A 230,686-nucleotide genomic window follows, 5' to 3' on the forward strand; every position below is an offset into this window, starting at 1 on the left:
TTGCGGGTCAGGTCATAAGCGGCTGTCGTGATCGGCAGATAGCCGGTTTTCTGGTGCCATTCCGCCGCGTTTTCCGGCTTCGCGAGGAAATCGAGGAACTTCGCCACGCCGGTGTAAATGTCTTTATCTTTACCCTGCATCACCCACAGGCTGGCCCCGCCGATAATGGCGTTCTGCGGCGCGCCTTTTACGTCCGCATCATATGGCATCATCCCCACGCCGTAGTTGAATTTGGCATAGTGGCGAATATCAGCCAGCGAGCCGGAAGAGGCGGTGGTAATGGCACAGTCACCGTTATAGAACTTCTCGGTCGATTCGTCCTTACGTCCGAAGTAGCTGAAATCGCCCTTCTTATTCAGATCTTCCAGCAAGGCGATATGCTTAACCTGCTCTGGCTTGTTGAACTCCAGCACCGCATCGGTGCCGTCGAAGCCGTTGTTTTTAGTCGCGACCGGCAGACCATGCCAGGCGCTGAAGTTTTCGATCTGGATCCAGCCCTGCCAGCCGCTGGCATAGCCGCATTTCATGCCCGCGGCTTTCAGCTTCGCGGTATATGCCGCCAGATCCTGCCAGGTTTTCGGCGGCTGCTCCGGATCTAAACCGGCTTTTTTAAAGGCGTCTTTGTTGTAATACAGGACGGGGGTGGAACTGTTGAACGGCTGGGACAGCAGATGCCCGGTTTTTGAATCGGTGTAATAACCAGACACGGTCGGCACAAACTGCGACTCGTCGAAGTTAATACCCGCATCTTTAAACACTTCATATACCGGTTTGATCGCCTTCGACGCCATCATGGTCGCTGTACCGACTTCATAAACCTGCAAAATGGCAGGCGCGTTGCCGGTACGAAACGCCGCGATACCCGCGCTCAGGCTCTGTTCGTAGTTGCCTTTATAGGTCGGCACAATTTTATAATCCGGATTGGCCTGATTAAAACGCTGCGCCAGAGAATCGACTTCTTTACCCAGTTCCCCTTCCATTGAATGCCAGAACGGAATGGTGGTAACGGCAAGGGCGTTGCCAGCAAATGCCAGACTTAGCGCCATTCCCAATGCTGTATGTCGTAACGATGTCATTCGCTTATCTCTCTTGTTGTGCCGGATGCGCGGAATCACGCGTTTCGTGTTCGCGAATTAACATGACATGTGCGAATGACAGAAAAATAACTGTTTGATGACGAAGAAATGACAGCCAGGCGTCGGGGAGATGATGGATTGATGAAAGTTAGATGGCGGGAAATAGCCCGGCAAGCGCAGCGCCACCGGGCAAAACGACTTACCCGCCCAAATACGCGCTTCTCACCGCCTCATTCGCCAGCAGGGCGTCACCGGTATCGGACAGCACCACGTGACCATTTTCCAGCACGTAGCCGCGGTCTGCCAGCTTCAGTGCCTGATTGGCGTTCTGCTCGACGAGGAAGATAGTCATTCCCTGCTCGCGCAGTTGCTCGATGGTATCGAAAATCTGCTGGATGATGATCGGTGCCAGACCCAGGGAAGGTTCGTCCAGCAATAGCAAGCGCGGCTGGCTCATCAGCGCGCGGCCTATCGCCAGCATCTGCTGTTCGCCGCCGGACATGGTGCCCGCACGCTGAATACGGCGCTCGTGCAGGCGCGGGAACAGTTCATAAACCCACTTGATACGACTCTGGAACTGGTCGCGATCGGCAAAGAAGCCGCCCATCGCCAGGTTCTCTTCTACCGTCATACGCGAAAAGACGCGACGCCCTTCCGGGACAATCGCCACCGCCTCGCGCATAATTTTCGCCGTTTGCCAGTCAGTAATGTCTTTACCGTCAAACACAATACGACCGCTGGTTGCGCGCGGATCGCCGCACAGGGTGCCGAGCAGCGTGGTTTTTCCCGCGCCGTTCGCGCCGATCAGGGTGACGATTTCGCCCTGATTAATCGTCAGGCTGACGTCATGTAGCGCCTGAATTTTACCGTAGTGGGCGCTCACGTTATCGAAGGACAACATCTCTTTTTCCATCTTATGCCTCACCCAGGTAAGCGCGGATCACGTCCGGGTTATTACGAATTTGCTCCGGCGTGCCACTGGCCAGCGGCGTGCCCTGATTGACGACATAAATGCGGTCGGAGATGCCCATCACCAGCTTCATATCATGCTCAATCAGCAGGATGGTGGTGTTGTGGTGACTGCGTAACTCCACGATTAGCTCGTCCAGTTCTTTGGTCTCTTTCGGGTTCAGACCCGCCGCCGGTTCATCCAGCATCAGGATCTCCGGCTGCGTGACCATGCAACGGGCGATCTCCAGACGACGCTGATCGCCATACGCCAGGTTGCTGGCCTGGCGGTTGGCGTGTGCTAACAAACCAATACGCTCCAGCCAGGTCGCCGCACGATCCAGCGCCTCGCTCTGGGCGCGACGGAAGGACGGCGTTTTCAGCAGGCCGGAGAAGACGCCGCTTTTCAGTTGCTGATGCTGCGCCACCAGCAGGTTTTCAATCACCGTCATCTCACGGAACAGACGCACATGCTGGAAAGTTCGTACCACGCCCATCCGCGCAATTTGCTGGCCCGGCAGCCCTTCCAGATGCTGATCGCGCAGCATAATGGTGCCGCCGGTCGGTTTATAGAACCCCGTCAGACAGTTAAAGACCGTCGTTTTCCCTGCGCCATTGGGGCCGATAAGCGAGACGATCTCCTGTGGATGCAGTTCCAGCGAGACGTTATTGACCGCCAGCAGGCCGCCAAAACGCATCATCAGGCCGTTAACGGATAATAATGGCTGACTCATGCCTGCTCTCCTTTCGCCTGACCGTTTTTCAGTTTTAGCTGCGGACGGGTCATCGGCAGAAGCCCCTGCGGACGCCAGATCATCATCAGAACCATCAAACCACCCAGCATCAACATGCTGTATTCGTTAAAATCACGCATCAATTCGCGCGATACCACCAACAGGACCGCCGCCAGGATCACCGCAAATTGCGATCCCATGCCGCCCAGTACCACAATCGCCAGTACAAAGGCCGACTCGGCGAAGGTAAACGATTCCGGGCTGACGAATCCCTGGCGTGCAGCAAACAGCGTACCGGCAAAGCCTGCGAACGCGGCGCTGATGGTAAAAGCCGTCAGCTTAATACGCGTCGGGTTCAGGCCCAGCGAGCGGCAGGCGATTTCGTCTTCGCGCAGCGCTTCCCACGCGCGGCCCAGCGGCATCCGCAGCAGACGGTTAATCACGAACAGCGAGAACACCACCAGCAGCAGCGCCACCAGATAAAGGAAGATCACCCGGTCAGATGGATCGTATTTCACGCCAAAAAAGTTGCTGAAGGTATCCCAGCCACCCTCGCGCGCGCTGCGGCTGAACTCCAGACCAAACAGCGTCGGTTTCGGGATCTGACTGATACCGTTCGGGCCACCAGTGACTTCGGTATTATTAAGCAGCAGGATACGGACGATTTCACCGAACCCCAGGGTCACGATTGCCAGGTAGTCGCCGCGCAGGCGCAATACCGGGAAGCCGAGCAGGAAGCCCGCCGCCGCCGACACCAGCCCGGCCAGCGGCAGGCAGGTCCAGAAGCCGAGACCGTAATAGTGATTCAGCAACGCGAAAGTGTAGGCACCGATGGCATAGAAACCGCCGTAGCCAAGTACCAGCAGGCCAGACAGCCCGACCACCACGTTCAGCCCCAGGCCGAGAATAATGTAGATCATAGTCAGGGTGGCGATATCCACCGTCCCGCGTGAGACCATAAACGGCCATGCCACGGCAATCACCAGCAGCGCCAGGAGAAACAACTTTTGCTTAACCGTTGAGCCATCAATCGCTGGCAGGACAAACTTCGGCCCCGAGACGCTTTTCAGCGACTTCTGGACCACCGGGCGCAGCATCTGGAAGAAAAACACCACCGCCGTACCGATAAAAATCCACTGCCAGCGGATGTCCGCCGCCGTATCAACCACCAGTTTCGTCCCGTTCAGCTCCAGTTGAACGCCCATAAAGACGCCGGCGAGCACGAAGAACATCGCGGCAGAAAGCAGCGCCATCGCAAAATGCATCGGTTTCATACTTTCTCTACCTCCGGGCGGCCCAGGATACCGGTTGGCATAACCAGCAGCACCAGAATCAGCAGAGCAAACGACACCACATCTTTATATTCCGTACTCAGGTAGGCGGAGGAAAGCGCTTCGGCCACGCCCAGAATCAGGCCGCCGATCATCGCCCCCGGAATGCTGCCGATGCCACCGAGCACTGCGGCGGTAAAGGCTTTCATCCCGGCCATAAAACCGATGTAAGGGTTAATCACGCCGTAGAACTGTCCGAGCAGCACACCCGCTACCGCCGCCATTGCCGCGCCGATAACGAAGGTCAGCGCAATCACCCGGTCGGTATTAATGCCCAGCAGGCTTGCCATTTTCAGGTCTTCCGCACAGGCACGACAGGCACGTCCCATCCGCGAATAGCGGATGAAAATCGTCAGCGCCAGCATTGCCACGAAGGTCACAATCCAAATCACCAGTTGCATGGTGGTAATGGAGGCAGAGAAGTTTTCGCTGCTGCCGACGGTCCACTGGCCGTTAAACAGGCTGGGCAGCGCCACATCGCGCGAGCCTTCGGTCAGGCTGACGTAGTTTTGCAGGAAGATCGACATCCCGATGGCGGAGATCAGCGCAATCAGGCGCTTGGAGCTGCGCACCGGGCGGTAGGCCACCCGTTCGATGCTCCAGCCGTAGGCGCTGGCAATCACAATGGCCCCGATGAACCCGGCGGCCACCAGCAGCCAGCCGGTATCAATACCCATCATCATCAGCGCGGCGATGATCATGAAGGAGACGTAGCTACCAATCATGTAAACCTCGCCGTGGGCGAAGTTGATCATGCCGATAATGCCGTAAACCATCGTATAGCCGATGGCGATCAGCGCGTAGGTGCTTCCCAGCGTGACGCCGTTAAACATCTGCTGCAAGAAATAGAGAAACTGCTCGGACATAAAATAACCTTTCTCAACCCGCCCGGACGGAGCCAGGCGGCGGGACTATTATTTGGCTGCCGTGGAAGACCCATCGGCGTGCCACTGGAAGACACCAAACTCAAATCCCTTCAGATCGCCTTTTTCATCCCAGTTCAGCGGCCCAATCACGGTATTTGCCCCGTGCGCTTTCAAATCTTTCACTAAATCCAGCGGTTCCTGACTGCCGCTGCGATCCATTGCCGTTGCCAGCGACTGCACGGCAGCGTAGGTGATCCAGACGTAAGGTCCGCTCGGATCTTTTTTCTCCGCCGTCAGCGCATCAACGATACCCTTGTTTGCGGGATCCTGGTCATAACGTTTTGGCATTGTGACCAGCATCCCTTCCGCCGCATCGCCGGCGATGTTGGAAAGCGAGGCGTTACCCACACCTTCCGGTCCCATAAACTGCGTTTTCAGGCCGACGGAACGCGCCTGGCGCAGCATCTGCCCCATCTCCGGGTAGTAGCCGCCGTAATACACGAAATCGATATTCTCTTTCTTCAGGCGGGCGATCAGCGCGGAGAAATCTTTTTCCCCGGCGGTGATGCCATCAAAGAAGACAATATTGGCATTGCCTTTTTTCAGGCCATCCTGCACCGAACGCGCCAGCCCTTCGCCATACTGCTGCTTGTCGTGAATAATGGCGATACGTTGCGGCTTCACCGTTTCCAGAATATATTTTGCAGCGGTCGGCCCCTGCGACGAATCCAGCCCGGCGGTACGCATGATGTACTGATAGCCTCGCTGGGTCAGTTCAGGGTTAGTTGCTCCCGGCGTGATCATCAGAATGCCTTCATCTTCATAGATATCAGAGGCAGGCTGCGTTGAGGAGGAGCAGAGATGACCGATAACATACTGGATGCCGTCATTAACGATTTTGTTGGCGACGGCCACCGCCTGTTTTGGATCGCAGGCATCGTCATATTCCACGCCGACCAGCTTGTTGCCCTTTACGCCGCCTTTAGCATTAATGTCTTTAATCGCCTGGCGTGCACCGTTGAACTCCATATCGCCCCACTGGGCTACCGGACCGGACATCGCGCCGACGACGGCGACTTTAATGTCATCCGCCATCGCGGTGTGTGAGCACGCCAGCGCAATGATGCCTGCAATAAGTGTTTTTGCATTCCTTTTCATACTTCTGAATCCCCGTTCGTGATGATGTAAATATTTTGTTTTTTTATGGTTAAAAAGCATTCTGTACTTTTTGTAAACAACGCTACTTTTACCAGCATCTTTAATGGTTTAGCACTGTTTTCTGGCGCAATCCAGACTAAAATCTCTATATTTCAGTCGATTAAGCAGAGATAATATTCTGTATTAGGGCGGAGATAAACAAAAAAAGTCCGCATCGCAGCATAAAATAACGGGACAATACGCGGAATAAAATGCTACCTGTCAGGTTAAAATTCTGCTTATTTTTCGATCCTTACTGTTTCACGCTGCGCTTTGGTCTTGTCAAAAATTAATCACCTGATAAATGCTTCAAAAAAGAGAAAGCGTATGCCTGAGGAAAATGAGTAAAATCGTCATACTTTTTTGCTTTGGATATGCCGCTAATGAAACTGACTATCATCCGCCTGGAAACACTGAGCGCTCAGGATTATGTCGATTTGGGTAAAATCTGGCCGGAGTATTCACCCTCTTCGCTACGCGTTGATGATACTCATCGTCTCTACGCGGCGCGCTTTAATGAGCGTCTGCTTGGCGCAGTCCGCGTAACGTTAAGCGGTACCGAAGGTGCACTGGATTCCCTGCGCGTGCGCGAAGTGACCCGCCGTCGCGGCGTAGGTCAGTATCTGGTGGAAGAGATTGTGCGCGATAACCCTGACATCGCCTCATGGTGGATGGCAGATGTCGGCGTGGAAGACCGGGGCGTGATGGCGGCGTTTATGCAGGCGCTGGGCTTTACCGCGCAGGCGAACGGCTGGGAGAAGCGGTAGTTCACCTTTCGACGCTGCCGGAGTTTGCGATCTTTTTCCAGAACCCGGCTCATCCAGATACTGCTTGAGCATAAGGAACACCAGGCAAAGATCTTGCGCAAGTGCCGCCCGCCGCTGTTGGGCGGAGCGTATTTGCGGTCCTGCAATCCGCTATATCTACCTATTAAAATTCACAGGTACATCCAGCGGACATTTTCTCGCCGCCGACGATATAATCTTTGACAGCGAATAACCCGCCTGATGGGTCAGGCGCTGGACAAGGACTCAATACATGGAAATTTATATCGGGCTCGCCGTCATTGCCGTGGTGCTGGTCTGGATGATCATTCTCTATAACCGCTTTATCACCCTGCGTCGCTACAAAGACGAGGCATGGAGCGGTATAGCCGTGCAGCTTAAGCGTCGACATGAGCTCGCCCCCAACCTGTTTAATCTGGTCAAACGTTATGCTGAGCATGAAAAAACGCTGCTGGAGGAGATAGCGCGCCAGCGTGGCGAACTGGTCGGCTCTCCACGGCAGATTGCCGACAACGAACAGCGCTATTCAAAAACGCTGGGCCGGATATTCGCCCTCGCAGAAGCCTGGCCAGAACTCAAAGCCAGCGAAAACTTTCTCTCCTTACAACAGGCGCTTGCCGAAATAGAAGAACATCTCCAGCTTGCCCGCCGCTATTTCAACGGCACCGTACGCGACTATAACATTCTGGTCGAATCGTTCCCCAGCCTGCTGCTGGCTCGCCTGTTTCATTTTAAAACGGAAGACTTCTTCGAACTTGACGATCCTGAAGAAGCTAAACTGCCCCGGATGGAGTGAGGCATGCCTGAGTTGTTTACACGGATACTGCGCGTTTCAGGATGGCTATTAGTGCTGTTTATTGGCCTGCTCCCTGTCACGGCCATAAGTGAAAGCATTAACAACGCGCCACCGCTTTCTTTGCAAAAGTCCCGCCTGGTGCCCGCCTATGAGCACATTCTGTCATTCGATTCACGGGCGCGCTTTAACCCTGATGGCAGCATGGAGATGCAGGAAAATATTAAAGTGCTCGCGCTGGGGAAAACGATCCGACGCGGCATATTTCGTACGCTGCCCCTGACATGGAACCGCCAGGACGGCAAAATTTTTACCGTTAACTATGCGATTAAGTCGGTATTACTGAATGGCGTCGCAGAACCCTACAGCACAGACCCGTCTGCGAAGACGCTGACCGTCCGTATTGGCAACGCCGAACGCGTCCTTAAGCCGGGGATCTATAACTATGAGATCCGCTATCAGGTCAGCAACCATTTCAGCCGTTTTCCCGGCTGGGATGAACTTTACTGGAACGTCACCGGTAACGACTGGGCGTGGCCGGTCAGTAAAGCCAGCTTTCATCTGGAGCTTCCTGACGCCGCCAGCCACCTGAATGCGGAGGGTAAAGACGCCCGGCTGCGCTCCATTGATGTCTATACCGGCGCGCGCGGAGAAAAAGATCACAACGCCCTGATTTTCCCCGATGGCGACGTACTAACGTCACGAGCTCTGGCGGAGGGTGAAGGGCTGACCGTCGTCTATACGTGGCCTCGTGATATTCTTGCCAGCGCGCCTGCACCAAAGGCCGTTCAGCCGCTGATACATCTGCTGTTACCTACGCCTGAAACCAGCGTGATCTGGATCCCGCTACTGCTTATGGTGTTTTACTATGGGTACTGGTGGCGCAAAAACATCACCGCGACGGGTCTGAAAATGCCGCCGGTGATACCGCTGTTCGCCCTGCCGGAAACAATGTCGCCGGGTTATCTGCGTTATCTCACCCAACGTAAGTATGACGATGTGGGGTTCAGCAGCGATCTGCTGGGACTGGTTGCCAAACGGGCTGCAAAGCTGACGAAAAAGAGCAAATCCGGGAAAAAATGGTCTTCCTCTTCTGTTGATGAACTGTGGTTTTCCCGCCTGCCTGACGAAGAGAATCCGCGATTAAATGCTGATGATAAAAAGCTGTCAGAGATGATTTTTAGCGGCAGGCGGAAGAATATCGATCTCAATAAAGTCCATCAGCGCCCACTAATAAAAGCCCGCAAATGGCTAACAAAACATCATGAAGAGCAGCATATGCACCTCTTCCGTCCGTGGAGCAAGCCGCTGCTGTATTGCATCTCTATTGCGCTGCTGATACCGGTGGTGTGCGGCGTCTGGTTTTCGCCTCTGGCCGCCGTGCTTGCTGTACCGGGCCTGTTATTTTTACTCATCGGCCTCCCACTAGTGATTTTTTTAGTGAAATTTTTATGTAACCCACTGAAAACGTTACGCACCTGGGGCGGCGTTCCTGTCTTTCTGGCGCTTATCTTTGGTCCTTTTGCCACTTTTGGTGCCGGAGCCTTTATAACTGGCGCATCGCCCATCACCCAGCTTCCTGCCGGATACATCGGCGCATGGCTGGCTGCCATCGTGCTGTGCACAATTATTGGCTGGAAAACGCCCCGCTATACACAGCGCGGGCTGAATGAGTTAGCCGTTGCCAAAGGTCTGAAGCGCTATCTCAAAACGGCGGAAAAGCATCGTTATCAGGTGCTCTATCCACCCGAGCAGATGATCGCTCACTTTGAAAGCCTGCTACCGGTCGCCCTGGCGCTGGACACAGGCAAAACCTGGGCGAACACCTTTGCAAACTATCTGGCCAGCACTGGTGCGATATCAGAGGTCTTTGAAAACGCAGACTGGGGGAACGTGCATCACTTTAGTCAGGCGTGCCATAGCGCATCTGAAGAGAAATCCAGCAGTACAGGAGGCGGATCGTCAGATTCTGGTTCCAGCGGTTCAGGATCGTCAGGCGGAGGATCGTCCGGCGGCGGATCAGGTGGGGGCGGTGGCGGTGGCTGGTAAACCGGAGCAGGTGAATCTCTTTGCTGTTCTGACAGCCGACATCATGTCCCAGGCAATGGCTGTTTGCCGAAACGCTGGTGGGTTTTCGCGATGCGTTTATGCCCCATCGCGATCACTATATTATGAGGGCAATGAAAACTATGACTCACGACCTGGTTGTTACTGAATAAATTATGCGACCCACTTCACGCTTACACAACAAAATTGATGTTCTCATATAGCTCTTAATTAAAAATATCTGACTCCGGGAGTGTTATTTTAAATGCTGGATGTAATGACAATGTGGGGTATATGAAAGATCACATTTTTCTAATAGGACCCGGAGGCGCAGGTAAAAGTAGCGTTGGCAAAACTCTGTCTGGCATACTCGGATATACTGCGATAGATCTCGATGATGAGTTCTGTGAAAGGATAATGAATATCAGAGAGTATATAGCCCTTAATGGCTATGAATCCTATATTGAACAGAACTCCGCATTATTAAATAAATTACTTATTGAGTACTCTGGTCATAGCGCATTATTTATTCTTTCTTCAGGATTTTTATCCACCGACATTCGTGCGGATATAGTAAATGATAACAAAAGAGTAGTAAGAGAAAATGGAATTTCTGTGTTGATAATGCCCTCGCCAAATTATGATGAAGCATTGAATTGTATTTTAGACCGCCAACTTAATCGAGGTTTGTCTTTATTTAAAGAAAAAGAAGAAGAAAAATTCAGCCAACGGTTTCATGAATATATAGAGATGGGCGATCTGCAAATATTTTCAATGGAAAAGCCTGACCGGATAGCTGAAAAAATAGCAAATGAACTTAGCAGTCGCTACGCCTACAGGCTGAACCTTTCTAAGGTTTACCCCACAAGAGAAATATAAATTCAACAGGGCCATCGCTGTTTTATCATGTCGAAGAGGAGAGCGTTTTGTCTATGGTCAGACGTCCGAGCGTGATGCCGGTTACGTTTCAATTCGCCGCAATCAAATCCGTTAAGGTTATATTCTGTCGCGTCACAAAAAGCGCAATAATGAAATCGTCCACGCTTTGTAGACGCCCGGCTGCTTTTTTCAGTTTTTCATTGGGTGCAGGCGAGCTGCTGAGTGCATCCATCACACGCGCCCACGATTCATCATTCAGGGCCATCCGACGATGTTGATCAATCACCTGTGCAGCACGTTCAGACCCGCTGCGCTGCTTCTTTAACAAAGGCATAGTTCCTCTCAATATGTACAATATTAATCCGTACATGCGGTAATGCCAGTAAGCGTATTATTCAACATGGAGGCAGAAGAGTTACCAACGGAATACCCTCCCCTTAACGGAGAGGGTTAAGCAAAATCATTACTTCGCGTCGGTCGCCGTACCGTTGGCGTGCCAGTCGAAGACGCCGAACTCAAAGCCTTTCAGGTCGCCTTTCTCATCCCAGGACAGCGGCCCCATCACCGTCTCGACTTTATTCGCCTTCAGGTATTTAGCGATTTCTTCCGGCTCGTCAGACTGGTTCAGACCGGCCTGGAGAGATTGCAGCGCCGCGTAGGTGGTCCACACGAATGCGCCGCTCGGATCTTGTTTCTTCGCTTTAATGGCATCCACAATCGGTTTGTTCGCCGGAACCTGATCGTAGTTCTTCGGCTTGGTCACCAGCATCCCTTCGGCAGAATCACCGGCGATGTTAGACAGCGAGACATTCGCTACCCCTTCCGGTCCCATAAACTGCGTTTTCAGACCCGCCGCGCGCGCCTGGCGCAGGATCTGACCCATTTCCGGGTGATAACCGCCGTAGTAGACGAAATCAATGTTTTCTTTCTTCAGACGCGCCACCAGGGTGGAGAAATCTTTCTCGCCCGCGGTGATACCGTCGAAGAACACCACGTTCGCGTTGCCTTTCTTCAGGTTGTCCTGAACCGCGCGCGCCAGACCTTCGCCGTACTGCTGTTTATCGTGAACAATCGCGATACGCTGCGGCTTCACTTTCTCAAGGATATATTTCGCGGCGGTCGGCCCCTGATCGGAATCCAGACCGGTAGTACGCAGGATCAGTTTGTAACCACGGGCGGTCAGTTCCGGCGCGGTTGCCGCTGGGGTGATCATCAGAATGCCTTCGTCTTCATAGATATCCGACGCGGGCTGAGTTGAGGATGAGCACAGGTGGCCGATAACATATTTGATGCCGTCGTTAACCACTTTGTTCGCCACCGCCACCGCCTGTTTCGGGTCGCAGGCATCGTCATATTTTACGATGGTCAGTTTGTTGCCTTTCACGCCGCCTTTGGCGTTGATATCGGCGACGGCCTGTTCAGCGCCGGTAAACTCCTGGTCGCCATACTGCGCTACCGGGCCTGACATTGCGCCAACCACGGCCACTTTAATGTCTTCAGCCAGCGCCATGTTGCTTAACGACAGCGCGATACATCCTGCCAGTAACGCTTTACCCTTCATTTTCATCCTGAGATTCCCCATTATTGCGGTTATTACGTGTGTTGTGATGTTGTTATGCGACACATTATTTTGATTGTAAGAGTGCTGAGCGTGTCTTTTCAGCATTCTATGCTAAAACATACCCCATTTTTATGATTTTGGAATAGCTAATTTGTCGCAGTAATAAGAAGTGGGCGGAGGAATTCCCCGGCAAGCGCAGCGCTACCGGGGAAAAACGGCAGATTTAACGCGTTAACGCACGATAAATAATCTCCAGCGCCTTGCGGAACTGCGCTTCCGGGATCGTCAGCGGATAAAGAAAACGGATGACATTGCCGTAGACGCCGCAGCTTAATAGCAGCAGTCCTTCGCTCAGCGCGGTTTCCAGCACCTGTCGGGTAAACTCTGGCGAGGGTTCACCGGTCTGCGGATCGTTGAACTCAACCGCGACCATTGAGCCTTGCGCACGAACATCGGCAATGAATGCGCACTCTGATCGGGCGTTATTAAGCACTTCCACCAGATGCGCCCCCAGTTCACGGGCGCGGGCGCACAACTGCTCTCCATCAATCACATCCAGTACCGCGTGAGCGGCGGCAATCGCCAGCGGATTCCCCGCATACGTTCCGCCCAGACCGCCCGGCGCGGGCGCATCCATCACGTCAGCGCACCCGGCAACAGCAGAGAGCGGCATCCCGCCCGCCAGACTTTTCGCCATGGTAATAAGATCCGCTTTTTGCGCGTAATGCTCCATCGCAAACAGTTTGCCGGTACGGGCAAAGCCGCTCTGAACCTCGTCGGCAATCAGCAAAATGCCGTGGGTGTCGCACAATTCACGCAACGCCTGAATAAAGTCCGGCGGCGCGATGTTAAATCCGCCCTCACCCTGCACCGGCTCCAGAATAATAGCGGCCACTTGATCCGGCCCGATATCGGCTTTGAAAATACGTTCGAGACTTTTCAGGGCATCCGCCGTGCTGACGCCGTGTAGTTCGTTCGGATAAAGCGCATGAAAGACGGAGCCAGGGAACGGGCCGAAGCCGATTTTGTAGGGTGCAACTTTGCCGGTCAGCGCAAGGGTCATAGAGGTACGCCCGTGAAAGCCGCCGCCAAAGGCGATAATGCCCGGACGCCGGGTATAAGCGCGCGCTATTTTTACCGCATTTTCTACCGCCTCAGCCCCGGTGGTGAAGAACGCGGTTTTCGCCACGCCATCGATCGGCACCCGGGCATTAATGCGCTCGGCCAGCGAAATATAGCTTTCGTAAGGAACGATTTGATAGGCGGTATGGGTGAACGCCTGAAGCTGTTTTTCGATAGCGGCCACCACGTCAGGATGGCGATGTCCGGTATTCAGCACGGCGATACCGGCTGCAAAATCAATAACTTCTTTTCCTTCACTGTCCCACAGCGTCGCGTTTTCTGCCCGTTCGGCGTAGAAGCCGCACATAACGCCGATGCCGCGCGGCGTTGCCTGTAAACGTCGCTGATTGAGTGATTCATTACTCACGATAACCCCCTGCCACAAGAAGCCCGAAATGGATAGAGCGCACAGCTAATTGTTTGCCATAGCGTGAATTAACGCCAGTGAATGTAAGGAGTCAGACAGAGGAAAGGATTATGGTGGGGAGGCAGAAAACAAAAACCCCCGGACGTGTCCAGGGGTTATCGGGGTATGGCGCGGATCACGCTTCGATAGCGGCGCGCAGTTTCTTCATCGCGTTCTTTTCAAGCTGACGCACGCGTTCCGCAGAGACGCCGTAACGATCGGCCAGTTCCTGTAGCGTGGACTTATTATCGTCGTCCAGCCAGCGGGCGCGAATGATGGCCTGGCTACGCTCGTCGAGTCCCTGCATCGCATCGGTCAGCTTGTTCGCCGCCTGCTCTTCCCAGTTGTCGTCTTCAATGCCATCGGCAAAGTTAGACGTTTTATCCTGGAGGTAGAGCACCGGTGCCATTGGCTGACTGTCGGACTCATCGTCGGAAGACATATCAAAGGTCATGTCCTGCGCCGCCATCCGCGATTCCATCTCACGCACGTCTTTACTGGTAACGCCCAGCTCGCGCGCCACGATTTCCACTTCATCCTGGTTAAACCAGCCCAGACGCTGCTTGTTTTTACGCAGGTTAAAGAACAGTTTACGCTGTGCTTTAGTGGTGGCGACCTTCACGATACGCCAGTTACGCAGCACATATTCGTGAATTTCCGCTTTAATCCAGTGCACGGCAAAGGAGACCAGACGCACGCCCACTTCAGGGTTAAAGCGGCGCACGGCTTTCATCAGGCCGATGTTACCTTCCTGAATCAGGTCAGCCTGCGGCAGACCATAGCCCGAGTAGTTACGAGCAATATGAACAACAAAGCGCAGGTGTGACAGGATCAGCGTCTTAGCTGCTTCCAGATCGCCCTGGTAATGCAGCTTTTCAGCGAGCGCCCGCTCTTCATCGGCCGTCAACATCGGCCATGCGTTCGCAGCCCGGATGTATGACTCCAGGTTACCAACAGGGGCTAAAGCTAAAGTTTGCATTTCTTTGGTCATTCAAATCCTCTCAATTTACAGCTTACCGGCAGCGGCTTGTTCTGGGGTACAGCAACAAACGTGCCAGTGCGTATGAGCAACGAGAATATCATCCACTCTTTTATCAGACCGTGATTTTATCCACAAGTTCAATGCAACCGTGTGAATAGATTACGCACAAAATGTGACATATCGCTGAAAGAGTCAGGCAAGGGAAGACGGGAATGGTCGGCTACGCTTCCCCTGCACAGGGAATATTGCATTGCAGGGGAAGAGTATATCAGAAATTTTTTAGTCAGGCGTAAAGTGACGTAAATGTTGCACTGTAGCCAGCCAGGCGGCTACCCAGCCAATCATCGAACACACCAGCAGCAGCAACAGGCACTCATCAAAAGAGAGGCCGCTGAGCGAAAACTGGGTGCCGAACACTTTCGCCACTTCGGTCACCGCTGAGGATAAGCGCATGACTAAAATTTCTGAGAGGATCAACGACAGTAACGCGCCGGAGAAGCCGAGTACCGCGCCGCCGTAGAGGAACGGGCGCAGAATGAAACCGTCCGTCGCACCGATCAGCTTTTGTACGTTAATGCTGTCGCGGCGCGCAAAGATGCTCAGGCGCACGCTGTTACCGATGACCAGGAATACCGCGGCAATCATCAGTATGCCAATCATCGCCGACACCCGGCCCACCAGCCCGGTGAGCGAAGCCAGACGCGCAAACCAGCTATCGTCCATGCGCACTTCATCTACGCCCTGCACGCGGCTGACGCGGTCGCGCAGGGTGTTAAGCGAGTCGGTGTTCTGGAAGTCCAGTTTCGGGATCACTACTGCCACAGCAGGAAGCGGATTCTCCTCCAGCATGTCCAGCGCGCCGCCAAAGCCTGACCAGTTACGGAACTCGCCCAGCGCTTCCTCACGCGACAGGTAGTTGACCTTATCGACGCCCTGCTCTGCCTGAAGCTGTCCCACGACGCGGGCTGCGGCATCGTCATCCAGCGCTTTATCCAGGTAGACGGTGATTTGCGGAGAAGGATAATACTGCGCCGCCGCCTCACTGACGTTCTTGTACACCATATAGCAGACGCTTGGCAGCGTCAGGGAAATGGCGATCACCATCACGGTGAGAAAGGTCGCAAACGGCTTGCTTTTAAGATCCTGGACCGCGCCGTGCCAGGCATAACGCACCTGCTCGTTAAAGACGTTAGTCTTGCGCGAGGCAGCTTTTGGCGCGGGTTTATTACGTTTTGGCGCACCGCGATTGCCGTCCCCCGCTCCACCCTGCGGCTTACGGAAGCGGTCGAAGCGATTACCGAACTGCCTGATGTGATTCACAGCGTCGCGTTTATTCACCGTGATAGCCTCCATGCAAATGACCGTCGCTGAGGGTCAGCATCGGATACGTACGACGCGAAATCAGCCCGATATCGTGCGTCGCCATCAGTACCGTGACTCCAACGCGGTTAAACTCTTCAAACAGGCGCAGGATCCCTTCAGACAGCGCGTCATCCAGGTTACCGGTCGGTTCATCCGCCAGCAACACGGCGGGTTTATTCACCACCGCACGGGCGATACCCACGCGCTGCTGTTCACCGCCGGAGAGCTGAATAGGAAAGTTTCTCGCCTTATCAAGCAGTCCGACTTTATCCAGCGCCGCTGAAACGCGACGACGAATATCATCGCCGCTGGCTCCCGCGATGATCAGCGGAATAGCCACGTTATCGAATACTGTGCGATCCATCAGCAAGTGGTGATCCTGAAAGATCATCCCGATTTGCCGGCGCAAAAACGGCACTTCGCGGTTTTTAAGCCGACTGATGTCGTGACCGCTGAAGTAAATTTTCCCGGCGCTGGGCCGCTCGATGCCACAGATCAGCTTAAGCAGCGTACTTTTCCCTGCGCCGGAATGCCCGGTCAGGAAGGCCATCTCGCCTTGTTGCAGGTGAAAAGTCACCCCCTGCAACGCTTGTCTCCCGCCGAGATAGGCTTTGCTGACGTGTTCAAAGCGAATCATTGTTAATCCTCTCGGGCAAAAAGTGCCTCAATAAAATCGCCCGCATTAAACGGACGCAAGTCCTCTATACGTTCGCCGACGCCGATGTAACGGATCGGAATTTCGAACTGATCGGCGACGGAGAAAATCACCCCGCCTTTCGCCGTGCCGTCCAGTTTGGTCAATGTGATCCCGGTCAGCCCCACCGCCTCATGGAACAGTTTGGCCTGGCTTACCGCATTTTGCCCGGTGCTGGCGTCCAGCGTCAGCATGACTTCATGCGGCGCGTCGACGTCCAGCTTTTTCATCACGCGGACAATTTTCTTTAACTCTTCCATCAGGTGCGCTTTGTTCTGCAAACGCCCGGCGGTATCGGCAATCAGTACGTCAATATGGCGCGCTTTCGCCGCCTGAATCGCATCGAAAATCACCGAGGCGGAATCGGCACCGGTATGCTGAGCGACCACCGGAATATTATTCCGCTGGCCCCATACCTGAAGCTGCTCAACCGCGGCGGCACGGAAGGTATCGCCCGCGGCCAGCATCACCGATTTACCCTGCTGCTCAAACTGGCGTGCCAGTTTGCCGATAGTGGTGGTTTTACCCACGCCGTTGACGCCAACCATCAAAATGACAAACGGGGTTTTGCCTTCAATATTAAGCGGTTCGTCCACTTTTGCGAGGATTTCACCCATTTCGTCTTTTAACAGGCCATACAGCGCTTCGGCGTCGCGTAACTGCTTGCGGCTCGCGCCTTCGGTCAGATTAGCGATGATTTTGCGGGTGGTTTCGACGCCCACATCGGCAATCAGCAGCTGTTCTTCCAGCTCTTCAAACAGATCATCATCGATTTTCTTGCCGCGGAAAAGACTGATAAATCCGGAACCGAGATTTTCTTTGGTTTTCAGCAGGCTGCGTTTGAGACGCGCGAAGAAACCTTCTTTGGTCGGTTTCTCCTGCTCCTGAACAACCTCTTCCTGCGCCGCATCTTCCTCAACCGGCACCACGATCACGGCCTCTTCCGCCGCTTCAGCGGCCAGCGCATCCAGCTCTTCGTCACTAATCGGGGCGTCTTCCGGCTCTGACGGCTCTTGTTCGCTAACCCACTCTTCGGGTTCAACCGTGGCAGGCGTCAGCTCTTCCGCCAGCGGTAGTTCTTCATGTTCGACGACGGCAACCGGTTCGGGTTCCACGATCGGCTCAGGCTCGACGACTGGCTCAACCTCGATGATCACTTCAGGCTCAACGACCGGTTCGACCTCGATAACCACTTCGGGCTCGACAACCAGCTCAGGCTCCGCAACCTCTTCCGGTGTGGTGCTTTCCGCGACCTGCTCCGTTACCTCAACGACTTCAGCAGCAAACGCGTCGGTTTCTGCTTCGCTGCGCGGCTCTGCTTCTGGCGTGGCCTCATCAGCAACGGGCAGTTGTTCATCGGGCTTTTGCTCCGCCTGTGCCGTTTGCTCGTCATCTTTTTGACCAAAGCCCAGCCAGGAAAAAAAGCCACGTTTTTTCTCTTTCGCCATTTGCGACCACACTCCCCGCTGTTAATTCAAAGCTCAGCCCCGGAACCATACTGCCGGGCGCTGAAAATCAGGATGAAATTCGTAACCTAGTCTATCACTTAACTTAACTCGCATCACCGCTTGCGGAATAAGGTTTCACCTCAAGCGTCGCATCGTTAGAATAGCAGGCCGAAATAGTGACCAGAGCAGCATCAGATGAAGAAACCAAATCACGCAGGCAGCGGCCAGATCCGCATTATCGGCGGGCAATGGCGTGGCCGTAAATTACCGGTTCCGGACAGTCCCGGCCTGCGCCCCACCACGGATCGGGTCAGAGAGACGTTATTTAACTGGCTAGCCCCGTCAATGGTCGATGCCCGCTGTCTCGACTGCTTCGCCGGAAGCGGCGCTCTGGGGCTGGAAGCGCTGTCACGCTATGCGGCTCAGGCCACGCTGCTTGAAATGGAACGCAGCGTCGCCCAGCAGCTACAGAAAAATCTTGCAACACTTAACGCGACTCACGGGCGGGTTGAGGCGGGTAATACGCTCGCGTTCCTTAACCGGCCAGGGACGCCTTACGATATCGTGTTTGTCGATCCCCCTTTTCGAAAAGGCTTGCTGGAAGAGACATTGAACCTGCTGGAAAGTCACGGTTGGCTGGCGGATAACGCGCTTATCTATGTAGAGAGTGAAGTGGAGAACGGCATGCCGCCGGTCCCGGCCAGCTGGCAATTATACCGTGAAAAAGTGGCGGGCCAGGTGGCTTACCGTCTGTATCAGCGCGATGCGCAAGGAGAACAACATGCTGATTAATCTTGGTCGTCTGCTCATGCTCTGCGTCTGGGCATTTTTGCTGCTGAATGTGGTTCATCCATTCAAATTTCCGGCCAATATTTTCATCAATGTGGCGATGGTGTTTATGGTTCTGATGCACGGTCTGCAACTGGCGCTGCTCAAGGCTACCCAGCCGAAAGAGGGGCCGCCATTAACTACCGGCCAAAAGGTGCGCATTTTCTTGTTTGGCGTTTTTGAACTAGTCGCCTGGCAGAAAAAGCTGAAAGCGACAAAAAAATGAGCCGGGATCTGGCGTTGTCATCTCCCTGCGCCAGACACTACACTGATTAACAGGGCTGTGGGCGTAAAGCCTGCGTAGTGACATACTCTGTGGATTTTGCGTTGCGGGAAGATTTCTGCAACCTGAAAGACGATGAGTATAACGAATTCAAGGAATTATGATGCTCTGGTCATTTATCGCTGTCTGTTTTTCTGCCTGGCTGTATGTCGATGCTTCTTATCGTGGACCCGTCTGGCAACGCTGGGTATTTAAGCCGGTTACGCTACTGCTTTTGCTGCTGCTTGCCTGGCAGGCCCCCATGTTTAATGCCATCAGTTACCTGGTGCTGGCCGGGCTGTGCGCGACGCTGGTGGGCGATGCCTTAACCCTGCTGTCACGCCAGCGTCTGCTGTACGCCATCGGCGCGTTCTTTCTCTCGCATTTACTGTATACCATCTACTTTGCCAGCCAGATGACGCTGTCGTTCTTCTGGCCGCTGCCGCTGGTGCTGCTGGTGATTGGTGCGCTGCTGATCGCGACCGTCTGGACGCGGCTGGAAGAGTTACGCCTGCCGATTTGCACGTTTATCGCCATGACGCTGGTGATGGTCTGGCTGGCCGGGGAGCTGTGGTTCTTCCGCCCTACCGACACGGCACTTTCTGCTTTCGTGGGGGCAGCATTGCTGCTGCTCAGTAACATTGTCTGGCTGGGTAGCCATTATCGTCGCCGTTTCCGCGCCGATAGCGCCATTGCGGCCGCCTGCTACTTCGCCGGACATTTCTTGATCGTGCGTTCACTTTATCTCTGATTGCGCTTGACTCTGGAGTCGACTCCAGAGTGTATGCTTCGGGTAATGAGAAAATTATCATTACCCGGAGGGTACAATGTCGACTCCAGATGCTGATGGCAAAAAAGCCCCGCAATTCGCCACGCTTAAATTTACGCCCGCTGCGCCGGAACCAGCGTCCTGCTGCGCTGATGCCTCATGCTGTGCCGAAACTGCGCCTGCCGACGCCGTCGCTGACGCCCGCTACAGCTGGAAAGTCGAAGGAATGGACTGCGCCGCCTGTGCACGTAAGGTCGAAAACGCCGTGCGCCAGGTGGCGGGCGTGACCCAGGTTCAGGTGCTGTTCGCCACGGAAAAACTGGCGGTGAATGCCTCTGCCGATGTCAGTCAGCAAATCGAACAGGCGGTACAAAACGCAGGCTATACGCTGCGTCATGAGGCTGCCCCGCCGCCAGCAACCTCGCGCCTGCGGGAAAATCTGCCGCTACTTATCCTGATAGTCATGATGGCCGTAAGCTGGGGGTTTGAGCATGTTAACCACCCGGCAGGTCAGGCCGCATTCATCCTCACCACCCTGGTGGGACTGTACCCTGTCCTGCGTCAGTCGCTAAGGCTGATCAAGAGCGGCAGCTACTTCGCCATTGAAACCCTGATGAGCGTCGCCGCCCTCGGCGCGCTGTTTATCGGTGCGACGGCAGAGGCGGCAATGGTACTGCTGCTGTTTTTGATCGGCGAACGGCTTGAAGGCTGGGCCGCCAGCCGTGCCCGCCAGGGCGTCAGCGCCCTTATGGCGTTAAAACCGGAAACCGCCGTGCGGCTGCGCGACGGTCAGCGGGAAACCATCGCCCAGCGCGATCTCCGCCCCGGCGATACCATTGAGGTCGCCGCCGGTGGCCGACTGCCCGCCGATGGTCAGCTTTTGACGCCGTTTGCCAGCTTTGATGAAAGCGCGTTGACCGGGGAATCCGTCCCGGTAGAGCGTAGCGCAGGCGAGAGCGTGGCGGCAGGTGCCACCAGCGTCGATCGTCTGGTCCAGCTCACCGTTACCTCTGAACCGGGCGACAGCGCGATCGACCGCATCCTGCGTTTGATTGAAGAAGCCGAGGAGCGGCGCGCACCTATTGAACGCTTTATCGATCGCTTCAGCCGCATTTACACCCCGGCGATTATGCTGGTGGCGCTGCTGGTCGCCCTGGTACCACCCCTGCTGTTTGCTGCCGCCTGGCAGGAGTGGATTTATAAGGGGCTGACGCTGCTGCTGATTGGCTGCCCGTGCGCGCTGGTGATCTCCACGCCCGCCGCGATTACCTCCGGGCTGGCGGCGGCGGCACGATGCGGCGCACTGATTAAAGGCGGCGCGGCGCTGGAACAGCTCGGGCGTATCCAGCAAATCGCCTTTGATAAAACCGGCACCCTGACCGTGGGGAAACCGCAGGTGACGGGCATTTATCCCTACGCGATGGACGAGCATGCGCTGCTGGCGCTTGCCGCTGCCGTTGAGCAGGGGTCGACGCATCCGCTGGCGCAGGCGGTGGTGCGGGAAGCACAATCCCGTGGGCTTACGCTGCCTGACGCTACAGAACAGCGCACGCTGCCGGGCGCGGGCATTGAAGCGCTCGTCGCGGGGAAAAAAATTCTGATCTGCGCGGCGGAGAAGTTCCCCGGCGAGGCGTTTAGCGCGCAAATTCGCGCGCTGGAGCAGGAAGGTCAAACGGTGGTGATGGTAGCGCAGGAAGACAACGCGCTGGGCCTGATTACGCTACGCGATACGTTACGGGAAGATGCCAGGGACGCAGTGGATGCGCTGTATCAGCTTGGCGTGCAGGGCGTGATGTTGACCGGCGATAATCCGCGTGCCGCAGCGGCCATTGCGGGTGAACTGGGGCTGGATTTTAAGGCGGGGCTACTGCCCGCCGACAAAGTTCAGGCGGTAAGCGAGCTGAACCGTCAAATGCCGCTGGCGATGGTCGGCGACGGTATCAACGATGCACCCGCCATGAAAGCCGCAACGATTGGCATCGCGATGGGCAGCGGCACCGACGTGGCGCTGGAAACGGCGGATGCCGCGCTGACCCATAACCGCCTGACGGGCCTGGCGCAGACGATCGCCCTTGCCCGCGCGACGCACGCCAATATCCGGCAGAACATCGCCATTGCGCTGGGCCTGAAGGGCATTTTCCTGGTGACGACCCTAATCGGTATCACCGGCCTGTGGCTGGCGGTACTGGCGGATACCGGCGCGACGGTGCTGGTGACGGCGAACGCGCTGCGGCTGCTGCGTAGAGGACGTTAAAACAGTTACTCTGTGCGGGCTGTTTTCTCCTCGCCCTCGGTCAGGGGGATCGCCCGCGTTGGCCACAAAAACAGCAGGGTTAGCAGCGCCATCGCATACAGCCCGGCACGCGTGACCTGCGCGCGCGATTGCCGGTAGGTTTTTGTTAATACCGGCAGATCGTTTTTCACCGCGCCCGCCTGCTGCATAAACAGGGTGAACTGCGGATCGTTCAGATAAGGCACCACCGCCAGATGCTGCAACGCGTCGCGCGTTTGCTGGCTGACGGGGGCATTAACGACCTTATCTTTCATGCCGATCGTCAACATCGTGAGCATCACCATACTCACCAGTGCCACCCCCATCGCCTGACCGACATCGCGGGCGGCGGCCTGAATACCGCCTGACTGCCGCGCTTCTTTATCCGGCAGGGCGCTGGTCACCAGAAACGGCGCATTACTCGCAATCGTGCCCATACTCGCGCCGATAAAACAGAGCCCCAGCACCACCAGCGGCACGCTGAAATGCTCTTCAGAAATTCCCGACGCGGCCACCATCGCGCCAAGCACGCCCAGCATCAGACCAACCCGGCATTGTCGACGCGGACGGCGCTGGCGAATCAGTACCGGCAATCCCAGAGAGCATCCCGCAAGGGTGATGGCAAACGGCACAATCAGCAGGCCGGTACCAATGGCGGTCAGCCCGGTGACGATCTGCACAAAGCTCACCACCACGAAAATACCGGCGCTGTAAGCAAAAAAGATATAGCCCGTCAGATACAGGCCGGTGCTTACCTGCGGCGTATGAAGGAACGCCTTCGGGATCATAGCGCTGCCGGTTTTACGCTCGCAGACGCGCTCCCAGCGCAGCATAAAATGAATGACGATCAGACCGCTCAGAATAAGAAAAGGTGCCGGGCTCATCCCTAAAAAATGAATCGCCGGATCAAACGGCGTGATGAATCCCCAACTGGAGATTTGCAGCACGCCGAAGATAAGTAAAAAAAGGCCGGTGGTTGAGAGAATAAGGCCGGGAAAATCAAAGCGTACCGGCGCATTGTCTTTGGCAGGTTCGTTGATGATAAGGGAACAGCACAAAATGACGACCAGTACGCCGCCCAGCGCACCAAACGCCCAGCGCCAGCCGACCATATCCAGCAGCGCGCCGCAGACAATCGGCCCCAGCGCAAAGGAGATCCCGCTTGCCGCGCCCAGTGCCCCAAACGCGACGGCGCGCTGTTTGCCGTGGTATAAGCCAGTAAGCAAACCAAATACCGATGGGATCATAAAACTCCCGCCCACGCCTGCCAGCAGGCGCGCGATCCAGATAAAAACCGTGATGGAGGGAGAGAGGGTGGCGCAGAGTTCCGCTACCAGGTAAATCAGGCAGCCAATACGAAACGTTTTTAGCCAGCCGATCACGCTGCCCAACATTCCCCCGGCGATCATAAAGGTTCCGGCGACCAGCGGATACAGCGTATTGGCCGTGCTGATTTGCGCCATACTGGCATTCAGTTCCCGCATCAAACTCCCCGTCGCGATACTTAACGTCACGTTGTCGGCAGAGGCCAGAAACTGCGCCAGGCAAAGGATAAAAAGCGGTAGCCAGAGCGTGCATGGGGTCTTGCTTGACGGCGTGCTCATAGTCAATTCTCCTGGGAGATAAAAACGCGAAACGCGCACCTCCTCAAAGAAGGTACGCATTGGCAAACTTAGCGCTGATAAGCTTTATGCAGTAAAGCCGGGGCTCGCTTAGCGAACGGCCATTTTTTTCTTATCGTCAGAAGCATCATCGTTCTGGTTTCCCTTTGTCCGGGTCGGCAGATTGCGCGTGCCGAACAGGAACAGCAGCGTCATGATCGCTGTCGCCACCATCCCCGCGCGGGTCGCATTTAAGCGCGCCGTTTTGTATACCGTGGTAAGAGGCGCAACGTCCGTCTGATTAATACCGTGATCCAGCATCAGCTTCGAGAAGGCGCTGTCGCTCAGATACGGAATCACGGTGATATCAGCAACTTTCGTGCGCGTGTCGCTGCTCAGTTGCGTATCGCTACGCGCCGCATCCTGCACGCTCATGGTGATCGCCGTAAGCATCACCATGCCGCAGACCGCGACGCCAATCGCCTGGCCGACGTTACGCGATGTCGCCTGTACGCCGCCGGACTGCTGGGCATCACGTGAAGGCAGGCCGCTGGTAACAATATAGCTGGAGTAGGCTGAAACAATGCCCATACTCACGCCGATCAGGCACATCCCGACGGGCACAATAAAGCTGAAATCCGACGGCTCAAAGCCGAAAATACAAAGCACCGATCCCAGCGTGCCAATCAGCAGCGCCAGCTGGCACATCCGTTTCGGGTTAGCGTTTTTATACACCACCGGCAGGCCCAGCGAGAAAATCACCACACCCAGCGCAAAAGGCAGAATTAACAGCCCGGTCTCGATGCCGTTAAGCCCGGCAACCACCTGGACAAAGCTGAAGGTAACAAAGATGCCGGAGCCGTATGCCAGGAAAATAAAGGCGGTCAGATACAGACCGTTACGCACCTGAGGCGTACGCAGGAACGAGAGCGGGATCAGCGCGCTTCCCACTTTCTCTTCCCGATAACGCTCCCACTTCAGCATAATGCCTAGCACGATCAGGCCGAACACTACCAGCACCGGCGCGGGTGAAATCCCCATCACGGTGAACGGCGCGTTAAACGGGGTGATAAGCCCCCAGCTTGAGACTTTCAGGAAGCCAAGGATCAGGCTGAACAGACCGATCACCGTCAACAGGACGCCCGGCAGATCGAAGGTTACTTTACGCTCGGGCTTCGCAGGCGTCGGCACCAGGAAAGAGCCGGCGAAAATAACAATGCATAGCCCGGCAATGGCCGCGAAGGCGGCGCGCCATCCCAGATGATCCACCAGCAGCCCACAGATAATTGGCCCTGCGGCAAAAGAGACGCCGCTCGCCGCGCCAATCGCGCCAAACGCGACGGCCTGCTGCGGGCCTTTGTAGTTACTGGCGATAATCCCCAGCACCGACGGGATCATGAAGCTGCCGCCTACCCCGGAAAGCAGACGCGCGCCGTAGGTAAACACTTCCATATTCGGTGAAAAATACGCGGTCAACTCCGCTAAAAACAGCAGCGCCGCCGCTGATGCCGCTGGCGGCGCTGGATGAAAGCCACCGGGTGATGTATATCGGTTCGTTTTCAAAAGTTATGTACCCCGGCCTGCGCCTGGGCTATCTCATCGCTCCGCCGCAACTGGCGGATAAACTGACGTTATTACGCACCCTTTCAACGCGCCAGCCGCCGATGAACGACCAGCGCGTGATGGCTGATTTTATCGCCGAGGGGCATTTTCAGCCGCATATCCGTAAAATGCGCAAAGTGAGCCGGGCGCGCCGTGATGCGCTGCTCACCGCCTGGCGCACGCATCTGTCGCACATTGGCGAAATGCCGGAGGTCTCATCGGGACTTCAGGTGACGGTGCGCCTCACGTCGGCTGAACAGGAGCAATTGCTGGTGGCGCATGCGCTTGCCGCCAATATCGAAATAACGCCGTTAAGCTCTCTCTGGTTGCCGCATGCCACCGGGGACGACAACCACTACGGGCTGATCCTGGGTTTTGCGGGCATTAGTGAAAACGATATTGTGACTGCCGTGCGGCGTCTGAAGGCGATCTGGCCGAGTGAGGAGCAGATGATTGCCGCCAGGCAACGTGGTAGACCGACGTGCCGGGGAAAAGCGTAGTTTTGGGTGCATCGTTTTGCCGGGTGGCGGCTTCGCCTTACCCAGCCTACGGGTTATCCGCCATCTGTAGGCCTGCGCAAGCGAAGCGCCGCCAGGCATCACACGGTATAACGTGTATCCGCAGTCTGGATTAATGCCCTTTGCGAATCAAATACCGATACGGCAACGAGCCGGTTTCCTGCGCCACCAGCTCATGCTCCATAAACGTACAAAACCCCGGAATATCGCGGGTTGTTGCCGGATCGTCGGCGACAATCGCCAGCGTTTCACCCACCTGCATATTACGCACGGTTTTACGCACCATCATTACCGGCTCCGGGCAGCGCAGGCCCAGCGCATCAAGGGTATGGTCGGCAGTCGAAAACGAATCGGTCATGGTCATCTCGCATTATTTAAAACGGCGATAGTTTACGCCGCCTTTTTTGTGACGCAAGTCAGGTTAACGATTGCGTGAAAAACAACCGTTGCAAAGCGCGGCCAAAGCAGTATCATGCGGCGGTTTTCATTGGGTTCCCTCACCCCAACCACTAAAAAGGTCACAACATGATGCATTTTACCTCTGCTCAGCGCATGAAAGCGCTGTTCTGGCTATCGCTCTTTCACCTGCTGGTGATCATCTCCAGTAATTACCTGGTGCAATTGCCGATTTCGATTTTCGGTTTTCATACCACCTGGGGCGCGTTTAGCTTTCCGTTTATCTTCCTGGCAACCGACCTGACCGTGCGTATTTTCGGCGCACCGCTGGCGCGGCGTATCATCTTTGCCGTCATGGTTCCGGCGCTGCTGGCGTCGTATGTCATCTCCAGCCTGTTCTATATGGGCGAGTGGCAGGGATTCGGCGCGCTCGCACACTTTAACCTGTTCGTTGCCCGTATCGCCGCAGCAAGCTTTATGGCCTACGCATTGGGTCAGATCCTTGACGTACACGTCTTCAACCGCCTGCGGCAAAACCATCGCTGGTGGATGGCACCGACCGCCTCGACGCTGTTCGGCAACGTCAGCGATACCCTCGCCTTCTTCTTCATCGCCTTCTGGCGCAGTTCCGATCCCTTTATGGCAACGCACTGGGTAGAAATTGCGCTGGTTGATTACAGTTTCAAAGTGCTCATCAGCCTGATCTTCTTCCTGCCGATGTACGGCGTGGTGCTGAATATCCTGTTGAAAAGGCTGACGGATAAATCTGATTTCTCCGCATTGCAGGCGGGTTAAAGGTTCGGCGTTGCGGTTGTGTTAAGATAGGGTCATGAGCCATTCATGGCCGTTTATCGAATAAGGAAGAAGTCAATGCGCAAGATGGTTAAATATGTCGGTATTGGCCTGCTGGTGATGGGGCTTGCGGCCTGTGACAACAGCGACTCGACGTCCTCGTCCGCTCAGGCGGCCTCGACGGAGAGCAATGCCACCGGGCAACCAATCAGTCTGCTGGATGGAAAAGTGACATTCTCATTACCGGCAGATATGTCTGACCAGAGCGGCAAGCTGGGAACGCAGGCTAACAACATGCACGTCTATTCCGACCCGACCGGGCAGAAAGCGGTGATTGTTATTGTTGGTGATGATACCAACGAAGGGCTGGATGTGCTGGCGAAGCGCCTTGAAGATCAGCAGCGCAATCGCGATCCGCAGCTTCAGGTAGTATCCAATAAGCCGCTGACGGTTAAAGGCCATGAAATGCAGCAGCTCGACAGCATCATTTCTGCGAAAGGCCAGACCGCGTGGTCTTCCGTCGTCCTGAGCAAAGTCGACAACAAACTGCTGACCCTGCAAGTGACGCTGCCTGCCGATAATCAGCAGAAAGCGCAAACTGCCGCAGAAAACATCATCAATACGGTCGTGATCAAATAATCACGCTGCGGCTTCCGGTGGCAACATCGGAGGCCGTGTTTTTAACCGCCATCCCAGTAATAACGCGACTGCCACCAGCCCCGCCGACGCCAGATAAATCACCGGCACGCCCGCCCAGGTCATCAGGAGTCCGGCCAGCGGTCCCGTTACCCCCAGCGACATATCCATAAATACCGTATAGGTCGCCAGCGCCGATCCCTGATTCTCCTGCGGTACCGCCTTCACAGCCACGACGCCCAGCGCCGGGAAAACCAGCGAGAAGCCCGCGCCCGCGAGCAGTGTACCCACTTTCGCCAGCAGCGGCGTTTCCGCGAACCCCACCAGCAACAGCCCGGCGATTTCGACTATAAAGCAGATCATCGCCACATTCAGGCCGCCCAGCCGGTTAATCGCGTTCGGAAACAGCAGGCGCGTGCCGACAAAGGCGCAGCTAAACAGCGTCAGGGCGAACGCCGCGCCGTCCCAGCCTTTCGCGTCATAAAAAAGGGTGATAAACGTGGCGATCACGCCGAAGCCTGACGAGGCCAGCGCCAGCGCCATGCCGTACAGCCATACCCGGCCCAGTACAGCGCGAAACGACATCGGTTTTCCCCGGCTGGCTTTCACCGCCGTTCTTGGCAACGCACAGAGCAACGCGACCAGCGCCACCCCCATAATAATCAGCGACAGTCCGCGTAGTCCCACCCAGTGATAACACAACACGCCCAGCGGTGCGCCCATCGCCATCGCGCCGTAGGTCACAATGCCGTTCCAGGAAATCACCCGTCCGATATGCAACGATCCGACGACACCAACCCCCCACAGCGTCGAACCGGTGCCGGCAAAACTCTGCCCGAAGCCGAGGATCACCCTCCCCAGACACAATAGCGCCAGGCTTAAGGCTGGCCAGTCGCTACCGGACGCGGCCAGCAGATAACTGACGCCGCTGAGGAAACAGCCGCAAAGACCAAAGACAACGATTTTTTTTGGCCCCAGCAGGTCAGCGTAGCGCCCGGCATGCGGACGACTGAGCAGGGTGGCAAAATATTGCAGGCTGATAACCAGCCCCGCCCAGAAGGCACTAAATCCCATCACATCATGCACATAGCCAGGAAGGACCGCCAGCGGCAGACCGATAGTGAGGTAGCTTGCGAAGTTAAAAATAGCGACAGACAGGATCCGCAGATTCAGACGTAAGCCGCTCGGCTCCGGCCCGGCGACGGGTTCAGGCATAACAATCACCATATTTTTACAACAATGTTTCAATATTACACGTCATGACATGGAATGTTGCAGCCCTTTTCAGATTTTGTGTCTCCGGCGGATATCAAACAAAGCGCTATACTCAACTCAATTACGTTGTACAAGGCGGCGACTCAGAGGCAGGTGACTGAGGCGAGTAAGTGCGGCCCGGACAGCGCGACTGGCAGAATGAAGGACATACACGCAGTGCATTCTCGAACAAGGAACCATTCATGATTACCCCACATCCCGATAAAGCGGGCCTGCATATTTTGTTAAAACTGGCCTCGCTGGTGATTATCCTGGCGGGTATTCATGCGGCGGCAGATATTATTGTTCAGCTTCTGCTGGCGATCTTTTTTGCTATTGTGCTGAACCCGCTGGTGACCTGGTTTATCCGCCGGGGTGTTAAGCGCCCCGTGGCGATCACGATTGTAGTCATTGTGATGATGATCGTACTGACCGCCCTGTTTGCGGTACTGGCCTCCTCGCTCAATGACTTCGTCGCGCTGCTACCGAAATATAATAAAGAGCTGACCGGTAAAGTGATCTATTTACAGCGGCAAATTCCCCTGCTTAACCTGCACCTCTCACCTGAATTAATGCTCAGACGGATGGATTCTGAGAAGGTGATGGCCTTTGCCACCACGCTGATGACCCAACTTTCCGGCGCAATGGCAAGCGTGGTACTGCTGGTGATGACCGTGGTGTTCATGCTGTTTGAAGTACGCCACGTGCCTTACAAACTGCGTTTTGCGCTTTCTAATCCGCAGATCCACATTGCCGGTCTGCACCGTGCGTTAAAGGGCGTTTCACATTACCTGGCACTGAAAACGTTGATCAGCTTATGGACCGGCGTGATTGTCTGGCTCGGGCTGCTGCTGCTGGATGTCCAGTTCGCGCTGATGTGGGGCGTGCTGGCCTTCCTGCTGAACTACATTCCCAATATCGGCTCCGTGCTTTCGGCGGTGCCACCAATGTTTCAGGCGCTACTGTTTAACGGCGTGTATGAGTTTGTAATGGTCGGCGCGCTGTTCCTCGTGGTGCATATGGTGCTGGGTAATATGGTCGAACCGCGCATGATGGGGCACCGGCTGGGGATGTCGACGCTGGTGGTATTCCTGTCGTTACTGGTCTGGGGCTGGCTGCTCGGCCCGGTCGGCATGCTGCTTTCCGTGCCGCTCACCAGCGTCTGTAAGATCTGGATGGAAACCACCAACGGCGGCAGCAAACTGGCGATTTTACTGGGGCCAGGAAGACCGAAAAGCCGGTTGCCAGGGTAACGTGTCATCTGACAGCGGCATTTTATCCTATTCCATACCTGTCAGACTTTTTCATTGATCTGTCTTAACAGTAAGCTTACGATTTATAGATAATATTTCAGAAGCGCATTGAATATTACAACATCGTTAAATCTGTCACTTGCCGCCATCAGGCGGAATGAGCGCCATTTTAACTTAAAAAACGCAGCTTATTTTGACAGAGAGCACTTAGCTTTTGAAACAAGGTCGTTCATTTGTATTTACGGTTCTTTGATAGGGTACTTACATGAAACAATACGTTAAATGGTTTGCGGTTATTGCAGTTGTTGGTGCTCTGGGGGGTTGCGCACGTACAGCGCCGATTGATCAGGTACATTCTACCGTTACTGCGGGCCACACGCAGGATCAGGTCAAAAATGCGATCCTGAAAGCAGGTGCCCAACGTGAATGGATCATGAGCGAAGCAGGTCCAGGCGTCATCAAAGCACGTCAACAATCTCGCGATCACGTCGCCGAAGTCCGCATTACCTACACAGCGAGCAGCTACGATATCCAGTATGACAGCAGCCTCAACCTGCAAGCTTCTGGTGGCAAAATTCATAAAAATTACAACCGCTGGGTGCGGAATCTCGACAAAGACATTCAGTTAAACCTGTCTGCCGGTGCCGGTCTGTAATTTTGCCTGAAGTCGGGCTGTCTTCGGCCCGACATTTTCTTTTTACCTTTAATAAGTTGCTTTTAATATGTACGAAAAGGACGCCCTCAACGCATTGGATGCGATCACTGAAGCGCAACGTATCGCCTTCGCCCCTATGCTGTTCCAAACCTCACTTTGTCTGCGCAATACTGGTGTACTGGCCTACCTTGACCGCCAGGGTAATCAGGGCGCAACGCTGGAAGAAATAACAGAAAATAGTCGCGTTAATGAATATGCGGCTGGCGTACTGCTGGATATGGGATTAAGCGGACGCATTATCACGCATAACGCGGGGCGTTATTATCTGGCAAAAATCGGACATTTTCTTCTGCATGACACCATGACCCGCGTGAATATGGATTTCACTCAGGACGTTTGCTACCAGGGATTGTTCTTTTTAGAGAATGCCCTACAGGAAGGAAAACCCTCCGGGTTAAACGTTTTCGGCGACTGGCCAACGATTTATCCGGCGTTATCGCAGTTACCGCCGTCCGCGCGCGAAAGCTGGTTCGCCTTCGATCACTACTATTCCGACGGCGCTTTCGACGCCGCATTGCCTCATGTATTCGCCAGTCGCCCTGCAATCCTGTACGATGTCGGCGGAAATACCGGGAAATGGGCGATACGCTGTAGCCAGTACGACGAAAATATCACGGTGACGGTATTAGATTTACCACAACAAATTGTACTCGCCCGCGAAAACATCGAAAATGCAGGTTTATCTCATCGCATTAATTTTCATGCAGTGGATATGCTAAGCGATATGCCTTTACCCGTAGAGGCTGATATCTGGTGGATGAGCCAATTCCTTGACTGTTTCTCGCCGGAACAAATTGTTGCCATGCTCACTAAAATTGCACGCGTAATGAAACCGGGTGCAAAGCTGTGCATTATGGAGTTGTTCTGGGATGCTCAGCGCTTTGAAGCCGCCGCTTTCAGTCTGAATGCAACTTCGCTCTATTTTACCTGTATGGCGAATGGCAACAGTCGTTTCTACAGCGCAGAGAAGTTTTATGGCTATCTGGACATGGCAGGATTTCAGGTAGAAAAACGCCATGATAATTTAGGCATTGGGCATACTTTATTGATATGCCAGAAAAAAAAATAACAAACTACTAAGATCACCGATTTATCGCGGACGCGCGTGGATGAAATTTGCATTAAACATTACCGACTGGCGGGCGATGGCACCAGGACTCAATGAATCGATACAGTGGCACCAGTGGTCACGGCATCCGCATGCTATCGATCCGGCGGCACCGCAAGGAAAGTTAAGCGAGTTGCCGATGATGACTGCCCGTCGTCTTAGTTCCGGCAGCAAACTTGCCGTAGAGTGCGGCCTGGCGATGCTGCGTCGCCACGCTATTGACGCGGTATTGTACACCAGCCGTCACGGCGAACTTGAACGCAATTACCGTATTCTGCACGCGTTGGCAACCGAGCAGGCGCTTTCGCCCACCGATTTCGCCCTGTCTGTCCACAATTCAGCCGTGGGAAACCTGACCATCGCCGCAAAGCAGCCGGTGGTGGCGTCTTCTCTCTCGGCGGGGCGTGACACCTTCCAGCAAGGATTATGCGAAGTCATCGGCCTGTTACACGCAGGCTACCAGCGCGTTTTGCTGGTTGATTTCGATGGTTTTCTGCCTGATTTTTACCACCCGCAGCTTCCTCCAGCTATGCCGACATGGCCGTATGCAATGGCGCTGGTGTGTGAAGCTGGCAGCGACTGGCAATGTCAGACCCAGACCGCTCACGCCAGCGCTGAGACTACGCTCCCGCAAAGCCTGCTGTTTCTACAGAACTACTTACAGAATGCCGATGCCTTTACCCTCCCTGGCGAGCGTGTGCAGTGGCACTGGAGCCGGGCATGAGCACGTTCTTCTCATTCCTGAACCGCCTATGGCGGATCGCAATGACCGGCTTCTGTTTTGCGCTCTTCGGTATCGGCGGACTGTTGTTGTCCGTGGTCTGGTTTAACATATTGCTGGTTTTCGTCTGGAACCCTGCCCGTCGCCGCCGTATCGCCCGGCGCAGCATTGCAGCCAGCTTCCGCTTCTTTTTAGCAGTCACGCGCGTAGTGGGCGTGCTGGATTACCGCATTTCAGGCGGCGACATTTTGCGCCAGGAGCGAGGCTGCCTGGTGGTCGCTAATCATCCAACCCTGATTGATTACGTGCTTCTGGCGTCAGTGATGCCTGAAACAGACTGTCTGGTGAAAAGCGCCCTGCTGAAGAACCCTTTCCTCTGCGGCGTTGTGCGGGCTGCGGATTATCTAATCAACAGCCAGGCAGATGCTCTTTTGCCCGCCAGCCAGCAACGCCTGGCCCAGGGCGACACGATTTTAATCTTTCCTGAAGGTACCCGAACAACCCCCGGCGAGGCTATGACGTTGCAGCGTGGCGCGGCCAATATCGCCGTGCGCTGTAACAGTGATTTACGCATTGTGACCATCCACTGTAGCGAACGCATGCTGGATAAAGAAAGCAAATGGTATCAGGTGCCTCCAACGAAACCGCTGTTTACGATCAACGTCGGCGAACGGGTCAGGATTAGCAAAATTTACGACGCAAAATCACAAGAACCTGCGCTGGCGGCAAGACAGCTAAATCGGCATCTATTGCTTCAATTACAACCAGGTAATTTACCTCTCTCAGGAATTAATGATGCAAACGCTTTATCTTGAAATTAAAAAACTCATCATAACAACATTGAATCTGGACGAACTGTCGACAGATGACATTGAAACCGAAGCAGCGCTGTTTGGCGATGGTCTGGGTCTCGACTCAATCGATGCTCTGGAGCTGGGTCTGGCGGTAAAAAACCAGTATGGCGTAGTACTGTCGGCTGAGAGCGAAGAGATGCGCAAGCACTTCTTCTCCGTCGCCACGCTGGCCTCTTTCATTCACGCGCAACGGGCCTGAGGGTAGTTCGTTATGACCGAACAAAAAGCCATTTACGAAGAAGTCTCCGCGCTGCTGGTGAAGCTGTTTGAAGTGGACCCGCAGGAGATAAAACCTGAGGCGCGCCTGTACGAAGATCTGGAGCTGGACAGCATCGACGCCGTCGACATGATCGTGCATCTGCAAAAGAAAACCGGCAAGAAAATCAAGCCGGAGGAGTTTAAAGCAGTGCGTACCGTACAGGATGTGGTTGATGCGGTAGAACGTCTGCTTAACGAGGCGTAATTCAACGTGTCGGGCGCACGTTCACTACCGGTCGTACCATTGTTGACGGGGTTATTGCTACTGGCCTGGCCATTTTTAATCTGGTTTGGTCTCGCGCATAACAGCCTGCGCTGGTTGTTGCCGCTGATGGCGCTACTGCTGTTTTTGCGCTTTCATCAGAGCCGGGGGCAGGCGGGACCACTGCGCGTCGTCACTCAGGTGGTGGCGGCGGCGGGCATCACGCTGTGCATTGCCAGTTATCTGCTCAAAACGCACCAGCTGCTGCTGTTTTACCCGGTAGTGGTTAACAGCGTCATGCTCGCGGTTTTTGGCGGTTCGCTGTGGTCAACAATGCCGATTATTGAGCGTCTGGCACGCCTGCGCGAACGTGAACTTCCGGAGACGGCGGTGCGTTATACCCGTCGCGTGACGCAAATATGGTGTGCCTTTTTCATCATCAACGGTGGCATTGCGCTTTTTACCGCCCTGTATGGCGATATGCCCCTGTGGACGCTCTGGAACGGGATGATCTCCTATCTTCTGATGGGAACGTTGATGGCTGGCGAGTGGTTAGTGCGCCGACAGGTGATAAAACGAGATACCCAATGAAGCAGACCCTCACCCTTGCCCAGTGGCTCAGCGCCCCACGTCCGGCCGAAATGCCGATCGCCTGGCAGGAGGAGCACATCTGGACGCTCGGGCATTTGCGCCATGATGTTGCCTGTCTGATCGCGCACCTGCAACAGCAGGAGGGCGACCGTTGGGCGCTGTGCTTTGAAAACAGCTACCTGTTTATCGTCGCACTGCTGGCAACGCTGCATGCGGGTAAAACGCCGGTGATCCCCGGCCACTGCCGCGTGTCATTACTCAACGAGCAGTCTGCGCTGTTCGACGGCGTACTGAGCGACAACACGCTGAGCTGGCAGGGGCCGCTGCGGGTGGTCAGTTCCACAATGGCGATCGCCACGCACGATATCCCGTTCCCGGCGATACGTGATGACGCCTTTGTCGAACTGTTTACGTCCGGCTCTACCGGGAAGCCGAAGCGGGTCATCAAACCGATCGATTGCCTCGATAGCGAAGCCGCGCTGCTGGCGACGCGCTTTGCCGACCGTCTGGCAGGCTGCCGGATAGTGGCCTCGGTGGTCCCCCAGCATCTGTATGGCCTGACGTTTCGTATTTTCCTGCCGATGGCCTTAGGTTTGCCACTCCACGCGGCGATGCTGTGGTACGCCGAACAGCTGGCGGCCCTGAGTCATGAGCACCGGTATGCGTTTATCAGCAGTCCGGCGTTTCTCAAACGCCTCGACCACCAGCTCACTCCGCCGCCGGTCAGGATGATTCTGTCTGCGGGCGGTGTATTACCCTGGCAGGTCGTTACGCATGCCGCCGACTGGCTGAACATCTGGCCGGATGAAATCTACGGCAGTACCGAAACCGGCGTCATCGCCTGGCGCTATCGTCAGCAGGAAGAGACCACATGGCAGCCCTTCCCCGACGTCAGTTTCCGTCAGGAAGAACACGCCTTTCGCGTATTTTCGCCGCTAATCGCGGACGTTGAGGGCCTGGTGCTCGACGATATTCTGCAATTTGCAGAAAACGGCCGCTTCCACCTGACAGGACGCCGGGGTCGGGTCGTCAAAATTGAGGAGAATCGCATTTCGCTGAGCGAAGTGGAGCAACGGCTGCTGGAACTGGACGGTATCCTTGATGCGGCAGTATTACCGGTTAACCGCGGCAATCGTCAAAGCGTGGGCGCATTGCTGGTACTGGATGACGATATGCGCAAGCGCTGGGGTAAAAATCAGGAGATGGCGTGGCGAAAAGCGCTACGTCCGTTGCTGGAGCCGGTCGCCATTCCCCGCCACTGGCGCGTGATTGACGAGATCCCGGTCAACAGTATGAACAAGCGTGTCTATGCGCAATTACAGGAGTTGTTTCATGAAGCCCCATGAAATTGAGCGCCATCAGGCACAGCGTCATCAGGCTGAGATCGTTTTGTATCTTGACCCTTCTCTGTTCTGGTTTCGCGGGCATTTTGCCGTACAGCCGCTGCTGCCCGGCGTCGCGCAGATGGACTGGGTGATGCACTACGCCACCACCCTGCTCGCCCCCGGCTGGCGTTTTCACAGCATTCAGAACGTGAAGTTCCAGTCGCCGTTACTGCCGGAGACGACCGTCACGCTCACCCTGAACTGGCAGGAAGCGCGCCAGATGCTCACGTTTAGCTATCAGCGCCACGACGGTGAAGCGCGGCATACCGCCAGCAGCGGGAAGATTCGGTTATGCCGATAACCTTTTCCCCCTGCGTGCTGATCCCCTGTTATAACCACGGCGCGATGATGTCGCGCGTGCTGGCACGCCTTCAGCCGTTTGGTCTGCCCTGCATTGTGGTGGACGATGGCAGCGACACCGCCACACGGCAAGAACTGGATCGACTGGCGGCGGAAACCGCAAATCTGACCCTGATTCGTCTGTCAGCAAATGCCGGAAAAGGCGCGGCGGTGATCTGCGGTATGCAGGCGGCGGCAGAGGCCGGGTTCAGCCACGCCGTGCAGGTGGACGCCGACGGCCAGCACGCCATTGAAGATATTCCGCAGCTTCTCGCGCTGGCGCAAGAACACCCAACCGCGCTGATTTCCGGACAGCCGATTTACGATGACTCCATCCCCCGCTCGCGCCTGTACGGGCGCTGGGTGACCCACGTCTGGGTATGGATTGAAACCCTCTCGCTACAGCTGAAAGACAGCATGTGCGGATTCCGGGTTTATCCCGTTGGGCCGACGCTGCAACTGGCGCAGCGCGTCACGCTCGGCAAGCGGATGGATTTCGACACCGAAGTGATGGTGCGTCTCTGGTGGCAGGGCAATACCAGCTATTTTGTCCCGACCCGGGTGACCTACCCGCTGGACGGGCTGTCCCACTTCGACGCGCTCAAAGACAACCTGCGCATTTCACGAATGCACGCGCGACTCTTTTTCGGCATGCTGCCGCGCATCCCGTCGCTGCTGTTTCGCCGCTCCTCGCCACACTGGGCACGTCAGCAGGAGGTCAAAGGGCTGTGGGGAATGCGCCTGATGTTGCTGGTATGGCGCTTACTGGGGCGCAGGGCGTTCTCGCTGCTGCTGTACCCGGTGGTGGGCGCATACTGGCTAACGGCAACCACGGCGCGCCATGCTTCGCAAAACTGGATAACCCGCGTTCGTGAACAGTTGGCCGTGCGCCAGATGCCGGTGCCATCAAGGCTCACCAGCTATCAACACTTCCTGCGCTTCGGGAATGCGATGTTCAATAAAATCGCCAGCTGGCGCGGCGAAGTACAGTTTGGCCGCGACGTGGTGTTTGCCGCCGGTGCCGAGGAGGCGCTTAACGTCAGCGATCCGCGAGGAAAACTCCTGCTGGCCTCGCATCTGGGCGATATTGAAGCCTGCCGCGCGCTGGCGCAATTGCAGGGCAGTAAAATCATTAACGCACTGGTATTCAGCGATAACGCCCGGCGCTTTCAGCAAATCATGCAGGAGATGGCCCCGCAGGCCGGGCTCAATCTGATCCCGGTCACTGACATTGGTCCGGAGACCGCCATCCTGCTCAAAGAAAAACTGGAGCGCGGCGAATGGATTGCCATTGTTGGCGATCGCATTGCGGTAAACCCGCAGCGCGGCGGCGAATGGCGGGTCTGCTGAAGCCGTTTTATGGGGCAAGCCGCCCCGTTCCCTCAGGGTCCGTTTATTCTCGCCTCCATTTTACGCTGCCCGGTGGCGCTCATTTTTGCCTTACACCAGCAGGAGAAGCTACGCATTCACTGCGAGCCGTTCGCCGATCCGCTGTTATTGCCGCGTGCCGAACGTCAGGACGCCTTACAGAAAACCATCGACCGCTACGCCGAACGCCTTGAGCACTACGCGCTACAGTCACCGCTCGACTGGTTTAACTTTTTCGATTTCTGGCACCTGCCGGATACCAAAAACAAGGAGTAAAGGGTGCTTAACGATCCCCGTTTTACTGCTGAAGTAGAGCTGACCATTCCGTTTCATGATGTCGATATGATGGGCGTGGCGTGGCACGGCAACTATTTCCGCTACTTCGAAATTGCCCGTGAGGCACTGCTTAACCAGTTCGACTACGGCTATCGCCAGATGAAAGCCTCCGGCTATGTGTGGCCGGTGGTCGATACTCGCGTGAAATACCGCAATGCATTGACCTTTGAACAACGTATTCGTGTTCGCGCCCGCATCGAGGAGTTTGAAAACCGCCTGCGCATCGGCTACGAAATTTTTGATGCCGAAAGCGGCAAACGCGCCACTACCGGTTACACCATCCAGGTTGCAGTGGAAGAGAAGAGTCGCGAGATGTGCTTCATCTGCCCGGATATCCTGTTCGAACGTATGGGAGTCACACCATGAGATTCTTACCGCTACTGGCGCTGCTCATCACGCCTTTCGTCAGCGCCCTGACGCTTGATGACCTGCAACAGCGTTTTACCGAACAGCCGGTGGTTCGGGCGCATTTCGATCAAACCCGCACCATTAAGGATCTGCCGCAGCCGCTGCGTTCTCAGGGTAATATGCTGATCGCCCGCGATCGGGGTCTGTTGTGGGATCAAACCACCCCCTTCCCGATGCAGCTTTTGCTGGATGATAAGCGGATGGTACAGGTGATTAACGGTCAGCCGCCGCAGACCATTACCGCCGAAAACAACCCGCAGATGTTCCAGTTTAACCACCTGCTGCGCGCGCTGTTCCAGGCCGATCGTAACGTGCTGGAAGAGAATTTCCGCGTGGCGTTTGCCGATCAGGGCGAAGGCCGCTGGACGCTGCGTCTCACACCGATCACAACGCCGCTGGATAAGATTTTTGCCAGCATTGATCTCGCCGGAAAGACCTACCTTGAGAGCATCCAGCTCAACGATAAACAGGGCGATCGTACCGATATCACGCTTTCCCAACATCAACTGACGCCAGCGCAACTGACCGATGACGAACGCCAACGCTTTGCCGCCCAGTAAACGCCCTGCGCTGTTATGGGGAGTGGTCTGCCTGATACTGCTGGGCGTTTTGCTGGCGCTGCTGCCTCAGGCCAGTCTCAACAGCAGCGTACTGGCGATGCTGCCAAAGCAGACGCTGGGGGCCATCCCGCCGGGCCTGAACGACGGTTTTATGCAACGCCTTGACCGTCAGCTGGTCTGGCTGGTCAGTCCCGGTAAAAAGGCTGACCCACAGGCCGCCCGCGACTGGCTGGCGCTATTACAAAAATCGCATGCTTTGGCAGAGGTAAAAGGCCCGATGGACGCCGACAGCCAGCAGGCATGGGGAGCGTTCTTCTGGCAACACCGCAATGGCCTGATCGATAGCGACACCCGCGCGCGCCTGCAAAACGGCGGCGAGGCGCAGGCGCAATGGATCCTCTCTCAGCTCTATTCGGCCTTCTCCGGCGTCAGCGGCAAAGAACTGCAAAACGATCCGCTGATGCTGATGCGCGGCTCCCAGCTGGCAATGGCCAAAAACGGGCAACGCCTGCGGCTGATGGACGGCTGGCTGGTGACTCAGGATGAACAGGGCAACTACTGGTATCTGCTGCACGGCGAACTGGCCGGTTCGTCGTTCGATATGCAGCAAACGCATAAACTGGTGACGACCCTCGGCACGCTTGAGAGCGAGCTGAAGGCACGTTATCCGCAGGCGCAGCTATTATCGCGCGGGACCATGTTCTACAGCGATTACGCCAGTCAGCAGGCGAAGCAGGATGTCTCTACCCTCGGCGTGGCAACAGTTATTGGCGTGCTCCTGCTGATTATCGCCGTCTTCCGCTCGCTGCGCCCGCTGCTGCTGTGCCTGCTGTCCATCGCCACTGGCGCGCTGGCGGGCACCGTTGTCACGCTGCTGCTTTTTGGCGAGCTGCATCTGATGACGCTGGTGATGAGCATGAGCGTCATCGGGATTTCCGCTGACTATACGCTCTACTATCTGACCGAGCGGATGGTGCACGGCGCAGAAAGCTCTCCCTGGCAAAGCCTCGCCAAAGTACGTAATGCCCTGCTACTGGCGCTCTTCACCACCGTGGCGGCGTACCTGATTATGATGCTCGCCCCCTTCCCCGGCATTCGTCAAATGGCGGTGTTCGCGGCGGTTGGCCTGAGTGCCTCCTGTCTGACGGTGATTTTCTGGCATCCGTGGCTCTGCCGCGGGCAGCCCGTGCGCCCGGTTCCGGCAATGGTGCTGATGCTGCGCTGGCTGGCTGCCTGGCGACGCAATAAAAAACTCGCTATCGGTCTGCCGGTTGCGCTGGCACTCTTCTCGCTGGCAGGGATCTCAACGCTGCGCGTGGATGATGATATCTCGCAGCTACAGGCGCTACCGCAGCCTATCCTGGCGCAGGAAAAAGCGATTACCGCGCTCACCGGGCAAAGCGTCGATCAGAAGTGGTTTGTGGTTTACGGGACGTCCGCGCAGCAGACGCTGGAACGGCTGGAAGCCTTTGCTCCCGCGCTGGAGCAGGCTAAAGCGGCAGGGTGGCTCGGCGGCTATCGTACCCTTCCGCTAAATTCCCTCGCCCGGCAGCAGGAGGATCTCAGCCTGCTGAAAAACGCCGCGCCCGCCGTGAGCAAAGCCCTGAACAACGCCGGACTGGCGACAGTCAACCCCGATCTTAACGCCATGCCGGTGACGGTCGATAACTGGCTTGCCAGCCCGGCGAGCGAAGGCTGGCGGCTACTGTGGCTGACGCTGGAAAATGGCGAAAGCGGCGTGCTGGTCCCGGTTGAGGGCGTGAAAAATAGCGCGGCGCTGAAGGCGCTGAGCACAAGATATACCGGCATCGCGTGGGTGGATCGTAAAAGCACTTTTGACGAACTGTTCGCGCATTATCGCCACATATTAACCGGCCTGCTGTGCGTTGCGCTGGCGGTGATTGCCTGCGGCGCGGTAGCTCGCCTTGGCTGGCGGAAGGGTCTAATCAGCCTGGTGCCTTCCGTAGTATCGCTGGGCTGCGGCCTGGCGGTACTGTCACTCAACGGCCATGCGGTGAACCTGTTTTCGCTGCTGGCGCTGGTGCTGGTACTCGGGATCGGCATTAACTACACGCTGTTTTTCAGTAATCCGCGCGGCACGCCGCTGACCTCGCTGCTGGCGATTACGCTGGCAATGTTGACCACGCTGCTGACGCTCGGCATGCTGGTCTTTAGCGCTACCCAGGCTATCAGCAGCTTTGGCATTGTGCTGGTGAGCGGCATTTTCACCGCGTTCCTGCTTTCACCACTGGCGATGCCGACGAAAAAAGAGAAAAAAAGAAGATGATTAAACCGACACTCTGGCGTACCGCCGCGCTGGTCGCCACGCTGATTCTGGCCGGGTGCAGCCACTCACAGCAGGAACAGGAAGGCCGACCACAGGCGTGGCTGGAGCCGGGCACCCGCGTCACGCTGCCAGCACCCGGCATCTCTCCGGCGGTCAGCTCACAGCAGCTACTTACCGGTAGCTTTAACGGTAAAACCCAGTCGCTGCTGGTAATGCTCAATGCCGATGATAAAAAACTCACGCTGGCAGGACTGTCGTCCGTCGGCATTCGCCTGTTCCTCGTGACCTACGATGAAAAAGGGCTGCATAGCGAACAATCGATCGTGGTACCGCAGTTACCGCCCGCCAGTCAGGTACTGGCCGACGTAATGCTCAGCTACTGGCCGATTCGCGCCTGGGAGCCGCAGTTGCCAAAAGGCTGGACGTTAACCGACAGTGGCGACAAGCGCGAGCTACATAACGCCAGCGGTGAATTGGTGACGGAAATCACCTATCTGAACCGCAAAGGCCAACGCGAGCCGATCAGCATCGAACAGCACGTCTTTAAATACCACATCACCATTCAATATCTGGGTGACTGAGATGATCTACATTTCTGCGGCTGGCATGATTAACGCGCTGGGTAACGATAACAATGAAATCGCCGCCAATCTGGTACGCGGTACAGCGCCCGGTATGCGCTCTCGCTCAGGCTGGCTACAGGGGCATCCGCATGTGGTATTAGCCGGCGTAGACGGCGAGCTGCCGGATATTCCCGATGGGTTCAGCGCCCATCGCTCGCGCAATAATCAGCTGCTGCTGGCGGTACTCGAACAGATTCAGCCGCAGGTCAATGAGGCCATCGCGCAGTTCGGAAACGACCGGGTTGCGGTGGTACTCGGCACCAGTACATCCGGACTGAATGAAGGTGATGCCCACGTCAATCTGAGGCTTAACGGGCAGGAAAGCACCGCCTGGCAATATCCGCAGCAGGAGCTGGGCGACCCGGCGCGCTTTCTCAGCCACTGGCTGTCGCTGGACGGCCCGGCGTTCACGCTTTCAACCGCCTGCTCCTCCAGCGCCCGCGCCATCATTAGCGGACGCCGCCTGATCGAAGCCGGACTCGCAGATGTGGCGATTGTCGGCGGTGCGGACACCCTGAGCCGGATGCCCGTTAACGGCTTTCGCAGCCTGGAATCGCTGTCCCTGACGCGGTGTCAGCCGTTCGGTCGCGACCGCTGCGGGATCACTATTGGCGAAGGCGCGGCGCTGATGTTACTGACCCGCGAACCACGGCCCATCGCCCTGCTGGGCGTCGGCGAGTCGAGCGATGCGTACCATATTTCGGCCCCGCATCCGCAAGGTGAAGGGGCGATTCGCGCGATCCGCCAGGCGCTGAACGACGCGAACCTCGCGCCGGAGCAGGTGGGCTATATCAACCTCCACGGCACCGCCACGACGCTTAACGACCAGATTGAGTCCAGAGTGGTAAACGAACTGTTTGGCGAAACCGTGCCATGCAGCTCCACCAAGCACCTGACCGGGCACACGCTGGGCGCGGCGGGCATTACCGAAGCGGCCATCAGTATGCTGATTTTGCAACGCGACCTGCCGCTGCCGCCGCAGGATTTCAGCCAGTCGCCGCGCGATGAAACGCTGCCGCCCTGCGGCATCATCGGGCAGCCGCAGCCGCTTGAGCGCCCGGTTATCCTGTCGAATTCGTTCGCTTTTGGCGGCAATAACGCCAGCATTCTGCTCGGGAGGATCTCATGAGCCGTTATTTATCGCCCGGCGACTATCTGCCGCACGATGCGCCAATGCTGCTGCTCGACGAGGTTATCAGTGTGAGCGAGGAAACGGCGATTTGCCGCGTGGCCGTCGCCCGCGACGGCGCACTGGGGCCGTTTCTTGATCCACAGGGCAATATCCCCGGCTGGTTCGCCCTGGAACTGATGGCACAAACCGTTGGCGTCTGGTCAGGCTGGCATCGTCATCAACAAGGTCAGGACTGTATCTCGCTAGGCATGGTACTCGGCGCTCGTGAGCTGGTCTGCGCGGCGGGGATCCTGCCCGCCGGATTAACGCTGGATATCACCGTCACGCTACTGATGCAGGACGCGCGCTTCGGCAGCTTTGAATGCGCGATCGCCGCTGGCGAAGAGACGCTGGCTACTGGCCGGGTTAACACCTTCCAGCCAACATCTGAAGAACTTCATTCTCTATTTCAACAAGGAGCGTCCGCATGAGTCGTTCAGTTCTGGTTACCGGTGCCAGCAAGGGCATCGGTCGCGCCATCGCCCGCCAGCTGGCGGCGGACGGCTTTACGGTCGGCGTCCACTATCATCGCGATGCGCAGGGAGCGCAGGAGACGCTGGATGCCATTCTCGCCGCTGGCGGTACCGGCCGTCTGCTGACGTTTGACGTCGCCAACCGCGAGCAGTGCCGCGAGGTGCTGGAGCAGGATATTGAAGCGCATGGCGCATGGTATGGCGTGGTCAGCAACGCCGGAATAACCCGCGACGCGGCGTTTCCGGCACTGAGCGACAACGACTGGGATGCGGTGATCCACACCAATCTCGACAGCTTTTACAACGTGATCCAACCATGCATCATGCCGATGATTAGCGCGCGCCAGGGTGGTCGCATCATCACCCTCTCCTCGGTTTCCGGCGTAATGGGCAACCGTGGACAGGTTAACTACAGCGCTGCCAAAGCAGGGATTATCGGGGCGACGAAAGCGCTGGCGATTGAGCTGGCAAAGCGCAAAATTACCGTCAACTGTATTGCGCCGGGGCTTATCGACACCGGGATGATCGAAATGGAAGAGGCCGCGCTGAAAGAGGCGATGTCTATGATCCCCATGAAGCGCATGGGTCAGGCGGACGAAGTGGCCGGGCTTGCCAGCTATTTAATGTCGGATGTGGCGGGTTATGTGACCCGTCAGGTGATTTCCATCAATGGAGGGATGCTATGACACGTCGTGTGGTCATTACAGGCATGGGCGGCGTCACCGCCTTTGGAGAAAACTGGCAGGATGTCTCCGCCAGGCTGCTGGCCTATGAAAATGCAGTGCGCAAAATGCCGGAGTGGCAGGTATATGACGGGCTGCATACGCTGCTGGGCGCGCCGATCGACGATTTCACCCTTCCGGAGCACTATACCCGCAAACGTATTCGCTCAATGGGCCGCGTATCGCTGATGTCCACCCGCGCGACCGAACTGGCGCTGGAGCAGGCCGGGCTGCCTGGCGATCCGGTGCTGACTAACGGCGAAACCGGCATCGCCTACGGCTCATCAACCGGTAGCACCGGTCCGGTAAGCGAATTCGCTACCATGCTGACCGAAAAGCACACCAACAATATTACCGGCACCACCTACGTACAGATGATGCCGCACACCACCGCCGTCAACACCGGGCTGTTTTTCGGCCTGCGCGGGCGCGTTATCCCGACCTCCAGCGCCTGCACCTCCGGCAGCCAGGCAATTGGCTACGCATGGGAAGCTATTCGTCACGGTTATCAGACGGTGATGGTGGCAGGTGGCGCGGAGGAACTATGCCCGTCGGAAGCGGCGGTGTTTGATACGCTGTTCGCCACCAGCCAGCGCAATGATGAACCAAAAACTACCCCTTCGCCGTTCGATGAAAAACGCGACGGCCTGGTGATTGGCGAAGGTGCCGGCACCCTGATTCTGGAAGAGCTGGAGCATGCCAAAGCGCGCGGCGCGACGATCTACGGCGAGATTATTGGTTTTGCCACCAACTGCGACGCAGCGCATATTACCCAGCCGCAGCGCGAAACGATGCAGATTTGCATGGAACAGTCGCTGAAAATGGCGGGCCTGAGCGCCCGGGACATTGGCTATATTTCTGCCCACGGCACGGCGACCGACCGCGGCGATATTGCGGAAAGTCTGGCAACGGCGGCCATTTACGGCGACAGCGTACCGATCTCTTCGCTGAAAAGTTATTTTGGTCATACCCTGGGTGCCTGCGGTGCGCTGGAGGCCTGGATGAGTCTGCAAATGATGCGCGAAGGCTGGTTTGCGCCAACGCTGAATCTGCATCAGCCGGATGCCAACTGCGGCGCGCTGGATTACATCATGGGTGAAGCCCGCAAAATTGACTGTGAGTTCCTGCAAAGCAATAACTTTGCCTTCGGCGGTATTAACACCTCCATCATCATTCAACGCTGGCCCTGAGATGTACCGGCTCGTGCTGGGGAGCGTATCAACATTAAGCGCGGACAAGCTGCCGTCCGCGTTAATCGAGCGTGCGCCACAGGGCGCGCGACGGGCACGCTGGCTGGCCGGGCGCGCCCTGCTTTCCCGCGCCCTTTCGCCGCTGCCGGAAATTATCTACGGTGAACAGGGTAAACCCGCCTTCACGGCGGATACGCCGCTGTGGTTCAATCTGAGCCACAGCGGTGATGACATCGCCCTGCTGCTGAGCGACGAAGGGGAAGTCGGTTGCGATATCGAGGTGGTACGTCCGCGTAACAACTGGCGTATGCTGGCGAATGCGCTCTTCAGCCCCGGCGAACTGGCTGAGGTTGAGACCGAACGGCCGGAGCAACAGCTGGCAGCCTTCTGGCGAATATGGACCCGCAAAGAGGCTATTATCAAACAGCGCGGCGGCAGCGCCTGGCAAATCGTCAGCACAGACAGCACACTGAACTCTGCGCTATCCATCAGCCACTGCCAGCTTGGTGCTCTGAGCCTGGCCGTCTGCACCCCGACGCCGTTTATTCTGTCCGCTGACGCCGTGCAGCGTCTGTAAAATCCGGATGGAAACCATCAACAGCGGCGGCAAACTGGCGATCCTGCCGGGGCCGAAAAGCCGGTTGCCGGGATAAGTTTTTATTTTCCACCCGGCGCTACGCATAGCACTTTCTTATCGTTACCGGGCATACCTTGATTCAGAACAACGTAAAAGTATGATGAATCCCTAAAATCATCATACTTTAATCGATTCTCTCATCATTTGAGGCAATAACGTTGTCCAGATTACGCTACGTGCTGCTGGCGGTGCTTGCCTGCGCGCCGCTGCTCACGCGCGCCGCAGCGCCAGACGACATCACCACCGCCTGGCCGGTTAACGTGGGTCCACTTAATCCACATCTTTATACCCCCAACCAGATGTTCGCTCAGAGCATGGTTTATGAGCCGCTGGTAAAATACCAGGCCGATGGCTCGGTGAAGCCATGGCTGGCGAAAAGCTGGAGCCACTCGGCGGACGGTAAAACCTGGACCTTTATCCTCCGCGATGACGTGACATTTTCCAACGGCGAAGTATTTGACGCGCAGGCTGCGGCAGAGAACTTCCGCGCGGTGCTGGATAACCGCCAGCGTCACGCCTGGCTGGAGCTGACTAACCAAATCACCGGCGTCAAAGCGCTCGATAAAACCACCCTGCAAATCACCCTTAAAGATGCCTATTACCCTTTCCTGCAAGAGCTGGCCCTGCCGCGCCCGTTCCGCTTTATCGCGCCGTCGCAGTTCAAAGACAATGAGACTATGCACGGCATAAAAGCCCCGATTGGCACCGGGCCGTGGGTGCTGAAAGAGTCGAAGCTGAATCAGTATGACGTGCTGGTGCGTAACGAGCATTACTGGGGTGAAAAGCCGAAGATTCAAAAGATTACCGTGAAGGTGATCCCCGACCCCACCACCCGGGCGGTCGCCTTTGAAACCGGCGATATCGATCTGCTGTACGGCAATGAAGGGCTGCTACCGCTCGATACCTTCGCGCGTTTTAGCCATGACCCGCATTATCACACGCAGCTTTCCGCGCCCGCCGAAACCGTGATGCTGGCGCTGAATTCCGCCAAAGCGCCCACCAATGAGCTGGCGGTGCGAGAAGCGCTGAATCACGCGGTGGATAAAAAATCGCTGATTGAGAATGCGCTGTACAACACCCAACAGGTGGCCGACACCTTATTCGCGCCCACCGTGCCCTACGCCAATATCGGCCTGAAACCGCGCCTCTACGATCCGCAGCAGGCCATTACGCTGCTGGAAAAAGCAGGCTGGACGCTGCCCGCCGGGCAGACTGTCCGTGAAAAGAACGGTCAGCCACTACACATCGAACTGGCTTACGTTGGCACCGACGCGCTGAGCAAATCGATGGCCGAGATTATCCAGGCCGATATGCGTAAAATCGGCGTGGATGTCGCGCTAATCGGCGAAGAAGAGAGCAGTATTTTCGCCCGCATGCGCGATGGCCGCTTCGGTATGATTTTCTCCCGCACCTGGGGCGCGCCGTACGATCCGCACGCCTTTATGAGTTCCATGCGCGTCCCCTCCCACGCGGATTACCAGGCACAACTCGGCCTGCCGGACAAAGCACAAATCGACAAAGAGATTGGTGACGTGCTTACGACCACCGATGAAACGCAGCGTAAGTCATTGTATCGCGACATCCTTACCCGTCTGCACAACGAGGCGGTGTATCTCCCCATCAGCTATATGTCGATGATGGTGGTGGCTAAGCCCGAACTTGGCGTCATTCCTTACGCACCGATTACCTCTGAAATTCCCTTTGAACAGATTACCCCGGTGGCTCCCTGATGTTGCGTTATGCTTTGCGGCGCATGCTGCTGCTGATCCCGATGATCTTCGCTGCCTCGGTGGTGATCTTTTTGATGCTGCGCCTGGGCACTGGCGATCCGGCGCTGGACTATTTGCGTTTATCGAACCTGCCGCCGACGCCGGAGATGGTGGCCTCCACGCGCGCGATGCTGGGGCTGGATCAGCCGCTTGTCGCGCAGTACGGCGACTGGCTGTGGAAGGCGCTGCATCTCGATTTCGGTATCTCGTTCGCGACGCAGCGTCCGGTGCTCAATGATGTACTGCATTTCCTGCCCGCCACGCTGCAACTGGCGGGGGCCGCGCTGGTACTGATTCTGCTGACCTCCGTACCACTGGGGATCTGGGCGGCGCGCCATCGCGATCGCCTGCCGGATTTTATCGTCCGGCTGATCGCCTTTCTCGGCGTGTCGATGCCCAATTTCTGGCTCGCCTTTCTGCTGGTGACGTTTTTCTCGGTGTATTTAAAATGGCTGCCCGCTATGGGCTACGGCGGCTGGCAGCATCTTATTCTGCCAGCGGTGTCGATTGCCTTTATGTCGCTGGCGATTAACGCCCGTCTGCTGCGCGCCAGTATGCTGGACGTCGCCGGGCAGCGGCATGTCACCTGGGCGCGGCTGCGCGGTCTGAGCGAGAAACACACCGAGCGTCATCACATCCTGCGCAACGCCTCGCTGCCGATGATCACCGCCGTCGGGATGCATATCGGCGAACTGATCGGCGGAACGATGATCATCGAGAATATCTTTGCCTGGCCGGGCGTCGGGCGCTATGCCGTCTCGGCGATTTTTAACCGCGACTACCCGGTCATTCAGTGCTTTACGCTGATGATGGTGGTGGTTTTTGTAGTCTGTAACCTGATTGTCGATCTGCTGAACGCCGCGCTGGACCCGCGTATTCGTCGCCATGAAGGAGCGCATTCGTGAACTTTTTTCTCTCTTCGCGCTGGTCGGTACGCCTGGCGCTCATCGTCATCCTTCTGCTGGCGGTAATCGCGCTCACCAGTCAGTGGTGGCTACCCTGGGATCCGCAGGCCATTGATCTGCCGTCGCGTCTGCTGGCACCGGATAGCCAGCACTGGCTCGGCACCGATCATCTGGGGCGGGATATCTTCTCTCGCCTGCTGGCGGCGACCCGGGTCTCGCTCGGTTCGGTGATAGCCTGTCTGCTGCTGGTACTGGCGCTGGGGCTGGTTGTCGGCGGCAGCGCCGGGCTGATCGGTGGCCGTATCGATCAGGTGACCATGCGCGTCGCCGATATTTTTATGACCTTTCCGACCTCGATCCTCTCCTTTTTCCTGGTGGGCGTGCTGGGGACCGGGCTGACCAACGTGATCATCGCCATCGCGCTGTCGCACTGGGCCTGGTATGCGCGCATGGTACGAACGTTAGTCATCTCCCTGCGCCAGCGTGAGTTTGTGCTGGCTGCACGGTTATCCGGCGCGGGGCATATGCGGGTGTTTATCGATCATCTGGCAGGCGCGGCGATACCGTCGCTGCTGGTGCTGGCGACGCTGGATATCGGCCATATGATGCTGCATGTCGCCGGGATGTCATTCCTCGGCCTCGGCGTGACCGCGCCGACACCGGAATGGGGCGTGATGATCAACGACGCGCGCCAGTATATCTGGACCCAGCCGCTGCAAATGGTCTGGCCGGGGCTGGCGCTGTTTATCAGCGTCATGGCTTTTAACCTGGTCGGTGACGCACTGCGCGATCACCTCGACCCCCATCTGGAAACGGAGCATGCCCACTGATGCCGCAATCCATCGAACTGCAAAATATTGCGCTTGAAGCGGACAAACCGCTGGTGCAGGGTGTGTCGCTGACCCTTAAACGCGGCCGCGTGCTGGCGCTGGTCGGCGGCAGCGGCAGCGGGAAATCCCTGACCTGTGCGGCGGCGTTGGGCGTACTGCCCGCGGGCGTGCGCCAGACGGCGGGAATGCTGCTGGCAGATGGCCACCCCGTCACCTGCGCTGCGCTGCGCGGGCTGAAGGTGGCGACCATTATGCAAAACCCGCGTAGCGCCTTTAACCCACTGCATACCATGGCGACGCACGCGCGCGAGACCTGCCTGGCGCTCGGCAAACCGGCGGATGACGCCACGCTTATTGACGCGCTGGAGGCCATCGGGCTGGAGAACGCGGAGCGTGTACTGCGGCTCTATCCGTTTGAGATGAGCGGCGGCATGCTACAGCGAATGATGATCGCGATGTCGGTGCTGGCCGACGCGCCGTTTATCATTGCCGACGAGCCGACCACCGATCTGGACGCCGTCGCCCAGGCGCGGATTCTGGATCTGCTGGACGCTATCATTCAGCGCCGCGCGCCGGGGATGCTGATCGTCACGCACGATATGGGCGTGGTGGCGCGACTGGCGGACGAGGTGGCGGTAATGGATCAGGGGCGGATTGTCGAACACAACAGCGTAGAGGCCATATTTCACGCTCCGCAGCATCCCGTCACGCGCGGCCTGCTGGCCGCACATCTGGCGCTTTATGGCATGGAGTTACCCGCATGACGCTGCTTTCCGTTTCCGGCCTGGGGCACCGCTACCCCCACCAGCCTGCGGTGCTACGCGATATTTCGCTAACGCTACAGGCAGGCGAAAGCGTGGCCCTGCTGGGCCGTAGCGGCTGTGGCAAAAGTACCCTGGCGCGGCTGCTGGTGGGGCTGGAGCGCCCGGAATCAGGCGATATCGTCTGGCGCGGCAAAACCCTGGCGCGCTTAGACCGGGCGTCCCGAAAGGCATTTCGCCGCGATATCCAGCTCGTGTTTCAGGATGCTATCAGCGCGGTGAACCCGCGCAAAACTGTCGGCGATATTATTGCCGAGCCGATGCGCCACCTGATGACGCTGGCGAAAAAAGAGCGGCGGGAGCGCATTGAGGAGATGCTTCGCGCTGTAGAACTGGATATTGATATCATAGACAAGCGGCCGTCTCAGTTGAGCGGCGGCCAGCTCCAGCGCGTTTGCCTGGCGCGCGCGCTGGTTGTCAGGCCCGCCCTGTTGATTCTGGATGAAGCGGTCTCAAGCCTGGACCTGGTATTACAGGCGGGCATCATCCAGCTTCTTAAGCGTTTACAGCAGCAGTTCGGCACTGCCTGCCTGTTCATTACTCACGATCTGCGTCTGGTCGAGCGTTTTTGCCAGCGAGTGATGGTGATGGATCGGGGGGAAATTATCGAAACCGCTCCCGTGCAATCCCCATTACAGTTACAGACGCCGGAAGGTCAGGCGCTACAGCAGGCGGTGCTTCCCGCCTTCCCCTCTGCGCGACGCACGCAACCCTAAGGACTCATCCCAATGCAACGAATCACCATTACGCTTGACGACGATCTTCTCGTTACGCTGGACGCGCTAAGCCAGCAGCGGGGCTACAACAACCGGTCAGAAGCGATTCGCGATATCCTGCGTAATACGCTGACGCATGAACACACTCAGCACGGCGGGCAGAACGGCTATGCGGTGTTGTCGTATGTTTATGAACATGAGAAGCGCGATCTCGCCAGCCGTATCGTCTCGGCGCAGCATCATCACCATGATTTATCTGTCTCCACGCTGCATGTGCATATTAATCATGACGACTGCCTGGAAGTCGCGGTACTGAAGGGCAATATGCATGAAATCCAGCATTTCGCCGACGATGTGATCGCCCAGCGCGGCGTGCGTCACGGGCATTTGCAGTGTCTGACGGAAGAGTGAGGCCGGTTATGCGTCTGCGATAACCGAGTGCACAAAACCGAAGTGTTTGTAGAACCTCTGGGCATCTTCGTTGATGGCTTTCACCCCAATTTGCTCCGCGATATTAATGACGCGGTTTATAGCATCAATAAGGTGCTTCAAACTTTGCTCCAGGCGTTCCTCAACCCCATTACCCTTCGCCTGCTACGCTTAATGATCCGAACATTCATCACAATCCGGAGCGAAGCATGAAAATCGATTTTATGGGAAAAGTGGCGCTGGTGACCGCCTCCACCGGGGGGATTGGCTTAGGGATCGCCAAAGGGCTGGCGGAAAGTGGCGCAGAAGTGATTATCAACGGGCGCAGCGAAAGCAGCGTGAATCAGGGCATCCAGCATCTTCAGCAGGCGGTGCCAGGCGCGCAGCTTCGCGCGGCGATTGCCGATCTCAGTACGCCGGAAGGCGTGCAGTCGCTACTTAAAGTGGCACCAGATGTCGATATTCTGGTTAATAATGCCGGGATTTTCGGGCCACAGGCTTTCTATTCCACTGATGACGATACCTGGGATAACTACTGGCAGACGAACGTGATGTCGGGCGTGCGCCTGTCGCGCGCGCTGCTGCCGGGCATGGTGCGCAAAGGCTGGGGACGCGTGGTGTTTATTTCATCAGAATCGGCACGCAATATTCCGGCTGATATGATCCACTACGGCGTAACCAAAACGGCACTGCTTTCCCTCTCGCGCGGGCTGGCGAAATTCGTCGCGGGCAGCGGGGTGACGGTGAACAGCGTCCTGCCGGGACCAACCTTATCCGATGGTTTTGCCGCCATGATGAAGGATGAAGTAGAGAAAACCGGCAAATCGCTGGAGACGGTAGCGAAAGAGTTCGTGATGCAAAACCGCCCCAGTTCGGTGATCCAGCGCGCCGCCACGGTCGAAGAGGTGGCGAATATGGTGGTTTATGTCTGTTCAGAGCAGGCTTCCGCCACGTCGGGCGCGGCGCTGCGCGTGGATGGCGGTGTGGTGGACGATATTGTTTGACGTGAGCCGCAGCCAGGGCTGATGAGCGCAACCATTCGGCCAGGCATGTACCTCATAATGCCTGGCGGCGCTGCGCTTGCACAGGCCTACAAATTACGTTAACCCTACACCAAAGGCAGAGTCAATCGGCAACCCAACACCGTAGGCCGGGCAAGGCGCAGCCGCCGCCCGGCAAACCACCAGCACAAGCCAGCAATACGCCTTTCGTGACCGGCGTTAACCGCGGTGCGTATTCACCACCTGGCCAATCCCCTTACCTTCCAGCGCTTCGTCCGGATCGGCAAAGAAATCAATATTGAAATACGTGTCGTCGGTCAACAGCTCAATACGATGCCAGTACTGCGGCGGACTAATACCGAAATGCCCGGCCTCAATCACGACCTCAATTTCCGCCGTGGTGTCATTTTCGCTGGCAAAGCCGAAATATTTCACCGCCCCTTCCATCACCGAAAGGCGGCCATAGACGCCTTTTTTGGTGTTGTGGTGAGTTAACAACGCCTGAGGAACCGTCTGTTTATCCCAGAACGGCGTGGAACGGGTGTGACGAAAATGAGCAGGGATTTGAAACGCCATAATCAATCCTCCAGAGGGGTGAAATTACCAGCCGCACACGTTAGTTTCTTCGTCAGACTCATAGCCGCGAACGATATTAATCAAATCTTTTACGCTATCCGCCGCATTCAGCGGGTCCTGCAACTCACTCAGGCTGGCAAAATTTTTATCTACCGAGATACCGTTATTGTTATTCGTCACCGTCAGGACAAATTCATCCGCATTTTCCTTTGCCGCTGACAAACCAGAAACCAACTCCGTCACCGCCTGCACGGCAAGATCCGGCACATACAGGGACATTGGTTTCAAATACACTTTATCTTCGGTTTCATTATTGCTGCTATTCGTTACTGCCAGAGAATAACCTCTATTTTCTGTCGTCATCATGAACACCTCAGCCTTCAATCAAAATTTTCGGGTCTACATAAAAATCTACGCAAAATAGCGTATCGTCCGTTAAAGCTTCTATGTTGTGCCATTTCTCCGGTGGGAAAACGCCAAATTCTCCGGTGTTAATCGTCAGCGTTTCCACCGGCTCAGGGCTGGTCTCATCTGCATAACCGTAATAGCGGATCGCGCCGCGCATTACGCTTAAGCGGGGATAAACGCCCTGCCGCGTACCGGCGTCGAGGTGACGTTTCCAGATAGATGCAGGCGCGGTCTCATTATTCCAGAACGGCGTAGAACGGGTGTGAACATAGTGAGCGGGGATAGCGATACGTTGCATATTTCAGCCTCTTGCGGCTCCCTGAAGCGTGCTCAGAGAAAAAGGAAATCATATGTTGCATATCATATACCTGTTTTTGAATTTTTGCGGTGCTTTTTTTGGTGGGTATTTTTACACTATTTTATCTACTGCGGGAATAATCCATGATGGGCTTCAACAATAATATCGATCTGCCACCTGTGCCTGAGCAACCAATGAGAATTAATAATTGTACTCCCTAAGGATTAATTAAAATGCCGCACATTTCATGCACGGCGGGAATAATAAATAAGGACGAACATTACTTTATGACGACGTCTCAGCGCGTTGCGACATGATTAACGCCTGGGCGCACGCCCAGGCACTCGACCACGCCCACTGGAAGTTATATCCCCCCAGCCAGCCGGTCACATCCATCACTTCGCCGATAAAATAGAGCCCCGGCACATTACGTGCTTCCATCGTGCGCGATGAAAGCTCATGGGTATCGACCCCGCCGAGGGTCACTTCCGCCGTGCGGTAGCCTTCCGTCCCGTTGGGCTGTACGCGCCAGGCCGTTAATACCTCTACCAGTGCCTGCTGATCGCGCGCGTTAAGCTGTTTCAGCGTAACGTCCGGGATTTGCCCTAACTGCTGTAAACACTCGACCAGCCGTTTAGGAAGGTGCATCGCGAGCGTATTTTTCAGGCTTTGATTAGGATGCGCCGCACGTTGTTCATTCAGGAAGCTCTCCAGGTCGCAATCCGGCAACAGATTAATACTGACAAACTCGCCGGGTTGCCAGTAGCTGGAGATTTGCAGCACCGCCGGGCCTGAAAGCCCCCGGTGGGTAAACAGCAGGCTTTCGCGGAACAGCGTGCCGTCCTGCGCGGTAATGACTGACGGCACCGAGACGCCGGAAAGCGTCTGTAACGGCTCCAGCAGCGGTTTATGCAGGGTAAAGGGAACCAGCCCGGCGCGCGTCGGCAGCACCTTCAGACCGAACTGCTCCGCGATTTTATAGCCAAAAGGAGACGCGCCCAGTCCCGGCATCGAAAGGCCGCCGCTGGCGATAACCAGTTGTCTGGTCGCAACCGCATCGCCGTTGAGTTGCAGGATATACCCGTCGTCATCGCGTTCGACGCTCAGCACCTCGCTGCGCAGTCGCGTTGTCACCTGTCCCTTTTCACACTCCTTCACCAGCATATCGACGATTTGCTGCGCGGAATCGTCACAAAAGAGCTGGCCCAGCGCCTTTTCATGCCAGGCAATGTTGTACTTCCCTACCAGCTCGATAAAATCCCACTGGGTATAGCGTGCCAGTGCTGACTTACAAAAATGCGGGTTCTGACTCAGATAGGCGGCAGGTTCGACGTAGAGGTTGGTAAAATTACAGCGTCCTCCACCCGACATCAGAATTTTGCGGCCCGGTTTTTTGCCGTTATCAAGCAGCAGTACACGGCTTCCGGCCTGGCCTGCCGTGGCCGCACAAAACATTCCTGCGGCACCCGCACCGATAACAATGGCATCAAACCTTTCCACAGCAACATCCTCTCTCAAATCAGGGCGTGAATTGTAAAGATTACCCAGTGGTCGCACCAGCGTAAAAATGCGCTGTATCCATCATTTCATTGAAATCTATAAGATAAATCTTTAGCACGATCTGACAAAGCACGACTAATATCAAAAAAAGGCTATATTTCACTTTGCCCGCGCCGCCAAAGTCACTGATAATGCGCCGCGTTCATGTCCTCAAAATGGCGTAACGTCCTATGCTACATTTGTTTGCTGGTCTTGATTTCCATACGGGCCTTTTGTTATTGCTTGCTCTGGTTTTTGTGCTGTTTTACGAAGCCATCAACGGCTTCCATGACACTGCGAATGCTGTTGCAACCGTGATTTATACCCGTGCAATGCGCTCGCAACTCGCGGTGGTCATGGCTGCGGTATTTAACTTTTTCGGCGTTCTGCTCGGCGGATTGAGCGTGGCCTATGCGATTGTGCATATGCTGCCAACCGATCTGCTACTGAATGTCAGCTCCGCTCACGGCCTGGCGATGGTTTTCTCCATGCTGCTGGCGGCTATCATCTGGAACCTGGGGACCTGGTATTTTGGTTTGCCGGCCTCCAGTTCTCATACCCTGATTGGCGCAATCATCGGCATTGGTTTAACCAACGCATTGATGAGCGGTACATCGGTGGTCGATGCGCTCAACATTCCCAAAGTTATCAACATCTTTGCCTCGTTGATTGTGTCTCCCATCGTTGGCCTGATCTTCGCAGGGGGCCTGGTGTTTATTTTGCGTCGCTACTGGAGCGGCACCAAAAAACGCGCCCGTATCCACCTGACGCCAGCCGAACGTGAAAAGAAAGACGGGAAGAAAAAACCGCCGTTCTGGACGCGTATCGCGCTGATCCTGTCCGCCATTGGCGTGAGTTTTTCTCACGGTGCGAATGACGGACAGAAAGGGATTGGCCTGATTATGCTGGTACTGATTGGCGTTGCGCCTGCGGGATTCGTAGTTAACATGAATGCCTCTGGCTACGACATTACCCGTACTCGCGACGCGATCAATAACGTAGAAGTCTATTTCCAGCAGCATCCGGACTTCCTGCAAAAAGCGATCGAAAAAGAGCCGGCGATTCCGACGCCGGAACAAACCGGTAACAAGCCGGCCGAGTTTCATTGCCATCCTGGCCTGGCGATTAACGCGCTAAACCGCGCTAAAACGATGCTGGGCGACATTGATAACTACGATAAGCTTCCGGTAGAGCAACGTAGCCAGCTGCGCCGCATCATGCTGTGTATTGCGGATACAACCGATAAAGTCGCTAAGATGCCGAATGTCAGCGCTGACGATCAGCGTCTGCTCAAAAAGCTGAAAGGCGATATGCTCAGCACCATTGAGTATGCCCCTATCTGGATCATCATGGCCGTCGCGTTAGCGCTGGGTATTGGTACCATGATTGGCTGGCGACGTGTTGCCACCACTATCGGTGAAAAAATCGGTAAAAAAGGCATGACCTATGCACAGGGCATGTCCGCTCAGATGACGGCAGCGGTCTCCATCGGGCTTGCCAGCTATACCGGCATGCCGGTTTCCACCACCCACGTTCTCTCATCCTCCGTGGCGGGGACGATGATCGTAGACGGTGGCGGTCTGCAACGCAAAACCGTGACCAGCATATTGATGGCGTGGGTCTTTACGCTTCCAGCCTCAATCCTGCTGTCGGGCGTACTGTACTGGCTGGCCTTGCATATCATTTAACGGCGGGTATTGCAGAAAACAGAAGCGGGTCAGGAAACTGGCCCGCTTTTTTTTCAGTGCCAAATCATCAACGCGATCAGACTGACCACCACCAGCCCACACAAAAAGCTGGTCAAAATAAACTGTCCGCGCACGCGTTCACAGCGGCGGATAAACTCATCATCATGATGATCAAGGTAGCGTTGAGCATAGATATACCACACCAGTCGCACCTGCTTGCCGGGCTGACCGTGAGACGTAAAGAAACCGCCACCATCGACGTACTGGTAAAGCAAAGGGTCACAGCCGCGTAATACCACTAACAGCGCACGCAGGGATGAAAAATAGCGTGCCATGTTAACAACACAAACAACACATAGAGCCCAAAAAAGCGCGATGGTGCTGATCATACCGCCTCCCCGGCAATTACCCACCGTTAAAGCCTGCGGGCAATCGCTCCCCAACATACGGACAAAGAGTTCATTGAAAGAGTGAGAAACCGATCACGTTTATTTATCCGACCGGCTCATTAAATAGTGTAGGAGATCAGTTAATTTTTTTACCATAACGTTAACCATTATCAATGCAATTGTCTGAAAATTTTGTTCAACTTTGAGTTGAGCAAGCGACATTGACGAAGGACCTGGTGCGCTATAAGGTAGGATCATCCTCTACACCAGGCTTCTAAAGGCAGGGCTTATTCATCCCGCGCGTGTAGTACGCAGGACGCGGAACAAGACAGCCAGCGACAGCAGGCGGTCCGGCCCACTGGTCATCGACAACTTATGGAAGGAGTAACACTATGGCTTACAAACACATTCTCATTGCGGTTGACCTGTCTCCAGAAAGCAAAGTGCTGGTAGACAAAGCGGTATCCATGGCGCGTCCTTACGATGCAAAAATTTCCCTGATCCATGTGGATGTTAACTACTCCGATCTATACACCGGTCTGATTGATGTGAACCTCGGCGATATGCAAAAACGCATCTCTGAAGAAACGCATCATGCCCTGAGTGAACTCTCCGCCAATGCCAACTACCCTATCACCGAAACCCTGAGCGGCAGCGGCGATCTGGGTCAGGTGCTGGTTGATGCGATTAAAAAATATGACATGGACCTGGTCGTTTGCGGCCATCATCAGGATTTCTGGAGCAAACTCATGTCATCTGCTCGCCAATTGATTAATACCGTGCATGTCGACATGCTGATCGTCCCGCTGCGCGACGAAGAAGACGAATAAAACTGCACTTTGCCAACAAAAAACTGCGGCGGGTCCGCAGTTTTTTTATGCCTGCCTTTCCCCCGTTTCTCCTGCTAACGCCTTAATTTTCTCTTCGCCACCACGCCTTCGCATTGCTTATTTCACCATTAAATAACAATCATCAAACACACTAAAAACACAAACATGCACGTAAATGCATTAAAAATATTAATAAACGCATTTACGCGCACTATTAATTGATTAATTAACCATCAACCCCGAAGTGCGATCCTCTACGCAAAATAAATGAAAAAATGTAATTCATTGAATTATAAAGAATAATACATTTATGATGTGATTTACCTCGCATATTAAGATCCTCTTCGTAGTCAATGCGTTTTTCTGCGCATAAATTACAAACGCGCACAAAAACGCATTTATTCCTGGCAAGCATGCCACGTTACGTACCCGCGCCGTGGCATGTGCAAACCAACGTAAAAACAGTGAGAGAAAGAAAAATGGATCAAGCAATAAAGTGGTTGGATCTTTCCGGAAAAGTGGTGATTGTGACCGGCGGCAGCATGGGTCTTGGCGAAAAGATGGTTGAAAACCTGCATGCCAATGGCGCAATCGTGGTGTATGCCGACCTCGCACCTAACGCCGCGTTTAGTCAGATTGACGGTATCACCTATATCAAATGCGATGTGACCAAAAAAGCAGAAGTCGAGCAGCTTGCCGCTAGCGTGGTCAAGAAATTTGGTCATATTGACGGACTGGTCAACAACGCAGGCGTCAGCCGCCCGCGCCTGCTGGTGGATGTCTTCAAACAAAAACCGGAATATGAGCTGAGCGAAGATGACTTCGACTTTATGGTGAATGTTAACCAGAAAGCGGTCTATCTCGTCTCCCAGGCCGTCGCCCGTCAAATGGTCGAACAGGAGTCCGGCGTGATTATCAATATGACCTCTGAGGCTGGCGTTCAGGGTTCACGCGGCCAGAGCTGCTACTCTGCAACCAAAGCCGCCGTTAACGCCTTTACCTTCGCCTGGGCAAAAGAGCTGGGGCCGTACAATATCCGCATCGTTAGCGTTGAACCCGGCATTAACGTCCCTACCCCGATGAACAGCGAAGCGAATTTCCGTGCGCTGGCCTATACCCGCGGCACCGATCCTTCCCACGTGCATAAAGACTACAAAGGCATTATTCCACTGGGACGCCCTGGCAAGCTGGAAGAGATTGCCGATCTTATTTCTTACCTGGTCTCTGATCACTCTTCTTATATCACGGGCTCGGTCGTCAATATCACTGGCGGTAAATCACATCATTAATCACTCATTATCATAAGAAATGGAGCCGACCATGGGGAACAATCGAATTGCCAATAGCCCTACGTTAGCGAAAATTAGAAAGTTCGGTGGAGTTATGAGCGGCATGGTTATGCCGAATCTGGGTGCATTTGTCGGATGGGGATTAATGGCCGCCATTTTTATTCCAAATGGCTGGTTCCCCAATGAAAAATTAGGAGAGATGGTCGGCCCAATCCTGAATTATCTTTTTCCATTATTGATTGGCTACACAGCAGGATACAACATTCACGGTCAGCGTGGCGGGGTCATTGCCGCCTTCGCCACCATGGGCGTCATTGTGGGCTCTAACATTACGATGATCAGTGGTGCGATGGTCATGGGGCCGCTCTCCTCCTGGCTGTTGAAGAAATTCGATCAGAAAGTGCAGCCCAAAATTAAACCCGGCTTTGAAATGTTCGTGAATAATTTCAGCCTGGGGATCATAGGTCTGCTGTGCGCGATTTTTGCTTACATGACCGTTGGGCCAGTGATCCGTCTGCTGATCGTGATTATTACATCAGGCGTTAACTGGTGTACTACCCATAACCTCCTGCCGCTGCTGTCTGTCTTTATGGCTCCGGCCCAGGTGCTGTTCCTTAACAACGTCGTTAACCACGGTATCCTTGCCCCGATCGGTTTTGCGCAGGTTCCTGAACTGGGTAAATCGATCATGTTCCTGGTGGATACCAACAACGGTCCATTGCTGGGAACGCTGATGGCTATCGCCCTTTTCGGACGTGGACGCGCTAAAAAGACCGCACCGATGGCAATGTTCATTGCCGGGATTGCCGGGATTGGTGAAGTTTACTTCCCCTTCGTGCTGGCAAACCCGCTGTTGGTCTTCGCCACCATGGGTGGGCTGGCGGTCTCGCTGTTCCTGCAAGTGATTATGGGTGGCGGCCTGATTGGCGTAGCGTCTCCGGGCAGCTTGATCGCTATCGCGATGATGACACCGAAAAGCGCTATTATCGCCAACCTGGTTTCGATTAGCGCGGGCTTTATCGTCTCCTGCACGCTTGGCTGGCTGCTGTTGAAAATCAGCCCCGGCTCAGAAGATGGCGAAGAAGAGGATCCTGTTATTGTCGGTGGTCGTCAGGTGAAATCCGTCACGGATTTTGTACCGGGCATGGCAACACCGACTTCTGCACCTGCGACGGTAAGGAAAAGCATCCAGCGAATACTTGTCGCCTGCGATTCCGGCATGGGTTCCAGCGCCATGGGAGCATCGGTACTGCGAAAACGGCTGAAGGAAGAAAATCTCGACACCATCACCGTTGTTAATGATTCCGCTAATCGGGTGGGCAAAGATTACGACATTGTTATTACCCTCTCCGGGTTGCTCGAACGCGCGAAACTTAGCTGCGAAAATGCGAATACGGCGTTTATCACTGTTAATAACTTTATTAAGTTAAGTGATTACGATGAAACCGTTGCATTTATCAAGCAACGCAATCAGGCGGCGAATCAGGAAGCAACAACATGAATGAAATTTTCTCTCTAAAAAACATTGTCCTCAATGCCAAAGCTGACGATAAATTTGCCGCAATAACGTTAACCGGGGAAGTTTTAAAACAGAATGGTTATATCACTGAGCGATACATTGAAAGAATGAAGCTCAGGGAGGAAATAGTTTCAACGTATCTGGGGAATGGATTAGCGATCCCTCACGGTACGGATGGCTCAGACTGTGAAATCATTAAAACCGGGATCTCGTTAGTGCAGTTTCCTGATGGCGTCGACTTTGGTGATGGAAATACTGCATATATAACCATTGGTATTGCTGGCAAGGAGGGTGAACATATGGACTTACTGAATAAAATCGCCCTTATATGTATTGAAGAAGAGAATGTTATGGCGTTACGTAATGCCACATCATCAGAACAAATTTTACAAGTCCTGAACTTATAAGATATACTCGTTATTCTTTGAATAACATGAGTATGTAATGATGAAGGCAGCCAGACAAGACATTATTCTTCAGATACTTGAAAAAGAAAAAAAGATCGTTGCCAGTAAATTAAGTGAGCGCCTGAAGGTTTCTGAAGATACCGTAAGGCGCGACTTAAATGAACTTGCAAACCAGGGATTAATTCGACGCGTACACAGTGGCGCAATACGCGTTGGCCCGGCAGTCACTGACTTTAATGTCAGGCAGGATCTCAACATTAATGAAAAGGTTAAACTTGCAAAGAAAGCAGTGCATTTAATCAAAGAGAATAGTGTCATTCTGATTGATGGAGGAACAACCAATTACGAATTAGTTAAACAAATACCTAAAGATATAAAATGTACAGTTGTCTCCAACAACATTCCTATTTTGCACTTACTCAGTGATTATCAAAATGTGGAAGTTATCGGTTTAGGCGGCAGGCTTTACAAAAACTCTTTAGTATTAATTGGTGCAGAAACCATCCGTGAACTGGCCGCTATTCGTCCCGATATCTATTTTATGGGCGTCGCCCATGTTGATAGCGAAGTCGGCGTAACCATTCCAGGACTGGATGAGTGCTACACCAAACAAAAAATGGCTGAGGTCTCGAATGAAGTTGCCATCCTTGTAACTGAAGAAAAACTTGAGACCAGGTCTAATTTCGTTGTGTCCTCACTCAAGGATATCACTCATATATTCACGAGTAAGGACATCTAAATATTATGAGGTATGTTAATGAAACGCGTATTAATTGTAGGCGCTGGCCGCCTTGGTAAAGGCTTTGTTGGCGAAACGTTTGATAATGCAGGCTGGAATATTTCGTTCCTGGATAAAGACCCCCGAGTCATCGACGAATTAAAAAAACATAACAAATATACCGTTCAGGTATTTCGTACCGATGACATCATCATGCATGATATCACCAACTTTAATGCATTTCTGACTGATGATAACTATTCCGTAATGGATGATTTCCTCGAATCTTCCGTTATTATGTGCCCGCTCTACCCGGAAGATTTTCCGGCCTCCGCAGAATATCTGTCAGCCTGTTTTGAAAAGCAGTATGAAGTCGATCCTGACAAAAAAATGACGCTGATCTGCTTAACCAACAAAAACCATATTATTAAAGATATTGAAGGCTATTACCGCGACGCAATTTCTTCGCCGGAAGCCCGCGCCTGGTTTGATACCCACGTTGCCATCCGTGACTCCATCGTTCGCCGCTCCACGGATGCCGAAACCAACTATGCCACTAACATTGACAGCACCGCCGTCGCGTCACTGCTGATTCAGACCCCGCTGTACAACGACATCAGCGATGTCGAATGGCTGGAGCCGAGAGAGCACCTTGAAATGTTGAAAGACATCAAAGTGTTCACCATTAACGGTCCGCATGCCACCACCGCCTACTTTGGCTTCCTGAAAGGTTATAAAACGATTCCTGACGCCTCTGCCGACCCGGAAATCGCCGAGCTGGTGAATGCGGTTCACGATGTCACCATTAAAGCTGTGATGCTGGAATATCCGCAAATCACCCGTGAAGCGCTGACGGATCTTGAATATCTGCCGAAAGCGAAAAACGAACTGCCGGATTCTATCCATCGCGTTGCCTGGGACCCCATCCGTAAACTGGCCAATCGCGACCGTCTGATGGGTGTGGCGCATCTGTGCCTGAAATTTGGCCTGGATTACACGCCGATTGCCAAAGCCATCGCCTGCGGTCTGGCGTATTACGCACCTGACGATAAAGCCTCAGTGGCTATTCAGCAATCGCTGCAAAGCCAGGGTCTTCTGGCGACCGCCGCAACGATTATTGGCCTGCCTCAGGATCATGAAATTACACGCTGCGTGGCGAAGCACTATACCGATGCGGCTTATTCCATCCAGCAATCTGTAAGTCACTATGGTCAATAAACACTGTCACGCACAATTTATTATCCGTAATGAAAATGGGCTGCATGCCCGGCCCGGGGCGACGTTCGTCTCGACCCTGAAGCCTTTTGCCTGTTCAGTTACGGTCGCTAACCTGTCGCGCAGCGATAAGTTTGTTAACGCCAAAAGCCTGATGGCACTGATGTCTTTAGGTATTAAAAAAGGTCATGAAATACGGGTGGAGTTTGAAGGTGATGACGCCACCGCCGCTATGGAAAGTTTGACGAGTGAAATAGAGAAAGGTTTAGGCGAATAATAATCCCTTTTCGCCTTTTAACAGGTTTACCTGACAGTCGGTAAACCTGTTTTTTTTGCGTTTTTTACCACGAATTCAGAATGAAAGGTAAGACCTCATCATGATGATCGATAATCTGGTCCGCTAACGTAAAACGGGGATCGTGACGCTGATGCGGTGCCGGCAGTGCCAGGGCACGCATTCCGGCAGCTTTGGCGGCGATCAGGCCGTTAAGCGAATCTTCAATCACCAGACAATATTGCGGATCGGCGTCCATCATGGCCGCAGCATTGAGGAAGATTTCCGGATGCGGCTTACAATGCGCCAGCGTCTCTGCCGAGATAGCGGCCTGGAAATAATGGCGAATATTGAGCGTATCGAGGACGTTATCGATCTGACGCAGCGGTGAAGAAGAGGCCACCGACATGGGAATATTACGCTGGCGCAGCGCATCAAGGAGTTCGAAGATGCCGGGCACAGGTCGGGGCTGCTGGCGTATTTTGTCCGCCACCTGCCCGACGATAAGGTCGTGAACGAAAGAGAGATCGTGCGCGGGTAGCCGGTGTCTTTCATGCAGTTTGCGCAAAAACACCATTACCGGCATTCCCGTGAAAGCATCAAAATCATCATCGACCAGCGTCAGCCCGTGACGCAGTAAATAGAACTCTTTTTCGACATCGCGCCATACTGGCTCCGAGTCGATAAGTACGCCATCCATATCAAAAATAACGGTTATCGCCATTTCTATTCCTTACAGATAAAGAAAATGCGCCATTGTGCAGTTTGAGCACAATGGCGCAAAGAGAAGCACCGGAACGCGAACCTTATTCAAGATTGGCGTGAAACTGCCAAAGCGCGTCCATGTTTATTTGTCGCTTTTCGATCAGCAGGAGCGCGAGGATATCGCCCAGCAAAAGCAAGGACTGTTCAAAAAGCGAGGTCATCGGCTGGATGGAGGGCGTTTCCGAAGGCAGGTTAAGTTTGGTTTTTACCGGAATGCGAATAAACAAATCGCTGACCTCTTTCATGCTGCTTTGCGGGTTAGCGCCAATATGCGCAACTTTGGCATGAAAGGTTTTCGCTTTTCGCGCAATCCCTAACGGGAACATGCTTTCACCGCTACCGGAGCCGACAATAAGCAGATCGTTAGCGGTAATCGCCGGTTCCGTTATTTGCCCGACAATGCAGGTCTGGATACCGAGATGCGCCAGGCGCTTGGCTATCGCCTGCAAGGAGAGCAGCACCCGGCCCACGCCGACAAAAAAGACCCGGTCTGCGGATTCGATCATCTCCAGCAATTGCTCGACGCTCTGCGAAGAGACGTTGTCGAGGGTAGCGTTGAGTTCATTAATGACATGGCTTTTATTAAGTTGATAATTCATGCGTTCACTCCCTGATTTCTACCCGTGCCAGACCTTCTGCCACCGTCTGATCGAGCGTGCGCTTGTTCTCTTTAAGCGTATGTCCGGCAACAAACAACCCCGTACTGCCGAGTACCAGATTGGTGGCACCGGCAGCAATCAGCCCAGGAATAGTGGCAAACGAGACGCGGCCATCAACCTGTATCGCGGTATCAGCCTCAGCCGCTGAAATTTTTGCACGAAGTTGCCGGACTTTTTCTTCTGCATAGGGAACCTGCTGCTCGCTTTTATCGCCAGCAAAGCCCGGATTGATAAGCATCAATAATGCGTAATCAAGTGAAGGTAAAAGGTAGTCGAGCGTGGTCAGACTGGTGGCTGGATTTAGCGCGATTCCCGCTTCCACATTCTCTTTTTTGATAAGGTTAACCAGCCTGTCGGGATGCAAAGAGGTCTCATAGTGAAAGGCAATACGTTGCACGCCGATATCCAGTACCTGTTTGATAAACCACTCATTATTGACAGACATAATATGGATATCGAAATCCAGACGGGTCTGTTTACGTAGCTGCTTAATCGTCTCCAGCCCCAGCGGCATGCTGGGACTAAAGGCGCTGTCGATAAGGTCGATATGCAACGCATCGACACCCGCCTCTTCAAGCTCCCTGACGGCATGACTTAAGTTAAGTAAATCAGCACACATCAGAGAAGGCGATAAAATGACCGATTTAAACGCCATTTCATTCAATCCTTAGCATTGTTACATAATGCATTATTTTGCGTGTTTAATAATATTACGCGCAAAATAATGCATATCCTATGCAGCCCGAAGTGAACTGTGATCGCGATCGAAAACAATTCTGGACGAGATTAAAATTCAATGGGTTAACGGCAGGATAAGCAGGACGCGTTATCCTTTTCTGGCGGCGATCCACTCCTGCACTTCAATAACAAATTCATCCGGGGCTTTACGGTACATTTTCCGCGTGAGATCGAGGATCGTGTGCTGCGACAGCGCCTCTTCCATCCGCTGCTGCGCCATGTCCATAACCGACCGCACGCCGCAGATCCCTTCGCAGGCCCAGGCGGGAGCCTGCTCATCAAAAACAGCCAGTCGTTGACGGATTTCGCGGCACTCAAAAATCGACTTATCGCCGTCAATGGCCGTGACCACATCCAGCACCGTAATATGTTCTGCGGGCTTCGCCAGTTTAAAACCGCCGCCTTTACCTTCGGTGCTGCTCACCAGCCCGGCCTTTGAAAGCCGGGTAAAGATTTTTGCCAGATAGTCGTAAGGGACGCTTTGCAGCGCAGCAATTTCCCGGACGCTCATTTCGCGCGCGTCTCCTTTGCTGTCGACCATGCACATCAGGCTATGGATGCCGTATTCAACGCCTGAACTGTAAAACGCCATGCTTTATTCTCAGCCAAAAATTATCTTAGTTAGTGTAACGTTTTCCCGTTTATTACGCTATAGAGGCCAGTATCACGAATGGGAGAACTATTTTTTATTTTATTAATATCAATGGGTTATTTAAATGAGATCATAATTTATCGTGAAGATCCACGTCAGCGCTTGCGCTTTAAAACTAAGACTAATAAAATCCGAGTTAAGATTCCTCTCTAACGGTTAAGTAAAAAAGAAATGCGTAAACACATTGTTATCCTCGGCGCAGGTTTTTCCGGTATGTGGTCAGCCCTTAGCGCGGCCCGACTCATTGATCTTCATCAGCAGGAAGGTATCGACGTAACGGTGATCGCGCCGCAGCCGGAACTGCGCGTTCGTCCGCGCTTTTATGAAACGCAGGTTGCCGGCCTGACGGCACCGCTTCAGCCGCTATTTGACGTAACCGGCGTAACCTTTATTCAGGGAGTGGTATCGCAAATTGCTGTTGAAAATAAAGAGGTTATTTTCAGCAACGCGGCCAGCGAAACACAATGTATTCATTACGATAAGCTGATTCTGGCGACCGGTAGCCACCTTAATCGTTCCTTTGTCGCGGGCGTTGAGCAGCATGCCTTCGACCTGGATCAAATTGAAAGCGCTGCCGTTCTGGAACAGCACCTCAACGGGCTGGCGCAGTTTGAGGAGAGCGCGGCGCGTAATACCGTTGTCGTCTGCGGCGGTGGCTTTACCGGGATTGAGATGGCGATGGAGCTACCGGCCCGTTTACGCGGTATTGTTGGCGAGAAAGCTAAGACCAGAGTAGTCGTAGTTGAACGGGGGCCAGAGCCAGGTGGACGTTACAGCCAGGCGTTGCGCGAGGTGATTAAGCAGGCGTCCGAAGAACTGGGCGTTGAGTGGATGATTAACGCAGAAGTTGAACAGATTGATGCCGACGGCGTTACCTTAAAAGACGGGCAGAAAATCGCGTCTAAGACGGTGATCTGGACCGTCGGCGTGCAGGCCAATGCGCTCACCGCGCAGATTACCGCACCGCGAGACGCTCAGGGACGCCTGCATGTAAATCGTCTCCTCCAGGTCGAAGGGTATGATGATATTTATGCCACCGGCGATGTGGCTTATGCCGCAACCGACGATAAGGGCAACCATGCGCTGATGACCTGCCAGCACGCCATTCTGCTCGGTAAGTTTGCCGGTAATAACGCCGCCGCCAGCCTGCTTGCGGTCGAGCCGCTGCCTTATCGCCAGGAAAATTACGTGACCTGTCTGGATCTGGGCGCATGGGGCGCGGTGTATACCGAGGGCTGGGATCAGCAGGTGAAACTGACGCGAGCCGACGCTAAAAAGCTGAAGCTTTCGATTACCAGCGAGTTGATTTACCCGCCGAAGGCGGAAAAAGCGGCGGCGTTTAAGATTGCCGATCCGTTAGCGCCGTTTGTGTAGATGTCACCTTTTTGCCTGACGCATAGTACGGTGGAATACTGCCCGGTGGCGCTGCGCTTACCGGGCCTACAACAAGCAAAACCAGAAATCAGACACCAAACCGGATGCATGGGTAACACGTCAAACCGGACGTATCGGTAACACCCAAACCGGACACATCGGTAACAGATTACGCCAATGAGCCGTAGGCCGGGTAAGGCGAAACCGCCACCCGGCACCGCGACAACGCGGTGGCTTGCGACAACGCGGTGGCCTGCCCCGCTACGCCGTCCCCGCATAAATATCAAACCGGTGCCCTTTGGTCACGATCGCGTTCTGGGTGGCGATATTGCCCAGCGGCGGCGCATAATCCGGACGTTTGACTACCACGCGCTTGCTCGCCAGCTGACGTGCTGGCTCCAGCAGACCATCGGCGTCTAAATCCGGCCCCACCAGCGACTGAAATACCCGCATCTCCTTTTTCACCAGCGCACTTTTCTGCTTATGCGGAAACATCGGATCGAGGTACACCACCTGCGGACGTGGCGTAATCTCCGCCAGCCCGGTCAGGCTGGAAGCATGGATCAGCTGCAAGCGCTGCTGTAACCAGCCGCCGATTTCCGCATCGGCATAGCCACGCGTCAGACCGTCGTCCAGCAACGCCGCGACCACCGGGTTACGTTCCAGCATTCGCACCCGACACCCCACCGAGGCCAGCACAAAGGCATCGCGTCCCAGTCCCGCCGTGGCATCGACTACATCCGGCAGATAATCACCCTTAACGCCGACCGCTTTCGCCACCGCCTCGCCGCGACCGCCGCCGAATTTACGCCGGTGCGCCATCGCCCCGCCGACGAAATCGACAAAAATGCCGCCAAGCTTCGGCTCATCCCGCTTGCGCAGTTCCAGGTGCTCCGGCGTCAGCACCAGCGCCATCAGGTTATCGTCATCCTGTTGCAGCCCCCAGCGGGCCGCAAGAACAGATAAGGCACCGTCTCCGGTGCCCGTTTCATCAATCAAGCAGATTTGCACGTAAAATCAGCCTTTGATGCCGTAATGATCCAGCATTGCATCCAGCTGCGGCTCACGCCCGCGGAAGCGTTTGAACAGCTCCATCGGCTCTTCGGAACCACCGCGCGTCAGAATGTTATCCAGGAACGACTGCCCGGTTTCGCGGTTGAAAATGCCCTCTTCCTCGAAGCGGGAGTACGCGTCCGCCGCCAGTACGTCAGCCCACAGATAGCTGTAGTAACCCGCCGCATAGCCGCCCGCGAAGATGTGGCTGAACGCGTGCGGGAAGCGGCCCCAGGCCGGAGACGGCACCACGGCAACCTGCTTTTTAATCTCCGCCAGCGTCTCAAGGATTTTCGCCCCCTGCTCCGGGCTAAACTCAGCGTGCAGGCGGAAATCGAACAGGCCGAACTCCAGCTGACGCAGAATAAACAGCGCCGCCTGGTAATTTTTCGCCGCCAGCATTTTATCCAGCAGTTCTTTTGGCAGCGGCTCGCCGGTTTCGTAATGACCGGAGATAAATGCCAGCGCGTCAGGCTCCCAGCACCAGTTCTCCATAAACTGACTTGGCAGTTCGACTGCATCCCACGGCACGCCGCTGATACCAGAAACGCCTGCGGTTTCGATGCGGGTCAGCATATGGTGCAAGCCGTGACCGAATTCATGGAACAGGGTGATCACTTCATCATGGGTAAACAGCGCGGGTTTGCCGTTGACCGGACGGTTGAAGTTACAGGTCAGATAGGCAACTGGTTTTTGCAGCGTGCCGTCCGCTTTACGCATCTGGCCTACGCAGTCGTCCATCCACGCGCCGCCGCGCTTGTGCTCACGCGCATAGAGGTCGAGATAGAAGCTGCCGCGCAGTTCGTTTTTGTCATCATACAGCTCGAAGAAACGCACGTCCGGATGCCAGACGTCGATATCTTTGCGCTCTTTAGCGGTGATGCCATAAATGCGTTTCACCACTTCAAACAGACCGTTAACCGCTTTCTCTTCCGGGAAATAGGGGCGCAGCTGCTCATCGCTGATGCTGTACAGATGCTGTTTTTGTTTTTCGCTGTAGTACGCGATATCCCACGGCTGTAGCTCCTCTACGCCATACTCCGCTTTCGCAAAGGCGCGCAACTGAGCCAGCTCTTTCTCACCCTGCGGACGGGCGCGTTTGGCGAGATCGGTCAGAAAGTCCAGCACCTGCTGCGGGTTTTCCGCCATCTTGGTCGCCAGCGATTTATAGGCGTAGTTTTCGAAGCCCAGCAGCTGCGCCAGCTCGTGACGCAGGGCGAGGATTTCCGCCATGATGGGGCCGTTATCCCACTTACCGGCATTCGGTCCCTGATCGGAGGCACGAGTGCCGTAGGCGCGGTACATCTCTTCACGCAGCGCCTGATTGTCGCAGTAGGTCAGAACCGGCAGATAGCTCGGGATATCCAGCGTTAACAGATAACCTTCCTGCTCTTTGGCTTCGGCCTGGGCTTTTGCTGCGGCCAGCGCGCTCTCCGGCATTCCGGCGAGTTCAGATTCATCGGTGATGAGCTTCGTCCAGCCCATCGTCGCATCCAGCACGTTATTGCTGTAGATATTCCCCAGTTCAGATTTGCGGGTCGCGATCTCGCCGTAGCGTTTCTGCTTCTCTTTCGGCAGCCCGATCCCGGACAGTTCAAAATCACGCAGCGCGTTATCGACCGCTTTCTTCTCCGGTGCCGTCAGTGAAGCATAGTGTTCACCATCGCGCAGGTCGCGGTATGCCTTGTAAAGCCCTTCGTGCTGCCCGACCCAGGTACTGTACTCAGAGAGCAGCGGCAGGGTTTGTTCGTAAGCTTCGCGCAGTTCCGGGCTATTTTTTACCGAATTCAGGTGGCTGATGGGCGAAAAGATCCGCCCCAGCACGTCATCCGTCTCCGCCAGCGGCTGACACAAATTCTCCCACGTATACGGCGCACCGTGCGCCACCACGCTTTCGACCGTGGCGCGGCAGTCATCCAGCGCTTTGGTGACAGCAGGAACCACATGTTCAGGTTTGATCGCAGAGAAAGGCGGGAGATCGAAAGGCGTCAATAAAGGGTTGGTCATATGCGCAGTCCTGTTGGATAGGGTAAATGAAGCGCACGTTCCGGCGCTTATCTGTTAGATCTAGCATGGGGCTAAGTGTAGAGAATTTCAATGGCGAGCGTGGCGGGAAGCTCACTATAATGTCACTCTCGCACCTTGATACAGGAAGTGCTCATGGCAGCGTTTTTACCGCTTATTGTTTTGCTCGTCATCCTCTATCTGGTGACCAAAAAACTGTCGCATACCCGGCCTGCGGATGCTCCTGATGGCCCGGGCGATCGCAAATTAATTTCTTCATCGTCGTTTCTGCTGCGCATCTTCGGCAGTTCTCGCAGCTATAAGGCGAGTTATTACTTTGATACTGAGAACTTTTATGAAGTCACCGACGCGAACACCACAACCATTCCACTGGCCGCTATCACCGGGGTAAAACGCGAATCGACGGAAGTTAATAACCGCTCTGTCTGGTCGGTGAACTGGTCACTTAACGGCCAGCAGAAGCAGGCGCGCTTTCTGCATAATTACACCCTGTTCAACCGCAGCTTTGCGGTATTTCTGGAGGCAGTGAAGCAGGCCAACCCGCACGCCAGCGTCAGCGTGCTCACGCTTTTTACGTTATGACCTGTTTGCGCAGAATTAAAAGTACCAGGGCGGTAATCATGACGGATCTACGGTAAACTGTCCGTCATTGTGTTCACTTCCCGGAATTCGCTTTTTTATGCTCAGTTATCGCCACAGCTTTCACGCTGGCAACCATGCCGACGTCCTCAAACATACCGTTCAGACTCTGATCATTGAATCGCTGAAAGAGAAAGATAAACCGTTTCTCTATCTGGACACCCATGCGGGCGCAGGCCGTTATCAGTTAAGTGGCGAATACGCCGAGCGCACTGGCGAGTATCTCGAAGGCATCGCGCGCATCTGGCTACAGGACGACCTGCCTGCCGAGATGGAGCCGTACATCAACGTGGTTGAACACTTCAACCGTAGCGGCCAGCTGCGTTACTACCCTGGTTCGCCGCTGATCGCCCGCCAGCTGCTGCGCGAACATGACAGTCTGCACATGACCGAGCTGCATCCGAGCGATTTCCCGCTGCTGCGCGGCGAGTTCCAGAAAGATAACCGCGCCCGCGTGGAACGCGCCGACGGCTATCAGCAGTTAAAATCCAAACTGCCACCCGCATCACGTCGCGGCCTGATCCTCATCGACCCGCCGTATGAAATTAAATCCGACTATCAGGCGGTCGTAAGTGGTATCCACGAAGGCTACAAACGTTTTGCCACCGGTACTTATGCGCTGTGGTATCCGGTGGTGCTGCGCCAGCAAATCAAGCGCATGCTTAAAGAGCTGGAAGCGACCGGGATTCGCCGCATTCTGCAAATCGAACTGGCGGTACGTCCGGACAGCGACAGGCATGGCATGACCGCCTCCGGCATGATTGTGATTAACCCGCCGTGGAAGCTGGAGCAGCAGATGAATAACGTGCTGCCGTGGCTGCACAGCAAACTGGTGCCGACCGGTATTGGACACGCTACCGTAAGCTGGGTCGTCCCGGAGTAATCGCAGCCATCGGTGGACGCTAACCCATCGCGCGCTACAATCCACTTATTTCTGCGGATGCGCCTGGCGTATCCGCTCTCTTTTCAGGTGTAAGGAACAGTCATGACGAAACATTACGACTACGTTGCCATCGGCGGCGGCAGCGGTGGCATTGCCTCCATCAACCGTGCGGCCATGTACGGCCAGAAATGCGCGCTGATTGAAGCAAAAGCGCTGGGCGGCACCTGCGTAAATGTTGGCTGTGTGCCGAAGAAAGTGATGTGGCATGCGGCGCAGATCCGCGAAGCGATCCATCTGTACGGCCCGGATTATGGTTTTGATACCACGATTAACCACTTTAACTGGGACACGCTCATCGCCAGCCGGACGGCCTACATCGATCGTATTCATACCTCGTACGATAACGTGCTGGGTAAAAATCAGGTCGACGTGATTAAGGGCTTCGCCCGTTTTGTCGATGCAAAAACACTGGAAGTGAACGGTGAAACGATCACCGCCGATCACATCCTGATCGCTACCGGCGGCCGTCCGATCCATCCGGATATCCCGGGTGCGGAATACGGCATCGACTCCGATGGTTTCTTTGAACTGCCTGCACTGCCTGAACGTGTCGCGGTCGTCGGCGCAGGCTATATCGCCGTCGAACTGGCTGGGGTCATTAACGGTCTCGGCGCAGAAGCGCATCTTTTTGTGCGTAAACACGCGCCGCTGCGTAGCTTTGATAACATGCTGTCCGAAACACTGGTGGAAGTTATGAACGCCGAAGGCCCGGCCCTGCACACCCATGCGGTACCGAAAGCGGTGGTGAAAAATGCCGACGGCAGTCTGACGCTTGAACTGGAAGATGGCCGCTCGCAGACGGTGGACTGCCTGATTTGGGCGGTGGGACGCGAACCTGCCACTGACAATTTCAACCTGGCCGCAACAGGCGTGCGCACCAGTGAAAAAGGCTATATTGAGGTCGATAAATACCAGAACACCAGCGTGGAAGGTATTTACGCTGTAGGCGATGTCACCGGCGCGATTGAACTAACGCCCGTCGCCGTCGCCGCAGGCCGCCGCCTCTCCGAGCGCCTGTTTAACAATAAGCCGGATGAGCATCTCGACTACAGCAATGTACCGACCGTGGTGTTCAGCCATCCGCCGATCGGCACCGTCGGGCTGAGCGAAGAGCAGGCGCGTGAAGAGTACGGCGACGATGCGGTTAAGGTGTATAAATCGTCCTTTACGGCGATGTATACCGCCGTCACCTCTCACCGTCAGCCGTGCCGCATGAAGCTGGTCTGCATCGGGCCAGAGGAAAAAATCGTCGGTATCCACGGTATTGGCTACGGCATGGATGAAATGCTGCAAGGCTTTGCGGTGGCGCTGAAGATGGGCGCAACCAAGAAAGATTTTGATAATACCGTTGCCATTCACCCGACCGGAGCGGAAGAGTTTGTGACGATGCGGTAAATCTCAGGCCCCGTATTTTACGGGGCTCAGACTGCTGATAACCGTTATATCGTGGAGTTATGCCTGGCGGCGCTGCGCTTGCACAGGCCTACGATCAGAGCTAACCATTTGATAATAATGCTTTTATAGGCCGGGCAAGGCGAAGCCGCCACCCCCTAATACGCTTTATTCCTGCCCACCGATATCAATCAGCACTTTTACAAAAAAAGTCTCCCGCTTATACAAGGCCGGAAAAAGTGCAGGAGCCTCCTCAAGGGAGACGTAGCGGGTAATAAGCGGCTTGATATTAATTTTCCCGGCGCTCAGATAGTCAATGGATGTCTTCCATTCCTGGCCGGGAAATGGCGCTGAAATAGAATTCCACGATCCGCAGACCTTAAGTTCGTTACGCACAATTTTCTCGAAATTGAGCCTCGGGAATGCAACGTCCCCATAGGGAATACCTAACAGGACGATACTTCCGCCTTTCGCCGCCAGCAGCAGAGAACTGGCGATGCCTGCGGCGTTACCGGAGGACTCAATCACAATATCCACGCCGCAGCCTGCGGTAAGCGCGTTAAATTGCGAAAGGTGGTCGTCGTCCCGCACGCAGAACGTACGATCGGCCCCGGTCGCTTTGGCAATACTCAGCTTCTGCGGATCGACATCAAAGGCAAATACCTCTCCAGCACCACAGATTTTTGCCCACTGCACCGCCAGAAGCCCGATGGTGCCGCAGCCAACAATGGCCATCCGACAGCCTGCTTTTATATCCACCTGACGTAATCCGTGGACAACCACGCTGGAAGGCTCAATAAAACTGGCGGTCGCAAAATCCATGGTATCCGGGAGTTTTAGTACGTTGCGGGCAGGCAGCCGAATATAATCTGCAAACGCACCGTTTTTATGTCCGCCAAGCACTTTCAGATCAACGCAATGCGCGTAGCGGCCCTGCTGACAATATTGACACTCAAAGCAGGGGAAGCAGTTGCAGGCGGTGACGCGGTCGCCTTTATTTAATCCTTTAACCGCCGCGCCGGTCTCTGCCACTACGCCAGAAAATTCATGGCCCCAGGTCAGCCCCGGCTGATAAGAGCCGAGTTTGCCAAAGCGCGAAATATCCGAACCGCAAATACCCGCGACCTGCACGCTAATGATGACATCGTCATCCGCGGTTATCACTGGTCGTGGCGTTTCTTCATATCTTACATCCTGGACCGAATAAAGATTTAACGCTTTCATATCATGACTCCCGGGTCATTAAAGGAAACGAGCAACAAATAATTATCGGGTGAGAAAAGACAATAGAAATGCCTTGAGAAATGCAGATAAATTTCTCAGCTTTCTGAATGTATATCTCACCCTGACGGCGAGGAAAATTAGAATTATTTAATCACGCTACTCTTTTTCACCGAAACCGTCGGCAAAGGCTGTTTTTAGCGCTTTCATTAACTCATGCTCATCGTCACCATTACAGATAAGGTCAATCATCGTATTGCCTTTGACGCCAGCACCCAGAATACTCATCATGCCTTTGATGTGGATCTCTTTACCATTATTAACCAGCGTTAATGAAGAAGAATATTGTTTCACAAGTTTAGCAAGAGACGCTGCTGGCCTGGCATGAAGTCCGGTGCTGTTTACTACTCTGACGCTTTGTCTAATCATCTTTCTTTCCGCTATACTGATTTTCAGGAGGCTTGACGTAAATGCTGATGTCCTTTATTCATCATGAGGATCTTAGAATAAACATCATCCTCGACAGCCCGCTTCGCCGATGCCATGACGCGCGCCAGGTTCGCTTCATTATTATTCTGCTCATAGGCTTTGCCGACTGAGGTAATAAAGGCTTTGCGAAGATCGCTGGCAATATTAACTTTCACGACATTATAATTCACAAAGCTGCGCAAAATATCTTCTGCAATCCCGGAGCCACCGTGGATCACCAGCGGCACCGGCGAGACTTCGGCAATTTTTGCCAGTAGAGGAATATCAATCCGTGGAATATCATCCAGACCGTGAACGTTGCCGATGGAAATTGCCAGCATGTCGCAGCCGGTTTGCTCGACAAAGGTGCGTACTTTTTCAGGCTCTGTTTTACAGTCTGCTTCGCTGATGTGATCGTCCTCTTTCCCCAGGATTGCGCCCAGCTCGGCTTCTACCGGTACGCCATACGATTTACAGAAATCTACGGCGGCGGCGGTAAAAGCAATATTTTCTTCGAAGGAGAATGCTGCGCCATCAATCATGACGGAAGTAAAACCTGCACGTACCGCCTGCTTAACATCATCAAAGGTCTTGCCGTGATCCAGATGAAGACTTACCGGCACATCCATTTTATCGGCGTGGCGTTTTACGATCTCATAAATATAATCGTAGCCTGACAGCTGCGCATTGGTAGGCGCAATCTGAATAAAATTGGGCAGGCCTGAGCGTTCAATGGCATTAAGAATTGAAATCGTGGTTTCCAGATTCGTGGTGTTGAACGCACCGGCAAGGACACGTTTCTCACGAATACGGTCCAGCAAGATTTTACCGTTAACTAATGGCATAGCATTATCCTCTATCTTCGTTGCAGAATAGTACCTAAATAATATTTATCTGATTTAAGCCAGACATTGCCTAAATCAAATGGCATTTTATTTTCGAGAAAAACCAACTGTTCCAGATGCAAAACCGGAGCATCTTCATTCACTTCGAGGTAATGTCCTCGCTCACTGCCAACTATTTTTGCTGCATAGCGGCTTTCGGAATAAACAATCTTCTGTCCGGACAACGCTTCAACCGTCGGAAAAAGATTTTGCTTATTAAAATCAACGTCGGTAATACCTGGACACTGGGCAATATTGATTCGGTTTTCAATCAACATGACTCTTTCACCTTCGACACTGCGAATGCGTTTAAGATAAAGAATGGGCGCGCCCGTCTCTATTCTTAATTTTTCAGCGACACTTTTCGATGCTTTCTCAATATAAGAATCAATGACCTCGGTGGTAAATGATAAATGCTGGCTCTCCAGCGACTCAGCAAAAGACAACAAACCTTCCCCAAGCGCGTAAGAAATGTTTTCTTTCTTAACGAATGTGCCCTTTCCCTGGACCTGAACCAACAAACCTTCTTTAACCAGCATGGTCACGGCTTTTTTAACCGTCCCCCGACTGACATGGAGAATTTCCATGATCTGATTTTCAGACGGAATGCGATCGCCTTTACCCAGTTCTCCCTTATAAATGTTTTCGCGGATCCATTCAGAAACCTGCATGTATAACGGGATTTCTGAATCTTTTAGTACGGTACTCATGTTGTGCTTCTCCTGTGTGCAGATCATCTGTATACAACTATGAACAAGTTACGATAATACAGGTTTTTTGAACATCTAACTATATGATCAACATCACACTCTCAGCGCAACAACCCGATTCTCGCAGGGAAAACCATCGGCCGTCCTGCGATTATGGCCTCAACCGATTATTCGTCAGCTTTGATAATGACTTTCAACACCTCATTTTCAGGATTGGCAGCAAACTCAATCGCTTCGCCGATACGTGATAACGGCCAGGTATGGGTAATCATATCGCGGGTATTGATTTTATTTTTTTCAACAATTTCAATGGCCTCTTTCATTTCATACGGCGTGAGCGAGTAAGTGCCAATAAGCGAAATTTCATCCCGGAATAAGCGTCCCGCATCAATATTAACGTTTGGGTTTTTGTCGAAAGGAGAGAATACGATGATTCTGCCCCCGCGACGGACGACGTTTACCGCCTGAGAAACCAGCGAGGAAACCCCGGCCGCAATAATCACAACATCCGGCCCTTTTCCCTGGGTAATTTCCGCCACGCGTGTCTCAAGATCTTCATTTACCGGATTAATTGCGTGGGTGACGCCCACCTTTAGCGCCAGTTGGCGTTTAAAACGTGAAAGATCGGAGACGATCACGGTGGACGCACCTTTAAGCACCGCCAGTTGTGCACTAACCAGTCCGATAGTGCCGCCGCCCAGTACCAGCACGGTATCTTTGGCATGAATGTTGGCGGATTTTAGCCCATGCAGGCAGCAGGCAACCGGCTCGATCATCGCCGCCCGATCCCAGTCCAGGTCGTCAATAATCCGGTGCGTCAGATGCTCAACGTGCAGTTGTGGCAGACGAATAAATTCACTAAAACCGCCCGGTTCAAGGTTGGTTTTTTTGAATTGATCGCAGAGGGTGAAATAGCCCCGGTCACAGTAGTGACAGTTAAAACAGGGAACATGAATGGCGGTGACCACCCGCTCTCCCACACGATAGCGGGTGACGTTTTTGCCGATTTTAACGACTTCTCCGGAGACTTCATGCCCCAGCACAACCGGGCCGGTTACCGTCTGGTGCTGCGCCTTGTGGATATCGGTTCCGCACAGCCCGCAAGAGTGCATTTTTATCAACATGTCACCATCGCCAATCTCAGGCTCATCGACCTCTTCATAACGAATATCATTTTTGCTGTAGTAAACGCTGGCTTTCATTAGTTAACTCCATAGCAAAGATGCTCGGTACGCATCTTGGATTCATAAAGCGGTTTATATATCTGAGTAAAAATATACTCGTAATGCGCTACTGCATCAGGCGTCGGTACATAACGTTTCATCTGTTCTGTCGCAGCCGCAGAACCGTTATCAATGTCCATGCCGGCAGCTTTAGCCGCCAGAATAGCAGCCCCTTTGCTTACGGCTTCATCCACGTTACAGGCCACTATTTCCCGATTCAGAATGTCTGCTTTAAGCTGCAACCAGTACGGATTTTTGCAAGCGGCACCAATGACGTTAACCACTGGGTAGCGCCGCCCTGTCAGGGTTTCGTACAAATCGAGCAAATTTCTGAGTTCAAAGCACAACCCCTGAAAAACAAAGCGCAGTACGTCTTCAGGTCGGGATTTATCGTCAAGTCCATAGATCAGCGCCCTGGACCAGGTATTGCGATCTGGCGGTCCACTCCCCCGCAAATGAGGTATAAAGATGCCGTCCATTGCCTCAGCGGCAACCAACGCCTTTTCATTACTGAGCGTATCCACCATCCTGAGAAAAGCTGGCATATCCAGCTCGAACAGATTCCTGAACCACTCAATTGCATAACCCGCAGAAGGTAGCGAGGCATATAAAGAATGGAGACCAGGGAGAACATGTATTCCGTTTGAAACACGCGCACGGAAAAAATGCCCGGTATTATTTACCGTCTCTGTCACGACCAATAGACCTTCCGTTGTGCCAGTGGAGTTCAGGATCTGGTTTTCATCATTCAGACCAACAGCCACCGAGCCACACATATGATCGTGTCCGGCAATGGTAACCAGTGTATCGGTTGTTAATCCTGTCAGCCCGGAAACCTCATGGGTAATATGACCCATCGCCGTACCCGCATGCACGAGGGGACTGAATAAAGACGGTGCGACTCCCGCAGCTGCAAGCATTTTTTCGTCCCAGCGTCTTTCTGCAATATTTAAAGCCATTGTTCGCGAGGCCAGGGAATACTCCGAACGTTTCTCACCTGATAATTTAAATGCAATATATTCTGCCAGGCATAACCATTTCTGCCCCTTCTCCGCATGTTCAATGTTGTCATGCAGCCATTTTATTTTATTGATACTGTAATTAGAGTGAGCTGGGATACCGGTTATCTTATAAACATCCTCAATGTCCAGCGTAGAGAGAATTTTTTCTAATTGTTGCTTTGGCCGTGTGTCATACCAGGTTAAAGATGGACCAATGATATTATCGTTTGCATCCAATAACACACCTGCCTCACCGACACTGGCAACCGCGACGGCACTAACATTTATCTCATCATTGATATTACAGGTCAGGATTTTAAGACCGTGTACCACCCCGTCCCATATCAAGCGAATATCAAATTCAGTATTATTTTCATCAACAACTTTCGGCGTTCTGAAACTGTACTGATCAATTAACTCAAGAGAAGGAACCTGGAACAAACACACCTTACAATTAGTCGTGCCAATATCGATTCCGATCGTATACATTACTCTCCCCTTCTTTTTTGCAAGGGACTTCGTTTGTTTTTATTCTGAAGCAGAGAGTATCTGCTTCAGAATAATCAAGGTTATTTCACTACCGGAATATCGCTAACCGTTGCGTCATTGTTTTCTGCCGCTTCGTCTGCCTGAAGCTGCTTTTTAGTAACCCGATATAGCCACAGGCAAAGCAACAGAATGACAGGAATAAGCGCCAGTGCGATGCCATTCCCTTCAAAGACTTTTACAGCCCAGAAGCGATATGGGTTACCGCCATCCAGCAGGCTTGAAATCTCGCCGTCGGTTTTCAGCGGAAAATTCATATTCCTGGCAATTCTGGTCAGAATTGGCGCAGCCGCAGAGGCAACATACAGATTCATTGCAAGGCATGGGATTCCGATAATAAATGCCCTCACGATATTCCCACGGCAGGCCAGCACCACCATTGAAATTGGCACCCAGATGTTCGCCAGATCGCCCAGCGGCAGCAATCTGTTGCCCGGCAGCACGACCGCCAGCAATACGCCAACCGGGATCAGCAGCAACGCGGTAGAGAGTACTGAGGGATGCCCCACCGCCACGGCGATATCCAGGCCAATATACAGGTCCTGGCGATCCGGATAACGCTTGCGCAGGAAGCTGCGAACAGCATCTGACAGCGGCAGCAGGCCCTCCATCAATAATTTCACCATGCGAGGCATAATTAACATCACCGCACCCAGGCTCATCGCCAGGTTCAGTACGCCCTTGAGGTCATATTCCGCCAGCAGACCAATGCCCGCCCCCAGAATTACTCCCAGCATCATCGGTTCGCCAAAGACACCAAATCGTTTCTGGATTTGATCTGGATCCGCATTCAGTTTGTTGAGGCCGGGGATCTTATCCAGCACCATATTTCCCAGTACGCCAATCGGGAAGAAAATTACCGATGATAGTGTTGGCAATGAGATACCCGGAAGATTGAAATATTTCTGGATCATCGGCGCACACCAGTCAGCCATTACGAAGGTCAACGCAGCGGTAAAACCAGCAATCAGCAGCCCAAAGAAGAAGTTGCCGGTAACCCCGTAGACCATCGCGCCGACCATTGAAAAATGCCAGAAATTCCAGACATCAATATCAACCGTTTTGGTCCAGTTGAGCGTTAACATCAATACGTTAATACCAATAGTCATGGGTACAACGAAGGGAGCAACCTGTGAAGCCCAGGCAATCGCAGCGAGAGGCGTCCAGCCCAGATCCACTACCGGTAAATCAATGCCCGTATGGCTAACCATTTCTTTTGCCGCTGGCCCAAGGTTATCGACAAGCAGACCAAAAACCAGAAAAATACCGATAAACCCCATGCCAATTGTCAACGCCGAACGTAATGCCCGGCTAAACCCCGTCTGAAGACATATTGCCATAATAAAAATAATTATTGGCAACATAATCGTCGGCCCGAGTCCCAGAATAAACTGGACCGCAGAGAATACTTTATCCATCATGCTCACCTTTATTTATTAAGGATGGCTACGATCTTTTCCAATAATTCCTCTTCACCAAAGCCAGTCAGAAGCGGAAGACCATTCAGAACTGGCGTATTAAGCTCAGTTTTTACGGCTGAAGTGACAATAATTAAATCAGCCATACCGTCCTGTTTTCCGATAGTCCCGATATTCGACTGAATAGGTTCGACATTAATGCCCTTGCCTTTGCAATACTGAACAACCTTTTCAGTCGCAACCGCTGAGGTAGCAATTCCGCTAGTACATGCAAAAATAATTTTCTTATTCATGATAATCTCCGGGTACGTTTAATTAATTAGCGTGCTGTTTTAATTAAGAACTTCTGCGAGGAGTTTTTTCACTTCTTCAGGTGATGTGGTAGTTAAAAGCGTATCCATTTTTTCGGTTTGTCTGAATAACCCTATAAGTTTCATCAGAAAATCAATATGAGCATCTTTTTCTTTTAACAGGAGAAAAAAGACAACATGAACTTTCATGACGTTATCGGGATCTTCCGCCTGCTTAAATACAATGCCTTCCGGACACGTCACCACAACAAGTTTTTCCTCCCTGACGTGTCCTACATCCACATGAGGGATCGCGACGCCAATTTTTTCCAGTTGCATTGCAGTCGGATTATTTTCCTCTCTGTGAATAAGCGCCTGGAGGTAAGAGTTTTCGACCAGGCCTTTTTTATGCAACAGGTTATTGACCTCGCGGAACAGCGCCTCGCGCTCAATACCAGCATGGTTTAAAAGCATCAAATCATCATCAAAACGGGTTGCAATGGACATATAAACACCTCTGTTCCCTGTAAGCGCGTCGTGTAACATATCTACTGTTGGTTATGGTTGTCTATGTACAACCATGTTCAAGTGACTTAAACCTATACCTGCCGCAAAGTTGCTTCAATAGAGTTGGTATTTTTTTGTGCTGTGTGTCACATAAAACCGCTCAAGACAGGAAAGGAGCGAGGGGAATAAACGCGGACGGTTAAAATAATCATCCCTATGTTATTGATAAAAATCAATATTAATAAAAAACAGCCAGACCAGGTCACTTTGCCGCTAAGCGGTTCTCAGCTACCTGCACCAACGCTGACTCAGGCAGTAGTGCATAACTCATTAACCCTCATTTACAATACCTGTCACCTACTCCTGTTTATTCCTTAACCTGACAACGATATAATCAAGCCTTGCCCTTTTCACCCGGCCCAATGCCGTAAAGTAATTACTCTGAAAGTGAAAACGGGCCAACAATAACTACTTCTATTTTTCCTGTTTATTAACAGCGACCTGAACGTTTTTTGCTCTTTACTTGCTCACAAAGAAGTGTGATCTACCGCACATTTTGCCGATCAATGATCGCGTCGAATGTCTACCCTTAAAGATGAACCGGGCTACACCCGTGTATTAAAACGACCTAATCCGGAGGTTTTTGTCATTATGCTCAACCAGAAAATGCGCAGTGTGGAGGAAGAGTTGATGCTTGATATTGCGCTCAACTACGCAACCGATCCATGCGAATTAAAACTGGATGAAATGACCGAGGTCGAGCCGGAGCCGGAGATGATCGAAGGGTTCCCGGCATCCGATGCCCTGACGCCTGCCGATCGTTATCTCGAACTCTTTGAGCATGTGCAGTCCACGCGTATTTTTGCCGACAGCAAAACGTTTCCGGACTGTGCACCGAAAATCGATCCGCTGGATATTCTTATCCGCTACCGCCGGGTTAAACGTCGGCCGGGGTTCGATCTGCGCGAGTTTGTTAATGCGCACTTCTGGCTACCACAGGATTACAGTAAGGAATACATCTCGAATCCTGAGCACTCCCTGAAAGAGCATATTGATAACCTCTGGCCAACGCTGACGCGTGAGCCGCAGGATCATATCCCGTGGTCGTCGCTGCTCGCCCTGCCGCAGGCTTACATCGTGCCGGGCGGACGTTTTAGCGAAACCTACTACTGGGACTCCTATTTCACTATGCTGGGGCTGGCGGAAAGCGGCCGTGGCGATCTGCTGAAATGCATGGCGGATAACTTCGCCTGGATGATCGAAATGTACGGTCATATTCCCAACGGCAACCGTACCTATTATCTGAGCCGTTCCCAGCCGCCAGTGTTTGCCCTGATGGTTGAACTGTTTGAAGAGGATGGTGTGCGCGGCGCGCGTCGTTACCTCGACCATCTGCTGATGGAATACAACTTCTGGATGGACGGTGCGGACTCGCTGATGCTGAATCAGGGCTATCGCCATGTGGTGCGTATGCCTAACGGCGCGCTGCTTAATCGCTATTGGGACGACCGCGATACGCCGCGTGACGAATCCTGGCTGGAAGATGTGGAAACCGCGAAGCACTCCAGCCGTCCGGCGAATGAAGTTTATCGCGATCTGCGCGCAGGTGCGGCTTCCGGCTGGGACTACTCTTCCCGCTGGCTGCGCGATACTGACCGTCTCGCCAGTATCAGGACGACCCAGTTCATCCCTATCGACCTGAACGCTTTCCTGTTCAAGCTGGAAAGTACCATCGCCAATATCTCAGGCGTCAAAGGCGACCGGGAGACGGAAACAAAATTCCGTCAGAAGGCGGCTGAGCGCCGCGCTGCCTTGACCCACTATCTGTGGGATGAAAAAGAAGGTTGCTTCCGTGACTATGACTGGCGACGCGAGCAGCAGGCGCGGTTCTCAGCGGCCAGTATTGTGCCGCTTTATACCGGTATGGCGACGCATGACCAGGCCGACCGTCTTGCTGAGATCGTGCGTGCACGTCTGCTCACGCCGGGCGGGATCATGGCCAGCGATTCTGAAAGCGGCGAACAGTGGGATAAACCCAACGGCTGGGCACCGCTACAGTGGATGGCGATCCAGGGCTTCAAGCTTTACGGCAACGATGCGCTGGGCGATGAGATCGCCCACTGCTGGCTGAAAACGGTCAACCACGTTTACCAGCGGCATCATAAGCTGGTCGAGAAATATCATATTGCCGACAGCACGCCGCAAGAGGGTGGCGGTGGCGAATACCCGTTGCAGGACGGCTTCGGCTGGACTAACGGCGTGGTACGCCGTCTGATTGCGCTGTATGGCGAACCGCCGCGCGGCTAGTGCACCTCGTTGTAAATCGCAGTCTGGATCGCCAGCCATTTTTTATTCTGCGCGTCCGGCTGCGCCTTTGCCCGCCGTTTTGCCTGTTCAGTATCATAGCGCTGCCGCTCAACGACCAGCGGCGCGGTACAGAAAGCCTGAAGATACTCCTTACGCATCGACGTTAACGCACCGCCCTGCGCCATCGCGGAACCGACGGTGGTCATAAAGCGGCGACAGGGCCTTCTCTCATCCATTTGCAGACGGTAACGCAACAGCAACGTCAGCACCTTATCATTCCCGGCCGCGTGAGCGGCTTCGGTCCACGAAAGCTTCCAGTTCATGCCGCCGCGCAGAAAAAGCTGCGTCACCTGCGCATCATTGCGATCGATAGCAGAACGCAGGTTGCTGGCATCCCAGGTGATGCCCATATTGGTCAGCTGTTCACGCGGGGAGGCCGGTTCGCGTTCCACCTTAACGCCGCTTCCGCCGCTTTGTGCGCTGGCTTGCGGCGTGGCGCTACTCTGATTGATCATCCATAATCCGCCGCCACACATACCCAGCACGGTAATACCAACCAGCGCCCACAACATCACGGAAATAAGCCGATCGCGTTCCTGCGCCGAGCGCTTGCGCCGGGGTTCGGGCCGCTCAATGCTGTCGCTGATTTCGGTATTGTCGCCGCCTGAAAGTTGATCCTTCTTACGCGCACTCTCCCAGAAATCCTCAAGCTCGCTCTCCTGGCGGGAAATAAACGCGGCAGGATTGACGCGAGTCTTATTAAGCGCAAAAGCTTGCTGAACCGGGGCGATAATTTGCTGACTGTAGTGATCGAGCAACGCTCGCTGCGCCAGGCTTAGCGGCTCTCCGGCAATCACCCTGTTACGGATTTGCCGGCAGTCTTCGAGAAAATGTTGCAGCGTGGCGCGGGGTTCCACAAACAAACTGAGCGTGGAGGGGTCGTTGAACAGCGGAGCATAGTGGCGGGCAAACTCTTTTTTATCGACCAGCATCAGGGCCAGCTCGCTAAAGCGCATCCCGCTCAGCACATCGTGACGTTCACCCAGTTTAAGCCAGCGCCGCACTTTGTCGGCACCAAACTGTATTTTTAGCTGGTTATTAAGACGCACCGGATCGGGCCAGGCCTGAGCGATCAGGGCTTTGAGCGTCAGCTCCAGGGTGCGTAATTGCTCCTGAGCCTGCTGCTGAGCGCGAGTGTCTGCCTCTTCCGGCGCAGAGAATTTCAACAGCGGCTGTTTCTGGCGCAGATACTCCAGCTCCGTCACGAAACGCAGAGCGACAATCAACTGATGATGACTCACCTCCTGCCCGCGTTCATACTGCGGAACCCACTGCTGGAGATGGCGTAAGTGCAGCGTAAAACGGCTCATCTGCGCATCATTCAGATTAAGCCTTTGTGCGACGCTGGCCCAGCCGCCAAGACTCAGACGGGCCTGATCCAGCTGATCCAAAAACCAGCGCGGGTCTTTTCCTTCCGTCACCTTAACATTAAGCAGGAGCAAAATTTCCAGCGATGCCTGGCGAATGATCGCAAGGCAGTGTTCAAACTGCTCGCGAATCTGGTGTGCTGTACTGGTGACCATTCTCTTTCCCGCGCCGCCTAAAAATGAAACCGATTGTAAAGTGCGGTTAAAAGATATAACAAATTCTGTTTCAATACAGTGATCTATGCATCTCCACAACGGCATTTTTTTTGTCTGCGAATTCACCCTGGGCCATCTGGCAAGTGTTTCCCCTCCGCGCTTTACCTTAGACTGCCAGCCAGTAACAGGAGGAAATAACTATGGCGCAGCAACCGTTAACGATTAGTCTGGCAGGCATTGAGCTGATAAAAAAATATCAGGGACTTAACCTGGAACAATATCAGGATGAAAGTGGACTCTGGGTGATTGGCTATGGGCATATGATCGCCTGCTATGAAAACTTTGCCGGCCCGCTAACGCCAGAAACGGCTGAAGCCCTGCTGATCCTGGATATTCAGCGCTGCCAATGTTTGCTGCAACAGTGCCTGGAAATTAGTCTGAATCAGCCGCAATATGACGCCCTGGTTTCCCTGGCATTGAGTTGTGGTAATGAAGCGTTTTACCAGTCAGCGATCCTCAAACATATTAACGCCCGCCAGTTTGATGAGGCGCTGGCAGAATGGGAAAAAGCGATTGTGCTTAATGGAAGGAAGATTAACAGCCTGACGCCGCAACGTCAGGCTGAGTGCGCCTTATTTCTTCAGGGTGGTGAAGTCGGGACGCGTTAGTGGCAGCTTGTTTCGTTAAACATCATCGCTGCCTGAGTACGATTTTTAACATCAAGGCGGCGGTAAATAGACTCAAGGTGAGCCTTAACCGTGCCGGCGCTGATATTCAGCGTACGACTAATTTGTTTATTAGAATCACCTGCGGCCAGTAGCTTCAGTATTTCGCGCTGCCGACTACTAAGGTGCTGTAACTCCTGATCGTTGTCACTTTCTTCATGTGTTACCAGCCAGTCACCTGGCAGACACATCAACCCCATTGCCACACTATTAATCGCTATCGCGAACTTATCAGGCTCTGAATCGCGCTGTACGACCGCCAGGACGTTATAACGCAACGCGTCCTGTAACCACTCTTTCGTACAATCAGACGCCACCAATAACACCCGACTCTGGGGGAAACGCTCGTTTTTCTCCTGAAGGATGGACTGGCAAAGATCGCGCTCTATATCACCATCGAGGATTAAAATAGCCTCGGGGCGATCCTCCAGACAACGCCACAGATCCTCTGCCTGACTGAGCCCCTGGATATCTATTTCCGGAATCAACTCCTGTAAACTTATCTTCATTCCATGTATAAATATTGACTGCCTGTCAAACATGATCACCTGCATTACTCTTTCTCCATCGAAAAGCTATTGACCCATAAGCATGGTGGAAGGGTATTCTCAGCAAGCTGAAATAAATACTTGCTGCTTAGCCTGGGGCATTTTACCGATGATGATGAGAAGTAAAAGATAATGTTCGTCAATAATTACCGCCGTGGCATAATTATTACAAATTAGTGATTTACATCAACCTTTTATTAAGGATTTCCTGAAAGGAATAAACGGTAGGCATATTATTAATATTAATTCAGGGGGATATTAACGAGCCTGTGTCAAAAGGGGAAGGGGAATTTCCCAAGAGTTTGTTACAAAGTAATATTTAGCATTAAAAGTGAAAAAACATTCTATTTAAGATTAATGAAAGTAATGTCAGCTTTTCTCATAAGAAAAGCTGATTTTTATTACAGCAACATCCCGCCAGAAACCTCTACCCGCTGCGCCGTCATCCAGTGGAGTTCGTCGCTTAAAAGCACAGCAATGGCATTGCCGATATCCTCCGGCAAGCCTGCTCGTCCCAGCGCGGTTTGTGAAGAGACGAACTGATTAAGCTGCGCATTATCACGTACCGCACCGCCGCTGAAGTCGGTTTCAGTGGCACCGGGTGCAATGCTGTTCACCGTGATCCCGCGCGCGCCCAGCTCTCTGGCCTGGTAACGCGTCAGCACCTCCATAGCACCCTTCATTGCGGCATAGGCGCTGTGTCCCGGCAGCGTAAATCGCGCCAGCCCGGTTGAGACATTCAGAATACGCCCACCATCAGCCAGCAGAGGTAATAAGCCCTGCGTCAAAAAGAAGGGACCTTTAAAATGGATGTTCATTAATTCGTCAAATTGCGCTTCTGTCGTGTCAGCAAAAGAGGCGTGTAAGCCGATTCCGGCATTGTTTATTAAATAATCAAAATTGTGACGCTGCCAGAGGTCATTAAGCCGTTGGTGGACCTCAGCGATAAAATCGCCAAAACCTGCTGTATCGCCGACATCCAGCGCCAGTGCTACCGCCTTGCCCCCTTTTTGCTCAATTTCACGCACGACATCCTGCGCGGCGTTCGGGTTTTTATGATAAGTGAGGATAATCGCAACTCCCCGCTCCGCCAGTTTTAGCGCTGCGTTTTTCCCCAAACCACGGCTGCCACCTGTCACTAATGCAATACGTTGCTTCATAAAAACCTCATTTCAGCGTTGTGTTGATTGTGAAACAGCTTATTAGCTGCTAAAGAATCAATAAAGATTGCAATTTGTGTTTTACTGTTTCACTTACAACAACAATAAGGGGCCGCGATGGATAAAATTTACGCAATGCAATTATTCGTTCGCGTAGCAGAGCTGGAGAGTTTTTCCCGTGCAGCAGAAGCGCTCAGGCTACCGAAAGGGAGCGTGTCGCGCCATATTCAGGCGCTCGAAAATCAGCTTCAGACCCGGTTGCTGCATCGCACCACCCGGCGTGTTCAGCTTACGCAGGATGGAATGGTGTATTACGAGCGGGCGAAGGATCTACTCAGCAATCTGGAGGAGCTGGATGGCATGTTCCAGCACGATCCCGGCAGCCTGAGCGGAATACTGCGCGTGGATATGCCCGTGGCGATGGCTAAAAATATGGTCATTCCCCACCTGCCCGCTTTTGTACAGCAGTATCCAGGAATTGAAATCGAACTCAGCAGCAGCGACCGGCTGGTGGACGTGATCCGTGAAGGCTTTGACTGCGTGGTGCGGGTCGGGACGTTGAAGGACTCCGGTCTGATTGCCCGCCCGCTCGGTAAGATGTCACTGATTAACTGCGCCAGCCCGGATTATCTGGCGCGTTTCGGCTATCCGGAAACGCCGGAGGATTTAGCCAGTCATGCCCTGGTTTACTACGCGGTGAATACCGGCGTGCGTCCGCAAGGATTCGAAATTTACAGCAATAACGTCACACGCTGGGTGAAGGCAGGCGGTATTTTAACGGTCAATAGCACCGAAACGTATCACGCGGCATGTCTGGCGGGGCTGGGGATTATTCAGGTTCCACGGGTGGGCGTGAAGGACGCGTTGCGCAGTAAAAAACTGGTTGAGATCCTGCCGCAGCACCGCGCGCAGCCGATGCCGGTCTCGCTGATTTATCCGCACCGGCGTAATCTCTCCCGGCGCGTACATCTGTTTATGGAATGGTTAACTGGCGTAATGAAAACCTACGTCGATTAACCGTGACTATAATTGCCTTATACGTCACGTATTCATAAAAAGGAATCTCTCTCTAATGACGCCGGAAAATGATGAAAAGCGCCCCGTAACCGAGCTGGACTATAAGCCCGTCAAAAAGGTGGTAACGGACGATCCTCCGGCTACAACGCCGGATGCCCAGAAAGACGAGAAGGAAAAGCCAGAGCCTGAAAAGAAAGAGTCTGACGGCGGTGTCATCGCGACGGTGACGGAGACGGCGGAAAAAATCCAGCGCCGTCCCATGATTGCGCACCTGATCCGCGCCACGGAACGCTTTAATGACAGGCTGGGTAATCAGTTTGGCGCGGCCATCACCTATTTCTCTTTCTTATCGATGATCCCTATCCTGATGGTCTGTTTTGCGGCCGCTGGTTTCATCCTCGCCTCTCACCCGACGCTCTTGCAGGATATTTTCAATAAAATCCTCGACAGTGTGAATGACCCGACCACGGCAACGACCCTGAAAAGTACCATCAGTACCGCCGTGCAGCAGCGTACCACGGTCGGGATTGTCGGCCTGCTGGTGGCGCTCTATTCCGGGGTGAACTGGGTGGGCAACCTGCGCGAAGCCATCCGCGCCCAGTCGCGCGATGTCTGGGAGAGTAAAACGCAGGACGATGAAAAATTCTGGGTAAAATATATTCGCGATTTTATCTCGCTGATCGGTCTGCTGGTCGCGCTGGTGATCACGTTGTCGATTACCTCTATCGCCGGGGCGGCGCAGGAAAAAATTATCTCCTGGCTTTATCTGGACTACATCGACTGGCTGAAACCGGTCTGGCAGCTGATCGGCCTGGCGATATCGATTTGCGCCAACTATCTGCTGTTCTTCTGGATCTTCTGGCGTCTGCCGCGCCACCGTCCGCGTCGCAAGGCGCTGATGCGCGGGACGCTGCTTGCGGCGATAGGCTTTGAGGTCATTAAAATCATCATGACCTGGACGCTGCCTTCGCTGGCTACCTCGCCTTCCGGCGCGGCATTTGGTTCGGTGCTGGGCGTGATGGCGTTCTTCTACTTCTTTGCCCGTTTGACGCTGTTCTGCGCGGCGTGGATCGCGACGGCAGAGTACAAAGACGATCCGCATATGCCGGGTAAAGGGCACCATTAAAATCCCATCGCGGGCTGAGCGAAAAAGCAAAATCTTAGCCCGCGCCTTCATTTCAGCAGATAAAACTAACCTGTAACTTTTATTTAACCTAAACCTGGTTTTAAATGCTAACTTTTAAATTCTGTGAAGCATTTCATAGACCATAACTTACAGGTATGAACATTATTCACTTTTCGCTTGTTTTTTAACCGCCTCGCTATCCCCTTCAGGATTGAAATGTCGCTTTTGCTGTGCGTAATATGGCTTTTCGATGGTCATAAAATAAGAAATATCTATGCAAGCAACCGCCACAACTACGCTCGACAATGCCGCCGACATCGCACCGGTCAACTCCCGTAATAAGGTCGTCGTTGCCTCCCTCATTGGTACTGCCATTGAGTTTTTCGACTTCTATATTTACGCCACCGCTGCGGTGATCGTTTTTCCGCATATTTTCTTCCCGCAGGGCGATCCGACCGCGGCGACGCTACAGTCACTGGCGACATTCGCCATTGCCTTCATCGCGCGTCCTATCGGCTCAGCGCTATTTGGTCACTTTGGCGACCGCGTAGGTCGTAAGGTGACGCTGGTCGCGTCGCTACTGACCATGGGAATTTCGACGGTGGTTATCGGTTTGCTTCCCAGCTACGCCACCATCGGTATTTTTGCGCCGCTGCTGCTGGCATTGGCTCGTTTTGGTCAGGGTTTAGGTCTGGGCGGTGAATGGGGCGGCGCGGCGTTGCTGGCGACAGAAAACGCTCCACCTCGCAAACGGGCACTGTACGGCTCTTTCCCGCAGCTTGGTGCCCCGATTGGCTTCTTCTTTGCCAACGGCACGTTTCTGCTGCTCTCCTGGCTGCTGACCGACGAGCAGTTTATGCAGTGGGGCTGGCGCGTGCCGTTTATCTTCTCTGCGGTGCTGGTGTTGATCGGCCTGTACGTGCGCGTATCGCTGCATGAGACGCCGGTCTTTGCCAAAGTCGCTGCCGCGAAGAAACAGGTGAAAGTCCCGATGGGAACGTTGCTGTCGAAGCACCTGCGCGTGACCGTGCTGGGCACGTTTATTATGCTGGCAACGTATACGCTGTTCTACATTATGACCGTCTATTCGATGACCTTCAGTACCACGGCTGCACCGCAGGGGCTTGGTTTGCCGCGTAATGAAGTGCTGTGGATGCTGATGATGGCGGTAATTGGTTTTGGCGTGATGGTGCCGATTGCCGGGCTGCTGGCGGACGCGTTTGGTCGTCGGAAAAGCATGATTGTGATCACCACGCTGATTATCCTGTTCGCGCTGTTCGTGTTCCCGCCGCTGCTGGGCTCGGGAAATCCGCTGCTGGTGATGGCGTATCTGCTGATTGGCCTGAGCCTGATGGGGCTGACCTTCGGCCCAATGGGCGCGCTGCTGCCGGAGTTGTTCCCGACCGAAGTACGTTACACCGGGGCGTCGTTCTCTTATAACGTATCATCGATTCTGGGCGCGTCGGTTGCGCCGTATATCGCCACCTGGCTCCAGGCGAATTACGGTCTGGCTTACGTCGGGTTCTATCTGGCCGCGATGGCGGCGCTGACGTTGATTGCGCTGCTGCTGACCCACGAAACCCGTCACCAGTCGCTGTAATACCTTAACGCCGAATAAGCGCCGCACCGTAATGCCGGGCGGCGCTGCGCTTGCCCGGCCTACGATTAACTCCAGCCTGGCACCCACCTTCTGAATCAACCCCTTACACCAGACCGTAGGCCCGGTAAGCGAAGCGCCACCGGGCAGGGTATCGCGCCGCCGTCACGTTATACGGGGCGCGATTTTGCCTTACTTCTTCATCTGTGACAGGATGGTGCGGCACTGGTTTTCATTCCCTTCTGACGGGGAAATCAACGCTACCAGCGCGGCGGCTGGGGCGACCAGCGTTGCCAGCGCGGCGGCTACCGCACCACGGGCAATCAACGGTCCCGCCTTCACTCCCGCCTGCGGGTTCTTGAAGGTGCCACGTACGTACAACGGTGAACGCAGGGTGACGATACGGATGCCTTTACTTTCCGGGTCGATGGTCAAATCCATCTGCTCGGAAGCGAAGCTGGCAGTACCGGTCACGTTGATCAGCGCATTCTCAGTATCGAAGGCGAAGATTTGCGGACGCGCCACGCCGTTGACGATATCCAGGTTCGCCGCCGCACAGTTGACGCGGACTTCCTCATCACCAAACAACTGGCCGACGATAAAGTTACCCACGTTAAGCCCGACGATCTCCATCAGGTTGCGGCTGATCAAGCCATCGTTCATCAGCAGTTTCAGGTTACCGTTACTGCTGCCCAGCAGCGCCGCCACGGAGTTACCCGTTCCGCGGAACTCGGCGTCACCGTTCATTTCACCCAGCGTTTTCTGCATCATCTCTGAATCAGGCATCAGCTCTTTCAGCTTCAACCGGCGAGCCTGAATGTCCGCCACGCCGCGCATCGGCTTTTTATCGCCTTCAAGGTGAATATTGGAAGAAATCGTCCCGCCAGCCAGACCAAACTTCAGCGGCTGCAAACGCAGATCGGCATTCTTCAGGATGATATGCGTTGAGAGATCGCTAATCGGCAGGCTACTACCATGCTCAATACGACGCCCCTTAAAGCGCACGTCCGCATCCATCACATCCCACTTATCGGTTTCAAAGCGATCATACGGCAGCACTTTGTCAGCAGGCTGTACGCTCTTCTCACCTTTTTTCTGCTCGGATTGTTTCGACTTCTCGGCCCCTTTCCCCGAGTCCACGCCGATCAGCGGCCCCAGATCCGCCAGTCGTAGCTGGCGCGATTCCAGATCGCCTTCCAGCTTCGGACGCGGCTTACCGGTGGTGTAGGTCAGCGAGCCATGAATATCACTGTCGCCGATACGCCCGTTAAAGTTGCGATAGTCAAAGACAGAGGATTTCTCGGTATCGATTTTGGCGACCAGGCGGCCGTCCGTTTCGAACGGCGGGGTGTCCGGCAACAGCACGCCGGTTAAGTCATACAGCTCGCCCAGCGAATCGCCGGAGAACTTGAGGCGCAGATCGACACCGCCCATTTTCATCGGATCGTTAACCGTACCGTCAAACGCCACGCGGGTATTGCCCGAACGGAAATCGGCCTGCACCGGGAACGGCGTGCCTTCACTGCGCAGCGCCAGCATACCGCCGATTTTACCCGTGCCGGTGAGCGGCTGCCCGTTGTAGCGCCCTTTCGCTTTCAGGCCAAACACGTAGTCGCCGACTTTACCCTTGTCTTCCTTACCTTTACTACCGGTAACTTCGCTAAAGGGCAGCGGCTTACCTAACGGATCGACCAGAATTTCGATATCGGCGCGGCTGACCTTATCGTCAATGGCGACACGACCACGGTCGAAGAGAATATTGTCGAGACGGAAAGACCAGGCGGAAGGCTGGGCGTTCTCTTTTTTCTCGTCGTCCGACGCCAGATTAAACGTCCAGTTATCGTTTTTCTCAGACAGACGGATCAATCGCGCGTCAGGCTGCACGAATTTGACCCACGGCAGATAAACCGTTTTGCTTAACAATGCCAGCGGTGCCAGCGTCGCCTCTACGCGCGGCAGATGCACCATGGTGACTTCCGGGATATCCGGCGGGTTACCGAGAATAATATCTTCCGCATGAACATGCGGCCACGGCACCCAGCTTCGCCAGCCCGTTTCCTGTTTTTGCCGCTCCCATACCACGCCCAAATCACCACGAATGGCGAAGGGGCGATTAAGCTCCGTAGATACTTTTTGGTTGATGGTCGGCTTCAGACGATTCCAGTCAAAGGTCGCGATAATAATGATGGCAACTACGATGAGCAGCACCAGCGTCCCTAAGATAATGGCAAGTATTTTACTTGTTTTCGACATGCCTCACTCCGCTTTCTGATTACCTTACCTGTCCTAAAGATAGTTGAGGCTGGCAGAAAAGGGAGCGGCAGTTTCCTTAATTATGAAAGAGTAACCTGCTTAAACGCGTGCGAAATGCCTGAGGGTGAGATCATCCATTCCGGCGAGAGTTGCATCACCACATCGTCGAGAGTGGCCATAGGCACTGGCCGGGAGAGGAAGTATCCCTGAGCGGCAAAGGCGGGCGACTGCTGGACATCATGCCATTCTTCCAGCGTTTCAACGCCTTCTACAATCACCCCCTGGCAATAGCGATTCATCAACTGGATTAGCAGGGTAAACAAGTTGCGGCCTTCCGGCGTTTTGCGCAGCATGATAAACAGATCGCGCGCCACTTTGATGTAGTCGTAGCGCACTTCACTCAGCGCGGAGAAATTCGCCATCCCGGTGCCGAAGTCGTCCAGCCATAGCGGGCCAAATTCGCAGAACGAAGCGAAAGACGAATCCACCGGCAGACTAATGTGTTCAACCAGTTCGAGACGCAGCCAGGAGAGGCTGTCTATCGTCGCCAGCAGCACTTTGTCCTGCCGCATGGCGAGCAGCGTTGGCCCGTCAACGTTTACCGATGCCAGAATCTGATTGCGTTCAAAAAATTCCTGCTTTTGCTGCAACACCGCGAGCTGTGCTTTCACCACGTCAATACGCTGCCGCACCGCGACCTCGGCAAAATAGCGGTCGGGAGGAATACGCTGCCCGGGATTATCAGGATGGGTCACAATCGTCAGAATTTCGATCGCCATCAGGCGGCCGTCCGTTCTGTAGATCGGCTGATAGGTCCAGGCAAGCTTACATTGCAGCCAATAGCGCCGCTCCTGAAGGCTTTCAATCTCTGCTTCAGGAATGTTCAGCCGCTGGATAACCTGCTTTAACTTCATCTCAGAAATCCTGTGCAAAGGGGATGATCTGTCGGTACTCGTCACAGAGTTATCGGCGCACGAATTGAGAACTTTATGTTCAACGGCGGGCAAATTGAAAATCTGCACGGCAAAAGACGCCAATAACACGCGTCAGCTCAAAAAAATTATGGAACGTTGTTTTAATATAGTTGACCGAAAAATCTTCACAGAGCAGACTAAGCTCATTTCCCGCTTCAGGTCAGGTTAACTGTATGTCTAAGAAAATTGCCGTCATTGGCGAATGCATGATTGAGATGTCAGAGAAAGGTGCAGAAGTGAAGCGCGGCTTCGGCGGCGACACGCTTAACACCTCGGTCTATATCGCGCGTCAGGTCCCTGCCGCCGCGCTGAGCGTTGAGTACGTGACCGCGCTGGGTAACGATAACTTCAGCCAGCAGATGCTGGATGCCTGGCAGAGCGAAAATGTCGGTACTGGCCTGATTCAACGGATGGCAAACCGGCTGCCGGGACTTTATTACATTGAAACTGACGATACCGGCGAGCGCACATTCTGGTACTGGCGTAATGAAGCGGCAGCAAAATTCTGGCTGGATACGCCGGAAGCCGTTGCCATCTGCGAGAAGCTGGCAACGTTTGACTATCTTTATCTGAGCGGCATCAGCCTGGCCATTCTCAGCCCGTCCAGCCGCGAGAAATTGTTCTCCCTGCTGCGTGAATGCCGCGCCAACGGCGGCCAGGTGATCTTCGACAATAACTATCGCCCGCGCCTGTGGGCCAGTCAGCAGGAGACGCAGCAGGTGTATCAGCAGATGCTGGAATGCACCGACATCGCCTTCCTGACGCTGGATGATGAAGATGCGCTGTGGGGGGAGAAACCGGTTGAGGAGGTGATTTCACGTACTCAGGCGGCGGGGGTGAAAGAAATCGTCATCAAACGCGGCGCGGAGTCGTGCCTGGTCGCGGTGGACGATGAGCCGATCGTTGAGGTCGCCGCGGTGAAACTGCCGAAGGAGAAGGTGATCGATACCACGGCTGCCGGGGATTCCTTCAGCGCAGGCTATCTGGCGGTACGTCTGACCGGCGGTGATGCGGCTGAAGCAGCGAAACGCGGACATCTGACTGCCAGCACGGTGATTCAGTATCGTGGGGCGATTATTCCGCGCGAAGCCATGCCGCAGTAATATTAAACCTGATTGGCTAGTGTATGTGACGTTTTGCCGGGTGGCGGCTTCGCCTTACCCGGCCTACAAATTATTCTCTATCAACCCGTTGCACCACTTCTGTAGCCCCGTGCAAGCGAAGCGCCGCCGGGCATCATTCCACGGTATAGCGTTTGTCAGCGGTTTACAAGTCATTGCATATCAACAGGTCGCACCCATTTCGTAGGCCCGTGCAAGCGAAGCGCCGCCGGGCATCACTTCATGGTATAACCGTTGTCAGTGTTCTGAGTAAGTTTGTATCACCAGGCCAGCAACCTGTAGATATCGCTGGCCTTGATAACCATTTCCACGCTGGCGGCCCCGCCATGAGGCCGCCAATAAAAGGCGAAACGATTACTGCGCCGGCGGAATATCCGTCACTTCCGGATGCACATCTTCCTGTGCCGTAGAAGACGCGGCAGGTTCAGCTGGCAGCATGATGTCATTCCAGCTTGCCTGAAGCTCCTTCATGTCATATTCCGGCTCGCCTTTCGGCTGTAGCAGGACCAGCGACATATCCTGAGAAAGCTGCTGGCGCAGATCCTGATTCAGCACTTCCAGCGTCAGGCCATCGAGGAAATTCTGCCGCAGCTTCTGATACTGCTCCGGCGCGATATCCACCACCTGATTTTGCAGGGAGCGCATCCGCTGGCTGATCAGGACGTCGGTATCGGTACGCGCATAGGTCGCAAAGAGTTTTTGCAGCTCCAGCTTCTTCTGCGCCACCAGCGCGTTGAACTCCTCTTCCGTCAGCCCTTTTTCGCGCAGGGTTGCCAGTTCGCGGGCCACCGTCACCAGATTAGTATTCAGCTTCTCATTCGGAGAATCGATATTAATACCGCACTGCGCGCGCTGGTAAAGCACACGGCAGTCAAAGCCCATGCTGATATCTTTGGCGTTGCTTTTACTCAGGTTTTGCTGGACGTGCCAGTACAGCGCTTCACGCGCCAGATCCGCACGCCAGTAGCGTTGTAGCGCCGCGGATTCGCGGATCGGCTGCCACGGGTTATCCCACATCACCGACAGGCGATCCTGCGCCACGGTGTCGGTCATGAGGCTTACGGCATTGCGCGGCAGCGGCGAGAGCGTTGGCATCGGCGCAGGCGTTTCGCGCTTGCCTTTCAGTTCGCCAAAGGCTTTGTTGATTTGTTCCGAAACGCTGCGGCTGTCAACGTTACCGACCACAATCAGCGTCATCGCATCCGGGGTGTACCATTTCTGATAGAAAGATTTCACCTGTTCCGCATCCACCGGTTTTTTCAGCGGATCGGCCGGATCGTGGCCCAGCATGGTCGATCCTTTCAGGCGGTAGCGCCACCAGCCTTCTTTGGTATCCATCGGCCAGGTCATGACTTTATCTGCACTGTCAGGCGTTGCGCTGATGGTTTCAGGCGTAATGTTCAGCCTGCCGGAGCTGTCCGCCAGCCAGGTCAGCGCCTCTTTCAGCAGATCGTTGCGGTTATTCGGCAGGCTGAGATTAAACATGGTGTGGTCGTAGGAGACGACGGCGGGCGGTAAAGGGCGATTAGGATCGGTGCCCTGCTGCCACAAGGATTGCGCCTGCACCGGCTGTAAACTGCCATGCTGTGAAAGCGCAATCTGAGGAATAAAGTGGCTAAAGCCAATCTGCTGTGTATTTTCTGTCAGTGAACCGGTGTTAATGAGCAGACGAATTTCAATACGATCGCTGGGGCGCTGCGGGGTGGATAACACCTGCCACTGAAAACCATTCGCCAGCGTTCCCTGTTGCCAGGCCGGGTCAGGCTGGAGTGCTTCTGCCTGCACATAACCAGCCGTTGCAATCATCAGCAAACCACCGGCTAAGAGTCGAATTTTTGTGCCCTGCATGTAAACCCCTGATCAACATTCCTGGTAATAAAGACAAAGACCATCCTGCAATGAGGATTATTTTGAGTATGGAAAAGCCATTTCTAAGACCACGCAAAGCGGAAAATGTCGCGCTGGCTTCAGAAAATAATCACCAATTATGCTCAGGAGGCCGTAGCCCTTCAAGGGACTACGGCGATAAGGGGCGGAATTAAGAGGATATTTCGTGCGTTTTGCCATCTGGCGCACGGTTATTCAGGGTATCGGTGAGCTTTTTATGATCAAGTTCTTTAACGCGTTTGGCGACGACGATGGTGGCCACGCCGTTACCAACCAGGTTGGTCAGCGCACGCGCTTCCGACATAAAGCGGTCAATCCCGAGGATAAGCGCCAGCCCGGCAACCGGCAGATGGCCTACCGCCGAAATGGTCGCCGCAAGGACGATAAACCCGCTGCCGGTTACGCCCGCCGCCCCTTTCGACGACAGCAGTAGCACCACCAGCAGCGTGACCTGGTGGAAAATATCCATATGACTGTTAGTGGCCTGAGCGATAAACACCGCCGCCATCGTCAGATAGATCGACGTACCATCGAGGTTAAACGAGTAGCCCGTCGGGATCACCAGCCCGACCACCGATTTACGGCAGCCCAGCCTTTCCATTTTATCCAGCATACGCGGGAGTGCGGATTCGGAGGAGGAGGTGCCCAGTACAATCAGCAACTCTTCGCGAATGTAGCGGATGAACTTAAAGATGCTGAAGCCGGTCGCACGCGCGATAGATCCCAGTACCACCACCACGAACAAAATACAGGTGGCGTAGAAGCAGAGGATCAGCTGCCCAAGTTGCACCAGCGTACCGACACCATATTTACCGATAGTAAACGCCATCGCACCGAATGCGCCAATCGGGGCCAGACGCATGATCATATTGATGATGCCGAAAATGACCTGCGAGAAGCTCTCAATCACGTTAAAAATGAGCTGGCCTTTGCTGCCCAGACGGTGCAGGGCAAAACCAAACAGCACAGCAAACATCAGCACTTGCAGGATGTTACCGCTGGCGAAGGCACCAATCACGCTTCCCGGAATGATATCCATCAGGAAAGCCACAATGCCCTGGTCTTTCGCCTGCTCGGCGTAAACCGCCACTGCCTGCGCGTCGAGCGTCGCCGGGTCGACGTTCATCCCGGCCCCTGGCTGCACCACGTTAACGATAATCAGACCAATAATCAGCGCAATGGTACTGACGACTTCAAAGTAAAGCAGCGCAACGGCCCCGGTCCTGCCAACCGCTTTCATACTTTCCATGCCGGCAATGCCCGTTACCACGGTACAGAAAATCACCGGCGCGATAACCATTTTAATGAGCTTCACAAACGCATCGCCCAGCGGCTTCATTTGTGCGCCGATGTCAGGGTAGAAGTGGCCCAGTAAAATACCGATGGCAATGGCAGTCAGGACCTGAAAATAGAGGCTTTTAAACAGTGAGGTTTTCATTAGGATGTCCTTAAGATAAAACCACAGGCATTGTAGGGTTGGTTCCACCTGCGGTTTTAAAATAACACCCAAGAAACATTCCAGAAATGAACCCAGTTCAAATTTGAAACATTTTTGTTAAAAAGTTAGAGCTGACTCGCACAAGCGCAATAAACTTACTCACCTTCCTTAACATGAAGCGCCCTGAACCAGGTTTGCTCGAACTGTTCCGGGGTCAACGCGCTGGCGAACAGGAATCCCTGAACATAATCAACTCCGGCGGCTTTCAGCCACTCATACTGCGCCTGCTCTTCCACGCCTTCTGCCACGATACTGAGATTAAGGCTTTGCGCCATCTGCACTATCGCCGACACCATACTGGTATCTTCCGGAATGCCATCCACAAAAATTTTATCGATTTTCAGCATATCTACCGGCAGCGATTTCATATGCTGAAGCTGACGCAGCCCGGCGTAGCCCATCCCAAAATCGTCCAGCGCAATACTCACGCCCGCGTTGCGCAGCGGACGCAGGATAGCAATGGCCGCCTGCGGATCGTCAATGCGGCGGCTTTCGGTCACTTCGAGGATCAGCGAACCCGGCTCAATACGATAGCGGTTCAACAGTTCAAGCAGGTCCGGCACCATGTCGTGATGCAGCAGTTGCAGGGCCGAAATATTCACCGACAGCGGCAGACGCAGGTCTTTTGCCCGCCAGGCGGCAAGCTGGCGACAAGCCTCTTCCAGTACCCAGTAGCCCACCGTGACCATCAGGCCACAGGATTCGATGGTATCAATAAGATCGCAGGGCAACTCCCACTGGCCGTTAGGCTGGAGCTGGCGCAATAACACCTCGGCACTACAGACTTTCCCGCTGCGGGTATCAATCTGCGGCTGTAGCCAGATGGCAAACTGTTGATTATCCAACGCATTGAGGATATCGCTCTCTTCTGTCAGACGGCGCTGTGCTTTTTCCATCTGCTCCGGATCGAAAAATTCAATCTGGTTTTTGCCTTTGCGCCGCGCGGTAAAGGCGGCGGAAAACGCCCGACGGTAGAGCTGTTCGGCAGAGAGGTCGCGATTAAACATGGCGATGCCAATGCTGGCGCTGGGGCGCAGCTGGATCCCCTGCACCGGTAGCCGCTCGTTAATAGAAGTGAGCACTTGCTGACCTAATGTAATCGCGTGCCACGGCTCTTTTACACCGTGCGCAATGATCGCAAAATCGTAGCCGCTGACCTGGGTCAGGACCATTTTAGGCGATAGCACGGCTTTCAGTCGCTCAACCAGTGTTAACAGCAACATTTCACGCTGGGTTTCCTGCAATACGCCTGCCGTATCCTGAAGCGTTTCACAGGCGATCACCATCAGCGCTGAGCCGCTGCTGCGCCCGGTGTTCTGATCCAGCAGCGCCAGCAGGAAGCTTTTATTCGGCAGTCCCGACACGGGGAACGTGGTGGAGTGGTCATTTAACTCTTCATAGTGCCGCATCAGGGCCTGTTGATTGCGGTTGTAGATGCGTGCCAGCATGCCGATCTCATCGTCGTGATGCAGATTTGGCAGAGTGAGCTGATGGCCCGGCGCATCATGGGGCGAGGTATCGTTGAGTTCGCGGGCCATCTGCCGCAGAGGGCGCACGAGTAAGCGACTACTGCCCCAGGTGATCGCCACGGTCATCACCAGCACCAGCAGTAAGTAAGCGGTTACTAATGTGGATATAGCACTCATCACGAAGCGGTACATGCGCCATGAGTCCGCCTGTAGCACCAGATACGCCAGCGGCTGCGGATTAGCAGGCCGTTCCAGCGAGTAGATCGGCAATGAGATCTGTACCGGCAGTTCGAAAATACGCGTGATGGTCACCGGCACGGGCCTTTCGGTGATAAAGCTCATGCGCAGCGCCTGGAACTGATTCGGTAAAACCACGTCGGCACGGCTGACAATTCCGGCAGGCTGGATGCGACGCAGTATCGTCTCCGCCTCCGGAATATCGCCTTTCAGAATAGAGGAGGAAAGCGGTTCGCGGACCGAGCGGGCGATGCTTTCAAGTTGAGATGCCGTGTCATAGCGACTCTGTTGCACAAAGTGAAAGAGTAAAATAAAGCAAAAAATAAACAAAAAAACCATGGCAACGACGGAGACCATCGCCATGTGTTTTATGGTTAGAGAACGGCTGACGCGCAAATTAACTCTCCACTAATACTGATCCAGAGCATCAGGTCAGGAAATGTCTCCTGGCCGGGGCCGATTATACCCGATCGTAAGACAATGAGAGAGAGAACGCGACGAATCCGCATTTACCGGTCAGCAAATGCGGAAGAATGCCACCTTTGCCAGCAGCTTAATTGCCTTTGGCGGCCATCCAGACCAGCATTTTGAGGCTGGCGGAGTAGTAATCGTCCTGGGCCGTGATCTGAGGTTCTGACTGACTCTCTCCCATCGTCAAATCGCGCACGGCCAGTAATCCGGCATTCATATTATATGGCGCACGCTCGCCGTTCACGACGTTAATCCACGCGGGCGTTTGCTCGCGCGGGAAAGCCTTCCACCACTGCCGCCAGGGCTGAAGCAGCGGACTTTGCGCATTTTGCCAGCGGATATAGAGCGGAATGCGGATCGCATCGTAGCTGACGCGCGGCGGCCACTCCTGCGCCGGGCTCAGACTGCCGTCAGCGGAAAGCGCCACCCAGTCCGTTGGCAACTGTGCCTCTCCCCACGCCATTTTACCAATCAGCGTCTGCCCGTCGCGCATCAGCTCCTGCCACACTTTAAGATAGCTGCGGCGGGCGAAATCCTGCCAGGCGGGAAAAATAAAGTAGGACGGATTCAGATTAACCCGTGTGTTCAGATTGAAACCGTTTTGTCCCGGCAGCATGACGCGGTAGCCGGCAAAGTCGATCACCGTATATTTGACTAATGCCTGAGTAATGGCGTCCGATGCCACACCGTAGCTATTATCCTGCCAGCGTTGCTGCGCCTTCAATAAAGCCCAGGCAATTAACACATCGCCGTCCGAAGCGTTGTTTTTATCGGCAATCGGATCGGCAGCGACCGGGTTATAGCGCCAGTAAAACAGCCCCGTCGATTTATTTTTTAAATGACTGTTGGTCCATAGCCAGAGCTTGTCGAAGGTTGGGCGGTCATTATTGGCGACCGCCATCAGCATGGCGTAGCCCTGCCCCTCGGTATGCGACACGTTGCCGTTGCCGGTATCGACAATTCGTCCATCCGGCATCAGGAAACGGGCCTTATAGCTCTCCCAGGCCGTACTTGCCTGAACAACAGAGGTAAACAGCAGCGCGGTCATGACTACAGTGGCAGATAGCGTTCGCAAAACCATAATTCACTCATCGTTACGGATTGAAATAGCGGAACTGCACGTCATCGACGGCAAAGAGCTGCTCTCGCTGAAACAGCAAGTGCGCTTCTCCGCCCTGTCCCTGTAGCCAGCGTGCGTAAAGTCCTTCCAGTATTGCACAAAAAGCGTTACACCAGCGGACCTGCTGATCGTCGTCACGACTGACCGGCAGTGCCTGATGGCGGACTACCAGCCCCAGTTCGCCAACGCTGACCGCCACCACGCCCCAGTTAAAGGTGGCTAACAGATGATTCATATTCTGCTCCAGGTCGCCCAGCGTCTCTGACTCAGGAAGCGGAAAAGCATCGGCCAGGGATTCCCCCATCTGGCGCAAAAACGGCTGACTCTCCCGTTCACCCGCGTTGCGGATCATGCCGTCAATCATGATGGTCAGCAGATCAAACCAGCCCGGCGGCGTTTGTTGATGCTGGAAATAGGCCTTTAGCGCATTATTGTTATCCATTATTCATTCCCTAACATATAGCGGAACCAGAGCCCGGCGGTACTTTCGTTGTAATCACCGAACGTATCATAGCCAACCTGGCCGCCAATGCTCATCTGTTTGTTTACTTTGTAATCAGCGCCCGCCCGTACCGTATAGCCAAGACCGTTTTCCGAGGTGGCTTGATACTGCGCTTCTTTAGCAAAGCCACTTGCCACCGCCGTTTCAAGCTGCTGCTGCCAGCCGGACTGGGTCGGGAAGTAGTCGCTGCTGTCCTGAGAATAGGACTGATAACCCACTGAACCGCCTACTTTCAGGGTCCAGCTGTCATATTTTTGCGTCAAATCGACCGGCAGGGAAACGCTGACATAGTTTTGTGGACTGAAATAGCCGCCCTGACCAAAGGTAAACTGGCTGAGGTTTTTCGAGTAGTCCATAAAGCTCATACTCAGGCCGGTTTGCAACTGACTGTAGTCATCATGGAAAGGCCGCAGATAGACGCCCGCGTTGGCGTTAACGCTGGTGTTACTGGCGACATTTTCACCGAGGTAGCTATAGCCGCCCCCGCCAATGTAGAAGCCCGCGTCACCATCGTCGTAGCTTAATTGCAGCGTACCGCCGTTTTTGGTCACCTGGCCCCAGCGCTTGCCGGAGTAGGAGTCTTTCACCCCAACATAGGACAGCAGGCTGTCGGTAAGCGCACGCCGCTCGCCGATCAGGATCAGCGACAAATAATTGGTCAGCTTAGGTGACCATTTGACGCCGCCCACCAGCGTATTCAAATCCTGGCCCAGCGGCGTACTGCCGATATCAACACGATACTGATCGCCGCTCAGCGCCATGCTTAACTCTACGCCGTTAGCCTTCTGCGAATCGGTTGAAGAATCCCCCGCCTCATTCACATCGGGCTTGAGGCTGGAGGCCGCAAGATAGCTGGCTACCTGACCGGAATCGTAATTACGCAGCCGCGCCAGATTCTCAATCCCCGTGCTGGTGGTCGGGTTCAGCGTAGCCGCATCAATGGTTCCCAGCGTGCTCAAAAACTGTGCGCCCGGATTGCTGGCAAAATAGGTTTCACGCTGGGTTTCAGTCATCGCCGCAATCGCCTGCTGCTCGCTGGCAGCGGTAGCCGCGATATTAGAGACGGCATTCGACAGCGGATTCGATCCATAACGCCGCCAGGCATCGCCAGAGGCGCTACCGGCACTGAGGGTGACTGGCGTGGCGGTAAATTCAAAGCGCGACTCGCCAAACGGTGAAGAGGACCAGGTCAGCGGCGCTTTAACTTCGGTCAGCTTGCTGGTGCCGGATTCGCCATCGCGGCTGCGCACTTCAACGCCGCCCTGTAACCAGGTCCCGGTTTTCTCTTCCAGTTGCTCCATCATGGAATCGATTTGCCGCAGCGTGCGGTTCTGCGCCGTTTCGACCGGCAGGTCAGTACGCTGGCTACCTGGTATCGTCATTTCCGGTTCGCTGGTAGAGACTGAACCAACCTGCCAGGGCAAGGTGCGTCCGTAGGTTGAGGCCGTCCGCGCCTGCGGCTGGAGCCGTGACGTGCCGACAAACGGGTTATCCGCCGCCAGCAGGCCGCCAACGCTCGGTGTCGCGGAATTATTGGTGGTCTGTAAGCCCAGAACCCGGCCACGGGCGCTACGCAGGTAAGTAAGCGCTCGCTGGTGATTACCCTGAGCCTCTTCCACGCGCGACAGCAGGATCAGGCGATCCGGCGTATTGTCGTTGCGCAAGCCGCGCGCCAGCTGTTCTGCCCGCTCATTGTTGCCTTCCGACAGCGCCACATCGATGGCCCCGGCCCGCGCCGCCTGATCGGGCGTGTCGCGGGTGATCAGATAGTCGTAAACGACCCCCGCTTCTTTGTTCATTTTGCCGCTCTGATAGAGTCGCGCCATCGCGAACATCAGATCGGTATTCTGCGGGTCCTGTTGCAGCGCGCGGATCAGTTTGTCATAAGCCGCCGCATAGTTGCCCTGCTCGCGCAGGCGGTCTGCGTCGTTGACCACATAGCCATTTTGCAGACTGGCAAGCTGGGTCGGGGTACTTTCCGCCCGCAGAGTCGGGTTCGCCAGCAGCGCCTGCGCCTCACTGGTGAGGCCCGCCTGATTCAGGACCGTCACCTGATCCGCATAGTCGCCCGCACCGCCGCGCACGCCGGAATTGATATTGTTACGCACCAGCGCGACGGCGGTGGTGATATCACCGCTCTGCGCCAGCAACCGGGCCAGTTTACCGACGTCTGCCGGATCTTTCGGCGGCTGCGACGAGAGCGCTTTCAGGGTGTTCATCGCCGCCACGGCATTCCCCTGCGCGAGGTAATTCTGCGCCATGGCAATCTGCATGTTGTAGTTCACCCGCTGGCGCAGATCGCGCATCTGCGTATTCTGGCTGGAAGCCGGAATGCGGGAAAGCAGCGTTTGCGCCTGCTGCCATGCGCCGTTTTCGCTGGAAAAAAGCGCCGCTGCGTACAGCGCATTAGCGTTAGCGCCAGCGCGGTATGCCGGAGACATGACGGCCGCCGCTTCATTTTCTGCGCCGGATTTTTGCAACAGCCGCGCCAGATCCAGACGCAGCCAGAAATCATCGGGGTTACGCGCCACGCCCTGACGCAGGGTGGTGATCGCCTGCTGAACGTTGCCGCTGGCCGCCTGCTGCTGCGCCTGACGACGGACAGCATCGCCCGGTACGCCGCTGACCACCCGCGGCTGAAGACGGGCCTGAAGAGTTTGCGGCAGCGTGCGCAGTACCGTTTGCGCTTCCGCCGTTTTGTTTTGATCGCGCAGGACGTAGTAGAGGTTTTCCCGTGCCGCCGCGTTCTGCGGCTGCTCGTTCAGCACCGCGCGCAGCGTCTGTTCGGCCTGGGCGTAATCTTTGTTCTGCCGCAACAGGTCAGCGCGGAATAATTTGCCTGCCGTACCGCGATCGCCGCTCTGCTGGGCCAGCGGCGCGGAGAGTGCCAGCGCCTGACTGATATTGCCCTGCTTATACGCCTGCTGCGCCTGCGCCAGCCGTCCGTAGAATTCAGCGTCATCGGCCTGATTTTTACGCTCGTCCGCCGCCTCGCCACCCTGACTGGCGGCCCGGTTAAGGTACTGCGCCGCCGCCTGATAATCCCCGCTGCGCTGAGCAATGTAGCCCATGCCCGCCAGCGCGTCGGCATCGGCCGGGTTGGTTTGCAGAACCTGCTCAAACTCCTGCTTTGCCGCATCAACGTTTCCGCTATTAAGGGCGGTATAGCCTTCACCTTTGGCAATGCCGCCGATACGCTCACGATAGTACTTCTGTACTTCGGTATCCTGCGGATGGCGCTGAAGCCAGTTATCGTAATAGCGCTGATCGCCCTGCTCTACGCCAAGCCACAAGAGCGACTGGCGCAGGCCGCTGTCGGCCTCTTTATTACCGCTGGCTAACGGCTCGAGCATCTCCATCCCTTCCCGGCGCGTCTCTTCCCGCCAGGTCAGGGCTTTGCCCAGTGCCACGCGAATAGCATTATCCTGCGGGCGCTGCGCCACATAACGGCGTAGTTCGCTTACCGCCTGAGGATAGAGCGCTTTGTCGCTTGCCATGGTCAGGTAATATTCTGCCGCAATGCCCTGCGGCGGCGTATCACCGCTAAACATGCTTCTCCACGTCGCCAGCGCGGCGGGGATGTTACCGCTACGCGCCTGCTGACGGGCGAGATTAAGCTGGCCCTGCGGCACGGCAGAAAGCTGCCGGGCGTTAGCCAGAGCTTCCAGACCCGCATCGTTGGGCGAGACTTTTTCCAGCCGCGCCCGCCACTGGGCCGACGCCTGAGTATCCCCCCGCTGCTGGGTCCACAGCGCCATTAAATACAGCGCCTGCGGATTATTGGCATCCACCAGCAGCACTTTCCTCAGCGACTCCATCGCCAGTTCATCGTGCGCTTTCTCGTGCCAGTATTTAGCCTGCTCAAAGAGCGCGTTGAGCGCCGCGTCGTTAGCGGCGGCCAGCGCGTCACCCATCGTCCCCAACGCCAGCGCGCCGGTCAGGCACAGGGTGGATAAACGGCGTCCCGGATCATGCTTCATCATTATGGTCGCTCCCTGAATAGAGACGTTTGCGGGCATGCCGTCTGAACATGGCGGTTAATGCCACCCCCAGGATAGACGCGGCAATGAGTCCCACAATCGCCAGCAGCGCTGAATACTGGTTTGCATACCAGATAGCCATCATATAGCCTGGCATTTGTCCGCTCGGAAACTGGGTGCTAACCCGGAAACTGCGGACGCCGTTTTCGTCGGTGATAATCGAGGTATCGCCGCGGATACCTGCGTTAATGCGCGATGAGCTGAGATCGTTGGGCAGCCTGGCAAGCTGATCGTCATTACTGCCCACAGCAGCGACCACCAGTCGTTCAGGGTTCCACGGCGAGCGATAACTGACAAACCCGCGCCACGCCTCGTTTGAGGAGAAATAACGGTCAGCATCGATATTATCCGTCGACCAGTCGCCGAGCAGCCAGCGTTGCACCTTCTGCCACGGGGTCGGTGGCCGAACGCCCAGCGTACTGTCGCCTGCAATGTACGGCGATTGCGACAGCAGCCCCTGAATAAAGGCCTTCTGGTCGAGACCACCTACCGCCAGCACATCGCGCTGGCGCAGATACTCAAGACTGTTGCCGCCGCCAGGGAGCCCCATCACTACGCGGTTATTGGCCAGCGCCATTCCGGTCGCATTACCGGAACGCGCCGCAAGATTCAGTAGCGTCGCCACCTGAGTCTCAGACGGCGTCTCTGGCAGCAGCATCACCGTCTGTGAATAGTCCGCCAGCCGGGTAAACGGGAAAGATGCACCGACAAAATAGGAGAGGTTCGGCAGCATAGAAAAGTGCTGCGTATGGCTCAGGTCGATCCATGAATCCTCATTGAGACGGCTCTTGATGTTGTTATTCAGCAGCACGCTACAGGGCGCGGTTTCCTTTGGCACCACGTTAAAGTAGAGCGAAAGCTGGTTATCGCCATAAATCAGATACGGTTCCAGCGGGATCGTCACCTTCTCCTGGCGCGCATCACCGCCCGCTTTACGCCACAGCATTTCGAGGAAGCCCTGCTTGTTCATCGGCAGGTTGCTGAGAAACGTGTTGTTCAGCGTGACGCTCAGGCGTGATTTTTCTTCGTCAATCCAGGTTTCGGAAGGAAAACGATAACCAATGTGCAGCGGAATAGTTTCGCCGTCCCACAAATAGAGATCCGGCGCGGCGCGGAACGCCACCTGAAGCGGCGCATGCCAGACGCCGGAAACGGTGGTGCTTTGATCTTTACGGATCAGCGACGACAGTTTTACCGGATGGGACGTCGGGATCCAGCGCGGCGCATCATACGGTTTGCTGGTCGGGATCGCCTGCGCTTCGACGTCAGCACTCGCCGTCTGAGCAGGGAAATTGCCTTTCGCCAGCCGCCAGGCCGCTGCCCGCAGCGCCGCATCATCTTTGCCGACGACCAGCAGCAGCTTATAAACCGGGTTAACCGGGTTATCGATAATTCTCAGCAGCGGTCCGTTCGTTTGCGGCAGCGTCAGTCCACCGATTTGCTCACCGGGATGGCCGACGATGATGCCGTGCTGTTCAGGCAGGCGATTACTCAGCGCGGTAAATGAAATGCCGCGATAGTCGGCCTGCATCCCCATCCACGACGAAATCAGTGCCGCCGCACTGACCGCATCCGGGGTGAGTTTTTCCGGGAAACCAAAGGCCAGATTGACCGGCGTCATCTGCTGGCTGTCAAAAAACGGTTTCGGAAAATGGCTGAGGTCGGAACCAATACTCAGTTGCTGTCCTTCAAGCTGAAAGCTTGATGTAGGCAGGATCATCACCCGATATTTATCGCTGATATCGCGCAGGCATTGCTGGGCATCGCCATCGTTGATCTTAAAGCTCAGATTGTTGCTGGAGACCATCAGCGCCGCCGGAATATCCAGTTCAAAATGCGAGACGTTGTTCTCCGCCGCGCCCAGCGGCACGTTGCCCAGCGGCTGACCGTTAAGCTGAAGTTGCAGGGTCGCATTACGGGCCGCCATTTCCGGGGAAACCTCGACGTCCAGCGCGAGCTGTGCGCTGGTGATCACCCGGTCGCCGGGGAGGGTAAAATCGATCCCGCCCTGGAGCTGTCCACCGCTAAGAGCAATGCCTTGCGGGCTGCCCATTTGCGCAAAGGTCAGGCTGCTGTCTGCCGGAGGCATAAAACCGGACGCGGTAGTCGTGACAGGCGGCATGGCAGGCGGCACGTCGGCGTCAGGCGTCGGTTCCGGCGTCAGCGTGGCGGGCACGGTGGTATCCTGCGACTCAGGCGGATTTTCTGTTGCAGGCGCGGATGTTCCGGTTGTCGCAGCATCTGTATTCACAGGTGCAGGCGTCGCTGGCGTCACTTCCGACCCAGGTAAAGGGAAATTCAGCGGCGGCGTTGTCTCATTGTCAGCAGCCGTCTCCTCTCCGTGGAGCGCAGGCACAAACAATGTCCCTATGATCAGTGCCAGCGTCGTGAATCGCTTCATACGCGACTATCCTCCTTCGCCACCGCCGCAGCGGTAGCCCGATGACGCCGACGGCTGCGGCGCGATTTCCATGTCAGCCAGAACAGTTCAAATACGCAGCGCAGGATCGTCACGAACGAGCGGAACGGATTATCCTGCTGACGCGGCGGATTGATCCACGCATCGGCACGAGAGAGTACGACGCGGACCAGTTCACGACGGCGGGAGAGCGGAATATCTTCATCAAACATCACGCGGATAAAATGGTTATCGACCGCCACCAGCTTCGCCGGAATGGCGATCGCCCCGGATTCAAGGATAAGTTCGATCTCTTCAATTTCATCGTGGGTATGACGGTCATCCACGATGGAAATACGGCAGCCGCCCATAGAGAGATCCGCCGTCTGGCTGCGGGTCACAAAGCCGCTGGCGTAGTGGATCAGCACCGGAATGGTCACCTCAATACGAATGGTTTTACGCGTCTGCCGCGTCTCACGGGCAACGGCAATAGCCGCCAGCAGGAAGATAAGGCTGTAAACGCCCCAGCCGATATTCAACGCGATAACGCTGGGATCGGCGGTAAAGAAGTCATGAGCAAACGCGCGCACGATCCCGGCAATCACCGCGACCGCCAGCAGGAAGGCGACCACCAGATGCGGTCTGACCACGCTGAAATCGAAGTAGCCGACGTCCAGCAATCCGCCTTTATCGGTCACGTTAAACTTGCCGCGTTTCGGGAAAACCATCGTCACCAGCGTCGGCAGGATCAGGTGGAACGCCAGCACGATATCGTAAATCTCGCCCCAGAAACTGTAACGATAACGGCCGTTCATCCGCGATCCGACATAGATCGCGAGGAACAGGTGCGGCAACGCATAGCCGAGGATCAGGCTGGCCGAAGAGTGAATAATATTCAGGTTAAACAGCAGATAAGCCAGCGGTGCGGTCACGAACACCACGCGTGGAATGGCAAACTGATAGTAGAGCATGGCGCTGAGGTAGCACAGCCGCTGCTGGAAGGTCAGCCCGCGCCCGAACAGCGGGTTATCGAGGCGGAAAATCTGCGTCATGCCGCGCGCCCAGCGGGTACGCTGGATCACATGGAGTACCAGACGTTCCGTGGCCAGCCCCGCCGCCAGCGGAATATCGACAAACGCCGATTTCCAGCCGCGACGCTGCATTTTCAGCGCGGTGTGCGCATCTTCCGTCACCGTCTCAACGGCAAAACCGCCAATCTCTTCCAGCGCGCTGCGGCGGATCACCGCACAGGAGCCGCAGAAGAACGTCGCGTTCCAGTTATCGTTTCCCTGCTGGATCGGGCCGTAAAACAGCATCCCTTCGTTAGGGATATTACGTCCGACCGACAGGTTACGTTCAAAAGGGTCCGGCGAATAGAAGTAGTGCGGCGTTTGCACCAGCGCCAGCATCGGGTCTTTCAGGAAGCCGCCAACGGTGGCCTGAAGAAAAATACGCGTCGCCACGTGGTCGCAGTCAAATACGCAAATCAGCTCACCCTGGGTGATTTTCATCGCGTGGTTGAGGTTACCTGCTTTGGCGTGGTTATGCTCGGTACGGGTAATATACCCGACGCCCACGTCCTGGGCGAAAACGGCAAATTCCCGACGGCTGCCGTCATCGAGAAGATAAATTTTTATTTTATCTCTCGGATAATCAATACATTGAGCTGCCAGCACCGTGTCACGCACCACTTCCAGCGGTTCGTTATAGGTTGGAATATAAACATCCACTGTCGGCCATAGCGACATATCGTCCGGCAAAGGAACAATTTCGCGTTTTAACGGCCAGACAGTTTGCAGATAATTGAGCAGTAGCATGACCCAGATATAGACTTCCGCCAAAAATAGCCCCATTCCAAGAATGGCTTCTATCTCGGAATTAAAATGCAGGGTTTGCGTCAGGCGGAAATACATATAGCGGGTGGACATCAGTAACGACATCACCACCATAATCACCGAAATACTGCGTCGTTTACTGAATCCCATTAAAAACAGAATGCCAATGCTCAGCAATCCAAAAATATACTGCTTCTGGCTGTCCATTGGCGTCACGATCACCAACAGCGCAACCGGCGCTAACGCCAGCACCAGCATATAAAACAGGAACTTTTTCATATGTCGTCCTGAATAAATTAAAGTCCGGATTTACGCGACACGTTATGTACCGTGCCATCACCAACATTGATCCCTAATTTGGCAACAATTTTCCTGGCAATGATTTCGATATCAAATGCCGCCGCTGATGAAGGGCTAAAGTCAAAAATCGACTTTTGCGAGGCGTTGGCTTCGCAGACGCTTTCATCGCGGTGAATAATGCCCAACAGCCGATCGCCCAGGCGTTCTTCAAGGAAAGCCGTCACATCACGACTGATCTGACGGCGGGTGTCGCTCTGATTAATAACGAAAAAGTGGCCGTGATTATGGTTAAGTTCACCGCCGGTCAGGCGCTGGTTTTCAATATGCGGAAGCAGGGACATTGATGCCGTATCGGCCAGTAACGTGACCAGATGCAGGTCGGCGAAAGGGGTAATCGCTTTTAGCGCCGCTGACGGGCCGGGAGGAAAATCGGCGACGATCACCAGTCCCGGATAATTCAGCAGCGTGCCCAGACCGCGCGCCAGAAAATGTTCGTCATTGACCAGGTTGTTTTCAAAGGTCAGCCGCTGCGCTTCGGTTACATCACCATAAGGCAGGACAAAAATATTGCCACCGGCGGTCAGTACATCCTGGCCCCAGTCGTAAGATTCTGCGGATTTCGCTACGTAGCCACGCTCGTCGGAAAGGGGAACGCCAAAATGCAGGCGCAGCGCGTTCTGCATATCAAAATCAATGGCCAGTACCTTGCTCCCCGAGCGCGCCAGCGCATAGGTCAGGTTCGCCGCAAGGGTTGTTTTCCCTACGCCCCCTTTGGGTGAACACACACAGATCAACGGCATGAAGCAATCCTTTCTAACAGTGATTTGAGAGGTAACGTCTTCTCTTCATTGGTTTTCTCGTCCGGAGCAGGTGGCTCGGCGGTTTTCGGCGCAAACAGACGGGAATAATTCACCGCCTCAGGCGGTGGCGTAACCACGCGCGGTCGGGCAACCGGTTGTGCCGTTGGCGGCTCAGGTTGCTGATGGGCAGCGGGCGCTTCAGGCCCGGCGACCGGCTGCGGACCGGCGAAGGTTTTCGCAATGGAAACGGAAGATGCCGGGGTGTCGACCTTCAGCGGCGCAGGCGTAACGGTCAATGACGTCGCAGATTCCGGTTGCGCGGGGGTCGGCGGCAGCATAGCCACGCTTTGCATCAGCGGCGGCAGGTTGTGTGGCTGCGGCGTGACCGTTTGCACCGGCGAGGCTTGCGGCGTGCTAAAAATATGTGCTGCCACGGTTTTCGGCACCGGTGACGAGACGTGTCCACCCATAGCCAGACCGGGTTCTTGCCGGCTCGGCGATAATTGATTGATGAGCGCCCAGTCCCCCCGCTCCTCGGCAGATGACTGCGCAGATAAATCTTTATAGTTCTCTAATTGCGAACGGGTTTTATCCTTAAACCGCTGCAAATCATCATAATGGTTCATCGCTAACACCATGACTTAAAAACATTAATTGATTCCCGCTTCTCTTATGGCGCATCCGTTCATCTACAGCATAGATTACTTTGCTGTTTTAGGAATACTTCGCACGCTAAAAGTCGCACTGATAATATAATTAATATGCGCAATCATTTTTTAGATATCAGTACGTTAATGAGGTGCACCATTATCATATTAGCCGTAGCGCTGGCAAATTTCTCCCATCAAAACGGGCGTTATATCTAATAGATAATACGTATTTTAGTTAGGGTCGCGATAAGGCTTTGCTTAGTCAGCTATTAATAATGGATGGCGAAGCAAAAAGATTTATCGGCACTGTGCGTAATCTGCTTAAGCCGGAATACCCGCCTTGCCGGGTGGCGCTACGTTTACCCGGCCTACAAATTCTTTGTTATCAACCACCTGAAAAAAAATATTAACGATCAGGCGCAATACCGTAGGCCCGTGCAAGCGAAGCGCCGCCGGGCAACGTGGTACAGAGCCTGAACCGGAGTGGCTGTCTGTTAGACAGATGGCTCTAATACCCTAACCAATATGTTGCAACAGACGCAGCCGATGACGATAGCATGCCAGTACAGACTGGATGTGCTCTGGCGACATAAATGAAGACGAATACGTCTTTTCCACTGCCACTGATTCTTTACGCAGATCGGCGAACAGCTTAGTGAGCAATCTCGTCGTTAATCCCATTGTATTACCCAACAGTAAGAAATCTTGCCCCGTATATTCTCCCCAGACAGAATCAAAGCCGGGGGCCAGTTCATGTCCCCCCTCTTCCTGTGTCAGTAACGGCAGCGCCAGATAACCTGACAGCCAGGCCTGGGGATACGGCGCAACAGAGACAAAATCATAGATGGGTGCGAGCGTCGGAGTGATATCTGCATACAACAGGCCGAAATTTCGCAAATGCATATCGTTATTGCCCAGCAGCCATGCATATACAATACGGCGAAACAGATCGATTCTGAAAGCAAGGTTATCGTTAACGTGCGCAATCAAAAAACGCGCTATCGTTTCATAGCTGACGTACTGTTCGCTATCATTTCCTGTCTTACCATACTTTTCCATAATCCCCATTGCTCCATCCAGTTGTTCCTGATGAATGGGCTGCCCGGCAGCATCGCGATCAAAACGACGGATGACAAAGGCGTACTCAACATCGTCGTCGGTGTTTTCAGGAGTAAAACTGACCAGTCCGTGTGGCGGTACATTGAAACCAAGACGCGACATTAACGACATCGTCGCATGTTCATTTTCTGCCAGGCCAGGAAAATCAGCGGGTGAGGGTTTAAGAATATAGTCGCCCTGATGTGACACGACATTAAGGACGCCTTCCGTTAGCACCATTTGCAATTTAGGTTGATAGCCGGAAATACTCATGCCACGTTGCTCAAGGGGCAGTTCCTGAACAAACTGATTTCGGCTAAACGCCAGGCGCGGGAGCAGTAAAGTGCCGTTACCGAGACGTTTAAGTCCCTGGGCAGAATATCCATTTCGGGCATCCCCCTCGTTTAGCGGGGTTAATAATATGCGGCAGCGTTCCATTATTCCTCCACCGGCAAAATCTGCACGGCTCCCAGCAAATTTTTACCATTCTCAATCAGCATACCCAATTGATCGTGTTCATCGCGCTTCTGTATCTGACTGTAGCGTTGACGCAGCCATCCTTCAGGTGCCAGTGAAGCAAAATAGGGATGCAGCCGCTGGCTCAAAAATTCACGTTGTTGAACGGGCAGACTAAGAGAAAGCGATGGCCCCTGGTAATGGGGGTAATAATGGAATAAAAAGCCTTGTTCACTTTCCGTTAACTCCCCTACAGCCTGGCCGTAAAGCAAAATTTTTACGCGACGGTGCATAGTTTCATTCCCAGCGCTTTCGCGACGGTAAGAACACTGCCGAATTTTACCTGTTCGGGATCTTTAAATAATCTTTTTAACGTTGAGGTAGAAATGTTGGTTTGTAGTTCAAGAGTATAAAGATCGATACCCAGCGCCTTACGGCGTTCATTCAACTGCTCGCCAAGTGCAGAAGGGCTACCGATGAACAGCGGCTCCGCTTTTGTGGTCAACCGGGCAGTCATCGCCATCTTCTTCTGTAGGGTATTCAGGCGATCGCTCAGAAAGGCTAACTCTTCAGAAAGCTCTCGCGAATTTTCGTAAAACATGGATATCCCTCCAGTGCTGCCTCGCGAAGCGGGCAGTCTTCAGGCTCAGAGATGGCCTTTTAAAGATGATAAAACATAAAATAGTTCAAAAATGAGCTATTAACAATATTTAGGTGCCATAAAAGAGCTATAAAGGATAAAGATAAAGGGAGAGGTTCATATTTGACTGGAGACCAGCGTTACGCTGGTCTCTGATTAACGTTACACCCCTGGCTTTTCGCCATTCACGTCCTGATCGACGGCAAAGCAGGCTACCAGTTGACCATTGTACTCTTTAAGCTGCGGCTGCAACTGCGTGCAGGGGCCGAAGCGGCGACGGCAGCGGGCGTTAAAGGCACACCCCGGCGGTGGATTCAGCGGGCTGGGCAGTTCGCCGGTCAGCTTGATACGCTCGCGGCGATCGTCCGGATTCAGGCGTGGCGTGGCAGAAAGTAGCGCCTGGGTGTACGGATGCAGCGGATTAGAGAAAATCTGCTCCTTGGTTCCTTTCTCCACGCAGCGGCCCAGATACATCACCATCACTTCATCGGCGATGTGCTCGACTACCGACAGATCGTGCGAGATAAAGACGTAGGAGAGCCCTAAATCCTGCTGCAAATCCATCATCAGGTTTAGCACCTGCGCGCGCACCGAGACGTCCAGCGCGGAGACCGGTTCATCAGCAATCACCACGTCCGGATCGAGCATCAGACCGCGGGCGATAGCAATACGCTGACGCTGACCGCCGGAGAACATATGCGGATAGCGATCGTAATGCTCGGTCTTCAGACCCACTTTCGCCATCATCGCCAGCGCTTTTTCACGGCGTTCGGCTTTGCTCAGTTCACTATTAATCAGCAGCGGCTCTTCCAGAATCTGCCCGACTTTTTTACGCGGGTTTAGCGAACCGTAGGGGTTCTGGAAGACGATCTGAATTTTCTGCCGACGCAGCTTCTGCGCCTGCGGATCGTGCTTGAGCAGATCCTGCCCCTGAAAATAGAGTTCGCCACCGGTAGGCGTTTCAATCATTGTCAGCAGGCGGCCAAGCGTGGACTTCCCGCAGCCGGATTCCCCGACCACCGCCAGCGTTTTGCCGCGCTCCAGGTTAAATGACACGCCATCCAGCGCTTTTACCAGGCGTTCCGGCGCAAACAGCCCCTTCTTCACCGGGTAATGTTTTTTCAGGTCGATAGCCTGCAACAATGGCTGTTGCAGGGTGGCCTCTTGCGTACTCATCGTGTGGGCCTCCCGGCATCATCGAGTGGGTAGTGACATTTAGACTGACGACCGTTATCGACGGTATTCAGCGCGGGTTCTTCTGCGCGACAGCGATCGGTCGCATACGGGCAGCGCGGGTTCAGCAGGCAGCCGCTGGGACGATCGTATTTCCCCGGCACTACGCCCGGCAGCGACGCCAGCCGCGCTTTATCCTGAGCGAACTCGGGCAGCGCACGCAGCAGCGCCTGGGTATACGGATGGCGCGGCGCGCGGAAAATCTCCGTTGCCGCCCCGGTCTCTACCACCTGGCCTGCGTACATCACGATAATTTTATGTGCGGCTTCCGCCACCAGCGCCAGATCGTGCGTAATCAGGATCAGCGCCATGTTCTCTTTCTGCTGAAGTTCCAGCAGCAGTTCAATGATCTGCGCCTGGATGGTGACGTCCAGCGCCGTTGTCGGTTCATCCGCAATCAGCAGTTTTGGCCGACAGGCGATCGCCATCGCGATCATCACGCGCTGACTCATCCCGCCGGAGAGCTGATGCGGATAAACATCAAGGCGCGAGGCCGGATCGGGAATACCCACCAGGTTTAGCAGATCGATAGCCCGCTGACGCCGGGTTCTCTTATTCCCCCCCTGATGCACCTTAATCGCTTCCATAATCTGAAAACCGACGGTGTAGCAGGGATTAAGGCTGGTCATCGGATCCTGGAAAATCATCGCCACTTCAGAGCCTACCAGGCTACGGCGTGCTTTTTCAGAGATGCGCTTTAAATCCTGGCCGTTGAAGTCCAGATTTTCCGCCATTACGCGGCCGGGGTAATCAATCAGCCCCATGATCGCCAGCGAACTGACCGATTTACCGGAGCCGGATTCACCAACAATGCCGACCACTTCGCCCTGATTCACGCTATAACTGACGCGATCCACGGCGCGGAACGGCGCATCTTCGTCACCGAAGTGCACCGATAATTTATCTACATTTAATAACGCCATCTCGAACCTCTTACTGCTTCAGTTTGGGATCGAGCGCGTCACGCAGACCGTCACCCATCAGGTTAAATGCCAGCACCGTCAGCAGGATCGCCAGACCAGGGAAGGTCACGACCCACCAGGCGCTTTGTGCGAACTGCAACACGTCGGAGAGCATGGTGCCCCACTCCGGTGTTGGCGGTTGCGCACCCATGCCAAGGAAGCCAAGGGCGGCCATATCGAGAATGGCGTTAGAGAAGCCGAGCGACGCCTGAACGATCAGCGGCGCAAGACAGTTAGGAAGAATGTTAACAAACATCTGGCGCAGCGCGCCTGCGCCCGCCACGCGCGAGGCGGTGACGTAATCGCGGTTCACTTCGACCAGGACGGCTGCACGCGTCAGACGAACGTAGTGCGGCAGCGCCACGAAGGTTAATGCCAGCGAGGCGTTAACAATCGAGGGACCAAAGATGGCCACTAAGACCAGTGCCAGCAGCAGGCTTGGCAGCGCCAGCATGATATCGACGATACGCATGATGATATTGTCGATAATGCCGCCGAAGTAGCCCGCTACCAGACCCAGCACCACGCCCATGATCAGCGACAGTACCACTACCAGACAGCCGACCAGCAGCGACAGGCGCGCGCCGTACATCAGGCGCGAGAGGGTATCGCGACCCACATCATCGGTGCCGAGGATATGCGTCCAGCTTCCCCCATCCTGCCATACCGGCGGGGCCAGCAGCGCTTCGCGGAACTGATCCGCCGGGTTATGCGGCGCAACGAAATTGGCGAAAATGGCAATGAGTACCACGATCACGACGTAAGCCAGGCCGACAACCGCGCCTTTATTGCGCTTGAAGTAGTGCCAGAACTCCTGGAGCGGCGTCATCGGTACAGGTGCGGCGATAACTTTATTTTCAGTAACTTGTGACATGACGGCCCCTTACTTCTTATGACGAATACGCGGGTTCACCACGCCGTACAGCAAATCGACCAGCAGGTTGACGAGAATAATCATCGTCGCCACCAGCAGTACGCCACCCTGCACCACCGGATAATCGCGGCGTTGCAGAGCATCGATCAGCCAGCGTCCCAGGCCCGGCCAGGAGAAGATGGTTTCCGTCAGGATCGCCCCTGCCAGCATCGTCCCTACCTGCAAACCGATAACCGTAACCACCGGGAGCATCGCGTTACGCAGGGCATGAACGATGATGACGCGCATCCGCGTTAAGCCTTTGGCGCGCGCGGTACGGATATAATCCTCACCCAGCACTTCCAGCATGGCGGAGCGCGTCATACGCACGATTACTGCCAGTGGAATTGTGCCCAGCACCATCGCAGGCAGGATCATATGCGCCAGCGCATCAATGAAGTTGCCCTCTTCGCCCCAGATGGCCGTGTCGATCAGCATAAAGCCGGTTAGCGGGTTGGAGTCGTCAAGGAACACCATATCGCTCACCCTTCCGGAGACCGGCGTCAGGTTCCACTGGACGGAAACCAGCATGATCAGCATCATGCCCCACCAGAAGATCGGCATGGAATAGCCAGTCAGCGCGAGACCGACCGCGGTATGGTCGAAAATAGAGCCACGCTTAACGGCGGCCAGCACGCCCACGGGAATGCCCACGGAAACGGCGAAAATCATTGCGCAGACGCCGAGTTCAAGCGTCGCTTTAAAACGCGGCACAAACTCTTCCCATACCGGGAGACGGCTTTTCAGCGAGATGCCCAAATCACCGTGCATCACGCCCCAAATATAGTTGAGATACTGCTGCCACAGCGGCTTATTCAGGCCGAGTTCAGCCAGTAACTGCGCATGGCGCTCAGGGGAAATACCACGCTCACCTGCCATGATCATCACCGGATCGCCGGGGATCATATGGACAAAGGCAAAGGTGAGAAGGGTAATACCGATAAACGTCGGGATCACAAGTCCCAGACGTCGGAGGATGAACTGCAACATAACCCGGATTCTCTGTAATGACGTCTCACCTGGAGATCAGACGTCTGTATTGCTCACAAATCTCATTCCCTTTTACGGGAACAAAGCACTGCTGCCGGGTGGCGCTACGCTTACCCGGCCTACCCTCATAGGTCCGTGTAAGCGCAGCGCCGCCCCTTTGACATTTTAATTATTCGACAGACACGTTCTCGAAGTGGTGTTTACCCAGCGGATCAACAACATAGCCTTTAACTTCTTTACGCACCGGCTCATACACGGTGGAGTGAGCGACGATCAGTGCCGGAGCCTGCTCGTTCATCACTACCTGAGCCTGTTTGTAGAGCTCAATGCGTTTGTTGTGATCTTCGGTCGCGCGCGCCGGTTGGATCAGGTCTTCAAACGGCTTGTAGCACCATTTGGAGTAGTTCGACCCCTGTTTTGCCGCATCGCAGCTGAACAGCGTGGCGAAGAAGTTATCCGGATCCCCGTTGTCGCCGGTCCAGCCCATCATTACGGTCTGATGCTCGCCAGATTTCGCACGTTTCAGGTATTCGCCCCACTCATAAGTGACGATCTTCGCCTGCACGCCGACTTTCGCCCAGTCCGCCTGAATCATCTCCGCCATACGGCGCGCGTTCGGGTTGTACGGACGCTGTACCGGCATTGCCCACAGATCGATGCTAAAGCCTTTTTCCATACCGGCTTCTTTCAGCAGCGCTTTGGCTTTCTCCGGATCGTAGGTGTAATCCTTAACGTCGTCGTTATAGCTCCACATGGTCGGCGGGATCAGGTTTTTCGCCGCTACGCCCGCGCCCTGGTAGACCGCTTTGATGATCGCGTCTTTGTTGACCGCGTAGTTCAGCGCCTGACGCACTTTGACGTTATCCAGCGGCTTTTTCTCAACGTTATAGGAGAGATAGCCGACGTTCAGGCCCGCCTGCTCCATCAGGTTGATGTTTTTATCCTGCTTCATGCGCGCGATGTCGGCCGGGTTCGGGAACGGCATGACCTGGCACTCGTTTTTCTGCAATTTCGCGTAACGCACGGAGGCGTCAGGCGTGATGGAGAAGACCAGACGGTCGATCTGCGGCTTGGTGCCCCAGAAGCCCGGGAAGGCTTTATACAGAATGCGCGAGTCTTTCTGATACTGCTGGAGCTGGAACGGACCAGTACCAATCGGGTTCAGGTCAACTTTATCCGGCGTACCGGCTTTCAGCATGTTGTCCGCGTACTCTTTAGAGAGAATAGACGCGAAGTCCATCGCCAGATCCGCCAGGAACGGCGCTTCCGGACGCGTCAGGATAAACTGAACGGTATTGTCGTCGACTTTTTTGATTTCGCTAATTAACTCTGGCAGACCCATGCCTTCGAAGTATTCATAGCTGCCGCCAGAGATTTTATGGTACGGGTTGCTTTCGTTTTTCTGACGATCGAACGAGAACACTACGTCATCAGCGTTGAACTCACGCGTCGGTTTAAAATCTTTGCTGTCCTGCCACTTCACGCCTTTACGCAGGTGGAAGGTGTAGGTTTTACCGTCTTCGCTGACTTCCCATTTCTCGGCCAGGCCGGGGATGACTTCAGTGGTGCCGATTTTAAATTCGACCAGACGGTTATAAATCGGTACAGAGCTGGCATCGTAAGTGGTACCAGAGGTGAAAAGCTGCGGGTTAAAGCCTTCAGGAGAACCTTCCGAACAATACACCAGCGTTTTCGCCTGAACGCTTGCTGCGACAGTCATAGCCACCAGGCTCAAACCAAGCTTCAGCATCCCTGACTTCTTCAAGGAAATACTCATTCTTCTGCTCCAATGTGATGGGTGTTGTGTTTACCCCTGCAACGGGGCCATACCGCCAGCCTTTATTTATAATTTCACCGGTCTGGTCAGTAGCAATGAGGGTGGGAGAATCCGTGCAATCGATTGACTGAGTAGCAGTACAGATCGTCCGTGAAATGCCCCTCATGGCCTACAATCTGTCAACAGAATGTCAAAACGTCAATACAGGTAACCGGGATTTACATCAGGGATGAGAATTAACAAACAAAGATTAAAAAAAGTTCAAGCCACCATTTCCAGCAGGGAAAATTATGCTAAGGCCTCTGATGCAGAGGATTGTTCTGGTTATTTTCAGTAACGCAGATGTTAACTTTTAAACATATTGCGAAAAATTTCTTGCAGAATGATGAATATCTGAGCGATTAATACCGCGAACGTTAAAACGCACAGCGGAAAATGCTGGCATTATCCATAAGCAACGCGAAAAAAGGTTGATGTATATATAAAAAAATACAATGGATTATGTCACAAAATCGAGAGGTGGCAGTGGGAGTCACGGGTGAAATGTGATAACCATGAGGATTAATTGCAGCAAGATTGTTAACAGCAGGTTTTGCACTCCAGACAGAATGATATGTTACCGCTGATCACAGAGTTTGCCCAAGTCGAACCTCCTGCCTCCTGAGGTTCTCATCCTCATAAGCTTCAGATGCAAAAAAGCCTGCTTAAGAGCAGGCTTTTCAAATTTGGTCGGTGATAGAGGATTACTCGCCACTTTGTGGCTCGCCCTGCGGGTCGTTGCTGACGCAACGCTCTCTCGCTTCGCTCGAGTCGAACCTCCTGCCCCCGGAGGTTCTCATCCTCATAAGCTTCAGATGCAAAAAAGCCTGCTCAAGAGCAGGCTTTTCAAATTTGGTCGGTGATAGAGGATTCGAACCTCCGACCCCTTCGTCCCGAACGAAGTGCGCTACCAGGCTGCGCCAATCACCGAATGCGGGGCGCATCTTACTGCGCAGCCAGATGCCCGTCAATCCCTTAGCTAAAAAAAGCCAGCCGATCGGCGAGAAACTCGCCGGACCGCTTATTTCTTAGCTGTTGAGGGTAAACGACACCAGTTATTGTTCTCATTAATCCCGCCATCCGGCGAGGTATACCCCAGGCAGCCCATGATGGTATCGAACAGTTCGATATGATGGCGCGGCACTTTCATCTGCGCCTGGGCCTTCATATGCGCCATTGCCTGCGCATGATCCGGGTTCTCCAGATACTTATCGGACATCCAGACCATCATCGGCACGCGGAACTGCTCTGGCGGAGCCATATTGCGCGGGGTGCCGTGCAAATGCTCTTTCTCATTGATCGACTCGCCGTGGTCGGCAGCATAGAAGACAATCGCTTTCTTATCCCGGACCTGGTCAATCACCTTACTGATAAAGTAATCCACATAGCTGACCGAGTTATCGAAGGAGTTGATCATCTGCGCTTTGGTACAGCCGCCGTCTACCCCCATACACTCCGGCGTCCACTGCGCGAAGTTACGCGGATAACGCTGGGTATAGTTAAAGTGCGAACCTTTGGTATGCAGAATAATCAAGTGCTTACCTTCGGTATTGTCCTGCAACGAACGCTGCATCTCATCTACCAGCAGCATGTCATCTACCGGCTTACCACGGTTACGCGGTTCGGCACCAATCTGCTCGCGATAGGCAATATTGTCCGCCATCGTGTTGCTGTAGAACCACATTTCGCTTTGCATCGCGTAGAGGTCGGAACTGAAGCCTAACTGTTTGAGCACCGCAAAGACGTTCTGCTCTTTCAGCGTCCGCTGTGGGTTAGTGTCTGCACCACCTTCTCGCACAAACATGCAGCGCAGGGAGAGTTTGGTGGCGGTATCGCAGGAGTAACCGCGAAACGCTGCCAGGTTTTTCTCCTGAGATAATCGCGGCGTGGTGTTACGCTCGTAGCCGAAAAGACCCATATGATCCCAGCGGGTTGTTTCACCAATGATGAACACCACGTAAGTATCATCCAGATCTTTCGGCGCTTCCCAGGTGAATTTCTTCGCCGGGTTGATCAGCGATTTATTATCCGAAGATTCATCCACCTGCGCCCAGGCATACAGCCCCAGCGCGGAGAGCCAGTTTGATGGCAGATAAGAGTTTGCTACCACGCCACCGTAACTCGGTAAATCAATCCCCGTCTGGTGCTCAACTTTCTTCTGCTGAATATCCAGCAGACGAATGGGTCCCCAGACCAACAATCCGGCGACGACAACCGCCATGACACTGCCTATGCGCTGGCCCGGCGTGCGTAGCTGGCGCATCAGCGTATAGGGGCTGCGATTACTCCAGATGAAAATCAGCGGCACGATGCTCACAAAGAACATCCATAGCAGGAAATGTAGCCCCACCACTTCTTTAGAGAGATCGATGTCGGTAGTCATCACCGAGGCAATAATGCCGTAACCAATGACGACATTAAGGAAGGTCATATAGTAGCTGGCCCCGGCCGAACACAGCACCAGCAGCGTGACCAGAATGCGCCAGACGCGGCGACCGAGTAGCGACAGGATACGAAGCAGGAAGAAGGTCACGAGCACGGTGGCAGCCAGCTCAACAACCGCAGCGAATCCTTTCCAGATGGTAAAATTCTGCGCGTAACTGTCAAAACGACGGACAAAAACCGCGCAATTCATAAACAGGCCGATATAGATGGCCAGCAGGAGGCTCAGCGTTTGCTGAGACATCGCTTTAATATATTTCATGCAAACAACCCTGGGAAAAGGGACTTATAAATCAGCCGGCACCCGCGTGCAGGCTAAACAAAGCGCGTATCTCTGTTATTAGACATGGCTAAGCGCGGCTAAGTAGACCACAGGGAAATGGAAAAGTGTCCAGGAGAAATGTGATCTGACCAATTATTTACAAAAATTGTTGGCCAGATCAGGAAGATAGGTTAGCAGGCTAAGTAAGTGATTCCATTGATACCATCAATATGTAGCATGAGCTTCATGGTACATTTCGCGCTGCGGCTGACGAATCGTCGTTGAAAGCGCCAGCGACAGGATCAGCAGGGCAAAGATGACGCAGAAGGTGACATAAAAGCCGCCGAACAACGAGGCAATAATCGACCCGCAGATACTGCCGATCCCGAAGCCTAAATAGATCACCCCATAGTTTTTCGCCAGGTTATTCAGGCCGAAGAACTCGCTGACCAGCGACGGGAAAACGGTAATGGTGCCGCCGAAGTTAAAGGCCACGCAGGCGATGGCGGCAAAGAAAGTCATCTCGTTGAGCGGCGCGAAAAGCAGGGCCGCCATCCCGACCAGGGAAATCACCTGACCTATCGTGATGACCCGGATGCGGGCGATTTTATCGGACAGAATGCCCAGCACCAGACGGCCGCTCAGGTTAGCGATAGAAATGACCGTTACCGCGTTAGCGGCGGTGGCGACGTCCAGTCGGACCATGCCCTGAGCGATATCTTTCGCCACGCCAATCACGTACAGGCCGCTCATGCAGGCGGTGAGGAACATCACGGCCAGCATCCAGTACTGTGGTTTACGCATCGATTCTGCGAGGGTGAAGTCATTCTCCACCGCGCCGTTGACGGCTTTCACACTCTGCTGCGGCGCATCTTTCATCAGGGTGGAACCGGCGACGATCATCACCAGTACAATCGCGCCCCAAATCATAAAGGTTTTTTCGAGGCCGACCGTTTCAAGAAGATGGCTGTCAATAAATTTGAAACCGAGGCTACCCAGACCGTAGGAGCCAATGGCCAGCGCGGAGATCACCCCTTTACGCTCCGGGAACCATTTCACGCAGTTGGAGAGCGTCAATAGATAGCCAGCACCATCCGCCAGCCCCACCAGCAGGCCCGCACTGAGCCACAGCATTAGCAGATTGCTGGAGTGAGCGGTCAGGAAAAAACCGACGCCGAGCATGATGCCAGAGGCCATCGTGATGCGTTTCACGCCAAAACGCTCCTGAAGTTTACCAGCAACGGATGACGAGAGCGCCAGGCCAAGGCTTAACAGACCAAACGAAAATGCAACCTGGCTCACCGGTTCATCAAGTTTGCTGGAGAGCGCGCCGTTAAACAGGCTCCAGGTGTAGACCGATCCCAGTGCAAACTGGGTGATGATAGTGCCGAATAGCGTTAACCAGCGGGTACGATTGTAGGTTGATGTGTTCATGGCATGTGTCCAGGTCATCAAAATTGAAGGATTTCACTGTCATCAACGATAGCGAAATCCCTTTAATGCCTGGGGGAAAACGGCATGAAGTGCAGCAGGGACGGAATGAACTGCATGGAATGCAGAATGAATGGCATTGCATGCGGGTTATGCGGGGTGAAAGGTTGGTGATGTTGGGCAGGCCGGGGTCCGGCATCGCGGCCATAGATGCCCGGTGGCGCTGCGCTTACCGGGCCTACGCGTTGGGCGAAAGGTTATTCCGGGGGCAGTGCCGGAGGGGGTTTTGGACGAACGTTTATTCCAGGAATAAGGCGGAGGCGGTTTTGTAGGCCGGGCAAACGCAGTGCCGCCCGGCAGGCCTGCCCAAAGTCACCCCGTCAGAACCGCGCACTTACCCCCATCGTATACAAATAGTTCGCCCCCACGTTGGTGTTTTCCGCCTGAGAAAGCGCCGCATAGGCCGCCAGATGCTGATTCAACAGCATATCCGCACCCACGGTGACATCCAGCCAGTTCCCCTCCTGATCAAACGCACTCATGCGATTAAGCCCGGACTGCGACTTCCAGAGGTTGTCGCCAAACTGCTGGTTGTAGCTAATTTGCGCCCAGGGACGCAGATCGCCAAAGCGCGAGTCAACCCGCCAGCCGAGTGAACTGACGCTGGCGTGCCATAGCGGGTCCAGCCCCTGATTCACCACGCTGTCACCGAACTCGTTATACACAGAATAAGAGGACCCATCATAATGCCACGCGGCAACCGGCCCGGTGGTGACGTTCTCGTGCAACGCGATATTCCAGCCAAGACTCATTGAGCTGATCGCATCCAGCGGCGTGCTGTCCGGCAGATTTACCGCCAGACCGGGCACATTTTGCGCCGAGCTGATCCGCTCGGCGAGGATGTCATTGTAATCAGGTTGGTGATCGTTATCCCATGTATAACGTTCAGTCGTATTACTTTGCTGGTCATCAACGATATATTCCTGTTGCCAGGCTTTTGCTGTGTCCATCCAGAGCAGACAAACAGACATAGCTGCCAGGAGCATGATGCCCCGGCGACCACTGCGCTTTTTTATCATCATCAAAGCGACTCCTGGAAAGAGCCGAATTCGGCGATTTTTTTGATTATGCTTGCGGGAAAAAGGACTCCATGTCATTCGAGTTGAACGAACAGACACACCGATCTGCAACTTGAAAGAGAATGGGCTTAACCCTGTATTAAATATTGTCTTTTTAACAGGCGCGTCAAGCCCGCTGGCTGATATATTTTTGTAAAAAATGCGAAGGGAGAGGACCATGCAACGTTGCGGTTGGGTAAGTCAGGATCCGCTTTACATCGCCTATCACGATAGTGAATGGGGCATACCGCAAACCGACGGTAAAAAACTGTTTGAGATGATCTGTCTGGAAGGACAACAGGCCGGTCTGTCATGGATTACGGTTCTGAAAAAGCGGGAAAATTATCGCCAGAATTTTTATCACTTCGACCCTGAGCGCATCGCCGCCATGCAGGAGTCGGACGTTGAAAGGCTGATGCTTGACGCCGGGATCATCCGCCATCGCGGGAAAATCGAGGCCATTATCGCCAACGCTCGGGCGTACCTTGAGATGGAAAAGAATGGCGAGCCGTTCGCGGAATTCGTCTGGTCATTTGTCGATCATCAGCCGCAAATCCGCCACGCCGCTACCCTCGGCGAGATCCCGGTTTCCACCCCCGCTTCCGATGCGCTGGCAAAGGCGTTAAAAAAACGCGGTTTCAAGTTTGTCGGCACCACCATTTGCTATTCGTTTATGCAGGCCTGTGGTCTGGTAAACGATCACATCACAGGCTGTTTTTGTCATCCGGGAGGCCAGCATGATCCGCGCCTGGCACAATAAAGATACGACTAAGCTGCTGAACCTGTGGCTGGAAAGCACCCGCTACGGCCATCCGTTCATCAACGAACGCTACTGGTATGAAAGCGAAGCTATCGTTCGCGACGTCTATTTACCCGCCGCGCAAACCTGGGTGTGGGAGGAGAAAGGCATACCGGGTGGTTTTGTCAGCGTAATGGAACAGCGGTTTGTTGGCGCGCTGTTTGTTGCCCCGGCGCTTATTGGCAGAGGTATTGGAACAGCGCTGCTGCAACATGTGCAGCAGCGCTTTCCGATACTGAGTCTTGAGGTCTATCAGAAAAATATGCGGGCGGTGAATTTCTACCATGCTCAGGGCTTTCGCATTGAGGACTGCGCCTGGCAGGAGGAAACCCAGCACCCGACGTGGATCATGAGCTGGGCGGTGGATCGAATGCCGTCAGCGTAAGTGCCGGGCCAGTATATTTTTCGACCCATGCCAGCGCCGTATTGCCCGCACAGCCATTCCCCAGCCGCGAGCTGGGGAGATCTTTGGTCAGCACGTTTACCGCGCCGTTTTTACAGATCCCTCCGGCCTGCGGATCGAGATCCGGCCAGCCGCCTTCGTGAATGCAAAGCACGCCGGGCCGGATGCCATCGGTGATCACCGCGCCCGCCAGCACCTGCCCACGTTGATTCCATACCCGCACCACGTCGCCGTCCTGAATACCGCGCGCGGCGGCGTCCTGCGGATGCAGCGTAATCGGCTCACGACCGGCAACGGCGTACTGTTCGCGAAGCCGTGAATAGCTCAACTGACTGTGCAAACGGTGCGCCGGGTGCGCTGATAAAACCTGAAGCTGCTCAGGCTCGGCGTTACCGTGCCACTCGTCCGGCTCCAGCCACATCGGATGCGGCGGACAGTCGGCGTAGTGAAAACCGGCAATGCGGGCGGAATAGATTTCAATTTTCCCGCTGGCCGTTTTTAACGGATGCGCCTGCGGATCGCGACGGAAGTCGGCAAAACGGACAAACTGCGCATTCTGCTCGCTCTCCGGCATCTCAATCAGCTGATTGGCCTGCCAGAAGGACTCGAACGGCGGAAGCGTCACCTGCTGGCTGGCTCCCCGCTGCGCCGCGATGTCATAGAAGGCCTCCAACCACTGAAGATCGCTTTTTCCTTCGGTAAAACGCTCGCGACCGCCCTGCTCCCAGCGCTCGCTGAGATCGGCAAACACCTCATAGTCATCGCGGGCTTCATCTCGCGGCGTCACGACTTGTTTCATCGGCACCAGATGCTGATTACTGTAATCGCCGGTCATGGTCAGATCGTTACGCTCAAACGAGGTGGTGGCAGGCAGGACGATATCGGCATGTTTGGCTGCCGCCGTCCAGTAGCATTCAGAAATCACCACCAGTTCCGGCTTTTGCCAGGCGCGAATTAAACGGTTGGTATCCTGATGATGGGTAAAGTTGGCACCGCCCGCCCACCAGACAAAACGAATATCCGGGAAATGACGGTCCATCCCATTATGCTGGTACGGCGCGCCGGGGTTTTCCAGCGCTTCAACAATCCGCGCCACCGGGATTTTGTCCACCGCATCGGTGCCACCCTGTACACTGCCCTGCATCGATGCCAGCACCGCCGCGCGCCGCGTCGGGTTGCCGCCGTTGGCAAAATGGTATGAAAGACCAAAACCGCCGCCCGGCGTGCCGATCTGCCCCAGCATGGCGGCCAGCGTCACCAGCATCCAGTGCTTTTGTTCACCAAACTGCTGGCGCTGCATCCCCCAGCCGCCCATTAACATAGTGGTATGATGGCGAAATAAGTGCGCCAGTTCGCGGATTTTCGCCGCCGGAATGCCGCAAATTTCCGCCGCCCATTCGGCGGTTTTCGCCGTGTCGTCGCGCTCTCCGGTCAGATAGGCGGCGAAGATAGCGTAGCCTTCGGTGCAGCGGGCCAGGAAGTCGTTGTCCTGCCAGCCGTTTTCCACCAGCGTATGCGCAATGCCGAGCATTAACGCCACGTCCGTGCCCATATGAGGCGCGATCCACTCGGCACCATCGCCGAGGAAATCCACCGTTTCAGATCGCATCGGATCAATACAGATCAGCCGCTTACCGCTTTTACGCAGCGCGTCAAAATAGGGAATGCCCTGCTCATCCGAGGCGTTCCATGCGATCTTGAGCGTATTCAGCGGGTTGGCGCTCCACAGCACCACTACCTCGCTGTGCTCCAGCACCAGCGGCCAGCTGGTCTGCTGCTGGTAGACTTCATTACCGCCGACCACGTAAGGCATGATCGCCTGCGCCGCGCCGGTAGAGTAATCGCCCAGATGCCCGGTATAGCCACCCGCCAGGCTCATATAACGCTGAAGCAGCGTCGCCGCTTTATGCAGCACGCCGTTTGAGCGCCAGCCATAGGAACCGGCGAAAATGGAGGCCGGACCGTAACTGTCCCGAATGCGCCGATGCTGCGTATGAATCAGATCCAGCGCCTCGTCCCAGCTCACGCGGACAAATTCATCCTGCCCACGCACGCCCTGAGGAGTATCCGGCGAGGCCAGAAAGCCTTTGCGTACCATCGGGAAACGTACCCGTGTTTTACTGTGCACCTGGTCGCGCACGGCAGTTTGTAACGAGTTTGCAAAAGGGGTGGAGAGTGCGCCACGGGAAGAAAACACCGTTTCGCCATCGGTCTCGACCAGCATGGGTCCCCAGTGGGCCGCTGTAAGTACCGTTTTTTTCGCTGATGGGATTGCCAAAACGCGCTCCTGAGTCGTCGATGCAGGTGTGACGGCGTTTGTCGCCGTTCAATGTTGTTTACAAAATTCGGAGTTGTCCCCGGAATTTTTTCCATATTCTCACGCCATAATCAACCGTCACGCCTGCTGAGGCAAAGAATAAAAAGGATTAAGGAAATAAGATGAAAAAACGCGTATTGGTTATCGCTGCCCTGGTCAGTGGTACGCTGGCCGTTTCTGGCTGTACGACTAACCCTTATACTGGCGAACGCGAAGCGGGCAAATCCGGCGTTGGTGCGGGTGTAGGTACTCTGGTTGGCGCAGGTATCGGCGCACTCTCCTCATCGAAAAAAGATCGCGGTAAAGGCGCGTTGATTGGTGCCGCCGCAGGGGCAGCGCTGGGTGGTGGCGTCGGCTATTATATGGACGTTCAGGAAGCGAAACTGCGCGAGAAAATGCAGGGAACCGGCGTGAGCGTGACGCGAAATGGCGATAACATCACGTTAAATATGCCGAGCAATGTCACTTTCGACAGCAGCAGCGCAACGCTGAAACCTGCCGGGGCCAATACCCTGACCGGGGTGGCAATGGTGCTGAAAGAGTACCCGAAAACCGCCGTTAATATTGTGGGCTATACCGACAGCACGGGTGGTCAGGATCTGAATATGCGCCTGTCAAAACAGCGTGCTGATTCGGTGGGAAGCTCGCTTATCACTCAGGGCGTGGATGCCAGCCGCATTCGTACCTCCGGTATGGGCCCGGCCAATCCGGTTGCCAGCAACAGCACCGAAGAAGGCAAAGCGCAGAACCGTCGCGTAGAAATTACGCTGAGCCCGCTCCAGTAATAATGCCGGGCGGCGGCTGCGCCTTGCCCGGCCTACGCATTTGCTCTATTCCCAATACCCGATCGTAGGTCCGGTAAGCGCAGCGCCACCGGGCAGGACACCCGCATTGGTAACGCAATAATGCCGGGCGGCGGCTGCGCCTTGCCCGGCCTACGCATTGGCTCTATTCCCAATACCCGATCGTAGGCCCGGTAAGCGCAGCGCCACCGGGCAGAACACCCGCATTGGTAACGCGATAATACCGGGTGGCGGCTGCGCCTTACCCGGCCTGCAATGATTTCCCCCACATGAAGCGCTTGCCATCGCCTGTTTTCGCGCTAAGGTGTTCTCACTTCAGGCAAGGGAATCAGCTATGACCAAAGCAACGCGCCCTACAATAAGCGACGTCGCCAGAGCGGCTAAAACCGGGAAAACCAGCATTTCACGCTATCTCAACGGTGAAAAGCATCTTCTCTCCGACGCGCTGCTGGCGCGTATTGAAAACGCGATCGCTGAACTCGACTACCGTCCGAGCCTGATGGCCCGTGGCCTGAAACGCGGGCGCACGCGCCTGATTGGGCTGATCATCGCCGATATCACCAATCCCTACTCCGTAGATGTACTGAGCGGTATCGAAGCCGCCTGCCGCGAAAAGGGGTTTACGCCGCTGGTCTGTAATACCAATAACGAGCTGGATCAGGAGCTGCACTACCTCGATTTACTGCGCAGCTACCAGGTAGAAGGGATCGTCGTCAACGCCGTCGGCATGCGGGAAGAGGGGTTAAACCGCCTGCAACAGTCGGCGCTGCCGATGGTGCTTATCGATCGCAAAATCCCCGATTTCGCCTGCGATGTGGTCGGCCTTGATAACACGCAGGCTGCTACCACCGCCACTGAACACCTGATCGATCAGGGCTTTGAAGCCCTGCTGTTTCTTAGCGAACCGCTTGGCACCGTCAATACCCGCCGCGAGCGGTTAAGCGCCTTTCGGGCGACGCTGGCGCGCTATCCGGGTCTCATCGCAGAAAACAGCGAAGTATCACTTACCGATGCAGCGCTGATGGATAACGCGCTGCGTCAGTTCCACGCCCGCCACCGGGGGATGCGTAAAGCGGTCATCTCCGCCAACGGCGCACTCACGTTACAGGTCGCCCGCTCGCTGCGGCGTATCGGCCTGCACTGGGGTAGCGACATCGGGCTGCTGGGCTTTGACGAGCTTGAATGGGCTGAGCTGGCAGGCGTCGGCATTACCACTCTCAAACAACCTACCTGGCAGATTGGCTTCGCCGCGGTTGAACAGGTTGTGCGCCGTATTGAGGGCGATGCCGATACCATCCGCGAGCAGGTTTTCTCCGGCGAACTGATCGTTCGTGGTTCCACCTCCCGTTAATCTGTCTTCGTGATGGCGATCATAATTTCGCCATCGCGTCCTTTTCTTTGGAACCGGTTCCATCTAGCGTAATAGATATTATGTTGCACTGGAGTTAATCATGAACCGGAAAATCTTTGTCGTCACTGCCGCCTATGGCCATGACCAGGTTCGTCAGGCGGGCGGTCAACGCGCGATGCTGCCCGTCATTGCCGCCGCCGGAGCCGATGGCGTTGAGATCCGCCGTGAACTGTTCAATGAACAGGAGCAGGCCGACCTGGCCGCGCTCGGCGTGGCCATCACGGAACATCAGTTGCTGGCCTGCTATTCAGCCCCCGAGCCGCTGTATCTGGCCGACGGCACGCTTAACCCACGATTACCGGAACTATTGCGCGAAGCGCGTACGCTGAATGCGCTCTGGCTGAAAGTGTCGCTCGGGCATTTCACCGATGTCCAGACGCTGCAAACCCTGCGCGACTGGCTGGCGACGAGCGGCACTCGCCTGCTCGTCGAAAACGATCAGACCGCGTGCGGCCAGCTTCCACCGATGCAGCGTTTTAGCGCCGCCTGCCAGGTGCAGGATCTCCCCGTCATGCTGACTTTTGATATGGGCAACTGGCTGTGGGTGGAGAATTCGCCAGAACAGGCGGCGCGTCATCTGGCCCCGTTTGTCAGCTACATCCACGTTAAAGCCGCAACGCCGCATCAGGACAGCTACCGCGCCATCGCGCCAGACGAAGGCGGTTCACGCTGGCAGGATCTGCTGCGGTCGCTGCCGGTCGATGTGCCGCGCGGTATTGAGTTTCCGCTGGAAGGCAGCAATTTGACGGCGATCACGCGTCGCTATGTCGACCTGTTACGCGAGGAGTAAACATGAATACCCCCCTGGACGTTATTACCATTGGCGAAGCGATGGCGATGTTTGTCGCCACTGAAACCGGCGATCTCAGCGATGTCGAACGCTTTATCAAACGTGTTGCCGGTGCCGAGCTGAATGTGGCGACCGGCCTGGCCCGGCTGGGTCTGAAGGTGAGCTGGGTCAGCCGCGTCGGCAATGACAGTTTCGGCCATTTCGTGCTCAACGGGCTGAAAAAGGAAGGGATTAATACTGACGGCGTGACGCTTGATGACCGCTACGCGACCGGTTTTCAGTTGAAATCCAAAGCCGAAAATGGAACCGATCCCATTGTAGAGTATTTCCGTAAAAACTCCGCTGCCAGCCATCTTTCGCTGGACGATTATCATCCGGGCCATTTTTCTTCCGCCCGCCATTTGCATCTCAGCGGCGTTGCGGCGGCCCTGTCTGCCAGTTCGTATGAGCTGCTCGATCACGCCGCGCGAATGATGAAGGCGCAGGGCAAAACCCTGTCATTCGATCCCAATTTGCGTCCGGTGCTGTGGAACAGCGAGGCGGAGATGGTGGAGAAACTAAATCATCTCGCCTTTCAGGCCGACTGGGTTCTGCCGGGTCTGAAGGAGGGCATGATCCTGACCGGGCATTCCGATCCCGATGCGATCGCGGATTTTTATCTCGATAAAGGCGTGAAGGCGGTGGTGATTAAAACCGGCGCTGACGGTGCCTGGTTCAAATCCGCCGATGGTTATCAGGGCTGCGTCCCGCCCGTCAGGGTTGAGAATGTCGTGGATACCGTAGGTGCAGGCGATGGTTTTGCCGTTGGCGTTATCAGCGCCCTGCTGGAAGGGGAAACGCTGGAGCAGGCGGTAACACGGGGTAATAAAATTGGCGCACTGGCCATTCAGGTTCAGGGCGACAGCGAAGGATTGCCGACAAGAGAACAACTTAATCAGTAGCAATCACGCCTCTGTACCCTACCGTCAGAGGCAGCGACTCTCTCATTATCAGAGGCTGGCCTATGAAAAGCGCAACAAATGCAACAAAACGCTGGTGGTATATCATGCCCATCGTGTTTATTACCTACAGCCTGGCGTACCTCGATCGTGCGAACTTCAGTTTCGCCTCCGCTGCGGGCATTAACGATGATTTAGGCATCACCAAAGGGATCTCCTCCCTGCTGGGCGCGCTGTTTTTCCTCGGCTATTTTTTCTTTCAGATCCCCGGCGCGGTGTATGCCGAGCGCCGTAGCGTCCGCAAACTGATTTTTGTCTGCCTGATCCTCTGGGGTGCCTGCGCGTCATTAACCGGGATGGTCACCAATATTCCGATGCTGGCCGCTATCCGCTTTATTCTCGGCGTCGTGGAAGCGGCGGTAATGCCGGCGATGCTAATTTATATCAGCAACTGGTTTACCAAATCCGAGCGCTCGCGTGCCAATACGTTCCTGATCCTTGGCAACCCGGTGACCGTGCTGTGGATGTCGGTGGTATCCGGCTACCTGATTCAGGCGCTGGGCTGGCGCGAGATGTTTATCATCGAAGGCGTTCCGGCCATTATCTGGGCCTTCTGCTGGTGGGTGCTGGTAAAAGATAAACCGGCGCAGGTGAACTGGCTGGCTGAAGATGAGAAAGCCGCGTTGCAGGTGCAACTGGAGAAAGAGCAGCAGGGCATTAAAGCCGTGCGTAACTACGGTGAGGCGTTCCGTTCGCGCAATGTGATCTTACTCTGTATGCAGTATTTTGCCTGGAGCATCGGCGTGTATGGTTTCGTACTGTGGCTGCCGTCCATTATTCACAGCGCCGGTGCCAACCTGGGTATGGTTGAGGTAGGCTGGCTGTCATCCGTGCCTTATCTGGCGGCCACTATCGCAATGATCGTAGCGTCATGGGCGTCGGATAAACTGCAAAACCGTAAACTGTTTGTCTGGCCGTTATTATTGATTGCTGCTTTCGCCTTTATTGGTTCGTGGGCGGTAGGCGCAAATCACTTCTGGGTATCTTATACGCTGCTGGTAATTGCCGGTGCCGCGATGTATGCCCCGTATGGTCCGTTCTTCGCCATCATCCCCGAGATGCTGCCGCGTAACGTGGCGGGTGGCGCGATGGCGCTGATCAACAGCATGGGCGCGCTCGGCTCCTTCTTCGGCTCGTGGTTTGTCGGTTATCTCAACGGTTCGACTGGCTCACCTTCAGCGTCGTATATATTTATGGGGGTAGCACTTTTTGCCTCAGTGTGGCTTACTTTGATTGTTAAGCCTGCGAATAATCAACAGATTCCGGCAGGCGCACGCCACGCCTGATCCTACAATTACGGAGATCTTATGAAGCCGTCCGTCATTCTCTACAAAGCATTGCCTGACAATCTGTATCAAAAACTGGAAGAGCATTTCACTGTCACTCAGGTGGCTAACCTGAAGCCGGAGACCGTCGAACAGCACGCCGACGTTTTCGCCAACGCGCAAGGACTGCTCGGCTCCAGTGAAACAGTGGACACCGCGCTGCTGGAAAAAATGCCCGGGCTGCGAGCCACCTCTACCATTTCCGTCGGGTATGACAATTTTGACGTCGACGCGCTGAACGAGCGTAAAATTGCGCTGATGCACACGCCGACCGTGCTCACTGAAACCGTGGCCGATACCATGATGGCGCTGGTGCTGAGCAGCGCCCGTCGCGTGGTGGAAGTGGCGGAACGTGTGAAGGCGGGTGAGTGGACCAAAGGCATCGGTCCGGACTGGTTTGGCATTGATGTCCACCACAAAACGCTGGGCATCGTCGGGATGGGCCGCATTGGTCTGGCGCTGGCGCAGCGGGCGCATTTTGGCTTCGGCATGCCCATTCTGTATAATGCCCGCCGTCATCACCCCGAAGCAGAAGAACGCTTCAACGCGCGCTACTGCGATCTGGATACCCTGTTACAAGAAGCGGATTTTGTCTGCCTGGTACTGCCGCTGACCGAGGAAACTCACCATCTGATCGGCGCAGAACAATTTGCGAAGATGAAAAACTCTGCCGTTTTCATCAATGCGGGACGCGGGCCGGTCGTTGACGAGCAGGCACTGATTGAAGCGCTGAAAACCGGCCAGATCCATGCCGCAGGACTGGACGTGTTTGAGCAGGAGCCGCTACCTAAAGATTCTCCCTTGCTGTCGCTGCCGAACGTGGTCGCGTTGCCGCATATTGGTTCCGCCACGCATGAAACGCGCTACAACATGGCGGCCTGCGCGGTGGATAACCTGATCGACGCGCTGAACGGCAAGGTGGATAAAAACTGTGTGAATCCGAAGGTGGTTAGCTAAGGGTAGGCGTTAAAAAACAAACCTCATCCCGCCAGCGCAGGATGAGGTTTTGAAGGTTACTGCGTTGCGCTCACCGCAGCGTTCCACGCCTGAGTGAAGGCCTGGTGCTGAGACGCCAGAGGCCCAATCAGAGAGTTATACTGGCTGGCCTGCTGCGAGGTCGGGAACTGAATACCATTCGCGGCAAAACCAACCTGGGTGCCCTGCTGGGCAACAAAATCACCCACCTGCACCAGCTGCTGAGTAAAGATCTGCGCGGCCGGAATTAACGGCTGTAACGCATCCGCCGGACGCGTTACGATTTTTTCATAAGCCTGGTCAAACACCGGCTTAAGATCGTCGCCCTGTTTCAGCGCCGAGTGCGCGGCATCCGCCTGCATTTTGGCATTTTGCAGTTGCTGACTCAGCACGCCCAGCGAACCATTGGCCTGACGTAGCGGCTCGCGCTGCGTCATATAGTCTTGCGGCACACGAATCGCGTTTACGCTATCAACGACCGGGCGCAGACCTTCATCCATCGCCTGATTCACCTGCTGTGAATAGCCATAGAGGATCGCGTAGTCAGTCACCAAAGGCCCAAACTGTTTTTTCTGATCGGTGGTCAATGCTGGCAGATGTTCACCGCTCCGCATCACCGTATTTTGCAGGAAATCGATGAACGCCTTGCGCTGATCGCCCTCTTTATCAAAACACCCACTCAGGCTAACTACCATTAATAACGCCATCACAGACGCGAACCAGCGAGAGCAGGACTTTCCTGTCGCCATTTTTATACTCCTTTCACCCTAAAAAAGTGCACACCGACACCAGCGTGTCTGACGCTGACAAGGATAGTCCAGGACGGCTTTACAGGATACCTTTTCATGCAGCCTAAGCTGAAAAATCGCTATCTGATGACAATATACGTCTATACCAGCAGATTGAGTGATCTTTCAGCAGGTTGCCCGCCCTCCGGGGCCGATTGCTGAGGCGACCTGGAAAAATAACCAGCAAATAGTCATCCACGTGAGTATCTATTGTCTATTTCCCGACTATTCTTAAAAAGCTCGACATTATTCACGATCACGCTGTGTGTACGGGGGGTACTCAATGGAATTTAAAGATCCTATGATCGAATTGATGAACAATCTGGAACTTATTGTTTTTAAAGATGTACCGCAGAAAATTACCCTACCCCAGAAGCCGAAGGCGACCGCTGAGATAGAACAATTACGCAAAGGTACAGGGCTTAAACTGGCTGATTTCGCCAGAGCAGTGGGCGTAACGGTCTCAAAGGTGCAGGAATGGGAGTCTAAACGGGTAAAACCGTCGGCTACTGAACTCAAGCTAATGCGTCTGATTCAGGCTAACCCTAAGTTAAGTAAAGAGTTAATGGAATAATTCTTCAGTTTTAACGGTCCTGATGCAGGACCGTTTCCGGTGCAGCATCTCAGAAATTGCATTCAGTTAAAAATAAAGTTTGCTTTTGGCCGCCGTAAATGCGTTAATGCACTCGACGGTTTGATATACAGACCATAAAGCAGTTTAGTTAAGCAGTGTCCTTCAAGAGTACTCCATTTGATACCCTTCGTTGAGAGCTTTTCCTTTAACGCTTCAAAATCTGTAATGCACGCCATATTGCCGAAAGGCACTCATATATCTTTTAAAGGTAATCGCTATGTCCGGTAAAATGACTGGTATCGTAAAATGGTTCAACGCTGATAAAGGCTTTGGTTTCATCACTCCTGACGATGGCTCAAAAGACGTGTTCGTACACTTCTCTGCTATCCAGAACCAGGGTTACAAATCTCTGGACGAAGGTCAGAAAGTGTCCTTCACCATCGAAAGCGGCGCTAAAGGCCCGGCAGCTGGCAACGTAACCAGCCTGTAAGCTTAAACAGCTCAGAATTCGAATCCTCGCCTCGGCGGGGATTTTTTTATCTTTTTTTACGCCTAAGCAAAACGCCAGACCATGAGCAATCGCAGGGACAGCTGACATCGGGGAAGGGAATTTCAGGGCAGGACACATCCGGGCACTCTGACGGTACGCAATCACCGGGCGTTGTCCCAATATCGCAGCACCATTCAGCCCGTTCGCGGCGTTTATTCTTACGTTCGCTTTCATCTTCATCATCTGATAAGCGCCTCGCACGTAGCGTTTGTGCCGCCTCATGGCAATCAGCAAATCGCTGGCGGATATCAGACCAGCCCGCAATAATGCCCTTCTGCTGGATGATGTGTTTTACCGCGCCGGAACAGCCGTGGGTGTTGTGCAGGACGCCATAAGCGCAGCGATAGCCTTTACGGGGAGAGATGACGCGTTGGTAGAAGGCAATGAGCTTTAATATAAATTCATCCATAAATTTATGTCTTTATCTTCGGGATAACGAAATGTAAAAAACCCGCATTTCTGCGGGTCTTTTATTCTTACTGCAGTAGCGAAATATCCGCAACCTGCAGGAACAGTTCGCGCAGCTTCGACAGCAGTGTCAGACGGTTAATACGAATGTCCTTATCTTCGGCATTTACCATCACGTTCTCAAAGAACTCATCCACCGGCTCACGCAGAGACGCCAGTTCGATCAGCGCTTCCTGATAACGGCCTGCCGCAAAGTACGGTTGCAGTTTATCGCGCAGCACGACTAAGTTGCCTGCCAGTTTGATTTCTGCCGCCTCTTTCAGCACGGATGCGTGAACAATCTCATTCAGCGGCTCAGTCGCCTTCGCCAGAATGTTAGAAACACGCTTGTTCGCTGCCGCCAGCGCCGCAGCTTCATCCAGCGTGCGGAAGTGCGATACTGCCTTCATGCGGGCATCGAAATCCGCCGGACGGGTCGGACGGCGCGCCAGTACCGCCTGAATAGTGTCGACGGTATAGCCTTCGTCCTGATACCAGGCGCGGAAGCGACCGAGCATGAAATCGATGACTTCATCAACGGCTTTCGCGTTAGTCAGCTTGTCGCCGTACAGACGCACCGCTTCTTCAGTCAGCGTTTGCAGATCCAGATTCAGGTTCTTCTCAACGATAATACGCAGCACGCCCAGCGCGGCACGACGCAGCGCAAACGGGTCTTTGTCACCTTTCGGATGCTGACCGATACCGAAGATCCCCGCCAGGGTATCCATCTTATCGGCAATCGCCACAGAACACGCTACCAGGTTAGATGGCAGCTCATCACCCGCGAAACGCGGCTGATACTGTTCGTTCAGAGCAACGGCCACGTCTTCCGCTTCGCCGTCATGACGCGCGTAGTGCATCCCCATCACGCCCTGGGTGTCGGTGAACTCGAAGACCATGTTGGTCATCAGGTCGCACTTGGAGAGCAGGCCCGCGCGGGTAGCATGGTTAACGTCGGCACCAATCTGTTCGGCGATCCAGCCCGCCAGCGCCTGAATACGATCGGTCTTGTCGCGCAGCGTGCCGAGCTGTTGCTGGAACAGCACGGTTTGCAGACGCGGAAGGTGATCTTCCAGACGTTTTTTGCGGTCGGTATTGAAGAAGAACTCGGCATCCGCCAGACGCGGACGCACCACTTTCTCGTTACCGGAGATAATCTGAATCGGATCTTTCGACTCGATGTTAGCGACGAAGATAAAGTTCGGCAGCAGTTTGCCGTCATCGGCGTAAACCGGGAAATACTTCTGATCGCCCTTCATAGTGTACACCAGCGCTTCCGCCGGCACCGCAAGGAATTTCTCTTCGAATTTCGCCGTCAGTACCACTGGCCATTCCACCAGTGAGGCCACTTCTTCCAGCAGACTTTCGCTCAGATCCGCATTTCCGCCAATCTGACGTGCCGCTGCTTCAGCATCGGCTTTGATTTTGGCTTTACGCAGTTCGTAATCAGCAATTACTTTACCGCGTTCCAGCAGGATTTGCGGATACTGGTCGGCATTGTCGATGGTGAATTCTGGCTCGCCCATAAAGCGGTGGCCGCGAATCACGCGATCGGACTGAATGCCGAGAATGGTTGCCGGGATCACTTTGTCGCCCAGCAGCAGCGTCACGGTGTGAACCGGACGCACAAAGTGAACGTCAGACGCGCCCCAGCGCATCAGTTTCGGGATCGGCAGCTTCGCCAGCGAGGTGGCGATCATGTTCGGCAGCAGCGTCTCTGCGCTTTCGCCTTTGACGTGTGCGCGATACAGCAGCCACTCGCCTTTGTCGGTGGTCAGACGCTCGGCCTGGTCCACGGTGATCCCGCAGCCACGCGCCCAGCCTTCTGCCGCTTTGCTCGGCTTGCCTTCTGCATCAAACGCCTGGGCAATCGCCGGACCGCGTTTTTCAACTTCGCGATCGGCCTGAGACTCAGCAAGATTCGCAACTTTCAGCGCCAGGCGGCGCGGGGCAGCAAACCATTCAACGTTGCCGTGCGCGAGGCCAGCGTTATCCAGCTCTGCGGTAACATTCGCAGCAAAAGATTCCGCCAGGCTGCGCAGGGCTTTTGGTGGCAGCTCTTCAGTGCCGATTTCCACCAGAAAAGTTTTTTCAGACATGGCCGCCTCTTATTTATTCTTGTTGCACATCGGGAAGCCGAGGGCTTCGCGGGAAGCATAGTAAGCTTCTGCCACTGCTTTGGTCAGGGTGCGAATACGCAGAATATAGCGCTGACGCTCAGTGACAGAGATGGCTTTACGCGCATCCAGCAGGTTGAAGCTATGGGCGGCCTTCAGAATACGCTCGTAAGCCGGCAGCGGCAGCGGGTTTTCCAGCGCCAGCAGCTGCTGAGCTTCTTTCTCGTACTGCTCGAAGCAGGTGAACAGGAAGTCCACATCGGCGTATTCGAAGTTATAAGTGGATTGCTCGACTTCGTTCTGATGGAAGACGTCGCCGTAGGTCGTTACCCCCAGCGGGCCGTCGCTCCACACCAGGTCGTACACGCTGTCCACGCCCTGAATGTACATCGCCAGCCGTTCCAGACCGTAGGTGATTTCCCCGGTTACCGGCTTACATTCCAGACCACCGACCTGCTGGAAGTAGGTAAACTGCGTGACTTCCATACCGTTCAGCCACACTTCCCAGCCGAGACCCCAGGCACCCAGCGTCGGGTTTTCCCAGTTGTCTTCGACGAAGCGAATGTCGTGAATAGTCGGGTCCATGCCCAGCTCTTTTAACGATCCGAGGTACAGCTCCTGAATATTGTCCGGAGAGGGCTTAATCACCACCTGGAACTGATAATAGTGCTGTAAACGGTTCGGGTTTTCGCCATAGCGACCGTCGGTTGGACGACGAGAAGGCTGAACATAAGCGGTTGCCATGGGCTCTGGCCCCAGCGCGCGCAGGCTGGTCATCGGGTGAGAGGTTCCCGCGCCGACTTCCATGTCCAGTGGTTGAACGATGGTGCAGCCCTGGCGAGCCCAGTAATCCTGTAAGGTCAGGATCAGGCCCTGGAAGGTCCTGGTATCAAACTTTTGCATAGTATTTCGTGCTGGATACGTGTGGATTTAAAGGAAGCGACCAGTATACCCGCTGACTGCAAGATATACAGTACGAAAGCGGGTAGAATGGGGAAAATTGGCCTGTTAGCGCATAGAAAGGTGTAAAAACTGGCCATCTGCATCAAATGAGCAGATAAAACCCTCTTTTCGCGCAGTATAGCCGCGCATCTCATAACTTCCCTGAAATTGCTCAAAGCCAATAACGTTTATTTTTTGCGCGCCTGTATTGTAACGCCACGCCGCCTGCCCCTTACATAAGGTTTCCATATCCAGCGAGCGTGCAGGCCCCACTTTCGCCTTCTGCGCTTTTTGTACCGCCTCTGGCGCACTCTGGCAGCCCACCAGCAGCATTAACATGACAGGCATCAGCTTTTTTAAGGTCATTTCCCCGCACCTCGTTAATTACCTGTTATTTTTAATGGTGATAATTGTATAAGGTATTTCTACCTGCGCATTTTGATAATGACAAATTTGTTGTACAAGCTGCCGTCCGGAAATTCAGAATTTTCTAATCAGGATCTCAAGCAAAATAGGAATAAAGCCCCGATAAAAGAGGAAAGCAGGAGACTGATGTCGTCAAAAATACACTGGATAGAGAATTTGCGAGGGATTGCGTGCCTGATGGTGGTGATGATCCATACTACCACCTGGTACATTACCAACCCGACCGCCATTGGCCATATAGACTGGAATATTGCGAACGTCCTTAATTCCGCCTCGCGGGTGAGCGTGCCGCTGTTTTTTATGATTTCGGGCTATCTCTTTTTTGGCGAGCGTAGCGCTCAGCCGCGTCACTTCCTGCGCATCGCCCTCTGTCTATTGTTTTATAGTGCCGTTGCTCTGCTCTATATCTGGGGTTTTACGTCCATAAATGGCGAACTCTCACTGCGCTATTTGCTGCAAAAACCCGTTTTTTATCATCTGTGGTTTTTCTTCGCCATCATCGTGATCTACCTGGTGTCGCCGTTAATCCAGGTAAAAAACGTCAGCGGTAAAGTGCTGCTGGCGCTGATCGTCGTGACTGGCGTCGTTGCGAACCCCAATACCGTCTCGCAAAAGATCGGCGGCTTTGAATGGCTGCCGGTGAATCTCTATATTAATGGCGACACGTTTTATTATGTCCTGTACGGCATGCTGGGGCGTGCTATCGGCATGATGGACACCCATAAGAAGTCGCTTACCCTGGTCTGCGCGGCACTGTTCGTCACGGCGGTTTATGTGATTTCACGCGGCACATTGCACGAGCTGAAATGGCGCGGCAGCTTTGCCGATACGTGGTACCTCTACTGTGGTCCGATGGTCTTTCTCTGCGCGGTGTCACTGCTAACGCTGGTGAAAAATACGCTCAACGCCCGCACCCTGCCCGGCCTGAGTATTATTTCGCGTCATTCTCTGGGGATTTATGGTTTTCATGCGCTCATTATCCATGCGTTACGCACCCACGGCGTGGAGCTGACGCGCTGGCCACTGCTGGATATTCTTTGGATCTTTAGCGCAACGGTGGCGGGTAGTCTGCTGTTATCCATGCTGCTTCAGCATCTGGATACACGCAGGCTGGTGAGTTAGCCAGGCAAGCGAGATGCCGGGGTTTTCCCCGGCACAGAAACGCTACTCTCCACTCTCTTGTAACGGTTCGACAGAAACGTCTGCACTACGATCCCAGCTGTCACGGACGTTTTTCTGTACCGCCACAATGCCAAACAGGCTTAAGAAAAAAGCGAGGGCGTAGAAACCTTTTTCGCTCATCAGTAAGGTTGCATTCCACAGCCCGACCACCAGCAGGGCCACGGCGATAATAAACGTTGCCAGACACGCGATGTAATACAGTGGCGTTGTCGGAATATCTTCCAGACGGTCACGAACGGTCTTTTGATATGACATCGCGGAAAAGAGCCCCAGCGCCAGCACGGCAAAATAGTAGCCTTTTTCATTGAGTTGCATTTCTGCGTTCCACAGTCCCAGCAGATAAGCCACAATCCCGGCGATCAGAGCGATCCATGACACCAGGTTAAACGCCGGTGAGACAACCGTTTTTCTTTCCATTGTGAAAATCCTTCCTTTTTAGTCTTACTGAAATTTGATTTCACCGCTGCTTAGGATCTGTGATGTGCTGCGCCTTTGAACAAACGGTCATCGCAATCAAGCTGATAACCCAGGCGATGAAGTAGAGGATTCTCTGACATAGCGTGATGGGCTCATTCCACAGACCAACGGCAAGTAGCCCCATCGAAACCAGTAGCATCAGTTGACACCACGTCTTCATCTTTGTACTGAAGCACTGATGACGTCTTAGGTGCACGTAAACCACAACGGAAAACAGGCCCAACGCTAACAATGCGATGTAATAACCCTTTTCACTTAATGTTGGGCAAATAGGCCATAATCCCGTTGCATATACCAGAATCCCTACTGGCAGAGCGATTTTTGCTGCGCGAGTATATAACACTCCACTTGTATTACCCATCTGTAGTCCCTTTTCCCACTCCGAGGAAAAAACATTATGGAGCAGAGCGGCGCTCAGATACTCACTGGAGAGAGAATGAATCAGCAATTCAGAATAAATTCATATCGCTAACTAATAATATAAGCTCATACATTCATGATAAGAATCCCTCGCTTGCAGACAAGGAGGGATGGGTATCAGGACATCAGCGGCAGCAGTTGCTGGTAGATCTGTCGGAAGGTTTCACGTCGTTCGGCATAGCGGGCGTGACGAGCGGCATCGGGTACATGCGTTTGTTCAAGCGGCAGTTGTGGCAGAAGTTCGGACAGCGAACGATCCGCATTCATCGCCAGCTGAGCCAGTCGGGCTGCGCCCAGCGCGGGACCAACGTCGCCACCGGTGCGATAATCCATCTGGTGACCGGAAATATCGGCCAGCATCTGCCGCCACCAGGCGCTACGCGCACCGCCGCCAATCAGGGTGATGCTCTCAGGTGCCACACCACACGCATGAACCGCATCAATACCGTCAGCCAGCGCATAACCGACCCCTTCCAGCACCGACTGAGCCAGTTCAGCCGGACCATGCTGATGAGTCAGACCAAAAAAGACCCCTTTTGCCTGCGGATTATTGTGCGGCGTCCGTTCGCCGGAGAGATAAGGCAGGAACCAGACAGCACCCGCATTTTCATCCGCCTCCTGCGCCGCGGCGATCAGCGCGGGCACTGAATTCAGGCCGGTAAGTTTCGCCGCCCAGTCGAGGCAGGATGCCGCACTAAGCATCACGGACATCAGATGCCAGCGTCCTGGTAGCGCATGGCAAAAACTGTGCACCGCACTTTCAGGTTTACTCAGAAATCCGTTACTGACAGCAAAATAAACACCGGAGGTGCCCAACGAGAGCATCGCCTGGCCGACATCCGCCATGCCGACGCCAACGGCCCCCGCAGCATTGTCGCCACCGCCTGCGACCACGGGGACAGCAGGCATATTCCACGCATCGGCGACGTCTGGCAGCAAGGTACCGGTAATTTCACTCCCCTCGAAGAGGGCGGGCATTTGCGCACGGGTAAGCATGCAGGCGGCAAGCATTTCATCGCTCCAGTAGCGCTTTGCCACATCCATCCACATCGTACCCGCGGCATCTGACATATCGCTGGCAAACCCGCCCGTCATGCGCAGGCGCAGATAATCTTTGGGTAGTAGTACCTTGTCGATCTGCCGAAAAACGTCGGGTTCATGGCGCTGCACCCACAGGAGTTTGGGTGCGGTAAACCCCGGCATCATCAGGTTGCCGGTGATCACGCGGGACTCAGGCACCTGCGCTTCCAGCATGGCGCACTCCTCACCACAGCGGCCGTCATTCCACAGGATTGCCGGGCGCAGCACACGCTGCTGATTATCAAGCAGCGTCGCGCCGTGCATTTGCCCGGCGATACCCATTGCCTTTACCGCACGCAGAGAATGCTGCGCGCCTAATGCTTTTATGGCGCGATCCGTCGCCAGCCACCAGTGCTCAGGATCCTGTTCCGACCATAAAGGATGCGGGCGCGAAACCGTCAGTTTCTCTGTCTGCGACGCCACCACGTTTCCCTGCTCATCCAGCAGGATGGCCTTTACGCCGGAGGTTCCCAGATCTATCCCGATATACATAGTGACCGCTCCTTATCTGCTAATAATGGCCCGGCACGCCGGGCCAAACGGCTTATTTGTTGAAAATATAGCCGTTAACCACATTCTCCAGCAGTTCCTGATGACCGCTTTGATGCTGCGGGGCCAGGTTATGCTGCTCAGCGTATTTCGCTATGTCGGCAAGGCTTAGCTGACCTTTCAGGATCTGCTGGCCCAGTTCGCCGTTCCAGCCGCTATAGCGTTTCGCCACACGCTTATCCAGCTCACCATCCTCAACCATTTGCGCGGCGATTTTCAGCGCCATTGCCATGGTATCCATCGCACCGATGTGACCGTAGAAAAGGTCATATTTATCCGTGCTTTGACGACGCACTTTGGCGTCAAAGTTCAGGCCGCCCGTCGTTAAGCCACCCGCTTTGAGGATTTCATACATCACCAGCGCATTCTCTTCCACGCTGTTCGGGAACTGGTCGGTATCCCAGCCAAGCTGAGGATCGCCACGGTTAGCATCGACGGAACCAAAGATCCCCAGCGCAATAGCTGACGCAATTTCATGATGGAAAGAGTGGCCCGCCAGCGTTGCGTGGTTCGCCTCGATGTTCACTTTGATCTCTTTTTCCAGCCCGAACTGCCTGAGGAAGCCGTAGACGGTGGCCACGTCATAATCATACTGGTGCTTCGTCGGCTCCTGCGGTTTCGGTTCGATCAACAATGTGCCCTGGAAACCGATTTTGTGTTTATGCTCCACGACCATCTGCATAAAGCGGCCGATTTGCTCGCGTTCCTGACGGAGATCGGTATTCAGTAGGGTTTCATACCCTTCACGGCCGCCCCACAGGACGTAGTTTTCACCACCCAGCTTATGCGTGGCATTCATTGCCGTCACCACCTGAGTGGCCGCCCAACTGAAGATCTCCGGATCCGGATTGGTCGCCGCGCCAGCACCGTAACGTGGGTTGGTAAAGCAGTTCGCCGTCCCCCACAGTAACTTCACGCCGCTTTGCTGTTGTTTCTCGCCCAGGTAATCCACCATTTCGGCGAAATTGCTCAGATACTCTTTCAGCGAGCCACCTTCCGGCGAAACATCCACATCGTGAAAGCAGTAGTACGGCACATTGAGCTTGTGAAAAAATTCAAACGCCACGTCAGCTTTACGTTTTGCCAGTTCCAGCGCCTCGCCTGGCTTCTGCCATGGACGATCGAAGGACCCCACACCGAACATATCCGCGCCGTTCCAGCAGAAAGTATGCCAGTAGCAGGCGGCGAAACGCAGATGGTCTTCCATGCGTTTGCCCAGCACCCGTTCATCCGGGTTGTAGTGACGGAAGGCCAGAGGATTTTTTGAAGTTGGTCCTTCGTAACGAACGCGATCCAGTTGGTCAAAATAAGCTTGCATAATGAACTCCATATTCAGAGACGCGGCAGATAGTCAATTCAGCCGTAATACTGGAGCGTCATCTCGTCTTGCTCAATTACGTTATTTCACACTGCTATTAAGAGAATGCACAAACGTGCGCTGGCTCGCAAAAATGCACCTTTTCTTTTTTACGAGCCGCTTTCCCGTAAACCTTGCAAACGATCGCGACTCATCAATAAAAGTCCGATCCCGGTCATAAATTGGAAAATAAACGAAATATCGTAACGCAAAGATAAAAATCTGTAATTGCCACTTTCTGTATACCTGTTAAAAATTTGCAGCGTGTTAAGCAATAAATTTTTCTTTTATCGTTGATATCACCACCTCAACCCTACAGAAAGGCATCACGATTATGAAAATAAAGAACATTTGTCTCACACTCTGCGCTTCACTGCTGCTGGCTAGCGGCGCTATCCATGCTAAAGAGATTAAAATCGGTATGGCCATTGACGATCTGCGCCTGGAGCGCTGGCAGAAAGATCGCGATATTTTTGTCAAAAAAGCAGAGTCGTTAGGCGCAAAAGTATTTGTCCAGTCAGCGAATGGCAACGAAGAAACACAGATGTCACAGATAGAAAATATGATCAACCGTGGTGTCGACGTGCTGGTCATTATTCCTTACAACGGCCAGGTGCTGAGCAACGTTGTAAAAGAAGCAAAGCAGGAAGGTATTAAAGTTCTGGCCTATGACCGCATGATTAACAATGCGGACATCGATTTTTATATCTCTTTTGATAACGAAAAAGTCGGCGAAATGCAGGCGCAAAGCCTGGTAAATAAAACGCCACAGGGGAATTACTTCCTGATGGGCGGTTCGCCGGTCGATAATAATGCAAAACTGTTCCGCGCGGGCCAGATGAAAGTATTAAAGCCCTATATTGATCAGGGAAAAATAAAGGTGGTGGGCGATCAGTGGGTCGATGGCTGGCTGCCGGAAAATGCCCTCAAGATTATGGAAAACGCGCTAACGGCGAATAACAACAAAATCGATGCGGTTGTGGCCTCTAACGACGCGACCGCCGGAGGGGCAATTCAGGCGCTGGATGCGCAGGGGCTGGCAGGTAAAGTCTCTATCTCTGGTCAGGACGCCGACCTTGCCGGGATTAAGCGCATTATCGCAGGCACACAGACGATGACCGTCTACAAACCGATTACCCTGCTGGCGAACACCGCAGCAGAAATCGCCGTCGAACTGGGGAACGGCCAGCAGCCAAAAGCGGACTCCACCCTGAATAACGGTTTGAAAGATGTCCCGGCACGCCTGCTGACCCCTATTGAAGTGAATAAGAGCAATATTGATGACACCGTCATTAAAGATGGTTTCCACAAAAAAACCGATCTGTAACGCCTGATGCCCTCTTCGGGGGGCACTGGTTCTCGTTTTGCCAGACTCTGTTATTTCATTGGCTACGCGGAGCAGTTATGCCTTATTTACTGGAGATGAAAAACATTACCAAAGCCTTTGGCGCTGTGAAGGCCGTGGATAATGTTAGCCTGAGATTAAACTCAGGCGAAGTCGTGTCGCTGTGCGGTGAAAATGGCTCCGGGAAATCCACATTAATGAAAGTGTTATGTGGCATTTACCCCTACGGCAGCTTTGACGGTGACATTATTTTTGCCGGGGAACCCTTACAGGCCAGCCATATTCGCGACACGGAGCGCCGGGGGATTGCCATCATTCATCAGGAACTGGCGCTGGTGAAAGATCTGACCGTGCTGGAGAATATTTTCCTCGGCGCAGAAATTACCCGCCACGGGGTCATGGATTATGACAGCATGACCCTGCGCTGCGAAAAGCTTCTCGCCCAGGTCAGCCTGGCGATATCACCGGATACCCGCGTGGGCGATTTAGGTCTTGGTCAGCAGCAACTTGTCGAAATTGCCAAGGCGCTGAATAAACAGGTGCGGCTGCTTATTCTGGACGAACCGACGGCCTCGCTGACGGAGCAGGAGACGGCGATACTGCTGGATATTATTCGCGATCTGCAACAGCACGATATCGCCTGCATTTATATTTCCCACAAGCTCAACGAAGTGAAGGCCATTTCAGACACCATCTGTGTGATCCGCGACGGCCAGCACATTGGCACCCGCGATGCGGCAGGCATGAGCGAGGATGACATCATCACCATGATGGTGGGCCGCGAGTTAACGGCGCTCTACCCTAACGAACCCCATACCACTGGCGATGAAATCCTGCGCGTCGAGCATCTGACCGCCTGGCATCCGGTTAACCGCCATATCAAGCGGGTTAACGATATCTCCTTCTCTCTGAAGCGCGGCGAAATCCTCGGTATCGCCGGGCTGGTCGGCGCAGGGCGCACGGAAGCCGTACAGTGCCTGTTTGGCGTCTGGCGCGGGCGCTGGGAAGGCCAGGTTTTCATCGACGGCCAGCCGGTACACATCCGTAATTGCCAGCAGGCGATGGCGCACGGTATCGCCATGGTGCCCGAAGACCGCAAAAAAGACGGCATCGTGCCGGTAATGGCAGTGGGCAAAAACATTACCCTCGCCGCGCTGGATCAGTTTACCGGTCCCGCAAGCGCGCTTAACGACGCGGCGGAACAGCACTGCATTTTACAATCCATCCAGCGGCTGAAAGTCAAAACCTCTTCGCCGGAACTGGCGATTGGTCGTCTGAGCGGCGGCAACCAGCAAAAGGCGATTCTGGCCCGCTGTCTGCTGCTGAATCCGCGCATTCTTATTCTGGACGAGCCGACGCGCGGCATTGATATCGGCGCAAAATACGAGATCTACAAGCTCATTAATCAGCTTGTGCAGCAGGGCATCGCGGTCATCGTTATTTCGTCGGAACTGCCGGAAGTGCTGGGCCTGAGCGATCGGGTACTGGTGATGCATGAAGGGAAGCTGAAAGCCGATTTAGTGAATCATAACCTGACGCAGGAGCAGGTGATGGAAGCCGCATTGAGGAGTGAACGTCATGTCGAAAAGCAATCCGTCTGAAATGAAACTCGCTGTCCCGACGCCCGGTCCCTTTTCGGGCCTGAAATCCCTGAACCTGCAAGTCTTCGTGATGATCGCCGCCATCGTGGCCATCATGTTATTTTTCACCTGGACTACCGATGGCGCTTACCTGAGCGCGCGTAATATCTCTAACCTGCTGCGCCAGACGGCCATCACCGGCATCCTGGCGGTCGGGATGGTCTTTGTCATCATCTCTGCTGAAATTGACCTTTCGGTTGGTTCGATGATGGGGCTACTCGGCGGCGCAGCGGCCATTTTTGACGTCTGGCTCGGCTGGCCGCTACCGCTGACCATTGTCGTCACGCTGGCGCTCGGTCTGCTGTTGGGTGCCTGGAACGGCTGGTGGGTCGCTTACCGTAAGGTCCCGTCGTTTATTGTTACCCTCGCCGGGATGCTGGCGTTTCGCGGCATCCTGATTGGCATCACCAACGGCACCACCGTATCGCCGACCAGCGCCTCCATGTCGCAAATCGGCCAGAGCTACCTGCCCGGCGGTGTCGGCTTTACCATTGGCCTGCTGGGGCTGATGGCATTCGTTGCCTGGCAGTGGCGCGGGCGGATGCGTCGTCAGTCGCTGGGGTTGAGTACCTCCGCCTCCAGCGGTGTTGTCGGTAAACAGGCGATCACTGCGGTAATTATTCTTGGCGCGATCTGGCTGCTGAATGATTATCGCGGCGTACCAACGCCAGTGCTGTTGTTGGCGTTTTTGCTGCTGGCGGGCATGTTTATGGCAACGCGCACCGCCTTTGGTCGTCGTATTTACGCCATCGGCGGCAACCTGGAAGCCGCACGCCTTTCCGGTATTAACGTTGAGCGCACCAGGCTCGCCGTGTTTGCCATCAACGGACTGATGGTGGCGGTTGCCGGGCTGATCCTCAGCTCTCGTTTAGGCGCTGGTTCTCCCTCCGCCGGGAACATTGCCGAACTGGATGCAATCGCCGCCTGCGTGATCGGCGGCACCAGCCTGGCGGGCGGTATTGGTAGCGTAGCGGGCGCGGTTATGGGTGCATTTATCATGGCATCGCTGGATAACGGAATGAGTATGATGGACGTGCCGACGTTCTGGCAGTATATCGTTAAGGGGGCGATTCTGCTGCTGGCAGTCTGGATGGACTCTGCCACAAAACGCCGCGCTTGATCTGCCATAAAAGTACCACAGTACTACCGGCACGGATTGCCGATAGTGCTTTTCACTATGCGATGATTCACGGGAAAAAGGCATCATGTTTGAAAAACGTCACCGCATTACGCTGTTATTCAATGCTAATAAAGCCTACGACCGCCAGGTCGTTGAGGGCGTAGGGGAATATTTACAGGCGTCACAATCAGAATGGGACATCTTTATTGAAGAAGATTTCCGCGCCCGTATCGAAAATATCAAAGAGTGGCTGGGTGACGGCGTTATTGCTGACTATGACGATCCGGAAATCGAACTACTACTAGCCGATGTTGGCGTCCCTATCGTCGGCGTCGGCGGCTCTTATCACCTGCCAGAGCGCTATCCGGCGGTACACTACATCGCTACCGATAACTATGCGCTGGTCGAAAGTGCTTTTCTGCACCTTAAGGAAAAAGGGGTAAACCGTTTTGCTTTTTATGGCTTGCCCTTTTCCAGCGGCAAACGCTGGGCCGTTGAGCGAGAACATGCTTTCTGTCAATTAGTCGCTCAGGAGAAATACCGCGGTGTGGTGTATCAGGGGCAGCAAACTGCGCCGGAAAACTGGCAGCATGCGCAAAACCGGCTTGCCGACTGGCTGCAAACGCTGCCGCCGCAGACCGGCATTATTGCCGTTACCGACGCCAGGGCGCGGCATATCCTTCAGGCCTGCGAGCACCTGCATATTCCGGTCCCGGAAAAGCTGTGCGTCATCGGCATTGATAACGAAGAGCTGACCCGCTACCTCTCCCGAGTGGCGCTGTCATCCGTGGCGCAGGGCACGCGCCAGATGGGCTATCAGGCCGCCAAGCTGCTGCACCGCTTAATGGATAACGAAGAAATGCCGTTACAGCGCGTGCTCGTTCCCCCCATGCGCGTTATTGAGCGCCGCTCGACCGACTACCGCTCGCTGAACGATCCGGCGGTGATTCAGGCGATGCACTATATCCGCAACAATGCCTGTAAAGGCATCAAGGTGGATCAGGTGCTGGATTCTGTCGGCATCTCCCGGTCAAATCTGGAGAAACGTTTTAAAGACGAGGTTGGCGAGACGATCCACGCGGTGATCCATGCGGAAAAACTGGAGAAGGCCCGTAGCCTGCTGATTTCCACATCGCTGTCGATCAACGAAATTTCCCAGATGTGCGGCTACCCTTCGCTGCAATATTTTTATTCGGTGTTTAAGAAAGAGTATGACGCCACGCCGAAGGATTACCGGGAGCGGTATAGTGAGGTGATGGTGTAAGAATGTTTACTCTAAAATCCAGTGGTATTAATCCAGGCTACTTGCTAAAACTCTGTGACATAACTGTAACCAAGAATAAGGACCAAAGGGCTGAGAGGTGGTGGCTTTGCGATCGGAATAAAGGTTATTGCGAAGATTTCAGAGTGACACATTATGCTGATGATGGATAATGACAAGGCGCGGGAGATGTGTGGGCAGTTTTAGCAAGTCTACAGGTGGTTAAGAGGATTAATGATGTGCTAGTTTAGTGGACTGAACGGGGATTAGATAATAAAAAAGCCAGGGAAGATTTAATAATCTATCTCGGCTTAATCTTCTTAAAATGGAATCTTTATTTCTTTCCCTAGTTTTATTTTAAAATAACTTGATAGTTTATGAAATAAATTACGCCACTCTGAAATATAATCCTTTGCATCAATAATTATTACGAAATCGTCTTCTTTTTTATTCGGATAACCAGTCATATCACCTTTCTTGAACAAAAATAAAAGACAAGAACCTCTTGTCTCATACAAAAATAAAAATCGGAACCTTGCTTACAAAACCAAATTTCATTCTTAACCATCAGGCCATTATCAACAGAAATAATATATTCAATAATATCATCGTAGCAAACAGAAAAATCAAAAAATAAATTGAGAATAACTTTATGCCCATCATTAAATGATAAAATCAACGAACCCGTAACAAACTGAGATAGTTCTTCCAAGACATATTGAAATGGGGTTGTATCCATTTCTTCTTCATTCAAATCACTATCGATATTTATAGGTTTATCTTTGATCTCTAAACTTATCTTCATCTATTGATCTCCGGGAACATAAGAGAATGATGTGACTGGGCCTTTCTTATCACTGATAAGAACCCTAACCACATCTGTCAATTTACTTGAACCATCAGGATAATAAACAGTAGATGGCTTTGATACAGTGACATCATGAACACCAGGAGTTATCGGTGCTTTTCCAAAAGCATCTTCTATAATTCTATTATCGCTGAAATGTCCTTGTGGGTTTCCTGTAGTTCTGGCTCTATCAATCATGGATCGAGGACTATTTTGAGAGCCATGTCGATTACGTGAATGTCCGTATTTTTGGCATTCATACCTGCTTTATGATCTGGCTTACAACTTAGACCTAAAGGATCAATCCAGCTCAAAGGGTTTGGTGCGTATTGGTAGAGGTTTAAGCCGCCTTTTAGCCCTATCGGGCCGGGACAACGAATCTACCCTATCGGCGGATCATGCTACCGTTTTCGTTCATACATTCCTGAAATTACCAAGTCACAATTCATACGCTACCGCCACACCCTGATAAATTAAGCTATCTGCACGATATCTATTTTACTATTTAATCACCAGATTAAGTACAAAAAAATTCATCCAAAGCACAGCGCCGCTATAAAGTTGGCTACGTCAGTGCCCGCCACGAAAACCGCAGGAATATCGCTAAAACCTACTATTCATATCATCCCAGCCTGCACCTTAAAGGCGACTGGCTGAAAGAGGCGGGATTTGACACCGGGCGCGGCGTGACCGTGAAAATATCGGAGGGGCGCATTGTGCTGATGGCGGATAATAACGAGGTGCAGGAACTGCGCGAGCAGCTTTATCAGGCTAAACAGGTGGTTAAGGGGATTAAGGATGTGCTTGTTTAGTGGAATGAACGGGGATTAAAATAATAAAAAGCCGGGAAGATTTAATATCTCCTCGGCTTTTTAATTAGTGATTCTTTCTAATCAAATAAAAACTCCATGCCAATAATTTCGCCATCCTTGTCAAAATCTAAAATTATTTCTGGACCTTGATAGTCATTAATTATTGAATGCAAAGAGATTTGTTTTGCTGTTATCCCGGGAGTACCTTTCCCGGGATGTTTCGGAAGGAATAAATAGGCTATATCGCCATCTTTATTACTTTCTAGTTGCATTTTGGCTTTAGACATATTTACTCCAACAGTTTAATAAGAACTGTTTTAATTTTTGCAGTTCCATTTTTAGCGATTTGATATACAACCATTCCATTATTTCCCGCTGGAACCAATACCCGATCAATATGTGCTGTATCTGGTCTTGTGCCTGAAGGAAATCCATTCAATTCGATATCTTTACCTAAGGCTTTTAAAGCATCAGAAGCAGTTTTCCTGTCCGGATAGACGCCTCGTTCAACCGCTCGATCTATTGCATGGGGTAAATTTGAATTAGAGACTTTTTTAGGCCTATCTATACCACCACACGTTAACCCAAGCGGATCGATCCAGCTTAACGGATTTGTCGCATACTGGTAAAGGTTTAATCCCCCCGCCAGCCCGATCGGGTCAGGCTGCGAGAACCGGCCACTTTCCGGCAAAAAATACCTTAACGTATTGTAGTGAAGCCCCGTTTCCCTGTCCAGATACTGCCCCGCAAAACGCAGGTTCTGCTCCGGGTACATCGAATAAATATCACTCCGGTCCTCATGCCTGACCCTGCCCCACAGCCACATCCGCGCACGCCAGACTGTCTGCCCTTCGCTGTCCGTCATGCACTGTGGACAGCCGTTCGGCAGCGTGTGGTAGTAAAGTACCCGCTGTTGCGGCGCCTTTCCTCCGCTGTAGCTGTCCACCCGCGCCAGCGGCTGCCAGCTCTCTTCCTCATACAGGTACAGCGTGTGGGCAGACGGCGTTTTCTCATTATACTCGCCACACAGCCGCATCCCGCTCCACTCATACACCGTTTTCTGCGGCTCCGGTTTGCCAGCCCGCCAGGCTGTCTTCTCCGTCCGTCTGCCCAGCGCATCGTAACTGAACGCCACTTCACGCCAGTCGTGGTCGTTCAGTATCTCCACCTTCACCAGCCGGTGCGCATCGTCATAATGCATCCACTGCTTCACCCCGGTGCGCGTGTTCTCCCGCCTGTCCAGCCGACCGAATCCGTCCCAGGTGTAACGGTATTCCCCGCTGTACGTCACCTGGTTACCCGGCGCTTCCGGCAGCCGCGACGGGTATCCGCCGCTGCGCAGCACGTTCATCGCACCGTCATGGCTGAACGTCTCGCTGTAACCGTCCTGCTCGTGGCGCACCACCTGCCCGCGCGCATCGTAGCTGAACTCATCTTCCTGCGGCGCGCCCTCCCGCAGCGGCGGCATGGCCTTCGCATACTGGCAGCTCAGGCGGTACAGCTCATCCCGGCTGTCCCAATGATAACGGCTGTCCAGCACCGGCGTCATCAGCTCCGGCGCTTTCAGCCCGCTGCTCTGCCGCGTCAGCTGTCCGCAGATATTGTACGCCCGGTACTGGTTCAGCCTGCCCTGCGTGCGGCGGATTTCACGGTGCAGCTCGTCGCGCTCATATTCGGCAACCACTTCCCGGCCCCCCACACTCTCCAGATGGGTCTGGAGCAGGTGCCCGCTGCCGTAGTACAGGTGACGCAGAGTCCGCCCGCCCGGAAAGTGCTCTGCCGTCCGGTTCCCCAGCGCGTCGTGGTCATGGCGGTAACAGCCGCTGTGGTTATGCTCGGCGGTCAGCCGCCCCAGTTTGTCATATTCGAAACACAGTTCCGTGATGCCGTCTGCGGTGATATCCCGGAGGGTGGTTTTCAGTAACCCGTACTCATATTCCGTTCGCCGTGATGCGGTGATGCTGGCGGTCTGCCGCCCCAGCGCATCATATTCAAAGCGGGTGACCAGCGGCGCGCCGCCGCCGGCCGGCGTTTCGGTCTGCGTCAGCAGACGGCCCAGCGCATCGCGCTGATACGTTTTTTCCACGCCGGTCAGCCCGGTTTCCTTTGTCAGATGGTCGCGCGCGTCATACTCAAACCGGTACGCTTCGCCTTTTTCATTGTGCAGGCGGGTCAGACGCCCCAGCGCATCGTAACCGAAACGCAGCGTGTAATCCTGGTGCTCTCCCGCATGCTCAAAGCGGCCCGCCCAGCCGGGGCGTTTAAAGGTGTAGTCCTTGCCGGTGACGGATGAGGGGCGTATCTGCGCGCTGTGCCGGAACTGGCTGATACAGAGTGTGCTGACTTCAGTACGGGTGTTCGGGTTCCACGGGATGTCAAAGGCCTCCGGCAGGAAACGGACCGTGTCACACAGCACCAGGCTCTGGTCGTCGCTCTGCTGCGCGTGCTCCTCGTAGAAGAATATCCCCTCCTCCGCCGCCATCCGCGCCAGAAAGTCGTAATCCGTTTCCCCGTACTGCACGCAGAACTCCCGCGGCGGATGCGGTTCACTGAACAGCGGACTCCACTCCGTCACCCCGTTCTCCTGCAGCATCGTCCCCAGAATGCTTTTTATGTCCTCGTTCTGGAATATCCGCGAGTTCTGTCTCAGCGCCGCCCGCCACAGCGGCGGGCGCACCCTCATGCTGTACAGCATCCGGTTGCCGTCGTATTCTCCCTGTTCAAACCAGGTCACCACGCCCTTCACCCGGCGCTGTATCTCCGTGCCCTGCCAGATTTTCAGGTGCGCCGTCTTTTCCAGCAACTGCGCAAACTCTATGTTGTGCAGTTGCTGGCTGACCAGCGAGATATCGAGGGTGAACAGCGAGGAAAGGGACTGGTCCAGATGAAAGGACACCACCGCCAGTGCATCCTGCGGCAGCCCGTCCACCTCCAGTGTGAAACGTAATCCTGTTGACATAAAAAATCCTTTCTTTTGAAGAGGGATTAATCTATACCGTCAGGCTAAGAAAAAAAGCGGGAGTTAATTGTTAAGCGAAACTTTAGGAAAAAATTTAGGAGAAAGGAGGAATTAACCTCCTGCTTAACAACAAAAAACCCGGAAAGGCGAACCGTTCCGGGTTTAAAGAAGACGTAACGATTACATATGCGCCGCAATCAACCGCTGGTTATCCTGATACATGGAAAACAGGAAGTTGTTATAGCTTGAGCCTTTGGTGGAGTAACCTTCCAGCTTATGAATCATTGCCGTCGCCGTCACTTCCTGATCCGCTTTACGCAGTTGCGCACGCGACTTACGGAAAGACGTGTAGGCCGGGTGAGTATTCAGATTAACGACATAGGCGTTAACCGACTCTTTCACCGAACCAAACTGCGAGTAGCCTTTTACTTTACCCGGCGCGTTGGTACAACGACCCTTCGCACATTTCATGCCAAAGAGATTGTTATTATTACGTGCCAGCTTTGAGGTACCCCAGCCGCTTTCTGCGGCAGCCATAGTCGCAACCATGCTGCCCGGAATAATATCAACGCGCTCAAGCAGTTTGTTCCACGGAACACGACGCGTATTGCCAGACCAGCTAATCTTATAGCGCTTCGTAATATCCTTCAGGCGTGAACGCTCCGCAGGCGACCATTGGCTGCTATATTGCTTTGAGATCAGCCAGTTACGTTCTGCCGTAATCGCTGCATTTTGACTGGTAATATAAGGCATGACCGTCCGGAGAAACGCTTTTTTTCTTGGTGTTCCGGAAGGGTATTTTCGCAAGTCAGGGAGTGAACTACTTAAATCACTATTGCGAGAATACTCTTGTTTACTGCTAACCTTTTTATTACTTGTCGCTGTTATTCGGGCTATATCACTCGCTGTTGTGTGCGTTTTTGCAAACGTCCCACCCGAAAAAGCATAGGTGAGTAACATGAGTATCATGGCCCCATATCGTCGAAGGGGAGTCGATATCATTAAGTCTCCTGGTCGGATTTAAGCATCCAAACGCCTTAGTTATGTTAGGGAAATAAGCACTGAGCCCCGAACCTTACCAAAAATATCCTTCATGAGCACGTAAAGGAATAGAGAAAATCCGAAATAATGTCACGTGTAAAGTGTAAACATTGCTCATTTACGCGCCATAAGTGCTACGGACCTCTCACTTTTTGCCGTTTTTTTGCGCGCCGTCACTCACCCTGTACCATCCTCCCCGTCAGGTTGCTTTTAAGGAGGAGCACGCGATAAGGATTTGTGTGCAAAATGCGCTAAATCACCGTGACAGGACATCGCCATGAAATTCGCCGCACTTTTACCGCTGCTGCTTCCCGGCATGGCAATCGCTGCCTGGAATGCGCCCGGCTTTCCGGCGTTCACGCCGGAAGGTACTGGAAAATTCATTAGTCAGGCTGCACTCACGAAGGGTACGCGCCCTTTAACCTTAAATTTTGACCAGCAGTGCTGGCAGCCAGCGGACGCCATTAAGCTCAACCAGATGCTGTCGCTTAAGCCCTGTAGCGGCGATGCGCCCCAGTGGCGTCTGTTCCGCGATGGTGATTATCAACTGGAAGTCGATACCCGCTCCGGCACGCCGACCCTGACGATCCGCGTGCAAAGCCCCGCGCAGGAAACCCGCGCAGCCGTTATCCGTCAGTGTCCGAGGTGGGATGGTAAACCTTTGACGCTGGATGTCAGCCAGACTTTTCCGGAAGGCAGCGTCGTGCGCGATTTTTATAGTCAGCAAACCGCGACCGTCCAGCAGGGCAAAATTACCCTCTTACCCGCCGCCGGAAGCCAGGGTCTTTTACTGCTGGAGCGCGCGGAAACCGATGCTCCCGCCGCATTCGACTGGCACAACGCCACCGTCTATTTCGTGCTGACCGATCGTTTTGTCAATGGCGATCCCGCTAACGATAACAGCTACGGTCGACATAAAGACGGAATGGAAGAGATTGGCACCTTCCACGGCGGCGATTTAAAAGGGCTGACCAGCAAGCTGGACTACTTACAACAACTCGGCGTCAATGCGCTATGGATAAGCTCGCCGCTTGAGCAAATCCACGGCTGGGTAGGCGGCGGAACGAAAGGCGATTTTCCACACTATGCCTATCACGGTTATTACACCCAGGACTGGACCCGGCTGGACGCCAATATGGGCGATGAGGCGGATCTGCATAAACTGGTTGATGAGGCGCATAAACGCGGCATCCGTATTCTTTTTGACGTAGTGATGAACCATACCGGCTACGCCACCCTTGCAGATATGCAGGAGTACCAGTTCGGCGCGCTGTATCTTAAAGGTGACGAGCTGAAAAAAACGCTGGGCGATCGCTGGACCGACTGGAAACCCGCCGCCGGACAGAGCTGGCACAGCTTTAACGATTACATTAACTTCAGCGATAAAGCGAGCTGGGACAGGTGGTGGGGCAAGAACTGGATCCGCACTGACATCGGCGATTATGACAATCCCGGTTTTGACGATCTGACCATGTCGCTGGCCTTTCTGCCTGATTTAAAAACCGAATCCACCACGCCATCCGGTTTGCCGGTGTTTTATCAGCACAAGCCCGACACGCGCGCCAAAGCCATCGCGGGTTACACACCGCGTGATTATCTCACCCGCTGGTTAAGTCAATGGGTACGCGATTTCGGTATTGACGGCTTCCGGGTCGATACCGCAAAACACGTTGAGATGGAGGGCTGGCAGCAGCTTAAAACCCAGGCCAGCGAGGCGCTTGCGGCGTGGAAAGCGGCGAACCCCACTAAAGCGCTGGACGACGCGCCGTTCTGGATGACCGGCGAATCCTGGGGCCACGGCGTGATGCAGAGCGGCTACTACCGCCACGGTTTTGATGCGATGATCAACTTCGATTATCAGGAGCAGGCCGCGGGCGCAGTTGACTGCCTGGCGAATATCGACCCTGTCTGGCAGCACATGGCGGATAAGCTCCAGACCTTTAACGTATTGAGTTACCTTTCTTCCCACGATACCCGCCTGTTCCGCGAAGGCGGCAGCAAAGCAGCAGAACTGCTTTTACTGGCCCCCGGCGCGGTACAGATTTTTTATGGCGATGAGTCGGCGCGGCCTTTTGGTCCCACCGGATCGGACCCGCTTCAGGGCACGCGTTCGCAGATGAACTGGCAGGATATCGCCGGGAAAGCCTCAGAGGATGTCGCGCACTGGCAAAAACTTGGCCAGTTCCGCGCCCGTCATCCGGCGGTCGGCGAGGGTAAACAGACCACGCTGACGCTATCGCAGGGATACGGTTTTATTCGCAAAAAAGGCGACGATACCGTAATGGTCGTCTGGGCAGGAAAAGAGGAATAATATATCGACTGCGGGGGCGCGCGCCGCCCTCGCGCACCAGCATAAAAATCTGTGTTGGTAATAAATTGTAGTTAAATTCGTCATCCATTCCCCGTTTCCCCGATTTGCACCGCGTCACAGGGCGCGTTATCGTTACTCTCTTTCAAACAGGCCCGACAGATCTCCGCTATGACATTTTCCCTTTTCGGCGACAAATTTACCCGCCATTCAGGCATTACCCGCCTGATGGAGGACCTTAACGACGGTTTACGCACGCCAGGCGCAATCATGCTGGGCGGCGGCAATCCGGCGCAAATCCCGGCGATGACCGACTACTTTCATCAGCTACTTGCCGATATGCTGGCAAACGGCAACGCCACGGACGCGCTATGCAATTACGACGGTCCGCAGGGGAAAAGCGAATTACTGGCGCTGCTGGCGGATATGCTACGTAAAGAGCTGGGCTGGGATATTGAACCGCAGAATATTGCACTAACAAACGGCAGTCAGAGTGCATTTTTCTACTTATTTAACCTTTTTGCCGGGCGACGCGCCGACGGTACCACGCGCAAGGTGCTTTTTCCGCTGGCACCGGAGTACATTGGCTATGCCGATGCGGGGCTGGAAGAGGATCTGTTCGTCTCCGCACGCCCTAATATTGAACTGCTGCCGGAAGGGCAGTTTAAGTATCACGTTGATTTTGAACATCTGCACGTAGGCGAAGATACGGGAATGATTTGCGTCTCGCGCCCGACCAACCCGACGGGCAACGTCATCACCGATGAAGAGATCATGAAGCTGGATGTGCTGGCCAACCAGCACGGCATCCCGCTGGTGATCGACAACGCCTACGGCGTCCCCTTCCCCGGCATCATTTTTAGCGAAGCGCGCCCGCTGTGGAACCCGAATATCGTGCTGTGTATGAGCCTGTCCAAACTGGGCCTGCCGGGAAGCCGCTGCGGAATTATCATCGCTAATGAAAAAATCATCTCCGCTATTACCAACATGAATGGCATCATCAGCCTGGCACCGGGCGGTATGGGTCCGGCGATGATGTGCGAGATGATTAAGCGTAACGATTTATTGCGCCTGTCGGAAACGGTCATCAAACCGTTTTACTACCAGCGCGTGCAGGAGACGGTCGCCATTATTCGCCGTTATCTGCCGGAAGAACGCTGTTTGATCCACAAACCTGAAGGCGCGATTTTCCTCTGGCTGTGGTTTAAAGATTTGCCCATCTCAACCGAGCTGCTATACCAGCGTCTGAAAAAACGCGGCGTGCTGATGGTGCCCGGCGACTACTTCTTCCCCGGTCTGGACAAACCCTGGCCGCACACCCACCAGTGCATGCGGATGAACTACGTGCCGGACCCGGAGAAAATCGAGGCGGGGGTAAAAATCCTCGCCGAAGAGATCGAACGCGCCTGGCTGGAAGGATAAACGCCGCGCGGCGTATGTAGCCGCGCGCGTTGTAATTGATCCGGATCGAGACATTCAAGCGCATGGGTCGGGCAGGCTTCAACGCAGGCCGGGCCGCCGTCGCGATGCAGGCAGAGATCGCACTTCAGCGCCTGTACCTGCTGCGGCGTCGTTACCACCTGCATCGCGCCAAACGGACAGGCGACCATGCAACTTTTGCAACCGATACAACGGCTTTGCTCAACCAGAATCGCACCGTTGCGGCGGCTAATCGCGCCGTTGGGACACACCCTGGCGCAGGGTGCGCCTTCGCAATGATGGCAGGTAACGGCGGTAGAAAAGGTATCCGCTTTAATCATCCGAATACGTGGAATAAAGGCGGCGGCGGTTAACGCGGCGCAATCCTGCTGCGCCTGATGCGACACCGCGCAGGCGACTTCGCAGGTGCGACAGCCGATGCATTTTGTGGAATCGGCGCGAATAAATCGATTCATGCCTTTCTCCGGCAGAGGAAAAAAAGCAGAGTGCCAGAGAAGATGGCGTCAGTGCTTTGATCCGACGCGGGAAAGGAGAAAGATTTGTCAGATGCCAGAAACGATCTGGCGTTCAGACTAACAGATAACACGATGTTGCTAGCTGTTTGACCTTTCTGCCGGGTGGCGCTTCGCTTACCCGGCCTACAAAATCAGCGATATCAAAGGATTATGTATCATTTGTAGGCCCGTGCAAGCGAAGCGCCGCCGGGCATTCAATGGGAAACTCCTTTTTCAGCAATGTGCTGCCAGAAAGACGCTGACATGTGTTTTATTCCCGCACGCTGAAACCCAGCTCGTTAGAGATAGCCTGCGCGGTCTCCCGCAACGGCTTAAGCAAATTTTTCTCACCGATCTGCTTGAGGCGCGAAGTAGAAAGCGAAATCGAAATCGCATAGGGCACGCGGTGGTGAATATCAAACACCGGTACGGCAATACATGACACGCCCAGCTCGTTCTCTTCCCTGTCCATCGCCATCCTGCTCTCGCGAATTTGCGCCAGCTCATCGTACATCGCTGGCAGGCCGGTAATCGTATTGCGGGTTAACGGCTGAATACTGTCCTGATGGCTCTGCCAGTAGGTCTCCACATAATCCGGATGCCCGAACGCCATATAAATCTTCCCCATCGCCGAACAGTAGAGCGGCATATGCTGCCCGATATAGGCGCGGGTGCGCAGCATGCCGGTCGTCGGCTCCAGCTTGTAGATCAGGATCGCATGATCGTCTTCGCGGCTGGAAAAATTAATGGTCTCCCCGGTCGCCAGGTTCAGCGCCTCCAGATGCGGCGCGGCAACGTGGATAATATTCAGCGACGAAAGCGCCTTCTGTCCCACCGCAATAAATTTCGTCGTCAGCCGGTAGCTGCCTGCCGCAGGCGCGGGCGTCACGTAGCCGCAGGACTGTAAACCCTGCAACAGACGATGAACGGTACTTTTATTTAGCCCGGCCAGTTCGGACAGATGCGCCAGAGGACAGCCGTTCGGATAGTTGCTGAGGATCTCAATCAGCATTAAGCCACGAAACAGGCTCTGGCTGCCGGCGGGCCTCTCTTTATCCTGCATCACATCGCTCTCTTTCGTACTCATTGCTCGCTCCTTTTTGTCGCGTCCTGATGGTAGCGCAAAGTGTGGTTCAGTTCACGATCTGGACTGAAAAATTACAAGCTATTGATTTCTAATATTTTAAAAAACAGCGCTTCCCATTGATCTGTTAAATATTGGTCGTTATATTTGAAATCAGATTTCGCATAGTGAAATTAAGAGCTAAAAAATCACTCACAGCGTTAAGCAAAGACGGGAGAACAAGAGGGATGAAAGTCACATTTGAACAGTTGAAAGCGGCTTTTAATCAGGTGCTGCTTTCACGCGGGGTCGCCAGCGACACGGCCGATGCCTGTGCGGAAATGTTTGCCCGCACCACCGAATCCGGCGTGTATTCGCACGGCGTAAACCGATTTCCACGTTTTATTCAGCAACTCGATGCGGGCGACATCATTCCCGACGCGGTACCGAAACGCATTGTCAGCCTCGGCGCGATCGAGCAGTGGGATGCGCAGCGTTCAATTGGCAATTTGACGGCGAAGAAGATGATGGATCGCGCGACCGAGCTGGCATCGGATCACGGTATCGGGCTGGTCGCCCTGCGTAACGCTAATCACTGGATGCGCGGCGGCAGTTACGGCTGGCAGGCGGCGGAGAAAGGCTATATTGGCATCTGCTGGACCAACTCGATTGCAGTCATGCCGCCGTGGGGGGCGAAAGCGTGCCGCATTGGCACCAATCCGCTGATCGTCGCCATCCCGTCGAACCCCATCACGATGGTGGATATGTCGATGTCGATGTTCTCTTACGGCATGCTGGAGGTGAACCGACTGGCGGGCCGTACGCTGCCGGTGGACGGCGGCTTCGATGATGACGGTCAACTGACCAAAGAGCCGGGGGTGATCGAGAAAAACCGCCGCATTCTGCCGATGGGCTACTGGAAGGGTTCCGGGCTTTCTATCGTGCTGGACATGATTGCCACCCTGCTTTCTGACGGCGCTTCGGTCGCTGAAGTCACCCAGGATAACAGCGACGAATATGGCGTCTCGCAGATTTTCATCGCCATTGAAGTCGATAAGCTGATCGACGGCCCGACGCGCGACGCCAAACTTCAGCGCATCATGGACTTTGTAACCACCGCCGACCGTTCCGATGAAAACGTGGAAATCCGCCTGCCGGGTCATGAATTTACCCGCCTGCTGGAGGAAAACCGTCGCAACGGCATCACCATTGATGACAGCGTATGGGCGAAAATTCAGGCGCTACAGGAGACGGATGATGATCTTCGGTCACATTAACCAACCCAATCCTTGTCGCCTGCCCGCGGCAATCGAAAAGGCGCTCGATTTTTTGCGCACTACGGATTTCCGTCAGCTCAATCCGGGCGTCAAAGAGATCGACGGAAAAGATATTTTTGCCCAGATTATCGATTTAACCACCCGCGAAGCGCAGGAGAATAAGCCAGAAGTGCACCGCCGCTATCTGGATATCCAGTTTCTCGCGTGGGGAGAAGAGAAAATAGGTATTGCCATCGACACCGGCAACAATGAAATTAGCGAATCACTGCTTGAAGAGCGCGATATTATTTTTTATCACCAGAGCGAAAACGAATCTTTTATGGAAATGGTGCCGGGCAGTTACGCCATATTTTTCCCGCAGGATGTACATCGTCCTGCCTGTAATAAAACAGCGGCAACGCCTATTCGTAAAATTGTCGTCAAGGTTGCCCTCGCGGCGCTTTAATTACTTGCATATTTATCAAACCCGATAAATATCAGGAGCACAATATGAAAAGCAATAACGCCGGTTATATTATTGGCGCGTACCCCTGCGCGCCATCTTTTCACCAGAAAAGTGAAGAGGAGGAAAGCGCATTCTGGCGACAGCTCGCCGATACCGCAGGTATACGCGGACTGGAGCAGCCCTGCCTGGAAAATCTGCATCCTTATGGTGACGAGTGGTTATGGCAACACACGCCGGGAGAGTGGCAGATCGTTGTCACCGCCATTATGGAAACCATGCGCCGCCGGGGGATCAACGGTGGTTTTGGTCTTGCCTCCAGCGATGAAAACCAGCGTCGGGCCTGCGTTGATTACTATCGCCATCTGCATCAGAAAATTGCCGCTGTTAACGCCAGGCACGGCGGCAAAGTGATCGCTCTGGAAATCCAGGCAGCTCCGCTGGCAGGCAACGCCGATGTGGATCAGGCAACCGAGGCGTTCGCCCGTTCAATAAAAGAGATCGCCCGCTGGGACTGGTCATGCAAGCTGGTGCTGGAGCACTGTGATGCGATGACGCAGCCTGCGCCGCGCAAAGGCTTTCTGCCGCTGGAGAACGTGCTGGATGTGCTCAACGGCTACGATATCAGCGTCTGTATTAACTGGGCGCGCTCCGCCATTGAAGGCCGTAATACCACGCTGCCGCTGACGCATACGCAAATGGCAAAACAGGCGGTGAAACTCGGCGCGCTCATGTTCTCCGGCACGACGGAAACGGGCGATTACGGCGAGTGGCAGGATTTACATTCGCCCTTTGCCCCGTTCTGCGAAGAGAGTTTGCTGACGGCGGATCGCGTGCGTGAATTATTTAATGCGGCCGATGCTGCAACTCTGCAATTTGCCGGTATCAAACTGCTTGAAATAGATGCTAATGCTGATGTCGGGCATCGCGTTGCGATTTTACGCAACGGCATAGATGCAATGAACACAGCAACAAAATAAAAACAAATTTTGCGCCATTACACCAGAACAAAACTTTTTTATGAGAAAACCATCATGAATACTTTATCTGGCTCTACACCTGCGGGCATTCCGCATCAACGCTGGCTAAGAATAATTCCACCTATTCTTATCGCCTGTATTATTTCGTATATGGACCGCGTTAATATCGCCTTCGCTATGCCCGGCGGCATGGATGAAGAACTGGGTATTTCCGCCACTATGGCCGGGCTGGCAGGCGGCATCTTCTTTATTGGCTATCTCTTTTTGCAGGTGCCGGGCGGTAAAATCGCCGTCCACGGCAGCGGTAAGAAGTTTATCGGCTGGTCGTTGGTCGCCTGGGCAGTGATTTCCGTGCTGACCGGCCTTATCACTAACCAGTATCAGCTGCTGGCGCTGCGTTTTCTGCTGGGGGTGGCTGAAGGGGGAATGTTACCGGTGGTGCTGACGATGATCAGCAACTGGTTCCCGGATGCCGAGCGCGGACGCGCTAACGCTATCGTGATTATGTTTGTGCCGATTGCCGGGATCATCACCGCGCCGCTCTCCGGCTGGATCATCACCGTGCTGGACTGGCGCTGGCTGTTCATCATCGAAGGTCTGCTGTCGGTAGTGGTGCTGGTGCTGTGGGCGTTTACCGTTTATGACCGTCCGCAGGAGGCGCGCTGGATTTCTGAGGCCGAGAAAAATTATCTGGTCGAGACGCTGGCCGCTGAGCAGCAGGCCATCGTGGGGAAAGAGGTCAAAAACGCGTCGCTTAGCGCAGTGCTGTCCGACAAAACTATGTGGCAGTTGATCGCACTGAACTTCTTTTATCAGACCGGGATATACGGTTATACCCTATGGCTTCCAACCATTCTCAAAGAGCTGACGCACACCAGCATCGGCCAGGTAGGCATGCTGGCCGTTCTGCCCTACGTCGGGGCGATTGCGGGCATGTTCCTCTTCTCCTCCCTGTCGGACCGCACCGGCAAACGTAAGTTGTTTGTTTCCCTGCCGCTGATTGGCTTTGCGCTGTGCATGTTTTTGTCCGTCACGCTGAAAGCCCATATCTGGCTCTCCTATGCCGCGCTGGTCGGCTGCGGTTTCTTCCTGCAATCCGCCGCAGGGGTGTTCTGGACCATTCCGGCACGCCTGTTCAGCGCCGAAATGGCGGGCGGCGCGCGCGGGGTGATTAACGCGCTCGGCAACCTCGGCGGCTTCTGCGGCCCTTACGCGGTCGGCGTGCTGATCACGCTCTACAGCAAAGATGCGGGCGTGTACTGCCTTGCTATCTCGTTGGCGCTGGCGGCGCTGATGGCGCTGCTGCTGCCCGCGAAATGCGATGCCAGGGCTGAAAGTACCCGCCCGGTAAATCCGCGTAAACGCGAAGCGTAACGCAACAATGCCTGATGGCGCTGCGCTTATCAGGCCTGGAAAACATGGCGGCTACCTGTAGCCCCGGTAAGCGCAGCGCCACCGGGGGCAACGAGATGATAACGATGAGTGAAAAAGAGACCTTCTGGCTGGGTATCGATTGTGGCGGTACTTATCTGAAAGCCGGTTTATACGATCGCCAGGGCAAGGAGCACGGAATCGCCCGCCAGCCGCTGCGCACGTTAAGTCCGCAAGCCGGTTATGCGGAACGGGATATGTCCGCGCTGTGGCAACATTGCGCAACTACTATTGCCCGTCTGTTACTGAAGACGGGCGTAACAGGCCAGCAAATCCGGGGCGTTGGCATTTCCGCGCAGGGCAAGGGATTGTTCCTGCTGGATAAAAACGATCAGCCGTTAGGTAACGCCATCCTCTCCTCCGACCGTCGGGCGCTGGAGATCGTCCGTCGCTGGCAGCAGGACGGTATTCCGGACACGCTCTATCCGCATACGCGTCAGACCTTGTGGACCGGGCATCCGGTCTCGCTATTGCGCTGGATAAAAGAGCATGAGCCGCAGCGCTATGCCCGTATCGGCAGCGTGATGATGGGACATGATTACCTGCGCTGGTGCCTGACTGGCGTTAAGGGCGCGGAAGAGAGCAACATCTCAGAGTCCAATCTTTATAACATGCATGACGGACGCTATGACCCGGCCCTGACCCGCTGGCTCGGCATCAGCGAGATCGACACTACCCTGCCACCGATTGTTGGCTCAACAGAAATATGCGGGGAAATCACCGCTCAGGCAGCCGCCATCACCGGTCTCGCGGCGGGAACTCCCGTCGTGGGCGGTCTGTTTGATGTGGTTTCCACCGCACTTTGTGCGGGCCTTAACGATGAGCATACCCTCAATGCGGTGATGGGCACCTGGGCTGTCACCAGCGGTATCGCCGACGCGCTGCGTAACAACGAAACGCATCCTTACGTCTACGGTCGTTACGCCGCGCCCGGCCAGTACATCGTTCATGAGGCCAGCCCTACCTCCTCCGGCAATCTGGAGTGGCTGACCGCGCAGTGGGGCGAAATGTCGTTTGAGGAGATTAACCGTAGCGTCGCCGACCTGCCGAAAGCGGGCAGCGATCTGTTCTTTCTGCCCTTTCTCTACGGCAGCAATGCCGGGCTGGAGATGACCTGCGGATTCTACGGCATGCAGGCAATGCATACCCGCGCGCATCTTCTTCAGGCGGTTTTTGAGGGCGTGGTGTTCAGCCATATGACCCATCTCAACCGAATGCGCGAACGCTTTCGCGACGTCCATACCCTGAGAGTGACCGGCGGTCCGGCACATTCTGAGGTCTGGATGCAGATGCTTGCCGACGTCAGCGGCCTGCCGCTGGAGCTGCCGCAAATTGAAGAAACCGGCTGTTTCGGGGCCGCCCTGGTGGCGCAGGTCGGGACCGGCATTTACGCCAGCCTTCACGACGCGCAGCGTTCGCTGACCTGGAACCTGCGAACCGTTACCCCGGACGCCACCCCACACGCCAGTTACCAACGCAAATACCAGCGTTACCAGATCCTGATTGAAGCACTTCAGGGCTTTCATGCCCGTATTAAGGAGCACAACGTATGAGCCGACCTCTTTTGCAACTGGCGCTCGACCACACCCGTCTTGTTGACGCGCAGCGCGACGTCAGCCTGCTAAAAAACCACGTCGATATCGTCGAAGCGGGCACCATTCTGTGTCTGACCGAAGGTCTTGGCGCGGTTAAAGCGCTACGCGACCAGTGTCCGGAGAAGATTATTGTCGCTGACTGGAAGGTCGCGGACGCCGGAGAAACGCTGGCGCAGCAGGCGTTCGACGCAGGCGCGAACTGGATGACCATTATCTGCGCCGCGCCACTTGCGACCATCGAAAAAGGTCATGCGGTCGCGCTGGCACGCGGCGGGGAAATCCAGATTGAACTGTTCGGCAACTGGACGCTGAATGATGCCCGCGACTGGTACCGCGTCGGGGTTCGCCAGGCCATTTACCACCGGGGCCGCGACGCGCAGGCCAGCGGCCAGCAATGGGGCGAGGTCGATCTGGCGCGCATGAAGGCGCTCTCCGATATCGGTCTTGAACTGTCCATTACCGGCGGTATTACGCCAGCCGATCTGCCGCTATTTAAGGATATCCGCGTAAAAGCCTTTATTGCCGGACGTGCGCTGGCAGGTGCCAGCGATCCCGCCCAGGTCGCTGCGGAATTCCACGCGCAGATCCGGGCCATCTGGGGAGAGCAATAATGCGCAGCCATCCGTTAGGTATTTATGAAAAAGCGCTGGCAAAAGAGCTGAGCTGGCCGGAGCGGCTGGTGCTGGCGAAAAGCTGCGGCTTCGATTTTGTTGAGATGTCGGTGGATGAAACCGACGAACGCCTGTCGCGTCTGGAGTGGAGCACCGCCCAGCGCGCCTCGCTGGTGCAGGCCATGCTGGAAACCGGCGTCGCTATTCCCTCAATGTGTCTTTCCGCCCATCGTCGTTTTCCCTTCGGCAGCCGCGATGAAACCGTTCGCGCCCGGGCACGCGAGATCATGAGCAAAGCGATCCGCCTGGCCCGCGATTTAGGTATTCGCACCATTCAACTGGCTGGTTACGACGTCTATTACGAAGAACACGATGAAGGCACGCAGCAACGTTTTGCCGAAGGGCTGGCGTGGGCTGTAGAGCAGGCCGCCGCGTCGCAGGTGATGCTGGCGGTAGAAATTATGGATACCGCCTTTATGAACTCCATCAGCAAATGGAAAAAATGGGATGAACTGCTCGCCTCGCCGTGGTTCAGCGTCTACCCGGACGTCGGCAATCTGAGCGCCTGGGGCAACGATGTTCAGGCGGAACTTTCGCTGGGTATCGATCGCATCGCGGCTATTCATCTCAAAGACACCCAGCCCGTCACCGCGCAAAGTCCCGGGCAGTTTCGCGATGTGCCTTTTGGCGAAGGCTGCGTCGATTTCGTTAGCATTTTCAGCACATTACGCAAGCTGAATTACCGCGGCGCATTTCTGATTGAGATGTGGACCGAGAAAGCCAACGAGCCGGTTCTGGAAATTATTCAGGCGCGCCGCTGGATTGAAGCCCGCATGCAGGAAGGAGGATTGATATGTTAGAACAACTGAAAGCCGAGGTACTGGCGGCAAACCTGGCGCTGCCCGCTCATCATCTGGTGACGTTTACGTGGGGCAACGTCAGCGCCATCGATCGTGACCGCGGTCTGATGGTGATTAAACCCTCCGGCGTTGATTATGACGTCATGACCGCCAGCGATATGGTGGTGGTAGAAATCGCCACCGGTAAGGTGGTAGAAGGCGATAAAAAGCCCTCTTCCGATACCCCTACCCATCTGGCGCTGTATCGCCGCTATCCCGGCATCGGCGGCATTGTCCATACCCATTCACGCCATGCGACCATCTGGTCGCAGGCGGGCCGCGATTTGCCCGCGTGGGGCACCACGCATGCTGACTATTTCTACGGCACCATTCCCTGCACCCGGCGGATGACCCAGGCGGAGATCGCGGGTGAATATGAGTACCAGACCGGCGAAGTGATTATTAAAACCTTTGCAGAACGCGGCCTTGATCCCATGCAGGTCCCGGCGGTGCTGGTCCATTCTCACGGACCGTTTGCGTGGGGGAAAAACGCCGCCGACGCGGTGCATAACGCCGTGGTGCTGGAGGAGTGCGCCTGTATGGGATTGTTTTCCCTCCAGCTCAGCCCGGATCTCCCTGATATGCAACCCGAACTGCTGGATAAACACTATCTGCGCAAGCACGGGAAAACCGCTTATTACGGGCAGTGATCATGCCGAGTTAATATGCTCTTTACAGTACCGTCGCTTCCAGGCGGCGGGCGTTAACCCGGTATGTTTACGGAAGATTTGCCGGAAATAGCCCACATCGCTGAAACCGCACAGCCCGGCGACCTCTTTCAGCGAGCGGGCGTCGCTGATAAGCAGTTTTTCCGCCGCCCGCACCCGCTGGCGGTGGATGGCGTCGGTCAGCGTCAGGCGGAAAACCCGGCGGTAAACGCGTCCCAGATAATCCGCGTTGCAGTGCAGCTCTTTTGCCAGCGCAGAGGTGGAGAGCGGAAGATGAAACTGGGTACGGATAAGCTGCTGCGCTTTCCACGCCAGCACCGTACCCGCATCATCGGTATCCGTTTTATGGTCCGCCCCCAGCGCAATTTGTTGCAGGATCAGCAGTAACGCTAATTCCAGCGCCACGCTACGCTGTAGACTTTCCTGCTCGTTAAGGAATTGCCTAAATAGCGACATCATATATTGCGGGTCACCCACTTTAACGTGCTGCGGTATAGCAAGGTGGGTTAACCATTCGCCATGATGCGCTTCTTTTGTCACGTCAAAATGTAGCCAATAAAATTTTAGATCGGCGGGAAAATCACCCACGCCGACATGATGACGCTGCGGCCATAATACCAGGCTCTCTCCGGCGTTCACCGCAAATACATTCTCCTCTTCCTGAATCGTTAATGTCCCTTTTTCAACAAAAATAACTTCCCACGAGGTGAGTTTTCGCGCGGGATGGCTCCCCATACCACGCGAAATAAACAACCCGCCATTCTGTGCCTTCACCGGAAGCGCTATGGATAATTCAAGCATAGACATTCATTATTCAGCTCTTTGCCGACCGTGATTTAACTTTATTTATTGATTATTCACCAAATTACGCTGCCCGACAGGATCGCCATCACATTTTGATCATCAGGTCGGAATCGTCATCTTTATCTACTACCCTGCTCCCTTGTTGACGAATTTTTTCCATGCAAAATTTACAGGGTACTTTGCAAATTACAAAAAAGACCGCCAGCGAATAAGCGGTGAATGCTGGATAAAATTTCGATTACGCGAGGAGTTATTTATGACTTCCACCCCAATTACTGCCACAGAAATTACGCAAAAAGCACTTGATGAAAAACTGTCGATTCGTGAAAAAATCGGCTACGGGCTGGGCGATGCCGGCGGGACAGTGATCACCTGTCTGATCATGAATTTTTTAACCTTTTTCTATACTGATATTTTCGGCCTGACGCCCGCATTGGTCGGCACGTTATTTATCGCCCTGCGCGTGTTCGACGCCATTTCCGATCCGTTGATGGGAGTTATCGCCGACCGCACCCAAAGCCGCTGGGGACGATTTCGTCCCTGGCAACTGTGGATCGCGCTGCCGATTGGTATTATCGGCGTGCTGACCTTCACCGTACCGGACGCCAGCATGGGCATAAAAATCGCCTGGGCATTCGGCACCTATCTGCTGCTCTCGGTAGGCTATACCGCCATCAACGTCCCCTATTGCGCGCTGATTAACACGATGACCACCCGGCATAGCGAGGTGATCTCCTGCCAGTCATGGCGATTTGTCCTGTGCGGGGTGGCCGGTTTTCTGGTCTCCGTGGGCCTGCCGTGGCTGGTCGCCGAGCTGGGCAACGGCAATGCGGCGCGCGGTTATCAATTGGGCGTCGGCGTGTTGTGTGCGGTTGCCGTCGTCATGTTCCTGTGCTGCTTTTTCTGGGTACGCGAGCGCGTTTCACTCAGCGCGATGGGCAACTTCACCCTGCGGGAGCATCTGGCCGGACTACGTAAAAACGATCAGCTTTTGCTGATGCTGGTCATGTCGTTTCTGCTGATTAACGTGTTTAACATCCGCGGCGGCGGCTATATGTATTTCATCACCTATGCCCTCGAAGGCAGTACGGCTTATACCTCACTCTTTTTCACGATGGTGACTTTTGCCTCCATTCTCGGTTCGGTGATCGTCAACCCGCTCTCGCGCCGGATTGATACGGTAAAACTCTACTACTACACCAATCTGGTACTGGCGGCGCTGGCGGTCGCGATGTGGTTTCTGCCGATCGGCCCGGCTTACCAGACGCTGTGGCTGGCGGTCATTCTCGGGAACGGCATTATTCTTGGTTTTACGCTGCCGCTGCACTTCTCGCTGATGGCGTTTGCCGATGACTACGGCGAATGGAAAACCGGCGTGCGTTCTTCGGGCATGAACTTTGCGTTTAACCTGTTTTTCATCAAGCTGGCCTGGGCTGCCAGCGCGGGCATTATCAGCCTGGTCTTTATTTTCGTGGCGTATCAGCCGGGCCTGAGTAATCAAACTGCCAGTTCACTCCAGGGCATTACCGCCATGGAAACCCTGCTGCCCGCCCTTTTCCATCTGCTGCTGGCGTTTTCGATCCGCGCCTGCCGCCTTAATAATCCGATGATGGCGCGTATTGCCACCGATTTGCGTCAGCGCCATGCCCACGTTTAAGGAGTCTGTAATGGAAGTCGATCTGCATAAACTGAAAGTGAACGATCCGTTTCTCGGCCAGTATCAACAGCTGGTGCGCGACGTGGTGATCCCTTATCAGTGGGACGCGCTTAACGATCGCATCCCCGAAACCGATCCCAGCCACGCGATAGAAAATTTCCGCATTGCGGCGGGTCTTCAGGAGGGTGAGTTTTACGGCATGGTGTTTCAGGATAGCGACGTGGCGAAATGGCTGGAAGCGGTCGCCTGGTCGTTGTGCCAGAAACCCGATCCGCAGCTGGAAAAAACCGCCGATGAGGTCATCGAACTGGTTGCCGCCGCCCAGTGCGAGGACGGTTATCTGAACACGTATTTTACGGTCAAAGCGCCGGAAGATCGCTGGACCAATCTGGCGGAGTGCCATGAACTTTATTGCGCCGGGCATATGATTGAGGCGGCGGTGGCCTTCTTCCAGGCGACGGGTAAACGCCGCCTGCTGGACGTTGTCTGTCGGCTGGCCGATCATATCGATAGCGTGTTTGGTCCCGGTGAAGAGCAGCTTCATGGCTATCCAGGCCATCCGGAGATCGAACTGGCGCTGATGCGGCTCTACGAAGTCACACAGGAGCCGCGCTACCTGACGCTGGTGAATTATTTTGTTGAGCAGCGCGGCACGCAGCCGCACTTTTACGACGTCGAATATGAAAAGCGCGGGAAAACATCTTACTGGAATAACTACGGTCCGGCATGGATGGTGAAAGACAAAGCCTACAGCCAGGCGCATCAACCGCTGGCCGAACAGCAGACCGCCATTGGTCACGCGGTGCGATTTGTCTATCTGATGACCGGCGTGGCACACCTGGCGCGTTTAAGTCAGGATGAAGGCAAGCGGCAGGACTGCCTGCGTCTGTGGAAAAACATGGCCCAGCGTCAGCTCTATATTACCGGCGGTATCGGTTCGCAGAGCAGCGGCGAAGCCTTCAGCAGCGACTACGATTTACCCAATGATACTGTCTATGCTGAAAGCTGCGCCTCCATCGGGCTGATGATGTTTGCCCGCCGGATGCTGGAAATGGAGGCCGACAGCCAGTATGCCGACGTGATGGAGCGCGCGCTTTACAACACCGTCCTTGGCGGAATGGCGCTCGACGGCAAGCACTTTTTCTACGTCAATCCGCTGGAGGTACACCCGCGGTCGCTGAAGTTTAACCATATCTACGATCACGTAAAACCCGTGCGCCAGCGCTGGTTTGGCTGCGCCTGCTGCCCGCCAAATATCGCCCGCGTGCTGACGTCGCTGGGGCATTATATTTATACGCCGCGCCCGGACGCGCTGTATATCAACCTCTATGTTGGCAACAGCGTGGAGATCCCGGTCGGTAACGAGACGCTGCGCCTGCGCATTAGCGGCAACTATCCGTGGCAGGAACAGGTGCATATCACCATCGATTCCCCTCAGCAGGTTAATCATACCCTGGCGCTGCGTCTGCCGGACTGGTGCGAGACCCCGCAGGTCACGCTAAACGGCGCGGAGGTTCCCCCTGAGGTACGTAAAGGCTATCTGCACATCTCGCGCCGCTGGCAGGAAGGCGACACCTTAACGCTCACGCTACCGATGCCGATCCGCCGGGTTTACGGTAATCCGCTGGTGCGACACGTGGCGGGAAAAGTCGCCATTCAGCGCGGGCCGCTGGTGTACTGTCTTGAACAGGCGGATAACGGCGAAGAGCTGCATAACCTCTGGTTACCTAAAGAGAGCACCTTTACCGCCTTTGAAGGTAAAGGCATTTTCGCTCACAAAGTGCTGCTTCAGGCAGAAGGCGTGAAGCAGACGACAGCCGACGCCGCGCAGCAACCGCTCTGGCATTACGATGCGCATCCTGCGACGTCCCAACCACAGACGCTAACCTTTATTCCGTGGTTTAGCTGGGCCAACCGCGGCGAGGGGGAGATGCGGATTTGGGTGAATGAAATGCAGTAAGCGATACGGCCCGGCGGCGTGAGTTTGCCGGGTCTCAAGTTATGTCTCATGCTATTCTCTACCGCATTTATACCAGCATAGAGAACAACATAAATGAGTAAAGACATCGCCTCTGGGATCACCGTTAAGCGCGTTAAAGCGTCCGTTATCTATCGTTTAATGCTTATCGGCCTTAGCATTCCGATGTTGATTTTTAGCCTGATTTGCGGGGTGATGGGCATTTTCGGCTATGACATGGTGAGCTGGAATAACGAGACGGTGCACGGCGTGCTCGCCCTGCCGCTGGCGCTGGTGAGCGGGTTGTTTATCAGCGTCCTTTTCACCATGTTCCTCGGGACGATTGTTTGTTTTGGCCTGTGGGTGTATAGCCGTTTTCGTCCGCTACAGGTGAAGGTGTTGGATTAACGTTAGTCCCGCTACCTCATGCCCGGTGGCGCTACGCTTACCGGGCCTACGGATACAGGGCAACCCGTTACCTCATGCCCGGTGGCGCTGCGCTTACCGGGCCTACGGATACTGATGCGTCCACCTTTTGTAGGCCGGGCAAGCGCAGCGCCGCCCGGCAGGTTTTTCAGGCAACGAATTAAAACAGCCCCAGCGGTTTGTCAGAGTAGCTGACCAGCAGGCATTTGGTCTGCTGGTAATGCTCCAGCATCATCTTATGGGTTTCACGGCCAATCCCGGACTGTTTATAGCCACCGAAGGCCGCATGTGCCGGGTAGGCGTGATAGCAGTTGGTCCACACGCGTCCCGCCTGGATACCGCGTCCCATTTTGTATGCCAGGCTGCCGTTGCGGCTCCAGACACCCGCGCCGAGACCATATTGGGTATCGTTGGCGATCTCCAGCGCGTCTTCCATGGTTTTAAACGTCGTCACCGCCAGCACCGGGCCGAAGATTTCTTCCTGAAAAACGCGCATATTGTTCTGACCAAAAAGAATCGTCGGTTCGAGGTAATAACCGCCCTGCAAATCACCCGTCAGATCCTTGCGCCGCCCGCCGGTCAGGATATCCGCCCCTTCCTGCTTACCAATATCGATATAGTTAAGGATGGTTTCCAGCTGACCCTGCGACACCTGCGCCCCCATCTGCGTGCCGTTGTCGAGCGGGTTACCGCTGCGGATGCTTTCTACGCGGCGGATGGCGCGCTCCATAAAGCGCTCGTAGATTGACTCCTGCACCAGCGCCCGGCTCGGACAGGTACAGACTTCGCCCTGGTTAAAGGCAAAGAGCGCGAATCCTTCCAGCGCCTTATCAAAGTAGGCGTCCTCTTCATCCATGACATCGGCGAAGAAAATATTGGGCGATTTACCGCCCAGCTCCAGCGTTACCGGGATGATGTTCTGCGTGGCGTACTGCATGATCTGCTGGCCGACTTCGGTCGAACCGGTAAAGGCAATCTTCGCAATCCGTTTCGAGGTCGCCAGATATTCACCGATTTCACCGCCTGCACCGTTGACCACGTTAAGTACGCCCGGTGGCAGCAAATCACCAATAATTTCCATCAGCAGGAGCACCGAAAGCGGCGTCAGGCGTGCCGGTTTGAGCACGATGCAGTTACCTGCCGCCAGCGCCGGAGCCATTTTCCAGCAGGCCATCAGCAGTGGGAAGTTCCACGGAATAATTTGCCCGACCACGCCCAGCGGCTCGTGGAAGTGGTAGGCGACGGTCTCACTATCCACTTCGCTGATGCCCCCTTCCTGCGCGCGGATACAGGAAGCGAAGTAGCGAAAATGGTCGATCGCCAGCGGCACGTCGGCGGCGCTGGTTTCGCGGATTGGCTTACCGTTATCCCAGGTCTCCGCCGTCGCCAGCAGTTCCAGATTCTGCTCCATGCGATCGGCGATTTTAAACAGGATCGCCGCGCGATCCTGTACTGAGGTATGCGCCCATTTATCTTTTATCTTGTGTGCGGCATCCAGCGCCAGGTCGATATCTCTCTTACCGGAGGAGGCAACTTCACAGAGCAGCTGTCCGGTCACCGGCGTCAGGTTTTTATAGTACTCGCCGTCCGCCGGGGCGACCCAGTCGCCGCCGATAAAGTTGTCGTAACGCGATTTCAGTTCAAGAGGATAACCGTATTCGCCGGGCTGAATGCGGGAAGAGGCAGGGTTGTTGGTCATGGGCGTCTCCTTGTCACGGATAGTCTTACAAGGGTAGACGCCGCTGATGAATTATTCGCCAGTCGTTCACCGCTTTACGACGCGCTTCACGAATTACTTTCCTTTACGTTTCCCCGGCAGGCTTCAGCCATACTTAGAGAGTGACGGTTTAACTCCTGGAGAAGATATGCAGCGTTATATCGGTTTTGATGTTGGGGGAACCCATATTAAGTATGGCGTGATCGATGAGGACGGCGAGGAGTTAACCAATGAAGAATACGATACGCCGGAAGATGCGCAAACCTTCAAAGAAAAATGGCGCGAGGCAGTAGCCGCCTGTCAGAAGGAGCACGACATTGCCGCCATCGGCATTAGCTTTCCGGGGCATATCAACCCGCATACCGGTCATGCGGCAAAGGCGGGCGCGCTGGACTATCTGGACGATGAAAATCTGCTGGAGATGTTTGGCGAGTTGACCGAGCTGCCGCTGGTGGTAGAGAACGATGCCAACTGCGCCGCGCTGGGCGAGATGTGGCGCGGTGCGGGTCAGCGCTACGATAATTTAGTCTGCATTACGCTGGGCACCGGCATCGGCGGCGGCATTATTGTCGATCGTGAACTGTATCGCGGGTCGCATTTTCATGCCGGCGAGTTCGGCGTGATGCCGGTCGGTAATAACGGCGAATGTATGCATGAAATAGCGTCGGCTAAAGGGCTAATGAAGCTCTGTCGTCAGGCGCTGGCGCTGCCTGCCGAAGAGATGCCGCACGGAAAGGAGATTTTTGAACGCATGGAGAGCGATGTCCATCTGCGTGAAGCGGTCAATGACTGGGGAAATTTCCTTGCACGCGGCGTCTACAGCGTGATCTCCATGTTTGACCCGCAGGTGGTGCTTATCGGCGGAGGGGTCAGCGAGCAGGAGAAACTGTATCCGTTATTAAACCGCCATCTGGAAAAGTTTGAGATGTGGGAGGCGCTACAGGTGCCGATTCATCCGTGCGAGCTGGGTAATCAGGCGGGCAGGCTGGGCGCGGTATGGCTGGCGCAGCGCAAAGCCGCGCCCTGGGGAAAATAGCGGAGCGCAGCAGTACGATTACATCGCGGAGTGATAGATTGCCATGATCTCATCGTGGGTGGCCTGAATCGGGTTGGTCAGGCCGCAGGCGTCTTTCAGGGCGTTAGTCGCCAGCAGCGGAATATCCTCCTCTTTGACGTGCAGATCGCGCAGACCGGTAGGAATATCCACCTGCCGCGCCAGCTTACGGATCGCATCCAGGCACGCCTGCGCGCCCTGCTCATCATTCAGTAAGCGAGTATCGACGCCCATTGCCTGCGCGCAGTCGCGTAAACGCCCCGCCGCCACTTTACTGTTAAACGCCTGGACGTGCGGCAACAGGATCGCGTTACAGACGCCGTGCGGCAGATCGTAAAATCCGCCCAACTGGTGCGCCATCGCATGAACGTAGCCCAGCGAGGCGTTGTTAAACGCCATACCCGCGAGGAACTGCGCATAGGCCATGGCTTCGCGCGCCGTTTCGTTGCGGCCATCCGCGACGGCCACTGCCAGATGTTCGGCGATCATTGCTATCGCTTTCAGCGCGCAGGCGTCGGTGATGGGCGTCGCCGCGATGGAAACATAGGCTTCGATGGCGTGGGTCAGCGCGTCCATCCCGGTGGCGGCGGTCAGGGAGGCGGGCATCCCCATCATTAACGCCGGATCGTTGACCGACAGTAGCGGCGTCACGTGTTTATCGACGATCGCCATTTTGATATGCCGTTCTTCGTCAGTAATGATGCTGAAGCGCGTCATTTCTGAAGCGGTTCCGGCGGTGGTGTTAATGGCAATCAGCGGCAGTTGCGGTTTGGTGGAGCGGTCAATGCCTTCGTAGTCACGGATATCACCGCCGTTAGTCGCTACCAGCGCGATACCTTTGGCGCAGTCGTGCGGCGAGCCGCCGCCGATGGAGATCACACAGTCGCACTGATGCTCACGCAGCACCGCCAGCCCGGCATTGACGCTCTTCACGCCGGGATTAGGGCGGGAACCGTTATAGACCACGCTGGCGATGCCTTTCTGCTGTAAATCGGCCTGAATGCGATCGACGATCCCCTGTTTATTCAGGGTGGTGCCGCAGACGATCAGTGCTTTTTTGAAATTAAAGCTGACCATGGTCTCCAGCGCTTCGGCCAGAGTATTCATACCAAGAATATTTATAGCGGGGATATAAAATGCGGGCATAATAATTTCCTCAAAAAAGTAAAAACTGAAGGAAATATATGCTTATGCGGATGGAGAGAGTGTGATGTCGCGTTAAAAAATAACACCTGGGAATAAATAAAAATATTACGCCCTGCCCGCGATGCCGGATGGCGGCTGCGCCTTATCCGGCCTACGGATCGACGCACGGATAAAATCCCAGGCCCGCGCAAGCGCAGCGCCGCAGGGCAGGTTGCGCACTATCCACAATAAGATGGTGACGTCAGTTTATCCGGCCTGTGCAAAAAAATAAAAAGCCGCACGTGAACAAATACGCCATTAACGCTCCTCCGGTATTATCACCGGAGGATATTTATATACCGATAAACTTATTCCTCGTGAATAAAAAACGCCTTATCACGCAGAATATGATCGTTGCCGCGGCGACGGGTAAAACCGATGCGGTCAAAGTGTTCGAGGATCTGAATCGCCAGCTTGCGACCGACGTTGAGCTTATCGCGAAAATCCGCCGCGCAGGTCGATCCGCGCTGCTCGTCTAACTCGCGGACCATACTGGCGAAGGTCACGATGCGATCGTTACGGTAATAACGATCTCTGACGATCGCCGTAATCATCCCCTGCTGCGCCGCCTGCCGCAGCACCGCGCGCATTACTTGCTCGTCGGTGCCGGTTTCCCGCGCCAGGTCGCGCACCCACCACGGTTCATCGCCGAACAGAACGGCGGCCCGTTGCCAGATCGCCTGCTGCTCGTCGCTAAAGCCCGCTTTGTGATCCGGCAAATGCAGCCAGCCGTGATGGCTGTGGATCACGCCACTGTCACGCATCTGCTCAATCAGCGTCAGCACCAGCGGCTCATCTTCCATCGGCAGCGCAATACGTCGCAGGCGTTCGCGGCCCGGTCCCGGTTCGTCAGGATGCTGCTGGTGATAAATCGTCAGCGCGTCCATCAGCTTACGCTGCCAGCGTGCCGCCAGCGGCGCATCCAGCAGGCAGCCTCCTGCCTGGAGATAATCAGGGCGGTCGATTAACGTCTCAAGCCCTGCCCGGTTAAGCTGTCGCGCCCAGCCGAAGTCCGTCAGCCGGACGGCGTCGCGCTGGAGATGCACGGAGAGAGCCTGCGCATCGCTATCACACGCCGCCAGCGTCGCCAGCCATTGCAGGTACTCCAGCTTGCGCTTGCCGCGCCGGGGCGGGTTTAGCGCAATCACTCTCGCGCCCGCCAGCGTTTCGCGCGCGGAGATATCGCGCAGCACCAGGCGGTCGTTATCCGCCAGCCATAGTGGGGTGTCGAGCACCAGCTCGGCGAGGTTGTTCTCCAGCAGGGAGACGCGCCCGGTAATGTGGCTGGCGGCATGGTGAATGTGCAGCGGCTGCCACTGACTCAGCGCCGCATGGCGTTGCAGCTCGACGATAACCCGTTCTGACGGCGCAGGCGGCGCGTCGGATAACAGCCAGTCGCCACGGGTGATGTCTTCTTTCTGCGCGTCGCCCGCGATGTTCAGGGCAATACGCTGCCCACCGTGCGCATGGTCCGTCGGCTGGTTCTGCGCATGCAGGCTGCGCACGCGCATCGGTTTGTTCACCCCGGTCAGCCAGAGCGAATCGCCAGGGCGCACATCGCCGGAAAGCGCGGTGCCGGTGACCACCAGCCCGGCCCCCTTAACGGTAAACGCGCGGTCAATGGCCAGCCGAAAACGCTGATGTTCCGGATGCGGACGCTCGCTTAATTGCAGAAGATGCTCGCGCAGCGCATCAATGCCCTGCATCTGCGTGGCGGCAGTCACGAATAGCGACGCGCCAGAAAAACCATACGCGTGCAGCGTACTGATGACCTCCTGGCGCACCGCCTCAACGCGCGCCTCATCAACGCGATCCGCTTTGGTCAGCGCCACCGTCAGCGTCGGGCTGCCGGTCAGTTGCAGGATCGCCAGATGCTCGCGGGTCTGCGCCATCACGCCATCGTCGCACGCCACCACAAGCAGCGCATGATCGATACCGCCGACGCCCGCCAGCATATTCGCCAGAAACTTTTCATGGCCGGGAACGTCGATAAAGCCCGGCACGCGGCCGTCCGGCTGCGGCCAGTAGGCATAACCCAGGTCGATGGTCATGCCGCGCTTTTTCTCTTCCGGCAGGCGGTCAGCGTTGATGCCGGTGATCGCCTCCAGCAGTGTCGTTTTGCCGTGGTCAACATGCCCGGCGGTGGCAATAATCATTGCAGTACCATCTCCAGAAAACGGGATTCATCTTCAAGACAACGCAGATCCAGCCACAGGCAACCGTCATAAATACGTCCGATAATTGGCACCGGCAGCGACCGCCAGCGGGCAGCTAACGCTTCCAGACGACCGCCGCGCCCGTCGAACGGCGTAAAGGTCAGCGCGGCGCTGGGCAGACGCTCCACCGGCAGGGAACCGCTGCCAATTTGCGAGGAACACGGCATCACCTGCACGACAAATTCATCGGCATAACGTCCGTTGAGCTGTTCCCGCAGGCGCACACCTTGCTGATGGATCGCCTCCGCTTTACGGTTGAGTAAGCGCAGCGTGGGCAGGTTGTCAGCCAGCGCTTCCGGATGCAGATACAGGCGCAGCGTGGCTTCCAGCGCCGCGAGGGTCATTTTATCCGCGCGCAGCGCGCGCTTCAGCGGATGGCTCTGCAACTGCGCGATCAGCGCTTTTTTACCGACGATAATCCCTGCCTGCGGACCGCCGAGCAGCTTGTCACCAGAGAAACTCACCAGGCTGACGCCCGCGGCAATCAGCGCCTGCGGCATCGGCTCTTTTGGCAAGCCGTACTGGCTGAGATCGACCAGCGAACCGCTGCCCAAATCCGCTACCACCGGAATGCCCTGCTCCTGGCCAATCGCCGCCAGCTCCGCTTCGTCCACCGCTTTGGTGAACCCTTCAATGCTGTAGTTACTGGTGTGGACCTTCATCAACAGGCCGGTATTTTCGTTGATGGCCTGAACATAATCTTTTGCATGCGTGCGGTTGGTGGTGCCCACTTCGTGCAGCACACAGCCCGCCTGACGCATCACGTCCGGAATACGAAACGCGCCGCCAATCTCCACCAGCTCACCGCGTGAAACCACCACCTCTTTACCGTTCGCCGTCGCCGCCAGCATCAGCAGCACCGCCGCCGCGTTGTTGTTCACGATACAGGCATCTTCCGCCCCGGTGATTTGACAAAGGAGATCGGCAATCGCCCGATCGCGATGGCCGCGCCCGGCACCGTCCAGATCGTACTCCAGCGTCACCGGCGAGCGCATCGCCTGCGCCACGGCTTCCACGGCGGATTCTGCCTGAAGCGCCCGGCCCAGGTTGGTATGCAGCACCGTGCCGGTCAGGTTAAAGACCGGACGCAGCGCGCCCTGTTCGCTGCGCTCAAGCTGGCTAAGCACCGCCGTAGGCCAGTCGTTACACCACTCCGGCAAACGCTGCTGTTCACGAATGCGCTCGCGCGCCGTCTCCTGAAGCTGATGCAGGGTCTCCACCACGCGGCTACGGCCCCAGGTTTCCAGTAAGGTTAGAAAAGCGGGATCGCGCAGCAGACGATCGGTGGCGGGAAGCTGGCTGTACAGTGAATGGGTAGTCATGGGCGCGCCTGGCAGTAAGGAGTTATTCCCCTCTCGCCTGGAGAGGGGCCGCTATGCGCAAAGAGTTTACCGCGTCCCGGTATAAAGTGTTATGCCTTTGGTGGCTCGGTGCGGGCAAAGCTCTCCCGCTGGAAGAGCGTTTCCACCAGCTTAACCAGCTGTGGCCGGTCCACGCACCAGCCTGGCGATACCCGACGGAAATTGAGGTAATCAATGGCGCAGGCAATGGCGATGGTCGCCAGATTCACCTCGTCGCTTTTCAGGGTGCCGTCAACGAGGTAAGCCTCCAGCGCATCCAGCGCGCGGCTGATTTTCTCCCGCTGGCGAAGCAACTCCTCGGGAGATTGCTGCGCCACCGGACGCGTCTGCTCGCGCACCGAGACCAGCGCCGCATCCATGATGCCGTCGGCCAGCGCTTCAAGCTGGCAAATGCGCAGCGCCGCTTTTGGCTCTTTCGGGATCAGTGCTGGTGCGATATCCAGTTGCTCAATATATCGGGCAATAATCGGCGAGTCATACCAGTATTCGCCGTCATCCGTCACCAGAGCAGGCACTTTTCCCAGCGGGTTGTACTGTGCCACGCCGTTCGTCTGGTTATAAGGCAGTTCGTTGATAAATTCGAAGGTGATGCCTTTTTCCAGCAGGATCACCGAAATTTTACGTACAAACGGGCTGGTATAGCTGCCGATGAGTTTCATGCCTGCTCCTTTTCGCCAACAAAAAGGTAAGTATGGCGCAGAATAGGATGTTCATCGCGTCGCTTTTTACGATGCGTCATATAAATGACATCGTGATCGGAGATGGTGAGGCGGGACGCAGGGTCGGTAAGAAAATTACAGCGCAACTTTTAACCGCAAACGCAATTTGCGTTTGATCACACTCGGAAAAATCCTGACAAAAATATCTTGTGATCTAACTCACAAATAATTGACAAAGAGGGAGATAAAAAACGTGATTAACATCACATTAACGCCCGGATGGTGGCCTTTTTTAGCACTGTGTTCTTTTTTTACACATGCTATTTGTGATCTGAATCACTACAAACAGCCGTTAACCCCCTGTATTTAGGTGATCTACATCACATAAAAAGGTGCTCTCTGGACAGCTGAGCGTTTAAGTGCCAGATTTCGCATCATCAACAGGGTACGGCTACCTCTGCCGCCATATTAACAAAAAAACACGGGCTTCCAGCCTCGCGACAGTACACATCAGAAGGGGTGTTTTATGTCATCCGATATCAAGATCAGAGTGCAAAGCTTTGGTCGTTTCCTCAGCAACATGGTGATGCCAAATATCGGCGCGTTTATCGCGTGGGGTATTATCACCGCGTTATTTATTCCAACAGGGTGGTTGCCTAACGAAACGCTGGCGAAACTGGTTGGCCCGATGATCACCTATCTGCTGCCGCTGCTCATCGGTTATACCGGTGGACGTCTGGTAGGCGGCGACCGTGGCGGCGTGGTGGGTGCGATTACCACTATGGGCGTTATCGTCGGTGCAGATATGCCGATGTTCCTCGGCGCGATGATTGCCGGTCCGCTGGGCGGCTGGGCGATCAAACGCTTTGATATGTGGGTAGACGGTAAGATCAAGTCCGGTTTTGAAATGCTGGTGAATAACTTCTCCGCTGGCATCATCGGTATGATCCTTGCGATTCTGGCCTTCCTCGGCATCGGCCCTGCGGTTGAAGTCCTGTCCAAAGTTCTGGCGGCAGGCGTTAACTTCATGGTGGTGCATGAAATGCTGCCGCTGGCGTCTATCTTTGTTGAACCGGCGAAAATCCTGTTCCTCAATAACGCCATCAACCACGGTATCTTCTCGCCGCTGGGTATTCAGCAGTCTCACGATCTCGGCAAGTCTATCTTCTTCCTGATCGAAGCTAACCCGGGTCCGGGGATGGGCGTTCTGCTGGCGTACATGTTCTTTGGTCGCGGCAGCGCTAAACAGTCTGCGGGCGGCGCGGCTATCATTCACTTCCTGGGTGGTATCCACGAAATCTACTTCCCGTATGTGCTGATGAATCCGCGTCTGCTGCTTGCCGTTATCCTCGGCGGTATGACTGGCGTGTTCACCCTGACCATGCTGAACGGCGGTCTGGTGTCTCCGGCTTCTCCGGGCTCCATCCTGGCCGTGCTGGCGATGACGCCGAAAGGGGCTTATTTTGCTAACATCGCCGCTATCCTTGCCGCGCTGATTGTCTCCTTCGTAGTCTCCGCTATCCTGCTGAAAACCAGCAAAGTGAAAGAAGAAGACGATATTGAAGCGGCAACCCGTCGCGTACAGGACATGAAAGCCCAGTCTAAAGGCGCAACGCCGCTGGCAACGGGCGATGTGACTAACGACCTGAGCCACGTGCGTAAAATCATCGTGGCCTGCGACGCCGGTATGGGTTCCAGCGCTATGGGCGCGGGCGTACTGCGTAAGAAAGTGCAGGATGCTGGGCTAAGCAATATCTCTGTTACCAACAGCGCGATTAACAGCCTGCCGCCGGATGTTGACCTGGTCATCACCCACCGCGATCTGACCGAGCGCGCGATGCGCCAGGTTCCGCAGGCGCAGCATATTTCGCTGACCAACTTCCTCGACAGTGGCCTGTATACCAGCCTGACCGAGCGTCTGGTGGCGGCACAGCGTCATACGGACAACGAAGTTAAGGTTCGCTCCAGCTTGCAGGACAGCTTTGATCAGCCGGATAGCAACCTGTTCCAACTGGGCGCGGAGAATATCTTCCTCGGTCGCACTGCCGCAACCAAAGAAGAAGCGATTCTGTTTGCCGGTGAGCAACTGGTGAAAGGCGGCTACGTTGAACCTGAATACGTTCAGGCGATGCTGGACCGCGAGAAGCTGACCTCGACCTATCTGGGCGAATCCATCGCCGTACCGCACGGTACGATCGAAGCGAAAGACCGCGTGCTGAAAACCGGTGTGGTATTCTGCCAGTATCCGCAGGGTGTTCGCTTCGGTGAAGACGAAGATGACATCGCCCGTCTGGTGATTGGTATCGCCGCTCGTAATAACGAGCACGTTCAGGTGATTACCAGCCTGACCAATGCGCTGGATGACGAAACGGTCATCGAACGTCTGACGCACACCCAGAGCGTTGACGAAGTGCTGGCGCTGCTGGCAGGCAGATAAGTAACGTTTGGCCGCGCTTCTGTGGAGGCGCGGTTCTGACTCTCTCCCTTTGGGAGAGGGTTAGGGTGAGGTAAGCGCCTCACCCCAGCCCTCTCGGGTAAAAACATTGAGAAAGGTTATTTCTATGAAAGCATTACATTTTGGCGCAGGTAACATCGGTCGTGGCTTTATTGGCAAACTGCTTGCCGACGCGGGGATCGCCCTGACATTCGCTGATGTAAACCAGGTGGTTCTCGACGCCCTGAATGCCCGTCATAGCTATCAGGTTCACGTGGTCGGTGAAAATGAGCAGGTGGATACCGTGTCCGGCGTGAATGCCGTTAGCAGCATTGGTGACGAGGTAGTGGATTTGATCGCCCAGGTCGATCTGGTCACTACCGCCGTGGGTCCGGTGGTGCTTGAGCGTATCGCCCCGGCCATTGCTAAAGGTCTGGTGAAACGTAAAGCACAGGGCGTCTCTGCGCCGCTGAACATTATCGCCTGTGAGAATATGGTGCGCGGCACTACCCAGCTAAAAGGCCACGTCTTTGCCGCGCTGGCGGAAGAAGATAAGGCCTGGGTTGAAGAGCATGTCGGCTTCGTTGACTCCGCCGTTGACCGCATCGTGCCGCCGTCCGCCTCCGCGACCAACGATCCGCTGGAAGTGACCGTCGAAACCTTCAGCGAATGGATTGTTGATAAAACCCAGTTTAAAGGCGACCTGCCGACCATTCCAGGTATGGAACTCACCGACAATCTGATGGCCTTCGTAGAACGTAAACTGTTCACCCTGAATACCGGCCACGCCATCACCGCCTACCTCGGCCAACTCGCCGGGCACCAGACCATTCGCGACGCCATTCTGGATGAAAAAATCCGCACCGTGGTACAGGGCGCGATGGAAGAGAGCGGCGCGGTGCTGATCAAGCGCTACGGCTTCGATGCCGGGAAGCACGCGGCCTATATTCACAAAATTCTTGGCCGTTTCGAGAACCCGTACCTGAAAGATGATGTTGAGCGCGTAGGCCGCCAGCCGCTGCGTAAACTGAGCGCGGGCGATCGTTTGATCAAACCACTGCTGGGTACTTTAGAGTATCATCTGCCGCACGCCAACCTGGTGAAAGGGATTGCCGCTGCGATGCATTACCGCAGCGAACAAGATCCGCAAGCGCAGGAACTGGCCGCACTGATCGATGCAAAAGGTCCGCAGGACGCGCTCGCGCAGCTTTCTGGCCTTGATGCTAACAGCGAAGTCGTTGAGAAAGCCGTGGCTGAATACAGCGCCACCAAATGATCACCGATCTGGCGCAGGTTACTCTGCGCCAACCTTTTAGATTGTCAGATATGCAGGCAATAATGGAAGAAACCCAGGCCTTTGAAAATCGTGTGCTTGAGCGTCTGAATGCTGGCAAAACCGTAAGAAGCTTTTTAATTGCCGCCGTTGAACTCCTCACCGAAGCGGTCAATATTCTGGTTATGCAGGTATTCCGCAAAGACGACTACGCGGTGAAATATGCGGTTGAACCGCTGCTGGACGGTAATGGTCCGCTGGGCGATCTCTCCGTGCGTCTGAAGCTTATCTACGGCCTTGGCGTGATAAGCCGACCTGAGTATGAAGATGCTGAGCTGCTGATGGCACTGCGCGAAGAGCTGAATCACGACGGTAACGAATATACCTTTACCGACGACGAGATCCTCGGACCGTTTGGCGAGCTGCACTGCGTGACCGCCCTCCCCCCGGCTCCCCAGTTTGACGACAGCGATGCGGAACTTCTGGCGATGCAAATCCAGCGTTATCAGCAGGTTGTACGTTCTACGATGGTACTTTCCCTGACCGAGCTGATCTCCCGCATCAGCTTAAAAAAAGCCTTTCAGAAGTAACCTTGCGCGCATTGGTGTATCCTTAGCGCAATCACCCTGATTCAGAGTCAATTTGTTATGAAAGAAGTCGAAAAGAACGAAATTAAACGCCTTAGCGATCGCCTCGATCTCATCCGCCACCAGCAGGCCGATCTGTCGCTGGTTGAGGACGCGGAAAAATACGCCGAGCTGGAAAAAGAGAAAGCGACCCTGGAAACGGAAATCGCCCGCCTGCGTGAAGTTCACGGCCAGAAGCTGAGTGTCGAAGCGCAAAAGCTGAGTAAATTACCGTTCCGCCGCGCCATCACTAAAAAAGAGCAGGCCGATATGGGCAAGCTGAAGAAAAGCGTCCGCGGGCTGATTGTCGTGCATCCCATGACTGCGCTGGGGCGTGAGATGGGGCTGAAAGAAGTGACGGGGTTTGCGAAAAACGAATTCTGATCCTTTGCCTGGTAAGCACAATGCCACTGTATTGTGCTTATCCCTGATAAAAATAATAACGACCTCATCGAAATATCATGGCTGGCATTCTATCTAAGCTAAAAAGCTATAAGCCTGGCTTATAAACTGCTCCCTTTCTTATTGGCCCTACCAATCCCCCGCCCAACCCTCCCACACTTCACAATTCCTTAATTTTCACTCACACATACGTTGCTTACCCATAACATTTAGTTAACCTTTGAGTGTCGTAACCCTAAACCCTCATATTGGCAGGACCACCTTTACACAGAATGTGACGCAGCAATGAGCGCAGACTCACTGTGCTGGCGTAACGGTGGGCCTCAGGAGACCTGCATGAACCTTTGGCAACAGAACTACGATCCGGCCGGTAACATTTGGCTCTCAAGCCTCATCGCTTCGCTCCCGATTCTCTTTTTCTTTTTTGCGCTAATAAAGCTCAAGCTGAAAGGCTATCTTGCGGCAACCTATACCGTGATTATCGCCCTGCTGGTAGCGCTGTTCTTCTACAAAATGCCGGTCGATCGTGCGCTGGCCTCGGTGGTGTACGGCTTCTTCTATGGCCTGTGGCCGATTGCCTGGATCATCATCGCGGCGGTCTTTGTTTATAAGATTTCGGTGAAAACCGGCCAGTTCGACATTATCCGCTCCTCGATTCTGTCGATTACGCCGGACCAGCGTCTGCAAATGCTGATTGTCGGCTTCTCTTTCGGCGCGTTTCTGGAAGGCGCGGCGGGCTTTGGCGCGCCGGTGGCGATTACCGCCGCGCTGCTGGTCGGCCTCGGCTTTAATCCGCTGTATGCCGCCGGGCTGTGCCTGATAGTAAACACCGCGCCGGTGGCCTTTGGCGCGATGGGCATTCCGATTCTGGTCGCCGGACAGGTGACGGGACTGGACAGTTTTGAAATTGGCCAGATGGTTGGTCGCCAGTTGCCGTTCCTGACCATTATCGTGCTGTTCTGGATCATGGCGATTATGGACGGCTGGCGTGGGGTGAAAGAGACGTGGCCTGCGGTGATGGTGGCGGGCGGCTCGTTTGCCATCGCCCAGTATTTAAGCTCTAACTTTATCGGCCCGGAATTGCCGGACATCATCTCTTCGCTGGTGTCGCTGGTCTGCCTGACGTTGTTCCTTAAACGCTGGAAGCCGGTACGAATTTTCCGCTTTGGCGATATGGGGGCGGCGCAGGTCGATCCTTCGATTGAGCGCATCCGCTACACGCCTGGGCAGATCCTGCGTGCCTGGTCGCCGTTTCTGTTTCTGACCGCGACGGTCACCCTGTGGAGCATCCCGCCGTTTAAAGCGCTGTTCGCGCCCGGCGGCGCGATGTACGACTGGGTGATCAACATCCCGGTACCGTTCCTCGACAAGCTGGTTGCCCGTATGCCGCCAGTAGTCCACGAAGCCACCGCGTATGCTGCGGTATATAAATTCGACTGGTTCTCGGCCACCGGCACGGCGATCCTGTTTGCCGCGTTCTTGTCTATCCTTTGGTTAAAGATGAAGCCGGTTGCGGCACTGCATACCTTTGGCAGCACGCTGAAAGAACTGGCGTTACCGATTTACTCGATTGGCATGGTGCTGGCCTTCGCGTTTATCTCGAACTACTCCGGCCTGTCGTCCACGCTGGCGCTGGCTCTGGCGCATACCGGCCACGCGTTTACCTTCTTCTCGCCGTTCCTCGGCTGGCTGGGGGTATTCCTGACCGGTTCGGATACGTCGTCGAACGCGCTGTTCGCCGCGCTTCAGGCCACCGCTGCGCAACAGATCGGGGTATCGGACATTCTGCTGGTCGCCGCTAACACCACCGGTGGCGTCACCGGCAAGATGATTTCTCCGCAGTCCATCGCCATTGCCTGTGCGGCGGTGGGGCTGGTCGGGAAGGAGTCAGATCTGTTCCGCTTTACCGTCAAACACAGCCTGATTTTCACCTGTATGGTGGGCGTAATCACCACGCTTCAGGCCTATGTCTTAACCTGGATGATCCCGTGATAATCATGCCTAAACGCCTGGCAGACGATGTTGCCGACCGTCTGCGGGCCATGATCGAAGAACAACAGCTGGAGGCGGGTATGCGTTTGCCCGCCGAACGCCAGCTCGCCGTCCAGCTTGGGGTCTCGCGTAATTCTCTGCGCGAGGCCATTGCGCGGCTTAACAGCGAAGGGCTGCTGTTGAGCCGTCGCGGTGGCGGCACGTTTGTTCGCTGGCAGCATGAAAGCTGGACTGAACAAAATATCGTTCAGCCGCTAAAAATGCTGCTGGCGGATGACCCGGACTACAGCTTTGACATCCTGGAAGCGCGTCATGCGATTGAAGCCAGCACCGCCTGGCATGCGGCGCTGCGTGCGACCAGCGTGGACAAAGAGAAGATTAAACTTTGCTTTGAAGCCACGCTCGGCGATGACCCGGATCTGGCCTCGCAGGCAGATGTCCGTTTTCACCTCGCGATTGCCGAGGCTTCCCATAACGTCGTGCTGCTGCAAACCATGCGCGGCTTTTTTGACCTGTTACAGTCCTCTGTTAAACAGAGCCGCCAGCGCATGTATCTGGTTCCGCCCGTTTTCGCCTGCCTGACCGAACAGCATCAGGCGGTGATGGAGGCGATCCTCGCCGGTGACGCCGATGGCGCACGCAAGGCGATGATGGCTCATCTCAAATTCGTCCATACCACGATTAAACGTTTCGATGAAGATCAGGCCCGCCAGGCGCGTATTACCCGCCTGCCCGGCGATCAGAACGATAATTCAAGGGAGAACAAATCATGATTATTTCCGCCGCCAGCGACTATCGCGCTGCCGCTCAACGCATCCTGCCGCCGTTTCTGTTCCACTATATCGATGGCGGTGCCTATGCCGAATATACCCTGCGCCGCAACGTCGAAGATTTGTCGCAGATCGCCCTGCGTCAGCGCGTGCTGAAGAACATGTCCGATCTGAGCCTTGAGACCACGCTGTTTAATGAAAAGCTCTCTATGCCGGTAGCGCTAGCTCCGGTCGGGCTGTGCGGGATGTACGCCCGTCGGGGGGAAGTACAGGCCGCGGCAGCGGCGGACGCGAAAGGCATTCCGTTTACGCTTTCCACCGTGTCGGTGTGCCCGATTGAGGAGGTCGCGCCGACCATCAAGCGTCCCATGTGGTTCCAGCTCTACGTCCTGCGCGATCGCGGTTTTATGCGCAACGCGCTGGAGCGGACAAAGGCGGCGGGCTGCTCCACACTGGTCTTCACTGTGGATATGCCAACGCCGGGCGCGCGTTATCGTGACGCTCACTCCGGCATGAGCGGCGCAAACGCCGCGATGCGCCGTTACTGGCAGGCAGTGACTCACCCGCAGTGGGCATGGGATGTCGGCGTTAACGGTCGTCCGCATGATTTAGGGAACATCTCGGCCTACCTCGGTAAGCCGACCGGGCTGGAGGATTATATCGGCTGGCTGGCTAATAACTTCGATCCCTCTATCTCCTGGAAAGACCTGGAGTGGATCCGCGAGTTCTGGGACGGGCCGATGGTGATCAAAGGGATCCTTGACCCGGAAGATGCCCGCGACGCGGTGCGCTTTGGCGCGGACGGGATCGTGGTTTCCAATCACGGTGGTCGCCAGCTCGACGGCGTACTCTCCTCCGCGCGCGCCCTGCCCGCTATTGCCGACGCGGTAAAAGGTGATATCGCGATCCTCGCCGACAGCGGTATCCGCAACGGCCTGGATGTGGTGCGGATGATCGCCCTGGGTGCGGATACCGTGCTGCTTGGTCGCGCGTATCTTTATGCGCTGGCGACGCACGGGCAGGCGGGCGTCGCCAATCTGCTGAATCTGATTGAGAAAGAGATGCGGGTGGCAATGACGCTGACCGGGGCGAAGTCGATTAAAGAGATCACTCAGGATTCGCTGGTGCGTGAGCTGGGCAAAGCGCTGCCCAACGCCCTGGCACCAATGACGCACGGAGATGCGGCGTAATTCCCCCCTCACCCCAGCCCTCTCCCTCAGGGAGAGGGAGCCGTCTGTACACGGTACGCTGAACCAGCTCTCCACGCTGCCGGGAGGCAGATACAGGTTATGGATGATGGCTGATTTCTGGCAAACGTGCGCAGTGCGGAGGATATACCCAGCCAGTAATAAATGGGGTGTCTCACTGCGGAGAAGAGAAAATATCTGCTATTCTGCCCCCGCAATTTAAGGGGGCAGTATGCTGAACATCGTTTTATTCGAACCGGAAATCCCGCCGAATACCGGGAATATTATCCGTTTATGCGCCAATACCGGCTTTCGTCTGCACATCATTGAGCCAATGGGCTTTGCCTGGGACGATAAGCGCCTGCGTCGCGCCGGGCTGGATTACCATGAATTTACCGCCGTCACGCGGCATCACGATTATGCCGCCTTTGTTGAAGCCGAAAAGCCGCAGCGCCTGTTTGCGTTAACCACCAAGGGCACGCCGGCGCACAGCGCGGTAAGCTATCAGGATGGGGATTATCTGATGTTCGGCCCGGAAACCCGCGGCCTGCCTGCCAGCATTCTTGATGCCTTACCGGCGGAGCAAAAAATTCGTATTCCGATGATGCCGGACAGCCGCAGCATGAATTTGTCGAACGCGGTATCGGTGGTGGTGTATGAAGCCTGGCGACAACTGGGGTATCCGGGCGCGGTGTTAAGAGCCTGATATTGACCGGGCTGCGCATAATGCCGGGCGGCACTACGTTTGCCCGGCCTACAAAAGCGCCATATCATCAGGCATACGATCATCGGTCCGTAGGCCCGGTAAGCGCAGCGCCACCGGGCACCTGCGCAGGAAGGCGGGCGTTAAATCCCGTCCCCGTACTCAAACCCGTTATGTGAGCTAAAGTGCTGGTCCATATCCATTGCCGGCTTATCCGACTCGGGTTTACCGACGATACGCGCCGGAACGCCAGCGGCGGTGGTATGCGGCGGAACAGGCTGTAATACCACAGAGCCTGCACCAATTTTCGCGCCGCGCCCGACTTCAATGTTGCCGAGGATTTTTGCGCCCGCGCCAATCATCACGCCTTCGCGGATTTTCGGGTGGCGGTCGCCGCTGGTTTTACCAGTCCCGCCTAACGTGACCGATTGCAGAATGGAGACATCGTTTTCAATCACTGCCGTCTCACCCACCACAATCCCGGTCGCGTGATCGAGCATGATCCCGTGACCAATCATTGCCGCCGGATGAATATCGACCTGGAATGAAACCGACACCTGATTTTGCAGGAAAATAGCCAGCGCCTGACGGCCCTGATGCCACAGCCAGTGGCCGATGCGGTAGGCCTGAAGCGCGTGAAACCCTTTCAGATACAGTAGCGGCGTGGAGTATTTATCCACCGCCGGATCGCGGGTGCGAACGGCCTGGATGTCGCAGGCGGCGGAGGCAATCATCTCCGGGTCCGCTGCATATGCCTCTTCCACCACTTCACGGATGGCGATGGCGGGCATGATCGGCGACGCCAGTTTATTCGCCAGCATATAGCTTAATGCACTGCCAAGATTTTCATGCTTCAGTAACGTCGCGTGATAAAAACTGGCCAGCATCGGCTCGCACTCGGCCAGCGCTCTTGCTTCGGATTTAATATTGTTCCAGACGATATCCAGTTCTTCACACGGCATTGCTGACTCCAGCGGATATAGACGATCGGCCAGTTCTCTGCTGACCGTATCTGAGATAACAGTATTCCCTACGACTAGCTGCTGCTGCGCTCGTCCTTGCGCGAACGACCCAATAAGGTCAATGCTGCCTCGCGCGCATTTTTTCCGCAATACAATACCTGATAAATTTCCTCAGTTATTGGCATTTCCACCCCGAAGCGATGCGCCAGCGCGCGCACTTCTTTGGTATTGCGATAACCTTCAACCACCTGGCCGATTTTATCCTGCGCGCCCTGCACATCCATGCCCTGACCGAGCATCATGCCAAAACGACGGTTACGCGATTGGTTATCGGTACAGGTCAGCACCAGATCGCCCAGCCCCGCCATGCCCATAAAGGTGGATGGGTCGGCACCCAGCGCGGCACCCAGACGCGACATTTCTGTCAGGCCGCGGGTAATTAAAGCGGTGCGGGCGTTAGCGCCAAAGCCAATACCGTCCGACATGCCCGCGCCAATGGCGATGACGTTTTTCACCGCCCCACCCAGCTGCACGCCGATAAAATCCGGGTTGCTGTAAACGCGGAAGCTTTTGCCGCAGTGTAAAAGCTGCTGGAGATCGTCAGAGAACGCCGTATCGGTCGCCGCCAGCGAGATCGCTGTTGGCAAGCCCGCCGCCAGCTCTTTAGCAAAGGTCGGGCCGGAGATCACCGCCAGCGGGATATCATCGCCCAGCGCTTCACGGGCGACATCCTGCAACAGGCGTCCGGTTTCTGCTTCAAGCCCTTTGGTCGCCCATACCAGCCGCGCATCGGTACGCATCAGCGGCTTAATCTGGCGCAGCACTTCGCCAAACACGTGACTTGGCACCACCACCAGGATATTGCGGCTGGCGGCCAGCGCGGTCGCTAAATCGCTCTCAAGGCGCAGCGTATCCGGGAAAGGGACATCAGGAAGGAACGCGACGTTGCAACGATCATGCTCAAGCGTCGCGATATGTTTGGGATCGTGGCCCCACAGGACAACCTGGTGGCCGTTTCTTGCCAGGGTGATGGCAAGAGCGGTGCCGTACGAGCCGGCACCGATCACTGTCATTGACGCATTACTTTCGCTCATCAGGCATCCTGATGTTCTTCAGTACCTTCGCCAGCCTGCTGCTGCAAATAGTTCATAAACAGCGCATCGAAGTTAACCGGCGCGAGGTTCAGTTGCGGGAACGTACCGCGTGAAACCAGGCTGGTGATGCATTCGCGGGCATACGGGAACAGAATGTTCGGGCAGTATGCGCCAAGGCAATGCGCCATCTGAGTGCCTTCAATGCCTTCAACGGAGAAAATACCGCCCTGCTGAACTTCGCACAGGAACGCGGTCTCTTCGCCGAGAGAAGCAGTTACGGTTACACGCAGTACCACTTCGTAAACACCTTCAGCCAGCTGGCTGGACGCGGTATCCAGATCCAGTTTAACTTCCGGCTGCCAGTCTTTCTGAAAAACGTGCGGCGCGTTAGGCGCTTCAAAAGAGATGTCTTTGGTATAGATACGCTGGATCTGAAAAGCCATCTCAGTATTATTTTGTTCTGACATGTGAAAAACCCTTTAGTGTTGTCCTTAAAATATACGTCATCCTTCCGGTTGCATCCCTGATGCCATCCTGAATGATGTTTTGTATGTGTTAGCGCAGCAGAGGATCCAGTCCACCACGTGCGTCCAGCGCATACAAGTCGTCGCAGCCGCCAATGTGCTGCGCATCAATAAAAATCTGTGGGACGGTCGTGCGGCTACTGCGTTGGATCATCTCATCGCGTTTGTGCGCATCGCCGTCAATCGGCAGCTCTTCAAACGTCACGCCTTTGCTGTTCAGCAGCGCTTTTGCACGGTGGCAAAACGGGCAGGTTGCTTTGGTGTAGATCTCAATATTGGCCATAATCGTCTCTCCGGGTTATTTACCGCGAACCAGAGGCAGGTTCTCACCGCTCCAGCCAGCAACGCCTTCTTTCAGTACGAAGACTTTCTCGTATCCGGCTTTGGTCAGCGCATTGGCGGATTCCTGAGCCTGAACACCTGTACCATCAACAACAATAATGGGTTTGTCTTTGTGTTTATCAAGCTCGCCGACGTTATTCGCTTTAATTTCGGCAGGCAGTACGTTGATGGAACCGGCAATGTGCCCTTTACGGAAGTCGTCGCGCTGGCGCAGATCGACTACAACGGCATCTTCTTTATTGATAAGACGAGTCGCTTCACCGCGCGTAATGGCCTTCACTTTAGACGTGAGACCTTTAAAGGTGGTGAACAGTACGGCCACCAGCAATGCCACCCACGCGAGACAAAGTATGGGGTGACGGCTAACAAATTGCATAATTTCTTGCATGGGGGTAACAACTCCCGACGTAGTGATTGAAAAACCAGGGAAGGAGTATACCTGTGCAGTGTGGCAAATACAGCCAGCCAGCGCGATGTTATGCATTTTCTGCGGCGCGCCGCGAAAAAAATTGTCGCATATAGGTAAATCTGCACCCAAAGCAGCCGCTTTATTTGATCTTCTGCGGCTATTTAATCGATTCAGTTGAAGTAATATTAGGCAAATTTTTTTGGCTCATGAGCATGAGGTTGTCGCAATGTCGATTTCTAAAAAACCAATGGTACTGGTGATTCTGGATGGCTATGGCTATCGCGAAGATAAGCAGGATAACGCCATTTTCGCTGCAAAAACGCCGGTAATGGACGCCCTGTGGGCAAAACGTCCGCATACGCTGATCGACGCCTCCGGGCTGGAAGTCGGTCTGCCGGATCGCCAGATGGGCAACTCCGAAGTGGGTCACGTGAACCTCGGCGCAGGCCGCATTGTGTATCAGGATCTGACCCGTCTGGATGTCGAAATTAAAGAACGCACCTTCTTTGCTAACCCGGTGCTGACGGCGGCAGTAGAAAAAGCCGCCGCCGCAGGCAAAGCGGTACACATCATGGGCCTGCTCTCCGCGGGCGGCGTTCACAGCCATGAAGATCACATCCTGGCGATGGTAGAACTGGCGGCAGAACGCGGCGCGGAAAAAATCTACCTGCATGCGTTTCTCGACGGTCGCGACACCCCGCCGCGCAGCGCTGAAGGCTCCCTGAAAACATTCGAAGACAAATTTGCCGCGCTGGGCAAAGGTCGCGTGGCGTCAATCATTGGTCGTTATTACGCTATGGATCGCGACAACCGTTGGGATCGCGTAGAGCAGGCTTATGATCTGCTGACGCAGGCCAAAGGCGATTTCCAGGCGGATACCGCTGTCGCCGGTTTGCAGGCCGCCTATGCGCGTGATGAGAACGACGAGTTCGTTAAAGCCACGGTGATCCGCGCTGAAGGCCAGGCCGATGCCGCAATGGAAGACGGCGATGCGCTGATTTTCATGAACTTCCGCGCCGACCGTGCCCGTGAAATCACCCGCGCGTTTGTTAACACCGATTTCGACGGCTTTGCCCGTAAGAAAGAAATTAAGCTCGGTGATTTCGTCATGCTGACGGAATATGCCGCCGATATTAAAACCGCCGTCGCTTATCCGCCGTCTTCGCTGGAAAACACCTATGGCGAGTGGATGGCAAAGAACGACAAGACCCAGCTGCGCATCTCCGAAACCGAGAAATATGCCCACGTAACCTTCTTCTTTAACGGTGGCGTCGAAGAGCCGTTTAAAGGTGAAGAACGCATTCTGATCAACTCGCCGAAAGTAGCGACCTACGATCTGCAACCGGAAATGAGCTCTGCCGAGCTGACCGAAAAACTGGTTGCCGCCATCGAAAGCGGTAAGTACGACACCATCATCTGTAACTACCCGAACGGCGATATGGTGGGTCATACCGGCGTAATGGAAGCGGCCATCAAGGCAGTGGAAGCGCTGGATCACTGCGTTGAGCAGGTGACGAAAGCCGTTGAGTCCGTTGGCGGACAGCTGCTGATCACCGCCGACCACGGCAACGCCGAGCAGATGCGCGATCCGTCCACGGGTCAGGCGCATACTGCCCACACCAACCTTCCGGTTCCTCTGATTTATGTCGGCGACAAAACCGTGACGGCAGTAGAGGGCGGCAAGCTTTCTGACATCGCGCCGACCATGCTGACCCTGATGGGGATGGAAATCCCGCAACAGATGACTGGTAAGCCGCTGTTCATCGTGGAATAATCCCTCCCCATGAGGGGAACGGTGATTTTTTCAAACAAACGGATCGCGACGGCAGTCAGATCCGTACTTTACGCCAGCGCACTTAGCGCTGGCGTATTGCTGTGCGCCTTTCCCGCCCACGCCGATGAGCGCGATCAGCTAAAAAGCATTCAGGCCGATATCGCTGCCAAACAGCGTGCGGTACAAAAGCAGCAGCAGCAGCGTGCAGGTTTGCTTAACCAGCTCAAACAGCAGGAAGAAGCGATTGCCGCCGCCGCGCGTAAGCTGCGGGAAACCGAAAACAGCCTTACCCAGTTAAATAAACAGATCGCCGACATGAACGCCTCCATTGCCCGCCTCGAACAACAGCGCGCGGCGCAGGAGCGTAATCTTGCCGCGCAGCTGGATGCCGCCTTTCGTCAGGGCGAGCATTCCGGGCTTCAGTTCGTGCTGAGCGGCGAAGAAGGCCAGCGTGGACAGCGTTTACAGGCCTACTTTGGCTATCTTAATCAGGCGCGTCAGGAAACCATCGCACAGCTCAAGCAGACCCGCGCCGAGGTCGATGCGCAAAAAGCCGAGCTGGAAGACAAGCAAAGCCAGCAGCAGACCCTGCTTTATGAACAGCGGGCGCAGCAGGCGAAGCTGGAGCAGGCGCGTAACGAACGTAAAAAGACCCTTACTGGACTTGAATCCTCCATTCAGCAGGGTCAGCAGCAGCTAAGCGAGATGCGTGCCAACGAATCGCGCCTGCGTAACAGCATTGCGCGCGCCGCAGCGGCAGCCAAAGCCCGTGCCGAACAGGAAGCGCGCGAAGCGGAAGCCGTCCGTACCCGTCAGAAAGAGGCGACGAACAAAGGCACTACCTATAAACCAACTGAAAGCGAACGCTCCCTGATGTCCCGTACCGGCGGACTGGGTTCACCGCGCGGTCAGGCTTACTGGCCGGTACGCGGTCCTACCCTGCATCGCTATGGCGAGCAGCTTCAGGGCGAACTACGCTGGAAAGGGATGGTTATCGGCGCGTCCGAAGGCTCAGAAGTCAAAGCTATCGCCGATGGCCGGGTGATCCTCGCCGACTGGCTGCAAGGCTACGGTCTGGTGGTGGTGGTGGAGCATGGTAAAGGCGATATGAGTCTTTACGGCTATAATCAGAGCGCGCTGGTTAGCGTGGGAACGCAGGTGCGTGCCGGTCAGGCGATCGCGCTTGTGGGCAATAGCGGCGGTCAGGGCAGACCGTCGCTCTATTTCGAAATTCGCCGCCAGGGTCAGGCGGTCAATCCACTGCCGTGGTTGGGAAGATAAGTTTTGCTTCAATTTCGTCGAATTGTTGTTTGTACCGCCGGAATGTTAGCCGTTATCGCGCCGGTTTACGCAGGTAAACTCGCCATTGTGATTGATGATTTTGGCTATCGCCCGCAGACTGAAAATCAGGTGCTGGCCCTCCCCTCAGCCATTAGCGTCGCCGTGTTACCGAACGCGCCGCACGCCCGTGAGATGGCAACCAAAGCGCACAATAACGGTCATGAAGTGTTAATTCACCTGCCGATGGCACCGTTAAGCAAACAGCCGCTGGAAAAAGATACCCTGCGCCCGGATATGAGCAGCGCCGAGATTGAGCGCATCGTACGTGAGGCGGTGGATGATGTCCCTTACGCCGTGGGGCTGAATAACCATATGGGCAGCGCCATGACCTCCAGCCTGTTCGGCATGCAGAAAGTGATGCAGGCACTGAGCCACTATAATCTCTATTTTCTCGACAGCATGACGATTGGCAACAGTCAGTCGATGCGCGCGGCCAGCGGCACGAGCGTAAAAGTGATTAAGCGCAGGGTTTTTCTGGATGACACGCAGCGGGAGGCGGATATTCGCGCCCAGTTTACGCGTGCGGTTGAGCTGGCGCGGCGTAATGGTTCGGCGATTGCTATCGGGCATCCGCATCCGACCACCGTGCGCGTGTTGCAACAGATGGTCTACAACCTGCCGTCAGATATTACCCTGGTGCGTCCGAGCGACCTGCTTAACGAGCCGCAGATTGACACTTCGACCCCGAATACAAAACCGCCGAAAACCAGTACGCCGGATGCGCCGCGCAATCCGTTTCGCGGCGTGAAACTCTGCAAGCCGAAGCAAAAAACCGAGCCGGTTTACGCCACGCGCTTCTTCAGCGTACTGAGCGAGAGCATCAGCCAGAGCACCCTGGTGCAGTATTTTCAGCACCAGTGGCAGGGCTGGAACCGGCAAAAATAACGGACGGCGTCCGCTTAACGCAGGTTAACCGCCTCGCGAGCGAGACGCCGGATGCACAGTTTGCGGTCACGCCACTTCCACAGCCGCGCTGACCATAGCAGCGCCTGATACGCCAGTTTCGGACTACGCACATTCGTCACCATCCGCTGATACATGCCGGAGGTAAAAATCTCGGCGATCATCCGCTGGCGGATCATCGGATCGCGCTCTTTGCGTACCGAATGGCACACCCGCAACGCTTCGTAAACGATTTGCTGATGAAATTCAGGATGGATAGTGATTTTCCCGGCATAGTCGCGGTTCAGCTTCTCCAGCAGGCGAGTGATCTTCATATAGTGGCGCTGATAGGCCAGGTTTTTTTGCCCCTGGCGCTTGAGGCGGCTTACCGAGGCGTCGTGCAGGAAGTATTTATATAAAGACTCTTCCGTGTAGCGCACGCGACGGGCGTTAAACATGCACTCGGTGGACCATAAAATATCCTGATGATGCAGGCCCGGCACGAAGGTCAGGCCGCACTCCTCAAGCATCTGACGGCGATATACGCCCATCCATACCACGTGCGTCCAGCGACGGGAGGCCAGCGCCATACGCAGCCAGTCCGGGCCGCTCAATACCTCCGTTGAGCGCAGGCGTTCCAGCGGGATCGATTGCCAGCAGTAGCCGGTCGCGCTGTCGCACCAGTCGGCGTTGCACTGCGCGACGTCGAGATTATCCCGCAACGCCATGGTCATCAGCGTTTCATACATCCTGGAATAGGTCAGATCGTCTGCATCAACAAAAGCGACATACTCCCCTGTCGCCGCTTCCATGCCACGATTACGCGCGACGGACGCACCGGCATTCGCCTGTGTAATCAGTTGGATATGCGGGTATTTCTCTGCATAATGCTGCGCAATTCCGACGGAACAGTCCGTTGAACCATCATTAACAATAATAATTTCCAGAGCGCTCCAGCTCTGAGCCACCAGCGACTCCATACAGGCGGCGAAGGCCTCGCCTGCGTTATAGAGAGGGATAATGACACTGAGTTTGCCTGAGCTAATCATCATAGTAATTACCTGCTTAATAATGGATATGCGGTTACGTTTTACGCGCTATTCCTTAAGAAAGACTTAAGGCCCAGCGCGCTTTGTTTATCCCGTTGATTTTCAAATTGAAAATAAATCCAGATTAAGAATAATCACTTATTGTTAAGTTTTGACGACACCAGCTCGTTTAGGGTTAGGGTATAATGCGTCAGATAATCATTACTCTTACATGTAACCACCCAACCGGAAGTGTTATGCCCATCGTTACCAGTAAAGAAAACGGCTTCACGATTTATGAGAAGGACACAGGCGTCCGTTTTGGCGAGATAGTAAAAAAATATCTGGCCGGCGAGTTGCCGTCGGTATCGTTGGGCAGTGGTAATGAGGACAGAACCGTTGCGGTCGTGGAATACGAGGGTAAAAAATACATCGTCAAAAACGATCGGGAAAAAGATAAGCGGCTTGAGAAACGGCTGCAAAATTATCTCTCCGGACCTTTTTTCTCAAAGCTGATTTATGCCACCGACCGCGCGATAACCCAGGGTTATACCGGGACGGCCGATCTCTATTATGTGGCGGAGAAAATGGTCGGCCGCGAATGTGAAAACGTCTTTACCCTTCATGAGTATGTCGAAGGGACGCCGTTGAAGGTGATTGACGATTCGAATCGCGAGGAGATTAAGAATTGCATTCTGGCGCTGCATCGCGCAGGGCTGGCATCCAATGATATCCATGCCGGGAATTTTATCCGTACCCCGGAGGGGGAGTTGAAGATTATTGACCTCTCCTGTCGCGGCAGTATGCGAGTGTGCCAGGCGAACGATATTTTAACCCTGCGGAAAAAATACCATCTTGAGGTGGAAGGTCACGGCGCGGTGTATCGCCTGATCAGGCTGAAAGAGGATTTTCGAAAGCTTTCACGCAGGTTGCGGGGGAAGGTTAGCTCTCACGCATAACGTTGGCCTCCTGCTATAAAATGCCGGGTGGCGCTGCGCTTACCCGGCCTACCTTCCCTTAATCGTAGGCCCGTGCAAGCGAATGCGCCGCCGGGCAACGCTGGCACCGCGTCTGAGACATCGCGCGCAATAATGCCGGGTGGCGCTGCGCTTACCCTGCCTACGTTACCCTAATCGTAGGCCCGTGCAAGCGAATGCGCCGCCGGGCAACGCTGGCCCGCGTCTGAGACATTGCGCGCCACCGGGGAAATCACCGGACCTTAATCCCAGCTCAGGATCACTTTCCCGGACCGACCGGAACGCATCTCGTCGAAGCCCTGCTGGAACGCATCAATCGGGAAACGATGGGTGATAATAGGTGACAGGTCCAGACCAGACTGGATCAGCGCCGCCATCTTATACCACGTTTCAAACATCTCGCGTCCGTAGATGCCTTTGATAAACAATCCCTTGAAGATCACCTTATTCCAGTCAATCGACATATCCGACGGTGGAATGCCCAGCATGGCGATACGTCCGCCGTGGTTCATGGTGTCCAGCATGGAACGAAACGCTGGCGGCGCGCCGGACATCTCAAGACCCACGTCAAAGCCTTCAGTCATGCCCAGCTCAGCCATCACTTCGGTCAGGCTTTCTTTAGACACATCAACCGCACGGGTCACGCCCATTTTGCGCGCCAGCTCGAGGCGGTATTCATTCACATCGGTAATAACAACGTTACGCGCGCCGACGTGTTTCGCCACCGCAGCGGCCATAATGCCAATCGGACCCGCGCCGGAGACCAGCACATCTTCACCGACCAGATCGAACGACAGCGCCGTGTGAACCGCGTTGCCGAACGGATCGAAGATAGACGCCAGATCGTCGGAAATATTGTCGGGAATTTTGAAAGCGTTGAAAGCCGGGATCACCAGATATTCTGCGAAGCAGCCTGGACGGTTAACCCCCACGCCCACGGTATTGCGACACAGATGCGTGCGCCCACCGCGGCAGTTACGGCAGTAGCCGCAGGTGATATGACCTTCGCCCGAAACGCGATCACCAATTTTAAAGCCTTTTACTTCCTGGCCAATACCAACCACTTCACCCACATATTCATGACCGACGACCATCGGCACCGGGATAGTCTTTTGCGACCACTCGTCCCAGTTATAGATATGCACATCGGTGCCACAGATAGCGGTTTTACGGATTTTGATCAGCAGGTCGTTATGACCGACGTCCGGTTTTGGGACGTCGGTCATCCAGATGCCTTCTTCCGCTTTCAGTTTCGCTAACGCTTTCATCTTCGATCCTCAGGCAATCACGCCCAGTTGTTTACCGATGCGGGTAAAGGCTGCCACCGCACGTTCAATTTGTTCCGGCGTATGCGCCGCCGACATTTGGGTACGAATCCGCGCCTGGCCTTTCGGCACCACCGGATAGAAGAAACCGGTAACGTAAATCCCTTCTTTTTGCAGCTCGCGGGCAAAGTTCTGCGCCACCGTGGCGTCGCCTAACATCACCGGAATAATGGCGTGATCGGCCCCGGCCAGGGTAAAGCCTGCCGCCGACATCTGCTCGCGGAACTGACGGGCATTGGCCCACAGGCGCTCACGCAACTCCGCGCCGGACGCCAGCATCTCCAGCACTTTAATTGAGGCGGAAACAATGGCTGGTGCCAGGGAGTTGGAGAACAGATATGGACGAGAACGCTGACGCAGCCACTCAACCACTTCCTTACGCGCCGCCGTATAGCCGCCGGATGCGCCGCCAAGCGCCTTACCCAGCGTCCCGGTAATGATGTCCACGCGGCCCATCACCTCACAATACTCGTGCGTACCGCGACCGTTCGCGCCGACAAAGCCAACCGCGTGGGAGTCATCCACCATCACCAGGGCGTCATATTTATCCGCCAGATCGCAGACGCCTTTGAGATTGGCGATCACGCCGTCCATGGAAAAGACGCCGTCGGTGGCAATCAGCACATGACGCGCCCCGGCTTCACGCGCCTCTTTGAGGCGGGCTTCCAGCTCCTGCATATCGTTGTTGGCGTAGCGAAAACGCTTCGCTTTGCACAGGCGCACGCCGTCAATGATTGAGGCATGGTTCAGCGCGTCGGAAATAATGGCATCTTCCGCCCCGAGCAAAGTTTCAAACAGGCCGCCGTTGGCGTCAAAGCAGGAGGAGTAGAGGATCGCGTCTTCCATGCCGAGGAAGTCGGCCAGTTTTTTCTCCAGCACTTTATGGCTGTCCTGCGTACCGCAGATAAAGCGCACCGAGGCCATACCAAAACCGTGAGAGTCCATGCCCGCTTTGGCGGCAGCGATCAGTTCAGGATGGTTAGCAAGGCCAAGATAGTTATTGGCGCAGAAGTTAATGACGTGGCTGCCGTCGCCGACGGTGATATCCGCCTGCTGAGCAGAAGTAATGATCCGTTCTTCCTTAAATAACCCTTCCGCCCGCGCCGTTTCCAGATCGCCACTTAACTGCTGATAAAAGTCCCCACGCATAACCACTCTCCCGATTCGATAAAAGTTGGTACATATTACCCAAAGCTATACGTTGATACGAGATGACGCATTAGCAGATGCGATTTTTGCAGCATAAATCACGCATGCGCAGGTGGCTGTCGGTGAAAGCTGAAGACTGGACGTTGTGATGGTATGATAAAGACATTCGTATCTGAGACGGTCTCAGTACCCACTATTTCAAAGGTTAACGTATGATCATTGTGACTGGCGGCGCGGGTTTTATCGGTAGCAACATCATTAAGGCCCTGAATGATAAAGGCATTACCGACATCCTGGTGGTTGATAACCTGAAAGATGGCACCAAGTTTGCCAACCTGGTCGACCTCAACATCGCTGATTATATGGATAAAGAAGACTTCCTTGTTCAAATCATGGCGGGCGAAGAGTTCGACGATATCGATGCCATTTTCCATGAAGGCGCATGTTCTTCCACCACCGAGTGGGACGGCAAGTATATGATGGATAACAACTATCAATACTCCAAGGAGTTGTTGCACTATTGCCTGGAGCACGAAATTCCGTTCCTGTATGCCTCTTCGGCTGCCACCTACGGCGGACGCACCTCCGATTTTATTGAATCCCGCGAGTATGAAAAGCCGTTGAACGTCTATGGCTACTCTAAATTCCTGTTCGATGAATATGTGCGTCAGATCCTGCCGGAAGCGAACTCGCAGGTTGTCGGCTTCCGCTATTTCAACGTCTATGGTCCGCGCGAAGGACATAAAGGCAGCATGGCGAGCGTGGCTTTCCATCTTAATACCCAATTGAATAATGGCGAAAGTCCGAAACTGTTTGAAGGCAGCGACGGCTTTAAGCGTGATTTCGTCTATGTAGGCGACGTTGCAGCGGTGAATCTGTGGTTCCTGGAAAACGGCGTTTCCGGCATCTTTAACCTGGGTACCGGGCGCGCGGAATCTTTCCAGGCCGTCGCGGATGCGACGCTGGCCTTCCACAAACAAGGCAGCATCGAATACATCCCGTTCCCGGAAAAACTGAAAGGCCGCTATCAGGCGTTTACGCAGGCGGATCTCACTAATCTGCGCGCTGCGGGCTACGACAAGCCGTTCAAAACCGTCGCTGAAGGCGTGACGGAATATATGGCCTGGCTGAACCGCGACGCATAATCCTATGAAAATACTGGTGATCGGCCCGTCCTGGGTGGGCGACATGATGATGTCGCAAAGTCTTTACCGCACGCTCCGGGCGCACTATCCCCAGGCCATTATTGATGTGATGGCACCCGCGTGGTGCCGTCCGCTGCTGTCGCGCATGCCGGAAGTGAATGAGGCAATCCCCATGCCGCTGGGTCACGGCGCGCTGGAGATCGGCGCGCGCCGCAAGCTGGGCCGCAGTTTACGCGACCGCCATTACGATCGCGCTTACGTCCTGCCGAACTCGTTTAAATCCGCGCTGGTGCCGTTTTTTGCCGGTATTCCGCTTCGCAGCGGCTGGCGCGGCGAGATGCGCTACGGCCTGCTCAACGATGCGCGCGTCCTGGATAAACAGGCCTGGCCGCTGATGGTGGAGCGCTATGTAGCGCTGGCGTATGACAAAGGCACGATGACCAGTGCGAAGGATCTGCCGCAGCCGCTATTGTGGCCTGAACTTCAGGTCAACGATGACGAAAAATCAGCGACCTGCGAGGCATTTACATTATCGACAGAACGTCCGCTAATCGGCTTTTGTCCCGGCGCAGAATTTGGCCCGGCCAAACGCTGGCCGCACTATCACTACGCAGAGCTGGCAAAACAACTCATTGATGAAGGTTATCAGGTAGTCCTGTTCGGCTCGGCGAAAGATCACGATGCGGGCAATGAAATCCTTGCCGCCTTAAGCATTGAACAACAGGCGTGGTGCCGTAACCTGGCGGGCGAAACCCAGCTTGAACAAGCAGTGATCCTGATTGCGGCCTGCAAAGCCGTGGTCAGCAACGACTCGGGATTGATGCACGTGGCCGCCGCGCTTGGCCGTCCACTGGTCGCCCTGTATGGCCCCAGCAGCCCGGACTTTACGCCGCCGCTCTCTCACAAGGCGCGCGTCATTCGCCTGATTGAAGGCTACCACAAGGTACGAAAAGGCGATGCCGCCGAAGGTTATCACCAGAGTCTGATCGATATCACGCCACAACGCGTGCTGGATGAACTTAATGCGCTACTGCTTGATGAGGATGCCTGACGGATGCGGGTGTTAATCGTAAAAACCTCATCAATGGGTGATGTCCTGCATACGCTTCCTGCCCTTACCGATGCCATGCATGCTCTGCCGGGCATTCGCTTTGACTGGGTGGTTGAAGAAGGATTCGCACAAATTCCCTCCTGGCATGAAACGGTTGATCGCGTGTTGCCCGTGGCGATCCGCCGCTGGCGCAAAGCCTGGTTTTCCGCAGCCGTAAAAGCTGAACGCGCCGCGTTTTCTCGCCGTTTACGTGAAGTGCGCTATGATGCGATCATTGATGCACAAGGGCTGGTGAAAAGCGCAGCGCTGGTCACCCGACTGGCTCATGGCGTGAAGCACGGTATGGACTGGAAGAGCGCCCGCGAACCGCTGGCAAGCCTCTTTTATAACCGCCGACACTTTATTGCCAAACAGCAGCATGCGGTAGAGCGCACGCGTGAACTGTTTGCCAAAAGTCTTGGATATAGTCAACCGCAAACGCAAGGCGATTACGCGATTGCACGCCACTTTTCGACTAATCTGAAGGCCGATAATGCGTGTTATGCGGTATTTTTACACGCAACGACGCGCGATGATAAGCACTGGCAAGAAGATCACTGGCGTCAGTTAATTAGCTTATTGCGTGATGCAGACATACGCATCAAACTACCCTGGGGTGCTCCTCATGAGGAAGCGAGAGCGAAGAGGCTGGCGGAAGGATTTGACTATGTGGACGTATTGCCACGCATGAGTCTGGAAGAGATTGCGCGGATGCTCGCAGGGGCAAAATTTGTGGTCTCGGTCGATACTGGCCTGAGTCACCTGACGGCAGCGCTCGATCGCCCTAACATCACGCTTTATGGCCCAACCGATCCGGGGTTGATTGGCGGCTATGGCAAAAATCAGCTGGCGCTGAAATCGCCGGGTCAGGAAACCGGTGAGATTTCACCTGAGATGGTTTTTGAGCATTTAACTAACCTGAGTGTATAAGATGACCTTAAAGGGATTGACCTTTTCTCCACTGGCAAAAAAAGCGTGTGAATGGACGCTGTGTACGGGCTTACTGGCAACCCTTTTTTCGCTTCTGTTGGTGAATGTTGATGTGGCCGCAAAATTATTTAGCGTCACCGCGTTGGTTTCCCTGATTTTTATCGTTGCTGAGAGGAAGTGCCTCTCGTCAAAAAAAGCGCTGCTGGTGCTGGCTGGCGTTATTTTCCTGATAGGTATTTACAACGTTCTGTGGCTGGAGCTTTTCAAGCCGGAGAAAACCGATTTTTCAGGAACGTATCGCGCTTACTTATACGCAGCACGTATGCTCATCTCAGGTACTTTTGTCGTTCTGGCATTCAGTTTGATCACGCAAAGTATGAAACGTTTTATCCTACCTTGCCTGTCGGTACTGCTTATTGCGGTAGTGATCTATGCTGGGGTAGAAGAAGCGCATCATCAGCTACCGAGAATTATGCTGGCCTTTAAGGTCGCTACTACCGCAGGCTATGCCGTCGCGCTCATCGGTATAGTATGCAGTGCCTGGCTCATCCAGTTAAAGCCAAGGCTTTATCCGCTGATATTGGCGTTAGTTTCGTTATGCGTTTTGGTCACTCTGGCACTAAACGAAACCCGGGCGGCAATGCTGACATATCCAGTTATTATCCTGCTGATGTTGTTAGCAAATTATTCTCACTCCAGAAAAAAACTGCTGAAACGTGCGGCGCTCTTTTTTGTCCTGTTGGTAGTGTGCGGCGTGGTAATGAAAGATGTGCTCCAGCAGCGTACACAAAATTTAATGAGCGATATTACCAGTTATCAAAATAATAATAGTAATACTTCTGTCGGTGCGCGCCTCGCCATGTATCAGGTGGGACTAGAAACGATGAGATTTAATCTGATCGGGCAATCCATCGAAGAACGTCAAAACGCTATCACTGCCATGATACAGGCACACCCTAATCTTTCAGGTGCAGCACCTTACCTGAATGTCCATTTGCATAACGAACTCATCGAAACCCTTTCATTGAAAGGTATTGTTGGTACGTTACTACTGATTTTGTTCTATATAACGCTTATTTATTACTCAATAAGACATAAAAATATATCGCTTTTTGTTGTGACACTTGCAATCATGTTGTTCGGCCTCTCCGATGTTTTGCTCTATTCAAGGGAAATGCCCATTGTTGCAACGTCGTGTATCGCACTTTGTATATTATTACAACAGAATAAAGTTAATGATGAACGAAAAGCCTGTTCTTAGCATAATTATGGCGACACATAACAATGGCGTGCTGGCGTCAGATGCCATTATGTCTGTTATAAACAATATGCCGCATAATTGTGAACTTTTGGTGATAAACGATGGTTCAACAGATGAGTCGGATCAAATTATCCGCGATCTGACCCATAAATATAATAACATACGTTACTATTACCAGCCTAAAAGTGGCGTCTCCGTTGCGCGAAACCGGGGCATTGAACTAAGCCAGGGAGACTACCTCGCGTTTATCGATGGAGACGACCTGTACAGCAAAAATTTCTTTAGCGTCATAATGCCGGTCTTAGAAAAGCAGCAGTACGACATTATTGCTTATGAAAGTACTCGTGATTTCGATACGTTTGTAGCCGAACAAAAAAATGATTTGCCCTATAAATTAGATACCCGTTACGAAGAGATTATCCAAAAAACATTCAAAGCCTCTCACTGGCAAGTATGGCGTCGTATTTTTAGAAAAGACATCATCGGAGAGGATCGCTTTCCTGAGCATCTTTCCTATTTTGAAGATGTCTCCTTTACCCCTTTTCAATATTTGAAAAGTAAGACACTCTGCAAAATAAACAGCATCCTCTATTATTATCGCAAGAATAGACTGAGCGTCACCGAAACGCATCAGGAAAATGACATCATGGATATGTCGCATGCGTTGAATAAATTTATTACCAGCGTGAAAGAGCACCCGGAGACGGCGTCGCTGACCACCATGGCAATGATGAATTGCTATATTGAACTGAGAAAGAAAACCAGAAAGATGCGCGGCTATTATAATTATAGCCACGAAGAAATGCAGTTAATTGAAAGGCTGAAAGAGGCGTGTCTCTATAAAAATATAGATAAGAAACATAAGAAGTTTTATTTAAGGGTCAAACTTTATCAATTCGATCTTTTCTTTTCACGCTTAAAATACAGACTATTGCCTCGCTGGATCAGGAGGCAGTAATCCGGGATCGGCAGTAACCTGCTAATTTTAATAGAAAATAAAATCACTCAAGGGAAGGAACACAAAAGCTTCGTCTTTACCGCTTATAGTCATCCTCTTGATAATATGTTATCATTGGCTATGATATTTTTGCTACAGGTACAGGTATGTTCGGTAAGCAGCCCATTCTCAGCCAACAAACTTTTTCCGGCATGGCCTCTGAATCGTTATCGGTTAAACGGCTCAATATTGCTTATGGGGTCGATAAAAACTTCCTGTTCGGTGCTTGTATTTCTGTGACATCGATACTTGAAAATAATAAGAATGTCCCTTTAGCCTTTCATATTTTCTCTGACTACAGCGATGAAGATACCTGCAAAAAATTAAATGAGCTGGCTGTTCACTATCAAACAACCATCTCCTTATATATCATTAACAATGACTGTTTTTCTGCGTTCCCCTATACCGTTCGTTATGCCTACGCAACGTACTACCGTTTCCTTACCTGTGAGTACCTCCAGTCTCAGACCGAAAGTCTGGTATATCTGGATGCAGATATCATCTGTAAGGGCAGTGTTGAACCGCTGCTCAACATGGATATCGAAGATAATATTGTTGCGGGCGTCATTGACGTAGAGATGATGCAGAAAAGAGCGGTACAGGTTTTTGGCTTTGAGCCCAACACTTACTTTAATACCGGTATGTTGTATATCAACCTGAAAGCATGGCAAGAAAATAATATCCTGGAAAAAATTATCGCCACCTTCTCGGACGAAGCGCTTGCACCGAAGTTAACGTTCCCCGATCAGGACGCGCTCAATCTTCTGGTGAGGGGCAAAGTGAAGTTCCTCCACCGTGGGTACAATGCGTTCTATAACTTTGATGACGAACCAAAAATAAAGCGAGCCGATCGCTATAAAGAGATCATCAATGATGACACCGTGTTTATTCACTATGTTGGCGTCACGAAGCCCTGGTTCCAGTGGGCCAAAGATTACCCTGCCGTGAAGTACTTTAGCGAGATCTACAAAATTTCGCCGTGGCGTGACCAGCCGCTGTACGACGCCAGAACATTAAAGCAGTTTAAAAAGAAATCTGTCCATCAAAAGTATCTGGGCCACCGTTTTGAAGGCTTCAAAACTTATCTGACCTATACCTGGATGAAGATGAAAAAATAGGTAAAAAAAAGCCACTGGTTTTGACGCCAGTGGCTTTTTTTATTTCGCTAATTTCTTTCTGATATAGCCTGCGTAATAACGTAATCCTTCCAGCACCTGCCCTTTTTTGAAGGCGTCTCGCGCATATACCCGATAATCCGTTGCCCGCATCCGCCCGCTGTAGCTGCGCAGTGGAGCGTCGCGCCATGCGGTGAAATTACGGTAGAAGAGATAGAGATGTTGACCGGTCCCCCGATGCTCCCGATACCAGGGCTTACGCCCACCGGTAAAATGCATGATCACCGGGATCGATTCAGGATGATAAATAAAATCTTGCCGCTGCTCGTCATTCAGCAGCGTATAGAGCAGATTCCACTTTTTATCAATGAAAACGACCCTGTTCTCCAGAACGATATTTAATGCATCCTGATCGAGATACTTCAGCTGCCCTTTACGCTCACGCAAGATATCCTGCGTTTTGCGCTCCACGTCGTGTGCCAGCCAGGCGCGGCGGTTAATATAGAGAAAACCGGCGTTAAAATAGCGGGCATCAGCCATACCAATACGCTGGCTGTTTTTACGGTTAATCTCCTGCGAGTTATCCGTCACCACCGCGCAGACCGCATTATCGATATCGACCGCGCTGAGGGCAGCTAAAGAGGAAAAACAGAGCGTATCAACATCCAGATAGACAAAGCGGATGACATTTTCAGGCAGCAGACGGGGTACCAGCAGCCGGATATAGGTTGATTTATTGATATGCGCTAATGATGATTGCCCGTCGTATTTCTCAAGATCGGCATCTTCAATTTTATAAACTGAAATATTACCGGGCTGCGATCTGACTTTATCAAGCTGGTCTTCGCTGACATCATAAGAGAAGACATGGAAATGAACGTCGTTTGTCAGGTTATTATGATAAACCGACGCCAGAGAGGTCGCTAAGTATTCTATGTAATTGCCGTCAGAGCAAAAAACGACGTGAATGGTGGATTCCATACGTATTACAACCCTTTCCGTTGCGTTCTTTCTTTTATCTTTTGCGCTCTGACCTGCGCGCTGGCGATCAGACTATGTTCATCACGCAAAATGTCACGCAGCGGCCTCGCAAAGTAGATTTTCATAAAATACAAAACATCCGCCCTGGTCAGGCCAATCTCCAGCGATGAAAAATAGAGGCCGATGAGATCTTTATTTCTCCAGCGCAACGGAACGCCAGGACGAATCTGAGCGCGATGTAAATCGATTACCGATAGCTTTGGCGTATCCTGATTAGGATCGTAAGGAAGATGCAGCAGGAAATGGCATAAATAGCAGTCGCGATGATTAACGCCCGCCGCATGCATGTTCTTCACCATGGTTGCCAGATGGGCGATGAGTTTTCTTTTCGGCTTAAACCCTGGCGGCTGGCTTTTCCATTCAGCGCAATAATCTTCCAGGCTAATGGTATTGGTTAGCTCTTCAGTGATAATAAACGACGTGATGGTAACCGGGTTGGTTCCCTTCATACCAAAGGCTACGCCATGCATGGTATCTACGCCAACCTCAGTCAGGCGATGAATAGCCTTCCATTCCCGGTCAGCCCCCAGCACCGGCAGACGAAACGACAGCAAGTTTTTGACCACTTCTTTGGTCGTGGTGCCGTAATGTATTTTGATGAAATAGCCGACATTATCTATTTCAAAACGCAGCGTTTTGCGGGTTTCAAGCGCCCGATAAACATGGCCGGTGAGCAGTTCTATTTCGTGGAAGGGATCTTTACCCTGCCACAGCGTTTTGAATGGTTCTTTTAATTCAACCATTTTTCCCACCATCATTCTGCATTGTTGTTAAATAGGGTCTTTGCCGCAGGATATTGCGCTAACATTCTGTCCGCAGCAGCAATCACGTCCTGTGCGGGGATGCAGGTCAAATAGCGGTAGCTACGATCGAGATCTTTGCGCAGCGGCATAGGTTTATAGTCCCCGGCCCAAATCAGCTCAAGCTTTTCCGTCCAGGGATGCCAGAAGCGATGTTTGGTCGCGCCAAAAAGGCATACGACCGGCGTATCGACCGCTGCGGCAATATGGCCAGGTGCCGAATCGACTCCGATAAATAACGCGGCGTGGTCAATCAGCGCCGCCAGTTCGGGGAACGAGGTTTTTCCGGCAAATTCTGTTACCGGTTTACGGTTACACTGGCGCACAATATCAGCAATAATATCTGCATCTTCTTTGCCGGGTCCGGCGGTCAGTATCACCTCGTAACCCCGCGCCATAAGATGATTAATGACTGCCGCAAACTTGTCGTTATCCCAGCACTTAAATATCTGCCTGGCCGTGGGCTGGATGGCGACATACTCTTTCGTCACGCCCAGTTCATCCATTCTTGCTTTTAAGCGATCCCAGTGCCGGACGTCATAGCGCATTGAAGTACGGGTGATCATCGGATCGATATCGAGCAACGTCAGAATAGACAGGTTTTGCGGCACAATATGTTCACCAGCATCGTCGAGGGTTTTATCAAATGCGTTCATCCAGTAAGACGATTTCCGGCGGCCAAACGTAAAGCCGATTTTTAAGCGGGCAGGAATGCAGCGAATGACGAATCCCAGCAATTTCTGGCTTGAGAGATTAACAATCAGGTCGTAGTTATTTTTTCGCAGCGCGTTAATGATATGGAAAATATTAATGATTTTATTCAGCGCTGAAGATTTTTTATCTGCGATACCGTAAATTTTGTGAAGATTTGGGTTTTCTGAGATGATTTGAACCGTAGAGTTATAAACCATCATATCGATTTCGGCATCAGGGTATTGTGCCTTTAACGTGCTGATCACCGGCGTCGTTAGCAGGACATCTCCCTGAAACTTCAATTTGATAATCAGAATCTTTTTAAATTTACTCATGATTTTCCAGATATTTACGCAAATTCATGGTGCTTATTACAGTAGCGTTTATTTACAGCGATGACGGTGCCATCACCATATCGGCCACTTTTTCCGGCAGACTATAAATGTCCTGAGTATCAGCATAATGTCGGGCGTTTTCCGCCCACTGGCGTCGCTGCGTCCCGTCTGTAGCCGTCTTTACCAACGCCGCATTGAGGTGATCCTGGCTGAACGGCTCGGCAATCACCTCACCGCACTGCGCTTTATCAATGTAGTGCGCATAGCCGCATACCTCAGTCGTCAGCACCGGCAGTCCGGCGGCAATTGCCTCCAGCAGCACAATCCCAGCCGCTTCCTGATACGCCGGATGGATCAGCACATCTGCTGCCATCATCAGGTTCGAGACGTCATTTCGGCCCGCGTAAAAACAGACCTGTTTTTTTACGCCAAGCTGGGATGCCAGTGCTTCAAATTTGCCAGGTTTATCCTGCCCAACCACCACCAGTCTGGCATTTGCTTTAACCATATCAGGCAGCGCGGCAAAAGCTCTGATGCTGCGATCAACCCCCTTGCGGGAGAAGTCTGATCCGACCTGCAACAGCAAAAATTCATCGGCACCGATGTTATTTTCCCGACGAAACGCTTCCCGGCAGTCCGGGGCATGAGCGCTGTATTTGCGGTCAGGGTAGATCCCCGGCGGCAGAATATGAAAACGCGCCTCTTCGGTGCCGTAATGCTTTTTGAAATCGTTAATTTGCCGGTCAGTAAGCATCAGCAATTCTGTTTTTGCGCCTTTGCGAAAAACGGCCTCTTCAAAGGCAGCAAAGTGGCGATAGCGGGGGGTCAGCTTGTAAAAGAAGCCTTTTTCTTTGGCGACCTTCTCGGCATAGCAGACGTCGGCGGCGTAGTAGATATCAAGGCCCGGCATCTTATTGAAGCCAATCACTTTATCGACCGGGTGTTGCTGTAAATGTTGATGCACCCACTGATAATATTCTTTGTTTTTACCATGATTGGTTGAGGCGGTTGCCGGTACTGTCACAATCTCCACATTATCCGGGCGCTCCCCCTGCCAGGAAAGCACATACACACGAACCTTTGCACCGCGCTGCGCAACGGTTTTTGCGATGCGCAGAAAATCGCGCTGCAAGCCGCCAAAGGGGAAATATTTATACAAGCAAAACGCGATAATCATGCTGACTCCCTGCCCGACATTTCGTGGTAAAAAAGAATGGATTCAACAGGCTACTTACTTAACCCGCCGCAGCTGGCGCGACAAAAATAACACAGCTTTCGCCTGCGGACACGCTACCGCTCAGGCTTACAGCTACCCGCTCGCTATCCACAACAATTTAGCGCTACAGTGTACCATTACTTGCCCTGCAAGCCGATATGAATGTTTTTTAACCTGACAACAAGACAATGCCTATAAAAACAAACGCATAAAAAATATCTTCACCCTAAAATATGCGCTTTAGCGATGACGAATAATCTTGATTAAACGTTAAAATATGGCGATAAAATTTAAAAAATACTCTCTCAGGGCTGCTTTTCGGTTGCCATTTACCCTCACCTAAGCCAAATTCCGCAAAAGTAATGGCAAAGGCTCCGCTAAAAACTTAGAATCCCCAGCACATTCATTAGTCAATTACCTCCTATGCTGCAATTGCTTTACACCACATTGCTTTACCTTATTCAGCCGCTCATTTGGGTACGGCTCTGGGTGCGTGGTCGTAAAGCTCCGGCATATCGCAAACGCTGGGGCGAGCGTTACGGCTTTTACCGCACGCCGCTGAAGCCTGGCGGCATTATGCTGCACTCGGTCTCAGTCGGTGAAACACTCGCGGCAATCCCTCTGGTGCGAGCTTTACGTCACCGCTACCCAGAGCTTCCCATTACGGTCACCACCATGACGCCGACCGGCTCTGAACGCGTCCAGTCCGCGTTCGGGAAAGATGTTCAGCACGTCTATTTGCCCTACGATCTGCCGGACGCGATGAATCGTTTCCTGAATAAAGTCGACCCGAAACTGGTGTTGATCATGGAAACGGAACTGTGGCCGAACCTCATTACGGCGCTCTATAAGCGTAAAACGCCGCTGGTCATCGCTAACGCGCGTCTCTCGGCACGCTCGGCCAAGGGCTATGGCAAGCTGGGCAAGTTCATCAAAACGCTGCTGCGCCGGATCACTCTGATTGCAGCGCAGAATGAAGAGGACGGCGAACGTTTTATCCAGCTTGGCGCGAAACGTAACCAGCTAACCGTCACCGGGAGCCTGAAGTTCGATATTTCTGTGACGCCGCAGCTGGCGGCAAAAGCCATTACGCTGCGTCGCCAGTGGGCACCTCGCCGCCCGGTGTGGATTGCCACCAGTACCCACGACGGTGAAGAGAGCGTGGTGCTGGCTGCGCATCAGGCGCTGCTGCAACAATTCCCTGACCTGCTGCTTATTCTGGTCCCGCGTCATCCTGAACGTTTCCCGGATGCGGTAAATCTCGTGCGTCAGGCGGGCCTGAGTTACACCACGCGTTCTTCGGGTGAAGTACCTTCCGGCAGTACGCAGGTGGTGGTGGGCGATACGATGGGCGAATTAATGCTGCTGTATGGCATTGCCGATCTGGCTTTCGTTGGCGGCTCGCTGGTTGAACGTGGCGGTCATAATCCGCTGGAGCCTGCCGCTCACGCCATTCCGGTATTGATGGGCCCGCATACCTTTAATTTTAAAGATATCTGCGCACGCCTGGAGCAGGCGGACGGCCTGATCACCGTTGAAGACGCGCCTTCCCTGACCAAAGAGATTGCCTCGTTGCTGACGGACGAAGATTATCGCAATTACTATGGACACCATGCCGTAGAAGTCCTGCATCAGAACCAGGGCGCGTTACAACGGCTTCTGCATCTGCTACAACCGTATCTGCCACCCAAAACGCATTGAGGGCTGTTATGCAAAGACGGGCAATTTATCCGGGGACGTTCGATCCCATCACCAATGGTCATATTGATATTGTCACCCGCGCGACCCGCATGTTCGATCACGTCGTGCTCGCCATTGCCGCCAGCCCCAGCAAGAAACCGATGTTCAACCTTGAAGAGCGTGTGGCGCTGGCGAAAGAGGCAACATCGCATCTGTCGGGCGTTGCGGTAGTGGGGTTCAGCGATTTGATGGCGAATTTCGCGCGCGATCAGCAGGCGAACATCCTCATCCGCGGCCTGCGCGCAGTGGCGGATTTTGAGTATGAGATGCAACTGGCGCATATGAATCGCCACTTGATGCCGGAGCTGGAAAGCGTCTTCCTGATGCCGTCAAAAGAGTGGTCGTTTATCTCTTCGTCGCTGGTAAAAGAGGTCGCGCGTCACGCGGGCGACGTGACGCATTTTCTGCCTGCCTGCGTCCATCAGGCGCTGATGGACAAGCTCAGGTAATTTACTTCTGGCACTGGCGACAGTAAAACGTCGCCCGCTGTGCATGCTTCGCTGCCACAATCGGTGTTCCACAAACGTGGCACGGTTCGCCTTTACGTCCATAGACCTGTAACTGCTGGGCGAAATAGCCCGGCTTGCCGTCGCTCTGTAAGAAGTCCTTCAGCGTCGTTCCGCCCTGCTCTATTGAACGCAGCAGCACCGCTTTGATGACCCGCACCAGCAGTTCGCACTCGTCGCGTGAAAGCGATGACGCCAGCCGATCCGGATGGATCCCGGCGGCGAACAGCGATTCGCTGGCGTAAATATTGCCTACGCCCACCACCAGCTTATTGTCCATCAGCCAGGGCTTGATGGCGGTTTTCTTCTTCGCGCACTTCTGCTGCAGATAATCGGCATTAAACGCATCGCTGAGCGGTTCCGGCCCCAGGTGCGCCAGTACGTTATGCCCTTCCAGCTCTTTGGTCCACAGCCAGGCTCCGAAGCGCCGGGGATCGGTATAGCGCAGCACTTTACCGTTGCTCATCACCATATCGACGTGGTCGTGCTTTTCTGCCGGGCGTTCTTCTGTGAGGATGCGCAAGCTGCCTGACATCCCCAGGTGAATGATAATCCAGCCGTCCGGCAACTCCAGCAGCAGGTATTTCGCACGCCGCTGCACGCTGAGCACTGGCTTGTCACTCAGAGTATGGATTTCGTCTGACACCGGCCAGCGCAGGCGTCCGTTGCGGACAATGACGTGAAGAATAGTTTCGCCCACCAGATGCGGTTCAATCCCGCGACGGCTGGTCTCAACTTCAGGTAATTCAGGCATTTTTATGTTCTCCAGAGCCAGAAAACAGAAAACCCCGCCGGAGCGGGGTTTTCATACAATTCACTAAAATTACTTGATTTTAGCTTCTTTGTATAAAACGTGCTGACGGACAACTGGATCGAATTTTTTCAGTTCCAGTTTTTCCGGTTTAGTACGCTTGTTCTTCGTGGTGGTGTAGAAGTGACCAGTACCAGCAGAAGAAACCAGCTTGATTTTCTCACGAATACCTTTAGCCATGATTTATTTCCTCTAAGTACTTAGTACTTTTCGCCACGGGCACGCAGTTCAGAAAGAACTGTATCGATGCCTTTTTTATCGATTACACGCATACCTTTAGCAGATACGCGCAGGGTGACAAAACGCTTCTCGCTCTCAACCCAAAAACGGTGAGAGTGCAGGTTCGGCAGAAAACGGCGTTTAGTCGCGTTCAGTGCGTGGGAACGGTTGTTACCGGTCACCGGACGCTTGCCAGTAACTTGGCAGACTCGGGACATTTCTATTCTCCAAAAATCAAATTAGCTCGAGCTTCGTATGGGGTATTGACGCCTCGTCAGGCTGTAAAGCCCGGTCCTGGCGGTTCTAAGTGAACTCGCGATTACCAGGCCCAAATGCCAAACCCGAGATTCTCAAAGGTGGCGTAGTATACGCTGAGTCGGCGGTGTGCTCAAGTCCCGAACAGACAAAGATCCCGATGGATCGCGCGATCCGGGCTAAATTAAGCCTCTTTCCGCAAAGGAAACGTACTCACCACGTCCAATCACCAGGTGATCAAGTACGCGAATATCCATTAGCTGACAGCAGCTTACCACACGTTCGGTGATCATTTTATCAGCTTTACTCGGTTCGGCGTTACCCGAGGGATGATTATGTGCGAGGATCACGGCAGCAGCGTTGACGTTGATGGCTTCTCGTACAATTTCCCGCGGATGCACTTCGACATGGCTTAGCGTACCGGAAAACAGGCGACGATGTTTGAGTATCCGGTTCTGGTTATCGAGATAAATTGCCATAAAGACTTCACGATTTTCACCTGTAAACTGGCTTTTCAAAAACTCTCGCGTTAGCTCAGGGCTGTAAAGCCCCTTCTTTTCCCGCAGGCGTTCGTTATAACAGCGGCGGGCCAGTTCTGCGATGGCTCTTAACTGGCAATATTTCGCAATGCCGATGCCCTCTATTTGGTCGAATTGCCTCCAGTCTGCCGACATCAGCTGAGAAAGCGTATCAAAATGACGCAATAATTCCGTCGCCAGCGTCATCACGTGTTTACCTCGTGCGCCGGTACGCAAAAACAGCGCCAGCAGTTCCACTTCACTGAGCGTTTCAACGCCATAACGCCGCAGTTTTTCCCGCGGCAACTTTTCCCGTTCTTCTCTGGACATTTTCATATGGCGTCTCCCTTTACACCCGCCACTATGCTGCCATAGGGTATTTTCCGCTTCGACCTGCGTTTTCAACTCTTGCGTAGCGCCTCGCAAAGTGAATGATCCCGGACCGCACGATACAAAAGGTTTGTGATAAAATGCTCAGCTTCTGGTGCAATCCAACAGGAAAGAATCATGATGAGCCTGGCCGGTAAAAAAATCGTTCTTGGCGTGAGCGGCGGCATTGCCGCCTATAAAACGCCGGAGCTGGTACGTCGCCTGCGCGATCGCGGGGCGGATGTACGCGTGGCGATGACCGACGCCGCCAAAGCGTTTATTACCCCTTTAAGCCTACAGGCCGTTTCAGGTTATCCCGTTTCCGACAGCCTGCTCGATCCGGCAGCCGAAGCGGCGATGGGGCATATTGAGCTGGGGAAATGGGCCGATCTGGTGATTCTGGCTCCCGCCACCGCCGATTTACTGGCGCGCGTTGCAGCGGGTATGGCCAACGATTTAGTCTCTACCATCTGCCTGGCTACGCCTGCGCCCGTCGCGGTGGTGCCCGCCATGAATCAGCAGATGTATCGTGCCGCCGCGACACAGCATAATTTACGCGTTCTGGCCGACCGCGGGCTGCTGATCTGGGGGCCGGATAGCGGCAGTCAGGCGTGCGGTGATGTCGGGCCGGGGCGGATGCTTGACCCACTGACTATCGTCGATATGGCCGCCGCGCACTTCTCTCCGGTCAACGATCTGCAACATCTGAATATTATGATTACCGCAGGCCCGACGCGGGAACCACTGGACCCGGTACGCTATATCTCCAATCACAGCTCTGGCAAAATGGGGTTTGCTATCGCCGCCGCTGCCGCCAAACGCGGGGCGAAGGTTACTCTGGTTGCCGGTCCCGTATCGCTGCCAACGCCGCCGTTGGTACAGCGTGTTGACGTCACCACGGCGCTGGAAATGGAAGCGGCGGTACAGGCAAGCGTTCAGCAGCAGCATATTTTTATCGGCTGCGCTGCCGTGGCAGACTACCGCGCCGCCGCCGTCGCCGATGAAAAAATTAAGAAGCAAGGCGATGAATTAACAATAAAAATGGTCAAAAACCCGGATATCGTTGCCGGGGTCGCCGCACTTATCGATCATCGGCCTTATGTTGTTGGGTTTGCCGCCGAAACAAATAATGTGGAAGAATACGCCCGGCAAAAGCGAACCCGCAAAAACCTTGATTTAATCTGTGCAAATGATGTTTCGCTTTCCAATCAAGGGTTTAATAGCGACAGCAATGCATTGCACCTTTTCTGGCAGGAGGGAGATAAAGTCTTACCGCTTGAGCGGAAAGCGCTCCTTGGCCAATTATTACTCGACGAGATCGTTACCCGTTATGATGAAAAAAATCGACGTTAAGATTCTGGACCCGCGCGTTGGTGAGCAATTTCCACTGCCCACCTATGCCACCTCCGGCTCAGCCGGCCTTGACCTGCGCGCCTGCCTTGACGAAGCCCTTGAGCTGGCTCCGGGCGCAACCGCGCTGCTGCCTACCGGGCTGGCGATTCATATCGCCGATCCGTCGCTCGCGGCGGTGATGCTGCCACGCTCCGGTCTCGGTCATAAACATGGCATCGTGCTGGGCAATCTGGTGGGTCTGATTGATTCCGACTACCAGGGGCAACTGATGGTCTCCATCTGGAACCGTGGTCAGGATCATTTCACCATCGAACCCGGCGAGCGCATCGCCCAGATGGTATTTGTTCCGGTAGTCCAGGCTGAATTTAATCTGGTGGAATCGTTTGACGCCACCGATCGTGGCGAAGGCGGCTTCGGCCACTCCGGGCGTAAATAAAACGTAACGCATCCCACCGCGCACAAAGCTATAACATTACCGCAAACCCTGAGTTTGCGGTCGCTGTGTGGATGCTCGCCTGACTATTGCTTATTTTCAGGGGTATTTTGCAACATGGCAGAAAAACAAACTGCGAAAAGGAACCGTCGCGAAGAAATACTTCAATCTCTGGCGCTGATGCTTGAATCCAGCGATGGTAGTCAACGTATTACTACGGCGAAGCTGGCGGCCTCGGTAGGCGTTTCTGAAGCGGCGCTGTATCGTCATTTTCCCAGCAAGACGCGCATGTTCGATAGCCTGATTGAGTTTATCGAAGATAGCCTGATTACCCGCATCAATCTGATCCTTAAGGATGAAAAGGATACGACCGCGCGCCTGCGCCTGATCGTACAGTTGATTCTGGGGTTTGGTGAGCGTAATCCAGGGCTGACACGCATCCTGACCGGTCATGCGCTGATGTTCGAGCAGGACAGGCTTCAGGGGCGTATCAGCCAGCTTTTCGAGCGTATTGAAGCTCAGTTGCGTCAGGTGCTGCGGGAAAAGCGCATGCGCGAAGGCGAAGGCTATGTAACGGATGAAACGCTGCTTGCCAGTCAGCTGCTGGCCTTCTGCGAAGGAATGCTGTCACGCTTTGTGCGGAGCGACTTTAAATATCGCCCGACGGAAGATTTTGACGCCCGCTGGCCGCTGATTGCCGCGCAATTACAGTAATACCTTCTATGCAGCCTGTCAGGCTGCATTACTCTCATTTTTGTAAGAAACACCAGGTTAATTCGTTGAATTGCCAGATGCTTTCTATCTTTGCTCTCTCCTACTATCCATTGAACTGTATCGTTTAGCAGCTACGGAGAGGATCAATGGCAACATCACGGCGGGAATTGTTAAAACTGAGCGGTCTTGCCACCGCCACATTACTGTTAAGCCAAAAAAGCATTGCTGGCTGGACACCGTCCGGGCGTTATCCCGATCCACGCGTCACTGCCGTTGATGATAGCTTTCGTAAATATATGGTCGCCAGCGCGAAGGTGGAGCAAATCGCGACGGGCTTTCGCTGGGCGGAAGGTCCGGTCTGGTTTGGCGATATGCAGATGCTGTTATGGAGCGACATCCCTAATAACGCCATTATGCGCTGGGATGAGGTTTCCGGGGAAACCAGCATATTCCGTCGCCCTGCCAATAATACGAACGGCCACGCCCGCGATCGTCAGGGCCGTCTGATTAGCTGTGAGCACGACACGCGGCGCATCACCCGCACTGAATACGACGGAACCATTACCGTGCTGGCTGATAGCTTCGACGGTAAGCCGCTTAACTCGCCCAACGATATCGTCGTGAAGTCGGATGGTTCCATCTGGTTTACCGATCCGCCTTTTGGCATAACAGGATTTTATGAAGGCCATAAAGCCGAGCCGCAACTGCCGCAAAACGTTTATCGGCTTGATCCGCAAAGCCGTAAATTAGATGTAGTTCTCGGTGACGTTAAAGGTCCTAACGGCCTGTGCTTTTCACCTGACGAAAAAATACTGTACGTTGTCGAAAGCCGTGCTGCGCCAAACCGATTGATTCTGGCCTATGACGTGGTGAATAACGCGCTGCAAAACAAGAGAACGCATATTGACTGCGGCAATGGCACGGCGGACGGCATCGCCTGCGATGTGGACGGCAACCTGTGGTGCGGCTGGGGCACCGGTACTGAAGAACTTGATGGCGTGCGGGTTTTCAACGTCCAGGGGAAACATATCGGAACCGTTCAATTACCGGAACGTTGCGCTAACCTCTGTTTTGGCGGCGAGCAGCGTAATCGGCTGTTTATGGCCTCCAGTACGTCAATTTATTCCCTGTTTGTAAATACGCAGGGCGCGAAGCTGATCTAAAAATGCCCCGGCAGCCATCCTGCCGGGGAATGATTTACACTCCGTATGCTTCCCGGTAGGCGCGTACCGACGCCAGAGACTCGGCCATCTCCGGCTTCTCTTCCAGATACGCAATCAGCTCTTTCAGAGTGATGATGGAAATCACCTTGCAGCCATAGTCGCGTTCCACTTCCTGAATCGCGGAGATCTCGCCACGGCCGCGTTCCTGTCGGTCCAGCGAAATCAGCACCCCAGCCAGCTCTGCGCCGTTTGCCTGGATAATTTCCATCGATTCACGGATAGCAGTACCGGCGGTGATGACGTCATCCACCAGCATGATTTTTCCCTGAAGCGGGCTGCCCACCAGATTACCGCCTTCGCCGTGGTCTTTAGCTTCTTTACGGTTAAAGCAGTACGGCAGGTCGCGATCGTGATGCTCCGCCAGCGCGACGGCCGTGGTCGTCGCAATCGGAATGCCTTTATAGGCAGGACCAAACAGCAGATCGAAATCGATACCAGAATCGACCAGCGCTTCGGCATAGAAACGGCCAAGCAGTGCCAGATCGCGCCCGGTATTAAACAGTCCGGCGTTGAAGAAATAGGGACTCTTACGTCCGGATTTCAGCGTGAACTCGCCAAACTTCAGTACCTGCTTGCTGAGCGCAAATTCAATAAACTGGCGCTGATACGGTTTCATGTCGATACTCCTCCGGGTTTCATTTTTCAGGCAAAAAAAAGGCGACCTCTCAGTCGCCTTAACATCAATTTTCTAACGCCGCCTTCTGTGTGGCGACAATGGATTCTATTCCCCCCCGGGCCAGCGCTAGCAGGGTGAGAAGCTCTTCGTGAGTGAACGGTTCGCCTTCTGCCGTCCCCTGTACTTCAATAATGCGACCGTCTTCGGTCATCACCACGTTCATATCGGTTTCGGCGGCGGAGTCTTCAACATATTCCAGATCGCAGACCGCTTCGCCATTGACGATACCCACGGAGACTGCGGCCACCATCCCTTTCAGCGGGTTGGTTTTCAGCTTGCCTGCCGCGACCAGTTTGTTCAGCGCATCGGCCAGCGCCACACAGGCACCGGTAATAGACGCCGTCCGCGTGCCGCCATCGGCCTGAATCACGTCGCAGTCGAGAGTAATGGTGAACTCACCGAGCGCTTTTAAATCAACCGCCGCACGGAGTGCGCGCGCGATAAGACGCTGGATTTCCATGGTGCGGCCGCCCTGCTTGCCCTTCGCCGCTTCGCGGGCGTTACGGGTATGGGTCGAACGCGGCAGCATGCCGTACTCGGCGGTGATCCAGCCCTGGCCCTGACCTTTCAGGAAGCGCGGCACGCCTTCATCGATGGACGCGGTGCACAGCACTTTGGTATCACCGAATTCGACCAGCACGGAGCCTTCTGCGTGTTTTGTATAATTACGGGTCAGGGTGACGGGACGCACCTGATTGACGCTACGACCTGCTGGACGCATGTGATTTCTCCGGCTTGAAACGAATGTGGCTGCGCATTATACGGACTTCCGGCGGTTATTCCTATCCTGCCAGGGCAGTGAAAGCTATAATCCTCCCATCTCTCCTTTAAAAACAGGAACGTTTATGATCCGCAGTATGACCGCTTATGCCCGCCGTGAAATCAAGGGCGAATGGGGCAGCGCCACCTGGGAGATGCGCTCGGTAAACCAGCGTTATCTGGAAACCTATTTTCGTCTGCCGGAGCAGTTCCGTAGCCTTGAACCGGTCGTTCGTGAGCGTATTCGCACCCGTCTGACGCGCGGTAAAGTCGAGTGCAGTCTGCGCTTCGAACCGGACGCCAGCGCGCAAGGAGAGCTGATCCTCAACGAAAAACTGGCGAAGCAACTGGTAGCATCAGCGAACTGGGTCAAAATGCAGAGCGACGAGGGAGAAATCAACCCGGTAGATATCCTGCGCTGGCCGGGCGTGATGGCCGCTCAGGAGCAGGATCTGGATGCTATCGCCAGCGAAATTCTGGCCGCGCTGGATGGCACGCTGGACGACTTTATCGTCGCCCGCGAAACCGAAGGTCAGGCGTTGAAAGGTTTAATTGAGCAGCGGCTGGACGGCGTCAGCGCCGAAGTCGCCAAAGTACGCGCCCATATGCCGGAGATTTTACAGTGGCAGCGTGAACGTCTGGTCGCCAAACTGGAAGACGCTCAGGTTCAACTGGAAAATAACCGCCTTGAGCAGGAACTGGTGCTGATGGCGCAGCGTATCGACGTGGCGGAAGAGCTTGATCGCCTCGAAGCGCACGTGAAAGAAACCTGGAACATCCTGAAGAAAAAAGAGGCCGTCGGTCGCCGTCTGGACTTTATGATGCAGGAGTTCAATCGCGAATCGAATACGCTGGCGTCGAAGTCGATTAATGCTGAGGTGACCAACTCTGCGATTGAGTTGAAAGTGCTGATTGAGCAGATGCGGGAACAGATCCAGAATATTGAGTAACGCTCAATTCTGATGGCCCGCCAGCGGTGGGCCACTTTAGCTTTTCTAAGCCAAAAAATTTCCTGGAAAAGGCCACACTCGCACAAATTAAGGTTAGCATCCTATCCGGACATTAGTTTTTCTAAACCAAATTACTTCACCTTAGAAAATCTCAATCGTGATACAGCGCGCAAATCGCTACTCTTTCGCCACCAATTTCAGGGGGCGTTTGTGTTACTGCATATTCTTTATCTTATCGGCATTACTGCTGAAGCCATGACGGGTGCGCTGGCTGCCGGGCGTCGGCGCATGGATACGTTTGGCGTGATCATCATTGCCACGGCGACCGCACTTGGCGGTGGGTCGGTGCGCGATATTCTGTTAGGCCACTATCCGCTGGGCTGGGTAAAACATCCGGAGTACGTGATTATTGTCGCCACGGCTGCGGTGCTGACCACTATTGTGGCCCCGGTGATGCCCTACTTGCGTAAGCTGTTTCTGGTTCTGGATGCATTGGGCCTGGTGGTGTTTTCCATTATTGGCGCACAGATAGCGCTGGATATGGGGGAAGGACCGATTATCGCCACCATTGCTGCCGTAGTGACCGGCGTATTTGGCGGCGTGCTGCGCGATATGTTTTGTAAACGCATTCCGCTGGTCTTCCAGAAAGAGCTTTACGCTGGCGTGTCGTTTTCCGCCGCCGTGCTCTATGTTGCGCTACAGCATTACGTGAGTAATCACGATATCGTGGTTATCGCTACCCTGCTGTTTGGCTTTACGGCCCGCCTGCTGGCGCTGCGCCTGAAGCTGGGCTTACCGGTGTTTTACTACAAACACAACGCGCACTGAATTTAAAACCCGGGTATTTTCTGGTCGGCAAGCCACTGCGCCAGACAGGAAATATCCGGGTGATGTACCGCGCTCACCATGCGCTGCGCCCGCGTGCTTCCCATACCGGGAAAACGTTGCCAGCCTTGCTCATCTCGCGCCACTATCTCTTCCCAGCGATTATCCGCCAGCGCCCCCAGCGCCGCCCTGTTAAGCGGTAAACCCAGTGCCGTCGCCCACCGTTTGAAAGGCTGCTGACGAACCAGATTGAACTGATGCCAGAGCTGTGCGGCGCGCGAGGGCGTAACCCCGGGCGTATTGCGCAACTGCTCCGGCGTCAGCGCCAACCATGAGAAGATATGCGTAAAATTGTGCGCCTGATGCAGCGTCTGCCAGCCTGCGCGACCAAGACCATCAATATCGAAAACCGATTTCGACCCCAGCCATTCGAGCCGGGCCATAAACTGCTCCTCGCAGCCGGGAGTAGCGTAAAAACAGGTGAGCGCATTGTATTTCTGCGCAGGTGGCGTCGGTTTCGCGCGCTGAGTGCTTCGCCAGACAACGCTATCAATGCGAGGGATCCCCTGCCCGGCAAGGCTTATCAATACCTGATCGCCCGCCGCAATATCCAGCGTTTGCCAACGCGCCAGGGAGCCAACATTCACCCGCTGCACCTGTTTATCATCCAGCGTTACTGACAAGAGTTGCGCCACGACGGCAATTTTCCCGGTACGGCCCACCGTGAAATTGATGGCTTTCACCTCGGCAACCTGAGAAGCAGGTTTATATTTCCAGGCCGCGACCCAACTGCCCTGTGTCGGTAGCCAGTGTTTCCCCTCCGGCTCAATGGCAGAACGAATCACCACGCCATCTGTAACAAACGGCAGCGGTGTTGTAAACCAGCGATCGCGCCATTCGATTATCTCTTCCAGCCGCGTCACATTCTGTGAATAACGCTGAACCAGAGGAAACCCCGCCTGACTTAACAGCGTCAGACGTTGCTCCATTTTTTGCGGCCCATCCGGCCACGCCCAGATAAATACGCCCAACTGGGTCAGCGTGTTGCTTTCCCCTTGTTGCATCATCGCCCCGGCGACTTTTGAACGCGCATTCATGCCGCCCATCTGCTTCTGAATATGCCCCTCACGCAGCAGGAACAGCTCGCCCTGAAGGACGGCGTCCGCCAGCGCGCCGGATGTCGTTTGCGGTATTGAGGGGATCTGCCGGACCTTTTCCGTCCAGTCTTCCCCTTTCAGCCCGTTTCCCCGGCTGATTGCCTGTGCCAGCTTACCGTGGCGATAGACCAGGGTGACGGCGACGCCGTCGACCTTCGGCTGGATCCAGAGATCCTGTTTTCCGGCCATCCACTGCACCAGCGCCTGTTTATCCGCCAGCTTCCGCACGCCGGTATGCGCCACAGGATGATTAACCGTACCGCTGATAGCAGGAGACGTCAGGTCGCTGTGCGTCGCAGAAGTAAAACAGCGCTGCCACTGGGCCAGTCGCGCGCTTAGCTGGTCATAGACGCCGTCGCTGACCTCGCTGGCTCCCTGCTGCCAGTACGCCTCATTCCACTGCCTGAGTTGTGCATTAAGCTGCGCAATTTCTTGCTCTGCCCTGGCTGGAGACCACACCGGACAAAGCGCCCAGCTCTGCGTCATCCACAACATTACCCCTAACAAAACGCCTGTCCGTCGCCACATATTCAGCCTCCTTTGCGTAATGCAGAGGGTATAGCCTGGAGCTTCGCCCGCTGGCGAGAGGCAAAAGAGGATCTTTCGGGCATGCTTCCAGAATTTTTGTCTTGTTGCTGCAACTGAGGGAGAAAACGGGAAAACAGTACGCAAAATGCAAGAAACTGGCGCAAAAAGTGTGACGAAGGCTACGTCACGCAGCGGCGACGTGTATAATAGGCTCGTATGTAAGCTCACTTTCGTTTAACACATACATAAGATTCTCATGGCTCAAGGCACGCTTTATATTGTTTCTGCCCCCAGCGGCGCGGGTAAGTCCAGCCTGATTCAGGCTTTGCTAAAAACCCAGCCGTTGTACGATACTCAGGTTTCCG

General features: G+C 54.5%; 214 protein-coding genes, 1 tRNA gene, 1 other RNA gene and 5 pseudogenes (2 of these 221 running past the window's edge). 113 read left to right on the forward strand and 108 right to left on the reverse strand.

All coding sequences use genetic code 11. From position 1 onward, the window contains the following. The 6 genes from ugpB to livK all read right to left on the reverse strand — a co-directional run. Positions 1-1,076, reverse strand: partial view of a sn-glycerol-3-phosphate ABC transporter substrate-binding protein UgpB gene (gene ugpB, locus INT84_RS14870; RefSeq protein WP_194207408.1) — the 5' portion only. It extends 241 nt beyond the left edge of the window; only the first 1,076 of its 1,317 coding nucleotides appear in the window; the start codon lies at positions 1,074-1,076; its stop codon lies off the left edge, out of view. Between the two features lie 199 nt (positions 1,077-1,275). Beyond that, complete coding sequence (livF, locus tag INT84_RS14875) at positions 1,276-1,989, reverse strand: high-affinity branched-chain amino acid ABC transporter ATP-binding protein LivF (protein WP_194207409.1); 714 nt, start codon at positions 1,987-1,989, stop codon at positions 1,276-1,278. A 1-nt stretch (position 1,990) separates the two neighbouring features. Further along, positions 1,991-2,758: a high-affinity branched-chain amino acid ABC transporter ATP-binding protein LivG gene (livG, locus tag INT84_RS14880; protein WP_194207410.1), complete on the reverse strand. Its 768-nt coding sequence runs from the start codon at positions 2,756-2,758 to the stop codon at positions 1,991-1,993. Further along, a complete protein-coding gene (livM, locus tag INT84_RS14885; protein WP_176919433.1) occupies positions 2,755-4,032 on the reverse strand; it encodes a branched chain amino acid ABC transporter permease LivM in 1,278 nt (425 codons plus the stop codon). Before livM ends, livG begins: the two co-directional genes overlap by 4 nt. Beyond that, positions 4,029-4,955, reverse strand: coding sequence for a high-affinity branched-chain amino acid ABC transporter permease LivH (livH, locus tag INT84_RS14890; RefSeq protein ID WP_176919434.1), 927 nt, complete (start codon positions 4,953-4,955; stop codon positions 4,029-4,031). The genes livM and livH overlap by 4 nt, the downstream gene beginning before the upstream one ends. Before the next feature lie 48 nt (positions 4,956-5,003). Beyond that, positions 5,004-6,113 (reverse strand): high-affinity branched-chain amino acid ABC transporter substrate-binding protein LivK, encoded by a 1,110-nt coding sequence (gene livK, locus INT84_RS14895; protein ID WP_194207411.1) that lies wholly within the window; start codon positions 6,111-6,113, stop codon positions 5,004-5,006. A 422-nt stretch (positions 6,114-6,535) separates the two neighbouring features. Here livK and panM point away from each other — a divergent pair, with 422 nt between their 5' ends. The 4 genes from panM (at position 6,536) to INT84_RS14915 (ending at position 10,655) form a co-directional block, all read left to right on the forward strand. Next, positions 6,536-6,919: an aspartate 1-decarboxylase autocleavage activator PanM gene (gene panM / locus INT84_RS14900; RefSeq protein WP_194207412.1), complete on the forward strand. Its 384-nt coding sequence runs from the start codon at positions 6,536-6,538 to the stop codon at positions 6,917-6,919. Positions 6,920-7,190: 271 nt separating this feature from the next. Beyond that, positions 7,191-7,733, forward strand: a complete 543-nt coding sequence (locus INT84_RS14905) for a LemA family protein (RefSeq protein WP_176919437.1) — start codon at positions 7,191-7,193, stop codon at positions 7,731-7,733. A 3-nt stretch (positions 7,734-7,736) separates the two neighbouring features. After that, positions 7,737-9,779 (forward strand): DUF2207 domain-containing protein, encoded by a 2,043-nt coding sequence (locus INT84_RS14910; RefSeq protein WP_194207413.1) that lies wholly within the window; start codon positions 7,737-7,739, stop codon positions 9,777-9,779. Between the two features lie 291 nt (positions 9,780-10,070). After that, positions 10,071-10,655, forward strand: coding sequence for a shikimate kinase (locus INT84_RS14915; RefSeq protein WP_194207414.1), 585 nt, complete (start codon positions 10,071-10,073; stop codon positions 10,653-10,655). Between the two features lie 157 nt (positions 10,656-10,812). Here the strand turns inward: INT84_RS14915 and INT84_RS24225 are convergent. The 7 genes and pseudogenes from INT84_RS24225 to ftsY form a co-directional block, all read right to left on the reverse strand. Then, positions 10,813-10,965, reverse strand: a pseudogene (locus INT84_RS24225) (DUF1778 domain-containing protein); the annotation flags it as partial. Positions 10,966-11,118: 153 nt separating this feature from the next. Further along, complete coding sequence (livJ, locus tag INT84_RS14925) at positions 11,119-12,222, reverse strand: branched chain amino acid ABC transporter substrate-binding protein LivJ (protein ID WP_103675794.1); 1,104 nt, start codon at positions 12,220-12,222, stop codon at positions 11,119-11,121. A 217-nt stretch (positions 12,223-12,439) separates the two neighbouring features. Continuing rightward, entirely contained in the window at positions 12,440-13,705 is a 1,266-nt protein-coding gene (locus tag INT84_RS14930; protein WP_194207416.1) for a 4-aminobutyrate--2-oxoglutarate transaminase, read from the reverse strand. Positions 13,706-13,880: 175 nt separating this feature from the next. Then, a complete protein-coding gene (rpoH, locus tag INT84_RS14935) occupies positions 13,881-14,735 on the reverse strand; it encodes an RNA polymerase sigma factor RpoH (protein WP_176919445.1) in 855 nt (284 codons plus the stop codon). 270 nt (positions 14,736-15,005) lie between these two features. Continuing rightward, entirely contained in the window at positions 15,006-16,064 is a 1,059-nt protein-coding gene (ftsX, locus tag INT84_RS14940; RefSeq protein ID WP_194207417.1) for a permease-like cell division protein FtsX, read from the reverse strand. Then, the gene (ftsE, locus tag INT84_RS14945) at positions 16,057-16,725 is read right to left on the reverse strand and encodes a cell division ATP-binding protein FtsE (protein ID WP_194207418.1); all 669 of its coding nucleotides are present in this window, start codon (positions 16,723-16,725) and stop codon (positions 16,057-16,059) included. Before ftsE ends, ftsX begins: the two co-directional genes overlap by 8 nt. Positions 16,726-16,727: 2 nt before the next feature. Continuing rightward, positions 16,728-18,230: a signal recognition particle-docking protein FtsY gene (gene ftsY, locus INT84_RS14950; protein WP_194207419.1), complete on the reverse strand. Its 1,503-nt coding sequence runs from the start codon at positions 18,228-18,230 to the stop codon at positions 16,728-16,730. A 195-nt stretch (positions 18,231-18,425) separates the two neighbouring features. Here ftsY and rsmD point away from each other — a divergent pair, with 195 nt between their 5' ends. From rsmD to zntA, 4 genes are all read left to right on the forward strand, one after another. Further along, on the forward strand, positions 18,426-19,022 hold the full coding sequence (gene rsmD, locus INT84_RS14955) for a 16S rRNA (guanine(966)-N(2))-methyltransferase (RefSeq protein ID WP_194207420.1): 597 nt from the start codon (positions 18,426-18,428) through the stop codon (positions 19,020-19,022). Next, positions 19,012-19,284 (forward strand): DUF1145 family protein, encoded by a 273-nt coding sequence (locus INT84_RS14960; RefSeq protein WP_176919449.1) that lies wholly within the window; start codon positions 19,012-19,014, stop codon positions 19,282-19,284. The genes rsmD and INT84_RS14960 overlap by 11 nt, the downstream gene beginning before the upstream one ends. Positions 19,285-19,444: 160 nt before the next feature. Further along, positions 19,445-20,071 carry a lysoplasmalogenase gene (locus INT84_RS14965; protein WP_194207711.1) on the forward strand — a complete coding sequence of 209 codons (627 nt, stop codon included), beginning with the start codon at positions 19,445-19,447 and terminating at the stop codon, positions 20,069-20,071. Between the two features lie 76 nt (positions 20,072-20,147). After that, positions 20,148-22,343 (forward strand): Zn(II)/Cd(II)/Pb(II) translocating P-type ATPase ZntA, encoded by a 2,196-nt coding sequence (zntA, locus tag INT84_RS14970; protein WP_194207421.1) that lies wholly within the window; start codon positions 20,148-20,150, stop codon positions 22,341-22,343. Between the two features lie 5 nt (positions 22,344-22,348). Here zntA and INT84_RS14975 read toward each other — a convergent pair whose 3' ends face one another. Next, entirely contained in the window at positions 22,349-23,965 is a 1,617-nt protein-coding gene (locus INT84_RS14975; protein WP_194207422.1) for an MFS transporter, read from the reverse strand. Between the two features lie 108 nt (positions 23,966-24,073). Then, positions 24,074-25,438, reverse strand: coding sequence for an MFS transporter (locus INT84_RS14980; RefSeq protein WP_370529676.1), 1,365 nt, complete (start codon positions 25,436-25,438; stop codon positions 24,074-24,076). Positions 25,439-25,467: 29 nt separating this feature from the next. On the opposite strand from INT84_RS14980, the gene INT84_RS14985 reads away from it, so the two are divergent. Beyond that, positions 25,468-26,064 carry a PLP-dependent aminotransferase family protein gene (locus INT84_RS14985; RefSeq protein WP_194207423.1) on the forward strand — a complete coding sequence of 199 codons (597 nt, stop codon included), beginning with the start codon at positions 25,468-25,470 and terminating at the stop codon, positions 26,062-26,064. A gap of 130 nt (positions 26,065-26,194) precedes the next feature. On the opposite strand, the gene tusA is transcribed toward INT84_RS14985, so the two are convergent. Beyond that, positions 26,195-26,440, reverse strand: a complete 246-nt coding sequence (gene tusA / locus INT84_RS14990) for a sulfurtransferase TusA (protein WP_176919455.1) — start codon at positions 26,438-26,440, stop codon at positions 26,195-26,197. Positions 26,441-26,607: 167 nt separating this feature from the next. Between tusA and INT84_RS14995 the strand changes: the two genes are divergently transcribed. Further along, complete coding sequence (locus tag INT84_RS14995) at positions 26,608-27,273, forward strand: 7-cyano-7-deazaguanine/7-aminomethyl-7-deazaguanine transporter (protein WP_194207424.1); 666 nt, start codon at positions 26,608-26,610, stop codon at positions 27,271-27,273. A 75-nt stretch (positions 27,274-27,348) separates the two neighbouring features. Beyond that, complete coding sequence (locus INT84_RS15000) at positions 27,349-27,909, forward strand: DcrB family lipoprotein (protein ID WP_194207425.1); 561 nt, start codon at positions 27,349-27,351, stop codon at positions 27,907-27,909. Here INT84_RS15000 and INT84_RS15005 read toward each other — a convergent pair whose 3' ends face one another. After that, positions 27,910-29,154: an MFS transporter gene (locus INT84_RS15005; RefSeq protein ID WP_194207426.1), complete on the reverse strand. Its 1,245-nt coding sequence runs from the start codon at positions 29,152-29,154 to the stop codon at positions 27,910-27,912. Between the two features lie 209 nt (positions 29,155-29,363). On the opposite strand from INT84_RS15005, the gene INT84_RS15010 reads away from it, so the two are divergent. The 27 genes and pseudogenes from INT84_RS15010 (at position 29,364) to INT84_RS15140 (ending at position 52,835) form a co-directional block, all read left to right on the forward strand. After that, the gene (locus INT84_RS15010) at positions 29,364-30,413 is read left to right on the forward strand and encodes an AI-2E family transporter (RefSeq protein ID WP_194207427.1); all 1,050 of its coding nucleotides are present in this window, start codon (positions 29,364-29,366) and stop codon (positions 30,411-30,413) included. Between the two features lie 265 nt (positions 30,414-30,678). Further along, positions 30,679-31,068, forward strand: a complete 390-nt coding sequence (locus INT84_RS15015; RefSeq protein WP_194207428.1) for a hypothetical protein — start codon at positions 30,679-30,681, stop codon at positions 31,066-31,068. A gap of 67 nt (positions 31,069-31,135) precedes the next feature. Next, positions 31,136-32,197: a methyltransferase gene (locus INT84_RS15020; RefSeq protein ID WP_194207429.1), complete on the forward strand. Its 1,062-nt coding sequence runs from the start codon at positions 31,136-31,138 to the stop codon at positions 32,195-32,197. 40 nt (positions 32,198-32,237) lie between these two features. Then, positions 32,238-32,960 (forward strand): beta-ketoacyl synthase chain length factor, encoded by a 723-nt coding sequence (locus INT84_RS15025; RefSeq protein ID WP_194207430.1) that lies wholly within the window; start codon positions 32,238-32,240, stop codon positions 32,958-32,960. Further along, positions 32,939-33,772 carry a lysophospholipid acyltransferase family protein gene (locus tag INT84_RS15030; protein WP_194207431.1) on the forward strand — a complete coding sequence of 278 codons (834 nt, stop codon included), beginning with the start codon at positions 32,939-32,941 and terminating at the stop codon, positions 33,770-33,772. The genes INT84_RS15025 and INT84_RS15030 overlap by 22 nt, the downstream gene beginning before the upstream one ends. Beyond that, on the forward strand, positions 33,753-34,010 hold the full coding sequence (locus tag INT84_RS15035; RefSeq protein ID WP_194207712.1) for a phosphopantetheine-binding protein: 258 nt from the start codon (positions 33,753-33,755) through the stop codon (positions 34,008-34,010). The genes INT84_RS15030 and INT84_RS15035 overlap by 20 nt, the downstream gene beginning before the upstream one ends. 12 nt (positions 34,011-34,022) lie before the next feature. Next, positions 34,023-34,274: an acyl carrier protein gene (locus tag INT84_RS15040; RefSeq protein WP_194207432.1), complete on the forward strand. Its 252-nt coding sequence runs from the start codon at positions 34,023-34,025 to the stop codon at positions 34,272-34,274. 6 nt (positions 34,275-34,280) lie between these two features. Then, a complete protein-coding gene (locus INT84_RS15045) occupies positions 34,281-34,862 on the forward strand; it encodes a hypothetical protein (RefSeq protein WP_194207433.1) in 582 nt (193 codons plus the stop codon). Further along, positions 34,859-36,208 (forward strand): AMP-binding protein, encoded by a 1,350-nt coding sequence (locus INT84_RS15050; RefSeq protein WP_194207434.1) that lies wholly within the window; start codon positions 34,859-34,861, stop codon positions 36,206-36,208. Before INT84_RS15045 ends, INT84_RS15050 begins: the two co-directional genes overlap by 4 nt. Beyond that, positions 36,195-36,548 carry a beta-hydroxyacyl-ACP dehydratase gene (locus tag INT84_RS15055; protein ID WP_194207435.1) on the forward strand — a complete coding sequence of 118 codons (354 nt, stop codon included), beginning with the start codon at positions 36,195-36,197 and terminating at the stop codon, positions 36,546-36,548. The genes INT84_RS15050 and INT84_RS15055 overlap by 14 nt, the downstream gene beginning before the upstream one ends. Continuing rightward, positions 36,539-38,230: pseudogene (locus INT84_RS15060) on the forward strand (glycosyltransferase). Before INT84_RS15055 ends, INT84_RS15060 begins: the two are co-directional and overlap by 10 nt. 3 nt (positions 38,231-38,233) lie before the next feature. Further along, positions 38,234-38,656 (forward strand): thioesterase family protein, encoded by a 423-nt coding sequence (locus INT84_RS15065; RefSeq protein WP_194207436.1) that lies wholly within the window; start codon positions 38,234-38,236, stop codon positions 38,654-38,656. Continuing rightward, positions 38,653-39,258, forward strand: coding sequence for an outer membrane lipoprotein carrier protein LolA (locus tag INT84_RS15070; RefSeq protein ID WP_194207437.1), 606 nt, complete (start codon positions 38,653-38,655; stop codon positions 39,256-39,258). Before INT84_RS15065 ends, INT84_RS15070 begins: the two co-directional genes overlap by 4 nt. After that, entirely contained in the window at positions 39,227-41,545 is a 2,319-nt protein-coding gene (locus INT84_RS15075) for an MMPL family transporter (RefSeq protein WP_194207438.1), read from the forward strand. The genes INT84_RS15070 and INT84_RS15075 overlap by 32 nt, the downstream gene beginning before the upstream one ends. Then, positions 41,542-42,126 (forward strand): DUF3261 domain-containing protein, encoded by a 585-nt coding sequence (locus INT84_RS15080; RefSeq protein ID WP_194207439.1) that lies wholly within the window; start codon positions 41,542-41,544, stop codon positions 42,124-42,126. Before INT84_RS15075 ends, INT84_RS15080 begins: the two co-directional genes overlap by 4 nt. 1 nt (position 42,127) lies before the next feature. Next, a complete protein-coding gene (locus INT84_RS15085) occupies positions 42,128-43,297 on the forward strand; it encodes a beta-ketoacyl-[acyl-carrier-protein] synthase family protein (RefSeq protein WP_194207440.1) in 1,170 nt (389 codons plus the stop codon). Further along, positions 43,294-43,770 carry a 3-hydroxy-fatty acyl-ACP dehydratase gene (locus INT84_RS15090; protein WP_194207441.1) on the forward strand — a complete coding sequence of 159 codons (477 nt, stop codon included), beginning with the start codon at positions 43,294-43,296 and terminating at the stop codon, positions 43,768-43,770. Before INT84_RS15085 ends, INT84_RS15090 begins: the two co-directional genes overlap by 4 nt. Next, a complete protein-coding gene (locus INT84_RS15095; RefSeq protein ID WP_194207442.1) occupies positions 43,767-44,498 on the forward strand; it encodes a 3-ketoacyl-ACP reductase FabG2 in 732 nt (243 codons plus the stop codon). Before INT84_RS15090 ends, INT84_RS15095 begins: the two co-directional genes overlap by 4 nt. After that, entirely contained in the window at positions 44,495-45,724 is a 1,230-nt protein-coding gene (locus INT84_RS15100; protein WP_194207443.1) for a beta-ketoacyl-ACP synthase, read from the forward strand. Before INT84_RS15095 ends, INT84_RS15100 begins: the two co-directional genes overlap by 4 nt. Before the next feature lies 1 nt (position 45,725). Continuing rightward, positions 45,726-46,301 carry a 4'-phosphopantetheinyl transferase AcpT gene (acpT, locus tag INT84_RS15105; protein WP_194207444.1) on the forward strand — a complete coding sequence of 192 codons (576 nt, stop codon included), beginning with the start codon at positions 45,726-45,728 and terminating at the stop codon, positions 46,299-46,301. 218 nt (positions 46,302-46,519) lie between these two features. After that, positions 46,520-48,091 carry a nickel ABC transporter substrate-binding protein gene (gene nikA / locus INT84_RS15110; RefSeq protein WP_194207445.1) on the forward strand — a complete coding sequence of 524 codons (1,572 nt, stop codon included), beginning with the start codon at positions 46,520-46,522 and terminating at the stop codon, positions 48,089-48,091. After that, positions 48,091-49,035 carry a nickel ABC transporter permease subunit NikB gene (nikB, locus tag INT84_RS15115; protein ID WP_194207446.1) on the forward strand — a complete coding sequence of 315 codons (945 nt, stop codon included), beginning with the start codon at positions 48,091-48,093 and terminating at the stop codon, positions 49,033-49,035. The genes nikA and nikB overlap by 1 nt, the downstream gene beginning before the upstream one ends. Then, positions 49,032-49,865: a nickel ABC transporter permease subunit NikC gene (nikC, locus tag INT84_RS15120; protein WP_194207447.1), complete on the forward strand. Its 834-nt coding sequence runs from the start codon at positions 49,032-49,034 to the stop codon at positions 49,863-49,865. Before nikB ends, nikC begins: the two co-directional genes overlap by 4 nt. Further along, positions 49,865-50,629: a nickel import ATP-binding protein NikD gene (gene nikD, locus INT84_RS15125; RefSeq protein ID WP_194207448.1), complete on the forward strand. Its 765-nt coding sequence runs from the start codon at positions 49,865-49,867 to the stop codon at positions 50,627-50,629. Before nikC ends, nikD begins: the two co-directional genes overlap by 1 nt. Then, on the forward strand, positions 50,626-51,402 hold the full coding sequence (nikE, locus tag INT84_RS15130; RefSeq protein WP_194207449.1) for a nickel import ATP-binding protein NikE: 777 nt from the start codon (positions 50,626-50,628) through the stop codon (positions 51,400-51,402). The genes nikD and nikE overlap by 4 nt, the downstream gene beginning before the upstream one ends. 12 nt (positions 51,403-51,414) lie before the next feature. Further along, positions 51,415-51,813 carry a nickel-responsive transcriptional regulator NikR gene (nikR, locus tag INT84_RS15135; protein ID WP_176919465.1) on the forward strand — a complete coding sequence of 133 codons (399 nt, stop codon included), beginning with the start codon at positions 51,415-51,417 and terminating at the stop codon, positions 51,811-51,813. Positions 51,814-52,040: 227 nt separating this feature from the next. Continuing rightward, a complete protein-coding gene (locus tag INT84_RS15140) occupies positions 52,041-52,835 on the forward strand; it encodes an SDR family NAD(P)-dependent oxidoreductase (RefSeq protein WP_194207450.1) in 795 nt (264 codons plus the stop codon). A 216-nt stretch (positions 52,836-53,051) separates the two neighbouring features. Here INT84_RS15140 and INT84_RS15145 read toward each other — a convergent pair whose 3' ends face one another. From INT84_RS15145 to INT84_RS15160, 4 genes are all read right to left on the reverse strand, one after another. Then, entirely contained in the window at positions 53,052-53,408 is a 357-nt protein-coding gene (locus tag INT84_RS15145; RefSeq protein WP_176919474.1) for a DUF1971 domain-containing protein, read from the reverse strand. Between the two features lie 24 nt (positions 53,409-53,432). Next, complete coding sequence (locus tag INT84_RS15150) at positions 53,433-53,771, reverse strand: DUF1869 domain-containing protein (RefSeq protein ID WP_194207713.1); 339 nt, start codon at positions 53,769-53,771, stop codon at positions 53,433-53,435. A 10-nt stretch (positions 53,772-53,781) separates the two neighbouring features. After that, positions 53,782-54,114, reverse strand: a complete 333-nt coding sequence (locus INT84_RS15155) for a DUF1971 domain-containing protein (protein ID WP_194207451.1) — start codon at positions 54,112-54,114, stop codon at positions 53,782-53,784. 285 nt (positions 54,115-54,399) lie between these two features. Beyond that, positions 54,400-55,614 (reverse strand): NAD(P)/FAD-dependent oxidoreductase, encoded by a 1,215-nt coding sequence (locus tag INT84_RS15160; protein ID WP_194207452.1) that lies wholly within the window; start codon positions 55,612-55,614, stop codon positions 54,400-54,402. 230 nt (positions 55,615-55,844) lie between these two features. Between INT84_RS15160 and pitA the strand changes: the two genes are divergently transcribed. Continuing rightward, complete coding sequence (pitA, locus tag INT84_RS15165) at positions 55,845-57,341, forward strand: inorganic phosphate transporter PitA (RefSeq protein ID WP_194207453.1); 1,497 nt, start codon at positions 55,845-55,847, stop codon at positions 57,339-57,341. A gap of 53 nt (positions 57,342-57,394) precedes the next feature. Here pitA and uspB read toward each other — a convergent pair whose 3' ends face one another. Next, the gene (gene uspB / locus INT84_RS15170; protein WP_176919478.1) at positions 57,395-57,730 is read right to left on the reverse strand and encodes a universal stress protein UspB; all 336 of its coding nucleotides are present in this window, start codon (positions 57,728-57,730) and stop codon (positions 57,395-57,397) included. A 392-nt stretch (positions 57,731-58,122) separates the two neighbouring features. Here uspB and uspA point away from each other — a divergent pair, with 392 nt between their 5' ends. The 7 genes from uspA to INT84_RS15205 all read left to right on the forward strand — a co-directional run bounded on the left by uspA (position 58,123) and on the right by INT84_RS15205 (position 63,985). Beyond that, on the forward strand, positions 58,123-58,560 hold the full coding sequence (uspA, locus tag INT84_RS15175) for a universal stress protein UspA (protein WP_194207454.1): 438 nt from the start codon (positions 58,123-58,125) through the stop codon (positions 58,558-58,560). Positions 58,561-59,039: 479 nt separating this feature from the next. Then, positions 59,040-59,849 (forward strand): sorbitol-6-phosphate dehydrogenase subunit, encoded by an 810-nt coding sequence (locus tag INT84_RS15180; protein WP_194207455.1) that lies wholly within the window; start codon positions 59,040-59,042, stop codon positions 59,847-59,849. 31 nt (positions 59,850-59,880) lie between these two features. Beyond that, on the forward strand, positions 59,881-61,350 hold the full coding sequence (locus INT84_RS15185; protein WP_194207456.1) for a PTS mannitol transporter subunit IICB: 1,470 nt from the start codon (positions 59,881-59,883) through the stop codon (positions 61,348-61,350). Next, positions 61,347-61,775 carry a PTS sugar transporter subunit IIA gene (locus INT84_RS15190; RefSeq protein WP_194207457.1) on the forward strand — a complete coding sequence of 143 codons (429 nt, stop codon included), beginning with the start codon at positions 61,347-61,349 and terminating at the stop codon, positions 61,773-61,775. The genes INT84_RS15185 and INT84_RS15190 overlap by 4 nt, the downstream gene beginning before the upstream one ends. Before the next feature lie 37 nt (positions 61,776-61,812). Continuing rightward, positions 61,813-62,514 carry a DeoR/GlpR family DNA-binding transcription regulator gene (locus tag INT84_RS15195; protein ID WP_228066284.1) on the forward strand — a complete coding sequence of 234 codons (702 nt, stop codon included), beginning with the start codon at positions 61,813-61,815 and terminating at the stop codon, positions 62,512-62,514. A gap of 18 nt (positions 62,515-62,532) precedes the next feature. Next, positions 62,533-63,711 (forward strand): mannitol dehydrogenase, encoded by a 1,179-nt coding sequence (locus INT84_RS15200; RefSeq protein ID WP_194207458.1) that lies wholly within the window; start codon positions 62,533-62,535, stop codon positions 63,709-63,711. Next, a complete protein-coding gene (locus INT84_RS15205) occupies positions 63,701-63,985 on the forward strand; it encodes an HPr family phosphocarrier protein (protein ID WP_176918778.1) in 285 nt (94 codons plus the stop codon). Before INT84_RS15200 ends, INT84_RS15205 begins: the two co-directional genes overlap by 11 nt. A gap of 64 nt (positions 63,986-64,049) precedes the next feature. Here the strand turns inward: INT84_RS15205 and hxpB are convergent, their stop codons facing one another. From hxpB to INT84_RS15225, 4 genes are all read right to left on the reverse strand, one after another. Beyond that, complete coding sequence (gene hxpB / locus INT84_RS15210; protein WP_194207459.1) at positions 64,050-64,706, reverse strand: hexitol phosphatase HxpB; 657 nt, start codon at positions 64,704-64,706, stop codon at positions 64,050-64,052. An 82-nt stretch (positions 64,707-64,788) separates the two neighbouring features. Next, positions 64,789-65,346 (reverse strand): 6-phospho-3-hexuloisomerase, encoded by a 558-nt coding sequence (hxlB, locus tag INT84_RS15215; protein WP_176918776.1) that lies wholly within the window; start codon positions 65,344-65,346, stop codon positions 64,789-64,791. Between the two features lie 4 nt (positions 65,347-65,350). Further along, a complete protein-coding gene (locus INT84_RS15220) occupies positions 65,351-66,061 on the reverse strand; it encodes a ribulose-phosphate 3-epimerase (protein ID WP_194207460.1) in 711 nt (236 codons plus the stop codon). A gap of 171 nt (positions 66,062-66,232) precedes the next feature. Then, positions 66,233-66,736 (reverse strand): Rrf2 family transcriptional regulator, encoded by a 504-nt coding sequence (locus tag INT84_RS15225; protein ID WP_194207461.1) that lies wholly within the window; start codon positions 66,734-66,736, stop codon positions 66,233-66,235. Positions 66,737-66,967: 231 nt separating this feature from the next. On the opposite strand from INT84_RS15225, the gene INT84_RS15230 reads away from it, so the two are divergent. After that, positions 66,968-68,170 carry an NAD(P)/FAD-dependent oxidoreductase gene (locus INT84_RS15230; protein WP_194207462.1) on the forward strand — a complete coding sequence of 401 codons (1,203 nt, stop codon included), beginning with the start codon at positions 66,968-66,970 and terminating at the stop codon, positions 68,168-68,170. A 261-nt stretch (positions 68,171-68,431) separates the two neighbouring features. On the opposite strand, the gene rsmJ is transcribed toward INT84_RS15230, so the two are convergent. Together rsmJ and prlC are read right to left on the reverse strand one after the other, a co-directional pair. Further along, positions 68,432-69,181, reverse strand: coding sequence for a 16S rRNA (guanine(1516)-N(2))-methyltransferase RsmJ (gene rsmJ, locus INT84_RS15235; RefSeq protein ID WP_194207463.1), 750 nt, complete (start codon positions 69,179-69,181; stop codon positions 68,432-68,434). Positions 69,182-69,187: 6 nt separating this feature from the next. Further along, positions 69,188-71,230: an oligopeptidase A gene (prlC, locus tag INT84_RS15240; protein WP_194207464.1), complete on the reverse strand. Its 2,043-nt coding sequence runs from the start codon at positions 71,228-71,230 to the stop codon at positions 69,188-69,190. Between the two features lie 153 nt (positions 71,231-71,383). On the opposite strand from prlC, the gene INT84_RS15245 reads away from it, so the two are divergent. From INT84_RS15245 to gorA, 3 genes are all read left to right on the forward strand, one after another. Next, a complete protein-coding gene (locus tag INT84_RS15245) occupies positions 71,384-71,830 on the forward strand; it encodes a hypothetical protein (protein ID WP_194207465.1) in 447 nt (148 codons plus the stop codon). Positions 71,831-71,927: 97 nt separating this feature from the next. Beyond that, positions 71,928-72,770 carry a 23S rRNA (adenine(2030)-N(6))-methyltransferase RlmJ gene (locus INT84_RS15250; RefSeq protein ID WP_194207466.1) on the forward strand — a complete coding sequence of 281 codons (843 nt, stop codon included), beginning with the start codon at positions 71,928-71,930 and terminating at the stop codon, positions 72,768-72,770. A 102-nt stretch (positions 72,771-72,872) separates the two neighbouring features. Further along, the gene (gorA, locus tag INT84_RS15255) at positions 72,873-74,225 is read left to right on the forward strand and encodes a glutathione-disulfide reductase (protein WP_194207467.1); all 1,353 of its coding nucleotides are present in this window, start codon (positions 72,873-72,875) and stop codon (positions 74,223-74,225) included. Positions 74,226-74,390: 165 nt separating this feature from the next. Here gorA and INT84_RS15260 read toward each other — a convergent pair whose 3' ends face one another. From INT84_RS15260 to INT84_RS15300, 9 genes are all read right to left on the reverse strand, one after another. Further along, positions 74,391-75,446 carry a galactitol-1-phosphate 5-dehydrogenase gene (locus tag INT84_RS15260; RefSeq protein WP_194207468.1) on the reverse strand — a complete coding sequence of 352 codons (1,056 nt, stop codon included), beginning with the start codon at positions 75,444-75,446 and terminating at the stop codon, positions 74,391-74,393. A gap of 156 nt (positions 75,447-75,602) precedes the next feature. After that, positions 75,603-75,872 (reverse strand): HPr family phosphocarrier protein, encoded by a 270-nt coding sequence (locus INT84_RS15265; RefSeq protein ID WP_194207469.1) that lies wholly within the window; start codon positions 75,870-75,872, stop codon positions 75,603-75,605. Between the two features lie 23 nt (positions 75,873-75,895). Further along, positions 75,896-76,756: a class II aldolase gene (locus tag INT84_RS15270; protein WP_194207470.1), complete on the reverse strand. Its 861-nt coding sequence runs from the start codon at positions 76,754-76,756 to the stop codon at positions 75,896-75,898. 11 nt (positions 76,757-76,767) lie between these two features. Beyond that, positions 76,768-77,505: a GntR family transcriptional regulator gene (locus INT84_RS15275; protein WP_194207471.1), complete on the reverse strand. Its 738-nt coding sequence runs from the start codon at positions 77,503-77,505 to the stop codon at positions 76,768-76,770. Between the two features lie 167 nt (positions 77,506-77,672). After that, positions 77,673-78,707 (reverse strand): zinc-dependent dehydrogenase, encoded by a 1,035-nt coding sequence (locus INT84_RS15280; RefSeq protein ID WP_194207472.1) that lies wholly within the window; start codon positions 78,705-78,707, stop codon positions 77,673-77,675. Then, on the reverse strand, positions 78,707-80,218 hold the full coding sequence (locus INT84_RS15285; RefSeq protein ID WP_194207473.1) for an L-fuculokinase: 1,512 nt from the start codon (positions 80,216-80,218) through the stop codon (positions 78,707-78,709). The genes INT84_RS15280 and INT84_RS15285 overlap by 1 nt, the downstream gene beginning before the upstream one ends. Positions 80,219-80,298: 80 nt before the next feature. Next, positions 80,299-81,696 (reverse strand): PTS galactitol transporter subunit IIC, encoded by a 1,398-nt coding sequence (locus INT84_RS15290; RefSeq protein ID WP_370529677.1) that lies wholly within the window; start codon positions 81,694-81,696, stop codon positions 80,299-80,301. A gap of 8 nt (positions 81,697-81,704) precedes the next feature. Beyond that, complete coding sequence (locus INT84_RS15295) at positions 81,705-81,986, reverse strand: PTS sugar transporter subunit IIB (RefSeq protein ID WP_194207474.1); 282 nt, start codon at positions 81,984-81,986, stop codon at positions 81,705-81,707. Between the two features lie 39 nt (positions 81,987-82,025). Then, positions 82,026-82,490 carry a PTS sugar transporter subunit IIA gene (locus INT84_RS15300; protein ID WP_194207475.1) on the reverse strand — a complete coding sequence of 155 codons (465 nt, stop codon included), beginning with the start codon at positions 82,488-82,490 and terminating at the stop codon, positions 82,026-82,028. Between the two features lie 651 nt (positions 82,491-83,141). Between INT84_RS15300 and INT84_RS15305 the strand changes: the two genes are divergently transcribed. Then, positions 83,142-84,797, forward strand: coding sequence for an alpha,alpha-trehalase (locus INT84_RS15305; RefSeq protein ID WP_194207715.1), 1,656 nt, complete (start codon positions 83,142-83,144; stop codon positions 84,795-84,797). Here the strand turns inward: INT84_RS15305 and INT84_RS15310 are convergent. After that, a complete protein-coding gene (locus INT84_RS15310; RefSeq protein WP_194207476.1) occupies positions 84,794-86,380 on the reverse strand; it encodes an STY4199 family HEPN domain-containing protein in 1,587 nt (528 codons plus the stop codon). The two genes, INT84_RS15305 and INT84_RS15310, sit on opposite strands and share 4 nt — an antisense overlap. A gap of 200 nt (positions 86,381-86,580) precedes the next feature. Between INT84_RS15310 and INT84_RS15315 the strand changes: the two genes are divergently transcribed. Further along, positions 86,581-87,048 (forward strand): lysozyme, encoded by a 468-nt coding sequence (locus tag INT84_RS15315; protein WP_194207477.1) that lies wholly within the window; start codon positions 86,581-86,583, stop codon positions 87,046-87,048. On the opposite strand, the gene INT84_RS15320 is transcribed toward INT84_RS15315, so the two are convergent. Both INT84_RS15320 and INT84_RS15325 read right to left on the reverse strand, forming a co-directional pair. Then, positions 87,045-87,659: a response regulator transcription factor gene (locus INT84_RS15320; RefSeq protein ID WP_194207478.1), complete on the reverse strand. Its 615-nt coding sequence runs from the start codon at positions 87,657-87,659 to the stop codon at positions 87,045-87,047. The two genes, INT84_RS15315 and INT84_RS15320, sit on opposite strands and share 4 nt — an antisense overlap. 395 nt (positions 87,660-88,054) lie before the next feature. Next, positions 88,055-88,813 carry an SDR family NAD(P)-dependent oxidoreductase gene (locus INT84_RS15325; RefSeq protein ID WP_194207479.1) on the reverse strand — a complete coding sequence of 253 codons (759 nt, stop codon included), beginning with the start codon at positions 88,811-88,813 and terminating at the stop codon, positions 88,055-88,057. Positions 88,814-88,930: 117 nt separating this feature from the next. Here INT84_RS15325 and INT84_RS15330 point away from each other — a divergent pair, with 117 nt between their 5' ends. From INT84_RS15330 to INT84_RS15340, 3 genes are all read left to right on the forward strand, one after another. Further along, positions 88,931-89,830 carry a LysR family transcriptional regulator gene (locus INT84_RS15330; RefSeq protein ID WP_194207480.1) on the forward strand — a complete coding sequence of 300 codons (900 nt, stop codon included), beginning with the start codon at positions 88,931-88,933 and terminating at the stop codon, positions 89,828-89,830. Positions 89,831-89,885: 55 nt separating this feature from the next. Beyond that, the gene (yhjD, locus tag INT84_RS15335) at positions 89,886-90,956 is read left to right on the forward strand and encodes an inner membrane protein YhjD (protein ID WP_194207481.1); all 1,071 of its coding nucleotides are present in this window, start codon (positions 89,886-89,888) and stop codon (positions 90,954-90,956) included. 274 nt (positions 90,957-91,230) lie between these two features. Continuing rightward, positions 91,231-92,556, forward strand: a complete 1,326-nt coding sequence (locus INT84_RS15340) for an MFS transporter (RefSeq protein WP_194207482.1) — start codon at positions 91,231-91,233, stop codon at positions 92,554-92,556. A gap of 189 nt (positions 92,557-92,745) precedes the next feature. On the opposite strand, the gene INT84_RS15345 is transcribed toward INT84_RS15340, so the two are convergent. Beyond that, positions 92,746-94,806 (reverse strand): AsmA family protein, encoded by a 2,061-nt coding sequence (locus INT84_RS15345; protein WP_194207483.1) that lies wholly within the window; start codon positions 94,804-94,806, stop codon positions 92,746-92,748. A 146-nt stretch (positions 94,807-94,952) separates the two neighbouring features. Then, positions 94,953-95,720 (reverse strand): annotated as a pseudogene (pdeH, locus tag INT84_RS15350) (cyclic-guanylate-specific phosphodiesterase); the annotation flags it as partial. Between the two features lie 233 nt (positions 95,721-95,953). Here pdeH and INT84_RS15355 point away from each other — a divergent pair. Next, complete coding sequence (locus INT84_RS15355) at positions 95,954-96,883, forward strand: sugar kinase (RefSeq protein ID WP_194207485.1); 930 nt, start codon at positions 95,954-95,956, stop codon at positions 96,881-96,883. Between the two features lie 372 nt (positions 96,884-97,255). Here INT84_RS15355 and INT84_RS15360 read toward each other — a convergent pair whose 3' ends face one another. The 23 genes from INT84_RS15360 to INT84_RS15470 all read right to left on the reverse strand — a co-directional run bounded on the left by INT84_RS15360 (position 97,256) and on the right by INT84_RS15470 (position 127,433). After that, positions 97,256-98,749, reverse strand: a complete 1,494-nt coding sequence (locus INT84_RS15360) for a pitrilysin family protein (protein ID WP_194207486.1) — start codon at positions 98,747-98,749, stop codon at positions 97,256-97,258. 190 nt (positions 98,750-98,939) lie between these two features. Next, positions 98,940-100,226: a C4-dicarboxylate transporter DctC gene (gene dctA, locus INT84_RS15365; RefSeq protein WP_194207487.1), complete on the reverse strand. Its 1,287-nt coding sequence runs from the start codon at positions 100,224-100,226 to the stop codon at positions 98,940-98,942. A 155-nt stretch (positions 100,227-100,381) separates the two neighbouring features. Next, positions 100,382-102,388, reverse strand: coding sequence for a biofilm formation regulator HmsP (gene hmsP, locus INT84_RS15370; protein WP_194207488.1), 2,007 nt, complete (start codon positions 102,386-102,388; stop codon positions 100,382-100,384). A 157-nt stretch (positions 102,389-102,545) separates the two neighbouring features. Beyond that, positions 102,546-103,544: a glycosyl hydrolase family 8 gene (locus tag INT84_RS15375; protein ID WP_194207489.1), complete on the reverse strand. Its 999-nt coding sequence runs from the start codon at positions 103,542-103,544 to the stop codon at positions 102,546-102,548. Positions 103,545-103,557: 13 nt separating this feature from the next. Then, the gene (bcsD, locus tag INT84_RS15380) at positions 103,558-104,025 is read right to left on the reverse strand and encodes a cellulose biosynthesis protein BcsD (RefSeq protein WP_228066286.1); all 468 of its coding nucleotides are present in this window, start codon (positions 104,023-104,025) and stop codon (positions 103,558-103,560) included. After that, entirely contained in the window at positions 104,025-108,068 is a 4,044-nt protein-coding gene (locus INT84_RS15385) for a cellulose synthase subunit BcsC-related outer membrane protein (protein ID WP_370529678.1), read from the reverse strand. The genes bcsD and INT84_RS15385 overlap by 1 nt, the downstream gene beginning before the upstream one ends. Further along, the gene (bcsB, locus tag INT84_RS15390) at positions 108,055-110,526 is read right to left on the reverse strand and encodes a cellulose biosynthesis cyclic di-GMP-binding regulatory protein BcsB (protein WP_194207490.1); all 2,472 of its coding nucleotides are present in this window, start codon (positions 110,524-110,526) and stop codon (positions 108,055-108,057) included. The genes INT84_RS15385 and bcsB overlap by 14 nt, the downstream gene beginning before the upstream one ends. After that, positions 110,523-112,637, reverse strand: coding sequence for a UDP-forming cellulose synthase catalytic subunit (bcsA, locus tag INT84_RS15395; RefSeq protein ID WP_194207491.1), 2,115 nt, complete (start codon positions 112,635-112,637; stop codon positions 110,523-110,525). The genes bcsB and bcsA overlap by 4 nt, the downstream gene beginning before the upstream one ends. A 17-nt stretch (positions 112,638-112,654) precedes the next feature. Next, positions 112,655-113,458 (reverse strand): cellulose biosynthesis protein BcsQ, encoded by an 804-nt coding sequence (bcsQ, locus tag INT84_RS15400; protein WP_194207492.1) that lies wholly within the window; start codon positions 113,456-113,458, stop codon positions 112,655-112,657. After that, the gene (locus tag INT84_RS15405; protein WP_194207493.1) at positions 113,449-114,084 is read right to left on the reverse strand and encodes a cellulose biosynthesis protein BcsO; all 636 of its coding nucleotides are present in this window, start codon (positions 114,082-114,084) and stop codon (positions 113,449-113,451) included. Before INT84_RS15405 ends, bcsQ begins: the two co-directional genes overlap by 10 nt. 540 nt (positions 114,085-114,624) lie before the next feature. After that, positions 114,625-115,644: a HipA domain-containing protein gene (locus INT84_RS15410; RefSeq protein ID WP_194207494.1), complete on the reverse strand. Its 1,020-nt coding sequence runs from the start codon at positions 115,642-115,644 to the stop codon at positions 114,625-114,627. Next, positions 115,644-115,955: a HipA N-terminal domain-containing protein gene (locus INT84_RS15415; RefSeq protein WP_194207495.1), complete on the reverse strand. Its 312-nt coding sequence runs from the start codon at positions 115,953-115,955 to the stop codon at positions 115,644-115,646. The genes INT84_RS15410 and INT84_RS15415 overlap by 1 nt, the downstream gene beginning before the upstream one ends. Then, positions 115,940-116,263 (reverse strand): helix-turn-helix domain-containing protein, encoded by a 324-nt coding sequence (locus INT84_RS15420; protein WP_194207496.1) that lies wholly within the window; start codon positions 116,261-116,263, stop codon positions 115,940-115,942. The genes INT84_RS15415 and INT84_RS15420 overlap by 16 nt, the downstream gene beginning before the upstream one ends. 201 nt (positions 116,264-116,464) lie before the next feature. After that, positions 116,465-117,478, reverse strand: coding sequence for a dipeptide ABC transporter ATP-binding subunit DppF (dppF, locus tag INT84_RS15425; RefSeq protein ID WP_194207497.1), 1,014 nt, complete (start codon positions 117,476-117,478; stop codon positions 116,465-116,467). Continuing rightward, on the reverse strand, positions 117,475-118,458 hold the full coding sequence (dppD, locus tag INT84_RS15430) for a dipeptide ABC transporter ATP-binding protein (protein WP_194207498.1): 984 nt from the start codon (positions 118,456-118,458) through the stop codon (positions 117,475-117,477). The genes dppF and dppD overlap by 4 nt, the downstream gene beginning before the upstream one ends. 10 nt (positions 118,459-118,468) lie before the next feature. After that, complete coding sequence (gene dppC, locus INT84_RS15435) at positions 118,469-119,371, reverse strand: dipeptide ABC transporter permease DppC (protein ID WP_176920111.1); 903 nt, start codon at positions 119,369-119,371, stop codon at positions 118,469-118,471. A 9-nt stretch (positions 119,372-119,380) separates the two neighbouring features. Then, the gene (dppB, locus tag INT84_RS15440) at positions 119,381-120,400 is read right to left on the reverse strand and encodes a dipeptide ABC transporter permease DppB (protein ID WP_194207499.1); all 1,020 of its coding nucleotides are present in this window, start codon (positions 120,398-120,400) and stop codon (positions 119,381-119,383) included. Positions 120,401-120,569: 169 nt separating this feature from the next. Continuing rightward, entirely contained in the window at positions 120,570-122,177 is a 1,608-nt protein-coding gene (gene dppA, locus INT84_RS15445; RefSeq protein ID WP_194207500.1) for a dipeptide ABC transporter periplasmic-binding protein DppA, read from the reverse strand. Positions 122,178-122,903: 726 nt separating this feature from the next. Beyond that, positions 122,904-123,036: non-coding RNA, RtT sRNA (locus INT84_RS15450), on the reverse strand. Positions 123,037-123,069: 33 nt separating this feature from the next. Continuing rightward, positions 123,070-123,146, reverse strand: a tRNA-Pro gene (locus INT84_RS15455). A 91-nt stretch (positions 123,147-123,237) separates the two neighbouring features. Beyond that, entirely contained in the window at positions 123,238-124,920 is a 1,683-nt protein-coding gene (gene eptB / locus INT84_RS15460; protein ID WP_194207501.1) for a kdo(2)-lipid A phosphoethanolamine 7''-transferase, read from the reverse strand. A gap of 225 nt (positions 124,921-125,145) precedes the next feature. Further along, positions 125,146-126,354, reverse strand: a complete 1,209-nt coding sequence (locus INT84_RS15465) for an MFS transporter (protein ID WP_194207502.1) — start codon at positions 126,352-126,354, stop codon at positions 125,146-125,148. A gap of 377 nt (positions 126,355-126,731) precedes the next feature. Next, a complete protein-coding gene (locus tag INT84_RS15470; RefSeq protein ID WP_194207503.1) occupies positions 126,732-127,433 on the reverse strand; it encodes an autotransporter domain-containing protein in 702 nt (233 codons plus the stop codon). A gap of 214 nt (positions 127,434-127,647) precedes the next feature. On the opposite strand from INT84_RS15470, the gene tag reads away from it, so the two are divergent. Both tag and INT84_RS15480 read left to right on the forward strand, forming a co-directional pair. Continuing rightward, complete coding sequence (gene tag / locus INT84_RS15475) at positions 127,648-128,229, forward strand: DNA-3-methyladenine glycosylase I (RefSeq protein ID WP_194207504.1); 582 nt, start codon at positions 127,648-127,650, stop codon at positions 128,227-128,229. Beyond that, positions 128,207-128,653 (forward strand): N-acetyltransferase, encoded by a 447-nt coding sequence (locus INT84_RS15480; RefSeq protein ID WP_194207505.1) that lies wholly within the window; start codon positions 128,207-128,209, stop codon positions 128,651-128,653. Before tag ends, INT84_RS15480 begins: the two co-directional genes overlap by 23 nt. Here the strand turns inward: INT84_RS15480 and INT84_RS15485 are convergent. Next, entirely contained in the window at positions 128,616-130,949 is a 2,334-nt protein-coding gene (locus INT84_RS15485; protein ID WP_194207506.1) for a molybdopterin guanine dinucleotide-containing S/N-oxide reductase, read from the reverse strand. The genes INT84_RS15480 and INT84_RS15485 overlap by 38 nt on opposite strands. 161 nt (positions 130,950-131,110) lie before the next feature. Between INT84_RS15485 and INT84_RS15490 the strand changes: the two genes are divergently transcribed. The 6 genes from INT84_RS15490 to ghrB all read left to right on the forward strand — a co-directional run bounded on the left by INT84_RS15490 (position 131,111) and on the right by ghrB (position 137,272). Next, on the forward strand, positions 131,111-131,773 hold the full coding sequence (locus tag INT84_RS15490; RefSeq protein WP_194207507.1) for an OmpA family lipoprotein: 663 nt from the start codon (positions 131,111-131,113) through the stop codon (positions 131,771-131,773). Between the two features lie 352 nt (positions 131,774-132,125). Beyond that, complete coding sequence (locus tag INT84_RS15495) at positions 132,126-133,142, forward strand: LacI family DNA-binding transcriptional regulator (RefSeq protein WP_194207508.1); 1,017 nt, start codon at positions 132,126-132,128, stop codon at positions 133,140-133,142. A gap of 100 nt (positions 133,143-133,242) precedes the next feature. Next, positions 133,243-133,992, forward strand: coding sequence for a sugar phosphate isomerase/epimerase (locus INT84_RS15500; RefSeq protein WP_194207509.1), 750 nt, complete (start codon positions 133,243-133,245; stop codon positions 133,990-133,992). Between the two features lie 2 nt (positions 133,993-133,994). Then, positions 133,995-134,933 carry a sugar kinase gene (locus INT84_RS15505; protein ID WP_194207510.1) on the forward strand — a complete coding sequence of 313 codons (939 nt, stop codon included), beginning with the start codon at positions 133,995-133,997 and terminating at the stop codon, positions 134,931-134,933. A gap of 62 nt (positions 134,934-134,995) precedes the next feature. Then, the gene (locus tag INT84_RS15510; RefSeq protein WP_194207511.1) at positions 134,996-136,276 is read left to right on the forward strand and encodes an MFS transporter; all 1,281 of its coding nucleotides are present in this window, start codon (positions 134,996-134,998) and stop codon (positions 136,274-136,276) included. A 21-nt stretch (positions 136,277-136,297) separates the two neighbouring features. Continuing rightward, positions 136,298-137,272 (forward strand): glyoxylate/hydroxypyruvate reductase GhrB, encoded by a 975-nt coding sequence (gene ghrB / locus INT84_RS15515; protein WP_194207512.1) that lies wholly within the window; start codon positions 136,298-136,300, stop codon positions 137,270-137,272. Between the two features lie 56 nt (positions 137,273-137,328). On the opposite strand, the gene INT84_RS15520 is transcribed toward ghrB, so the two are convergent. After that, a complete protein-coding gene (locus INT84_RS15520) occupies positions 137,329-138,039 on the reverse strand; it encodes a DUF3053 domain-containing protein (RefSeq protein WP_176920091.1) in 711 nt (236 codons plus the stop codon). A 322-nt stretch (positions 138,040-138,361) separates the two neighbouring features. Here INT84_RS15520 and INT84_RS15525 point away from each other — a divergent pair, with 322 nt between their 5' ends. Both INT84_RS15525 and cspA read left to right on the forward strand, forming a co-directional pair. Beyond that, positions 138,362-138,652 carry an HTH-type transcriptional regulator gene (locus INT84_RS15525; RefSeq protein ID WP_194207513.1) on the forward strand — a complete coding sequence of 97 codons (291 nt, stop codon included), beginning with the start codon at positions 138,362-138,364 and terminating at the stop codon, positions 138,650-138,652. 277 nt (positions 138,653-138,929) lie between these two features. Beyond that, the gene (cspA, locus tag INT84_RS15530; RefSeq protein WP_049839272.1) at positions 138,930-139,142 is read left to right on the forward strand and encodes an RNA chaperone/antiterminator CspA; all 213 of its coding nucleotides are present in this window, start codon (positions 138,930-138,932) and stop codon (positions 139,140-139,142) included. Between the two features lie 46 nt (positions 139,143-139,188). Here the strand turns inward: cspA and yidD are convergent, their stop codons facing one another. The 4 genes from yidD to INT84_RS15550 all read right to left on the reverse strand — a co-directional run bounded on the left by yidD (position 139,189) and on the right by INT84_RS15550 (position 143,074). Continuing rightward, positions 139,189-139,611, reverse strand: a complete 423-nt coding sequence (yidD, locus tag INT84_RS15535; RefSeq protein WP_194207514.1) for a membrane protein insertion efficiency factor YidD — start codon at positions 139,609-139,611, stop codon at positions 139,189-139,191. Between the two features lie 67 nt (positions 139,612-139,678). Continuing rightward, a complete protein-coding gene (gene glyS, locus INT84_RS15540; protein ID WP_194207515.1) occupies positions 139,679-141,748 on the reverse strand; it encodes a glycine--tRNA ligase subunit beta in 2,070 nt (689 codons plus the stop codon). A gap of 9 nt (positions 141,749-141,757) precedes the next feature. After that, complete coding sequence (gene glyQ / locus INT84_RS15545) at positions 141,758-142,669, reverse strand: glycine--tRNA ligase subunit alpha (protein WP_176920087.1); 912 nt, start codon at positions 142,667-142,669, stop codon at positions 141,758-141,760. A 105-nt stretch (positions 142,670-142,774) separates the two neighbouring features. Continuing rightward, positions 142,775-143,074: a YsaB family lipoprotein gene (locus INT84_RS15550; RefSeq protein WP_194207516.1), complete on the reverse strand. Its 300-nt coding sequence runs from the start codon at positions 143,072-143,074 to the stop codon at positions 142,775-142,777. Positions 143,075-143,260: 186 nt separating this feature from the next. Between INT84_RS15550 and INT84_RS15555 the strand changes: the two genes are divergently transcribed. After that, positions 143,261-144,256 (forward strand): acyltransferase, encoded by a 996-nt coding sequence (locus INT84_RS15555; protein WP_194207517.1) that lies wholly within the window; start codon positions 143,261-143,263, stop codon positions 144,254-144,256. Between the two features lie 42 nt (positions 144,257-144,298). Here the strand turns inward: INT84_RS15555 and yiaA are convergent, their stop codons facing one another. The 4 genes from yiaA to xylA form a co-directional block, all read right to left on the reverse strand. Further along, a complete protein-coding gene (gene yiaA / locus INT84_RS15560; RefSeq protein WP_194207518.1) occupies positions 144,299-144,733 on the reverse strand; it encodes an inner membrane protein YiaA in 435 nt (144 codons plus the stop codon). A 40-nt stretch (positions 144,734-144,773) separates the two neighbouring features. Continuing rightward, the gene (locus INT84_RS15565; RefSeq protein ID WP_194207519.1) at positions 144,774-145,154 is read right to left on the reverse strand and encodes a YiaA/YiaB family inner membrane protein; all 381 of its coding nucleotides are present in this window, start codon (positions 145,152-145,154) and stop codon (positions 144,774-144,776) included. A gap of 176 nt (positions 145,155-145,330) precedes the next feature. Further along, on the reverse strand, positions 145,331-146,785 hold the full coding sequence (gene xylB, locus INT84_RS15570) for a xylulokinase (RefSeq protein WP_194207520.1): 1,455 nt from the start codon (positions 146,783-146,785) through the stop codon (positions 145,331-145,333). 52 nt (positions 146,786-146,837) lie between these two features. Beyond that, a complete protein-coding gene (xylA, locus tag INT84_RS15575) occupies positions 146,838-148,160 on the reverse strand; it encodes a xylose isomerase (RefSeq protein WP_194207521.1) in 1,323 nt (440 codons plus the stop codon). A 373-nt stretch (positions 148,161-148,533) separates the two neighbouring features. Here xylA and xylF point away from each other — a divergent pair, with 373 nt between their 5' ends. The 4 genes from xylF (at position 148,534) to xylR (ending at position 153,568) form a co-directional block, all read left to right on the forward strand. Beyond that, positions 148,534-149,526: a D-xylose ABC transporter substrate-binding protein gene (gene xylF / locus INT84_RS15580; protein WP_176920080.1), complete on the forward strand. Its 993-nt coding sequence runs from the start codon at positions 148,534-148,536 to the stop codon at positions 149,524-149,526. A 77-nt stretch (positions 149,527-149,603) separates the two neighbouring features. Then, on the forward strand, positions 149,604-151,145 hold the full coding sequence (locus INT84_RS15585) for a xylose ABC transporter ATP-binding protein (protein WP_194207522.1): 1,542 nt from the start codon (positions 149,604-149,606) through the stop codon (positions 151,143-151,145). Next, entirely contained in the window at positions 151,123-152,304 is a 1,182-nt protein-coding gene (xylH, locus tag INT84_RS15590; RefSeq protein WP_194207523.1) for a xylose ABC transporter permease XylH, read from the forward strand. Before INT84_RS15585 ends, xylH begins: the two co-directional genes overlap by 23 nt. 85 nt (positions 152,305-152,389) lie before the next feature. Then, a complete protein-coding gene (gene xylR / locus INT84_RS15595; RefSeq protein WP_194207524.1) occupies positions 152,390-153,568 on the forward strand; it encodes a D-xylose utilization transcriptional activator XylR in 1,179 nt (392 codons plus the stop codon). A 317-nt stretch (positions 153,569-153,885) separates the two neighbouring features. Here xylR and INT84_RS15600 read toward each other — a convergent pair whose 3' ends face one another. The 3 genes and pseudogenes from INT84_RS15600 to INT84_RS24445 all read right to left on the reverse strand — a co-directional run. Further along, positions 153,886-154,032 (reverse strand): hypothetical protein, encoded by a 147-nt coding sequence (locus tag INT84_RS15600; RefSeq protein ID WP_194207525.1) that lies wholly within the window; start codon positions 154,030-154,032, stop codon positions 153,886-153,888. Continuing rightward, on the reverse strand, positions 154,029-154,370 hold the full coding sequence (locus INT84_RS15605) for a hypothetical protein (protein WP_194207526.1): 342 nt from the start codon (positions 154,368-154,370) through the stop codon (positions 154,029-154,031). Before INT84_RS15605 ends, INT84_RS15600 begins: the two co-directional genes overlap by 4 nt. A 302-nt stretch (positions 154,371-154,672) precedes the next feature. Then, positions 154,673-154,777: pseudogene (locus tag INT84_RS24445) on the reverse strand (RHS repeat domain-containing protein); the annotation flags it as partial. 171 nt (positions 154,778-154,948) lie between these two features. Here INT84_RS24445 and INT84_RS15610 point away from each other — a divergent pair. After that, positions 154,949-155,224 (forward strand): annotated as a pseudogene (locus INT84_RS15610) (SymE family type I addiction module toxin); the annotation flags it as partial. 77 nt (positions 155,225-155,301) lie between these two features. On the opposite strand, the gene INT84_RS15615 reads toward INT84_RS15610, so the two are convergent. The 3 genes from INT84_RS15615 to INT84_RS15630 all read right to left on the reverse strand — a co-directional run bounded on the left by INT84_RS15615 (position 155,302) and on the right by INT84_RS15630 (position 159,185). Next, on the reverse strand, positions 155,302-155,511 hold the full coding sequence (locus INT84_RS15615; RefSeq protein ID WP_194207527.1) for a DUF2283 domain-containing protein: 210 nt from the start codon (positions 155,509-155,511) through the stop codon (positions 155,302-155,304). Positions 155,512-155,513: 2 nt separating this feature from the next. Further along, the gene (tssI, locus tag INT84_RS24235; protein ID WP_228066289.1) at positions 155,514-158,183 is read right to left on the reverse strand and encodes a type VI secretion system tip protein TssI/VgrG; all 2,670 of its coding nucleotides are present in this window, start codon (positions 158,181-158,183) and stop codon (positions 155,514-155,516) included. Between the two features lie 180 nt (positions 158,184-158,363). Next, positions 158,364-159,185 carry a protein bax gene (locus INT84_RS15630; protein WP_194207528.1) on the reverse strand — a complete coding sequence of 274 codons (822 nt, stop codon included), beginning with the start codon at positions 159,183-159,185 and terminating at the stop codon, positions 158,364-158,366. Positions 159,186-159,501: 316 nt separating this feature from the next. Here INT84_RS15630 and INT84_RS15635 point away from each other — a divergent pair, with 316 nt between their 5' ends. Together INT84_RS15635 and avtA are read left to right on the forward strand one after the other, a co-directional pair. After that, positions 159,502-161,535 (forward strand): alpha-amylase, encoded by a 2,034-nt coding sequence (locus INT84_RS15635; protein WP_194207529.1) that lies wholly within the window; start codon positions 159,502-159,504, stop codon positions 161,533-161,535. A gap of 168 nt (positions 161,536-161,703) precedes the next feature. Then, entirely contained in the window at positions 161,704-162,954 is a 1,251-nt protein-coding gene (avtA, locus tag INT84_RS15640) for a valine--pyruvate transaminase (RefSeq protein WP_194207530.1), read from the forward strand. On the opposite strand, the gene INT84_RS15645 is transcribed toward avtA, so the two are convergent. Together INT84_RS15645 and yiaJ are read right to left on the reverse strand one after the other, a co-directional pair. Then, the gene (locus tag INT84_RS15645) at positions 162,873-163,427 is read right to left on the reverse strand and encodes a 4Fe-4S dicluster domain-containing protein (RefSeq protein ID WP_194207531.1); all 555 of its coding nucleotides are present in this window, start codon (positions 163,425-163,427) and stop codon (positions 162,873-162,875) included. The genes avtA and INT84_RS15645 overlap by 82 nt on opposite strands. Before the next feature lie 310 nt (positions 163,428-163,737). Then, positions 163,738-164,553 carry an IclR family transcriptional regulator YiaJ gene (gene yiaJ, locus INT84_RS15650; RefSeq protein ID WP_194207532.1) on the reverse strand — a complete coding sequence of 272 codons (816 nt, stop codon included), beginning with the start codon at positions 164,551-164,553 and terminating at the stop codon, positions 163,738-163,740. A 224-nt stretch (positions 164,554-164,777) separates the two neighbouring features. Between yiaJ and yiaK the strand changes: the two genes are divergently transcribed. From yiaK to araD, 8 genes are all read left to right on the forward strand, one after another. Then, entirely contained in the window at positions 164,778-165,806 is a 1,029-nt protein-coding gene (gene yiaK, locus INT84_RS15655; protein ID WP_194207533.1) for a 3-dehydro-L-gulonate 2-dehydrogenase, read from the forward strand. Further along, entirely contained in the window at positions 165,787-166,251 is a 465-nt protein-coding gene (locus INT84_RS15660; RefSeq protein WP_194207718.1) for a YhcH/YjgK/YiaL family protein, read from the forward strand. Before yiaK ends, INT84_RS15660 begins: the two co-directional genes overlap by 20 nt. Before the next feature lie 44 nt (positions 166,252-166,295). Further along, positions 166,296-167,228, forward strand: coding sequence for a DUF4862 family protein (locus INT84_RS15665; protein WP_194207534.1), 933 nt, complete (start codon positions 166,296-166,298; stop codon positions 167,226-167,228). 54 nt (positions 167,229-167,282) lie between these two features. Next, positions 167,283-168,602 (forward strand): MFS transporter, encoded by a 1,320-nt coding sequence (locus tag INT84_RS15670; RefSeq protein ID WP_194207535.1) that lies wholly within the window; start codon positions 167,283-167,285, stop codon positions 168,600-168,602. A gap of 104 nt (positions 168,603-168,706) precedes the next feature. Then, the gene (locus tag INT84_RS15675; RefSeq protein WP_194207719.1) at positions 168,707-170,212 is read left to right on the forward strand and encodes an FGGY-family carbohydrate kinase; all 1,506 of its coding nucleotides are present in this window, start codon (positions 168,707-168,709) and stop codon (positions 170,210-170,212) included. After that, positions 170,209-170,865 (forward strand): 3-keto-L-gulonate-6-phosphate decarboxylase UlaD, encoded by a 657-nt coding sequence (ulaD, locus tag INT84_RS15680; RefSeq protein ID WP_194207536.1) that lies wholly within the window; start codon positions 170,209-170,211, stop codon positions 170,863-170,865. The genes INT84_RS15675 and ulaD overlap by 4 nt, the downstream gene beginning before the upstream one ends. Then, on the forward strand, positions 170,865-171,725 hold the full coding sequence (locus INT84_RS15685; RefSeq protein ID WP_194207537.1) for an L-ribulose-5-phosphate 3-epimerase: 861 nt from the start codon (positions 170,865-170,867) through the stop codon (positions 171,723-171,725). The genes ulaD and INT84_RS15685 overlap by 1 nt, the downstream gene beginning before the upstream one ends. After that, positions 171,719-172,414, forward strand: a complete 696-nt coding sequence (araD, locus tag INT84_RS15690) for an L-ribulose-5-phosphate 4-epimerase (RefSeq protein WP_194207538.1) — start codon at positions 171,719-171,721, stop codon at positions 172,412-172,414. Before INT84_RS15685 ends, araD begins: the two co-directional genes overlap by 7 nt. On the opposite strand, the gene INT84_RS15695 is transcribed toward araD, so the two are convergent. Continuing rightward, on the reverse strand, positions 172,415-173,233 hold the full coding sequence (locus INT84_RS15695) for a helix-turn-helix domain-containing protein (RefSeq protein ID WP_194207539.1): 819 nt from the start codon (positions 173,231-173,233) through the stop codon (positions 172,415-172,417). Positions 173,234-173,492: 259 nt separating this feature from the next. Between INT84_RS15695 and INT84_RS15700 the strand changes: the two genes are divergently transcribed. The 3 genes from INT84_RS15700 (at position 173,493) to INT84_RS15710 (ending at position 177,258) form a co-directional block, all read left to right on the forward strand. After that, the gene (locus tag INT84_RS15700) at positions 173,493-174,893 is read left to right on the forward strand and encodes an MFS transporter (RefSeq protein ID WP_194207540.1); all 1,401 of its coding nucleotides are present in this window, start codon (positions 173,493-173,495) and stop codon (positions 174,891-174,893) included. Beyond that, on the forward strand, positions 174,880-176,853 hold the full coding sequence (locus INT84_RS15705; RefSeq protein ID WP_194207541.1) for a glycoside hydrolase family 127 protein: 1,974 nt from the start codon (positions 174,880-174,882) through the stop codon (positions 176,851-176,853). The genes INT84_RS15700 and INT84_RS15705 overlap by 14 nt, the downstream gene beginning before the upstream one ends. Positions 176,854-176,946: 93 nt before the next feature. Then, a complete protein-coding gene (locus INT84_RS15710) occupies positions 176,947-177,258 on the forward strand; it encodes a hypothetical protein (protein ID WP_194207542.1) in 312 nt (103 codons plus the stop codon). Between the two features lie 178 nt (positions 177,259-177,436). On the opposite strand, the gene aldB is transcribed toward INT84_RS15710, so the two are convergent. After that, positions 177,437-178,975: an aldehyde dehydrogenase AldB gene (aldB, locus tag INT84_RS15715; RefSeq protein WP_194207543.1), complete on the reverse strand. Its 1,539-nt coding sequence runs from the start codon at positions 178,973-178,975 to the stop codon at positions 177,437-177,439. A gap of 166 nt (positions 178,976-179,141) precedes the next feature. Between aldB and INT84_RS15720 the strand changes: the two genes are divergently transcribed. Then, a complete protein-coding gene (locus tag INT84_RS15720; protein ID WP_194207544.1) occupies positions 179,142-180,029 on the forward strand; it encodes an ROK family protein in 888 nt (295 codons plus the stop codon). Positions 180,030-180,047: 18 nt separating this feature from the next. Here the strand turns inward: INT84_RS15720 and yiaY are convergent, their stop codons facing one another. The 4 genes from yiaY to INT84_RS15740 form a co-directional block, all read right to left on the reverse strand. Beyond that, positions 180,048-181,199 carry an L-threonine dehydrogenase gene (gene yiaY, locus INT84_RS15725; protein WP_370529679.1) on the reverse strand — a complete coding sequence of 384 codons (1,152 nt, stop codon included), beginning with the start codon at positions 181,197-181,199 and terminating at the stop codon, positions 180,048-180,050. A 341-nt stretch (positions 181,200-181,540) separates the two neighbouring features. Then, entirely contained in the window at positions 181,541-183,388 is a 1,848-nt protein-coding gene (gene selB, locus INT84_RS15730; protein ID WP_194207546.1) for a selenocysteine-specific translation elongation factor, read from the reverse strand. Beyond that, positions 183,385-184,770, reverse strand: coding sequence for an L-seryl-tRNA(Sec) selenium transferase (gene selA, locus INT84_RS15735; protein ID WP_194207547.1), 1,386 nt, complete (start codon positions 184,768-184,770; stop codon positions 183,385-183,387). The genes selB and selA overlap by 4 nt, the downstream gene beginning before the upstream one ends. Positions 184,771-184,859: 89 nt before the next feature. Beyond that, a complete protein-coding gene (locus INT84_RS15740; protein ID WP_194207548.1) occupies positions 184,860-185,468 on the reverse strand; it encodes a glutathione S-transferase in 609 nt (202 codons plus the stop codon). Between the two features lie 526 nt (positions 185,469-185,994). On the opposite strand from INT84_RS15740, the gene INT84_RS15745 reads away from it, so the two are divergent. The 8 genes from INT84_RS15745 (at position 185,995) to trmL (ending at position 194,858) form a co-directional block, all read left to right on the forward strand. Next, positions 185,995-187,905: a PTS mannitol transporter subunit IICBA gene (locus tag INT84_RS15745; protein ID WP_194207549.1), complete on the forward strand. Its 1,911-nt coding sequence runs from the start codon at positions 185,995-185,997 to the stop codon at positions 187,903-187,905. A gap of 124 nt (positions 187,906-188,029) precedes the next feature. Further along, the gene (mtlD, locus tag INT84_RS15750; RefSeq protein ID WP_194207550.1) at positions 188,030-189,178 is read left to right on the forward strand and encodes a mannitol-1-phosphate 5-dehydrogenase; all 1,149 of its coding nucleotides are present in this window, start codon (positions 188,030-188,032) and stop codon (positions 189,176-189,178) included. Then, positions 189,175-189,765, forward strand: coding sequence for a mannitol operon repressor MtlR (gene mtlR, locus INT84_RS15755; RefSeq protein WP_194207551.1), 591 nt, complete (start codon positions 189,175-189,177; stop codon positions 189,763-189,765). Before mtlD ends, mtlR begins: the two co-directional genes overlap by 4 nt. Positions 189,766-189,822: 57 nt before the next feature. Further along, complete coding sequence (locus INT84_RS15760; RefSeq protein WP_194207552.1) at positions 189,823-190,185, forward strand: YibL family ribosome-associated protein; 363 nt, start codon at positions 189,823-189,825, stop codon at positions 190,183-190,185. A 354-nt stretch (positions 190,186-190,539) separates the two neighbouring features. Continuing rightward, a complete protein-coding gene (lldP, locus tag INT84_RS15765) occupies positions 190,540-192,195 on the forward strand; it encodes an L-lactate permease (RefSeq protein ID WP_194207553.1) in 1,656 nt (551 codons plus the stop codon). Beyond that, positions 192,192-192,968 carry a transcriptional regulator LldR gene (lldR, locus tag INT84_RS15770; protein WP_194207554.1) on the forward strand — a complete coding sequence of 259 codons (777 nt, stop codon included), beginning with the start codon at positions 192,192-192,194 and terminating at the stop codon, positions 192,966-192,968. The genes lldP and lldR overlap by 4 nt, the downstream gene beginning before the upstream one ends. Next, the gene (gene lldD / locus INT84_RS15775; protein ID WP_194207555.1) at positions 192,965-194,155 is read left to right on the forward strand and encodes an FMN-dependent L-lactate dehydrogenase LldD; all 1,191 of its coding nucleotides are present in this window, start codon (positions 192,965-192,967) and stop codon (positions 194,153-194,155) included. Before lldR ends, lldD begins: the two co-directional genes overlap by 4 nt. A 229-nt stretch (positions 194,156-194,384) precedes the next feature. Continuing rightward, on the forward strand, positions 194,385-194,858 hold the full coding sequence (trmL, locus tag INT84_RS15780; protein ID WP_194207556.1) for a tRNA (uridine(34)/cytosine(34)/5-carboxymethylaminomethyluridine(34)-2'-O)-methyltransferase TrmL: 474 nt from the start codon (positions 194,385-194,387) through the stop codon (positions 194,856-194,858). Positions 194,859-194,998: 140 nt separating this feature from the next. On the opposite strand, the gene cysE is transcribed toward trmL, so the two are convergent. The 5 genes from cysE to INT84_RS15805 form a co-directional block, all read right to left on the reverse strand. Further along, positions 194,999-195,817: a serine O-acetyltransferase gene (cysE, locus tag INT84_RS15785; RefSeq protein WP_176920040.1), complete on the reverse strand. Its 819-nt coding sequence runs from the start codon at positions 195,815-195,817 to the stop codon at positions 194,999-195,001. A 74-nt stretch (positions 195,818-195,891) separates the two neighbouring features. After that, a complete protein-coding gene (gene gpsA / locus INT84_RS15790; RefSeq protein WP_194207557.1) occupies positions 195,892-196,911 on the reverse strand; it encodes an NAD(P)H-dependent glycerol-3-phosphate dehydrogenase in 1,020 nt (339 codons plus the stop codon). Further along, positions 196,911-197,378: a protein-export chaperone SecB gene (gene secB / locus INT84_RS15795; protein WP_194207558.1), complete on the reverse strand. Its 468-nt coding sequence runs from the start codon at positions 197,376-197,378 to the stop codon at positions 196,911-196,913. The genes gpsA and secB overlap by 1 nt, the downstream gene beginning before the upstream one ends. An 88-nt stretch (positions 197,379-197,466) precedes the next feature. Further along, positions 197,467-197,718 (reverse strand): glutaredoxin 3, encoded by a 252-nt coding sequence (gene grxC, locus INT84_RS15800; protein ID WP_194207559.1) that lies wholly within the window; start codon positions 197,716-197,718, stop codon positions 197,467-197,469. Positions 197,719-197,733: 15 nt separating this feature from the next. Then, positions 197,734-198,165: a rhodanese-like domain-containing protein gene (locus INT84_RS15805; protein ID WP_194207560.1), complete on the reverse strand. Its 432-nt coding sequence runs from the start codon at positions 198,163-198,165 to the stop codon at positions 197,734-197,736. A 247-nt stretch (positions 198,166-198,412) separates the two neighbouring features. On the opposite strand from INT84_RS15805, the gene gpmM reads away from it, so the two are divergent. Genes gpmM through INT84_RS15820 form a run of 3 tightly spaced genes read left to right on the forward strand, consistent with a single transcriptional unit; the run spans position 198,413 to position 202,186 of the window. Further along, entirely contained in the window at positions 198,413-199,960 is a 1,548-nt protein-coding gene (gpmM, locus tag INT84_RS15810; RefSeq protein WP_194207561.1) for a 2,3-bisphosphoglycerate-independent phosphoglycerate mutase, read from the forward strand. 9 nt (positions 199,961-199,969) lie between these two features. Continuing rightward, positions 199,970-201,241, forward strand: coding sequence for a murein hydrolase activator EnvC (gene envC / locus INT84_RS15815; RefSeq protein WP_194207562.1), 1,272 nt, complete (start codon positions 199,970-199,972; stop codon positions 201,239-201,241). Positions 201,242-201,244: 3 nt separating this feature from the next. Beyond that, positions 201,245-202,186: a divergent polysaccharide deacetylase family protein gene (locus tag INT84_RS15820; protein WP_194207563.1), complete on the forward strand. Its 942-nt coding sequence runs from the start codon at positions 201,245-201,247 to the stop codon at positions 202,184-202,186. 14 nt (positions 202,187-202,200) lie between these two features. Here INT84_RS15820 and INT84_RS15825 read toward each other — a convergent pair whose 3' ends face one another. Then, on the reverse strand, positions 202,201-203,235 hold the full coding sequence (locus tag INT84_RS15825) for a glycosyltransferase (protein ID WP_194207564.1): 1,035 nt from the start codon (positions 203,233-203,235) through the stop codon (positions 202,201-202,203). A gap of 233 nt (positions 203,236-203,468) precedes the next feature. On the opposite strand from INT84_RS15825, the gene INT84_RS15830 reads away from it, so the two are divergent. Continuing rightward, complete coding sequence (locus INT84_RS15830; protein WP_194207565.1) at positions 203,469-204,170, forward strand: lipopolysaccharide core heptose(II) kinase RfaY; 702 nt, start codon at positions 203,469-203,471, stop codon at positions 204,168-204,170. A 260-nt stretch (positions 204,171-204,430) separates the two neighbouring features. Here INT84_RS15830 and tdh read toward each other — a convergent pair whose 3' ends face one another. Continuing rightward, positions 204,431-205,456 (reverse strand): L-threonine 3-dehydrogenase, encoded by a 1,026-nt coding sequence (tdh, locus tag INT84_RS15835; protein WP_194207566.1) that lies wholly within the window; start codon positions 205,454-205,456, stop codon positions 204,431-204,433. A gap of 9 nt (positions 205,457-205,465) precedes the next feature. Continuing rightward, a complete protein-coding gene (kbl, locus tag INT84_RS15840; protein ID WP_194207567.1) occupies positions 205,466-206,662 on the reverse strand; it encodes a glycine C-acetyltransferase in 1,197 nt (398 codons plus the stop codon). Between the two features lie 212 nt (positions 206,663-206,874). Here kbl and rfaD point away from each other — a divergent pair, with 212 nt between their 5' ends. The 6 genes from rfaD (at position 206,875) to INT84_RS15870 (ending at position 213,203) form a co-directional block, all read left to right on the forward strand. Next, complete coding sequence (rfaD, locus tag INT84_RS15845; protein ID WP_194207568.1) at positions 206,875-207,807, forward strand: ADP-glyceromanno-heptose 6-epimerase; 933 nt, start codon at positions 206,875-206,877, stop codon at positions 207,805-207,807. 4 nt (positions 207,808-207,811) lie between these two features. Next, positions 207,812-208,858, forward strand: a complete 1,047-nt coding sequence (rfaF, locus tag INT84_RS15850) for an ADP-heptose--LPS heptosyltransferase RfaF (RefSeq protein WP_194207569.1) — start codon at positions 207,812-207,814, stop codon at positions 208,856-208,858. Between the two features lie 3 nt (positions 208,859-208,861). Then, on the forward strand, positions 208,862-209,827 hold the full coding sequence (gene rfaC, locus INT84_RS15855) for a lipopolysaccharide heptosyltransferase RfaC (RefSeq protein ID WP_194207570.1): 966 nt from the start codon (positions 208,862-208,864) through the stop codon (positions 209,825-209,827). A 1-nt stretch (position 209,828) separates the two neighbouring features. Beyond that, positions 209,829-211,088, forward strand: a complete 1,260-nt coding sequence (locus INT84_RS15860) for an O-antigen ligase (RefSeq protein ID WP_194207571.1) — start codon at positions 209,829-209,831, stop codon at positions 211,086-211,088. Then, a complete protein-coding gene (locus tag INT84_RS15865) occupies positions 211,063-212,046 on the forward strand; it encodes a glycosyltransferase family 2 protein (protein WP_194207572.1) in 984 nt (327 codons plus the stop codon). The genes INT84_RS15860 and INT84_RS15865 overlap by 26 nt, the downstream gene beginning before the upstream one ends. Positions 212,047-212,192: 146 nt before the next feature. Next, positions 212,193-213,203 (forward strand): glycosyltransferase, encoded by a 1,011-nt coding sequence (locus INT84_RS15870; RefSeq protein ID WP_194207573.1) that lies wholly within the window; start codon positions 212,193-212,195, stop codon positions 213,201-213,203. Positions 213,204-213,242: 39 nt separating this feature from the next. On the opposite strand, the gene INT84_RS15875 is transcribed toward INT84_RS15870, so the two are convergent. The 4 genes from INT84_RS15875 to INT84_RS15890 are packed head-to-tail and all read right to left on the reverse strand — an operon-like array spanning position 213,243 to position 217,246. Further along, entirely contained in the window at positions 213,243-214,181 is a 939-nt protein-coding gene (locus INT84_RS15875) for a glycosyltransferase family 8 protein (RefSeq protein ID WP_194207574.1), read from the reverse strand. Between the two features lie 5 nt (positions 214,182-214,186). Then, positions 214,187-214,984: a lipopolysaccharide core heptose(I) kinase RfaP gene (gene rfaP, locus INT84_RS15880; RefSeq protein ID WP_194207575.1), complete on the reverse strand. Its 798-nt coding sequence runs from the start codon at positions 214,982-214,984 to the stop codon at positions 214,187-214,189. 11 nt (positions 214,985-214,995) lie between these two features. Continuing rightward, positions 214,996-216,069, reverse strand: a complete 1,074-nt coding sequence (gene rfaQ, locus INT84_RS15885) for a lipopolysaccharide core heptosyltransferase RfaQ (protein ID WP_194207576.1) — start codon at positions 216,067-216,069, stop codon at positions 214,996-214,998. Between the two features lie 52 nt (positions 216,070-216,121). Beyond that, positions 216,122-217,246, reverse strand: a complete 1,125-nt coding sequence (locus INT84_RS15890; protein ID WP_194207577.1) for a glycosyltransferase family 4 protein — start codon at positions 217,244-217,246, stop codon at positions 216,122-216,124. 462 nt (positions 217,247-217,708) lie between these two features. Between INT84_RS15890 and waaA the strand changes: the two genes are divergently transcribed. Further along, positions 217,709-218,986 carry a lipid IV(A) 3-deoxy-D-manno-octulosonic acid transferase gene (waaA, locus tag INT84_RS15895; RefSeq protein WP_194207578.1) on the forward strand — a complete coding sequence of 426 codons (1,278 nt, stop codon included), beginning with the start codon at positions 217,709-217,711 and terminating at the stop codon, positions 218,984-218,986. An 8-nt stretch (positions 218,987-218,994) separates the two neighbouring features. Then, entirely contained in the window at positions 218,995-219,474 is a 480-nt protein-coding gene (coaD, locus tag INT84_RS15900) for a pantetheine-phosphate adenylyltransferase (protein WP_194207579.1), read from the forward strand. A 1-nt stretch (position 219,475) separates the two neighbouring features. On the opposite strand, the gene mutM is transcribed toward coaD, so the two are convergent. The 4 genes from mutM to radC all read right to left on the reverse strand — a co-directional run bounded on the left by mutM (position 219,476) and on the right by radC (position 221,664). Beyond that, a complete protein-coding gene (gene mutM / locus INT84_RS15905) occupies positions 219,476-220,285 on the reverse strand; it encodes a bifunctional DNA-formamidopyrimidine glycosylase/DNA-(apurinic or apyrimidinic site) lyase (protein WP_176920015.1) in 810 nt (269 codons plus the stop codon). A 69-nt stretch (positions 220,286-220,354) separates the two neighbouring features. Beyond that, positions 220,355-220,522, reverse strand: a complete 168-nt coding sequence (gene rpmG / locus INT84_RS15910; protein ID WP_003024094.1) for a 50S ribosomal protein L33 — start codon at positions 220,520-220,522, stop codon at positions 220,355-220,357. A gap of 20 nt (positions 220,523-220,542) precedes the next feature. After that, positions 220,543-220,779, reverse strand: a complete 237-nt coding sequence (gene rpmB, locus INT84_RS15915; RefSeq protein ID WP_002436699.1) for a 50S ribosomal protein L28 — start codon at positions 220,777-220,779, stop codon at positions 220,543-220,545. Positions 220,780-220,995: 216 nt separating this feature from the next. Continuing rightward, a complete protein-coding gene (gene radC, locus INT84_RS15920; protein WP_194207720.1) occupies positions 220,996-221,664 on the reverse strand; it encodes a DNA repair protein RadC in 669 nt (222 codons plus the stop codon). Between the two features lie 180 nt (positions 221,665-221,844). Here radC and coaBC point away from each other — a divergent pair, with 180 nt between their 5' ends. The 4 genes from coaBC (at position 221,845) to INT84_RS15940 (ending at position 225,366) form a co-directional block, all read left to right on the forward strand. Beyond that, positions 221,845-223,056: a bifunctional phosphopantothenoylcysteine decarboxylase/phosphopantothenate--cysteine ligase CoaBC gene (coaBC, locus tag INT84_RS15925; RefSeq protein ID WP_194207721.1), complete on the forward strand. Its 1,212-nt coding sequence runs from the start codon at positions 221,845-221,847 to the stop codon at positions 223,054-223,056. Further along, on the forward strand, positions 223,034-223,492 hold the full coding sequence (gene dut, locus INT84_RS15930) for a dUTP diphosphatase (RefSeq protein ID WP_176920014.1): 459 nt from the start codon (positions 223,034-223,036) through the stop codon (positions 223,490-223,492). The genes coaBC and dut overlap by 23 nt, the downstream gene beginning before the upstream one ends. 114 nt (positions 223,493-223,606) lie before the next feature. Continuing rightward, complete coding sequence (gene slmA, locus INT84_RS15935; RefSeq protein ID WP_176920013.1) at positions 223,607-224,203, forward strand: nucleoid occlusion factor SlmA; 597 nt, start codon at positions 223,607-223,609, stop codon at positions 224,201-224,203. A gap of 146 nt (positions 224,204-224,349) precedes the next feature. Next, positions 224,350-225,366 carry an SMP-30/gluconolactonase/LRE family protein gene (locus INT84_RS15940; protein WP_194207580.1) on the forward strand — a complete coding sequence of 339 codons (1,017 nt, stop codon included), beginning with the start codon at positions 224,350-224,352 and terminating at the stop codon, positions 225,364-225,366. Positions 225,367-225,400: 34 nt separating this feature from the next. On the opposite strand, the gene pyrE is transcribed toward INT84_RS15940, so the two are convergent. Both pyrE and rph read right to left on the reverse strand, forming a co-directional pair. Further along, positions 225,401-226,042, reverse strand: a complete 642-nt coding sequence (gene pyrE / locus INT84_RS15945; protein ID WP_194207581.1) for an orotate phosphoribosyltransferase — start codon at positions 226,040-226,042, stop codon at positions 225,401-225,403. A 64-nt stretch (positions 226,043-226,106) separates the two neighbouring features. Beyond that, positions 226,107-226,823 (reverse strand): ribonuclease PH, encoded by a 717-nt coding sequence (gene rph, locus INT84_RS15950; protein WP_194207582.1) that lies wholly within the window; start codon positions 226,821-226,823, stop codon positions 226,107-226,109. Positions 226,824-226,947: 124 nt separating this feature from the next. Between rph and INT84_RS15955 the strand changes: the two genes are divergently transcribed. Together INT84_RS15955 and INT84_RS15960 are read left to right on the forward strand one after the other, a co-directional pair. Next, entirely contained in the window at positions 226,948-227,811 is an 864-nt protein-coding gene (locus INT84_RS15955; protein ID WP_194207583.1) for a YicC/YloC family endoribonuclease, read from the forward strand. 210 nt (positions 227,812-228,021) lie between these two features. Then, complete coding sequence (locus INT84_RS15960; protein WP_194207584.1) at positions 228,022-228,639, forward strand: trimeric intracellular cation channel family protein; 618 nt, start codon at positions 228,022-228,024, stop codon at positions 228,637-228,639. A 2-nt stretch (positions 228,640-228,641) separates the two neighbouring features. Here INT84_RS15960 and ligB read toward each other — a convergent pair whose 3' ends face one another. After that, entirely contained in the window at positions 228,642-230,327 is a 1,686-nt protein-coding gene (gene ligB / locus INT84_RS15965) for an NAD-dependent DNA ligase LigB (protein ID WP_370529680.1), read from the reverse strand. A 250-nt stretch (positions 230,328-230,577) separates the two neighbouring features. Here ligB and gmk point away from each other — a divergent pair, with 250 nt between their 5' ends. Then, positions 230,578-230,686, forward strand: partial view of a guanylate kinase gene (gene gmk / locus INT84_RS15970; RefSeq protein WP_176920006.1) — the beginning only. The gene runs 515 nt beyond the window's last position; only the first 109 of its 624 coding nucleotides appear in the window; it begins with the start codon at positions 230,578-230,580; its stop codon lies beyond the right edge, outside the window.

Origin of the sequence: Superficieibacter sp. 1612_C1 (assembly GCF_015234305.1) — a bacterium.
Taxonomy (GTDB): Bacteria; Pseudomonadota; Gammaproteobacteria; order Enterobacterales; family Enterobacteriaceae; genus Superficieibacter.

What these genes read in the sequence shown, in the direction of transcription:
- livF (WP_194207409.1), bottom strand. Translation starts at nt 1,989, where the DNA reads ATGGAAAAAGAGATGTTGTCCTTCGATAACGTGAGCGCCCACTACGGT.
- livG (WP_194207410.1), bottom strand. Translation starts at nt 2,758, where the DNA reads ATGAGTCAGCCATTATTATCCGTTAACGGCCTGATGATGCGTTTTGGC.
- livM (WP_176919433.1), bottom strand. Translation starts at nt 4,032, where the DNA reads ATGAAACCGATGCATTTTGCGATGGCGCTGCTTTCTGCCGCGATGTTC.
- livH (WP_176919434.1), bottom strand. Translation starts at nt 4,955, where the DNA reads ATGTCCGAGCAGTTTCTCTATTTCTTGCAGCAGATGTTTAACGGCGTC.
- livK (WP_194207411.1), bottom strand. Translation starts at nt 6,113, where the DNA reads ATGAAAAGGAATGCAAAAACACTTATTGCAGGCATCATTGCGCTGGCG.
- panM (WP_194207412.1), top strand. Translation starts at nt 6,536, where the DNA reads ATGAAACTGACTATCATCCGCCTGGAAACACTGAGCGCTCAGGATTAT.
- INT84_RS14905 (WP_176919437.1), top strand. Translation starts at nt 7,191, where the DNA reads ATGGAAATTTATATCGGGCTCGCCGTCATTGCCGTGGTGCTGGTCTGG.
- INT84_RS14910 (WP_194207413.1), top strand. Translation starts at nt 7,737, where the DNA reads ATGCCTGAGTTGTTTACACGGATACTGCGCGTTTCAGGATGGCTATTA.
- INT84_RS14915 (WP_194207414.1), top strand. Translation starts at nt 10,071, where the DNA reads ATGAAAGATCACATTTTTCTAATAGGACCCGGAGGCGCAGGTAAAAGT.
- livJ (WP_103675794.1), bottom strand. Translation starts at nt 12,222, where the DNA reads ATGAAAATGAAGGGTAAAGCGTTACTGGCAGGATGTATCGCGCTGTCG.
- rpoH (WP_176919445.1), bottom strand. Translation starts at nt 14,735, where the DNA reads ATGACCAAAGAAATGCAAACTTTAGCTTTAGCCCCTGTTGGTAACCTG.
- ftsE (WP_194207418.1), bottom strand. Translation starts at nt 16,725, where the DNA reads ATGATTCGCTTTGAACACGTCAGCAAAGCCTATCTCGGCGGGAGACAA.
- ftsY (WP_194207419.1), bottom strand. Translation starts at nt 18,230, where the DNA reads ATGGCGAAAGAGAAAAAACGTGGCTTTTTTTCCTGGCTGGGCTTTGGT.
- rsmD (WP_194207420.1), top strand. Translation starts at nt 18,426, where the DNA reads ATGAAGAAACCAAATCACGCAGGCAGCGGCCAGATCCGCATTATCGGC.
- INT84_RS14960 (WP_176919449.1), top strand. Translation starts at nt 19,012, where the DNA reads ATGCTGATTAATCTTGGTCGTCTGCTCATGCTCTGCGTCTGGGCATTT.
- INT84_RS14965 (WP_194207711.1), top strand. Translation starts at nt 19,445, where the DNA reads ATGCTCTGGTCATTTATCGCTGTCTGTTTTTCTGCCTGGCTGTATGTC.
- zntA (WP_194207421.1), top strand. Translation starts at nt 20,148, where the DNA reads ATGTCGACTCCAGATGCTGATGGCAAAAAAGCCCCGCAATTCGCCACG.
- INT84_RS14975 (WP_194207422.1), bottom strand. Translation starts at nt 23,965, where the DNA reads ATGAGCACGCCGTCAAGCAAGACCCCATGCACGCTCTGGCTACCGCTT.
- INT84_RS14985 (WP_194207423.1), top strand. Translation starts at nt 25,468, where the DNA reads ATGCCGCTGGCGGCGCTGGATGAAAGCCACCGGGTGATGTATATCGGT.
- tusA (WP_176919455.1), bottom strand. Translation starts at nt 26,440, where the DNA reads ATGACCGATTCGTTTTCGACTGCCGACCATACCCTTGATGCGCTGGGC.
- INT84_RS14995 (WP_194207424.1), top strand. Translation starts at nt 26,608, where the DNA reads ATGATGCATTTTACCTCTGCTCAGCGCATGAAAGCGCTGTTCTGGCTA.
- INT84_RS15000 (WP_194207425.1), top strand. Translation starts at nt 27,349, where the DNA reads ATGCGCAAGATGGTTAAATATGTCGGTATTGGCCTGCTGGTGATGGGG.
- INT84_RS15010 (WP_194207427.1), top strand. Translation starts at nt 29,364, where the DNA reads ATGATTACCCCACATCCCGATAAAGCGGGCCTGCATATTTTGTTAAAA.
- INT84_RS15015 (WP_194207428.1), top strand. Translation starts at nt 30,679, where the DNA reads ATGAAACAATACGTTAAATGGTTTGCGGTTATTGCAGTTGTTGGTGCT.
- INT84_RS15020 (WP_194207429.1), top strand. Translation starts at nt 31,136, where the DNA reads ATGTACGAAAAGGACGCCCTCAACGCATTGGATGCGATCACTGAAGCG.
- INT84_RS15025 (WP_194207430.1), top strand. Translation starts at nt 32,238, where the DNA reads ATGAAATTTGCATTAAACATTACCGACTGGCGGGCGATGGCACCAGGA.
- INT84_RS15035 (WP_194207712.1), top strand. Translation starts at nt 33,753, where the DNA reads ATGCAAACGCTTTATCTTGAAATTAAAAAACTCATCATAACAACATTG.
- INT84_RS15040 (WP_194207432.1), top strand. Translation starts at nt 34,023, where the DNA reads ATGACCGAACAAAAAGCCATTTACGAAGAAGTCTCCGCGCTGCTGGTG.
- INT84_RS15050 (WP_194207434.1), top strand. Translation starts at nt 34,859, where the DNA reads ATGAAGCAGACCCTCACCCTTGCCCAGTGGCTCAGCGCCCCACGTCCG.
- INT84_RS15055 (WP_194207435.1), top strand. Translation starts at nt 36,195, where the DNA reads ATGAAGCCCCATGAAATTGAGCGCCATCAGGCACAGCGTCATCAGGCT.
- INT84_RS15070 (WP_194207437.1), top strand. Translation starts at nt 38,653, where the DNA reads ATGAGATTCTTACCGCTACTGGCGCTGCTCATCACGCCTTTCGTCAGC.
- INT84_RS15075 (WP_194207438.1), top strand. Translation starts at nt 39,227, where the DNA reads ATGACGAACGCCAACGCTTTGCCGCCCAGTAAACGCCCTGCGCTGTTA.
- INT84_RS15080 (WP_194207439.1), top strand. Translation starts at nt 41,542, where the DNA reads ATGATTAAACCGACACTCTGGCGTACCGCCGCGCTGGTCGCCACGCTG.
- INT84_RS15085 (WP_194207440.1), top strand. Translation starts at nt 42,128, where the DNA reads ATGATCTACATTTCTGCGGCTGGCATGATTAACGCGCTGGGTAACGAT.
- INT84_RS15090 (WP_194207441.1), top strand. Translation starts at nt 43,294, where the DNA reads ATGAGCCGTTATTTATCGCCCGGCGACTATCTGCCGCACGATGCGCCA.
- INT84_RS15095 (WP_194207442.1), top strand. Translation starts at nt 43,767, where the DNA reads ATGAGTCGTTCAGTTCTGGTTACCGGTGCCAGCAAGGGCATCGGTCGC.
- INT84_RS15100 (WP_194207443.1), top strand. Translation starts at nt 44,495, where the DNA reads ATGACACGTCGTGTGGTCATTACAGGCATGGGCGGCGTCACCGCCTTT.
- acpT (WP_194207444.1), top strand. Translation starts at nt 45,726, where the DNA reads ATGTACCGGCTCGTGCTGGGGAGCGTATCAACATTAAGCGCGGACAAG.
- nikB (WP_194207446.1), top strand. Translation starts at nt 48,091, where the DNA reads ATGTTGCGTTATGCTTTGCGGCGCATGCTGCTGCTGATCCCGATGATC.
- nikD (WP_194207448.1), top strand. Translation starts at nt 49,865, where the DNA reads ATGCCGCAATCCATCGAACTGCAAAATATTGCGCTTGAAGCGGACAAA.
- nikE (WP_194207449.1), top strand. Translation starts at nt 50,626, where the DNA reads ATGACGCTGCTTTCCGTTTCCGGCCTGGGGCACCGCTACCCCCACCAG.
- nikR (WP_176919465.1), top strand. Translation starts at nt 51,415, where the DNA reads ATGCAACGAATCACCATTACGCTTGACGACGATCTTCTCGTTACGCTG.
- INT84_RS15140 (WP_194207450.1), top strand. Translation starts at nt 52,041, where the DNA reads ATGAAAATCGATTTTATGGGAAAAGTGGCGCTGGTGACCGCCTCCACC.
- INT84_RS15145 (WP_176919474.1), bottom strand. Translation starts at nt 53,408, where the DNA reads ATGGCGTTTCAAATCCCTGCTCATTTTCGTCACACCCGTTCCACGCCG.
- INT84_RS15150 (WP_194207713.1), bottom strand. Translation starts at nt 53,771, where the DNA reads ATGACGACAGAAAATAGAGGTTATTCTCTGGCAGTAACGAATAGCAGC.
- INT84_RS15155 (WP_194207451.1), bottom strand. Translation starts at nt 54,114, where the DNA reads ATGCAACGTATCGCTATCCCCGCTCACTATGTTCACACCCGTTCTACG.
- pitA (WP_194207453.1), top strand. Translation starts at nt 55,845, where the DNA reads ATGCTACATTTGTTTGCTGGTCTTGATTTCCATACGGGCCTTTTGTTA.
- uspB (WP_176919478.1), bottom strand. Translation starts at nt 57,730, where the DNA reads ATGATCAGCACCATCGCGCTTTTTTGGGCTCTATGTGTTGTTTGTGTT.
- uspA (WP_194207454.1), top strand. Translation starts at nt 58,123, where the DNA reads ATGGCTTACAAACACATTCTCATTGCGGTTGACCTGTCTCCAGAAAGC.
- INT84_RS15180 (WP_194207455.1), top strand. Translation starts at nt 59,040, where the DNA reads ATGGATCAAGCAATAAAGTGGTTGGATCTTTCCGGAAAAGTGGTGATT.
- INT84_RS15185 (WP_194207456.1), top strand. Translation starts at nt 59,881, where the DNA reads ATGGGGAACAATCGAATTGCCAATAGCCCTACGTTAGCGAAAATTAGA.
- INT84_RS15190 (WP_194207457.1), top strand. Translation starts at nt 61,347, where the DNA reads ATGAATGAAATTTTCTCTCTAAAAAACATTGTCCTCAATGCCAAAGCT.
- INT84_RS15195 (WP_228066284.1), top strand. Translation starts at nt 61,813, where the DNA reads ATGATGAAGGCAGCCAGACAAGACATTATTCTTCAGATACTTGAAAAA.
- INT84_RS15200 (WP_194207458.1), top strand. Translation starts at nt 62,533, where the DNA reads ATGAAACGCGTATTAATTGTAGGCGCTGGCCGCCTTGGTAAAGGCTTT.
- INT84_RS15205 (WP_176918778.1), top strand. Translation starts at nt 63,701, where the DNA reads ATGGTCAATAAACACTGTCACGCACAATTTATTATCCGTAATGAAAAT.
- hxpB (WP_194207459.1), bottom strand. Translation starts at nt 64,706, where the DNA reads ATGGCGATAACCGTTATTTTTGATATGGATGGCGTACTTATCGACTCG.
- hxlB (WP_176918776.1), bottom strand. Translation starts at nt 65,346, where the DNA reads ATGAATTATCAACTTAATAAAAGCCATGTCATTAATGAACTCAACGCT.
- INT84_RS15220 (WP_194207460.1), bottom strand. Translation starts at nt 66,061, where the DNA reads ATGGCGTTTAAATCGGTCATTTTATCGCCTTCTCTGATGTGTGCTGAT.
- INT84_RS15225 (WP_194207461.1), bottom strand. Translation starts at nt 66,736, where the DNA reads ATGGCGTTTTACAGTTCAGGCGTTGAATACGGCATCCATAGCCTGATG.
- INT84_RS15230 (WP_194207462.1), top strand. Translation starts at nt 66,968, where the DNA reads ATGCGTAAACACATTGTTATCCTCGGCGCAGGTTTTTCCGGTATGTGG.
- prlC (WP_194207464.1), bottom strand. Translation starts at nt 71,230, where the DNA reads ATGACCAACCCTTTATTGACGCCTTTCGATCTCCCGCCTTTCTCTGCG.
- INT84_RS15245 (WP_194207465.1), top strand. Translation starts at nt 71,384, where the DNA reads ATGGCAGCGTTTTTACCGCTTATTGTTTTGCTCGTCATCCTCTATCTG.
- INT84_RS15250 (WP_194207466.1), top strand. Translation starts at nt 71,928, where the DNA reads ATGCTCAGTTATCGCCACAGCTTTCACGCTGGCAACCATGCCGACGTC.
- gorA (WP_194207467.1), top strand. Translation starts at nt 72,873, where the DNA reads ATGACGAAACATTACGACTACGTTGCCATCGGCGGCGGCAGCGGTGGC.
- INT84_RS15260 (WP_194207468.1), bottom strand. Translation starts at nt 75,446, where the DNA reads ATGAAAGCGTTAAATCTTTATTCGGTCCAGGATGTAAGATATGAAGAA.
- INT84_RS15265 (WP_194207469.1), bottom strand. Translation starts at nt 75,872, where the DNA reads ATGATTAGACAAAGCGTCAGAGTAGTAAACAGCACCGGACTTCATGCC.
- INT84_RS15270 (WP_194207470.1), bottom strand. Translation starts at nt 76,756, where the DNA reads ATGCCATTAGTTAACGGTAAAATCTTGCTGGACCGTATTCGTGAGAAA.
- INT84_RS15275 (WP_194207471.1), bottom strand. Translation starts at nt 77,505, where the DNA reads ATGAGTACCGTACTAAAAGATTCAGAAATCCCGTTATACATGCAGGTT.
- INT84_RS15280 (WP_194207472.1), bottom strand. Translation starts at nt 78,707, where the DNA reads ATGAAAGCCAGCGTTTACTACAGCAAAAATGATATTCGTTATGAAGAG.
- INT84_RS15285 (WP_194207473.1), bottom strand. Translation starts at nt 80,218, where the DNA reads ATGTATACGATCGGAATCGATATTGGCACGACTAATTGTAAGGTGTGT.
- INT84_RS15290 (WP_370529677.1), bottom strand. Translation starts at nt 81,696, where the DNA reads ATGATGGATAAAGTATTCTCTGCGGTCCAGTTTATTCTGGGACTCGGG.
- INT84_RS15295 (WP_194207474.1), bottom strand. Translation starts at nt 81,986, where the DNA reads ATGAATAAGAAAATTATTTTTGCATGTACTAGCGGAATTGCTACCTCA.
- INT84_RS15300 (WP_194207475.1), bottom strand. Translation starts at nt 82,490, where the DNA reads ATGTCCATTGCAACCCGTTTTGATGATGATTTGATGCTTTTAAACCAT.
- INT84_RS15305 (WP_194207715.1), top strand. Translation starts at nt 83,142, where the DNA reads ATGCTCAACCAGAAAATGCGCAGTGTGGAGGAAGAGTTGATGCTTGAT.
- INT84_RS15310 (WP_194207476.1), bottom strand. Translation starts at nt 86,380, where the DNA reads ATGGTCACCAGTACAGCACACCAGATTCGCGAGCAGTTTGAACACTGC.
- INT84_RS15315 (WP_194207477.1), top strand. Translation starts at nt 86,581, where the DNA reads ATGGCGCAGCAACCGTTAACGATTAGTCTGGCAGGCATTGAGCTGATA.
- INT84_RS15320 (WP_194207478.1), bottom strand. Translation starts at nt 87,659, where the DNA reads ATGCAGGTGATCATGTTTGACAGGCAGTCAATATTTATACATGGAATG.
- INT84_RS15325 (WP_194207479.1), bottom strand. Translation starts at nt 88,813, where the DNA reads ATGAAGCAACGTATTGCATTAGTGACAGGTGGCAGCCGTGGTTTGGGG.
- INT84_RS15330 (WP_194207480.1), top strand. Translation starts at nt 88,931, where the DNA reads ATGGATAAAATTTACGCAATGCAATTATTCGTTCGCGTAGCAGAGCTG.
- yhjD (WP_194207481.1), top strand. Translation starts at nt 89,886, where the DNA reads ATGACGCCGGAAAATGATGAAAAGCGCCCCGTAACCGAGCTGGACTAT.
- INT84_RS15340 (WP_194207482.1), top strand. Translation starts at nt 91,231, where the DNA reads ATGCAAGCAACCGCCACAACTACGCTCGACAATGCCGCCGACATCGCA.
- INT84_RS15345 (WP_194207483.1), bottom strand. Translation starts at nt 94,806, where the DNA reads ATGTCGAAAACAAGTAAAATACTTGCCATTATCTTAGGGACGCTGGTG.
- INT84_RS15355 (WP_194207485.1), top strand. Translation starts at nt 95,954, where the DNA reads ATGTCTAAGAAAATTGCCGTCATTGGCGAATGCATGATTGAGATGTCA.
- INT84_RS15360 (WP_194207486.1), bottom strand. Translation starts at nt 98,749, where the DNA reads ATGCAGGGCACAAAAATTCGACTCTTAGCCGGTGGTTTGCTGATGATT.
- dctA (WP_194207487.1), bottom strand. Translation starts at nt 100,226, where the DNA reads ATGAAAACCTCACTGTTTAAAAGCCTCTATTTTCAGGTCCTGACTGCC.
- INT84_RS15375 (WP_194207489.1), bottom strand. Translation starts at nt 103,544, where the DNA reads ATGGTTTTGCGAACGCTATCTGCCACTGTAGTCATGACCGCGCTGCTG.
- bcsD (WP_228066286.1), bottom strand. Translation starts at nt 104,025, where the DNA reads ATGGATAACAATAATGCGCTAAAGGCCTATTTCCAGCATCAACAAACG.
- INT84_RS15385 (WP_370529678.1), bottom strand. Translation starts at nt 108,068, where the DNA reads ATGATGAAGCATGATCCGGGACGCCGTTTATCCACCCTGTGCCTGACC.
- bcsB (WP_194207490.1), bottom strand. Translation starts at nt 110,526, where the DNA reads ATGAAGCGATTCACGACGCTGGCACTGATCATAGGGACATTGTTTGTG.
- bcsA (WP_194207491.1), bottom strand. Translation starts at nt 112,637, where the DNA reads ATGAAAAAGTTCCTGTTTTATATGCTGGTGCTGGCGTTAGCGCCGGTT.
- bcsQ (WP_194207492.1), bottom strand. Translation starts at nt 113,458, where the DNA reads ATGCCGTTGATCTGTGTGTGTTCACCCAAAGGGGGCGTAGGGAAAACA.
- INT84_RS15405 (WP_194207493.1), bottom strand. Translation starts at nt 114,084, where the DNA reads ATGAACCATTATGATGATTTGCAGCGGTTTAAGGATAAAACCCGTTCG.
- INT84_RS15410 (WP_194207494.1), bottom strand. Translation starts at nt 115,644, where the DNA reads ATGGAACGCTGCCGCATATTATTAACCCCGCTAAACGAGGGGGATGCC.
- INT84_RS15415 (WP_194207495.1), bottom strand. Translation starts at nt 115,955, where the DNA reads ATGCACCGTCGCGTAAAAATTTTGCTTTACGGCCAGGCTGTAGGGGAG.
- INT84_RS15420 (WP_194207496.1), bottom strand. Translation starts at nt 116,263, where the DNA reads ATGTTTTACGAAAATTCGCGAGAGCTTTCTGAAGAGTTAGCCTTTCTG.
- dppF (WP_194207497.1), bottom strand. Translation starts at nt 117,478, where the DNA reads ATGAGTACGCAAGAGGCCACCCTGCAACAGCCATTGTTGCAGGCTATC.
- dppD (WP_194207498.1), bottom strand. Translation starts at nt 118,458, where the DNA reads ATGGCGTTATTAAATGTAGATAAATTATCGGTGCACTTCGGTGACGAA.
- dppC (WP_176920111.1), bottom strand. Translation starts at nt 119,371, where the DNA reads ATGTCACAAGTTACTGAAAATAAAGTTATCGCCGCACCTGTACCGATG.
- dppB (WP_194207499.1), bottom strand. Translation starts at nt 120,400, where the DNA reads ATGTTGCAGTTCATCCTCCGACGTCTGGGACTTGTGATCCCGACGTTT.
- dppA (WP_194207500.1), bottom strand. Translation starts at nt 122,177, where the DNA reads ATGAGTATTTCCTTGAAGAAGTCAGGGATGCTGAAGCTTGGTTTGAGC.
- eptB (WP_194207501.1), bottom strand. Translation starts at nt 124,920, where the DNA reads ATGAAATATATTAAAGCGATGTCTCAGCAAACGCTGAGCCTCCTGCTG.
- INT84_RS15465 (WP_194207502.1), bottom strand. Translation starts at nt 126,354, where the DNA reads ATGAACACATCAACCTACAATCGTACCCGCTGGTTAACGCTATTCGGC.
- INT84_RS15470 (WP_194207503.1), bottom strand. Translation starts at nt 127,433, where the DNA reads ATGATGATAAAAAAGCGCAGTGGTCGCCGGGGCATCATGCTCCTGGCA.
- tag (WP_194207504.1), top strand. Translation starts at nt 127,648, where the DNA reads ATGCAACGTTGCGGTTGGGTAAGTCAGGATCCGCTTTACATCGCCTAT.
- INT84_RS15480 (WP_194207505.1), top strand. Translation starts at nt 128,207, where the DNA reads ATGATCCGCGCCTGGCACAATAAAGATACGACTAAGCTGCTGAACCTG.
- INT84_RS15490 (WP_194207507.1), top strand. Translation starts at nt 131,111, where the DNA reads ATGAAAAAACGCGTATTGGTTATCGCTGCCCTGGTCAGTGGTACGCTG.
- INT84_RS15495 (WP_194207508.1), top strand. Translation starts at nt 132,126, where the DNA reads ATGACCAAAGCAACGCGCCCTACAATAAGCGACGTCGCCAGAGCGGCT.
- INT84_RS15500 (WP_194207509.1), top strand. Translation starts at nt 133,243, where the DNA reads ATGAACCGGAAAATCTTTGTCGTCACTGCCGCCTATGGCCATGACCAG.
- INT84_RS15505 (WP_194207510.1), top strand. Translation starts at nt 133,995, where the DNA reads ATGAATACCCCCCTGGACGTTATTACCATTGGCGAAGCGATGGCGATG.
- INT84_RS15510 (WP_194207511.1), top strand. Translation starts at nt 134,996, where the DNA reads ATGAAAAGCGCAACAAATGCAACAAAACGCTGGTGGTATATCATGCCC.
- ghrB (WP_194207512.1), top strand. Translation starts at nt 136,298, where the DNA reads ATGAAGCCGTCCGTCATTCTCTACAAAGCATTGCCTGACAATCTGTAT.
- INT84_RS15520 (WP_176920091.1), bottom strand. Translation starts at nt 138,039, where the DNA reads ATGGCGACAGGAAAGTCCTGCTCTCGCTGGTTCGCGTCTGTGATGGCG.
- INT84_RS15525 (WP_194207513.1), top strand. Translation starts at nt 138,362, where the DNA reads ATGGAATTTAAAGATCCTATGATCGAATTGATGAACAATCTGGAACTT.
- cspA (WP_049839272.1), top strand. Translation starts at nt 138,930, where the DNA reads ATGTCCGGTAAAATGACTGGTATCGTAAAATGGTTCAACGCTGATAAA.
- yidD (WP_194207514.1), bottom strand. Translation starts at nt 139,611, where the DNA reads ATGGATGAATTTATATTAAAGCTCATTGCCTTCTACCAACGCGTCATC.
- glyS (WP_194207515.1), bottom strand. Translation starts at nt 141,748, where the DNA reads ATGTCTGAAAAAACTTTTCTGGTGGAAATCGGCACTGAAGAGCTGCCA.
- glyQ (WP_176920087.1), bottom strand. Translation starts at nt 142,669, where the DNA reads ATGCAAAAGTTTGATACCAGGACCTTCCAGGGCCTGATCCTGACCTTA.
- INT84_RS15550 (WP_194207516.1), bottom strand. Translation starts at nt 143,074, where the DNA reads ATGACCTTAAAAAAGCTGATGCCTGTCATGTTAATGCTGCTGGTGGGC.
- INT84_RS15555 (WP_194207517.1), top strand. Translation starts at nt 143,261, where the DNA reads ATGTCGTCAAAAATACACTGGATAGAGAATTTGCGAGGGATTGCGTGC.
- yiaA (WP_194207518.1), bottom strand. Translation starts at nt 144,733, where the DNA reads ATGGAAAGAAAAACGGTTGTCTCACCGGCGTTTAACCTGGTGTCATGG.
- INT84_RS15565 (WP_194207519.1), bottom strand. Translation starts at nt 145,154, where the DNA reads ATGGGTAATACAAGTGGAGTGTTATATACTCGCGCAGCAAAAATCGCT.
- xylB (WP_194207520.1), bottom strand. Translation starts at nt 146,785, where the DNA reads ATGTATATCGGGATAGATCTGGGAACCTCCGGCGTAAAGGCCATCCTG.
- xylA (WP_194207521.1), bottom strand. Translation starts at nt 148,160, where the DNA reads ATGCAAGCTTATTTTGACCAACTGGATCGCGTTCGTTACGAAGGACCA.
- xylF (WP_176920080.1), top strand. Translation starts at nt 148,534, where the DNA reads ATGAAAATAAAGAACATTTGTCTCACACTCTGCGCTTCACTGCTGCTG.
- INT84_RS15585 (WP_194207522.1), top strand. Translation starts at nt 149,604, where the DNA reads ATGCCTTATTTACTGGAGATGAAAAACATTACCAAAGCCTTTGGCGCT.
- xylH (WP_194207523.1), top strand. Translation starts at nt 151,123, where the DNA reads ATGTCGAAAAGCAATCCGTCTGAAATGAAACTCGCTGTCCCGACGCCC.
- xylR (WP_194207524.1), top strand. Translation starts at nt 152,390, where the DNA reads ATGTTTGAAAAACGTCACCGCATTACGCTGTTATTCAATGCTAATAAA.
- INT84_RS15600 (WP_194207525.1), bottom strand. Translation starts at nt 154,032, where the DNA reads ATGACTGGTTATCCGAATAAAAAAGAAGACGATTTCGTAATAATTATT.
- INT84_RS15605 (WP_194207526.1), bottom strand. Translation starts at nt 154,370, where the DNA reads ATGAAGATAAGTTTAGAGATCAAAGATAAACCTATAAATATCGATAGT.
- INT84_RS15615 (WP_194207527.1), bottom strand. Translation starts at nt 155,511, where the DNA reads ATGTCTAAAGCCAAAATGCAACTAGAAAGTAATAAAGATGGCGATATA.
- tssI (WP_228066289.1), bottom strand. Translation starts at nt 158,183, where the DNA reads ATGTCAACAGGATTACGTTTCACACTGGAGGTGGACGGGCTGCCGCAG.
- INT84_RS15630 (WP_194207528.1), bottom strand. Translation starts at nt 159,185, where the DNA reads ATGATATCGACTCCCCTTCGACGATATGGGGCCATGATACTCATGTTA.
- INT84_RS15635 (WP_194207529.1), top strand. Translation starts at nt 159,502, where the DNA reads ATGAAATTCGCCGCACTTTTACCGCTGCTGCTTCCCGGCATGGCAATC.
- avtA (WP_194207530.1), top strand. Translation starts at nt 161,704, where the DNA reads ATGACATTTTCCCTTTTCGGCGACAAATTTACCCGCCATTCAGGCATT.
- INT84_RS15645 (WP_194207531.1), bottom strand. Translation starts at nt 163,427, where the DNA reads ATGAATCGATTTATTCGCGCCGATTCCACAAAATGCATCGGCTGTCGC.
- yiaJ (WP_194207532.1), bottom strand. Translation starts at nt 164,553, where the DNA reads ATGAGTACGAAAGAGAGCGATGTGATGCAGGATAAAGAGAGGCCCGCC.
- yiaK (WP_194207533.1), top strand. Translation starts at nt 164,778, where the DNA reads ATGAAAGTCACATTTGAACAGTTGAAAGCGGCTTTTAATCAGGTGCTG.
- INT84_RS15660 (WP_194207718.1), top strand. Translation starts at nt 165,787, where the DNA reads ATGATCTTCGGTCACATTAACCAACCCAATCCTTGTCGCCTGCCCGCG.
- INT84_RS15665 (WP_194207534.1), top strand. Translation starts at nt 166,296, where the DNA reads ATGAAAAGCAATAACGCCGGTTATATTATTGGCGCGTACCCCTGCGCG.
- INT84_RS15670 (WP_194207535.1), top strand. Translation starts at nt 167,283, where the DNA reads ATGAATACTTTATCTGGCTCTACACCTGCGGGCATTCCGCATCAACGC.
- INT84_RS15675 (WP_194207719.1), top strand. Translation starts at nt 168,707, where the DNA reads ATGAGTGAAAAAGAGACCTTCTGGCTGGGTATCGATTGTGGCGGTACT.
- ulaD (WP_194207536.1), top strand. Translation starts at nt 170,209, where the DNA reads ATGAGCCGACCTCTTTTGCAACTGGCGCTCGACCACACCCGTCTTGTT.
- INT84_RS15685 (WP_194207537.1), top strand. Translation starts at nt 170,865, where the DNA reads ATGCGCAGCCATCCGTTAGGTATTTATGAAAAAGCGCTGGCAAAAGAG.
- araD (WP_194207538.1), top strand. Translation starts at nt 171,719, where the DNA reads ATGTTAGAACAACTGAAAGCCGAGGTACTGGCGGCAAACCTGGCGCTG.
- INT84_RS15695 (WP_194207539.1), bottom strand. Translation starts at nt 173,233, where the DNA reads ATGCTTGAATTATCCATAGCGCTTCCGGTGAAGGCACAGAATGGCGGG.
- INT84_RS15700 (WP_194207540.1), top strand. Translation starts at nt 173,493, where the DNA reads ATGACTTCCACCCCAATTACTGCCACAGAAATTACGCAAAAAGCACTT.
- INT84_RS15705 (WP_194207541.1), top strand. Translation starts at nt 174,880, where the DNA reads ATGCCCACGTTTAAGGAGTCTGTAATGGAAGTCGATCTGCATAAACTG.
- INT84_RS15710 (WP_194207542.1), top strand. Translation starts at nt 176,947, where the DNA reads ATGAGTAAAGACATCGCCTCTGGGATCACCGTTAAGCGCGTTAAAGCG.
- aldB (WP_194207543.1), bottom strand. Translation starts at nt 178,975, where the DNA reads ATGACCAACAACCCTGCCTCTTCCCGCATTCAGCCCGGCGAATACGGT.
- INT84_RS15720 (WP_194207544.1), top strand. Translation starts at nt 179,142, where the DNA reads ATGCAGCGTTATATCGGTTTTGATGTTGGGGGAACCCATATTAAGTAT.
- selB (WP_194207546.1), bottom strand. Translation starts at nt 183,388, where the DNA reads ATGATTATTGCCACCGCCGGGCATGTTGACCACGGCAAAACGACACTG.
- selA (WP_194207547.1), bottom strand. Translation starts at nt 184,770, where the DNA reads ATGACTACCCATTCACTGTACAGCCAGCTTCCCGCCACCGATCGTCTG.
- INT84_RS15740 (WP_194207548.1), bottom strand. Translation starts at nt 185,468, where the DNA reads ATGAAACTCATCGGCAGCTATACCAGCCCGTTTGTACGTAAAATTTCG.
- INT84_RS15745 (WP_194207549.1), top strand. Translation starts at nt 185,995, where the DNA reads ATGTCATCCGATATCAAGATCAGAGTGCAAAGCTTTGGTCGTTTCCTC.
- mtlD (WP_194207550.1), top strand. Translation starts at nt 188,030, where the DNA reads ATGAAAGCATTACATTTTGGCGCAGGTAACATCGGTCGTGGCTTTATT.
- mtlR (WP_194207551.1), top strand. Translation starts at nt 189,175, where the DNA reads ATGATCACCGATCTGGCGCAGGTTACTCTGCGCCAACCTTTTAGATTG.
- INT84_RS15760 (WP_194207552.1), top strand. Translation starts at nt 189,823, where the DNA reads ATGAAAGAAGTCGAAAAGAACGAAATTAAACGCCTTAGCGATCGCCTC.
- lldP (WP_194207553.1), top strand. Translation starts at nt 190,540, where the DNA reads ATGAACCTTTGGCAACAGAACTACGATCCGGCCGGTAACATTTGGCTC.
- lldD (WP_194207555.1), top strand. Translation starts at nt 192,965, where the DNA reads ATGATTATTTCCGCCGCCAGCGACTATCGCGCTGCCGCTCAACGCATC.
- trmL (WP_194207556.1), top strand. Translation starts at nt 194,385, where the DNA reads ATGCTGAACATCGTTTTATTCGAACCGGAAATCCCGCCGAATACCGGG.
- cysE (WP_176920040.1), bottom strand. Translation starts at nt 195,817, where the DNA reads ATGCCGTGTGAAGAACTGGATATCGTCTGGAACAATATTAAATCCGAA.
- gpsA (WP_194207557.1), bottom strand. Translation starts at nt 196,911, where the DNA reads ATGAGCGAAAGTAATGCGTCAATGACAGTGATCGGTGCCGGCTCGTAC.
- secB (WP_194207558.1), bottom strand. Translation starts at nt 197,378, where the DNA reads ATGTCAGAACAAAATAATACTGAGATGGCTTTTCAGATCCAGCGTATC.
- grxC (WP_194207559.1), bottom strand. Translation starts at nt 197,718, where the DNA reads ATGGCCAATATTGAGATCTACACCAAAGCAACCTGCCCGTTTTGCCAC.
- INT84_RS15805 (WP_194207560.1), bottom strand. Translation starts at nt 198,165, where the DNA reads ATGCAAGAAATTATGCAATTTGTTAGCCGTCACCCCATACTTTGTCTC.
- gpmM (WP_194207561.1), top strand. Translation starts at nt 198,413, where the DNA reads ATGTCGATTTCTAAAAAACCAATGGTACTGGTGATTCTGGATGGCTAT.
- envC (WP_194207562.1), top strand. Translation starts at nt 199,970, where the DNA reads ATGAGGGGAACGGTGATTTTTTCAAACAAACGGATCGCGACGGCAGTC.
- INT84_RS15825 (WP_194207564.1), bottom strand. Translation starts at nt 203,235, where the DNA reads ATGATGATTAGCTCAGGCAAACTCAGTGTCATTATCCCTCTCTATAAC.
- INT84_RS15830 (WP_194207565.1), top strand. Translation starts at nt 203,469, where the DNA reads ATGCCCATCGTTACCAGTAAAGAAAACGGCTTCACGATTTATGAGAAG.
- tdh (WP_194207566.1), bottom strand. Translation starts at nt 205,456, where the DNA reads ATGAAAGCGTTAGCGAAACTGAAAGCGGAAGAAGGCATCTGGATGACC.
- kbl (WP_194207567.1), bottom strand. Translation starts at nt 206,662, where the DNA reads ATGCGTGGGGACTTTTATCAGCAGTTAAGTGGCGATCTGGAAACGGCG.
- rfaD (WP_194207568.1), top strand. Translation starts at nt 206,875, where the DNA reads ATGATCATTGTGACTGGCGGCGCGGGTTTTATCGGTAGCAACATCATT.
- rfaF (WP_194207569.1), top strand. Translation starts at nt 207,812, where the DNA reads ATGAAAATACTGGTGATCGGCCCGTCCTGGGTGGGCGACATGATGATG.
- rfaC (WP_194207570.1), top strand. Translation starts at nt 208,862, where the DNA reads ATGCGGGTGTTAATCGTAAAAACCTCATCAATGGGTGATGTCCTGCAT.
- INT84_RS15860 (WP_194207571.1), top strand. Translation starts at nt 209,829, where the DNA reads ATGACCTTAAAGGGATTGACCTTTTCTCCACTGGCAAAAAAAGCGTGT.
- INT84_RS15865 (WP_194207572.1), top strand. Translation starts at nt 211,063, where the DNA reads ATGATGAACGAAAAGCCTGTTCTTAGCATAATTATGGCGACACATAAC.
- INT84_RS15870 (WP_194207573.1), top strand. Translation starts at nt 212,193, where the DNA reads ATGTTCGGTAAGCAGCCCATTCTCAGCCAACAAACTTTTTCCGGCATG.
- INT84_RS15875 (WP_194207574.1), bottom strand. Translation starts at nt 214,181, where the DNA reads ATGGAATCCACCATTCACGTCGTTTTTTGCTCTGACGGCAATTACATA.
- rfaP (WP_194207575.1), bottom strand. Translation starts at nt 214,984, where the DNA reads ATGGTTGAATTAAAAGAACCATTCAAAACGCTGTGGCAGGGTAAAGAT.
- rfaQ (WP_194207576.1), bottom strand. Translation starts at nt 216,069, where the DNA reads ATGAGTAAATTTAAAAAGATTCTGATTATCAAATTGAAGTTTCAGGGA.
- INT84_RS15890 (WP_194207577.1), bottom strand. Translation starts at nt 217,246, where the DNA reads ATGATTATCGCGTTTTGCTTGTATAAATATTTCCCCTTTGGCGGCTTG.
- waaA (WP_194207578.1), top strand. Translation starts at nt 217,709, where the DNA reads ATGCTGCAATTGCTTTACACCACATTGCTTTACCTTATTCAGCCGCTC.
- coaD (WP_194207579.1), top strand. Translation starts at nt 218,995, where the DNA reads ATGCAAAGACGGGCAATTTATCCGGGGACGTTCGATCCCATCACCAAT.
- mutM (WP_176920015.1), bottom strand. Translation starts at nt 220,285, where the DNA reads ATGCCTGAATTACCTGAAGTTGAGACCAGCCGTCGCGGGATTGAACCG.
- rpmG (WP_003024094.1), bottom strand. Translation starts at nt 220,522, where the DNA reads ATGGCTAAAGGTATTCGTGAGAAAATCAAGCTGGTTTCTTCTGCTGGT.
- rpmB (WP_002436699.1), bottom strand. Translation starts at nt 220,779, where the DNA reads ATGTCCCGAGTCTGCCAAGTTACTGGCAAGCGTCCGGTGACCGGTAAC.
- radC (WP_194207720.1), bottom strand. Translation starts at nt 221,664, where the DNA reads ATGTCCAGAGAAGAACGGGAAAAGTTGCCGCGGGAAAAACTGCGGCGT.
- coaBC (WP_194207721.1), top strand. Translation starts at nt 221,845, where the DNA reads ATGAGCCTGGCCGGTAAAAAAATCGTTCTTGGCGTGAGCGGCGGCATT.
- dut (WP_176920014.1), top strand. Translation starts at nt 223,034, where the DNA reads ATGATGAAAAAAATCGACGTTAAGATTCTGGACCCGCGCGTTGGTGAG.
- slmA (WP_176920013.1), top strand. Translation starts at nt 223,607, where the DNA reads ATGGCAGAAAAACAAACTGCGAAAAGGAACCGTCGCGAAGAAATACTT.
- INT84_RS15940 (WP_194207580.1), top strand. Translation starts at nt 224,350, where the DNA reads ATGGCAACATCACGGCGGGAATTGTTAAAACTGAGCGGTCTTGCCACC.
- pyrE (WP_194207581.1), bottom strand. Translation starts at nt 226,042, where the DNA reads ATGAAACCGTATCAGCGCCAGTTTATTGAATTTGCGCTCAGCAAGCAG.
- rph (WP_194207582.1), bottom strand. Translation starts at nt 226,823, where the DNA reads ATGCGTCCAGCAGGTCGTAGCGTCAATCAGGTGCGTCCCGTCACCCTG.
- INT84_RS15955 (WP_194207583.1), top strand. Translation starts at nt 226,948, where the DNA reads ATGATCCGCAGTATGACCGCTTATGCCCGCCGTGAAATCAAGGGCGAA.